Below are 230,686 nucleotides of genomic sequence, written 5' to 3'. Positions count from 1 at the left end.
CCTTAGCTCGGTTACCGGCAAAACAGATATGCGTATGGCAATCTACAAAGCCGGGCAGCAATATATGCGCGCCGGTAATTTCTTCTACCTGTGCCGATTGGTTTTCCCTGCGCAGTTTTTCAAAGTCATCAACAGCCAGTATCATCCCATTTTCGGTCAGCACACCACCGTGCGGGATGATCTGCAATTGCTCATCCGTTAAGGCTCCCTTTAATGGGAGATCTGTTAAGGGCAGGATTTGGGTAAACGGGCCGGTTAGTTTTTTCATTTTTGTTATTTATAACATGTCATGCTGAACTTGTTTCAGCACCCCATTTGCAAAGTATACTTTATATAGTCGCCTGTCCCGTGGGGTGCCGAAACAAGTTCGGCATGACGATTTATTTTTTAAAGCCCTCCCCCTCGGGGAGGGTTGGGAGGGGTGTCTACCACACCTTCAATCCAAATTTATCCGCCCATTCCTCTGCCTTATCATAACCCGCATCCGCATGGCGGAAGATGCCCATGGCCGGGTCGTTATGCAATACCCGTTTCAGGCAGGTGGCCGCCCGTTCGGTACCATCGGCTAAAACCACCATGCCCGCATGCTGCGAATAACCCATGCCTACGCCGCCGCCGTGGTGGAACGAGATCCAGGTAGCGCCGCCCGATGCGTTGGCCATCAGGTTCAATAGCGGCCAGTCGGATACCGCGTCCGATCCATCCTTCATCGATTCTGTTTCGCGGTTGGGCGATGCTACCGAACCGCAATCTAAATGATCTCGGCCAATCACTATCGGGCCTTTTACTTTGCCGGTTCTGACCAAATCGTTAAATAACAACCCAGCCTTTTCCCTGTCGCCCATACCCAGCCAGCAAATGCGGGCGGGCAAGCCCTGGAACGAGATCTTTTGCTGTGCCTTTTCCAGCCAGTTGATCAGCGGTTTATTTTCGGGGAAAGCTTCCATCAGGGCGCGGTCGGTCACAAAAATATCTTCGGGATCGCCGGATAGGGCCACCCACCTGAACGGCCCCTTGCCCTCGCAAAACAGCGGACGGATATACGCCGGCGTAAAGCCCGGGAAGTTAAAAGCATCGGCCTCGCCACCCTGCCGGGCAAACTCGCGCAGGTTATTGCCGTAATCGAAAGTAATAGCGCCTAATTGTTGCAATTGCAGCATCAACCCAACGTGGCGGGCCATGCTGGTAAGCGAGCGTACTTTATAAATATGCGGATCGCTGGTGCGCAATTGCGCGGCTTTCTCCAAAGTCATACCATCGGGGATATAGCCGTTCAGCGGGTCGTGCGCCGATGTTTGGTCGGTCAGTACATGGGGGACGATGCCGTCTTTTAATAATTTCACCAGCATATCGCCGGCATCACTTACTAAGCCTACCGATAATGTTTCCTTTTTAGCCATGGCTTCCTGCACCCACAAAATGGCCTCATCGTACGAGTCGGTCATCCGGTCGATATATTGCGTATCCACCCGTTTTTGGATACGGGCAGCATCCACATCGGCACCTAAAAATACCGCGCTTGCCATGGTAGCCGCTAACGGCTGAGCGCCACCCATACCGCCCAATCCGGCACTGACGATTAATTTACCAGCCAGGTCGCCGCCGAAATGCTGGTTACCGCACTCCACAAAGGTTTCATAAGTGCCCTGCAAAATACCCTGCGTGCCAATATAGATCCAACTGCCGGCAGTCATTTGGCCGTACATCATCAGTCCTTTGGCGCGCAACTCATTAAAATGCTCCCAGTTGGCCCAGGCAGGTACCAGGTTGCTATTGGCTATCAGCACACGCGGCGCTTCGGGGTGGCTGCGTACAATACCCACCGGTTTGCCCGATTGCACCAGCAGCGAATGATATTCGTCCAGTTCCAGCAACAACTCAATGATCTTGCGCAAAGCTTCGGGGTTGCGTGCAGCCTGGCCGATGCCACCGTATACCACCAGTTCGTCGGGGTTTTCGGCAACCTGCCCGTCCAGGTTGTTCAGCAGCATCCTTAAGGGCGCTTCGGTTTGCCAGCTTTTGGCATGCAGTTCCATCCCGCGCGGCGCTTTGTACACCGGGTGGTTGGCGTAGGTATTAATAAATTCCGAACTCGTCATGGTTTAAATTTATTTGATGGTTGGCGGCTACTTCATCGGCTAAAGCCAAAAAGCTGCCATCGGTAATTAATTGATGTAGTTGTTTAATATCGTCGGCAAAAACACGGTCGTTTTGTATGTGAGGTACATGTTGCCGCACTAATTGGTGGCAGGCTTCAATAACAGGTGTTGATTGTAAGGGTCGCCGGAAATCCATAGCCTGTGTGGCATATAACATTTCAATAGCCTGAATATATTCCAGATTATCCAGCACCATGTGCAGCTTGCGCCCGCTGATGGAGCCCATGGAAACATGGTCTTCCTGCCCTAACGAGGTTGGTACGCTGTCGGCACTGGCCGGGAAACACAGCGTTTTATTTTCGGTAACCAAAGCGGCGGTGGTGTATTGAGGGATCATCAAGCCGGAGTTGAGCCCTGCATCGTTCACCAGTAATTTAGGCAAACCATAACGGCCTTCGCTCATCAGGTAACAGCGGCGATCGGCTATATTGCCTAATTCGGCAGCGGCTACGGTGGCATAATCTAAAGGCAAAGCCAGGGGTTGCCCGTGGAAATTACCGCCGCTAATGGTGTCCTCGGCGTTAAATATGACGGGGTTATCGGTAACCGAATTGAGTTCAATTTCGGTCAACTCCTTTAAATGCAGCCAGGCATTACGCGATGCGCCGTGTACCTGCGGCATACAGCGCAGCGAGTAGGGGTCCTGCACGCGGTCGCAATTAACGTGCGAGGAATTGATCTCTGATGCTGCCAATAAGGTGGATAACCGCGCGGCTACATGTTTAGTCCCCTTAAACGGCCGGATAGCATGCAGGCGCTCATCAAAAGGCCGTGCCGAACCCATCAGCCCTTCTAAGGACATGGCGCCGATCAGATCGGCACGGTTAAGGGCGTCATTTAACCGCTGCACGGCTTTTACAGCAAACGATAGGATAAACTGCGTACCGTTTATCAAAGCCAAGCCTTCCTTAGGGCCCAACACTAATGGTTGCAGGTTGTACTTTTTCAGGATCTCGCCCGCAAGTAAACGCTGTTCATCTGCAAACACCTCGCCCAAACCGATCAGCGGCAGGAACAGGTGCGATAGGGGGGCCAGATCGCCGGAAGCACCGACCGAGCCTTTTTCGGGGACAAAGGGAATGATATCGTTATCAATATGCCAGATGATCCGCTCTAAAGTTTCAGGGGCAACGCCCGAAAAGCCTTGTGCCAGCGCATGCACTTTGGTGATCATCATCAATTTGGCAATTTCCTGCGGGATAGCATTGCCTACGCCCACACTATGGCTGCGCAGGATATTGCTTTGCAGCAGGCTGGTATCGGCTTCGGAGATGCGGGTATCGCAAAGCGGGCCAAAGCCGGTATTAATCCCGTAAACGGGATGCTGGGCATGGACAATCTTCTCTACCTCGCGCCAGCTATTGCGTATGGCTGCTGTAGCCTCATTGCCAATAATACCTTTGGTTTTGCCCGACGCGATATCCAGGCAAATACCTATTGTTAAATGTTGAGTGCCGTAATGGAAGGCGTTAGTCATGATCGGCAGGGTTTAATTGTTTTTGGAGATTTTGACTGATATGGTCGGACAGGTTATGCGATTGCAGCGCCTGTTCAAAAGCGGTAACGGCCGGCAACAAGGCATCGCAACCGGGTTGGCTTTCGCTGATCTCGGCCATGCTTAATAATATCGCATCCCAAACAGGTAAAACCTGCTCTAATAACGCGCGGCCTTTATCGGTAAAAGCGATCTGTTGTTTGCGCGCGTCGGTTTTGCTGGTGGTTGATTTTACCAGTCCCCGCTGTTTCAGGTTGGTGATCAGCTGACTGGCGGCAGGATGCGACACTTCGGTTTGTTCGCTCAGTTCTTTAATGGATAACGATTTGTTTTGCGATAACAGATAAAATACCGGGAACCAGCTGGCGTCAAACTCGATACCTGCCTGTTGGTAGGCACGGGTAATTTCGGCCAGGAACGATTCGCTGATCCGTCTTAACCTGCTGCCCAAAACCAGGTAACCCAAGTGTTGATATAAATTCATGATCTAAATTATATAAGTGCTTATATAATTCCAAATTTAATTATGCACATCAGTTAATATGTTGTTGGGAATTGTTGTGTTAAATAGGTGGTTTTGTTATGTTTGAAGCACAAAAAACCTATTGAAATTACTCTGATAATGATGAAAAACCTATTCCGCGGATTTGCTATTGCCCTGAATTTATTGCTGGTTGTTCAGTTAGCCTCGGCCGCTAAGGTGGATACGGTAGAAACCTACAGCGACGCTATGCATAAAAAGATAAAAGCAGTGATTGTAAGGCCCAATGATTATGACCGGCTGGCTGCTATGCCCGCGGTTTACCTATTGCATGGTTACGGCGGCAAATATTCGGACTGGATCAATAATGTACCGGCTATTAAAGACATTGCCGATCAGGACCATATGATGATTGTTTGTGCAGATGGCAATGTATCCAGCTGGTACCTGGACAGCCCGGTTAACCCCGACTGGAAATATGAAACCTACGTGGCTACCGAACTGATAACCTGGGTAGATAGCCATTATAAAACCATTAAAGACCGCAGCGGCCGGGCCATTACCGGTTTAAGTATGGGCGGGCATGGCGGCTTATACCTTAGCTTTAAACACCAGGATGTTTTTGGCGCAGGCGGTGCGACAAGTGGGGGAGTTGACATTCGCCCATTCCCGAATAACTGGAAGATAGCCGAAAAGCTGGGCACCCTGGCCGATAAACCCGACAACTGGGACAAAAACACCGTTGTTAATTTGGTCGACCTGCTCAGCCCCGGCAAACTGAATATTATTTTTGATTGCGGTGTGGACGACTTTTTTTACAAAGTAAACGTTAACCTGCACGAGTTATTAGCAGCGCGCAAGATCCCGCACGATTTTATTTCGCGCCCCGGCGCGCATACCTGGGCCTACTGGAGAAATTCTATCCCGTATCAATTACTATATTTTCACAATTATTTTGAGGCGCAGGCCGCAAAGGCTAAATAAACGTTAAACAACTTCCTGCTTAACACCAAACCTGTTTTGCTGCACCCGGTCGTAATCTTTTACATAATCCGGATGTTCGGTGCCCATCAGGCGGTCCCACACCCTGAAGTACAGGCCGTAATTGCCTTTAAATTTGCTGTGGTGCAGGTTGTGGTGTACGGATGTATTCACAATTTCGAACAGGAAGGTTTTTCTTAACCATTTAGGTGCTACCTCGTAACCTAAATGCCCGTAAACGTTAATGATAAAGCCTACTATCACAAATAAAAGGATGCTGATCATGTGCATGGGTAATATCATGGTGATCACTAACAGTATGGCACCTTCGGTCCAGGCTTCAATAAAGTGGAACGAATACGATGTCCAGGGCGATGGGTTGGTGGATTGATGGTGTGTCAAATGCGCGTGCTTAAATAGTTTTGGATGGTGCAGCAGGCGGTGCATCCAGTAAAAATAGGTATCGTGTATTACCAAACTTAAAACCAAACTGGCAAACAACCACCAGGTGGGATAATCGGATACGTTTAAATAAACCTGTGTAAACTGCCGGAAAGGTGTGTTTAAAACTAAAAACGCGATAACGGTAAAAACCGCGGTGGTTTGCATGGAGTGCAATATCTCGCGGATGAAATCGCGGCGGGCTGCATATTTACCCTGGATTTTTGCCTGGCTTAACCAATTTGTAAATAACTTGTAACAGGCCAGAAAAGGGATGCCCGCTATCACAAAATAACGGATAACCGAAATACTGAATATCGTTGCTATTTTTTCTATCACATCTTTCATGTGGTTTGCGCTATTTATAAGTATTAAGAGGCAAAATTAATGATTTTATAACGGATTTTGATATCCGAAAAGTATTCAAACGCCTGCAACAATGGCCATTAATGAAAAATTATTTGAATCGTTAAAACAAAGGCCGCAACAAATCTCATTAAACCCTATATTCGAAAAGTAAAACCAATTACGGCGAAACCGTTATCATCGGTTGCTGGTAGTAATATAGATATGATGTTTTTAAAAAACAGGATAGCGCTTTTGGTAGCCATACCCGGCATTTTATTGTTAAATGCGGGTTGCGGGCAGCATGCGCAAAAAAATACTGCAAATACTACCGACGCAAAAACCGATACTGTGCCGGCCAAAATGGTGTACATTAAAGGCGGCTCGTTTGATATGGGTTCAAATGATCCTGCTTTTGTGGATGCGCATCCTGTGCACCGGGTAAGTGTTAAGGGGTTTTGGATGGATGAGCACGAGGTAACCAATGCCGATTTTCAGCATTTTGTAAACGCTACGGGCTACCAAACTATAGCCGAGCGCCCTATTAATCCGGCTGATTTTCCCGGTGTGCCTGTTGAAAATTTAGTGCCCGGTTCGGGGGTATTTACACCAACATCGCAACCCGTTCCGCTGGATAACCCCATGCAGTGGTGGCGTTATGTGCCCGGCGCCAACTGGAAACACCCTTTTGGACCACAAAGCAACATCAGCGGTAAGCCGAACGATCCGGTAGTGCATATCAGTTATACCGATGCCCTGGCCTATGCCAAATGGGCCGGCAAACGCCTGCCTACCGAAGCCGAATGGGAATACGCCGCGCAAGGCGGTAGGGGATCGCATAAATACTACTGGGGAGACGAATTGAAGCCCGGCGGTAAGTGGCAGGCTAATATTTTTGAAGGCCATTTCCCCGATGCCAATACCAAAGAGGACGGTTTTGAAGGAGTAGCCCCCGTAAAAAGTTTCGGGCCAAATGGCTATGGTTTGTACGATATGGAAGGCAATGTATGGGAGTGGTGCAATGATTTTTACCGCCCCGATTATTATAAAACCAGTCCGAAAGATAACCCGCAGGGACCTAAGGACAGCTACGACCCCGAAGAACCGAATACCATTAAGCGGGTGCAAAAAGGCGGCTCGTTTTTATGCAGCGATCAGTATTGTATCCGTTACCGCGCCGGCAGCAGGGCCAAGGGCGAGATCAACAGCGCATCGAACAACCTGGGCTTCCGCTGTGTAAAGGATGAAGAGCCGGCAAAATGAAAATGATAGATTAACCATCACCAAATAAATTATGAAAGATAACTATACACGCCGGGAATGGGCCGGAATGGCACTGACAGGTTTAGGGGCATTAATGCTGCCCTCGGCGCTGTCATCGTGCAAAAGCATGGGTGTAGCTGTGCCGCCCATATTAAAAGGCACAGCGGCGGCTAAACAAGCGGCAAACATAGGGGTGGTATTAGGCGCCCAAACCTATAGCTTCCGCGATCATAACCTGGATGATGCCATTAAGATCATGAGCCAGTTAGGTATTAGGAGCTGTGAGCTTTGGAATGGCCACGTACAACCCAAAGGCGATTTAAAGCAATGGCGGGCTACCGCGCATGTAGCGGAAATGAAAGCCATCCGCGCTAAATTTGATGCCGCGGGTATTACTATTATGGCCTATACCGATGGCTTCAGGGATAATTTTAGCGACCAGGAGATAGAGCAGATCTTCCAGGTGGCCCAGGCTTTGGGTACCGATACCATTACCACATCGGCCACGGTAAGTGTGATGAAAAGGGTAGATGTATACGCCAGGAAATATAAAATAAAGGTAGGCATGCACGGCCACTCCAAAGTGACCGACCCTAACGAGTTTTCATCGCCCGATAGTTTTGCAAGGGGCATGGCGGGCTGTTCGGAATATATCGGCATTAACCTGGATATCGGCCACTTTACCGCTGCCAATTTTGACGCGGTGGATTATATCAAACAACATCACGACAAGATATTTTGTATTCACGTGAAAGACCGTAAAAAGAACCAGGGCGAAAATATGCCGCTTGGCCAGGGCGATACCCCGATAGGCCCGGTACTGCGCCTGATCCGCGACAATAAATACCCGATCCCAGCCGATATTGAATATGAATACAAGGGCGGCGACAGCGCTATAGAAGTTGGCAAATGCCTGGATTATTGCAAACAGGTATTAAAGGGCTGATCGTTAGTGTTAAGTCTTAAGTCTTAAGTCGAAAGTCCTAAGTCAGATTTCGCTCTTTTTTACTTAGAACTAAAGACTAAAGACTAAAGACTTTCGACTTAAAACTAACCTCTTATTATTGTTTCAATTTCCGCATTTCGCTTTCGTAGCTTGAGTAATTAGAATAAGGCTCGTTGATACGGCCATTGGGTTTTAGATAAATATAGCCGTTCAGGTTATCAATTATCCAATTGAAATGATTAAGGATCACATTGCCAAAATAAGTTCCTGTTCTTCTTGCTGCCGGTTTGGTTGGGTCGGCAGCGTTGGTTACAATATCTTTAAAGGTTACCCCTGCTACGGTTGCGTCAAGCCTGATAATTTTGCGCCCATTTATGATGGTTAATTCTTTAAGGTTATCCCATACTCCCGGTTGTTCCGTAAATTCCTGTCCTATCAGCATCGTTCCATCACGCCCGGTATCCATCCCAACCCAAAATATATATTTTTTACCGTTCTGTACAATCTGTGTTTTAAGGCTCAGCCGGTTAAGCATGGGCTGTTTAGTAAAGGTTTTGGCATGGGCAGGCAGCTTATCGTGCACGATGAACAGCATCTTATCATAGTCAATCTCAATGATCTTATGACGTAACAGATTGTAGCCGATAATCAGGTCTTCGCCGGGCTGCATATTGCCGGTTTCTACGAATGACATATTGTTGAAATTGAGATGGCCGACGGTCAGCGTATTATTCAGGCTCCTGCGGGCTTCATTAACACCCTGCGAATTGCTAAGCATAGTTTTAGCGCCGAAAACAAGATTTAACCTTTCGGACGAAGCTTTACTGACACAGGGTGCATTGGCACCCGTGTCAAACTGGATGCTTACCTGCTCTTTCCCGTTAAGCGTTCCCTGCAAGTAAATCCGCGAACCTTTTAAGGTAAATGGTATGGTGTCAGGAAATGATCCGCCGGGCGTTAATGACTTTGTTGCCGGGTCGTCTACGGCACTGATGCGGACAAAGCAACTGTCCTTATCGTTTACCAAAACCACCAGGTCGTAATTATTGCCGTAGGTGGTGTTAAAGCTGATCTTACCCTGATCGGTTACGAGTGTTACTTTGTTTTTTCTATGCGGTACGTTTACATAGTAAATATCAAGCTTTTGCTTAGGATCTAAAGCCCATGGCACTTTTATCATTTCGTCGTATATGGTGGAGTTCCTGCTGCTGGCCCTGATAACCGGAAGCTTTTTTTGTGCTGATGCCTGCAAACCCAGGCATAGCCCTAATAATAGCATTGTTTTAGTGACGATGGGTATCGGCCTTAAAGTAATTTTGATCGTGGTCATTTTTAGTTATTTAATCGACCCAAAGAAAGATAAAAATTAAAGAGACCCGATCATTCACCAGCCGCCAAAGGGGCGACGATGCCCCGCCAATACCACGACAAGGCTATATGAGGCTAAAACCCATTCCAATGCGCAATGTTTTGTTCTTCACTATTTCCGCTGCATTTCTAAGGATGATAAAGGTGTTGACGAGCACCCATACAAAAGGCACCAGCATCATATAATTACCCCTTACCGCAAACACGTCGTTTAACATGATGACGGTTAAAAACAATACGATGGCTATGAGTGTCCAAATAATTTGAATGGTGACGATCCTTTTGGTAACAGGGGTGAATTGCTTTTTTGCGAACATAATAAGCAGCGGAACGAAAATATTTAAAGGGGGAACCAGCATGAACGGCAATGCCGAGAGATTGATCAGTTTTAACCATTTAGCATCCTCCGGGGCAACTGCTTCTTCCTTTTCAACCAACTCTTCTTCACTGACGCCTAATCCCTTCGCCAGGGCTTTCAGTGTGTATCCTTTAGGGCTGGTGCCGGCCTCAATGCGCTGGATGGTGCGCACGGAAATGCCCGACCTTTCAAACAGCTCTTCCTGGGTTAGGTTTAGTTTTTGTCGTATGGCCAGTAATCGCGACATATCAATTTGCTATAGTTCATTCTTTGCTTCATGAACCGTTATAAAAGTATAATAATAATAGGATAATTTAAAGTTGCTACCCTGCGGAAATCGGATTTAAGGTGCCGGAGTAAAAGAGTGCCATACAGAGCGGTTGCCCAATACGTGTTTTAATTCCAACAAAAAGCCGCCTCATAATTTGACTGATGAGACGGCCTCTTTGCTTTTCTTCTATTGTTATTTCCAAACAACTACACCCGCGGGCGGCAGTGTTTTAGTGCCGATTAATACCTGCGCACCTGCCGGTACAGGTAATATCTGGTTGGCAGATGAGTAATTTAAGCCTACCCAAAAACCATCGCGCCATTCAACAGTTACGCCTTCGGGCAGATCCATTACCGGGATACCGGCATTTTGGTATACTTTCTTCATTACCTCTTTTTCCAGCTTACCGTCATCCGTATCAGGGCCAATATAGGTAACGGTTCCTTTACCCAGTTTGCGGCTCACTACTGCTGCTTCGCCTTTATAAAATTGATCGTTATACAAGGCCATTTTGGTACCGGGCGCCGCGCCCTGCAATATATCGCCCCAATTATTCCAGTTAAATAACTTCCCGTCCATGCTTACTTTGGCCATGCGGTTTTCGGGCAGATGATCATAGTATAATTCTTTTATACCCAACAGGCTGTATATCGGCGCGGCAAATTTGGCTTCCCATATCCGTGCTTCGCGGTCTTTTTCGCCTGTGCGGCTGCTCAATATCAGGTGGCCGCCCTGTTCTACATATTGTTTCCAGCGGGCAACCAGGTTAGCGTCAAGCAATTGATAGGCCGGGGCAACCATTACCGGGTATTTAGAAAAATCGGTCTGCTCATCAATATAATCAACCGGCGCGCCGAATGATTTTAACACGCCATAATACTTCATCATGTGCCTCATATAATCCCACTGGTTAGTTTGAGGCTGATTATCCATTTCCCAGCGGTTATCTGCATTGTACAGTATGGCTGTGCGGCGGGCTTTGTGCGCAGCAGGTTCAGGTGTGTTAGCTTTGTAGGCTTTTTTTAATTGGGCAATTTCGTTAATGGCGGTAATGTATTCGGCGCCGCTGCGGCTTACGTTAATACCGTCGGCTTTCATAATACCGTTGTGGTACTGCTCGCCGCCTACTAATGGCTGCCTGTAACGGTAGGTGCAAACAAACTTATTGCCGCCGGCAAATACATGATAGATCCACATCCGCACCGCGCCGGGCATAGGCTGCGAATTGTATTTACCCCAGTTTACCTGCCCCGGCTGTAGTTCCATTACCCCGGTAACGCCGGTAATAGGGCGTATAAAATCGTTAGAAAAGCCAATGCTCAGATACGATCCCAGTCTGAAACCCTGATCGCCGGTACCATCGCTTAAACCTGCTACCAGGTATTTGGTATAGGTTAAAAAATCCAATCCGGCCATCCCGTGCGGATCAACCGGGGGATAATCAGACATGATATTAGTGGTTACCCATTGGCTGTTATCAATATACTTGCGTAAAGTAGCTTGCTGATCTAATACAAAAGTAGCGGCTTCGTTAGATGTGAAACGTTTAAAATCAAGCACCGCGTGCGGGTTAGGTTGAGCTACCAACTCCTTGCCGTTAGGGCAGTCTATCTGATCGAAATTATTATAAGACAGGCTCCAGAAAGCGTTACCCCACGATGCATTCAGCGCGTCGATGGTTTTGTATTTGGCCTGCAGCCATTGCCTGAAACGTTTTTGGGCATTCGGACTAAAATCATACTCGTTACCGTAGTGCGATGGCTCATTATCAATTTGCCAGCCGCTGATGATCTTGTTTTTGCCATAACGTTTAGCCAGCTGGGTAACGATCTTATCCACATACTGCCGGTACAACTCGCTCGACCATGAGGCCTGTTGCCTTGCGCCATGCACCATGGTGCGGCCATCGGCATTCACCATTAATACTTCGGGGTGTTTTTTGGTCAGCCAAACGGGTGGGGCGGGCGAAGGGGTACACATAATTACCTTCAGGTGGTTCTCGCCGGCAAGCCTTACGGCTTCATCCAGCCAGGTAAAATCATATTTACCTTCTTCAGGTTCCATGGTCGACCACGCGAACTCGGCAAAGTGAGTAAAATCAAAGCCCAGTTCGCCTATGCGTTTAATATCGCGTGCCCAGTCTTGTTTAGGCCATTGTTCGGGGTAATAATAGGTACCCACCTGCATCAGATCGGCCTTGTTAAAAAACTTTTCGGCTTTTTGGGCAAAGACTGATAGGCTGCCTATAAGACAAACAAGGATAACGCCGAATTTCAGCGTTACCCTTACTAATGCTTTTTTCATTTATTTTTTGGTTGGTTTGATTGGTTTAAGAGGTGAAGATACATTATTTTCTGCACCACTTAAAACCGCGCTGATAGGCGACCCAATGGCACCGCCTGGCGCCTGGATATGCAACAGCGACGAAACCGTAGGGGCAATATCCGTAGTATAAACATTGCCATAGCTTACGCCTGGCTTAATGCCCCAGCCCATAAATATCAGGGGGATATGGGTATCATGCGCGTTCCACTCGCCGTGACCAGTGCCGGTAGCGCCACCCTGGAACCACCCTGATATCGGGATCACAAACACCGCCCCGCTGCGCCTGTAATAGTAACCGTTGATCATCTTAGTCTTTACTACCTCGGGTATAGCCGCATCGTTTATTTTGGCCATATCAGCCACAAAAAGGGTAGTTGGCTCGGCCCTGAAATAGTCGACAACGGTTTGTTTAATCGCTGAGTAATCCAATTTTGATTTTTCTATCAGCGGGATATTAAAGTTTACCTGGTATTCTATAATTGATAGCACCAGGTTATCCTCCTTAAATTTGGTTTTTAACAGCTGATTGAGCTTGGTTTTGTATCCATTGCCATTCCATGCGCCGGCGGGCATGTTATGGGCCTTATTAAATTCTATCGCATTCGACGCGCCATGATCGGCAGTCAGGAAAACGGTATAATTGCCTTTACCCAGCTTATTATCCAGGTTGGTAAAAAAAGCGGCCAGGTCGCGGTCAAGCCTTAAATAGGTATCTTCAATTTCAATCGCGTTTATGCCGAACATGTGGCCTACGTAATCGGTAGAAGCACAGTTAATGGTCAGGAAATCGGTCGTATTATTACTGCCTAACTGGTACGCGTCAATGGCTGCTTTGGCAAAATCAAGCGTTAGGGTATTGCCAAAAGGTGTGCTGCGGATAACCGTATGGCGGGTTTTATAGATCTCATTTACCTTATGCGGAAAGGTTGGTGCGGTCTCCCCTGCAAATTTGCCTTCCCACGGCGAATTATCCGGCGAACTTTGCATGTATGTGTTTATCGGATATAGTGTATTCCAGCCATTGGCCAATAGCTTTTCGGGCTGGTTTGAATTGTTGAAGGTATTTACCCAGGCAGGCAACTCCTGCATGTAATAAGTGCTGGTGATAAAATGACCGCTGGCATCATCAAACCAAAAAGCGCCGGTTGGCATATGGCCAGCGGGTAATATACTGGCCCTGTCTTTTAATGACACGCCAACAACTTTCGATTTGAAGTTGGTGGCCAGGCGCAGTTCATCCGTTACGGTTGATGATAGCAGGTTACGGGGCGATCGTTTACCTTCTTCGGCTGTGGTGCCAACGCCATTCACCGTGCTGTCGGTTACGCAATATTGGGCTGCACCGGTTAATTGATCAACCCAATCGTTGTCGGCCATGCCGTTAATGGCAGGTACAGAGCCGGTAAAAATAGCGGCGTGACCAACAGCCGTTGCCGATGGCAGGTAGTTGATATAGGTATTTTCGCAGCGGAAACCGTCTTTAAGCAAACGTTTAAAGCCGCCGTCGCTATAACGGTCATAATAGCGGTACAGGTAATCCCAGCGCATTTGGTCAACCACAATACCTACAACTAACTTGGGGCGTTTAACTATATCCGGGCTTTGGGGCTTTGCTTTTTGGGCGAAAGTGGCAGATGTTATTGACGAAAAAATGAACAGGGTAAAAATTCTGAACGCTGATGATTTGTAAAAAGTCATTGTTTTTAAATAAGTAAAGAGTACGCGTGTACGCTACATTAACCGGGGACGGGTAAAAATAGAAAAATAGTGTAAACAGGGTGTTACCTAATTAAAATATTACGATGATGCATGGCTAAGGTGATAAGTCCTATTAGCCCATTTTTATAGGAATCATAAAAACGGTGTCATTTCGAACGACAGAGAGAAATCTTCTACGAGAGGACTGCATTGCGCAGAAGATTTCTCCTCACCCTATTCCTCAACCCATCGCTGTTCGTTCGAAATGACACGGTGGTGGGTGTCTACACCACTATCGGCGTTATCATTTTCGTTACCCGGCTTTTCTCGGCCATAAAACCCATCAGGTGGCTTTCTATCGATTCATCAATGGTTGATGTTAGCATTTTAGCGTCCTGATGTGCCACGGCCTGTACAAAATCGCGGGCCAGCAACCAGTCGCCGCCACCGTGGCCGCTATTTTTGTAGCCTTCCACATCCTCGGCAATAGGTTTGTACTTCATTACTTTTTTTGTGCGGAAATCGGTTACCACCAGTTCTTCCATATCGCCAACCATATCGCCCATGGCGCCAAACACGCGGGTGCGCCTGCCGGCGTATGAGGTAAAGGCCTCCATGCTGAAATTGGCGGTAATACCACCTTCAAAGCGGATATTAGTAATGTAATGATCGGGCTGATCATTATCCATGCGGTACACGCAGCGGCCGTAGTCCATCGTTTTCAAGCGCTCTAATATGATCGGTTTTTTATCCTTGGCATCGTCCGGGATATCCAGCACTTTGTTTCGGCCCTGATCTTCCACATATTCCCGTATGGCCGAGTAGGGGCAGGTGCGTTCTACTTTACAGCCGTCGGTACAGCGGGCAGTACTGCCCTCGGGGGCGTTCTCTTTTTTAAACCATTTTAAATCGCCCATGGCGATGATCTCCTTGCTGGGTTTGTTGATCACCCACTTGATAATATCCAGATCGTGACAGGATTTTGCCAGCAAAATAGGTGTGGTTTGTTTAGAGTTGTGCCAGTTGCCCCGTACATACGAGTGCGCCATGTGTGTATGCTCAATCGGCTCTAAATGCTGTATGCTCATTACCGGGCCGATAGCCCCGGCGGCAATCAGTTCTTTCATTTTTACAAAGTAAGGCGCATAGCGCAATACGTGACAAACCGCCACAATGCGCCCCGTTTTTTTAGCCAGCGCCAGTATACTGCGGCATTCCTTTTCGGTAGGGGCTATGGGTTTTTCCAGCAGGATATCGTAGCCCATTTCCAGCGCCTTCATGCAGGGCGCATAGTGCAGGTTATCGGGTGTGGAAATGATAATGGCATCGGCAAACTTGGGTTGCTTAAATACATCTTCCCAGGTTTTAAAGCGGTTTTTCTCTTCTATTTTATGGAATTTGGTATACCGGTCGTTCCGGAAAGGGATAGGTTCGGCCACGCCCACTATCTTAAGCTGATCCGGGTAAGCCAGCGCGAAACCACCGTACACATTGCCGCGGTTACCTGCCCCTAAGGTAATTGCTGTTACGGGCTTTGCCAAAGGTTTGTGTAATGGGTTTGCGGGTATTTTGTAGCTGAGGATGTTCTTGCCGATATCGGCTATGCTCTCCTTGGCAATAATGGTAGCGCCCAGTGTAAGGCTTAAATTTTTAATGAGATTTCTACGGTTCATAACAAACGTTTTAAAGGTATTATTGGTAGATCTGATTGATTTCGGTATGATATTTTTGATATAGTTGTTTAGCCACAGCAACCGCGTCGCCTTTCGGCTGATCGGTGTAAGCTTCGTGACTGTTCACCCATTGCCATTCCCAATGGGCTATTTCTGTTTCAAAGGCTTTTTGATCGATAGGCTTATTTTGCTGCATTTGGGCGTTTATATATTTAAAATATTGCTGCCAGCGGGGCTTGTAATAGCCGCTCAGCATTCCGCTCCATTGCCGGCACGAGTATTCGGTCAGCGTCGCCTTTTCATCGCCCCAAAGGGTAATCAGGTTGCGGGCGTTGCGTTCAAACAGCTTTTTCTCATCGGGCGTAGCGCCCCATTTACGGGCATCGTTAATCCACTTGCCCAACAGGAAATCCTTACGGGTGGCTAAAAGCTGATCAACATCGTCAATCAGCATTAGGAATTTTGCGCTTAATGCATTTAGCCCCGATTGATCCTTTTTAGCGTAAGCCGCTGCGAACTGGCGTTGCAGCGTATCGGCATAGTTCACCAGCACCTGCCGGGTCACATCAACCAGGTCATACCTAAAACCATCGCTGTTTTTTAATTGTGCCGATGCTTGTATCAACTCGTCCCAGGCCGGCAGCAGATCCTTAGGTTTATAGTTTTTTTGCGTACGGGTGCCACGCGTGGTAGCTGCCATAGTAGGCCTGCCGGTGATGATAGATTCCGGTCCGCCATTTAAAATGCCGCCGGTATAAACAGTATGGTGCAGCACCTGCCAGGCTTTATCGGCATGTGGGTTTTTAGCGCCGTAGCGCCGCCAGGCATAGCCTTTCAGCCATTCATCTACATTAATGGGTTTATCCGTCCATATGTTATCCAGCATCAGCTCATACATCACCGGGTTTTGTTCAATAGCTTCAGGGGTGAGGCCAATTCCGGTCATTTTCCCTGCGGAGGGATCATTTAACGCCTTAACTGGTCCGCTCGCTATTTCATCCATACGGCCGTATAGACTGATGTTGCCGCCAAAATTATGCAGCATGCACCAAATCCAGGGTTTGCCGTAATAGGCATCGGTGCGGTTCCAAACCGGGTGGTTTTCGCTCCACAGGTCAAGGATCATCATTTTATCATTCGGTACCGCATTCAGCAGGGCCTTGATCTGCGTCGGCTTCCAAAATTTCTCGTTGAAATGGAACAGCCAACCCTGCATAATCCATTTAGCTTTGTCATCAGCCTGGGCCATAGATTGATAAACCTTTTTGCTGATATCGTTCAGGTAAAGCGAATCGTTGGTGGGCGGGGTATTCTCGTTAAAAGTGTCAGCGGTATAAAGGTGATCGGTACCAAAGGTTTTGATCTGCTCGTCCATAAACTTTTTACCGATCAGCGTAAACATCGGATCGTTGGGATCAAGGATAGCTACTTCGGGGAAGGTGCTCCAATGCGTTTTTTTGAGTTGGGCATCGGGATAGCGTTCTTTGAAATTAGCTGGCACATGCCCCGTAAAGGCTGGTAAAATAGGTGTCATCCCCAATGAGCGTTCCTGTGCCAAAATCTTTTTCTGCAAAGCCTCCTGACCGTTAATGATACTTTGCGGCAGCGGCCCGCCCCAGCCATCCATATTGCCCATGTAAAACCAGTTGAAATAAGCAGGTCCGCTAAAAAACTTGCCCAGGTCCTGGTCGGTAAATTTCAAGTCTTTATACACCCGCTGCCAAACAGCATTTTGCCCGGTGATAGCCAGTGGCATATTGATACCGTTAAGCGCCATCCAGTCAATTTCCCATTGCCAGCGTTGCCAGTCCCACCAGCTCATAGTATAATTAAAGGTGCAATAGTTTAAATAGTAGCGGTATTTATAAGGCGATACGTGCCTGATCTTTCCGGTTACCAGGGGCAACTTTGCAGGCAGATTTAGGTTGGTGCCGTTCCAACTGATATCGCAATGGGCGTAGTTTTTCAGATAATAGTTGAGGGCGCTGGCTATAGAGATACCATTATTGCCGCTAAGAATGATTTTGCCGTTTTTTGATTCGAGTTCAAAAATATCTTTATCACCGGCTTTGGGAATGAATTTGATGCTGAATTGGGCAGCGTGGGCGGGGATAATACGTTTGATGAGGGCGTAGATGTCAGCGGAAGACCTCTCTAAATGCACAGTTTTTAGAACCCTCTCCTTTGGAGAGGGCAGGGTGAGGCCTAAACCCCTCCCTGCCACTACACGGGCTTCCGCACCCCTCCCAAGGGAGGGAACTAATAGCGAAGCTGCTACCAACGTAAGTAATATGAGTACGTGTCTTCCCATCTATTTCAGTTGATAAATAACGGTCACCGGCCTATGGTCTGATGCGTAGGTTTCGGGGATCACTGTATGTTCTTTAGCTGCCCAATCCGCATTTTTGATGGCTATAAAATCAATGGTTTTATTTGGCCTGGTTTCGGGAATGGTAAAGGGGCAGCCGTCCACGCAACTGCGTTTAAAATTTTGATCCAGGATGCGGATGGTTTCCTTATCAGGCGTGCTGTTAAAGTCGCCCGTTATGATGATAGGCCCGGCCTTTTTACCCATTTCTTCCATAATGCGTTTTACCTGCACTACGCGGTTACTGTCTGGCCGCTGGGCATCCAGGTGGGTATTGGCAAATGTAATTAAACCCTTGCCGGGGATCTTCAGCGTAATATAGGAGAGTATACGGGCTTCGCCTTTCATCGCTTGCGGCAGGTCAACTTTTGCTGATGATTCAATAGGATATTTGCTCAGGATAGCCAGGCCGTACTCGCCGCCATCATGATCTATCGCTTTAAAAAACTGGTAATGCATCCCTGTTTTTTGTCCCAGCTGGGCCGCCTCATCGATATTGCCTGATCGTTTGGTGCCTTTATCAACCTCCTGCACACCTACCAGATCGGGGTGCTGATCGTTAATCACCCTGGCAATAGCGTCTACATCTATCAGCCCTTCCCGGGCTTTAGATGGCGGGTTAGCATGATGGATATTGTACGACATTACCTTCAATGTTCCCACACCGCCGGGCGGACTGCTTTTAAGCGGTGCCACCTTAGCCGAACATGCGCTTAATAGAAACGTGGCCAACAATAATTGCGCCTTTTTTACCCGCCTTAACTGCATATTTGTTTTGTTGATTGTTTAATGGGTTTGTTCTGGTTAATTAAGCATATTGTCCAGTAGTATATTGCTTAACTTATTGATAAAAGTAAATTATAAATCTTTTATATTTATAGCATATGGATGACATCGTAATAAAGTCCATCCTTTTCGTAATAAATTCTATCGGGCACTTATGGATTTTCCCCATCTTTGATTAGGGGGAAACTGTATTGCCCGGCAAAAACAATTATCTAACCACTTCATGAAACCATATCAATATCTATCCGGCCTGGTGTTACTTATCCTGCTGAATTGCTACAGTTGGGCGCAGCCGCCCAAGCCGCTTTACTTTGTTAGTGTAGCGGCTGACCATGCCGACTGGACCTATAAACGGGGCGAAAAAGCAAAATTCATGATCTCGGTAACGCAGCACAACAATGTTGTAAAAAACTGCAAGATCAATATCCAGATAGGCCCCGAGCAGATGCCGGCTGTTGTGAATGAGAATAGAGAGATCAGCAGCGAGATCACCATTGACGGCGGCACCATGAAAGAGCCAGGCTTTTTACGCTGTATAGTAACGGCCGATGTTGATGGCAAAAAATACCGCGGACTGGCAACTGCCGCCTATGATGTGCATGATATAAAACCAACTACCGAAACCCCGGCCGATTTCAGGGAGTTTTGGGATAAGGCTATGCAGGATAATGCTAAGATCCCGATGGATCCCAAATTAACCCTGCTGCCCGACCGTTGTACCGAAAAGACCAATGTTTATCAATTGAACCTGCAAAATTACCGCACCGGTTCGCGCTTTTACGGGATACTGTGTGTGCCTAAAAAACCCGGTAAATATCCGGCCATATTAGAGCCGCCGGGCGCGGGCATCCGTCCGTATAACGGTGATATTGAAATGGCTGAAAAGGGAGTAATTACCTTGCAAATCGGCATCCACGGCATCCCGGTGATTATGGATGCCGGAGTGTATAACAATTTGGCCGCGTCAGGTTTAAGCGATTACCCTTTTCTTAATTTAGATAATAAAGACAAGTACTATTACAAACGGGTTTACATGGGTTGTATCCGTGCCAACGATTATTTAAGCAGCATGCCCGAATTTAATGGCGACCTGGCCGTGTACGGCGGCAGCCAGGGCGGGATACTTTCCATCATGACAGCCGCGCTGGATAAGCGGGTGAAATATATGGTAGCCATGTATCCGGCCATGAGTGATTTGACCGGCTACCTGCATAACCGTGCCGGCGGCTGGCCGCACATGTTTAACAAAGGCAATGCTCCGGCTTATGCTACGCCTGATAAGATAGCCACTTCTAAATATTACGACGCGGTGAATTTTGCCAAACTGATCACCATCCCCGGCTTTTATACCTGGGGATATAATGATGAAACCTGTCCGCCAACCACGGCTTACTCGGTTTACAATGTAATTACGGCGCCAAAAGAACTATGGATCACGCAGGAATCAGGCCATTGGATGTTTCCCGAAACGCAGGTGAAAATTAACGAGTGGCTGGTGAATAAATTGATTGCAAAAAAATAACAGGATATGCAGGAAGCAGCAGAACAAGCCGAACATACCGTCAGGAAAAGTGAGGGGTTTAATGGCCAGCGCGCCATTGTGCTGCCTGATAAGGTGATCAAAAGCTATCGCAAATCGGCGCTGATCAGCAATATATTTATTACCGATATCGGCTTTTATCCTAAGGCCAAATTCCATTATTACGAGCGTGAGGCGGGCACGTCAACCCATATCCTCATCTACTGTGTGGATGGAAAAGGCTGGCTTAACATAGGCGGTAAGGATATCACCGTTGAACGGGAGCAGTACATCATTATTCCCGCTAACGTGCCACACAAGTATGGATCGGACGAAAAGCACCCCTGGAGTATTTACTGGATGCACTTTAAAGGAACTTTTGCCGGGCAGCTATCGGAGTTATTAAGTCTGAAAGGCACCAGCTTTTGCCGGACCATCACTTACTCCGAAGAGCGGATCAAACTGTTCGATAGTATGTATAATATTTTAGAGAAAGGGTACAGTGATGCCAATTTGCAGTACATCAATATGTGCCTGTGGCATTTCCTGTCCTCATTCAGTTACCCCGACCTGTTCCATACCACGGCCGAGAACCGCAAGGAGGATGCTATCGACCGTTCTATCGCCTATATGCGCGAGAACCTGCACCACCTGTTAACCTTAAAACAACTGGCCGAGCAGGCGCTTATTTCGCCATCACATTACTCGGCTTTGTTTAAAAAAAAGACAGGCTATCCGCCGCTGGAATATTTTAACCATATTAAAATTCAAAAGGCTTGCCAGTATCTGGAGTTTACGGGTAATAACATAAAAGAGGTAAGCTATAAACTGGGTATCAGCGATCCGTACTATTTTTCGCGCCTTTTCAGTAACGTAATGGGCTTATCGCCTTTAGAATTCAGGAACCGGAAGAAGTTTGCCGAGAGTACGCCGGCATCTAAAAAAACTAAATCAACAACTTAATTTATCTATCCTAATTATGGACCGCAGGAACTTTGTATACCTTTCGGGAGCCGCGCTTGGCAGTTTGCTTTTTGCTGACAGCATCGACGCTTTTGCGCAGAATAACCAATTAGTGCATTTACCCAACCAGGTTTTTGTAACGCTGGATGATGGCCGCCATGAGCTAAAGCAATCTGCATCGCAAACATGGACTTATAAAGATGTTTGGGTGAAACTGCAATATGCCGATGGCGGGATCCGGGTGAGGGTAAGTTCGCCTAAAGATGCCTTACATAATGTGGCTTTAATGTGGAATTATGATACCCCCAAGCAAGCCCAAATACTGGGCGACCATTGGGAACGCAGCTATGGCGATCTGCACTTTCAACCGGCTAATCCCGCGCATAAAATGCCCTGGTACTTTGTACAGCATAACTTAAAAAGCACGGTATGTTTCGGGGTGAAAACCGGCTGCAATACCATTTGCCACTGGCAAACAGGAGCAGGTAAAATGCTGCTGACCATGGATACCCGCAATGGCGGCAACGGTGTTATTTTAGGCAGTCGTGAGCTGATCGCTGCCGAAATCATCGCCACGCAAAGCAAAGCCGGCGAGAATACTTTTGCTACCGCCAGGCGCTTTTGCAAACTAATGTGTGCCAGGCCGCGCCTGCCTAAGCAACCGGTTTATGGTATTAATGATTGGTATGTTACCTATGGGATGAACTCGGCCGAGATTATCCTGAACCATACTGCGCGTATGGCAGAATTATCTACCGATACCAATAACCGGCCTTTTTCGGTAGTTGATTCGGGTTGGGCGGTTTACTCGCCATCGCGGCCTAATGATTGCTGCTGGCAGGATGATTTTTCGCGACCGAACGATCATTTTAAGGATATGCACCTGCTGGCCGACAATATAAAAAAGCTGGGCATGCGCGCCGGTTTGTGGACACGCCCTTTAAGCGCCTCCTATAAAGATGCTAAGTCGCTGTTGCTGCCACCTATTCCCGGCAGAACGGATGCCCAGCAGCCGGTACTCGATCCTACTATCCCCGAAAACCTGGCCCGCATAAAACATAACGTAAGTTTGTACCGGGAATGGGGTTACGATCTGGTGAAGCACGATTTTACCACCTACGATATACTGGGTAAATGGGGTTTCCGGATGGATGCCGATATCACCACACCCGGCTGGGGCTTTAACGATCCATCCAAAACTACGGCCGAAGTAATGCTGAACCTGTACCGTACCATCCGCGATGGGGCGCAGGATATTTATCTGCTGGGCTGTAATACGGCCAGTCACCTTTCGGCAGGTTTGTTTGAAATTAACCGGATAGGGGACGATACCAGCGGGAAAGACTGGGCGCGCACCCGTAAAATGGGCGTGAACACTTTAGGCTTCCGGATGACCCAGCATAACACCTTTTACGCCGCCGATGGCGATTGTGTGGGGCTAACCAATGCCGTGCCCTGGGCAAAAAACAAGCAATGGATGCAGTTATTAGCCGAAAGCAGTTCGCCGCTGTTTATATCGGCACAGGAGGAAGCTACCGGGGCAGAGCAGAAAGAGTATATCAAACGCTCGTTCGCCGCTGCTGCTAAAAAACAGCCTGTAGCCGAACCATTAGATTGGCTGGAGCAGCAATGGCCAAAAAAATGGAAGCTAAACGGTAAGGAAGTAATATTTAACTGGGACGAATAAAAAGTCCCGCCCGCTAAATAATCACCATGCTGCAAAACCGCGTCGATCCGCAAGGGAATATCATCAGTACCAGCGCCCGTGGCGCCTGGCTGGGTAATCGGGGACAATTACATGGGAAAGGTAAAACTATCCTGCGCCCATTCAAACATCAGGCCTGGATCATCTGCCTGCTGCAATTTAAGGGGCGGCACAGGGAGGTGATGTCGCCCGGGCTTTGGACAGAACTATTCTTTTTTGATGAAGCCACCGCCTTCGCGGCGGGCCACCGGCCATGCTTTGAATGTAGACGGGAAGATGCAGTTAAGTTTAAAGCGGCCTGGTTGAAAGGTAACCCTCAGTATGGTTTTGCCGATAAGGTAGCAATTGGTAAAATAGACGAGGTTATCCATGCGGAAAGGATAGCGAAGGACGGTAGTAAGGTAACCTATGAAGCAGCTATAGACGATTTGCCGGATGGCGCTTTTATATTGATAGGCAATGAGCCTTATTTGTTAGCCGGTTCATCCCTTCATCATTGGACACCTTTTGGGTATGATCGGAATTTACCGCTACCTGAAGGCAATGTAACTGTGTTGACACCGCGCTCGGTGGTTAATGCTTTTGTGAGCGGTTATCAGCCGCAAATGGGCATGCCGGAAATTTGAATTGGGCTAAAGCCCCGTTGTTGGTGATTGTTATCCGTTGGCTGAAGCCAACGGCAATGAATTAATGCGAGTGTGACTGTTGTGATGAAAAATGAATTGCGGATAGAATTGTTGTAATAAAGCGGCTGAAGTAACACTTGCAAATCAATTCATTGCCGTCCCATTTATGGGACGGATGGAATAAGCAACAGAAGAGGGCTTTAGCCAAACTCCTACAGTCAATAACTATTTATCCCAATAAAAGCTAAATCTTGTATAACTATCCCACTCTTCGCCGGCTTCGAGCAGGGTGCTGGGGAAATCACTGTGATTGGGGGTGTCCGGGAAAAACTGGGTTTCCAGGCATACGCCGTTATTTTTCAAAAAATTCCCGCCAAGGTAATCGCCGCTGTAAAACAGCAAGGCAGGCATGTCGGTTTCCAGGGTAACCCGGCGGCCGCTTTCCTCATCGCTTAAGGCGGCACAGGGGCCACCCGGTTTTTTGTTCAGTACATAGCATTCGTTATATCCCGTATCCGGAAACTTAGGCGAGCCATTGGCGATCGGGCGGGGGATATTAAAATTATAAGGCGTGTTTTTTACCGGTTCAATTTCCCCTGTGGGGATATGGTTTTTGTTGATCACCAGGTAATTATCGGCATCAATAAATAATTGGTTATTCAGGGCGCTTTGCTGTTTGCCGCTCAAATTAAAATAACTGTGATTGGTTAAGTTAACGTGTGTATCCTTATCGGTAACCGCTTTGTATTTAATGGTTAACTGATTACTGGCCGATAGCTGGTAAGTGATCCATACATCCAGGTTACCAGGATAGCCTTCTTCTAAATGCTTACTGCGGTAGTAAAACTCGACCGATGCCATGGTATCGTTAACTGTTTGGCTGGTAACGGTGAATACCTGCTTGCTGAAGCCTTTATTGCCGCCATGCAGGTGGATGTTGTTATCACCATCGTTTTGGGCCAGCTGGTACGATGACCCGTTGATAGAAAATTTGGCATCGGCTATACGCCCTGCAAAACGACCTATCGTGCAGCCGGTATAAAATTTGTCATGTACATAGCCGGTCAGGGTATCGTATCCTAAAACAATGTTGCTGGTGCTGCCCTGCCTGTCGGGCGTGACGATGCTGGTAATAGCCGCGCCAAAATTGGTGAGCATTACCTCCATGTTATCATTAGCCAGTTTAAATAGTTGTATATCGTGCCCCTCGTAACTACCCCAAAAATCCTCTTTTAGCTCCATTATATAAACAGGTACTTAGTCTCTTCGTCTTTAAAAATACGAAAACCCGTTTCCGGGCTTTCGTATAACCATTTATTAAATTTAACAACTAAAAATTCTTTAATCTTTTAAGGCTGATCACCGCTGTACTGGTGGTATTATTAACCGTATTGATATACACAAACGCGGTATACTTACCATCCGCGGTTTTCATAAATACGCTGCCATCATTGGCCAGGGTAATGGCATAATTAGCCGAGCCGGTAAACGTTTGTTGTTGCAGGTCAAGGTCGGCCACATAGATATTGCTGTTAACATCGCCTTTTAGCTGTCCGTCATACAGGGTCGAACCGATCTTTTTTTCCATTGGCGTGCTATTTTTTGTCCAGGCGGCCGGTATGGTAAACCCGGCGGGGAAATAGGTCGACGCGGCAGGTGATACCAACGAATGCCCGTATGTATAAGCCGTTGTAGTTGGGGTGATAGTTGCCGCGTAGGCATATACAAAGTCAATTTTAGCGGATAGGTTACCGGCGTCAACTTCGGCCTGGGTGTACGACCGCATATCGGCGATAGAAAAATACCTTGATCCTGTTGCGGTACCTACCATGGTAATGTTACGGGCCATATCCATATTAGATACCGTATAGGCCGGCGTAGTAGTGCTGGCCTGATCGCCGGCCTTATTGCTTACCGAGAAGGAGAACGTTACCTGCTGGCCGCGTGCGGCCTCGGGTATTACATAAATGTAGCGCAGGGTGGTAGCTCCCGTATCAATAATGGTTACGCTTGATGTACCGCCGCTGGTAACCGCATTGCTGCCTACAACGGTGGTCAGGTCAACCGCGTTAACGGTACGGTGGGTTACGGTTTCAAACCCGGTACCGGTAGCGCCGGGAATGCTGGCTACTACCTGCATGGCGCTTAGTTTGCCGTTGGTACTGCCCGCCCCATAAGCAAACTCAATGGTTTGTCCCACTATCATGGGAGACATGGTGCGTTTAATAAACTCGTTTTTCAGGTTGGTGGGCTTATCGTCCTTTTTACATGATGCCATAAATGCCGCACATAAAAACAAGCCGAATATTAGTTTTGATAATTTTTTCATGACGCTGTTTTTATTTTTGAACGGTTATGGTAATGGTGTAAGGCTTTTTTATTTTACGGTTGCCCGATGTTAAGGTATACGTTTGCGGATTGGTAAAATCCGTCCATACGCCCATAAAAGGGTCAACCAGCATATCATTTACGCCCAAGCTGCAATAAGGCTTAACCTTGGTGATATTAGTGCCAAATTTGGCCACAGCGGTTACCGTGCATTTAACAGTATCAATCAGGCCGTTGGCAAAGGTGGGCTGTGTTACCAGTACGGTTTGATTATCCGACCCAACCAGGTTAAAGCTGCTCATGTAGCAAATGGAGTTATCGGTTATCAGTAAACCATTATCATCAATAGGGTATTTTCTGCACGATGATATCACCACGGTGATCAAACTGGCAGCAAGCATAATTGGTAATATATATCTTTTCATTTTCCGTTCTTGTTTAGGATTATAACCAGGGGCCATTTTGGGTTAATTTGGGATTGTTCTGTATCTCGTTTGTAGGGATCTGGAAGATGTAGAACCTTTGGAAATCCCGGTCTATCGCGTTTTTAAATTCATCGCGCACCAGTTCGTTCCACGAACTGATCAGCGGCGAACCGTTTGGCTGCGTCCAGATCTGTTCGGCCTTGTGCCAGCGGCGGATATCAAAAAAGCGGCTGCCTTCGGCTACCAGTTCTATAATACGTTCCTGCTCAATCGCGTCAAAAAAGGTTGCTTTGGTAGCAAAGTTTGCGCGGTTTAACGGCGGCAGGTTACCACGATGCCGGATAGCATCGATTAAATTATAGGTCTCGTTGGTTGGGCCGCTCACTTCATTTACCGCTTCGGCATACATCAGCCAAACATCAGGCAAGCGCATCATCCATGAATCCTGCGGACCGGCTTCGCGGGCATAACCGCTTATCTGCCGCACAAATTTGCGGTAGATATAACCGGTAAACGCGCCATCGGCAAAAAGATAAGGCGGGGTAGGCGCGGTAGTTTTATATAAAAACTGCAGTACGTTTGATGTAACCGTACCATCGGCCAATACCTCGTTAATGGTAGTGCCATCCCACATAATAGAGGCTTGCATCCTGTAATCACGGCCAACGTACGATGCCGGGTTAACCGCGCTGTTTACACGGGTTTTGGCATCGGAAACGGTGGTTGGATTTAACGGTACCAGCGGCGGCGCAAAGCCACCGGTCGAGATCAGCTGGTAACGGTTCATCAGGCGAATTTCAGGCGCAACATTTGTGCCGCCCGCGCCGGTGCTGCGGGTACCAAAATCATATAAATAAGTATCGCCATAAAACTCGTCGCTTTGGTAATCAGACGCGCCGAAGGTTGGCCCGCCATTGGTAAAGGCAAATATTACTTCCGATGCATAAGCCGCATCTTCATGCGCGCCATCAAACAGCTCGCCGTAAGATGGACTGGCCGCAGTACCCGGATCGCCGCCTTTATAAAGCGTGCGGCCGTAGGCGGGTTTCATCACTTCGGCAAAATCGGCAGCAGCCAGGTTATAATAGGTTGTTGCATCGCCGGTATTGCCGGCAGTTTTTTGCCAGCAGGCCCAGTATAATTCTATTTTGCCTTTATAAGCATATACCGCCGCACGGGTAGCGCGTCCCTGGTCGGCTTTGGCCACACTGATAGGGATGTAACCGGCGGCTTTAGTTAAATCGGCTAAGATCTTATCTTTAATGATCGCTTTATCGGTACGTGTTAAAGAGTACGCTTCGTCATTGCCGTTTAAAATATTTTCGTAATACGGTACATCTCCCCAAAGGTCAATCAGTCTGAAATAGACCATGGCGCGCAAAAACAAGGTTTCGCCCTCAATGCGTCGTAATTCGGTTAAGTCGGCCGTGTTGGTTGTTTTTGCCTGCAGCTCTTTAAGGCGGGTTAGCACATAATTTGCCCGGTTAATGCACCTGTAACCATCGGCCCAGTGCCTTGCTACCGAACTGCCGAATGCATTGCTTGGCGCGTAGTTGGAGTATGGCCTGGCCGATACACGACTGTACATCATTTCGCTGCCGCCATCCCAGGCGTATGTTTTGTAAAACATTTCCCTTGCGGCCACATATACACCCATCAGCGCTTCTGTAGCATCACTTACTTTAACAAAAAAGCCCTGCTCATTTAGTTTGTTGGGGTCAGTTGAGTCTAAGATATTTTTTCTGCACGAATCCGTAATTAAAGCGATAAGCAGTAACGACAGGATCAATATTTTCTTTTTCATAAAACTGAAATTTTATTTATTAAAAGCTTACGTTTACACCAAAAGAGTACGACTTAAGGATAGGGAACGGATCATCGTTAAAGTTGCCGCCCTGGCTATTATTAAGTGTGGATTTTTCAGGATCGACGCCCGGCCAGCCACTGATGGTAAACAGGTTTTCGGCTGTGCCGTATACTCTTATGCGGTCTATCCCCAGTTTCTTTAAAAATTTAGCGGGTACGGTATAACCTACCTGTATGTTTTTAAAGCGCAGGTAATCCATGCTCTTCAACCAAAAATCAGATTCGGGACGGTTGTTGGCCGAGTTGGCCGCGGTTATACGCGGATACATGGCGTTACGGGTATCCAGGCTCCAGGTTTGATCAAGATATAAGGTTTGGAAATTGAAACGCTGCCCCGCCACATTGGTGCTGGTAATATCCTCCAGGAAATAATCTTTACGACCGGTAGATGCCTGTAATAAAACACTAACGTCAAACCCTTTAAAGTTGGCAAACAGGTTCATACCGTAGTTACAGGTAGGGCGTTGCTCGTTTGTGGTAGGTACGGCGTATTTATCGTAACTGTCTATCTGCCCGTTACCGTTCAGGTCTTTATATAAAAGGTCGCCGGGCGATACGTTGGCATTTCCCTGGAAAGGGGCGTCATAAATTTGCTGCCAGCTTTGCGCTATGCCCGACGATTTCATGTAATAAGCAAAAAACCAGGGCATTTGCAGGTAGTTTTTACTGAAGTTGAGGCGCTGGTTCCATGATTCCAACCTGTCGATATTGTAGGAGAAATTAAAAGTTGTACCGTAATTAAATTTGTTGATGCTGGAACGCCAGGTAAGGTTTAACTCGATACCATTGTTCCTGAACGAGCCGATATTAAAGTTTGGCGCCTGATAACCGGTAAGCAGCGTTGACAGGGTGAGCGGGCGGATGAGGTTGGTGGTCAGCTTATCATAGGCATCTATTTCTAACGTTAGCTTATTATTAAAAAAGCCCAGGTCTAAACCAATGTTAGCTACGCGGGTAGATTCCCAGGTAAAATCTTCGTTGATCTGTTTGTTGGCGCTGACGCCCGATACCAGGGTGTTATTATTTAACACATAAGGTGTGCTGATAAAGGTTTGCAGCTGGGAGTAGATAGAATTGCCCTGGTTATTACCCAGCGAACCCCATGAAAGCCTTAACTTACCGGATGATAATACATTGCTGAGCGGTTTAAAGAACTTCTCTTCGGTGAAACGCCAGCCTGCAGATATAGCCGGAAAATATCCCCATTGGTGCCCCGGTAAAAACCTGGACGAGCCATCGGCGCGGATACTGGCTTCCAGCAGGTATTTTTCGTCGATACTATAGTTAAACCGGCCAACAAACGATCGCAGGCCGTCATCGGTTGAGCCACCGTTAAAGCCTATGGCCAGCGGTGCCAGGGTTTGGTTGCCTAATTCAGTTATACTTTGGTCTAAGCGGCCGCCGGCGCTCACGCCGAAGTTGCGGGCAAGGAAATACTCTTCCGCGGCAACAGCCAGTAAACTTAATTTGTGGCCTTTAAAAGGTTCGGTGGTATAATCTATTTTGGCCTGTGCCAGGGTTTTATAGCCTTGGTTGCTGGAGTTTGAAAGGTTGGCAGTGGTTGGGAATAAGTTAAATACCACGCCGCCGGTTTGGAAATTATAAAGATCTAACCCTAAATCGGTATAGCTTTTTTGAAACTGGTTGTAATAGCGCAGCGAGTAATCAATCCGTGCGGTTAACCCTTTAACCGGTGTCCAGGCGCCGTAAATATTGCCGTTAAACTCCTGGCGCTGTACCAGGTTATGGCGGCCCATAATTTCGGCATAAAGGTTATCGGCATTTGATGCTTCGCCATAAGCCATAGCGCCGCCGTATTGTTGGGTATTGGGGTTATAAGGCAATAAGCCCGAAATGGCTACCGTAAGCGGTACGTTAGTATTTCCGTAATCTAAAAAGCCGTTTGCCATACCAAAGGTTTGGTTGGTCCATGATCCATCTAAGCGGGTACCGATGGTTACGTTTTTCCTGATCTTATAATCGATGTTGGAGCGCAGGTTGTAGCGTTTAGCATCGTTATTAACCATATAGCCCCGCTCATCATAAGCGCCTACGGATACAAAGTAGTTGCCATTATCGCTTGCGCCGGCAGCCGAAATGTTATTGGTGGTAATTTTACCCCGGCGGGTTAAATAATCAATCTGACTAATTTCGGGGAACTTAATAGGGTCAACCATGCCCTGGGCCAGCCATTCATCAATAGTGCCATCGTAAAAAGAAGGGGCGGTACGGCCGTTACGCATTGCGCGCTGTTCTAAGGTAAGCGCCATGGGGTAATCTTTCAGGAAATTATAAAAATTGGTTGGCCTGTTGCCGGCGTAGGTACCGGTATAGGATATTTTAGGCTTTTTTAAACCCTTGCCCGATTTGGTAGTGATCAGTATAACACCGGTTGAGGCCCTTGTGCCATAAACAGCCGCCGCCGCGGCATCCTTTAAAACCGATACGCTTTCCACATCATTAATATCAATGCGGTTAATATCTACATCGGGGATGCCATCTACCACAATTAATGGGTTGGTAGGGCTTGATGGCGATGTTAAGCCCCTGATGAGCAGGTTTGCCTGGCTTGAGCCCGCCAATGAAGTACTTTGCTGTACCGCTAAACCTGGTATTAAGCCCGACAGGGCTGTAGACATATTGGTTACCGTACGGTCGGTGATCTTTTCGTCAAATGTTACCGAGGCAACGGAGCCGGTAAGGTTAACCTTCTTTTGTGTGCCGTAACCTACAACCACTACCTCGTTCAGGGCGTTCTTTTCTTCGGCAAGGGTAATGTTGATGAGGGAGCGGTCGCCAACTTTAACCTCCTGTGGGGCGTAACCCACAAAACTGAATACCAGTATAGCGTTATCGTCAGGGACGCTGATCCTGTACTTGCCGTTAGGGTCGGTTGTGATACCTGTTGAGGTGCCTTTTAAGCGCACATTAACACCCGGTAGTGCTAATCCTGATGCATCGGAAACTGTCCCGGTTATTACTTTATCTGCCACTGCTACTTTAGCAACCAGGTTTGCTGCTAAGGTATGACCGGGCACGAGCCAGATCTGCGACATGAGTAACAAAAAGCATAATAGAAGTTTTCTCATATTGATTGGTTTGATTATAAATTGGTTAGCCGTATGGTAGGTAGATGATGTTATACCAAAGTTACCTGTAAGCAAGCGCGCTAAAATGGAAGATTTAATGAATTGGATGGACTATCTTATTGTTTTTAAACAAAATTGTATAAATAAGAAAATCCATAACAATGGCTTTGTTATGGATTTACAATAAGTTAATATGCCGGAAAAATATCTGTCAGATAAACAATAATGATGGGGTTAATTCACCTGCTCCCAGGCTGCAATGCGGTATAGCTTTTTCTTGAATGTGCCGGTGCGGGTGACTGTGCCTTTTTTGCCGTTCCATTGCAGGGTAAGCCAGTTGTATTGGTTCTGTTCGTAATTAAAAGTGTAGCTATTATCCTCAAACAGGTGTACAGCGCTATTAGCAGCATTACCGTATACGCGGCAGTTAATATCAAATACGGTTTCAGGCGTGATATATTCAACGGATTTGGCTAAAGGCAGGATGGTGCCTTCTTTTACAAACATGGGCACTTCGTCCAAACTCATGGTGATGCTGTATTTTTTGCCACCCTCGTACTTTTTGTTGCTGTTAAAATCGTACCAGGTGCCTTTAGGGAAGTATACATCACGGGTTGATACGCCATCAATAAACGGCGCGCACAGGATGCTTTCGCCCATCATATACTGGTCGTCGGTTTTCCAAACATCTTTATCTTCAGGATAATCCAAAACTAATGCGCGGAAGGGCGGCACGCCTTTGTAATGATAATCGGCAAAGGCCGCGTACAGGTAAGGGATCAGGCTCATGCGGGTTTCTATTAGCTTTTTAACCTTTTGTTCCAGCTCTTTAGCATTGGGCAGTAATTCGTCCTTGTTGTTTTTATCACGGTTAAACTGGTACCAGGGCAGGTTTTTCAGGAACCAGCAATCCACATTCATATGGGCCGACATCATGGAGGTTTGCAGGCGGCGCAGCAGGTCGTTCTCCGACCGGATATCCCGCACTTCAGGCGACCAGTTCACCCCCGAAAAGCCGGAGTTAACCACCATGCGCACAAAATCGGCATGGCTGTACATATCGGTATAAAGTACGGCGCTGTAGGGAGCGGCAAACAGATATGAAGCCCTGGCTTCCAGCACGGTACGGCTGTTTTCTTTTTTATACTGATCTAAAATAGTCTTCTGGTAAAGCAGGCCGAAGATCTGGCGATACTGCTCGCCATCCATTCCGGAAGGGAATTTGGCGATATCCGGGAAGCTCCACTCGCCGCTGGCTTCATCGTAATAGGCGCCGTCGCATTCATCCAGTTTAAAGGCGGAAATGCCTTTTTTTATGAAGTTGGTGTTATGATAATCGCCAAAGATAGCTCGTGTTTTTGGAATAGTAAAATCGGGCACTGCGCCTTTCCAAACCGCGTAATCGCCGGAGTAAGGTACTATCGCATCAAATATGGGCGATGTGGGGTGTACGTAGGCGTGCTCCCATAAATTCAGTTTGTAGTGCCTGTTGGTCATTACGGTGATCAGGCTATCGGGGGTTGGGTATTTTACCGGATTCCAGATATAAGAGCACGAGTAAGCTGCCGATTGCCAGCCCGGTTCCAGCCCGAACATATCGCAGGGGATGTGGTTGTCCCTGAAGTATTGCGAGAAGGGTAATACCTCTTTTTCGGTAAAGGTGTTTTTAGCGCGGTATTTAAAGCCGAGGCCCCAAAGCGGCGGAATAGCGCCGCCGCCCGAATACAGGTTGTAACGCTCCATTACGTTCTTCATGGTAGGGCCTTCAAATATCAGGATCTCCATCCCCTTAGCGCCCTTTACCTGGATCTCTACATCGTTTGATGATTTGTACTGCTTGTTATAAAGCGCCGAGAGCGTAGAACCCGGCTCGGCTGTTTTAGTGATATTGTCCTTAATGCCAACGCTTTCCGACAGCTTATGCTGCGAGCCCATATAGAAATTTACATAGCGCGAGGTGTTGACCAGTACCCCATATCCTTTTGATGAAATGTAAAAAGGCATAGGCGCATGGCTATAGCCGATATTGCCCACGATTTTGCTATTGGTGCGGATCTCGCGGCGCATGCCCCGCTGTTCAAACGTGTTTACCTGTAAGCCAAAGCCATAAATGCGCTCTGCTGCGTCCATAGTTAAATGGGCCGATACACCGCCATCTAACCGGCTGAATTTAATGGTGTTCATAATGTCCGGCGTTTCATTGCCCGATGCCATCTGCTTCAGGGCGTCGTCCATCGCCGCGTCTTTGAAATCGCCAGGCTTGATAGTTTCGCCTTCGCCATAAACAATTTTCCATATCCCCGGCGCTACTTTGGTAATTTGCTGGGCTCTGCCTGCTGTGCAAACGGCCAGCAAAACAATGAAAACTAAGGCGGGGTATATCGTTATTATTCTGGCTTTGGTCATACTAAAATTGGTTTAAACTGAGAAGAAATAAATATGCAAAACTATGGATGATATAAATTATTAAAAATGGAATATTAAACTAATACGATGGACTATATTATTGTTTATTAAATCAGGATTATTTCTGCAATTCAACCTGCTTTACCGACAGGCTACAATGCGTTTTTTCACCTTGATGTCCGGTATCCAATTGCAGTACACAGGCAAGCAAATCCCTTGCTTCGTTTAGTTTCCCCTCTCCCTCGGAGAGGGGTTGGGGTGAGGTACTAATGCCTCACCAAATTATCTTCCAACTCTTCCAGCGTTTGGCCTTTGGTTTCCTTTACCTTACGCATCACAAACAAAAAGCCCAGGAAACAGATAACCGCGTACAGGTAGAACGGGCCATAAGTACCTAATTTTTTTGCCAGGATAGGAAAGGTGAAAACCAGTATAAAATAAGCCCCCCAAAGCGATACGATAGCTACCGACGATGCCGCGCCCCGTATTTTATTAGGGAAGATCTCGGATATCAGCACCCAGGTAACCGGCGCTAAGGATATAGCATATATGCTGATAGCCAGCAGTACAAATATGGATACCAGGTAGGCCGGGTAGCTGTTTTGCAGCATAAAGGCCAGTATAATGTACAGCACAGATAAACCTAAGGACCCCACCAGCATCAGCGGCCGGCGGCCCAGTTTATCAACCAGCCACATAGCCAAAATGGTAAAGATCAGATTAACCGCGCCTATGGAAACGGTTTCGAAAAGCTGGCGGTTAAGGTTAGCGCCCACCGACTCGAATATGGTAGAGGTATAATTGAACACCACGTTAATGCCGCAAAACTGCTGGAATATGGCCAGGATGATCCCTACGGTTACGGCCGGCCGCACACTTTTCTCAAACACGGCTTTGTAGGATAATTTTGTATGGCCCACCAGCGATTTTTGGATAGCCGCGGTAGTGGTTTCGGCAAAGGCTTCCGATCCTATCTTGTTTAATACAGCTTTAGCTTTGGCTACCTGTCCATCTTTTAACAGCCACCTTGGGCTTTCGGGCAGCCAGATTACCCCCACCAGGAAGATGAGGGAAGGGACTACACCTAAGCCAAACATCCAGCGCCAGGCATCGGGGCCGTTATCGGCTAACAGGTAATTAACCAAATTGGTTACCAGTATACCTATCACTACCGTCAGCTGGTTAATGGCTACATTGCGGCCCCTTACTTTGGCGGGCGATACTTCGGCAATGTACATGGGGCAAAGCATAGATGCCATACCCACGCCAATGCCCGCCGCGAAACGCATCACGACAAAAAACGTTAAACCCTGCGACAGCGCGATACCGATGGACGATATTGCGAAAATTGCCGCCGCTATCATTAGTCCGGGCTTGCGGCCGTAACGGTCGGTAATGTTACCGGCTATCAGGCAGCCAACTATGCAGCCTAAAGCTAAAGACCCGGTTAAAAAGCCTTCCCACCAGGCATCCAGCATAAACTGTGTACGTAAAAAAGGCAACGCGCCGGATATTACGGCAAAGTCAAATCCAAATAAATACCCGCCTAAGGCCGATATAAAGGAAATGCCGATAATGTATTTATTATTAAAGGTTTCAGTTTGCACAATTTTGATTTATAGGTTGGTTAAAGATGGTAGTTTATTAAAAGTATAACAATGGATTTACTTTTACAAAGGATGGACTATTTTACGACAGATACCGCTCTCTATGTTAAGTCGCCGTTAACATAATTTAATCTTTTTAAAACATAATGAAAACCAATTTGGTTTTTGGTATAAAAAATACTATGTTAGCATAATAAAAATTAAAGCGATGAGCCAGGAACTAATAGACTTTTCTGCTCAGATTGATGAGCAGTTTGTAATAGACGATATTATTGAGGACGGTTTTTTGGATTACCTGCTGGTGATATTTAAGTAGGTTCTGAAACAGCGGCAGCGGCTGTCACCCTGAGCTTGTCGAAGGGTGGAGCGGTGGCCTGCCCGCCATGCTTCGACAAGTTCAGCATGACACCCGTGTGCTAACCATCCCCACAAGGCCCCAATCTTAAAACCAAAACAGGCATCACCTTTCGGTAATGCCTGTCAATATCGCGTGCCATTTTCCGGCGCTTTCTATCTAAAAATCCTTACGGGAATTTCACACCGTTATAAGCCGATACATCAGCCTGCGGAACGCTTGAACCGTATTTGCTGTTAATAGCTTTAATAAACTCGTTAGCAACAATCGCATAACCACGCGGGGTTAAATGCACACCATCTAACGAAAACACACCGCCGCTAACAAAGTTTGAGCTTAAGCTTACACCATTTACAACCAGGCCGTTCTTTTTTAAATCGCTCAAAAAGGTAAAGGCATCAAACACAGCTAAACCATTTGCAGATGCTACCGATTTAATAGTGGTGTTGTATGAGTTTACATAATCCTTAACCAAACCCTGCTCGGCTGCATCTAAAACATATTGTGTTTCGATAGGGTTAAGCGGGTGCAAACCATAAGGGATGCCGCTGCCATTTGGTACACCCATTTTAGATGTAGGAAAAGTCAGCACAATCAGGTCGGCGGCAGTAGCTACCCTTGGCGCGTATGTTGATGTAGTGCCCGGAACCAGCGCGTTGATATAAAGCGCCTGTACAGATGGGTTAGCTTTTTGTACGCTGCCTAAAATCAATGGCACAGTTACGGTAGTAAAATAAGGGATAGTAGTAACATCGGGGATAGTAGCTACCGCACCTTTAGCGCCGCTGCCGCCTGTACCACCTGCAACTAATTTGCTGATTGTGGTCTGGTATAATGCCGCGAAGGTGCTTTTATCAGTCAGCACATCGCCTGCACCGCCTGATGTTGCATAGCCTAAAGCATCGTTATTCCCTAACCAATTGGTAAAGAAGGTAAATGGCTTGGCGGTAACAAAATCTAAATAGGTGGTGGTGTTGGTTGGCGTTGGATTAGGTAACAGTCTTTCGTAATAACCATTCAGGTTACCGTATGATGCCAAAGTTACGTGCAGCAATTTAATGCCCGGTACACCGTAGTTATTTAAATCGCCGCTGTATTTGGTATAAGTAGTTACGTTACCAAAACCAGGGACGGCCACCACGCCTGTTACAGCCAGGTTGGTAGTTTGTGGTGTGGTGATAGGCGAACCGGTTGTAGCATCAAAGCCGGTCAGTTTTATATAACCCGATCCGTTAAACTGTGCTTCGGTAAATAAGGGCTGGGTAAAGGTACCGCCACCAACTTTTGCCATTTGGGCGGCAATAATGCTTGGGTACGAGTTTAACTGGCCTTCGCGGTATAAACCACCATCGGCGTAGCCTGCTGTTAATGAATTACCTACCGAAATGTACCTTGAAAAATTGACCGACCCGGCGGAAGGCTTAGGTGTATCGATATTGGTTTTGCAGGCCGAAAAGCCCAGCAAACCGGCCAATACAAGTATATATGAATATGATTTGAAATTTTTCATCTAATTAAGTTATTAAGTTCTACCAGTGATAAGCAATTGATAAACCGGGGATATAAACATTGGTTTTGAACGTGCCCGACAGGTTAGATTCGATATTGGTTTGTTTACGTGCCGCAACATTTTCGTATTCGAATGAGAGGTCGAGATCTAAATGCCTGGTCAGTTTATAACCCAGTCCGACTGTTACATAATAACGGTTGGCATCAGGTGCTTCGGGGGTTACATAACCATCGGCTACAGGTGTGATCCCGATACCGCCGCCAAAACGGATGGCAACTTTTTCGCTGGCCCTGCGTTCGGCGCCAAAGCGTAGCGCTACGGCGTCTTTATAATTACGCGGCGAGTAGGTATCGGCCAAAACTGCGGTATTGGTAGCATAATCAAATGCCAGGGCCTTGTAAACACTCCAGTGTACATAGTTCACATCAAATGCCAGTGTCCAATCCTTGCAGGGATAAAAACCCATACCTAATGATGTGGTAGCCGGCAGCGGAAGGCTGGCATTAAAGGTATTTGGCTGGGGGAAGTTGCCTTGTACCGAAGCCGGTACCTTAAATATAGCATCGCCGTTACTAACGGTTGTGTTTACTTTGCTGCGATGGGTGATACCTATGGTAACGCCCGATTCGGTTTTGAAATAAACACCGGCATTCCAGCCGTAGCCTTTGCCATCACCTTTAAGTTCGGCCTGGCCATCTGCGCCGGTCGAGCTCGACAGTGGGATAGCGCGGGTCAGGTCGACACTGGCATGGTTGTAAACAAAGCCACCCCCTATACTCACAAAATCAGCCAGTTTGATACTGATAGTTGGCTGTATATAAATCGCTTTCAGGTCAAGGCTTTCCAGCGCGTATTTACCAGTCCAGTTGGTACCCCAGTCGGTTAAACCGCCAAAAGGTGTATAAACACCCAGGCCTAACTTCCAGAAAGAGTTTTTAGGCCCCCATACCGCGTAGGCGGTAAACGGAGTAGCAATTTTATTGGCGTTGTTGTATTGGGTATTGCTGCCGGTGGGTACAAAGGCCGATTTAAACATAAGCGGACTAACACCGGCCTGGATATAGTTTTCGGGAAGCATGGCCACGGCGCCCGGGTTAAACAGAACGGAAGCGCCGTCCTGCAGCAAGCCGGTACCAGTGTGGCCCATGCCTATCTGCTTCTGTCCGTGTAAGTTAACCTGGAAGCCCTGGGCAAATGCCATAACAGGCACAGTTGCCAGGAGCAAGAGTAGTAGTTTTCTCATAATTTCTTATAAATGGTTTATAATTATGTAGTTTAACGTTGGGCGTTAACATACAGTTTTAAAAAAATAAAAATACGGTGGTTTAAAAGGAAAAAAAGGGCTATAATGCGGAGATATTAGTCAATATGTCGGAGAAAACTTTAATTTTAGTTTGATAATTATTTAACCACAAAGAACACAAAGAAAAGAAACCACAAAGAACACAAAATTAACTCGTTAAAAAGCAACCCAAGCTTTGTGCCCTTTGTGCAAAAACCTTTGTGTACTTTGTGGTTAAATTATCACAATATATAACCTATATGAGTAAAAAGATCGGTCAGTTAAGCTTGTCAAAATTTGCAGACCTGTATGCAGACAATTTTGTAAGCGCTGATTTTTTTGTGGCTGATGAAAAGCAGCTGTTAACTTTAAGCGAATATCCTTACCGGTCGGATGGTTATATTATCGGCATTTGTACCCGCGGTAATGCCCAGGTTGAGGTAAACCTGCAGGTGTACGAAGCCGGGCCCGATGCCATGTTGCTGGCCACGCCATTCCATGTATTAAGGATCTATAACAGCAGCCCCGATTTTTTGTGCCGTTTCCTGGTTTTTTCCAAAGCATTCCTGACCGAAAATAATGCCAACAGCCATTTTCTGGAAACGTTCAGCTATTTTAAAAGCGCCTCTATCCCGGTTATTTACCCCGATAATGCCGATGCGAAAATGATACTGGATATTTACCTGCTGATGCAACAAAAGCTGGAGCGCGAGCAGCACCCTTATCGGATGCAAATAGCACGCAGCATGCTTACTACCATGTTGTACGAGGTGCAATCGGTTTATGAGAAGCAGCATACCATTATTAAAGGCAAGCAAACCCGCAAGCAGGAATTAAATATGCTGTTTCAGGACCTGGTTTTTCAGCAGTACAAAGAGCACCGCAATGTGCAGTATTACGCCGATGCCCTTTTTGTATCGCCCAAACATTTAACTGAAACTATTAAGGAAGTAACCGGCCGCACCGCCGGCGAGTGGATAGATGATGCCGTGATACTGGAAGCCAAAGTATTGCTGCGCAATAACGATATCAGCATAGCCAATGTAGCCGATGATATCCATTTCCCCGATCAATCTACCTTTGGCAAGTATTTTAAAAAGCATACGGGTATGTCGCCGTCGGATTATCGGGTGGTGAGCGGGAATTAGAGCAGTGCAGGTCTAATCGTGCAGATCTAATATAGCTGGCTTCAGTCATAGACTGAAGCCAGTTGGAGAGCTTCGTGCCTCGCAATGACGCGGTGGTTATATCTTGCACTCGTTACAAACGAGCGCAAGATGTTTGTAACTTACGATACCGACATTTTGACCAACATCTCCGCATTGCAGACCTTTCATCTCGTTTAAATCGCATCTAATTTTACATTCGATTATTAAACTTGAAAAGCTGCACCCCGGCTTTATTAAATATTACTGAAAACACGTTATGAGCACTACCGAAACTGCAAGCGCTATTAAGGGAGGTGAATTCCTGATCAGGGATACCCCGGCCAACAGCATTTTTATACCCGAAGAATGGAACGAGGAGCAATTAATGATTGCCCAAACCTGTACCGATTTTCTGGCCCAGAATGTAGTCCCAAACCTTAACCGTATCGACGAACAGGAAGAAGGACTGATGCAGCATCTGATGGAAGAAGCCGGTCAGCTGGGCTTGCTGAGTATCTCCATCCCCGAAGAATATGGCGGCTTTGGTAAGGATTTTAAAACATCCATGCTGGTAACCGAAAAACTGGGCGCGGGCAACTCGTTCTCGGTGGCTTTTTCGGCGCATACCGGTATCGGCACCCTCCCTATATTATACTATGGTAATGATGAGCAAAAAGCTAAGTACATCCCTAAACTGGCCAGCGGCGAGTGGAAGGGTGCTTATTGCTTAACCGAACCGGGAGCAGGGTCGGACGCTAATTCGGGTAAATCGCGGGCACGCTTATCCGAAGATGGTAAATATTACCTGATCACCGGGCAAAAAATGTGGATCACCAACGCCGGCTTTGCAGATGTATTTACCGTGTTTGCTAAAATTGACGACGATGAAAACCTGAGCGCCTTTATTGTAGAAAAAGGTTTTGAAGGCTTATCGCTGAATACCGAAGAACATAAAATGGGCATCAAGGGCAGCTCTACCCGCCAGGTGTTTTTTAACGATTGCAAGGTGCCGGTAGAAAATCTGCTGTCCGAGCGCCAGAATGGTTTTAAAATAGCCGTGAACATCCTGAACCTGGGCCGTATCAAATTAGGCGGCGCTACTTTAGGAGGGGGCAAGGCCATCATTAACTATTCGGTAAGGTACGCTAACGAACGGGAGCAGTTTGGTCGCCCGATAGCAAAATATGGCGCTATCCGCTATAAAATTGCCGAGCAGGTGATCCGTACTTACGCTTCCGAATCGGCCATTTATCGTGCCAGTCAGAATATGGAAGAAGCAACCGAGCACATGATAGCCGAGGGTATGGATCCGATAAAAGCTAAACTGAAAGGCACCGAGCTATACGCTATCGAGGCCGCTATTATTAAGGTGGATGCATCTGAAACATTGGATTATGTAGTGGATGAGGGTGTGCAGATCTATGGTGGGATGGGCTATAGCGCCGAAGCGCCGATGGACAGGGCTTACCGCGATTCGCGCATTAACCGGATCTTTGAAGGCACCAACGAGATTAACCGAATGTTAACCGTTGATATGATGCTGAAACGCGCCATGAAGGGCGAACTTGACCTGATGGGCCCCGCCCAAAAAGTAGCAGGTGAATTAATGAGTATCCCCGATTTTGGCGCCGGCGAAGAGGAAACCTTGTTTAGCAAAGAGAAAAAATATGTGGCTAATTTTAAGAAAGCCGTACTAATGGTAGCCGGGGCAGCCGTGCAAAAGTTAATGACGCAGTTAGGCAAGGAGCAGGAAGTATTGATGAACCTGGCCGATATGCTGATTCAGCTGTATGTTGCCGAATCGCTGCAGTTACGGGTTGAAAAACTGGTAGGCATGCGTGGCGAGGAAGCCTGCGCCCTGCAACTGGATATGATGCGGGTATTTATTAATGATGCTGCCGAAAAGATTATGAAAGCCGGCAAGGAGGCGCTAAATGCCTTTGCCGAAGGCGACGAACGCCGCATGATGATGATGGGCCTGCGCCGCTATACCAAAACCGAAGATTTTAACACCACCGCCGCCCGCAGAAACATAGCTGCAAAAGTGATTGCGGAGAATAAGTATTGCTTTTAAGATAAGGGAAGGTGCGATTCCCTCCCATGGGGAGGGTGTAGGGAGGGGTTTATCCAGGCGATGAAACCCCTCCCTGCCACCTCACATCCTAACACACCCCTCCCAAGGGAGGGAACTATAGATTTACCATTATGAAAATATTAGTGTGTATTAGCCAGGTGCCGGATACCAGCACCAAAATTATATTGAAGGATAACGATACGGCCATTAACAGCCAGGGTACTACCTGGGTAATTAACCCTTACGATGAATGGTATGCCTTGATCCGTGCTTTAGAATTGAAAGAAGCCGGAACAGCTACCGATGTGCATTTGATTACCGTCGGCAAAGCCGATGTGGAGCCGGTAATCCGTAAAGCATTAGCACTTGGTGGCGATGAAGCCATCCGTATTGACGCGGATAGTAACGACGCTTACCAAACAGCCAATTATATAGCCGAATACGCCAGATCAGCAGGTTATGATCTGATACTGTGCGGTAAGGAGTCCATCGACTATAATAACGGTACCACCGGCGCTATGCTGGCCGCGTTGCTGGATGTGGATTACATTGGCTTCGCGACTAATATCCAGGTTGATGGTACTACCGCTACCGTGAAGCGCGAGATTGAAGGCGGCGAAGAAACCGATACCTGTAGTTTGCCCGTGGTCATCTCCTGTCAGAAAGGTGTGGCCGAGGCCCGGATACCAAACATGCGTGGTATTATGGCAGCGCGTACCCGTCCGCTAAAGGTGGTTACGCCTACAGCGGTTGAAGCGGTTACCGAGATCTTATTGTATGAATTGCCTCCGGCTAAAGCGGGTATCAAACTGGTTAGCCCGGATGATATGGATGCGCTGGTAGAGCTACTGCACAGCGAGGCTAAGGTTATTTGATCTCTTGATATAAGTATTGAGATGTGAGTATGGAGATTTGCTTACATCGCAATACCACGAAACTTATCTCAGATCTCATGTCTAACATCTCAAATCTAAAAATAGCATGTCTGTATTAGTATTGGTAGAACATACCGAAGGGAATATAAAAAAGAAGAGTTTTGAAGCCGTACAATATGCGGCCGGCATAGCCAAAGCACAGGGCACCCATGTAACTGCCTTAGTATTAGGTACTGTTGCCGATGCCGAAATGGCTGCACTTGGCCAGTATGGCGCGCAAAAAGTATTGCACGTAGCCGATGCCCGTTTAAATGAACTGCATGCCCGTGCTTATGCCAGCGCGGTAATTGCTGCCGCGCAAAAGGAGGGCAGTAAGGTAATTGTCACGCTACACGATATTAACGGGCGGGCGGTTGCTCCGCGCGTTGCGGTTAAGCTAAAAGCCGGATTGCTTGCCGGCGCGTTATCCTACCCGGATACGGCAAAAGGATTTGTGATCAAAAAAGCAGTATTCTCGGGCAAAGCATTTGCTTATGTAAATATCCTGAGCGATGTAAAAGTGATTACGCTGATGCCAAACACTTTTCAACCGCAAAAAGCTGATGGTAGCGCTACCGTTGAAAAGCTGGATGTTACTTTTGGCGATAAGGATTTTGGTATAACCGTTAAAGAGGTGAACAAGGTAAAAGGCGAAGTACCGTTGAGTGAAGCTGAACTGGTGGTATCGGGCGGCCGTGGCATGAAAGGCCCTGAAAACTGGGGATTGATTGAAGACCTGGCTAAGGAATTAGGCGCGGCCACAGCTTGCTCGCGCCCGGTAGCCGATGCGCATTGGCGCCCGCATCACGAACACGTGGGGCAAACCGGCGGGACTATCCGGCCAAATTTATACATCGCGGTGGGCATTTCGGGCGCTATCCAGCATTTGGCGGGGGTGAACGGATCAAAAACCATCGTTGTGATAAACAAAGATCCCGAAGCGCCGTTCTTTAAGGCAGGCAACTATGGGGTGATAGGCGATGCGATGGAAATATTACCACGCCTGACAGCCGCCGTTAAAAAATTTAAAGAAAGCCATAAATAATTTAATAATGGAAAACGTGTTTTTTGAAGGCCCGGTGCTTTGGGCACAAATTGATGCCAATATGCATATGCGACACTCTGCCTATGCTGATTTTGCGGCGCAGACACGCCTGGCCATGATGGAAAGCGTTGGATTGAAACCGGGTAAGCTTTTTCAATATAAAATTGGTCCGGTGCTGTTCCGCGAAGAACTGTTTTACCTGCGGGAAGTTGGTTTTAACGACCGTATCAAGGTAACTTGCGAGGTGATCAAATCGCGCGCGGATGGTTCCAGGTGGAGCATCAGGCACGAGATTTACCGCCAGGACGATGTAAAAGCGGCTACCATTATTGCCGATGGATCATGGATAGATACGGAAAAGCGTAAGCTGGCTGTATTGCCAAAGGAGATAAGCGACCTGTTTGCGCAGGCACCTAAAAGCGCCGATTATATGGAAGAAGCGCCGAAATCTTAAAATAAAAATCTACAAATACCGATATGAGCGATCTGAAACAAAGTTTTGAGCAAGCAGCTAAAGATAGTAAAGGGTTAAGCAAGCGCCCCAGTAATGAAATACTGCTGAAATTATATAGCCTGTACAAGCAGGCTACAGAGGGCGATATGCCCGCTGATACCGAAAAGCCACATATGTTTGATATGGTAGCCCAGGCCAAATACAATGCCTGGAAAGGGCAAAAAGGATTATCAGCTGATGATGCCATGCAGGCTTATGTTGATTTGGTAGGGGAGTTGAAGGGGTAATAGGCAAATAAGAACGAATTGTCATTGCGAGCGATAGCGTGGCAATCTCATAGGACAAGCAAATAGGACCTGCCTATGGGATTGCCGCGTCGTTTCACTCCTCGCAATGACAATTAATTTTAACCGAAATTTTGACAAATGTTGCCGTCATTTAGACCTTTGTAAATTGCTTTGGAATACGTTACTTGCATATAAACCAATACTAAATTATTATAAACCTGCCGGTAATTTGCTGATCTGTAAAAAGAGCGTAATTGCCTGCCTAAAATCCAAACATCATGTCTGTATTTAGAAAACATTTTATTCGCCTGGCATTTGCACTGCTGGCTGTATGTTGCTTCAATATCGCCGCTAAGGCACAAACCGACCCCATCGAGGGCCTGTGGTATAATGCCGAAAAAACCGGTAAGGTAGAAATTAAAAAAGATGCCAGCGGCCATTTTAATGGTAAAGTGGTATGGCTGAAGGAGCCGTTAAAAGACGGAAAGCCTAAGCTGGATGAAATGAATACCGACGAAAAATTGCGCACCCGTCCGCGTTTGGGTTTACCCGTGCTGAACGGCTTTGTAAAAGATGGTGATAAGAAGTATACTGACGGTACCATTTACGATCCGCTGAACGGTAAAACTTATTCATGTAAAATGACTTATAAAGGCAAAACGCTGGATATCCGCGGGTATATCGGGATCTCGTTGTTCGGGCGTACCACTACGTGGACGAGGGTGGAATGACCACAACGTCATAGCGAGGAGCGGAGCGACGTGGCTATCCCCTACCTGTAGAGCCGCTCTGTAAATCGGGGATTGCCACGCTACGCTCGCAATGACGTGATTTAAGATATAAAAATAAACAAGCATAAAAATGAGTGCTAAACGAGTGATAAAAAAAGTAGCTGTACTGGGCTCGGGTGTTATGGGGAGCAGGATTGCCTGTCATTTCGCTAACATCGGTGTACAGGTGTTGCTGCTGGATATTGTGCCAAAAGATGCCCCTGCCGATAAAAAAAGCAGGAATAAGATAGTTGACGACGCGCTTACATTCGCGCTGAAATCTAACCCGTCACCTATCTACCTGAAATCATTTGCCAAACGTATTACTACCGGCAACTTTGAGGATGATCTATCCAAAATTACGGAGTGCGATTGGGTGATAGAAGTAGTGGTTGAACGCCTGGATATTAAGCAACAGGTGTTTGCCAATGTAGAGAAATTCCGTAAACCCGGAACGCTCATCACATCCAACACTTCGGGCATCCCAATTCATTTAATGACTGAAGGACGCAGCGACGATTTTAAAAAGCATTTCTGCGGCAGCCACTTCTTCAATCCGCCGCGCTATTTGAAACTTTTGGAGATCATCCCCACAAAGGATACCCTGCCCGAAGTAACCGATTTTTTGATGCTCTTTGGCGAGAAATTCCTGGGTAAAACCACCGTGCTGGCTAAGGATACCCCTGCCTTTATTGGCAACCGTATCGGCGTGTTCAGTATCATGAGCATTTTGCACTATGTAGAAAAAACCGGCATGACGGTGGAGGAAGTGGATAAGCTGACCGGCCCGGTTATCGGCCACCCTAAATCGGCTACGTTCCGTACTACCGATGTGGTGGGTTTGGATACGATGGTGCATGTAGCTAACGGATTACGCGAGAATGCGCCCAATGATGAGGCTAACGCGTTGTTCAACATACCTGAATATGTGAGCGGAATGCAAAAGAACAACTGGCTGGGCAGCAAAACCGAACAGGGTTTTTATAAAAAAGTAAAGATTAATGGTAAAAGCGAGTTCCAGGCGCTGGATTTAAAAACACTGGAATACAAGCCATCACAAAAAGTGAAGTTCCCGGTATTGGAAACCACCAAAACGGTTGACAATATGAGCGACCGGCTGAAAATGCTGTTCGACGCTAAAGATAAAGCCGGCGATTTTTATCGGGCTGTTTTTTACCAGCTGTTTGCCTATTCCAGCAACCGTATCCCCGAAATATCGGATGAATTATACAAGATAGATGCCGCCATGAACGCCGGTTTCGGCTGGGAAATGGGGCCGTTTGAAAAATGGGATGCACTGGGTGTAGAAGCTACCTTAAAAGCCATGGAAGCTGCCGGCAACAAGCCCGCGCAATGGGTTTATGATATGCTGGCGAGTGGTGCGAAGTCCTTTTATCAAATAGAGGATGGGCACAAAAAGTATTACGATATCCCATCCAAATCCTACAAAATTATCCCGGGAACGGAACAATTTATCTTATTGGATAATATCCGCGCCAGCAAAACCGTATGGAAAAACAGCGGGACAACCATTACCGATATTGGCGATGGCATTATCAACCTGGAGTTCCATACCAAAATGAACACCATTGGCGGCGAGGTGATTGAAGGTATTAACAAAGCCATTACCCTGGCCGAAGCATCGTACAAAGGATTGGTGATTAGTAACGAGGGCGCCAATTTCAGCGCCGGCGCCAATGTGGGTATGATATTTATGATGGCGGTTGAGCAGGAGTATGATGAACTGAGCATGGTGATCCGCGCTTTCCAGAATACCATGATGCGCATCCGTTACTCATCTATCCCGGTAGTAATTGCCCCGCGCCAGATGGCCTTAGGCGGCGGCTGCGAAATGTGCCTGCATGCCGATAAGGTAGTAGCACATGCCGAAACCTATATGGGCCTGGTGGAATTTGGTGTAGGCCTCATCCCCGGCGGCGGCGGCACCAAGGAGTTTGCCCTGCGGCTATCCGACGAGTTACAGGATGGCGATATAGAAATGAACAACTTCCGCGATAGGTTCCTCACCATCGGACAGGCTAAGGTTTCTACCTCGGCTTACGAGGCTTTTGAACTGGGTTACCTGAAAAAAGGCCGCGATATGGTAGTCGTATCCGAAAAACGTTTATTAGCCGAAGCCAAGCAGCAATGCCTGGTAATGGCTGATGAAGGCTACGTGCAACCTATCCCGCGTACTGATATCCGGGTGTTGGGTAAACAGGCATTGGGTTTGGGTTATATTGGCGCCAACAGCATGTACAGCGGTAACTATATCAGCGAGCATGATGTAAAGATCTCGCAAAAACTGGCTTACGTACTTTGCGGCGGCGATTTATCGCAACCCAGCATCGTCAGCGAGAATTACCTGCTGGACCTGGAGCGCGAAGCCTTTTTGCAACTATGCACCGAGCGCAAAACGCTGGAGCGGATACAGAGTATAATTACGGGTGGTAAGGTTTTGAGAAACTAAAAGCCCCCGGCCCCCTAAAGGGGGAGAAAGAGATAAATAAAGGATTAGATATTTAAACAAAATTCCCCCTTTAGGGGGTTAGGGGGCATTATGAATGCATATATAGTAGCGGCCAGCCGCAGCGCCATCGGTAAAGCAACGCGGGGAGGCTTCAGGTTCACCCGGCCGGATACACTGGCGGCAGATGTGATCAGGGAACTGATGGCATCGGTACCCAATGTGGATAAGGAACAGATTGAAGATGTGATAGTAGGTAACGCTACGCCCGAGGCGGAGCAGGGCCTGAATGTAGGCCGGCTGATCTCGCTGATGGCGCTGGATACGGATAAGGTACCGGGCATGACGGTGAACCGTTATTGCGCTTCGGGTTTGGAAACTATCGCTATCGCATCTGCTAAAATACATGCCGGTATTGCCAATTGTATTATTGCCGGCGGTGTAGAGAGTATGAGCCTGCTGCCTATGGGCGGCTGGCGTATTGTGCCTAATACCGATATCGCGTTAAGCAACCCCGATTATTACTGGGGTATGGGCTTAACCGCCGAAGCGGTAGCCAAAGAGTATAACGTTGGCCGCGAAGAGCAGGACCAGTTTGCCTATAACTCGCACCAAAAGGCTATTAAGGCTATTGCTGATGGTAAATTCAAGGATGAAATAGTGCCGATGAACGTAACCGAAATATATGTTGACGAGAGCGGCAAAAAACAAAAGCGCGAATTTAAGGTAGATACCGATGAAGGTCCGCGTGCGGATACATCGTTGGATGCATTGGCTAAACTGAAGCCGGTGTTTGATGCGAAGGGTGTGGTTACAGCAGGTAATTCATCGCAAACCAGTGATGGCGCCGCCTTTGTGATGGTGGTGAGCGAAAAGTTTATGAAAGCCAATAATCTGACACCAATTGCGCGCATGGTAAACTACGCGGTTGCCGGTGTGCCGCCGCGGATAATGGGTATTGGTCCGCTGGTGGCTATTCCTAAAGTATTAAAAGCCGCCGGTATGAAGCAGCAGGATCTGGATCTGATTGAGCTGAACGAGGCTTTCGCGTCGCAATCATTAGCGGTGATAAAAGGCCTGGATTTAAACCCGGATGTGATTAACGTAAACGGAGGAGCGATTGCTTTGGGGCACCCGCTGGGTTGCACCGGGACAAAGTTATCCGTACAATTGTTTAACGAATTAAAAAGGCGCGATAAAAAGTACGGCATGGTGACCATGTGCGTAGGTACCGGTCAGGGCGCCGCCGGGATATTTGAATTATTATAGTGATTAGTTAATTGGTGATTAGAGATTAGGCTTATAAGATGATGACTAACACGCAACTAATCACTAATTAACTAATCTCTAATCACTAAAAGAATGACAGCGACAAGATTATTTGATTGTATGGCCATACAGGCCGCCGCGCCTGTGCCCAACCTGCTGAATGCCAAGGAAAATGGTGTATGGCGGGCTTATAGCACCCAGGAAGTGCACACCCTCATCAATCAGTTATCCGTGGCTTTGCTGAATTTAGGGGTAACCGCCGGTGACGGTACAACTGAAGGAAGGGATAAGATAGCCCTTGTTAGCAATGGCCGGCCCGAATGGCTGATCGTAGATCTTGCAGTACAGCAAATCGGCGCGATATTGGTGCCTTTGTATCCCAACAGCAATGCTAAAGAGTTAGAACAAATACTCACCGAAGCCGAAGTTAAATATGTATTTGTAAGCACCCCCGATCTTTGCGAAAAGATAACGGGGATACAAAGCCATATCCCGTCGTTAAAAAAGATCTATTCCTTTGATCAGATACCCGACTGCGCGCACTGGTCAGAATTGCTGAAGCCATTGCAGGATGGCGATCTGGCAAGGATAAAAGCCGTTAGCGATACCGTGAAGGAAGGTGATGTGACCACCATTATCTATACATCAGGTACTACCGGCCATCCCAAAGGCGTAATGCTGACCCATAAAAATATCCTGACCAACGTAATGGATTCGGGCGAGGTATTGAAACAGATTCCCACCGGTCATAAACATGCCCTTAGCTTTTTGCCGCTGAACCACATTTTTGAAAAAATGTGTACCTATATCTATTTCTTTTTTGGCTTTTCTATATCCTATGCCGAAAGTATGGAAACCATCGGCCCTAATTTAAGAGAGGTAAAACCCGGAATATTTACCGCAGTACCCCGCCTGCTGGAAAAAGTTTTTGAAAGGATAATGGCCGAAGGGCAAAAGCTGGAAGGATTTAAAAAGCAGGTGTTTTTATGGTCGATAGCTTTGGCCGAGGAATTTGAAATTGAAGGGACCAGTTTATGGTATAAAATAAAGCTGGCTATTGCAGATAAATTGGTTTACAGCAAATGGCGTGCTGCAGTGGGCGGTAATGTAAAAGCGATAGTAATTGGCAGTTCGGCCACGCCTATTAAGTTAGAGAAGATATTTACCGCGGCTAAAATTGTGATACTGGAAGGCTACGGCCTTACCGAAACATCGCCGGTGATAGCCGTTAACCAGTACTATAATAACATGCGCAAGTTTGGTACAGTAGGCCCCTTGCTGGGAGATGTGCAGGTAAAGATTGCCGAAGACGGCGAGATACTATGTAAGGGAGATAATGTAATGCTTGGCTATTACAAAAACCCCGAAATGACGGCAGAGGTAATGCAGGGTGGCTGGTTTCATACGGGCGATATTGGCGTGCTGGACGAAGGCAAGTTCCTTAAAATAACCGACCGTAAAAAAGAGATCTTTAAAACATCGGGTGGTAAATATGTGGCCCCGCTGCCTATTGAAAATAAGATGAAGGAAAATCATTTTATTGAGCAGATGATGGTGATTGGGTCGGAAAGGAAGTTTGTAGCAGCGCTGATCGTACCATCATACATCAATTTAATTCCATGGTGTACAGAGAATAACGTATTGTTTTACAGCCATGCCGAACTGATCAAAGACCGGCGGGTAATTGCGCTTTTTAATGGTATTATCGCGCAGTTTAATCCGGAGTTTAATCATGTGGAACAGGTGAAAAAAGTAGCCCTGCTGGCCAACGAATGGTCGGTAGAAAGCGGTGAACTAACTCCAACCGGCAAGATGAAGCGCAAAGTGATCATGGAAAAATATAAGGACGAGATAGATAAGCTATATGACGGCGAAACGGAGACCGATCCTATTGACCCAACTGCCAAATGAATACATTCCAAATAAGCATTAATGATCGTTTGGCTGTTGTTCAGTTAGACAGGGGGCGTTCCAATCCCATCAATCACGACATGGTAAAGGAACTGATCAGTTGCGTTCAGGACCTGGATACTGATGATGAGATAGGCGGGTTGATACTGACCGGTAAGGAAGGCTTCTTCTCGTCCGGCATCGATTTGATTGAAGCGTATGGCTATGACCAGGAACAAAGCCGCGCTTTCTGGACTGATTTTATGCACATGCAAACTGTGCTGGCATCATTCAAAAAACCATTGGTGGCAGCTATCAGCGGGCATAGCCCGGCAGGCGGTTGCGTAATGGCCATCTGTGCCGATTACAGGATAATGGCCGAAGGGAATTATATTATTGGTTTGAATGAAGTACCGGTAGGCATCATTGTGCCGGATAGTGTTTTTAATGTATATGCTTTTTGGTTGGGGCAACGCCTGGCCTATCAGTACCTGATGGAAGGTAAGCTGCTGAATGTCAATGACGCGAAGGATGTGGGCTTAGTGGATGAGGTGGCCAGCGCCGAGAATTTAGTGGCAGCAGCCGAAGCAAAGGTACGGGCCTACATGAAGTTTAACCGGGTAACCTGGAGCCAAAGCAAATTGAACCTGCGCAAAGCATTGATCAGTCAGCTCAATGCCGATCAAACCGAAACTTTAGATATGATGCTGAATCAATGGTGGGCACCCGCAACCCGCAAAGGTTTGGAGATGATGATCCAGCAACTAACGTCGAAAAAATAGCTAATTCAACAAGATATGATCGCTACCGGAATGTTAAGGGACGATGCCCTGAAAGGTAAAACCATTATTGTAACAGGGGGCGGTACCGGCCTGGGTAAAGCCATGGGGACATACTTCCTGCAGTTAGGCGCCAACCTGGTGATCACCAGCCGCAAACTGGATGTGCTGCAAAAAACCGCCACCGAAATGGAAGCTGCCACAGGTGGTAAGGTATTGGCAATTGCCTGCGATGTACGCAACTACGACCAGGTAGAGGCCATGCTGAAACAATCTATCGAAGCCTTTGGAAAAGTAGATGCGCTGCTGAATAACGCGGCGGGTAACTTTATATCGCCAACTGAAAGGCTATCGGCAAACGCGTTTGCTGCGGTGATTGATATCGTGCTGAAGGGTTCGGCCAACTGTTCGCTGGCGTTGGGCAAGTATTGGATAGATCAAAAAATTACCGGTAATATCCTGAATATAATAACCACTTATGCCTTTACAGGTTCGGCTTATGTAGTGCCATCGGCATGTGCTAAGGGTGGTGTGCTGGCCATGACGCGATCTTTGGCCGTAGAGTGGGGGCGCCATGGCATCCGCACCAACGCTATTGCGCCAGGTCCGTTCCCAACTAAGGGTGCCTGGGAGCGCCTGCTGCCTGGCGATATGGCACAAAAATTCGACTTTAAAAATCGTGTGCCCCTTAAACGTGTGGGCGAACACCAGGAACTGGCTAACCTGGCCGCCTTCCTCGTATCCGATTTTTCGGGGTACATCAACGGCGAGGTCATTACCATTGATGGCGGCGAATGGCTGCAAGGCGCGGGCCAGTTCAACGCGCTGGAGATGGTGCCGGATAAAATGTGGGATGCTATTGAGCAGGCTACCCGCTCGGCTTCGGGTTCGTGATATCCTCAAGTTTACAGCTTGTCATTTCGAACGAACAGCGGTGGGTTAAGTTAGGGGGTGAGGAGAAATCTTATACAATATGCTTGTCGCGCGTATAAGATTTTTTCGCTCGCTAAAGCCCAACACCACCCGCTCAAGAAAGTGTTCTCTTTCGCCCCATCACACAATCTCGCCCCCGCTCTGTCGAAATGACATGGGGGAGAGTTATTGCTGCGCAATAAACTCACTGAAGCTGGTTTCCAAATCCATATACCTATCCAACAATGTCAGCTGATTTTGCGCCCGCATTAGGTTTTGCTGGGGATAGGTGGTATGATAATAAACATCCCCATTAATAAAGTCAGTCAAAAAACGCAGGGCTTGCATGTAGATGATGAACTTGCCAGCGTAGATAAAATACTCCTTTTCTACCGAAGTCAATTCTATAGCCCCCGAGTAACCCTTATAAATGGCGTAAAAGCAATCGGCGTTGATCTGTATTTTGCTGAAATCCTTTTCTTCTTCGTTAGCAGGTGACAGATAGGTGCGCATCATATCACCCACATCGCTTATAAAATAGCCGGGCATTACCGTATCCAGATCAATTACGCATAAGCCCTTGTCATTTTCATCAAACAGGATATTGCTGATCTTGGTATCGTGATGGATCACCCGTAAGGGCAATAATTGCTGATCCGTTAGTTGCTGATAGGTTAGCAGGATATCTTTATGCTGTTCTATCTGCTCAATCGCATCTGCCGCTATGGCTAACCTATCGGCAGGGGCATTGGCAGCGGCACCGGTAAACTGGTTGTAACGGAGTTGCAGGTTGTGGAAATCCGGCAGCGTATAATTAAGCTGTTGTGGATCAAAATCTTTTAACAATGAGGTGAATTTACCAAACTGCCATGCTGCCTCAAATGCTTGTCGCGGATCATTAATTTCGGTAAGCGTTACCGAACCTTCTATAAAGGGAAATAAACGATAGTATTCGCCCCCCGGCGATTTGACCATGGCTTGACCAGATTGTGTTTTAACCGGGGCCACAAAAAGGTAACTGGGGGCTATTACTTTTAAATAGTCATTCAGCAGATCGATATTTTGGGCAATGGCTTCGGGCTGTTTAAAAACGTTGGTGTTAATTTGTTGCAGAATATAGTTTTTTGGTCTGCAAACCTTCCAAGTATGGTTGATCAGGCCCGAGCCAAAGGCAATGGTTTTGTATTCAGCAGGGTTAAGTCCGAATAGTTCAAGCAGGTTTTCAGGCGTCATTAACTGTTTTAATCTTACCCAAACCTAATCATATTAAATAAAATGGCTCATAAAGATTATCAAATACATCGCATTAAAATTTCTTTTTATATTGCATCAACTGAAAGATTAACCGATCAATTATGCAAAGAAGAGAATTTATACAAACCGGCGCTATTGCAGCCGCGGGACTGACCATTTTACCTGCCGGCAGCCTGTTTGCCGCGGCTAAGGATAAAGTAAGACTGGGATATATTGGCGTTGGCGCCCGCGGCCTGAATCATATTGCCGAAGGCCTTTTGCGCGATGATGTAGAGATTGTTGCCATTTGCGATACCCAGGAAAGCTCCCTGAAACTATGCCGCCAACAGATAGCTAAAAGCGGTAAGCCCGCGGCTAAAGAATATACCGGTGGTCTGGACGCCTATAAAGGCTTATTGGACCGTAAAGATATCGACGCGGTGATCATCGCTACCCCATGGCAGTTTCACTACCCGCAGGCAATGGATGCCATGAAAGCCGGTAAGTATGTAGGTTGCGAGGTAATTGCCGGCCTTACCGTACAACAACACTGGGATCTGGTGCGTACATCCGAGCAAACAGGCATGCCCTATATGACTTTAGAAAACGTTTGCTACCGCCGCGATGTAATGGCGGCTTTGAATATGACACGCCAGGGCCTGTTTGGCGAGATACTGCATGTGGAAGGCGGCTATCAGCATAATTTGCGCAACGTGCTGTTTAATAATGGCAAGCAGTATTACGGCGGCGGAGTGGAATACGGCCCCAATGCGTTAAGCGAGGCGCAATGGCGTACCCAGTTTAATATTGATCAGGACGGCGATCTGTATCCAACCCATGGCGCGGGGCCGGTAATGCATTATGTGGATATTAATTATGGCAACCGTTTTACCAGTATGGTTTCCTTCAGCTCTAAAGCGCGGGGACTGGCAGCTTATGTAGAAGAGCAGGCGCCGGGGCATCCTAATGCGAAGATCAATTACAAAAATGGAGACGTGGTGCAAACCATGATCAATTGCGCCAATGGCGAAACCGTCATGCTAACGCACGATACGCATTTACCGAGGCCCTATTCGTTAGGTTTCCGGGTGCAGGGCACCAAAGGTTTATGGATGGATGTAAACAAAAGTGTTTATATCGATCACAAATCTAAAAAAGATGATGTTTGGGACCCGGCGCAGGAATGGTTTGATAAATACGACCATCCGCTATGGAAAAAGTATGAGAAAGATGCATCGGGAGCAGGCCACGGCGGTATGGATTGGTTTGTGTTTAACGCCTTCATCCAATCGGTAAAACAAAAAAAGCAAACACCTATTGATGTTTACGATTCGGTTACCATGAGTGTGATTATGCCTTTATCGGCCCAGTCTATCAAGGAAGGCAACAAAACCTTAGCGTTTCCTGATTTTACAAAAGGCAAATGGAAAACCCGGAAAAATACTTTTGCTTTGGATGATAGCGGATTTTAGTCGCGGCTATTTGATAAAGTTATCGTACAAACTATTGATCGCCAATTTAAGGAAGGGGTTTACGCTATTGTATTCGCCAACGTTACAGCCGTTAGTAATGACTACGATACCAAATTTTTCATCGGGTTGGAAAAACATAGCGCTGTAAAGTCCGTAAGCCGAGCCGGTATGGCCTTTCATGGTTTTACCGGGGATCAGGTCGGTTTTGGTCATAATGGCCAGGCCGTACCCGGCTTTATCATTAACCACAGTTTGCATGGTTTTGGCGCTCTTTTTCGACATGATCTTTACGCCTTTATATTTTCCCATCAGCATATGCATAGACATATATTTAGCCAGGTCGGTTGCCGAAATCTTCATGCCGCCGGTGGGTGAAAAGATGGGCGTGCTGTATCCCATGGTGTAATTTTTTATTTCTTCGCTGCGCGCAACATAGGCTGATGGCGCCGGCGTAAATTTCTTCAATGTACCATTATACTCATATAGTGTAGTGAACAGTGATTTATCCAGAGAATCAACACAATACCCGGCGTAAAGGCCTAAAGGATCAAGAATATGGTGTTTAACGTACTGGTCAAACCGTTCGCCCGATAGCTTTTCTATCACCGAACCTACCATATTAAAATTGAGGTTGCAATATTGATAACCGGTACCTGGCTCGTAACTGTTATAGCATTTTTCCCAGTTAGGCCCCTTGTCGGGATTAATGGCATCCAGGTTAAAATAGCCCTGGCTATCGTTTACACTTGATGTGTGCGACATCACCATTTTTAGCGTAATAACGGTTTCGGGATATTTAGGATTGCGTACCGTAAAACCTACCAGTTTACTAAAATCATCATCCAGTGATAGTTTTTGGGCTTCGATGAGCTGCATAATGGACGTAGCTGAAAATGATTTTGATATAGATGCTATCCTGAAAATATTTTTATCGGTAAGCGGTGTATTGCTCTCCACATCCTTCATCCCAAAGGAGTGGGTATAAATGATCTCCCCTTTTTTTACTACAGCCACCGAAAGCCCTACGGCATCAAACTGTTTCATAATGGCCTGGATCTCAGCTTCAGCCTTGTCGGTTTGCCCAAAGCTGTTTGCCGAGATAAGCGCAATCAGTAATAAAGTAAATAAGTGCTTTAAATGTGTTAGTTTGATCATGCCCTGCAGATATAAAAATGAAGATAAATATATTTCATTAATAGCGATGCGGTTTTTCGCCAATTAGTTAATACTACTTATTCTTTTTCTTTTGGCCGCGGCCCGCGTTTGTAAATGATCAGCCCGTTTAAAAAATTGCGCAGTATCTGGTCGCCGCAGGGTTTAAAGTTAGGGTGGTCATCATTGCGGAAGATAGCACCGATCTCGGTTTTGGTTATCCGGAAATTAACCAGTTCTAACACTTTTATAATATCATCATCAGTAAATTTTAAAGCTACGCGCAGCTTTTTCATGATATCGTTATTACTCATAACATCTTGTTTTATGGTTTAGCGGGAGATATCTATTTTGATCTTCCGGCCTTTAATTTTTTCGTTTTTAACTAATTGTACAGTACGCTCTATCTTGTTGCGTTTTACCGCCGCGTAGGCCGAGTTATCCAGTACCTCAATCAAACCTACATCTTCCTTATCCAGTTCGCCTTTTTTAAGCAGTAAGCCTACAATATCTATTTTATTGATCTTATCCTTTTTACCGGCTGCAATATACAACGTAGCCCATGGCGATAGCGCGGGTAAGCTACCCTTTTCCGGCAGTTCTTCTATCTCTGGTAATTCAGTTAAGTACGATGGTTTTTCATCGGGCGCCAGCAGCAGGTACGATGTGCCTTTGGCATGCATGCGGGCGGTGCGGCCGTTGCGGTGTAAAAAGGCTTCCTCGTTATGCGGTAACTGGTAATGCACCACATGTTCAATTTCGGGGATATCCAATCCGCGCGATGCCAGGTCGGTAGTGATCAAGATCCTGTGGCTGCCATTACGGAATTTGAGCAGGGCGCGCTCACGGTCGTCCTGCTCCATGCCGCCATGGAAAATATCATGTGGCAGGCCACGGTCAAACAGCAGGTCGCTGATGCGTTCAACAGCATCGCGGTGGTTACAAAAGATGAGGGTGGCCTTATCGCTTATTTTGCAAACAAGTGCAAACAGCGCGTCCAGTTTATCGGCAGCTTCGACTATCACTACTTTTTGTTTCAGGTCGGGGGCAGCGGCGGCGCTGGTGAGGTAATTAAGTGTTTGCGGTTTAACTACGCCCGTGAACGACGGGATCTCGTCCATTTTTGTGGCCGATGTAAGCATGCGTTTGCGGATGTTGGGCATTTGCCTGATGATATAGGCCATATCTTCCTGGAAACCAAACTCCAGCGCCTTATCAAACTCATCTAATATTAACGTGTGGATGGTATCCGTACTAAAACTTTCGCGGCGTAAATGATGACCGATGCGACCCGGCGTGCCTATTAATACAGCCGGCGGCTGCGACAGGTTGTTCAGCTCTATTTTTACCGAATGCCCGCCGTAGCAGCAATTTACTTTAAAGCCGCTGCCAATTGCGCGAAAAACCTGTTCTATCTGCAAAGCCAGTTCACGAGACGGTACCAGGATCATGGCCTGTACGGTTGGCACGTTGGTATCCAGTAAAGCCAGCAAAGGCAATAAAAAGCCCAGGGTTTTGCCCGATCCTGTTGGCGAAAGCAATATGACATCGCCCTTTTTTGCAGCTTCAATAGCGGCTTGCTGCATGGGGTTAAGGGCGGTTATCTTTAAGTTTTGGAGGGCTTGCTTGATCATTTACAGGATTGAATTAATGACAAAGATAAGCTAAAAGGATGGGGGAGGTGGATAATATTATGAACTGCCGGACAGTGACACTAAAAAAGCTTATTCACTAATTTGTAGTTTATATCCCGTCCCGTGGATATTGACCAGTTGGAGGCTGCTATCGCTTTCCAGCTTTTTGCGAAGCTTGGAGATAAACATATCCAGGCTGCGGCCAACAATTACGCCCTCATCCTCCCATATTTCTTTCTGAAGCCGGTTTCTTTCAATAACCATATTTGGCGATTGCGCGAAAATTGCAAGCAGCTTGCATTCCTTAACGGTAAGCGGTGTGGTAGTTTGACCGGTAATCAGTTTCCGTTTCTGCGCATCAAACAATGTGTTGCCAATTTGTAGGGTAGACGGAGTAGCATTAAGGGCTGCCCCGTTACTTTTTCGCGGTTTAACAGAACGGAATAATAGTAAGCCCACAAAAGCCAGTAAAGGTATGCTACCGATTAAATAGCCTTTTTGTACAGGCGTAAAGCTTGCAGCATCCTGAAATTTAATATCGATAATGTAGCAGCTTTTGGGTTGCTTTCGTCTTGAGCAAGCGATGATGTTGTTTTTTTCGTTACCCGATATGGCATAGCCAAAAAGTACGCCTGTGTGTTTACAACTTAAAACGTTTACAATATAATCGCGCGGCAGGTTATTCTTGATGAGCGACCGCCTGATGATTTTTACCAATGAATCGGCTTGAAATGTAAACTCATTTTCAAAGGTGATCTGGTATTCGCCAGCGGCTATTTTTCTGACGGGTAAAACCCTTGATGTACTATCGCCCGAATTTAAAAGTACCTCGTGCCCGATTTTTCGCAGGATGATCTCCTGTTTAGCCAGATCATAACTATCATCACCTGATATGCTGAACGCGCAAAACAACGTGATCAGCAACAGGGAGATAAACCCTAACAAGTATGTGGCGCTATTCTTCACAATCAAATTTACGCTTTATCATCAAATTTATATTGAATTTACCGCATTTATGCAATTATATTTGAGTAATGAACCGAAAAAAATTCATCTCCCTGTTAGCCACTTCGGGGGCTGCCATATCAACTTTAGATAGTTGGGCAATTTCATCAGCAAACAGCAGCCTGAGCAGGCACAAAATTCCACCGTATTTAAAACCGGGTGATACGATTGGGATCACCAGTCCGGCCAGTTATATCAGCCTGGCAGATATCCAGCCCGCTGTTCAACTGATGGAAAGCTGGGGCTTTAAAATAGAAATTGGCGCAACTGCAGGTAAAAAAGACTTCACTTACGGAGGTTCCGACGAAGAACGGCTTGCCGACCTGCAGCAAATGCTGGATAACCCAAATATAAACGCCATTATGTGCGCCCGCGGCGGCTATGGCGTAGTACGGATCATCGACCAGCTTAACTTTAAGAAATTTAGAGCGCAGCCCAAATGGCTGATAGGCTTTAGTGATATTACCGTGCTGCATAGCCATATCAACAGCCATTTCGGTATAGCCACATTGCACTCCAAAATGTGCAACAGCTTCCCTGGCGACTGGACAAAGGCCGAACCCATACAGATTTCTACCATATTGTCTATCAAACAAGCGTTGGTGGGTGAAGCCATGACCTATACTGCGCCTGCTTCTGCATTTAACAGGGCCGGCAGGGCCGAAGCACCATTGGTTGGCGGTAACTTAAGCATGATAGCTACGCTTTCGGGCACGCAATCAGATTTGGAGACTAAAAACAAGATCCTGTTTGTAGAGGATACCGACGAATATTTATACAGCATTGACCGCATGTTCTGGAACCTGAAACGCAGCGGAAAATTAGCCAAACTTGCCGGCCTGATTATAGGTGGTTTCAAAGTAAAGCCCGATACACCCGGCGATGAATTTGGCAAATCGATATATGAAATAGTAATGGAGAAGGTGAAGGAATATGATTACCCCGTTTGCTTTGATTTCCCGGTAGGGCACCAACGAAATAATTTCGCCCTGAAATGCGGGGTTCGCCATGTTTTGGAGGTGGGGGCGGAGGGTAGCAAGCTGGATTCTCTTTAGTGCTTAAGTTAATCCCTAAAGTCAAACCGGTTACTTCATAGTTTGGAACAAGTTTCATAGTTCATTGCCGTCCCATTTATGGGACGGATAAGCAAGCATAACTACTGGGCTTTAGCCAAACTGAACACCGGGTAAGAAGTTTGGCTAAAGCCAGGACCTATCCGCGCGTTATCCGTTGGCTGAAGCCAACTGCAATGAATTGAAATAGGCAAGGAAATATATTCCTGTTATTTTATGGGTTAAATTAACATGAATAGCATACTATGCCATAGCGGGCATAGTAAAGCGGAAACAGGTGCCTTTTCCTAATTCACTATCAACCTGTATGGTGCCGCCATGCTGCGCAACAAAATCCTTTACCAGGAGCAAACCTAATCCGCTGCCTTTTTCCTGACTGGTACCCAGTAACGATGCCGATTTTGTATTGCCTAATAACATATCCTTAGTTTGCTGCGCCATGCCTACGCCAAAATCCTGGACACAGATCTCGACCATATTCCCTATCGGTTGCGCGGTAACGTTTATGGAGCCCCCGGCATAAGGGGTAAACTTAATCGCATTTGTCACCAGGTTCTGTAAGATCGACCGGAGCATCAGCGAATCAGCGTATATATAAATATCGTCTTCAATCTTATTTTCCAGCTGGATCTCTTTTTGGTTGGCGTTCGCCTTTAACAGTTCAAGCGATTCATTAATACCATGGGCCAGCTGGAGCTTTTGCCGTTTAAACTCGGTTTTTTCGCGCTGCTTTTTAGCCCATTCAACCAGCTCATTCAGCTGGGTTAAAATATTGTTAGATGTTTTGTGTATAATGCCCGAAAATAGCCTGATCTGTTCCGGGAGTAATTTTTCGGCATTTCGGTTCAGATTGTCCGACGAGGCCAGTAAAGAGGTCAGCGGGTTGCGCAAGTCGTGCGAGATAACAGAAAGGAATTTATCTTTTGATAAATTAAGCGCCTTCAGTTCCTGGTTCAGTCTTTCCAGTTCAATGGTACGTTCTAAAACCCGTTTTTCCAGGTCCTGGTTAAGCTGTAACAGGTCGCTGTTGATTGCCTGTAATTTCTCTTCCTGTTGCTGCAACAGCTGGTTCTTCCGGTAAAGCTCGGTAAAAACGGCTGTTTTTGATCGTAATATTTGCGGGTTAAAAGGCTTCCGGATAAAATCTACCGCGCCGGCCTGATAACCCTTAAATACCGCGGCTTCTTCATAATCATGGGCAGTAATAAAGATGATCGGTATTTGCCTGAGCTTTTCCCGCTGATAGATCAGTTCGGCCGTTTCATAGCCATCCATGGTCGGCATTTTCACATCAAGCAATATCAGCGAAAAATCCTCTTCTTTTAAAAGTATCCGTAACGCCTCGCGGCCCGAAGTAGCTTTAGAAAATATATAGCCTTCATTTTCTAAAACCACCTCCATCGACATCAGGTTGTTCTCGTTATCGTCTACAAGCAAAATCTTTATTGCAGGTGCCTTACTCATTATTTCAGGTTGTTGCTTATTGTACAAGTAAAATAAAAACAAACTATTTAATTAACCAAACACGCATCAGCGATAACAGCTGGTCTGTTTTTACCGGTTTGGTTATATAATCCGAAGCGCCGGAAGAGATACATTTTTGCCTGTCGCCTATCATCGCTTTCGCGGTTACGGCAATAATAGGCAGGTTTTTATGTTTCGGTTCCTTCCGGATGATCTGTATCGTTTCATAACCATCCATTTCCGGCATCATAATATCCATTAAAACAATATCAATGCTCTTGTCCTTATTCAGAATCTCCAGGGCTTCCCTGCCGCTTTCCGCCGTGATCACGTCAATATTCGAGCGCTCAAAAACCGCCGTCAGGGCAAACAGGTTACGTACGTCGTCATCAACAACCAGCACTTTTTTCGATTCCAGTATATCACTTTTAACGCCAATGCTATCGATCATTTTAAGCTTGCTTTCGCTGATATACTTTTTATCAATGTGCAGCAGCACCAGTATTTCCTCTAACAGGTATAGGTGTGATGTTGGTGTTTTGGTAATGATCTTATGGTTCATGCGCTTCAGCTGGATCAGTTCGTCCTGGGTAAAGTCGCGCGCCGAGTGAAGCAATATGGTGGTTTGCCGCTGCTTTAATAAATTTACCTTGTTTAACAGTTCAAGGCCGTTGGCATCGGGTAAAACATAATCTAAAATGATACAATCAAATACTTCCTTTTTTAAGAAGGAAAGCCCTTTTTTAGCCGTTAAGGCCCCGAAAACTTCTATACGGTCGTTAGATATCAGATCGGTTAACCGTAGCAGATCCTCTTCGTTATCCTCAATAACCAATACCTTTTTCTTAACATGCGCATTAAAGCTAACTATACCGGTAATCAGTTCATCTAAAGAGGTGTTTGATAATGGTTTTAAGCTAAAGGTTTTTGCGCCGAGCTTTAAAGCCATGGCCCTGTTATCTTCGCCAGAGATCACATGAACCGGGATATGCCTTAAATTAATGTCGGTTTTCATCAGTTTAAGAATCTTCCATCCGTTTGATTCGGGCATATTTACATCAAGCGTAATGGCAATAGGGTTGTACTTAATAATGCTGTCAAAAATCTCCAGGTAACTAATTGCTACCACCACCTTTAGGTTAAGATCGTGCGCTTTATCTATCAGTATCTTAGTAAACCTGATATCGTCTTCCACAACAAGCAGCACATTGTCTTCTACGCCAATATTGTGGCGGTCATCATCCATTACCAGTTCGGCTGTGTCTACCAAATTAGCGCGCAGGTGCGATGCCGGATAAATCTCTTTTACTTTAACAGGCATGGCGGCCTCTTCTTTATACTTTAAGGGCAGGTATAAAGTGAACACGCTACCCTTACCCAATTCGCTGCCCACGGTTATGGTGCCGCCTAAAAGTTCGGCAAAACCTTTGCTAATGGAAAGACCAAGGCCGGTACCGCCATACTTACGGCTGGTTGAGCCCTCGGCCTGTTGAAACGCCTCAAATATAATTCCCTGTGTATTTTGCGATATGCCAATACCCGAATCCTCTATCGAGAAGGCAATGACAGAGTCGGTTCCGCTTAGCGGATTTTCCTGGTTAGGGCCGGGTTTAAAAATATGCAGCTTTACGCGGCCCTTTTCGGTAAACTTAAAGGCATTGGACAGCAGGTTTTTTAAGATCTGGTTCAAACGCTGCATATCCGTTTCCATCAGTTCCGGCAAATCTTCCTGCAGCTCAATCTCGAATTTTAAATTCTTGGCTTCAGAGATGGGCTTAAAGGTAGATTCGGCAAAGGAGGCGATCTCTTTAAAGCTAACCGGCATTACATCGGCTGCAATAACCCCCGATTCGATCTTGGACAGATCGAGGATGTCATTGATCAGCTGGATCAGGTCATCCCCGCAGGAGTGGATAGTTTTGGCAAACATCCTTTGCTTTTCGGTAAGATTACCTTCGGGGTTCTCAAACAGCTGCTGTGCCAGTATCAATAAACTGTTTAACGGCGTGCGCAGCTCGTGCGACATGTTAGCCAAAAACTCCGATTTGTATTTAGATGTTAAAGTTAGCTGCTCTGCTTTTTCTTCTAATGAACGGCCTTTATCGTGCAACTCGTCATTTGCCCTCCTTAACTCTTCCTGCTGGGCAGAAAGCTCGCTCGCTAAGGATTGCGATTGCGATAACAGCTCTTCTGTACGGGTATTGGTTTCAATATTGTTTAACACGATACCGATACTTTCGGTCAGCTGATCCAGGAAGTCGATATGGGTATCGCTAAAGTTTTCAAACGAGGCCAGCTCAATAACCGCCTTTACGTTATTCTCAAACAATACCGGAAGTATTACCAGATCGATAGGGGCGGCATTACCGATGCCCGAACTGATCTGCAGGTATTCGTTAGGTACATTTGCCAGCCGGATGCGTTCTTTATCGGTAGCGCACTGGCCAACCAAACCTTCGCTTAACGAAAATTCCTGGTTAATGAGTTTCCGGCTTTTGTGGGCATAGCCGGCAAACAGCTTCAGCTTAACCTCGTCCGCGCCTTCGGGTTGTTCTAATATATAGAACGCGCCGTAGCGGGCGTTCACCAGTTCTGCCAGCTCCGATAATACTTTGTTTGCTACCGCGTTTCTATCGCGCTGGCCCTGCAGCATCTGTGCAAACTTGGCCAGGTTAGATTTTAGCCAATCCTGCTCGTGGTTCCTTAAGGTTGTTCCTTTCAGGTTGGCAATCATCTGGTTAATGGTATCCTTTAACGCTTCCAGCTCACCCTTTGCTTCCACGCGGATGGTCCGGGTTAAGTCGCCCTTGGTTACCGCCGATGCTACTTCGGATATGGAGCGTACCTGCGTGGTTAAGTTTTGCGCCAGCTGGTTTACGTTTTCGGTCAAATCTTTCCAGGTACCTGATGCGCCCGGCACACTGGCCTGTCCGCCCAGGCGGCCCTGCACACCCACCTCACGCGCTACGGTGGTTACCTCATCGGCAAATACCGCCAGGGTATCAATCATTTCGTTAATGGTATCGGTCAGCTGTGCCACCTCGCCTAAGGCGTTAATGGATAGTCGTTGTTTCAAATTACCCTTGGCAATACCGGTTGCCACCTTGGCAATCCCGCGGATCTGCCCGGTTAAGTTAGATGCCATTTGATTTACCGAGTCGGTCAAATCCTTCCAGGTACCACCCACACCTTTTACGTGTGCCTGTCCGCCCAGCTTACCTTCGGTACCCACTTCACGTGCCACACGCGTTACTTCGGATGCGAAGGAGTTCAGCTGATCCACCATCGTATTAATGGTGTTCTTCAGGTCCATGATCTCGCCTTTTACGTCGATGATTACCGTTTTAGATAAGTCGCCGCTGGCCACCGCCTTAGTTACTTCGGCAATGTTACGTACCTGCGATGTTAAGTTGCTGGACATTTGGTTCACCGAGTCGGTCAAATCCTTCCAGGTACCCGCAACGCCCGGCACAAAGGCCTGTCCGCCCAGGTTACCATCGGTACCCACCTCACGCGCTACACGGGTTACTTCGGATGCAAACCCACGCAGCTGATCCACCATGGTGTTAATGGTTTCTTTCAGTTGGAGGATTTCTCCCCGTACGTCTACCGTGATCTTTTTAGATAAGTCGCCATTTGCTATCGCGATGGATACATCGGCTATATTTCTTAGTTGTGCCGTTAAGTTACCGGCCATTTTATTTACCGAATCCGTTAAATCCTTCCAGGTACCATCCACACCGGGCACGTTGGCCTGTCCGCCCAGTTGCCCTTCCGAACCCACCTCACGAGCTACACGGGTTACTTCGGATGCGAAGCCGCGCAACTGATCCACCATGGTATTAATGGTATCTTTCAGCTCCAATAACTCGCCCTTGGCATTTACGGTAATCTTACGGGAAAGGTCGCCCTTTGCTACCGCCGTGGTTACCTCGGCAATGTTACGTACCTGCGAGGTCAGGTTATCCGCCATTTTATTTACCGAGTCGGTTAAGTCCTTCCATGTACCACCTACACCCGGCACATTGGCCTGGCCGCCCAATTGCCCTTCCGAACCTACCTCACGCGCCACACGCGTTACTTCCGAGCCGAAGGAGTTGAGCTGATCCACCATGGTATTGATGGTGATCTTTAGTTCCAGCATTTCGCCCTGTACGTCAACCGTAATTTTTTTAGATAAGTCGCCTTTTGCTACCGCGGTGGTTACTTCGGCTATATTACGTACCTGCCCGGTTAAGTTACCCGCCATCTGGTTTACCGAGTCGGTTAAATCCTTCCAGGTACCGCCTACGCCCGGCACGTTAGCTTGCCCGCCTAACTGCCCTTCCGAACCCACCTCACGCGCCACACGGGTTACTTCGGACGAGAAGGAGTTCAGCTGATCCACCATCGTATTAATGGTATTCTTTAATTCCAATAACTCGCCCTTCGCATCCACCGTGATCTTACGCGAAAGGTCGCCCTTCGCTACCGCCGTGGTTACCCCCGCAATATTACGTACCTGGTCGGTCAGGTTACTACCCATCTGGTTTACTGAGTCGGTCAGGTCCTTCCATACACCGCCTACACCTTTCACACGTGCCTGCCCGCCCAGCTTACCTTCGGTACCTACTTCCAATGCCACACGCGTTACTTCGGATGCGAAGGAGTTCAGCTGATCCACCATCGTATTGATGGTCTTTTTCAGCTCCAGCATCTCGCCCTTTACGTCTACCGTAATTTTTTTGGAAAGGTCACCATTGGCCACCGCCGTGGTTACACCCGCAATGTTACGCACCTGCGATGTTAAGTTACCCGCCATACGGTTTACCGAATCCGTTAAATCCTTCCAGGTTCCTGCAACGCCCGGTACTTTCGCTTGCCCTCCTAATTTACCTTCGGTACCTACTTCCAGCGCCACACGGGTTACTTCGGACGAGAAAGAGTTGAGCTGATCCACCATCGTGTTAATGGTGTTCTTTAATTCTAATATTTCGCCTTTGGCCTCTACCGTGATCTTTCGGGAAAGGTCGCCTTTTGCCACCGCAGTAGTTACTGCCGCTACGTTACGTACCTGGGCGGTAAGGTTACCTGCCATCTGGTTTACCGAATCGGTTAATTCGGCCCATACACCCGCAACACCTTTAATTTTTGCCTGCTCGCCCAGCTTACCTTCCGAACCTACCTGCCGCGCTACACGTGTTACCTCCATAGAGAATAAGCGCAGTTTGGACAGCATCTGATTGGATTCTTTAGCTATGCGCAAAAACTCGCCTTTTAAAGGGTGCCCGTTTATTTCCAGCGGGATATGTTTAGAAAGATCGCCATTGGCAACCGAGTTGATCATCCCGGCTATTTCCAGCGTAGGGGAGGTGAGGTCTTCTATCAGGTTGTTTAATGAACTTACGCCGCTTGCCCACTCGCCCTTCGCGTCGGTCAGTTCTATTCTTTTAGACAGATTTCCTTTTTTACCGATGGTTTTCTCGGCAGAAGAGATCTCGGTTACGAAACGCTCATTCATATCGATAATATCGTTGAGCACTTCGCAGATCCTGCCGTTTATACCTGCCTGGGTAACCGGCATACGGACATTTAACCTTCCGTTTTTTACCATGGAAAGAACCTTTAAAAGTTCTTTAAGATCGAGACTATCGGTATGATATTCGGTCATCACATCGGTTTCGTCCAAAATTTTGTCTAAAATATCGTCTTTCATAAAATGAAACAGGTTAATAAAAGGTGTATTAACAGGGGCTGTAACGGCAGTGTGGGCTAAGTAAATGCGAATAAAAATAGAAAAAATATAAAACAAATAAAAAGAAAGTATATCTGCTTATTATCATTTTTTATAGCGACACCCCGCAAAAAAACAGACAAATTAGCTATCGTAAATCATCAATCAATTTAAATATGAAGTGACTCAGAGTGGGTTAGCAACAACCGGCCCTCGCTACCCGGCATTGCCATTAACGCAGGCACAAACTGGTACAGTACGAAAAGGAAATTTATATTTGATGGTATAATCGCCTATGCAATTGTTTCGCCATAAAACATACTTGATTTTATTTATTTTGCTGATACACCTGCGGGTTTACGCGCAGGCTCCGATAACGCTTTCGAATGAAAAGGCCACCGGCGAGGCGAAGGCTTTATACCAATACCTGCAGGCTATGCGGGGTAAAAAGGTGCTGTCGGGGCAAATGGTTTCCAATTTCGGGCAGATGGATGAACTGAAATACATCTACGATGTAACCGGCAAGCAACCTGCCATCTGTGGACTGGACCTGATTGATAGCAGTAAAAACCAGGACGAGATAGCGTTTGCTAAAGAATGGTGGAAAAAGGGCGGTATACCCACCATTATGTGGCACTGGGGCGCGCCGGGCATAGGAAGCGGCTACGAGAACTCGAAGAAAGCGATTGATATTGACAAATGCTTTGAACAGGGCACCCCCGAGTATAAAGCCTTCTGGAAGGAACTGGATGAAAAAGCCAAATTGCTGAAGAAACTTAAGCGGGCGCGTATCCCGGTATTATGGCGGCCATTTCACGAGTTAAACGGCGATTGGTTTTGGTGGAGCAAACAGGGCCCCGAAAAGTTTAAGCGTTTGTGGATCACCATGTATAACTATTACGTACATAAAAAGAAACTGAATAACCTGATATGGGTACTTTGCTATACCGGCAAACCCGATAGCGCCTGGTACCCCGGCCACCAATACGTGGATATTGCCGGCGCCGATACCTATGATGATAACAGCCCACACCTGGCTATGTATAATCAGGTACATCATATAGTGGGCGATGCCATGCCGATAGCCTTGCATGAGTGTGCTACCCCGCCTGATCCCGACCAGACCCTGGCCCGGGGTGCAAACTGGGCCTGGTGGATGGTGTGGCATACCAGCTATATTGCCAAAGTAGATAAGGATTACCTGAAATATGTTTACCAGCACAACGAGGTGATCACCCTGGATGAAGTGCCGGATATGGTGAAGCTATACGGCCCGCGCCATTCGTTTTGGTATCGTTTAATACACTGGTGAAAAATATTTTAAAGAATTTCTTTATTTTATAAAAATAATGTGTATCATTGTGCCATGAAAACAACAGCAATACTTTGTCCTATACCCCAACTGATTTATCAGAGAGGATAGGCTATGTATTGAATTATATAAACAAAATACTTAAATCCTCTTAGATAAATGCTAAGGGGATTTTTTGTTTTAGAGACATTTTTCAGGGTAGTATATCAATTGGATGAGATTACTCCGTTTGGAACGGAGAGGTTCCCGGTTCGAGTCCGGGTTACCCTACTTTGGTGAAGGAAATATAGCTCAATGGTTAGAGTAACACCCTTATACGGTGACGGTTAAAGGTTCAAGTCCTTTTATTTCCACATAAAATGGTCGGTTGCCCGAGTGGTTTAAGGGAGTCCTCTGCAAAAGGAATGTCCGCAAGTTCGAATCTTGTACCGACCTCAATATTTTCCTGTGGTGCAACGGTAGCACGCCTGATTTTGGTTCAGCAGATCGTGGTTCGAATCCATGCAGGAAAACCATGATTAATGTAGCAGCCGATGGTTGCATTACTGTTGATTTTGATTTTAACCCGATAGTGAGCGGGTAGGGGAAGTTGTGTTTTTGATAAAGATATTTCTTTATTTTGGAAATGCGTCAGCAGGATATTCAGCTATTAAGAGATCATCCTTTGTCGCAAATAACCACCCAAAACAGATGCCGGCGCGAAGATGAACATCGCAAATAACTGCGTCCAATGGTGACCTGCAGCGGTAAACATCGAAATTGTCGCCAGCAGGAACATCACAAGGGCCAGCAGATAATTCAGCCCGAGCGTTGCTTGTTTTACAATCAGTTGCAAAACTAATCCTGCTATGATAGCAAAGAATACGCCGTAAATAATAGTGATCACTTTAAAACTGAGCGATGCATCCTGGTGCGGGTGCTGCCCGGTTAAAGTAAATAATAAAACCGAGCTGATGGCAAATATCATATACCCGGCTATAACTGCTAAAATTTTCCTGGCCATTTGTGATAACTAATTGATACAAATATCCGGTTTACCATAACAACGGGCTTCTTTAAAATTGCTGTTGTTTGGTTTGCTTTTAGCGCGGCCGTTTATTATTGCGTAAAGATCAGGCAAGGATATCTTAAGCAGTTTGCTTAAAAAAATAATGGGCCGTGACTGCTGCCAAATGGAAATTTATTAACCCTGCCATGCAGATGGTCGTGATGCGAATGGTCACGATACATTTTTTGATTGCGTGGCAGGTTCATCAGTAATTCAGGTTTAATAGCTTCAGTCTTGTCAGGCTGATCAACTATGGTAGTTTTTTTCTTCATGACGACTTCTCCTTTTAGGTTTTTGGGATGGTTATACTAAGTTACATACAATTGTTTTTATTTCAAATTGCTTTAAAAGAAAAATTTAAAGGTAATGGAAAGGCGCCTGACCGGGCAAAGGAACAACATCAAGCCAAAACAAAATTACACGGGTTGCTAAACTTCGCTCAGCAAATATTGTTAGCTTTATTATAAAAAGGAAGAATTATGGAAATCATACGCGGTGGTTCACAGCCTTCGGGAAAAGGCCCGGCCGAATATTTTACCGGGCAGGTACGGATCGATCCGCTTTTTACCCCGCCCGATCCGGCGCGTGTGGCCATGGCGCTGGTTACTTTTGAGCCAGGCGCCCGTACCGCCTGGCATACGCATCCGCTGGGGCAAACGCTTATTGTTACCGCAGGCTGCGGCCGGGCGCAACGCGAAGGCGGCTCTGTCGAGGAGATCAGGCAGGGAGATGTAGTGTGGTTTGCCCCTGGCGAAAAACATTGGCACGGCGCTGCCCCCGGTACGGCCATGAGCCATATCGCTATCCAGGAAAAATTAAATGGCTCGCCTGTGGATTGGATGGAACAGGTAAGCGACGAAGCATACAGCAGTTTCCATCAGTAAGAAGAATAGCCTACTTAATTCAACTGTGTATTAACGTATAAATGATATTTATGATAAATCATCCACTTATTAATTGTAAAAATTAAGATTATTATTAACTTGCCATACAATTATAAACCACTATTCTATAGCCAGGGATAGTTATCGCTCAAATTTTACTGATATACGTTGTAAATATTATTTTTCTAATATATTTATAAATGTATATCAGACATTTAAACCTAAGGCCATCTTAGGTAATACAATTTGACATAGCCATCAGAATATATAATATGAGGATAAACTTTACTTACTATAAGTTGAAACATCAATTCGTCACCTTACTATTGGTGGTGCCTTTATTATTTATGCTTTTGCAAGGTAAAGCGGCTGATAAAGTACCTATAGAGTATTTGAATATTGATAATGGCCTCTCCAATAATTCGGTAACCTCCATATTTCAGGACCATTATGGGTTTATGTGGTTTGGTACTTACGATGGGTTGAACCGTTATGATGGTTACAGCTTTAAGATCTTTAAAAACCACTGGGGCGATGAGGGTTCGCTGATCAATAACCATATCATCTGCATTGCCGAAGATCACGATAACCGGATATGGGTAGGCACCGAAAAGGGAGTTGTTTATTATAACTATTCCGATTCTAAAATTTACCCGGTATATTATCGCCCTGTTAATCAACCCCAATTAAGGAGGGTAGTTTCGCGCATTAACAGCCTGGTTACCGATGCAGATGGCAACCTGTACGTGGCTACCGAAGAAAATGGCCTGCTGATATGTAAAAAGGGCAGCAAAGTTTGCGAACAGGTAATAAGCCGCGACGATACAACAGCTTTCAATATTCAAAAGCTGCTGGTCGACAATAAGGGCAGGCTATGGGTTTTTGTTAACGGCTTAGGTTTATGCCGCTACAACGCTGCCCTGCATAAAACAACGCTGGTTAGTACCCAAATAAAAGGAGTAAATTGCCTTGCATCTGATACCCGCAGCGCTTTTATATGGATAGGGACCGAAAGTGGGCTGTTTAAATATGATGTTGCTCAAAACAAGTTTATTAATTTAAATACCGCTGGTTATAAACTAACCAGCAAAAATATTATGCACCTGCATTTGGATAAGCAGGAACAGCTTTGGATAGCGACAGATGGCGGCGGCGTAAATATCCTCGATCCGGCTACGGGCAAAGTGAACTATATACTCCCAGGCGAACAAAAAGGGGCGTTAAGCAGCGGATCTGTTTATGATATTTACGAGGATAGCGACGCCCGCAAATGGATAGCCACCCTGCGGGGGGGATTAAACATTATCGACTATAAAAATCATCAGTTTAAATCCATCACGCACGATCCGCAGAATAAAAACAGCCTGATCAATAACTTCACACGTTCGTTTTGTGAGGATGCCGACAGGAATATATGGATAGGCACTGCAGGTGGCGGACTTAGTTTTTGGAATACCAAACTAAACACTTACACTAATTACACCCATAACGAAGCCGACCCCAGGTCCTTAAGCAGCGATTTTGTGATGAGCATAGTCAGTGATCATCAAAACAATATCTGGATAGCTACTTTTAATGGCGGTATTAACCTGTTTGATAAAAGCACCCATACTTTTAAGCACTATAGCTGTTATAATACCTATACCAGGGGCGAAGACCGGAACTCCTGGCGCTTGTTCCTGGATAGTCATTTTAATTTATGGGCATCGGCTACACGCGGCGGGGCCTTATACCGCTACAACCAAACTCAGGATAAATTTGAACTGTTTGACCATCATCTCACCAATATCAACAGTTTTTGGGAAGATAAAACCGGTACACTATGGGCCGGTACCAATAGCGAATTGGTGCGGATAGATGTTAAAAACAAACGGCACCGGGTTACGCGCATCAACTCGGCTATTTATGCGCTTCATGAGGATAAACACGGCGATTTTTGGGTAGGCACCGATGGTGGGGGACTATTACTGTTTAACCGCAGGGACGAAACTTTTACCCGTTATACCGAAACCGAAGGATTAAGCGATAATGCCGTAATTAATATATTGGAAGATAATGCCGGTTTCTTGTGGTTAAGTACCTATAATGGCATCTCCAAATTTAATCCGCGGGCAAAAACCTTTAAGAACTATTATGCCAGCGATGGTTTGCAAAGCAACCAATTTAATTATAACGCGGCCTTAAAACTAAAATCGGGCGAGTTTTTATTTGGGGGGATAAAAGGCTTTAACCGCTTTAACCCCGATAGTGTGCAAACCAGCGTAAGCGCCCCTAAGGTTTTTTTAACCGGTTTCAGGGTTAATAATGTGGCTATTGAGCAAGACCCCCATTATAAGGGCAAAGGCGCTATTAACCTGGAAAGTATTACCATCCCTTACGATAAAGCGGTTATCTCTGTTGATTTTGTAGCGGTAGAATACTCCTTTCCCGATAAAATAACCTACGCTTATTACCTGGAAAACTGGGACCATGTGTGGAATAATTCGGGTAAGGTAAAAATTGCCAATTACTCGCGCCTTAACGAGGGGCATTATGTATTGCGCATTAAATCAACCAACTCGGATGGGGTTTGGAGTAATAACCAGCGGGTAGTATATATTACCGTTTTACCCCCCTGGTACCGCACCTGGTGGGCCTGGGGTATTTATATTGTACTGGCAATTGCCCTGGTTTATTACTATCTGTTATACAAGGCAAGGCAAACCAAGCTAAAGCACGAAATTGAGATAGCCTATATTAAAGCTGATAAGGAAAAGGAACTGAACGAAAAGAAACTGGCCTTTTTCACCAATATCTCGCACGAGTTCCGTACGCCGCTTACGCTGATCATTAACCCTATAAAAGATATGCTGAACAGCAGCAAAAATAATGCTGCCGATAGCGACCTGAACATTGTTTACCGCAATGCCCGCCGCTTATTGAGTTTGGTAGACCAGCTATTATTATTTAGGAAAACCGAAAGCGAGAACGACCGGCTGAAGATTGTTAAGCTTAACTTCGCGCACCTCTGTCACGAAGTTTATTTATGCTTTACCCACCAGGCTAAAATTAAGAATATTGATTACGTGTTTGAATGCGATACCGATTACATTGAACTGTATGCCGACAGGGAAAAAATTGAGATAGCCCTGTTTAACCTGGTATCAAACGCGTTGAAATTTACACCTGATGGGGGCAGCGTAAGTTTAAGTATTGATGAGCAGGATGAAGAAATTACAGTATCTGTTACAGATACCGGCTGCGGTATCCCCGAGAGTATAGGCGACCGCTTGTTCGAGAAATTTTACAAGGCACAAAACAGATCGGCCGTGAAAACCGGGTTTGGGATTGGCTTATATCTTGTAAAAAACTTTGTGGATAATCATAATGGGCAGATCACTTATGAGAGTACATCCGCAGGGACCGCCTTTATTATTAAGCTAAAAAAAGGAAAGGCCCATTTTGGGACCAACCTGATTTTTGAAGACATTACCGATGGATCCATCTACCTGGAAGAACTGATTGAGGAACTACCGGCAAAGGTGGATAACGACAATGAACTGATATTGCTGGATATGATGATATCCGACCAGCAAAGCATGCTGATTATTGATGATAACGCGGAAATACGCGAGTATATTAAGCGTATTTTTAAATCGCATTATAAGCTTTATGAAGCCAGCAACGGCGAGGATGGCTTTAAAATGATCAAGGATTTCCTGCCGGATATTGTAATCAGCGATGTAGTGATGCAGGGGATAACCGGTATTGAACTTTGTAAACTGATTAAGGATGATACTTCGCTTAACCATATCCCGGTTATTTTATTAACCGCCAATTTAACCCCCGACATTAAACTGCAGGGTATCGAGGTTGGGGCTTACGATTGTATCAGCAAGCCGTTTGAAAAAGAATTGCTGATGGCGCGCATCAGCACTATCTTAAAGAACAGGGTTAACCTGCAAAAGTATTTTTATAACGAGATTACCCTGCAATCCAACAACCTTAAAATATCCGAAGAGTATAAGGATTTCCTCAATAAGTGCATAGCCGTGGTAGAGGATTACCTGAACGATGACGACTTTAATATCAAAATACTGGCATCAGAACTGGGTATGAGCCACTCTAATCTTTATAAAAAGGTGAAATCAATATCCGGCCAGTCGGTTAACGGTTTTGTGCGGTTTATCCGCCTGCGTAAAGCGGCCGAATTGCTGATCAATACCAATTGTAATGTGAACGAGGCCGCCTACCGTGTAGGCCTCAACGATATCAAATATTTCAGAGAACAATTCCATAAACTTTTCGGCATAAACCCTTCCGAATTTATTAAAAAGCACCGGGTTGCATTCCATAAACATTACCTGCTTGATGATCAGATAGGTAACGGTAAAGACTAAGGTTTGCAAGAACGTCTGCATTATTAATGGGCAATCATGTGTAAACATGGTTATCTTTTTTCGCACATCATATTTTTAGAGCTAAGATCAGCGGCTTTGTCTGATAAAAATTTTACCAGGGAAAATTGTCCTAAAATCAAGTACACCCAAAACTGCTTGTTTTTTAGCTGATTTTACCTATTTACCCCCCTTGATATTATGATTTTGCCCCCTACGGACATGGGGTAATACCACGTACTTAGCTTTTACCAATTACGCTATTTTATTAACTAAATCATCAATAAACATGAATTACAAACCAGTGATCAAGAATTCCGCGTGGAGTATCCCCGCTAAACCTGATGGTTAAACATTACCTGATAATGCTAAACCAAACAAAAAAAACCAACCTATAAATTTTATTTAAACCTGAGAAAATGAAAAAAAGATTTACTGAAAAAATTAATTGCGTTTTGAGTGCGTTGTTATTGTGTTTGCTATTGGCAACCATTACCGGCAACGCTTCGGCACAAAACGATGTTACTGTAAAAGGGCATGTAACAGACAGCAAGGGGCTGCTACTGCCGGGTGTAAGTGTTAAACTTGTTGGCACTAACCAGGGCACCGTAACCGATGTAAGCGGGGCTTACAAAATAACGGCATCCAAAACCAGTCGCCTGCAATTCTCATTTATTGGCTACGTCACTAAAACCGAAGAGATAGGCAATCGTACGCAAATTGATATAGTACTTGCCGACGATGCCAGCAAAGCGTTAAACGAAGTAGTAGTAGTAGGTTACGGTACACAAAAACGTACCGACGTAACCGGTTCGGTAACATCGGTGCCTAAGGCGCGTTTGTCTGAACTGCCGGTTACCAACGTATTGCAGGCGCTGGAGGGCGCTGTTGCCGGTGTAACTATCACCACCACATCTTCTGTACCAGGTGCCCAACCTGGCGCTTTGGTAAGGGGACAAAACTCCATTACAGCAGGTACAGGTCCGTACGTGGTGGTTGACGGGATCCCGCTAAGCAAAACAGGCGGATCGTTAAACGATATCAACCCTAACGATATCGCATCAATGGAGATCTTAAAGGATGCATCAGCCGTGGCTATCTATGGTACCAACGGGTCAAACGGTGTAATACTAATCACCACTAAACGCGGTACTATGGGCAAACCCGTTATCCGCTACAATGGTTACGCAGGCTTAGAGAACCTGGGCCATATTTTAGCCCCGCGCGATCCTGCATCCTTCACCCAAAAATACCTGGACTATTTATCGCAAAATAAATTGACACAGCAGTTTCCCGAGCCGGTATTTAATACTGCGGAAAGGGCTAACTATGCTGCCGGCCGCACCATTGACTGGGTTAAAGAGGTTACCCAGCAAGGTATCATGCAGGATCATAACATCAGCATTAACGGCGGTACGCCCGATGTTAAGTATTTTGTTTCGGGCGATTACATGAAACAAAAAGGTGTAATAAAAGGGTATCAGTACAACAGGGTAAACATACGCTCGAACATTGACGTTAATGTAACCGATTTTTTAACTATTGGTGCTACTACATTCTTTGTTAACAACAATTACGATGGTGGCAGGGCGCATTTGCTTTTTGCTACCGCGATGAGCCCTTACGGTAACGAGTATAATGCCGATGGCACTTATACTATTTATCCCCAACTGGCCGAGCAATTATACACTAACCCCTTACTGGGTTTAAAAACCGACCAGTTAAGCCGTAGCGTTAACGCAAACGGTAACGGCTACGCCGAACTAAAATTTGGCGGCGTACTAAAGGGTTTAAAATACCGCTTAAACGCTGGTTATACCTATTTGCCAACACGCACCGGCAGCTATAGTGGCCGTTTGGCTAATACACCTTTGGGCGCAGCAAGTACCAGCAATTCTGAAACCACCGCGTTTACATTAGAGAACCTGTTGTTTTACACCAGGGAATTTGGTAAAAACCGTATCGACTTTACAGGTTTATACAGCGCGCAACGTCGCAGATACTTTACAGCAACCGCATCAGGTACAGGTTATTTTAATGATGAATTATCATACAATAACATTGGCGCGGGTTCAACACTAAGTGCTTCCTCTTTTTCGGATAGGTATGCTGCAAACTCGCAAATGGCGCGTTTAAATTATGGTTATGATAGCCGTTACCTGTTCACATTCACTACCCGTCGCGATGGTTCATCGGTGTTTGGCGCCAATACCAGTAAGTATGGTGTATTCCCTGTAGGTGCCTTAGCCTGGAATGTGAGTAACGAGAAATTCCTGAAAAACTCAAAATATATCGATAACCTTAAATTGAGGGTTTCTTATGGTAAAACCGGTAACGAAGCGGTATCAGTATATCGTACAATTACTACTGATGGTACACTGCGCTTTCCATTTAATGGCATCAGCTATATCGGTGTGCAAGCCAGTAACCTGGGTAACAGTAACCTGCACTGGGAAGAAACCCTGGGCACAAACTTAGGTGTTGATTTTTCACTGTTTAAAAGCCGCATCAGCGGTAGTATCGATCTGTACAGTACCAAAACTTCTGGCTTGTTGTTAAACAGGGCATTACCTACCGTAACCGGTTACAACCAGGTGTTGTTTAATATTGGTAAAGTAGCTAATAAGGGTATAGAGCTTACGCTGAACACACGCAACTTTGTTGAAAAAGACTTTAAGTGGGAAAGCATGATTGTGTTTGCTGCTAACAGGAACAAAATTGTTGACCTATATGGCGATGGACTTGACGATGTTGGTAACCGCTGGTTTATTGGCAAACCTATTAGTGTAATATACGATTACAAAATGACTGGTGTTTGGCAAACAGGCGAAGACGCATCTAAACAAGATCCCGGCGCAAAACCAGGCGATTTGAAATTTGCAGATACAAACGGCGATGGAAAAATAACTGCCGATGACCGTGTGATACAAGGCCAAACCACACCAAGGTGGACAGGTGGTTTAACCAACACTTTCCATTACAAAAACATTAACCTGAGTGTATTTATCCAAACAGCGCAAGGCCAGTTGAAAAATAATCCGGATTATAACTACGCTGACGAAGCCGGACGCCGTAATACCCCTGCCGAAATTGGTTACTGGACCCCAACTAACAACAGTAATGAGTTCCAGTCGTTATCCTATACCAATACCCGCGGTTATGGTTATGTGCACGATGCCAGCTATACCCGTATTAAGGACATTACTTTGAGCTACGTGTTCTCTCCAAAAACGTTAGAGAAAATACACCTGGCTGGTTTAACCGTGTATGCGAGCGGCCGTAACCTTAAAACATTTACCAATTGGATAGGCTGGGATCCCGAGAACAACTATTCAACCAGGGGATCAGGCGATTTTGCCAATAACTACCCGGTAACACGCACATTTGTATTAGGTGTAAATGTTTCATTAAAATAATTGATAAACACAAAGACATGAAAAAGTATTCAACAATATTAGTTTCCATATCGGTGTTAATGGTGGTATTTGCATCCTGTAAAAAAAGTTTCCTGGATGAAAAACCGTATTCATCATATACGCCAATTACCCTTACCGATTCGCTTGGTTTGGAAGCATCAGCCATCGGTTTATATAACCTTGAAACAAGCTTTTTAGCTTATTCGGGTCCGCAAGGATGGCCAAGTGTATGGCAGGTTGGTACCGATGTAGCCAATGCTACCGCGCAGCAACAAGGTATTGAAGTGCCATACTATAATTATGCCACTTTAACGCCAACAGATGGCGCTGCTTCCTTCACCTGGAGTAAATATTATGCTATTATAAACAACGCCAACATCATCATTGATGCTACCGAATCGGCATCAGCCAAAATAGGGCCGGTTGGTAAAACACAGGTAGCAGCCGAAGCCAAGTATTTTAGGGCCTATGCCTATCATCAATTAGCTACACTTTTTGGAGCCGTTCCGTTAATTACACATGCCCTTACTTCGCCTAAAATTGATTTTACGCGTACTCCGCTTGATGATGTTAACGCGCAAATAGTAAGCGATTTAACTTATGCCAGTGCCAACCTTGCCGATGTAGGCGCTGTTGGGGCAAAAGTAAATTCGCAGGGTAAACCTATTGGCAGGGCCAATAAATATATGGCCATGCAGTTATTAGCTGAAGTTTATTTACGCATGGGCAAAAATGACCTGGCCGAAACGCAGGCCCAGGCGGTAATCAACAGTAATAAATTTACCCTGGTAAAAACGCGCTTTGGTGTGCGTGCAGGTGGTGCCGGCGATTACTATTCGGATATATTTGTTTACGGTAACGAACGCCGCTCACAAGGTAACTCTGAGTCGATATGGGTATTAGAGCAGGAAAACCCAAGTTTAGTTGTGGGTGGTAGTATAGATGCGCCACAACAACGCCGCGTTTGGACTGCCGCTTATTATGCTGTTCCCGGTATGTTGCCTGTCGATTCGTTAGGTGGCCGTGGTATTGCCCGCTTACGTTTAAGCAACTGGGTAATTTATGGTTTATACCCAACCGGCGATATCCGTAACTCGCAATACAGTTTAAAGCGCCGTTATTATTATAACGATCCGGCCCAGCCAGCGCTATTAGGTAAGCCTGTTCCATACACCGGTGCCGATACATTATTCAGGATCTGCCCGTCAATTACCAAATGGGGTGCTTTTGATCCTAACGATACATTTGGTTTTGCTATGATCAAAGATTTTATGATGATGCGCTTAGGCGAAACTTACCTTTTATTAGCTGAAGCCCAATTTAAACAAGGCAAAACCGCCGCTGCTGCTACCAGCATCAACGCATTGCGTACGCGTGCCAATGCCCCGCAGGTAACAGCCGGGCAAATGACGCTCGACTTTATTTTGGATGAACGTGTCCGCGAACTGATAGGCGAAGAGAACCGCCGTTTGACACTGATGCGTACCGGTACCCTGGTTGACCGTGCAACCCGTTTAAATTCAAACGACGCGGTGCACCCAACTGTTGGTTTAACCAGTAAAAACCTTTTATTACCGATCCCGTTAAGCGAGATCCAGTTAAATAAGGATGCTGTTTTAACACAAAATCCGGGTTATTAATTAGCCGGTCAAAGGTCGGCGGCCAAATATTTGACCGCCGACCTTTTGATCATATCAACTTATATATGGCATTCCGGATGTTCCCCGACGGGTATTTCAAAATTATTGTAGTAATGGTTATGGCGCTAACCGGGCTGATGCCTGTGTATGCGCAAACCAGTGTGATCAGTGATAATGGCTGGGCCAATAATTCGGTCAATACGGTCATTTTTCGTAAAAACGCGCTGGTTACTTATCAAAATATGCAATATGCCGCTTATTATGATCATGATCAGTTTGTGGTGCTGGCTAAACGTACAACCGGCCAAAATAAATGGCAGGTAAAGCGTACAGCTTACCGGGGAGACGCTGCCGACGCGCATAAATCCATCAGTATAATGGTTGATGGAGCGGGGTATTTACACCTGGCCTGGGGGCAGCACAATAATGCTTTAAATTATGCAAAGGCGATTGGGCCGGGTTCGTTACAGTTAGGCGAAAAACTAAGCATGACCGGTGTTAAGGAAAATAAAGTAAGCTACCCCGAGTTTTACCGGCTGCCTGATGGCAACCTATTGTTTTTATACCGCGATGGCGGATCGGGCAATGGTAACCTGATGCTGAACAGATATAGTTTAAATACCCGGCAATGGACAAGCGTGCAGGATGGATTAATAGATGGAGAAGGGCAGCGCAACGCTTACTGGCAAATGGCTATTGACGCGCGCGGCGCTATTCACCTGTCGTGGGTATGGCGCGAAACGCCGGATGTAGCCAGCAACCATGATATGTGTTACGCCCGGTCTGTTGATGGTGGAAAAACCTGGCAAAAATCAACCGGGGAAAAATATCAGCTACCTATTAATGCAAGCAATGCCGAGTATGCCTGCAAAATACCACAGCATAGCGAGTTGATCAATCAAACATCCATGTTTGCCGACGCGGCAGGGCATCCGTTCATTGCTACTTACTGGCGCGAAGAAAACCAAACGGTGCCACAGTATCATTTGGTATACCATACCAATAACGGCTGGAAGGTAAACAACCTTTCATTTCGTAAAACGTCTTTTAGCTTAAGCGGCGCGGGGACTAAAAGTATCCCGGTATCGCGCCCGCAAATTATCGCCTGGAAAAATGGCAAAAAACAATCGGCCGCTTTTATTTTCAGGGATGCCGAGCGCGGTAACCAGGTATCGATAGCACAAAGCAGCGATATTACCGGCAATAACTGGAAGGTATCGGATATTTCAGCCAATCCCGTAGGTGCCTGGGAACCAACCTATGATACCGAATTATGGAAGCATAAACAAGTGCTGGATCTTTTTATCCAGGCTGTGATACAAATTGACGGTGAGGGTACCGGTAATATCAAACCGGAGCCTGTATCTGTGCTGGAATGGAAACCACAAACAATTAAAAATAATATCAAATAAACATGCGTAATAAAATTCTACTATCCTTTAGTTTAATTGTTTGTGTTTTAATGATGGATGCTGCAGCCATGGCGCAGCAAAAAAATACTTTCGTAACCGATAAAACGCTGTTGCGTACAATTGATCAAAACTTTATTGATGCAGGCCATCAATACCAATTGATAGCAAAAAGGCTGAAGCCTGCCGAGTTCCCTAAAACCTATCACCCGGAAAACGGGAAGTATGAGAATAGTAATTCAAGCTGGTGGTGCAGCGGCTTTTATCCGGGTACGCTGTTGTATCTTTATCAGCAAACGCATGATACCGCTTTATTATCCGAGGCCAACCGTATCCTTGGTGTGCTTAAAAAAGAGCAATACAATAAAACCACCCACGATTTGGGCTTTATGATGTATTGCAGTTTTGGCAACGCCTTAAAAATTGACCCGAAGCCCGAGGATAAACAAATCCTGATCAACAGTGCCAAATCACTGTCTACCCGTTTTAACCCTAAGGTTGGCTGTATCAAATCATGGGACTCTGCTAAACCCGAGTACATCGTTATTATTGATAATATGATGAACCTGGAGTTGTTGTTTTGGGCCACCCGTGTAACAGGCGATCCCAGCTATGCTAAAATCGCTGTCACGCATGCTAATACCACAATGAAAAACCACTTCAGGGCTAATTATAGCTCGTACCATGTAGTGGTATACAACCCGCAAACAGGGGCAGTGCAGGAGAAAAAAACCGCGCAGGGTTACGCTAACGAATCGGCCTGGGCGCGCGGGCAAGCCTGGGGTTTATATGGCTATACCCTGATGTATCGCGAAACAAAGAACAGGAAATATCTGGATCAGGCTAATCATATCGCCAATTTTATATTGAACAATCCCAATCTCCCGGCAGATAAAATACCATACTGGGATTTTAACGCGCCAAACATCCCCAACGCGCTGCGCGATGCATCGGCAGGTGCGGTTATCGCGTCGGCCTTGTTGGAATTGTGCCGTTACGCTGATAAAAAAGACGCGCAGGTTTACTTTAAAACCGCGCAAACTATACTCAAAAACCTGTCGGCGGCCCCTTATAAAGCAGCCCCCGGCACTAATGGTGGATTTATATTGCAACATAGTGTAGGCCATATCCCGCAAAAAACCGAAATTGACGTGCCGTTAACTTATGCCGACTACTATTTTGTTGAGGCCATGTTGCGCTATAAAAACATCAATAAACCGCGTGTATGAAAATAATGTCAGGGATGCTTTTAAAAAATATGGCCTTTATAGCAGGCTTAATTATACTGATAAGCATCGCTACCCATGCAAAGGCGCAACTGCAGGACATGAAACTGCTGAACGAGCCGATAGATATCAGTCCCGATTTTAAAGATTTTCATAACACGTATTACCTGGCCGATAGTTTGGCCGGTTTTGATCCGGCAACGGCCAGCGGCAAAATAGTGTATAAACGCTATCAGTACAAAACGCAGTTGGCATTTAACAACATCATGGGATTACTACAGGCGGTGCCTGCCAACGAATTTCCGTCTACCGAATACGCCGCGTCGCCGATGCTGCCTTTCTCCATCCAGTTTGTATCGGCACGCACGGTGCGTATCAGGGCCACTTCGGGCTTGCAGGTTAAACCTGATCAGGAATCATTGATGCTGGTAAACGGCACAGCTCCGGTTGATACCAAAAGCTGGAAATACAGCAAAGTGCCTGGCGGGCATCAATATACCAGCGCTTTCGGTTCGGTTACTATTTTAGTGAAACCATGGCATGTGGAATTTAGGGATGCTAAGGGCAAGTTGCTGACTAAAACTATTCACGATAAGGATAATGCCGGTGCTGATTTTACCCCGGTATTGCCATTCTCATACGTCCGCCGCGCGTCTGATTATTCGCGCAGTATGGCGGCCGCATTCTCCTTATCGCCCGGCGAAAAGATCTTTGGCTGCGGCGAGTCTTTTACCTCGTTTGATAAGCGCGGGCAAAAAGTAGTACTTTGGGCCGATGATGCCAACGGCGTGCAAAACGAAACCATGTACAAGCCTATCCCGTTTTTTATGAGCAATAGGGGCTATGGCATGTTTATGCATACGTCCACACCCATTACCTGCGATTTTGGCAAGTACTTCAGCGCCATAAACAGCCTGATGATAGGCGATGATGAGCTGGACCTGTTTGTGTTTTTGGGCGAACCGAAAGAGATCCTGAACGAATATACCAACCTAACTGGTAAAGCGGCCATGCCGCCGCTCTGGTCGTTCGGGTTTTGGATGAGCCGGATCACCTACCTGTCTGAAAAAGATGGGCGCGATGTAGCCGCCAAACTGCGCGAAAACCGGATCCCGGCCGATGTGATCCATTACGATACCGGCTGGTTCACTACCGACTGGCGTGTAGACTATAAATTTGCCCCCGACCGTTTTAACGATCCGGCAAAACTCATGGCCGATCTGAAAAAGGATGGCTTCCATGTATCACTTTGGCAATTACCCTATTTTACACCCAAAAATGTCTTTTTTAACGATCTGGTAAAAAACAACCTGGTCGTAAAGGATGCCAAAGGTAATTTGCCTTATGAGGATGCCGTGCTCGATTTTTCAAACCCGGCAACGGTAGCCTGGTACCAGGATAAAATTGCCAATTTGCTTAAATTAGGCGTAGGCGCCATTAAGGTTGATTTTGGCGAAGCCGCTCCAAATAATGGCCTGTACTACTCGGGCCGCACCGGTTTTTACGAGCATAATTTATACCCGTTGCGGTATAACAAAACGGTGGCCGATATTACTAAACAAATCACCGGCGATAACATCATTTGGGCGCGCAGCGCCTGGGCCGGCAGCCAGCGTTATCCCCTGCACTGGGGCGGCGATGCGGCTAATACCAATACAGCTATGGCTGCCGAATTACGCGGGGGACTGTCTTTTGGCCTGTCGGGCTTCGCGTTTTGGAGCCATGATATTGGCGGTTTTGTACGGAAATCGCCCGAGAATTTGTATGCCCGCTGGGCGGCGTTCGGGATGCTGTCATCACACAGCCGCAGCCATGGCGCCCCGCCTAAAGAGCCATGGGCTTACAGCGCCGACTTTTTAAATACATTCCGGGTAACCGACGAAATGCGTTATAAACTAATGCCTTACATTTACGCGCAGGCAAAAGACTGTACCGAACGCGGACTGCCCATGGTACGCGCGCTTTTTGTTGAATACCCGGACGATCCCGGCGCCTGGCTGGTTGACGATGAATACCTGTTTGGAGCAGACATGCTGGTAGCTCCGCTTTTTGAAGAAGTGAAAGAACGGGATGTTTACCTGCCAGGGGGCAAATGGATAGATTATCAAAGCGGCAAGGTTTACAGCCACGGCTGGAACAGGATTGGCGCGGGGGCTGTGCAGGCCGTTATATTGGTGAGGGAAGGCGCTGTTATACCGCATATTAAACTGGCGCAATCTACCATGCAAATGGATTGGTCGGCATTGGAGTTAACATCTTACGCCTTAAAAGGCGGAAAAGCCACCGGGTTAATTTGCTTGCCTGATGATAATATATTGCATCAAGTGGATATTGCTGGCGCAAAACTGGCTAAGGACCCATACGCGGGGAAGGTTAAATGGCAGGTTAAAAACTATGCACATGAGTAGTAGGATGAAGAAATTGTTATTGTTGATGGTGGTACTGACCACTTTGGGAATAGGCCGGGCAAACGGCCAGAATGATTACAAACTGGTATGGGCCGATGAATTTAATACCGACGGCCCGGTTGATACAACCAACTGGAAATTTGAAATCGGCTTTGTGCGTAACAACGAAAACCAATGGTTTCAGCGCGAAAATGTGTTTTGCGAAAAAGGGAATTTAATTATCGAGGCCCGGCGGACACACATACCTAACCCTAATTACGACGCTAATAGTACCGACTGGCGGAAAAACAGACCGTTTATTGATTATACATCGGGTTGTATAAAAACCGAAGGGAAAAAAAGCTGGAAATACGGACGCTTTGAAATGCGCGCCCGCATTAATACCAGTTTGGGTTTATGGCCGGCGTTTTGGACATTGGGTGATCAGGGCCAGTGGCCGGATAACGGAGAAATTGATATTATGGAATTTTATCGCGGAAAGCTGCTGGCTAATATTGCCATAGGTTCTGAAACTGCTTATAAACCGATATGGTTTAGTAAAGTTACCATGATTGATGAGTTTAAAGACCCCAACTGGTCGGCTAAATTTCATACCTGGCGTATGGATTGGGATGAACAAAAGATCAGTCTTTATGTAGACGACAAATTGCTGAACGAACAACCGATGCGTTTTTTACACAATCCCCGCACAGGGATTAACCCATTTGAGCAGCCACATTCCATATTGCTCAACTTATCCATAGGCGGCGATAACGGCGGCGACCCAGGCAATACCGTATTCCCCAACAGGTATGAGATAGATTATGTAAGGGTGTATCAAAAGGCAACTAATAAATAACTATTCATGAAGAACTATTGTTATATCGTAATAGGCTTACTTTCTCTGTCGCTTTGTTCCCGCATATCTGCGCAAACAAAGGCAACGGCGTTTAACCCGGGCGCCATATGGCCCGATAATAATGGCATACATATTAACGCGCATGGCGGCGGGCTGCTTTATCAAAAGGGTACCTATTACTGGTTTGGCGAGCATAAAATTGCAGGCGGCGCCGGTAATCGCGCTATGGTTGGTGTGCATTGTTACTCATCAAAAGATCTGTATAACTGGAAAGACGAGGGAGTTGCCTTGCCGGTATCGGCCGATTCTACCAACGATATTGCCAAGGGGTGTATCCTGGAGAGACCTAAAGTGATCTATAACGCCAAAACTAAAAAATATGTGATGTGGTTTCACCTGGAACTGAAAGGGCAGGGTTACAAAGCCGCCCGGACAGGGCTTGCTACTGCCAGTAAAGTGACGGGGCCGTACACCTTCATTAAAAGCTATCGCCCTAATGCAGGCTTCATGCCTTTCTATCCGGAAGGTACAGCCGAAAGCGAAAAGGTAAACTGCGCCAACCCAGCCACTAAAAGCGACGGCTTTTTTTGCCGCGACCTGCCCGGAGGCCAAATGGCCAGGGATATGAATTTGTTTGTTGACGATGATGGCAAAGCTTATCACATCTTCTCGGCCGAGGAGAATTTTACATTGGATATAGCCGAATTAAATGCCGATTATACCGGGCACACCGGCAAATATGCAAGGGTGTACGCCGGTCATCAAACCGAGGCCCCGGCTATATTTAAACGCAATGGCATTTATTATATGGTTGGTTCGGGTACTACGGGCTGGGCGCCAAACCCGGCAAGGTGGTTCACCGCTAAATCTATTTACGGGCCATGGACTTATCGTGGTAACCCCTGCCAGGGTGCGGGTGCCGAGATCACTTTTGGCGGGCAAAGTACCTATGTGCTGCCCATTGCCGGGAAAAAAGACGCCTTTATTTTTATGGCCGATAAATGGACACCGAAAGATGCTATTGATGGCCGATACCTGTGGCTGCCCATCAGGTTTAAGGGCGATGATATGGAGATCAGTTGGTTAGAGCAATGGGATTTAAATGTATTTGATAAATAATGATGAATAGAACTATCCGGATTTTTATTGTGCTGCTGCTTTGCAACCTCGCGGTTAAAGCACAGGATAACTTAATTAATAATGTTTTTAACAGGCAGGCCGTAAGCCTGAATGGTACCTGGCAATATATTGTAGACCCGTACGAAACCGGGTTTTACGATTATCGCTACAAAGAACTGAACGAGAAGAACGGCGATGCTTACTGGAATACGGATATCCCAGCCAATAAAACCGAAAAAAAGGAGCATGGTTACAATGCCAAATACAGCATTCAAGTACCCGGCGACTGGAACCATCAAAAACCTGAATTTTTATTTTACGAAGGCACGGTATGGTATAAACGATCGTTCGACTTTCATAAAACCGGTGCCAATAGTAAGTTTTACCTGTATTTCGGAGCGGTAAATTACCGTGCCGATGTTTACCTGAACGGAAAAAAACTGGGGATGCATAAGGGCGGTTTCACCCCCTTTAACTTTGAAGTACCGGCATCTTTGCTGAAAGAGACGGGCAACTTTTTAGTGGTGAAGGTAGATAATAAACGCTACGCCGATGAAGTGCCTACCCTTAATACCGATTGGTGGAACTATGGCGGCATTACCCGCGATGTAAAGCTGCTGGAGTTACCGGCTACCTTTATACAGGATTTTGTAGTCCAGCTTAAAAAGCCAACACCCGGGCAAGTTCCTGCTAAAGAGGCTGAGGTGGAAGGTTGGGTGAAACTGAGCGGTGTGCCAACTGCCGGGGAAATGATCACTATTGAGATCCCCGAACTAAAGTTTAAAAAACAGATCAGCGCATCAGCTCAAAATACGGCCCTTAGTTTTAAGCTAAAAGGCGCGCAATTATGGTCGCCGCAAAATCCTAAGCTTTACCAGGTAATTGTAAGTACTAAAACCGATAAAACAACCGATAAAATAGGTTTCCGTACTATTGAGGCTTTCGGCAAACAGGTATTACTGAACGGCAAGCCCATTTTTATGCGCGGCATCTGTATCCACGGCGAAATACCGCAGGAGGTTAGGCGCGCTTACACTAAAGCCGATGCCGAACAGCTATTGCATCAGGCAAAGGATCTGGGTTGTAATATGGTCCGCCTGGCCCATTACCCGCACGATGAAAGCATGACCCGCCTGGCCGATTCGCTGGGGATTTTGGTATGGTCGGAGATCCCGGTGTACTGGACCATCAATTTTGGCAGTAAAGAAGTATTGGATAAAGCCAAGGCACAGTTGCAGGAAATGATAGCGCGCGATCATAACCGCGCCAGCATTATTATCTGGTCGGTTGGGAACGAAACCCCCGTTAGCCAAACCCGTACCGATTTTATGCACAGCCTGATCACCCGCGCAAAGGAGCTGGATAATACACGTATGGTATCCGCCGCTTTAGAGGTGAACTATGGTTCTTTAAAAAACGAAAACGTGGTTGACGATCCCTTAGGCGAATTTGTAGATTTGGTTGCCTTTAACGAATACCTGGGCTGGTATGGCGGTTTGCCCGATAAATGCCGTACAACCAACTGGAGCACCCCATACAACAAACCCCTGTTTATCAGCGAAACCGGCGCCGAGGGCAAAAGCGGTTTCCATGCCGATTCACTAACCCGCTTTGGCGAGGAATTTCAGGAATGGTATTTTAAGGAGCAGGTAGATATGCTGAAGCGGATGCCCGATAATTATGTAGGCATCTCGCCCTGGGTACTGGCCGATTTCCGCTCGCCTAAACGCAATAATCCGTTGTACCAGGAAGGCTGGAACCGTAAAGGGTTTTATAGCGATAAAGGCGTAAAAAAGAAAGCCTTTTATATCTTGCAAGCATATTACAAACAAATGGAAGCTAATCCACCAATTAAAAAATAATGAAATATAAATTATCTCTTTTAGCAGGCCTGATGCTGGCCTTGTTTATCCAGGTTAAAGCCCAAAAAGCAACGCATACCTTTGGTTATAGCGATACCGCTTTTGTATTGGATGGTAAACCATTCCAGATGATCTCCGGCGAGATGCACTATCCCCGCATCCCGCGCGAAGCCTGGCGCGCCCGCATGAAAATGGCCAAAGCCATGGGCTTGAATACCGTAGGTACCTACGTATTCTGGAACCTGCACGAACCGCAAAAAGGCAAGTTTGATTTCAGCGGAAATAACGATGTGGCCGAATTTGTAAAAATAGCTAAAGAAGAGGGCCTGTGGGTGATCCTGCGCCCAAGTCCGTACGTATGTGCCGAATGGGAGTTTGGCGGCTATCCGTACTGGCTGCAAAACGAAAAAGGTTTGGTGGTGCGCAGCAAGGAAGCGCAGTACCTAAAGGAATACGAAACCTATATTAAAGAAATAGGTAAGCAACTGGCCCCCCTGCAAATTAACCACGGCGGCAACATCCTGATGGTGCAGATTGAGAACGAATACGGATCGTACGGAAGTGATAAAGAATACCTGGATATTAACCGTAAGCTGTTTATTGAGGCCGGTTTTGATGGATTGCTTTATACCTGCGACCCTGCCGGTGATGTAGCCAAGGGGCATTTACCCGGTTTATTACCTGCGGCTAATGGTATTGACGATCCCGCCAAGGTGAAAAAACTGATCCGCGATAATCACGATGGTAAAGGGCCTTTTTATATTGCCGAATGGTACCCGGCTTGGTTTGATTGGTGGGGAACGCCGCACCATACCGTACCTGCCGAAAAGTATACATCTAAGTTAGACGGCGTACTGGCTGCCGGTATCTCCATTAATATGTACATGTTTCATGGCGGTACTACCCGTGGGTTTATGAATGGCGCCAACTATAAAGATGGCACCCCGTACGAGCCGCAGATCAGCAGTTATGATTATGATGCGCCCTTAGATGAGGCTGGTAATGCTACCCCTAAATTTATGGCATTCAGAAGCGTGATAGAAAAACACCTGCCAAAGAGTGTGCACCTGCCTGCTGTGCCTGCCGCTAAGCCAACTATACAGATCCCCGAATTTACACTCCGCCAAAGCGGAAGCATCCTGGCAAATTTGCCCGCGCCTAAAGTAAATGCCAGTCCGCTTACTTTTGAAGACCTAAACCAGGATTACGGCTTTGTTTTATACCGTACTACTTTAAAAGATGCTAAAAGCGGTTTATTAAAGCTAAAGGAGCTAAGGGATTACGCCGTTGTAATGATCAATGGAAAAACTGTTGGCGCGCTGGACAGGCGCCTGAAGCAGGACAGCCTGGATATCACTCTACCTAAAGGGACCGTAACCCTGGATATACTGGTGGAAAACATGGGCCGCATTAACTTCGGTAAATACCTGCTGCAGAACAAAAAGGGCATCACCGAAAAGGTACTGTTAAATAATAAAGAACTAAGCGGCTGGAAAATGTACAGCTTGCCGTTTGCCAGCATCTCAGGTATCAAATATCAACCCGCTAAAACCGTTACTACCCCGGTTATTAAAAAAGGAACTTTTAACCTGACCACCGTTGCAGATACTTACCTGGATATGCGCAAATGGGGCAAAGGTTTAGTTTGGGTAAACGGCCATAATTTAGGTAAATACTGGAGCATCGGTCCGCAGCAAACCCTGTACCTGCCTGCCGAATGGCTGAAAAAAGGCGCTAACCAGGTAGTGGTTTTAGAATTGCTGAAACCTGAACAAAGCAAGCTATCAAGCCTTAATAAGGCTATCCTGAATTAGCAAAACGTAATATCTCCCGATTGTATAAATCAGGCGTATCAATAAAGGAAGCGGATAAAAATATTTATCCGCTTTTTTTGTTCCGGAAACGGCGTAGTAATGAGCAATAATTATATCATCATGCAAGTTCTGCGCATTGCCCCGGATCAACCGGCATACCTGCAAATATGCACATCCGCGCATCTTTACGTATCTTCGTATAAATACAATGAATATCTATGTCTAAAAAGAAACATAATTCTTCGTTTAAAACGGTCCTCACGCAAATGGTGCTGGATGTTTTTGAGAAGAATGGAAATGAACCAATGAACTACAAGCAGATCTCTGCTGCACTAAATATACGCGAGGACGACGGGCGCCAAACCATACTCGAAATATTAAAGGATGGCGCTTTTGACCATTCCATGAAGGAAATTGCCCCCGGCAAATATCAACTGGCCGAACTGAAGACCTTTATTGAAGGTAAAGTTGACCTGACCAATGATGGTTCGGCCTTTATTGTGACGGACGACCCCGCCGAAACCGACATTTTTGTTGCCCCCCGTAAGTTGCGTAACGCCCTAAACGGCGACCGTGTAAAGGTTTACGTTTATGCCAAAAGTAAGGGCAAGCGTAAGGAAGGCGAGTTAATAGAGATTATCAAGCGGGCCAAAACCGAGTTTACCGGCATTGTGAAGCTATCAGAACGCTTCGCGTTTTTTGTACCGGACGACCGTAAGATGATGCACGATATTTTTATCCCCATCAGCGATTTGAACGGGGCCAAAAACGGCATAAAGGCCGTAGCCGAAATTACCGACTGGCCGCCTGAAGCAAAAAATCCGATAGGCCGCATTAAACAAGTGCTGGGTGTGCAGGGCGAGAATGATACCGAAATGAACGCCATCCTGGCCGAATACGGTTTCCCGACTGCTTTCCCAAAAGAGGTGGAAGAGGAATCGGAAGCCATACCTGATGTGATCAGTGAAGCTGAAATTGCCAAACGCCGCGATTTCCGTAAGATCCTGACCATAACGATTGACCCTTTTGATGCCAAGGATTTTGACGATGCCATATCGTTCCGTGTGCTGGATAACGGCAACTACGAGGTGGGCGTGCATATAGCCGATGTGGCGCATTACATCATACCTGATTCTGCTTTGGATAAGGAAGCTTTTGATAGGGCTACTTCGGTTTATTTGGTAGACCGCGTGATTCCGATGCTACCGGAAAGATTATCCAACGGATTATGTTCACTGCGCCCTAAAGAAGATAAGCTTTGCTTTGCCGCCGTGTTTGAACTGGATGAGCAGGCCCATGTAATTAACGAATGGTACGGCAAAACCGTGATCCACTCCGACCGCCGCTTTGCTTACGAAGAGGTGCAGGAGATTATCGAGGCTAAGGAAGGCGAATACAGCGAAGAGATCTTAAAACTGAACGCGCTGGCTTATAAACTGCGCGATGCCAAATTTAAAAACGGCGCCATCAGCTTTGAAACCACCGAGGTGAAATTTAAGCTGGATGAAAAGGGCAAACCTGTTGGCGTTTATGTAAAGGAACGCAAGGACGCCCATAAACTGATTGAAGACTTTATGCTGCTGGCCAACCGCAAGGTGGCCGAATATGTGAGCAAACTGGGCAAAGGCAAGCACAAATACACCTTTGTTTACCGCGCGCACGATTCACCTAACCCCGAAACACTGGGCAACTTCGCACAGTTTGCTGCCCGGTTTGGGTATAAGATCAATATGAAATCGGACAGGGAAATTGCCAAATCGCTTAACTTTTTGATGAACGATGTAGAGGGCAAAAAAGAACAGAACGTACTGACGCACCTGGCTATCCGTAGTATGGCTAAGGCTATTTATACCACCAAAAGCAGCAGCCACTACGGCCTGGCGTTTGATCATTATACCCACTTTACATCGCCTATACGCCGTTACCCGGATGTGATGGTGCACCGATTATTATTCCACTATTTAAACGGCGGACAAAGCGCCAATGCCGAACATTACGAAAAATTGTGTTCGCACAGTTCGGCCATGGAAAAAAAGGCATCAGATGCGGAGCGCGCTTCTATCAAATACAAACAGGCTGAATACCTGAAAGATAATGTGGGCAGTATTTTCAGCGGCATTATTTCGGGCGTTACCGAATGGGGTATGTATGTAGAGATCATTGAAAATAAATGCGAGGGTATGATACGCCTGCGCGATATTAGTGACGATTTTTATACCTTAGACGAGAAAAATTACGCCATTATCGGTCAGCGTAAAAAGAAGGTTTACCAGTTGGGCGATGAGGTGCGCATTAAAGTAAAGAATGTGGATCTTACCAAAAAACAAATAGACTTTTCTTTAGTGCAGGATTGATGAACAAAAAACAAATGTCATTGCGAGCGATAGCGCGGCAATCTCGTAGTATGTTTATCAAACTACGAGATTGCCACGTCGCCTCATCGCTTTAACCGAAGGCCGCTCCTCGCAATGACATAATTTTATAATGAAAGAACTACACGAATTACAAACTATTATACTCGGCGCGGTTGATGAGTTACACTACCCAACGCAACCGCCCGACTTATACGAACCCATTAGCTACATCCTTTCTTTAGGCGGTAAGCGCCTGCGCCCGGCTTTATTGCTGATGGCCTGTGATGTTTTTGGCGGCGATGTAAACAAGGCCGTTAAGGCAGCGCTGGCTATAGAGGTGTTCCATAACTTCACGCTGATGCATGATGATATTATGGATAAAGCCCCACTGCGCCGCGGCCAAATTACCGTGCACGAACGCTGGAACCAAAACGTAGCCATCCTGTCGGGTGATGCGATGATGGTAGAGGCCAACAAACTGATGCTGCAGGTAGAGGATAACATACTGCGTAAGGTGATGGATATTTTTAACGATACCGCCACCGGTGTTTGCGAAGGCCAGCAGTTTGATATGAGCTTTGAAAGCCGCGACCGCGTATCGGCTGATGAATACATCAACATGATACGCCTGAAAACGGCTGTACTATTAGGCGGGGCTTTAAAAATAGGCGCGCTTATAGGCGGGGCTAATGAAAAAGATGCCAGCCTAATCTATACCTTCGGCGAGCAGTTAGGCATTGCCTTTCAGTTGCAGGATGATATTTTAGATGTATACGGCGACCCGGATAAATTTGGCAAACAGGTAGGCGGGGATATCATCTCTAACAAAAAAACTTACCTGCTGATCAAAGCGCTGGAATTGGCACAGGACGGTACAGCTGCCGAACTGCAGCATTGGATAAGTAATGAACAATCTGGTCACCCGGATAAGGTAGCAGCCGTTACCGGTATTTACAACCGGCTTTACATCCGCGAGGAAGCTGAACAAGCGATGCAAACGTATGCCACCAAAGCTTTTACAGCGCTGGATAGCATCAACCTGCCGGATACCCATAAGCAATACCTGCGCGGCTTTGCAGATAGTTTATTGGTGCGCGAATATTAAAATACTGCCCATTTCGGGATGGAGATAACTGCTTTAAGCAGCGCGTCGCAATAGCTTTTTTACATGGTTAAGGGGGCGTTATTGCTTCGCGTCTTATAGAAATGAACAAATTGCTGAATTTTACTATTTTTGAAGTTCACTATTACATGCAATACCCCCGCAAATGAAGATCAACTGCCTGTCCATCATTATTCCCGCTTATAACGAGGGGAATACCATTCACCTCATCCTTAACAAAATTAAAGGCGTTGAACTGGTTGACGGTATCCAAAAGGAGATCATCATTGTAAACGATTGCTCTACCGACCATACCGGGCAGGCTATTGAAAGTTACCGGCAGGCTAATCCCGATGTAAATATTAAGTATTTTACCCATGAGGTTAACCAGGGCAAAGGGGCCGCCTTGCATACCGGGATACAAAAGGCAACCGGCGAGTACCTGGTGATACAGGATGCCGACTTGGAATACGACCCGACCGAGTATAACGACCTGCTGAAACCCGTTTGCGCCGGCTTTGCCGATGTGGTTTACGGTTCGCGCTTTATGGGCGCCAACCCGCACCGGATCCTGTTTTTTTGGCATACTATAGGTAACCGCTGGTTAACGTTTGCAGCCAATATGTTTGCCAACTTAAACTTAACCGATATGGAAACCTGCTATAAGCTGTTCAATACAAAAATGATACAGGGTACCAGGCTTTGTGAAAAGCGTTTTGGTTTTGAACCCGAGGTGACCATTAAAATTGCCCGCATCCCTAAGATCAGGATCTATGAGGTAGGCATATCCTACTACGGCCGTACGTATGATGAAGGCAAGAAAATAGGCTGGAAAGATGGTGTAAGGGCGATTTACTGTATTTTGAAGTACGGGATGCTCGGCAGAGATTAGTTAATTAGAGATTAGTTCGGCTTTACTCTTTGCATTTGATAAGCCTAATCTTTAATTAACTAATCTCTAATCTTTAACCCTCACTTCCCAATCATCACCCCCGGCTTATTTAAAATAGGCAGCTTGATGAAGTTAGATTCCACAATGCTTTCGGGAAGGAAAATGAATTTTTTATCGAAGATCTCGCGGCCGATATAATAGCTAAGCCAGTACTCATTGCTCAGGCCGAAGGTTTGCTCGTCTATCGGTTCAATCAGTTTGTAAGTGCCGCCCTCTATCAGCGGAAACATGTGGCGCAGGGTGGATGTTTTTACCTGCTCGCCATCCTTTTCGCCATAGCCCTTGCTGGTGATCAGTACATTCTCAATCGGTTGGTTCTTTAGGTTAATGAGGTAAACGTACCAGGTTTTAAACTCTATGTTTTCCTTCTCCAGCGCAACCGCTACTGCTATATCTTCTACTATATTTTCGGGGAGGTCTTTTTTCATTCGTATTAGAGATTAGTTAATCAGTGATTGGAGATTAGTTGAATAGAGCGTTCTAAACCTAATCTCTAATTAACTAATCTCTAATCACTAACCTATTTCTTCTTCGGCGCGGCTTTCTTTTTAGCCGGCGCTTTCTTAGCCGCCGGTTTTTTGGCTGCTGCTGTTGCAGCCTTGGGCGCGGCTTTACCAAAGCGGCCTTTTTTGGCATCTTTAGGTGTAGCATCGGCCAGCGCCTTGCATTCGGCATAGGTTAGCGTCAGCGGGTCTTTATCCTTAGGGATCTTCACGTTCAGTTTTTCAAACTCAATGTATGGTCCCCAGCGGCCGTTCAGTATTTTAACGTCGGGGTTTTCATCAAACGCCTTAATCAACCGCTCAGCATCACGCTTACGTTTGGCCTCAATCAGTTCTATAGCCTGTTCTTCGGTAACGTCCAGCGGGTCAATCTCTTTTGGCAGCGAAACAAAGGCGCTGTTATGGCGGATGTAGGGGCCAAACTTACCAATGGCTACCGTCATGTCCTTATCTTCGTAAATACCCACCTTTTTAGGCAGTTTAAACAACTCTAAGGCTTCGGCCAGGGTAATGGTCTCTATCATCTGTCCGGCCCGCAAACTGGCGTATAATGGCTTCTCGTCGCCCTCTTCGGTGGCGTTATCGCCAACCTGCACAAAGGGGCCGTAGCGGCCAATCCGTACCGACACCTTTTTGCCGCTTTCGGGGTGTACACCCAAATCGCGTTCACCGGTAGCCTTATCGGCTGTTTTTAAAGTATTCTCTACCTCTAAATGGAATGGCTGGTAGAACTTGCGGATCATGTCCGTCCATTCTTCCAAGCCCTGAGCAATCTCGTCAAACTGTTTTTCAACCCCGGCGGTAAAATGGAAATCCACAATGCCCTTAAAATATTGCACCAGGAAATCGTTCACTACGGCGCCAATATCGGTTGGGAAAAGTTTATTACGTTCGGCGCCGGTATTTTCGGTGCGTTCTTCTTTCTTAATGTTACGGTCTTTCAGCGTCAGCACACGGAAGCTGCGGGTACGGCCTTCGCGCTCTTCCTTTACTACATAGCCACGGTTTTGTATGGTGGAAATGGTAGGGGCGTAGGTAGACGGGCGGCCGATGCCTAATTCTTCCAGTTTCTTTACCAAGCTGGCCTCGGTATAACGTGCCGGCGGGCGCGAATAACGCTCCATGGCAACCATTTCCTGCATAGCCAATACCTGGCCTATAGTTAGTGGCGGCAGCATCGCGTTATCCTCATCGGGTTGCGCGTCGTCCTCATCATCGCTCGATTCGAGGTATACTTTCAAAAAGCCGTCAAACTTCATTACCTCGCCGTTGGCTACCAGTTCCTCTTTACGGGTTGATATGCCGATTTTGGCGGTGGTTTTTTCAAACTGCGCCTCACTCATCTGCGATGCGATGGCGCGTTTCCAGATCAGTTCGTATAAACGTTTCTCGGAGTTATCACCGTCAACCGTATGCACATCAAAATAAGTAGGGCGGATAGCCTCGTGGGCTTCCTGCGCGCTGGCCGATTTGGTTTTGTATTTGCGCATCTGGTGATATTTTTCACCATAGGCCGATACAATTTGCGCCTGCGCGGCATTTATAGCGGTATCTGATAAGTTAACCGAATCGGTACGCATATAGGTGATCTTACCGCTCTCGTACAGTTTTTGTGCTACCTGCATCGTGCGCGATACCGAGAAACCCAGCTTGCGACTGGCCTCCTGCTGCAAAGTTGAGGTAGTGAACGGCGCGGCAGGCGAACGCTTCAGTGGCCTGGTCTCTAACGAATTAACTTTAAAGGTAGCATCCGTGCAATCGGTCAAAAACTTTTCGGCATCTTCCTGTTTGCTGTAGCGTTCGGCTAATTCGGCTTTAAAGGCTTCGCGGCCCTTGCCAAATGTGGCAGCTATGCGGAAGGCGGCCTCGGGTGTAAATTTATTAATCTCACGCTCGCGGTCTACTATCAGCCTAACGGCTACCGATTGTACCCGGCCTGCGGATAGCGATGGTTTAACTTTTTTCCAAAGTACGGGTGAAAGCTCAAAACCTACCAGCCTGTCCAGTACCCGGCGTGCCTGTTGGGCATACACCAGGTTATAATCTATTTTGCGTGGATTTTCTATCGCCCGCATAATGGCCGGCTTAGTAATCTCGTGAAATACAATGCGTTTGGTAGTGGCGTCTTTTAGTCCCAAAGTTTCAAATAAGTGCCAGGAGATGGCTTCACCCTCCCGGTCCTCGTCCGATGCCAGCCAAACCATGTCGGCTTCCTTGGCTAATTTCTTTAACTCGCTTACTACCTGCTTTTTATCAGCAGGTACTTCGTACTTCTGCTCAAAATTATGGGCAATATCAATGGCGTCATCACTCTTGATCAAATCGCGGATATGGCCGTAACTCGACTTTACAGTAAAGTCTTTTCCGAGATATCCCTCGATGGTTTTGGCCTTGGCCGGTGATTCGACAATGAGTAAATTTTTCGCCATTAATTAATTATTTTCTGCAAATAAAATAGAAAGATGTGGATTAGCAAATTTGTTTGCCCCTTTAATTTTATAAATCCCGCTATCGCGTGGCATAAAACGCCGTGTATTTGTAATGATTTTTTACTGGAGAAGCACTATACCTGGTGCCTTATTCGGGATGATTTGAAAAGCACGGTAGTGCTGTTATTAACGTTTGTTCCTGCTATCCGTTACAACTCCTCATTACGCTGCGCTGCATTCCGGGGTTTCCACTACTATCAGGTTTATGTTGAGCGGTTGTGCAAGATGGTGTTTGTGGGGACACAAAACACCGGGGGTAAGAACTAATCTCTAATCAACCAATCTCCAATCACTGTGCGCAGCACCCTACATCAAAAACCCGCCGCCCAGCAAATCATTGCCTTCGTAAAACACAGCCGATTGGCCCGGGGCAATACCCGATGCGGCGTGGTCAAATTCTACCTTCATGTATTCGCCCATTTGTACAATGGTGCTTTCGGCGCCGGCATCCTTATAGCGTATTTTGGTTACGGCCTGCATAGGCAGGTTAATGTTTTCGTATTTCACCAGGTTAAGGTTGCGTACCCAGGCTTCGCGTTTTTCCAGCTCTTCCTGCGTGCCTAAAACTACGGTATTGGTATCTGGGTTAATTTTGGTGACGAACATGGGTTTGCCCAAAGCAATGCCCAAACCTTTGCGCTGACCGATAGTATAGAACGGATATCCCTGGTGCTGGCCCACAACGGTGCCGTCTGTCAGTATAAACGAGCCGCTGCCTACCCGTGCGTCCAGATCCTGTACCTTATGCCTTAAAAAGGCGCGGTAATCGTTATCTGGCACAAAGCAAATCTCGTAGCTCTCGCTTTTATTAGCCAAATCAAACTGACCCATATCTAAAGCCATCTGGCGTATATCCGGTTTACTAAAACTCCCCAAAGGAAATTTAGTGCGCGCCAGGTTTTGCTGCGATACGCCCCAAAGCACGTATGATTGGTCTTTATTTTCGTCTTTACCTTTTGATATCACATAACGGCCGCTATCCTGTAAACGGATGTTGGCGTAATGGCCGGTGGCTATAAATTCGCAATCCAGTTTATCGGCGCGTTTAAGCAGGGCTTCCCATTTAATGTGCGTGTTGCATAGTACGCAGGGGTTAGGTGTGCGGCCGGCCAGGTATTCGTCAACAAAATTATCGATCACAAAATCGCCAAACTCATCGCGGATATCCAGGATATAATGCGGGAAGCCATAACCCACGGCCAAGGCGCGCGCGTCGTTAATACTATCCAAACTGCAGCAACCGGTTTCTTTAGAGCTACCACCGCTTGAGGCATAATCCCACGTTTTCATGGTAAGGCCAATAACTTCGTACCCTTGCTCATGCAACATTACCGCGGCAACCGAGCTGTCAACCCCGCCGCTCATGGCTACTAATATCCGTCCGTGTTTGCTCATCAGACTGCAAAGGTAATAATTAGTGATTAGTTAATTGGTTGATTAGTGATTAGTTGCTTTATAATGACGATTACGGTGGGGATAAGTTGACCTATCCGGATATCGGCTCAGCTGATTCTGTATTATAATTGACCAGGGCTTCCTGCGGCTTGGTTTTGCCATTTCTTGATTAGTACGAAGCAATGCCAGGGAGGCTGGCGGTAATAGAAAAGTTATTGTATATGCAGCTTGCGCCCGCGTAGGTCGGAAGAAGGCAATCAGAAAAATACATTAGGAGTATAGTTAAGGAACACGCCACAGGCGTACGCCAGCAACAGAGGGTTCGTGGTTGCGAAAATACAAGATGGAATGAACGCGGCATGCCAGTTGGTGATTATTAAAGTCAACTTTTTGTTAAAATAAAAATGTTTTTTAGATTAGAGGATTAAACCAAACAATAACCTTGTCTAATATTTATCAACCGCGCGTGGTTATGTCAATCCACGGCTACTTATCAAAAGGAAAATGGCAGAATCAACTTGCTGAAGTTTTGAGCTTAGAGGGCTTAAAATGTGCATCGTTTAAGTACGGTGTTAAAGTTTTCGGTATTTTCCCTTTTAATTACTCTACTGATATTGATAAATTTAGAGATTGGTACTTTAGTATCATCCATGATCGCAGATATGAGTTGGATATAAAAAAGCCTTTTTATCGACCTTGTATTATGGCACACAGTTTAGGTACCTACCTACTGGTGCTTGCCTTGGAAAAATATCCTGAAATAAAGTTTGATAAAATTTTTTTGTTTGGCTCTATCATTCCTGAGGATTTTGATTGGTATAAATTGATTTTAAATGATCAAGTCGATAGTGTTATTTATGAAAAGGCAATAAGTGACTCCATTGTTCCTTTTTCGTTCCTTTTGACCCGTTCCGGCCGGCCAAGCGGCACTAATGGTTTTTTGCAAAAATCCAGTTTTATCCGGGAAAAAGCCCAATCGAAATTCGGTCATTCAGATTTTCAATATAGTGACCATTATCATAATACCATTAGTGATCTGCTTTGGGAGACACCACATCAGATAAAAATTGTTCATGGAAGAAGCTTAGAAGAACGGCAGATATTGAAAATCTTTAAGCAAACTTTCAATATAGACATGTCGGTTTATGACGAAGCTTATAAACAAAGTTCTATCTCAATGGAATCTGGATTAAATTGGTTTAAAATCGAACCAGATATTTGGTCATTCGCCAAGCATATTTTTAATGATAGTGTTTTAGGCTATATAAATGCAGTGCCTGTTGATGATCAGACATTTGCAGATTTTATATGCGGAAAAATCACTGAGACAGATATTAAATCTAATCAAGTCATTAGCTATGATAATTGCAAAGATTATAATTTGTTAATACTATCTGTAGCTATAAAAAAGTTTGATGATGATGATGATTTGGCACCACCGGCTAAAAAGATACTTGAAATGTTACTAATGTCATTTATCCATAAAATTATTTTATTGTTTCAAAATGGAGTTCACCTTAAAAGATTTGCAGGACTTGGGTATACTATTGAAGGGGAAAAGCTGTGTAAAGGATTTGGTATGGAGTCTACCTTCACCGACGCTGATGGGCATAACTTGTATGTTATGGATTTGACAAAGTTGCGCCAAATGGATCGGTCAATCGGCAATTTTATGTGCCGATGGTGGTATAAAGACTTACTCAAGTATGTTTAGATTTAGCTTGATGCCCCAAACTGGCGCGATGCAGCGCAAGACTAAGTTGGGCGTATTCGTGGCTTATTTGCTATAATTAAATTAAAGATTTTCATACAGGCAAAGATACTTACGACGGCAAGCGAATTTTCATCAGTAATAATTAGGCGCCGCTCATTTGCATGTAATTACCACAAGAAACGGGTTGCGAAAAAAAACAATTTCACATTAATTTTCCGTATATTTATATTTCTGATAATCAATTATTTAAAAATCAACAAATTGAATTATGTTAACTTTGGTTAACTTTCTTTAAAAGCAATAGGATAAATTCCATTAGTCGTTTACAGTCCCTTCGACGCTATGTGTCGGCTATTGCATCTCGCGGAGATTTGCTCAGGCCACAAAAACCGTCTTGATATTCACAAACTCATGGATGCCAAACATACCCAGTTCGCGCCCGTAGCCCGATTGTTTGATGCCGCCGAATGGCAGCCGCGGGTCTGATTTTACCAGCGTGTTCACAAAGCACGATCCGGCTTCCAGCTGCGTTGCCGCGATGTGCTCCCCACGCTTTTTGTTTTTGGTAAACACCGCCGCGCCCAGTCCAAAGATGCTGTCGTTAGCCAGGGCAATGGCATGGGCCTCGTCCTTTGCAGATATGATGGCAGCCACTGGACCAAACATTTCCTGGTCAAAAGCAGGCATGCCCTTTTTAACATTGGTTAGGATGGTTGGCGGATAAAACGCGCCCTTACCCGCTGGTACCTGGCCGCCCAGGATACATTTGGCGCCTTTGGCAATAGATGCTGCTACCTGCTGATGCAATTCATCGCGCAGGTCAACCCGTGCCTGTGGACCAATATCAACGCCGTCCTGCAGTGGGTCGCCCATTTGCTTAGCTTGCATCTTTTGCAGGAACAGGCGGGTAAATTCCTTTTCAACAGCCTTAAGTACAATAAACCGTTTAGCCGCTATGCAACTTTGTCCGCCATTAATCAGGCGGCTGTTCACACAGGTTTCGGCGGCCTGTTCCAGGTCGGCGTCTTCCAGTATTAGGTAGGCATCGCTGCCGCCTAATTCCATCACGGTTTTTTTGATGAGTTCGCCGGCCTTTTGGGCTACTTTGCTGCCGGCAGCATTGCTCCCCGTAAGGGTAACGGCTTTAATATGTTCATGGGCAATCACAGCCTCTACTTCGGTATTGCTGATCAGCAGTGTTTGGAAAACATGATCGGGGAAACCGGCGGCTTTAACCATCTCTTCAATAGCCAGCGCGCAGCCAGGAACATTGGATGCATGCTTTAATACCCCGCAATTACCCGCGGCTAAAGCCGGCGCCAAAAACCGGAATACCTGCCAAAAGGGGAAGTTCCAGGGCATAACTGCCAGCACCACACCCAGCGGCTGAAAAGTGGCATAGCTTTTTGAGGCATCTGTTTCAATCAGCTGATCTTGCAAAAAGCCTTCGGCATTATCGGCATAATAGGTGCAAACTGCCGCGCACTTTTCTATTTCGGCTATGCCCTGTTTTAATGGTTTGCCCATTTCGGCCGCCATCAGCCGGGCCAATTGGCTTTTGCGTTGATTTAATACTCCAGCCAGTTTATTTAACAAGGCCGATCTTTCCTTAAACGTACTCAACCGCCATTTTGCCAGGCCTGATAGGTTTGCTCAATTTTTTGCCGCACCTGTTTACCACTGTGCGCTTTGTACTTTTTAATGATGGTATCATCGGCAGGATTAATCGACAGGATATCCATTTTTCGCTTTTAATAAGTAAGGCAGTTTACCCGAAATAGTTTGAATAAAATTTAGCTAATGAATGCCTGTACGTGAGATAAAGGATGGCCTGCGTAAAAAAGAAAATTACAGGAATTTTGTTTTTTACGCATTTTTTTGTGGGAAATTAACGTTTTAAGAGCAGGAAACGCCAAAATCTCATTTAATTAAGTGTACAAAATACAATAATTTATTAAGGAATTATTAGCACAACCGTCAGCTATAATAGAGCATCCAAATTAATTCACTTATTTGTTAAAAATTTATTAAAAGTGAGTTAAGGTATTGTGATGAACTTGTTACATGTGATATATTTAGAAAGTACACAGACGAAGATGAAAACTATTGGTAAACTCACAATCGAACAAAAATTACAAGGAATCATACTTGCGATCATTGGTTTCGTAGCGCTTATAGACTACGTAATTTTGTAATTTAAGTATTAGCAGATCCTCAAGGCGCCTATATGGCGCCTTTTTTTGTACTATAGGTAAATAAGGTGCTATAAAGATATGGATGAGTAATACTGCAGGCTGCTGCAAAGTTCATCCTCGGTACAGATGTTATCAATACTGCTTTCGCCGATACGGGTTATTAATGAGCAATTGATCTTAGCGCCGTGGTTCTTTTTATCCTTCTGCATCAGGCTGTAAAGTTCGCCGTGGCAGGAAGCTGCAATTTCATAACGCGGGTATAATCCCGAAAACACATGAACAATCTCATTCAGTTCTTCTAAACTTAAACCTGTGCGTTTATACGATAACCACGATTCGCAGATCATGCCGATGGCGATAGCTTCGCCATGGGTTAAGGGGGTTTTATCATTCTCCAGCGAATAGGTTTCAACGGCATGACCAATAGTATGCCCAAAGTTAAGCGCCTTGCGGATGCCCTTTTCCCTCGGATCTTCTACAACGATAGTGTTTTTTATGTTGACAGATTGGTAGATCAATTCGGCCGATGGGGCTTTCAAGTCGCTGGCTTTTAATTCGTTCCAGTATTCGGCATCGGCAATTAAGCCATGTTTCAGCATTTCGGCCAGGCCCGACAGGATCTGTCGCGGCGGCAGCGTGTTAATAAAGCTATGCTCCATAAACACAGCCTTAGGCTGGGCAAAAGTGCCTACAATATTTTTAATGCTGTCAATATCAATACCTGTTTTACCGCCTACCGATGCATCCACCTGCGAAAGCAGGGTGGTGGGTACATGCACAAAATCAATCCCGCGTTTATAGGTCGAGGCCACAAAGCCTCCCATATCGCTGATAACGCCACCGCCCAGGTTAATGAGCAGGCTGTTACGGTCGGCGCCAAAATCTATCAGCATTTTCCAGATACCTACACAAAAATCAATGGTCTTGCTTTCCTCGCCCGAGTTGATCTCGATCAGGTCGTACTTGCTGTCGTCGCCCAGGTATTTTTGTAAAATGGGCAGGCAAAATTCGCCGGTATGCTCGTCGGTCAGAATAAAATATTTAGAATAATTGCCCTTCTCTACAAAACTGGCCAGCTCAGCTAAGCTATTATTAAAATATATGGGGTAGCTGATGCTGTTAATCGTATCCATTGTTATCTCCAAAGTATCCATCTTATATCACTATTATTTTTTGCTCATCAAATTCAACCACGTCCGTTCTTTTTACTTTCAGGCGCTTGCGATAATCTACTGTACCATTGTACTTTACTAATCCCTCCGACACAACAATTTGGGCTTCGCCGCCTGTAGCAACCAGGTTGGTTGCTTTTAATAATTGTATCAGCGGGATATAATCGCCGGTTAATTCAAATTCTATCATACCCGGCAAAAATAAACTATTCAATCAAATAATGTTTATGTTAAAAAGCATTTTCTAATTTTGCCCCATGCTATTATACAAAACAGAGGATGAACCCGTTGGGGGTAAACTATCATTTGAAAATACAGAGATCGCCTTCAGGCATTCCTCAAATACCGATCTGAAACGGGCGTACTGGCTGTTTAAAGCAATAAATATTAATTTTTTGGTGAAGATAGGGCCGCCAATAACCAACTTTGCCATGAAGATTGGCCTGCCCATAAAAAGTTTGATAAAAGCTACCATATTTGAGCATTTTTGCGGCGGCGAAGCCATTGAAGAGTGTAACCCAACCATCAAAAACCTGGCATCGGGCAGGGTGGGCACCATTTTAGACTACTCGGTTGAGGGCGAGGATGACGAACAGGTGTTTGACGAAACCCGCGACGAGATTATCCGCACCATTATACGGGCCACCGGTGATGATGCCGTACCTATCACGGTATTTAAGATAACCGGAGTAGGCCGCTTTGCACTGCTGGAAAAGCTGGACGCTAAAGAAACGCTTACCACTGATGAGGAAGCAGAATGGAAAAAAGTACAGGCCCGGGTAAAAGCTATTTGCGAAAAGGCATTTAATGCCGGTGTGCCTGTTATGATAGACGCGGAGGAAAGCTGGATACAGGATACCATTGATCTGTTGGCGATGGATATGATGCGGACTTATAACCGCGAAAAGATCATTGTTTACAATACCTACCAGCTATATCGCCATGATAAATTAGCATCGCTGAAGGCGGATTTCGCTATTGCGGATAAGGATGGGTTTATATTAGGCGCCAAGCTGGTGCGGGGCGCTTATATGGAAAAAGAACGTAAGCGCGCGCTGGAAAAAGGCTATGCATCGCCAATACAACCTAATAAAGCCGCGGCTGATAAAGATTATGATGCCGCGCTGCATTTTTGCATCGAACATATAAATCAATTAGCCATAGTGGCCGGCACTCATAACGAAGACAGTTGTAAATTGCTGGCAACCCTGCTGGATGATAATAAAATACCACACAACCATCCCCATGTTTATTGCTCGCAGTTATTGGGTATGAGCGATAATCTGAGCTTTAACCTGGCCAATGCGGGCTATAACGTAGCCAAGTATGTGCCTTATGGCCCTGTGAAATCGGTGCTGCCTTACCTGTTCCGTCGCGCGCAGGAGAACACCGCCATAGCCGGGCAAATGAGCCGCGAACTGGGCCTGATCATTAAGGAAAAGAAACGCAGAGGTATTTAAGTGCGGATCACATCGGTATCAACAGGGATATAACCCAATTGCCGGCTCATGGTTAAGATCTGTCCCTTGTGATGGAACTCATGCGTAATAACGTGGGTGAATAATTCGAGTGGTGTTACGGTGATGGTTTTATCTCTTGCGGGAAGTTTTTTACTGAAAGATTGCTGATAATCACCCGCGTATTTGGTTAGGAAATCATTCACAGCCATATCCACCTGCTGGTAAATACTTTGGATATCGCTAATGCTTTTAATATCTTCTTCCTTAAAATAGTTAACCGGTATTTCACGATCGGCAAATACCAGCCAATGCAGATAGGTGTTAGCCGTGTGGATAAGCAGGCTGCTGATGCTGCTGTTATTGAATGCTGCTATTTGTTTAAACAAACCGGCATTTTCCATACTACCGCAATAGTTCAGCAAAACTTGCCTTGCGCTTTTTACGCTATTGTATTGTGCTTGCAGTAGTGATTTCATGGTGATTATAATAAGTTTTCCTGTGCGAATTTTTGAATTGTGTTCGGCGCTTTCATCAGGTAGGTTTGTATGCCCAGTTTTTTAGCGCCTTCCAAATGCTGCGGACTATCATCAATAAATAAAGTCTCGACAGGGTTAAGGTTATTCTCATCCAGTATTTGCTGAAAAAACACCGTATCCGGCTTGCGTTTACCTACCAGGTGCGAGTAATAAACTTTCTCGAACAAATGGTCGTTACCCTCAAAATCAAATTCCCGCCTCAGGTAATTCATAATGTGGGTGTAATGGATATCGTTAATATTGCTCATTAAAAAGGTGCGGTATTTCCCTTTTAAGGCTAATAACAGATCGTGGTTACCTTCGGCAATACCCAGCAGCATGCTATTCCAGGCCGCGTCAATCTGCTCGTCGGTGAGGTTCTCATTTCCCGAAACTTCCCTTAAACGATGGCGAAACTGTTTGGCGGTGATTTCGCCACAATCGAAAGCGTCAAAAATAGCATCCTGCTGCAGGTGACCAAAAAAATGATCGGCATTGGGTATACCCAGTTGATTGAAAGCGCTTTGCGCCTTAGCAAAATCGATACTGAAGATGACATTGCCGTAGTCGAAGATGATATTTTTGATATTTTGCATAATTGTCTTTCGTAATTCAGCGCAAATATGTAAAATTGCACCCGGAAATTAAACACCGAATAGCTGCGCCTATAGCTCAGTCGGTTAGAGTAGAAGACTCATAATCTTTTGGTCCCTGGTTCGAGCCCAGGTGGGCGCACAAAAGCGAGATAGTTCGTTGGTTTTAACCCTGTAAATCGTTGATTTACAGGGTTTTTTGTTTTTTAGCAGTCCTTCTCAGTCCTTATAAATACACCATTTCTGACACCAAAACGCCACCCCGATTTTAATTTTTAGGTTTGGGGGTTTTTTAAGAGCTAATAGGTTGTTATACAGTATTTTATCTCTATAAAATAAGTACTCAAAAGTACTGTAAAAGATCAGAAATTGCACCTCTTTTCATCTTAAAAAACCCCGAAACTGACGATTCCGGGAATTAATTAATCGTTTTACTCATTAAAAAACTGTTAAAAGATGAAAACATCACAGTCATTTGGTGTACACTTCACCGTTAAAAAAGACAAAGTGAAAGATGGGATTGCCTGCGTTTATGCCGTCATTACCATTAACAAGGAGAAAGTGATCTTCGCCCTAAAAAAGCGGGTGAACATTGAACACTGGGACAAAGGACACGGCGGCCTTAAAGTAAAAGTTCCCGAAGCCAAAGAAACCAACAGTTATTTGGAGCAGGTTAAATTCACCATTACTTCTTACTACCAGCAATTACAATTAGACGGCAAAGAGATCACTCCCCAATTACTCAAAGCTTGTTTCCTCGGAGAAGACACCGAAGAAACTTACAATTTAAGTACCCTGATGGATTACCACCAGGAGACCGCTTCGGCAGCCTTGACCTGGAGCACCCTTAAACATTATGCCGTGACCCGTCGCTACCTGGAGAAGTTTCTAAAAGCCAAGTACAACACGACAGATTACCGCATCAAGGACATCGACTACAAATTCATTGTCGACTTTGAAACGTATCTGCGTAACCACAAACCCGTCGACCATTTTCAACCATTAAACAACAACGGCGTAATGAAACACCTCATCCGTTTGCGTAAAATGACCACTTTGGCATTTAAATTACAATGGATCAGCAAAGACCCCTTTAAGAATTACAAGTTCCGCTACAAAAAAGTAGAAACTGCCTTTTTGTCGACAAATGAATTAAAGGCCCTGGAAAATTATGATATCGCTTCCGACACGCTTAATGCGATCCGCGACTACTTTCTCTTTGCCTGCTATACCGGCCTGTCCTTTGTCGACCTGATGAATTTGCATGAAGGCAATGTGGTGCGTGGCGAGGACGGCGAAAAATGGCTGAAACTGTTCCGGCAAAAAAGCCACGAGGCGACCAACCTACCGCTCCTTGCACCAGCGCTGGCCATCATGAATAAATACAAGGATAATCCGAGGTCAGTCAGTTTAAGCAAGATATTCCCTACCATCACCAACCAGAAGGTCAACGTTTATCTCAAAGAGATCGCCAAGATCGTCGGGATCAAAAAGAAGCTCACTTTCGGAGTGGCCCGGCATACCTTCGCTACCACCATCACGCTGGCCAATAACGTGCCTATCGAAACCGTAAGCAAAATGATGGGACATACCAAGATCGCAACCACACAGATCTACGCCCGCGTACTTATGAAAAAGATAAGCGAAGACATGCAGGTCTTACGGGAAAAACTCGAACCGGATGCTCCAAAACGCAAGGCGAACCGAAAAGCAAACACTAGTTCCCACCTTAAAAGAGTAAGCTAATGAGATCAATGAATAACGATAAACTTTTTCTATCAGTCAGGGAATTGATCGAAAATGCACGCAACTATGTTGTCAGGAACGTTAACACCGCCATGTTGTACACAAATTACACCATCGGCCAAATGATCGTTGAGGAAGAGCAAAAAGGAAAAGAGCGGGCGGGGTATGCCGAAACCATCCTCAAAGATCTCAGTAAGGCCTTATCTGCCGAATATGGTCGAGGGTTTTCACATCGTAATCTCGATAATTTTAAAAAGTTCTATCTCTTATACCAGGAACGAATTTCGCAGACACTGTCTGCGAAATTCGACGAAGCCCTCAAAAACGAGATCAATCAACCATTATTGGCGGCATTCGCTGAGCATTTCAAAGTAAGTTGGTCGCATTATGTTTTGTTAATGAAAATCCAGAATGTAGCAGAACGGGAATATTATGAGTCGGAAGCGGGTTCTTGCAATTGGTCGCTGCGCGAATTGCAGCGTCAATACGATTCTTCATTATTCGAACGCCTGGCACTGAGTGGTGACAAAACCGGTGTCAGAAAGTTAGCGGAGAATAACCGCATTGAAGAGGATGCGATCCATACCCTAAAAAATCCTTTTGTGCTGGAGTTCCTCGGACTTAAGGAAGATAGTGGTTACTCTGAAAACGACCTTGAAACCGCTATAATTAATAAGTTGGAGCACTTTATGCTCGAATTAGGCAAAGGCTTCTTGTTTGAGGGACGGCAACGTCGTATCACCTTAGAGGGCGACCATTTTTGGGTGGATTTAGTTTTTTATAACCGACTACTTGACTGTTTTGTCCTGTTCGATCTGAAGATAGGCAAACTCACCCATCAGGACATTGGCCAGATGCAAATGTATGTCAACTATTATGACCGGAAGATAAAGCGACCCCATGAGAAACCCACGATCGGTATCATTCTTTGTAAAGAGGATAATAAGGCTGTTGTAGAATTTACACTGCCGATTAATAACGAGCAAATTTTTAGCAGGGAATATAAACTCTATTTACCCAGCAAGGAAGAACTTCAAAAGCAATTATTATGATAGAGAAAAATCAAGAGCCCCTTAACCAGGTATACTGGTTAAGAGGACAAAAGGTAATGATCGACGAAGATGTAGCGGCGCTGTTTCAGGTTAGTCTCAAAGTACTGAGACAGCGTGTAGGTAGAAATAAACAGCGGTTCCCGCCCGATTTCTTGTTTTTACCAACCATAGAAGAATGGCAAACTTTACAACAACAGGCCGACCCTATACTCAAAATCGGTAAAAATGAAATACCGCTAGTCTTTACAGAGGCCGGACTGCTCATGGCTTCAGGAATCATCAAAAGCGATGTCGCCATTAAGGTCAGCATCGACATTATTAACCAGTTTTTCCAAATTGTAACCAGTTTTAATAAGTAATTATCATGAAAGACCAACAAAATATTGATCAGATCGGCCCAATGATACGGGAAACGCGTTCAGCGCAACATATGACCCAACAAGAATTGGCCGAGAAATGCGGTATTGCTAAATCACGGATATCCCGGGCGGAAAATAACGTCGGCGATGTTCCCGTTTCCATCCTGCGCACCATCGTCGAAAAAGGCCTGGGAGGCCAGTTGCAGATCGCATTTGAGTTATAGTATCATAGTTGGATACCATGAAAAAGTTCACATTTTGTGAACTTTTTCATTATTTTTGTTCCAATGGGTGTCGCACTAAAATATAAGGTCATCAAAGATAGAACGCAATATGATCGCTATTGCGAAGCGTTGGAATTGCTTTTGGCTTTGAAAAACACTTCCGATGTTCAAGACGAAATCGAGATGCTGACCCTATTGATCCATACTTACGACGAAGTAAACAACACTTTTGCCGAACTTGACCCGATCACATTACTACGGTCTTTTATGAAAGATTATCGACTGAAAGCATCGGATCTGATAGCCATACTCGGCGTAAGCAAAGGTTACATATCCGACATGCTGAACTACAAAAAAGGCTTGTCCAAAGAAGTGATCCGAAAATTAGCTGACCACTTTAAAGTCCGGCAGGAAGCATTTAACAGACCCTACCCATTATTCCAAAAATAACGCCTTTAAAACACCGGCCTCAAATGTCAAGCTAACATTATAGCTACCTATCATGATAGCATACTAGCGATTTAAACTACTTCCAAAATTCCGAGACAGTGTCTCAGAATTTGAAATGGATTAAAATCCGAATCAGCGATTCGGGTTTTTTGTTTTCGGTCTATTTTAGTCTATCCCGTTCTTTTTCCGCCCAAAAATAACGCCACCTTTCCCAAAGTTGTCATTTTCTGATTTACCGGCTTCCGAATTTTGAAGTCCTTAAAAATCAAGTTATGGACAAAGCAACTGAACAACGATCAAGAATGGGGATGGTTCCAACACGGAATCAGATATTGACCCTCGGAGATCTGGAGGATTTTAAGAACGACGTCCTTCAGGAAGTAAAGCGCATTATGAAAGAATGTGTTAGTGGCGCACCAGGCAAGAAATGGTTGAAATCTGCTGAGGTTAAAAAACTGCTGGGTATTTCACACGGTTTTTTGCAATCATTAAGAGATAGCGGCGTACTGCCTTTTACGAAGATCGGCGGGTCTATCTATTATGATTATGAAGACATCACCTTTATGATGTCTGCTAACAAAAGCGCCTGATTTTTCACCGGCCGGGCCTGCCTGACAGTGTCCGGCCACTATTTTACTCCTATGTTATTCCAAACACCCAAGCGTAAAGCCAAGCGGGTGCCTGCGGAGCGCAGGAAACCCGAACCTATCCTGCAAAAAGGGTTCGGCACGGAGATGCCGCCCCAAAAGATTCTGGTGGAAATTTATTTTGATCAGAAAGGGCTTGCCACTCAGGCAGGCGTATTTTATAACCATTACGAGAAAGTTAATTGGAGCAGCCCTAAAGGTACGCCATACCGCAACTGGAAGCTGCTGGCCGGCGAATGGATCTTCAATTATGAACAGGAACAAAAATTAAGAAAACGGCAGCGTGAAAACGCCCTGCTATCATCCTAGTAAACTATAAAACTATCAAAAATCATGGCAAAGATCATCACCATAGCCCACCAAAAAGGTGGCGTAGGCAAAAGCACCTTAGCGATCAACCTCGCTTTATGTTTCCAGGATCAATTATCAGTAGCCCTGGTCGATACCGACTTACAGGGTAGCTTATACCATATCCGGGAGGACTTCCCCGAACTGGCCGTCATTGGCGCCGATAAAGTGACGGACATCGAAAAACTGGATTATGATCTCATCATTGTAGACACACCACCTTATTTGTCCAGTAAACTGCCGGACTTATTTCTGCATTCGGATTTCATCCTCGTACCAACCAAAGCAGGCTTCTTCGATGTAATGGCTATTCGGTCAACACTGGCACTAATCAAGGAGGCACAGCAAAAAGCACCGCATCTTAAAGCCGGCATTGTACTCAATATGGTCAAGCCGCGATCGGGCATTACCCGGGATGTGGCCGACCTGCTGCAAAACATGGATATGCCGTTGCTAAAAGCAAGGATGCATGACCGCGTGAGTATCGCCAGGTCATCGATCACCGGCGGTATTTTAAAAGGTGCCGACAAAAGAGCGAAAGACGAGATCATGGCATTGACTGAAGAAGTCGTTGAGCAAATTAGTTCCGGGGTAGCATGATAGCTTTTTATTTCAATAGGAAGCTAGCAAAATCGCAAACTACGAACATAGCAAGCTATATAACTAGCAGCAAATGATAGCAAACTAGTAAGCTAACATCATAGCAGCAATGCTAACAAACTATCAAGATAGCAAATGGAAGAGTATAAAAAAAAGCTGGGTGGCCTGGCTGACAAACTCAAACAAGAGCGACCTGCCACCCCCATTCAGGAAGTGATACCGGTCAAGGCAGCACCCGTTCCAAACGAGCCCGAAGTACAGTTCAATAACCGCATACCCAAAGGCCTGTTAAAGCGGCTCAAGACTTTTGGAGTAGAGTATGATGAATCCCTTAAAGACATCAATATCCATGCCCTTGAACTCTATCTCAGCCAAAAGGCGAAGCCGGAAGAAACAACAAAAAATGCCGAATAAAACACTGATAGCAGGATAAGACCGCCCGCTTCGCAGCGATCAGCAAGATGTACAATTGTGTCACAATTGAATCTTGCCCTCCGCAAAAGTTTGCTGCGGGTCCAGGCAAAAAGCCTCCGAAGTCGGCTTTTTAAAGAAGAGAACAATGGCTACACAAGAAGACAAACGGATACAATGGAAGAATCTCCGCTTTAAACCGGAGGAATATCAATTGCTCGAAAAGCGGTTCAAAAAAACCAGTTTCCGCAAGCTAAGCGAATACATGCGCAGTGTCCTTTTAGAAAAGCCGGTGACGGTAAACTACCGGGATAAAGCCATGGATGATGTGCTGGAGGAAATGATCTTGCTGCGGCAGGAATTGAACGCGATCGGCAATAACCTGAACCAGGCCATGCGCAGTATCAACAGCGCACACGGCAATGCAGATACCCGGTTATGGATGAACCTGCTGAGTGTCATCAGCACCAAACTGGAGCCGTCCATCAGCCAGATCAAAGAACGGATGAACCAATACGCGGATATATGGTCGCAAAAATTAAGAGCGGTAAAAGCCTGATCGGCGCGCTCAACTACAATGAGAATAAAGTAAAGCAAGGGAAAGCAATGCTGATAGCCGCCGTGAAATACGTTAAAGACCCGAAAGACTTGTCTTTTAACGATAAACTTTTCCGGCTGACTGATCTGGCTTCCATGAATCAGCGCTCCAAAACCAACACGGTTCATATCTCTCTGAATTTTCCGAATGGAGAAAATTTAGCCGACGATACCTTGCAGGAGATCGTTAAAGATTATCTCCAGGGCGTTGGCTTTGCAACGCAACCCTATTTGGTTTACCGGCACGAAGATGCCGGGCACCCGCATTGCCATATCGTCACCACGAATATCAAACGTGACGGCGAACGCATCAGTCTGCATTACCTCGGACAGAATGAATCCGAGAAAACGCGCAAAGCCATCGAGATCAAATACAATTTAATCAAAGCAGATGAACAGCAAAAGCAAAAGCCAAATCTGAAAGCCGATGTTTCTGCCGCCGAGTATGGTAAAACTGAAACCAAAAGGACGATCACCAATATCCTGGGTTATGTATTACGGGCCTATAAATTTACCAGCATCCCCGAACTCAATGCCGTTCTCGGGCAATATCATATCCAGGCCGACCGGGGATCCAAAGATTCCCGGATGTATGCCCGTGCGGGTTTGGTTTACTGGATACTGGACAAAGACGGTAACAAAATCGGGGTGCCCATTAAAGCCAGCAGCATTTACAACAAGCCGACGCTCAAAACGCTGGAAGAAAAATTCAAACTCAATGAGCAATTACGCAAACCTTATAAAGCTGAGCTGATCAAAGCCATTGATGAAACAATGGCCAATCCCCAAACTAAAACCAGTTTTCAAAGCGAACTCAAAGCAAAAGGCGTCCAGTGCATCCTGCGACAAAACGAAGAAGGCCGCATCTACGGGGTGACCTTTATCGACCAAAAGAACAAAGCGGTTTTTAATGGCAGCGACCTCGGCAAAGCCTATAGCGCCAATTTGCTCAGCGCACAATTTCTGCCGGAACCGCCACCCAAATCGGTCACCCATCAGCAAGCAACAGAAACCTACACGCTAACGGCATCGGTCGGCGATGAACTATTCGATGTTCTTTTTGCACCTGAGCGCGAAGACCTGGCGGCCCTCAACAAATTCAAAAAGAAGAAACGTAAAGGTCTCAATCTATAAATTATGCAAACCGGAGAAAACGAACAAGCCCTGCGGAAGATCATCGACTTCACCAGGCTAATCAGCATTGCCATCTTGATCATTCATTTTTATTTGATCTGTTACGGGACGTTCCAGCAACTCCATCTGACCCATCAGATCGTCGATCATATCTTATTACCGCTCTCCAAAATGGGCATTTTCAAAACCGTCCTAATGGCCAAACTCAGCGCGCTTGCACTACTGCTGGTTTCGCTCGTTGGCTCTAAAGGCAAGCGGGACGACAAGATCCGGCCCAAAACCATCATTACCTACTGCCTGACCGGCTTGCTTATTTATTTTTTCAGCAACTATCTACTCCGCTGGCCCTGGCTTTATATCGGGGCGACCGCATTTGGGTACCTCTTATTTATGACGGGCGGCGGCTTATTATTTAGGATGCTGAAACTCCAATTGGGCGGGGATATTTTTAATAAGGAAAACGAAACGTTCCCGCAGGAAGAAAGGCTGCTGGAAAATGAATACAGCATCAACCTGCCCGCCAAATACCAATTGAAAAACAAAGAGCGGGACAGTTGGATCAATATCATTAACCCGTTCAGGGGTACATTGGTCGGCGGTAGCCCCGGTGCCGGTAAATCTTATTTCGTGATACGCCACATTATTACGCAGCATATCAAAAAGGGGTTTAGTATGCTGATCTATGACTTTAAATATGATGACCTTTCCCGCATCGCTTATAATGCGTTACGCCAACATGGCGGACGCTCGTTTTATGTGATCAACTTTGAAAAGATCATGCACCGCAGCAATCCCCTGGAACCGGATACCATGACCGACATCACCGATGCGATTGAGTCCAGCCGGACGGTCATGCTGGGGTTGAACCGGGAATGGATCAAAAAGCAGGGTGACTTTTTTGTCGAATCACCGATCAATTTCGTTACAGCGCTGATGTGGTTCCTCAAAAAGTACCAGGGCGGCAAATATTGCACTTTACCGCACGTCATTGAGTTATCCTTAGTAGAATACAAGTACCTGTTCGGGGTGCTACAGAGCGAACCCGAAATAGAAGTGTTGATCAATCCCTTTATCTCGGCCTGGAAAAATGAAGCCTATGAACAATTGGAAGGACAGATTGCCAGCGCGAAGATCAGTTTGGCGCGATTGTCTTCACCACAATTATATTATGTATTGAGCGGTAATGATTTTTCATTGGATATTAATAATCCGGATGACCCCAAGATCGTTTGCCTGGCGAACAACCCGCAGAAGTCACAGGTATATGGCGCGGTATTGTCGCTGTATATTAACCGCATCAATAAACTGGTGAATAGAAAAAACCAGCAGAAATGCAGCCTGATCTTCGATGAGTTCCCGACCATCTATTTCAACGGTATCGATAACCTCATCGCTACCGCACGTTCCAATAAAGTCGCGGTAACTTTGGCGGTGCAGGATTACAGTCAACTTAAAAAAGACTATGGCCGGGAACAAGCAGAAGTCATCATGAATATTGTCGGCAATATCGTTTGCGGGCAAGTCACCGGAGATACTGCCAAACAACTGTCAGAACGTTTTGGCAAGATCAATCAAGTCAAGGAAAGCGTGTCAATTAATGCTACAGACACTTCGGTGAGCCGCTCAACGCAATTAGATTATGCCATCCCAGCCTCCAAAATAGCGGGTTTATCTTCGGGTGAATTTGTCGGCATGGTGGCCGATGACCCCTCTAATAAGATCGAACTCAAAACCTTTCATTGCCAGATCCAAAATGACCACGAAGCTATTTCGCTGGAGGAACGGGCCTACCGGGCCATCCCTGATGCCAGAAAGATCTCCAATACCGAGATCCAAATGAACTATCAACGGATCAAAGCAGATATTAAAGGACTGGTCGAGCAACTCGCCCATAGGGATAACTAAGCCTGCTCTGTGACCAGGTCACCAATGCTGATGTGAAACAGACCGCAGATCTCGGTCAGGGTTTCCAGGGTCAGGTCGCGGGTACCGGATAACCAGGTCCGCAGTTCATTCATTTCCACCCGGATGCGGTCGCCGAACTGTAAACGGTTCAGGCCGGTCTCCGCGATCAAATGATCTATACGGGCACCTAAAGCCAGTCGATGCTCACTTTGCAGCAGATCAGCAGCGCATACTTTGTCTAAAAGACGACCTAAAAAGGTCAAACTGTTTCCTGTTTTCATAGCGTCGTATTAAGGTGAATGACAAGATAAGAAAATTACCCTTTAATTATTGCACCCTGTTGAAAACTTAACGGTCAGTTAATGGCCTGTTTACAGCCGGACGGTATCAGTCACTGAGTTTGGCCAGCTTTTCAGCTACCGCTTGTAACAGACCTGTATTGACCGTAGCTGCCGGTCCTTCGGCCAGCGCCCGGTAACCGCCTTCTTCATCCGGCTCAAAAGTAAAGGTCGTCTCACCGATCAATACGGCGATCCGGTGGGTATAGCCCCAGCGCTCAAAGCGCGCTTTAAACTCGTGCTCCGTACCCTGAAAAACAACCGGTATGACAAAAGGCTCGTTCATGCCGCTAAGATAACATTAGTCTAAGTAACCTTTCAATACCCAGCTGCGGGAATTGGAGCGAAGCCTGGCCAGCGCTTTGTCTTTGATCTGCCGTACCCTTTCGCGGGTGAGCTCGTATTTATCCCCGATCTCTTCCAGGCTATGTGGTTGCCCGTCACCCAATCCGAAAAACAGCGTTAATACATCCCTTTCTTTTTCGCCCAGTACCCGCAGGCTTTGTGCTACCTCCGCAGACAAAGACTCCTTCATCAGCCCTTGGTCTGTTCCCGGTTCCGGACTTTGCAGCACATCCAGTAAAGTATTGTCCTCTTCGCTCGAAAAGGGCGAATCATAGGAAATATGCCGGCCTGAATGGCCCAAAACATTACTTACTTTTTCAGCCGTAATTTCCAGGCTTTCTGCCAGCTCCTCAGGTGTTGGCTGCCGTTCATATTGTTGTTCCAAAGCTGATGCTGCTTTAGCGATCTTAGAGAGATCCCCGACTTTATTCAAGGGCAGGCGGATCATCCGGGACTGTTCATTGATCGCAGACAGGATGGACTGCCTGATCCACCATACGGCGTAGGATATAAATTTGAAACCTTTGGTTTCATCAAAGCGTTTCGCCGCTTTAACCAAACCGACATTCCCTTCGTTGATCAAATCGCCCAGCGTCATGCCAGAACTTTGGTATTGTTTGGCTACCGAAACCACGAACCTTAAGTTCGCGGTCGTTAAGCGCTCTAAAGCGGCCTGGTCGCCTTCCCTGATCTTTTGCGTTAAGATCACCTCTTCCTGCGGAGTAACCATCGGAATCTTGGCAATATCTGACAAATACTGATTCAACGATGCGCTTTCCCGATTGGTGATCGACTCACTAATTTTAAGTTGCCTCATGTATGAAAATATTAAAGTGTATGCTAAAGATTCGCAGAAATGATTCTCAGAGAGATGGCAAGTGATTTACTGATGCTTGCGGGAGAAAGGTGCTATAAATCTTTAACATACAAAGATACGCACAACCGCAAAAAATAGTGTCGACCGGATGTCAATAAGTTAGGACACTTCAATGATAAGGCGCTGGATTATAGTGGCCGCCTCGGGCGCTTGGGCCTTGGCGCTTCCGTGCGGTTTTCACGGCGCGGCCTTATAACAGGTTTTACGGGCTCTTTTTCTTCGGCGAAACGCACGTTGAGCGTCCGCCCGTCGATCTGCATCCCGTCGAGTGCCTGTATCGCCCTTTCCGCGCCGGCATCATCGGTCATGGTGATAAAGCCGTAGCCTTTGCTTTCGCCGGTGTTTTTGTCCGTAACGATGGTGACCGTATTCACGGTACCGTGCGCGCTGAACAGTTCGACCAGTTCGATCTCCTGCATGTCTTTTGGAAAACCAACGATAAATAATTTGGCCATGGCTGCTGCAAATATACGGAGAATGAGTCCTATTTATTAATGAAGGGCGGCTTCCTGGGAAATTGTAGAATAAACTACGTTAACAGCGCGCAGATCTCTTCCTTTTTAGGGTATCGGTCCGGTACCTCCAATCGGTGGATAGATCGCCTTTGTAAAATACATCCGCCCGGTATTGTTTATCGGACAGGCAAGATACGGACGTTTCCGTGGTGTATTTCTCATCGTAACCGGACCGTTTAAAAAAATCTTTTTCTACTTTCTCACCGTATCCTGCACCACCCTATACAGCACCTGGTTAGGGTATCCCTTGACTACACTCATGAGCTTGTGCGCATCTTTTACATTTTTCAGCGAGACCGGCATAAATCTGATCCCCCAATGGTTCAGCTTCGGTTCCATCGAGCCTTTAAATTTGCCGTAATCTATTTCGATGGGTTGCGCTTGTTTACTGAGATTTTCCAGTTGGGTACGCAAAATAATGGACGATGCTGTTTCCCATTGCATATGCACGTAACCCACAATAAGGCTATTGATCGCCATAATGGCCACCAGCAGCCAGGCGGCTATTTTTGCCGCAACAGGCCATCGCTGACTTTTAATGGCCCCCAGTTGTTCCGCACCGGCCATCCATAACAAAAAAAGTGGCAATAATGGCACCAGCCAAAACATCGGGAAAAAACGCGGCCACCAAAAATGTTGACTGAGCGACATGCAGCAGCACAAACCAATGACAAATATCAAAGCGGGCACCCGTACTTTTTTCAGCACAATCAAAATACCTGTAAGCGCGATCATAGCGAACACCAAAGCAATGCTAAAATAAGGCCCAAAGCCGCTTACACGGGTTTCGTGGTATTGATAAGCCGTCCAGGTAGCGGGGCTGGTAGCGAAAGGGTTCGCCAGGTCTGCACGCCGCTCCTTATTATACGGCGCGTTGCCAGGCCGGCTAAAAGTGGCATAAAACAACCTTACCGGAAGGCTTTTATGTTTCATGTTTCGAGGGGTTTCGCTCTCGTTGGCATCCTTGCCGGTGGTTACAAACACGCTGGGATATGCTTTCGAACCGAATATGGGATATAAGGGGTTGCCACGGTTGATCATGTTCGTTACGTACGGATTATAACCAAATAGGCCAACGGCGATTAAACCTATGGTGATATGCGACCATAAAAAAGATTTAACGCGTGGCCGCTCTCTCATCAATAGATAGATCAGAATGAAGAACGCCGAAACCAGGAAGAATACCAGGCCAGTGAACTTCAAATTAATCAGACAAATGGCGGCCATAGCGCCGATCAGCATCAATAACAGTTTCGGCTTGCGCAGCCACAGGATGACAGACGCCACGTAGATCACAACAGACAAATACAGATCTCCGTCGTTCAGGAAAGTGGTCACCTCGCTCCAGACCACCGGATTTAATATGACCAGCAAGGTGAATACGATAGATTGCCATCCCCGCATTTTAAAATCGCGGCAAAGCGCATAAACCACACCATAAGCGGCGGACAATAATAACAGGTTATAGGCTTTGCCTGGTTCTACCGTGCCAAACAATCGAAGCACCGCCGCGCCAAAAAGCCATGAATTTTTTGGGAAATATAAGACGGACGAAATATTAATTTGGTCGGGCGTGGTCATCGGCTGCAACAATGGATTCCAATTTCCGCCTAAATTGTACACCGCAGCCTGATGATACCATTCGCCATCCCAGGACAAATCGAAGTAAAACCAGCCAAATGCCAACGACAATACCGGCACGCCGATCGTGATGAGTGAGGAAAACATGAGCTGTTTACCCGTCACTTCAAATCTTTTCGCCAGCGAAAACAACAACCCGATCGCAGCAATAATCGCAAAAGGAAACAGGTAGGGCGATAATGGCCAGGTTAACAGATAAGTGATGGCACAGGATAAATTGACCAGGCAGATGATACCGAGCAAAAGCAGGGCAGTTAGCAAGCCGGTTAATCCCGGTTTGCCGGAGTTGTTGCGCATGGGCAGTCGTATTGGCTAAATAATTGTGATTCACTAAAATATGAACTTTTAACCAAATGTCCAATAGCGCCTGACCTGCCTGCCCGAAGATCAGCTCCGGCGCAGGCAAGCAGGACTTTGAGCCTTAGGCTAAGGGCGGGCTGCTTTCTTTTTCTTTTTGCCCCACTTGCGGTTATACCAGATCAGGGTACCCGTCACCGGTAAACTCGCGCCGATCATACAGGCCAAAAAGGCCAGGATCTTGGTCGGCAGGCCCAGGATCTGCCCGGTATGGATATCGAAGTTCATGCGGTAAACCTTTTCGCCGGTTGATATTTCGCTGTAAGGTTGGTCATCCTGGTCAATATACCGCAGTGGTTTTAAATTGCTTTGGTCGTAGAAATAAGTCGCCCGGTTGTAAATGATCGTACCGTCGCCGAAAAAGACCATGGCCTGGTAGGGTTCTTTGGCTTCATGGGGTACCGGTAAAATGATGCGGCCGTAATCGGGATGATGTTTGATGGTTTGCTCCCAGATATGATCCAGCGCGACACTTACCGCAGGCTTGTTGGTTAACGTGGTATCTGAAAAAGGATCATCTTCTTTGAGTTCGACGGGCGCTTTCCAGGTCAGCGTGCGGTACAGGCCATGTTTGAACCAATCAAAAGTGAAATAGATGCCGGTGATGGTCAGAAACAGCAGAATGATGGAGGCGTAAAAACCCACCACGTTGTGCAGGTCGATCGTCAATCTTTTCCAGTTGGCGTTCCACCTGATCTTAAAGCTCTTATCCCGGTTCTTTTTGTTCCAGTTGCGCGGGTACCACCAGATCAGCCCGGTGATGATGATGACCAGGAAGATCAAACAGGCCGAGCCGACGATCGGGCTGCCGATCTTTTGCGGCAGCCATAAAAAGCGGTGACCTGCGCGCACAAACAGGATAAATAGTTCGAAGCCTGAAGGCTTACGCTTATCCAGGATAATGTGCCCGTCATAGGGATCAACAAAGATATTGGCAAGGCCTTTCTTGCCAAAAGTATAACCGATGCTGACCGAACGGCCCGGGCCACTGTTGATGAGATTACTCAGCTTCGCCCCGGTATCTTTCTTCGCTTCGAGGTAAGCCGTTGTTTTGGCGATCAGCGCTGAGGGCGGCAAAACGGGCCGGTTACGAATTTCCACCCGTTGGTACTTTTCGGTAAAATAACCGATCTCGTAGCGCCAGACCCATAGGCCGCCCGTAAAGCAGACGATGAAAACGATCAGGCCGGAGATCAGCCCCAGCCATAAATGCAGCCATTCCGCCACGCGGCGGAAGGCTGATTTTTCTTTTCTGTTGGTCACCATATTAAAACTTGATGGTTAGGTTAGCGGCGATATTGGCCAATGGCTGGGCCGAACCGGCAAGGTCCCAGTATTTTTGCTTAGCCAGGTTATTCACTTTAAAATCAAAACGCCATTTCGGCTGGTCATAAAATAGCGCGGCATTCAGGACGGTATAATGCGGCAGGCTGTAAGTATTATCTGTTGATAAAAAGGCGCGGCTGACGTAGTTGCCGCCAAAACCAATACCCACGTCTTTTAAGATTCGCTGGAATTTATAGCTGGCCCACCAGTTGGCGATCCTTTCCGGCGCGGTGGCGGCCATATTGCCTTCCAGCGCGGGGTTGGTGGTCTTCACGATCTTATTGTTGTTATAGGCATAGCCCATCAGGATATTCAGGCCCGGCAAGGGGTTGGTGATCAGTTCAGCATCCGCGCCTTTGCTGACCTGCTGGCCGTCCTGGAAGGTAAAGCCCTTGGAATCGGTACGGGTCGCGTTGTCGATCTTCGTATAGTAGTAGCTTACCGTCAGGTTCACTTTTTTGTCAAAGGCTTCGGTCTTGATACCGCCTTCAGACTGATTGGCGAAGATCGGTTTCACCACGAACAAGGTTCCATCAGGTTGCTGCGCCGGCGCCACATTCTGGAAGCCGCTCATGTAATTGCCGAACAGGGATACCTGGTCTTTGACCACCTGGTAAACCAAACCCAGTTTGGGCGCTACCGAATTTTGCGTGTAAGGGTTTGAAACACTGGGGCTGGTATAACCTTGATAATCGTAGTGGTCAAAACGCAGGCTCAGCATGGCAAACAGGCGGTCATTAAAGCTGATCACATCCGTCGCGTAGGCGCTGGTGGTGAACTGGTCGGAAACGCCAAATGGGGTTAGTGCGCCATATTTAACAAAATAGTCATCTACTTTAGCTTTGCCTACGGCCAGCGGATTAGGGGTTTTGCTCACATCCACCGTGTCAATAAAGCGGTTAGCCGGCGTGGTGGTATAATAAAAATTACCATTATAATAACGGTAGCTCAGGCCCACCAATACTTTATGTTTGATAGCGCCGGTCTTAAATTCACCGTTGATATTCTCCTGTAAATTGGTGTAATTATTATACATCGGGCCATATAACAGCATGTTACGGGCCACTTTCGTCGGCGAAATCCAGGTTGGATAATACTGGTAGCTCTGTTTCACATTCTCGCTCACGAAAGAGAATAAAGTGGTCGCGGTCCAGTTAGCTGAAATCTTATACTTGCCTTCCAAAAATATTTTATTGGAACTGGTCAGCGCGTTGGCGTCATCCAGGTATAATGACTTATTATAAGTTAAAGGAATTTGATCAGGTGATGTAATGCCTGACGCAGGTGTAACGCGGGTATACATGATGCGGGTCTGGTCGGTATTGAAATACTCGACATCGGCGCTCAGTTTCAGCCGCTCGTTCACCTGGTAAGACAGGCTCGGGGCGATCAGTACCGTGTTGTTATGACCGTTGGTCAAAAAACTATTCTGGCGGTTCACGGCCGTATTGATCCGGACCAATGCAGTTTTTTCGGGATTTAGCGGGGCGTTCACATCCGCGCTGATCCGGTTCAGGCCGTAGCTGCCTAAAGTATAAGATGCCGAACCGCCGAAGGTATCATAGGGCTTTTTGGTGACCACATTGACCACCCCGCCAAACGACGAAATGTTGGCACCAAACAAAGTGCCCGAAGGCCCTTTCAGCACTTCAATACGCTCGATGTTACCGATATCCAGGCCGGAACGGCTGGCCACGGTTTCCATGCCGTTACGCGCATTCACGCTGGTAATGAAACCACGTGAAGTGATGGCGAAGCCGCCCGCCGGGTAGGTATTCGGCGCGGCGCCGGTAATATTGCTGGTGGCCTGGCTGATATTGGTGGCTACCTGTTCCTGCAGCAATTCTTTCGTGACCACGCTGTAGACCTGCGGGTTCTCCAGGTTGGCCAGCGGCATCCGCGCGACCAGGTCGCTTTTCTTATTGGCGAATTTATTCGTCTTAGCGCCTTTTACGACGACTTCCTGCAATTGTTCGTTGTTCTCGGACAAAACAAAATCGGCTTCGGTGGTTTGTCCGGCGGCGACGGTAATATCCTTGCTTTGCGGTACCAGACCGATAAAGCTGGCGGTCAAGGTAAAGTTACCGGGAGCGATATGATTTAATTGATAATGACCTTTTTGATTGACGGTGGTGCCTTTGCTGGTGCCTTTCAGACCGATGGTCACGAATTCGGCGGGCTGGCCGTCCGAGGTTTTGACGGTGCCTTTAATGGTCCCGCTCTGGGCGAATGTGATCGCTGAAGAAAATAAAAGAAGAATAGTGAAGTAGCAATGCTTAGGGCATAGTAATAAAGAATTCATAGTTTTGCTTTGAATAGTTAACGGATCGAAGATTTGTTGACGTTTGCCCGGTAGGAAGTTTGGCGACGGATCACCGGGCTTTTTATTGGAGGTTTTCAGGGTGGCGCGTTCATCAGCGGGATCATGATTTTCTGGTATGTTTTTCTGTCGCAACAAAGTTATTCTTATTTAGATTAATTACAAATAATAATCAATAGTCTGGCTGGCCCCGGGGGAAATGCCCGCAGATTTAATGAGGTACATCACTTATATTGGGTATTTAATGCGTAGCTTCGGGTTCTACCTCCATTCGTCCCTGCTGACCACTTGGATCGATGCCCGTAGCTTTTGGAAAGCATACTTAAATCAAAGACCATGGGGAAAAGATCAACGATGAACATTTGGCAGAACCGTATTTTTTCGGGCAGCCGTACCGGCACGCTGATGGCACATTTCGGCGTGACCCAGCGTTCCAACCGGCTGATCAACTATGTCCTCAGCGTTTATTTTATCCTCGGCTTGCTGCTGGCCCCGCTTTATCATACCTGGTTGATCGCGGTAGCGGCCGGCGGGCTATCGCTGGCCGCGTATTACCTGGTCAGGTGGATCCGGCCAAACGCCTGTCATTACCAATATGTCTTAAGCGTGGCGCTGGGGGTTTTTATGGCCCAGTTCATCTACCAGACCCACGGGATGTTCGAGATGCACTTTTTCGCTTTTATCGGCAGCGCGCTGCTGATCACCTATCAAAACTGGAAGCTGCAGTTGCCTTTGCTGGCCTTTATCCTCCTGCATCATCTGCTGTTCGCCTACTTGCAGGATACCGGATTGTCCGATGTCTATTTCAATGAGCTGAGTTTCCGTGACCTGCCAACTTTCGCGACCCATATCCTGCTGACCGTAGTGATCTGTTTCATCTGTGGCCTCTGCGCTTTCCAGCTGCATAAATATCACCAGATCCAGCTCGTCCAGGCCGAACAAATGGCCCGGCTCCAGGAGGCTGCGCAGCTATCCATTGTCAGCCAGAAAAATACCGAGGCCATGGCAGAGCGGAACACGATCCTGGAAAGTATCGGCGACGCCTTCTTCGCGGTCGATAAGGAATGGGTCGTGACCTACTGGAACCGGAAGGCGGAAGAGGTGCTGTTCAAGACAAAGCAGGAAATGCTGGGCCATAACCTGTGGGCTGTATTTAACACCTCCATAGCTTCAGAATCCTACCGGCAATACCACCAGGCAGCGCTTACCAGCCGCCATGTACACTTTGAGGATTATTTTGAGCCGCTGGACAAGTGGTACGAGATCAGCGCCTACCCCTCCGCAGCGGGCCTCTCCGTCTACTTTAAAGATATTACGGAACGAAAACAGCACCAGGCCGTCCTGCGGGAGTCCGAGCAAAGATACAGCGATGTGTTCCATTTCAGTCCGCTGCCGATGTGGGTGGTCAACCTCGAATCCCTGGTATTCCTGGATGTCAATGAAGCGATGATCAGCCTCTATGGCTACACGCGCGCGGAGCTTTTGACCATGACCCTCAGGGATGTGCGCCCCGAAAATGAACTCGCGGTCCTGCAGCGCGCACTGGACCAGGGGGACAGCGCGCCGGGCACGGTCGTCCGCCGGCAAATGATCCACCGGAAAAAGGACGGGGACCTGATGAATATGGACCTGCAGATCGCCCCCTTCTTATTCAAAGGCGTAAAGACCAGTATCGTGATCGCGACGGACGTCACCGAACGGCTGCAATATGTGAAGGCGATCGAGGAGCAAAATGAAAAACTGCGGGCGATCTCCTGGATGCAGTCGCATGTGATCCGCGCGCCGCTGGCCAGGCTCATGGGACTGATCCCGATGTATATTGACCCGAAGGCCACGCTGAAGGACAGGCGGGAGATCAGTACCTATTTGCTGCGATCCGCGGACGAGATGGACCAGGTGATCCGCAATATCACGGACACGATCTGTGCCGCGGCCGTTCACTAAAAGGTCCAAAACTTAATGGAATATCCTACGTAAAAAAATATTTTAACCCCAATGCTTATGCGTTATCTGTGTATTCTGTTTTGTTTCCTCTCGGAGGGGGTATTCGCCCAGCAACCGGAAAGCGAAAAGGTGAAATTATACATCACTTTGAGCCGTTCCTATGCGGAGGCCCAGCCTGATTCCGCCGTCCATTACGCCAATGAAGGCATGCGGCTGGCCGAAAAACGGAATGACCGCCAGGGACAGGCCGCGCTGCTGCTGGAACTGGGGCAGATCAATATGCTGCATCACCATCCCGAACTCGCCCGCAGTTTTTATAATGAAGCCCTGGGTTTATACCGCCGGCTGCAGGACGCCGCGGGGGTCGCGCATACCTATGACCTGCTCGGCGTATTGGATAACAACCGCTCCGACTTCAACCACGCGCTGAAATATTACCAGGATACCCGCGACAGCGGCGGCCTGATCGATACCTATACGGCCATGGGCCAGGCGGCGGCCGAAAAAGGGGAACATGAAAAAGCCTTAAGCTGGTACCTGCGGGCATTGACCCAATACGAACACCGGAAACAGCAGCCGGAAGCCTATTTCGTGCTGCTGGAAAACATCGGCCGGCTTTACCGGCTGAAAGGCGACAGCCTGGCCGCTTTGCATTACCTGCAGGAAGGTTTGCTTCAAAGCCGGCGGCAGGGCAGCCGCGCCGGTGAGGTGCACCTGCTCAATGATGAAGGGCGGCTCTTTGCCCAGGACCACCAGGAACTCAAAGCGCTGGCGCAGTATAAACAGGCATTGAACGAAGCAAAAAAGTTCCGCCAGCCGGATGAACAGGCCGAGGCGCTGATCGGGATCGCCGGGATATTAAAACAACAGGATGCCGGCGCCAGTATCCGGGACCTGCAGCAGGCGCTCGCCATTGCCAAAGGCTTACAGGAGCCGAAGCTGGCCGCCCGGATCTATGAAGCGCTGGCCGGCGTTTACCGCCAGCAAAAGAACTATGGCGAGGCCATGGCCGCGCTGGAAGAGAACCATCACCTGGTGGACAGCTTGCTGGGTGCCGATACCGTCAAAGAGATCGCCGCGCTGGACAGCAGTTATGTGCTGGAACGGTCAAGGGAACAGGTCGGTATCCTGCAGCGCCTGAACCGGATCGAAAAGATCAGCCTGAACCTGGGGCTGGCGGCGATGCTGGTCGTGCTGGCGCTCCTGGCGCTGCTTTGGCGTTACCTGCGAAAGATCAAAGGCCTGAATGCGGAACTCAAGAACGTCAACGAAGAGCTGAGCAATTCCAACCGGGTAAAAGATACGCTGTTCTCGGTGATCGGCCATGACCTGAAAGGCCCGGCGGGCAGCGCCGCCCAGCTTTTTGAGCTGATGGAAACCGAAAACTTTACCCCGGAGGAAATGAAAGGCATGATCGCCGAGCTCCGCAAACAGACCAGGGCCTCACTGGAACTGCTGCAATCCCTGTTTGAATGGGGAAAAGCCCAGCTGCAGGGCATCCGGGTCAGGCCGGTGGATTTTGATCCCGCGCCGGTGGTGGGACGCTGTATCAGCTTGCTGACCCAGCAGGCCGGCCAGAAAAACATCAGCCTGCATATGGAAATTCCTGCGGGGCTGCTGCTCCATGTCGACCCGGACCATTTTGAATTCGTGATCCGTAACCTCCTGTCCAATGCCATTAAGTTCAGCCATGCCGGTGGCCGCATCGACGTCAAAGCGGCTTTGCCGGCCAGTGCCGATGAGGCGGTTTTCGCCGTTCAGGATAGCGGTGTGGGCATCTCCAAAGCGCAGCAAACGGTTTTCCTGACCAGTAACCTCCATGTCAGCTTTGGCACGCGCCAGGAAAAAGGCAGCGGGCTTGGCCTGCTGCTGACCAAGGATTTTATCAAAGCCAATCAGGGGCGGATCTGGCTGGAAAGCGAGGAAGGCAAAGGCACAACCTTTTTTGTGGCCATGCCCGCCAGGCGGTTGACGATCGGTCAGCCCTAACTACTCAAAACGATTTTAGCACACCGCCGCTGAAAAGATGATAAGCTTTCATCACGAGGCCCCGGAAAAAGATCCCCCAACGCGAAGTGAGCTGCTTTTCAGGTTGATTCCTGGCTTCTGCACTTTCGCCGAACTTTCGGGCTTCTTCCGCGCGGGTTTGTTGGAATGCGGCCTTTTTTTCTTCGCTGATGTCCCCACTCAAAATGAGTGCACCCAAAGCTTCCGCATCTTTCAAAGCCATACTGATACCCTGTCCCCCCGGACCGTAAGGATGGGCGGCATCGCCGATCAGGATCATATTTTTACTAAACCAAATGGCCGGTACTTTGCCATTGTAAACCGGGCCGTGGGCTAGGATCAATTGCGGATCAGCCTGACACCTTTGGAATACCGCCCGTAACCCGGAGCTCCAGGCCTGCGACTCGGCTCCCAGCAGTTGCATGACCTTTGCATTGGTCATGGCCCTGGCCTCCGGCTCGGTCATATACAGGTGGGTCCATAGGAAAATATGGTTATTTTGATCACCGGAACCCACTTTGCCGATCGACCCCAGGCCGACATGATTTCCCGGGTGTTGGTAGAGGGACATTTCGACCTTCGCATCGCTTGGTGTGATCAGGCCGACGCCCAGGTAGCCGGCATAGGTCTTCGTTGAACTTTGACCGGGATTCAATAGTTTTCTGACCACAGAGCCTACGCCGTCTGCGCCCACGAGTAACCGACCGGTAATTTTTTGGCCTGTTTCAGCGGTGACCGCTACGCCCTCAGGGTGCCCGATCGCTTTGACCAGCCTGAAGCCTGTGACTACCTCGACCCCCAGCGACTTCACTTTCTCTATTAATTTTTCATAAACCGCCCGCCTGGTGACCATGATCGCCGGGCTGGTTCCCGCAGGATGCGGTAAAGCAAAATCTGCTACCAGATTTCCATAGTGCATGATCGTCCGCCGGGTAGGCTCACCAATATGGTCAATGCCCATTTTTTCTAATATCCTGACGCCCTGGGCTGAGATCCGGACGCCGCTGGTCACCCCGTCGGCCTGGTGTTTTTCTTCCAGCACGATACAGGCGATGTTGTTTTCAGCCAGCTGAATGGCCAGGCTCAATCCGGCGATACCGGCACCTGCGATGATGATCCGCTCTTCCATACCGCAAAACTATTTCCTTTCAAAGGAAGATAATAGTATAAATCGGTCGTTTTGGTTTTTGGCCAGTTCCTTCGGAACCACGCCGGAGAATTTTTTGACCGCTTTGATAAAATGCGTTTGATCGGTAAAGTTCAGTTCCGGGAACAGCCTGCCCTCGCTGATCTGCGGCAAGGATGCCCGGAACCGGAAAATATTGCAATACGCTTTTAGGGCGATGCCGAACTGCCCCTTAAAATAACGGTTGATCTGCCTGCTGCTCCAGCCCGCGCGGTCTGCCAGTTCCTGTACCGTTAGCGAACCCTTGGAGGTATAGATCAGCTCAAACAATTGCCGCTTCCTGCCGTCAATGCCGGGTTTGACCAGGCGAAGCATCGTCGCCGAAGTTTTGGCACAAAAAGCTTCAAAATCATGAAGGTCCCCCGCGGTGATGTTCCAAAATTCCGCAGGGAGGCGCTGTCCCTGGTTTAACACGGAAGCCATTTTAATATCCAGCAGGTATTCGACCGCCAGTAATTTAAAACTGATGGCGAACATGACCAGACCTGCCGGGACCGTGGCCGGTTCAGGCCGGGTGTCCAGCCCCCGCAACGTCGCCTGAAAACGGTCGTTTGCGGCAGCGGAAAAGATCAGGTCAAACCTGCCGTCCGGCAGCACGACGATCTCCCGGTCAGCCCCGGATTCATTCCGGATCATCCAAAAGCTTTCCACGAAGTCGGCAAGCCCGATTGGCGGCCGGATGAGTTGCACGATCATGACCGCTAATTTATGGGTTTAAAGTTAGCAAATGACTCAGGTTCATACGGCTCAGCCGATCGAGCGTGCAAAATATTTTAGTTGAATTAAAACCAGTGCGGCGGCCTGTGGGAAGATGCCTGGGTTATTGGTTGATTCGGCTAAATGAAAAGCAGATACGGCTAAATCTGTTTGGCGGGAACAGCTGATCTTTGTAGCATCAAGATCAAGACTATGAAAGTATTTGTCACAGGGGCCACGGGCTTCATCGGCACGGCGATCGTGCAGGAATTAATAGGTGCTGGCCACCAGGTAGTGGGATTAGCCCGTTCGGAGGTATCTGCCCAAAAGCTAATTAAGGCAGGCGCGGAAGTATTGCGCGGCGACCTGGAAGACCTGGAAAGCCTGCGGAGTGGCGCAGCCGCCGCTGACGGCGTGATCCACGCGGGTTTTATCCATGACTTTACCCGTTTCGCGGAAGTTTGCGGGGTGGATAAATTGGCTATCCAAACCATTGGCGCAGTACTGGCCGGTTCCGGCCGTCCCTTTATCGTTACATCGGGTACAGCGCTGGTCAGCCCGGGACAATTGGCGACCGAAGACATCAAACCACCGGTCAACCCGGCCTGGCCGCGCGCTTCAGAGCAAACCGGGGATGCGGTTGGTGCGGCATCGGTGCGTTTATCACCTTCGGTGCATGGGGATGAGGACAAGCATGGTTTTATCCCGATCATGGTGAATATCGCCAGAGAAAAAGGTTTTTCCGCCTATATCGGCGAAGGGCAGAACCGATGGAACGCGGTGCACCGATTGGATGCCGCGCGTTTATTCCGGTTAGCTTTGGAGCACGCGGTACCGGGCGCCCGGTACCATGCGTCCGCGGAAGAAGCGATCACGGTCAAAGCAATCGCTGAAGCGCTGGGCGAACAACTGAACCTGCCGGTCAGCTCAATAGCGCCGGAAGCCGCCGCCGAACACTTTGGCTGGTTCGCGCACATGGCAGCGATCGACTGTCCTTCCTCCAGTCAGTGGACGCGGGAAACTTTACACTGGCAGCCCACACATTCGACATTATTAACCGATATTGGGAACGGAATCTATACGTCATGAGCAACCCGCAGCTTTTCCGGTTTAAAACCATCACCGAATACCACCGGGCTGCGGGCCTGCCCAAGCCCGCGCACCCGCTGATCAGTGTCGTCCATATGGCCGACATGAAGCGGCCGCTCATCGAAGGCCCTTACAGCATCATCTATGATTTTTATTCGATCGCGATGAAAAGGATGCCGGGCGTCAAATTCAAATACGGCCAGCAGGCCAGCGATTTCGATGAGGGGGTTTTGTTTTTCATGGCGCCCGGGCAGGTTTTCGGTATAGAGCTGGAAAAAGGCGCGGTGCACCGGCCCGAGGGCTGGATGATCCTGATCCACCCCGATTTCTTATGGAACACGCCGTTGATCAGGACCATTAAAAACTACGAATTCTTTTCGTACGCCGTGCATGAGGCGCTTTTTCTATCCGACAAAGAAGAAACCATGCTGACGACCATCGCGCAGAATATCGAGCAGGAATACCATGCGAACATCGACCGCTTCAGCCAGAGCGTCATCATCGCGCAACTGGAACTCCTGCTCACCTATGCGGAACGCTTTTACCAGCGCCAGTTCATCACGCGCAAGATCGCCAGTCATGAGCTTTTAACGCGGCTGGAGGATCTCCTCTCGGGCTATTTCGCCAGCGGGGCTTTAGCCAGGCAAGGCCTGCCCAGCGTGACTTATATTGCCGAGTCGTTGCATATCTCGCCGGGGTATTTAAGCGGGCTCCTTAAATCGCTGACCGGGCAGAGCACCCAGCAACACCTCCACGATAAACTGATCGAACTAGCCAAGGAAAAGCTGTCCACCACCAATTTGTCCGTCAGCGAGATCGCTTACGAACTGGGGTTTGAGCACCTGCAATCTTTCAGTAAGCTGTTTAAGACCAAGACCAGTTTATCGCCGCTGGAGTTCCGGCACTCCTTCAACTGAGCGATCCCGCAAGCGTGTCAGGTTGTATACCCACCATTTAGATAAAATGAAACAAATGACCCCCGGACCGTCAGGTTCATCTCTACCCATCATCGGTTAGATTTCAGGCTTTCACTTTTAACAAACCGGCATTGATGGCTACGACCACGGTACTGACCGTCATCAGCACAGCGCCGGCCGCCGGACTTAAAACAATGCCCTGATGATATAAAACACCTGCCGCCAGTGGCAGGGCGATCACATTATACCCTGTGGCCCAGGCTAAATTCTGTATCATTTTACGGTACGTCGCTTTGCCAAACAGGATCAGGCTGACAATATCCCTGGGATTACTGTTCACCAATACGATCCCGGCCGTTTCCGCTGCGATATCACTGCCTGAACCTACAGCAATACCGATGTCTGCCTGTGCCAATGCTGGCGCATCGTTGACGCCGTCCCCGGTCATGGCCACAAATTCGCCCTGGCTTTGTAATGCCTTGACCTTCTCCAGTTTTTGATGGGGCAAAACCTCCGCTATAAAGCTATCCATCCCTAAGGTTTTACTCACACTGGCGGCTACTTTTTGGTTATCGCCGGTTAGCAATATCGATTTAATATTTTCCTGTTTTAAAGTTTTAATCGCTTCTGCCGATTCCGGACGTAGCTCGTCGGACAAGGCAATGTATCCGGCTAATTGCTGAGCGATCAATACAAAAACCACCGTTTCGGTATCATCGGCGGTAAAACCTTCCGGCACAGTCAACTTATTTTCCTTCAAATAACCAGGGCTGACCACCAATATCTTTTTACTTTCCACGGTCGCTTCCACGCCCTGGCCCGTGATCGCTTTAAAGTTTTCGGCTTGCGGGATGGTTAATTGGAGGTCTTTCGCTTTTTGCAGGATACCGGTAGCAATAGGATGTTCGGAGTTTTGCTCTAAAGCAGAGGCCAGGCGGATCAGCTCATTTTCGGTAAGCTCTTTTTGCAGGGACACTACTTTGGATACTTCAAACTTTCCAACGGTAAGCGTACCCGTTTTATCAAATACAATCGTGGTGATCTTCCGCGCGTTCTCGAACGCGGTCCGGTTCTTGATCAGCAAACCATGTTTGGCAGATAAAGCGGTTGATTTGGCCACGACCAGCGGCACCGCCAGACCCAAAGCATGGGGACAGCAGATCACAATGACCGTAACCATTCTTTCCATCGCGAAGGCTAAGGTCTGCCCGGTTAAATACCAATACAGAAACGTCCCGATACCCGTTACCAATGCGATTATGGTCAGCCATTTGGCTGCTGTGTCGGCCAGTAGTTGGGTTTGCGATTTCGATTTCTGCGCATCATCGACCAGTTTGACCACCTGCGACAGGTAGGAATCTTTAGCCGCATGGGAAACCGTCACCTGGAAAGACCCGTTGCCGTTCATGGAACCCGCGATCACTTTGTCTCCCTTAACTTTCAGGACCGGCTTGGATTCACCCGTCAACATGGATTCATTCAAATAACTTTCGCCTTCCAGTATGATGCCGTCAGCCGCGACCTTTTCGCCCGGCTTGACCAGGATAATATCATTTTCCTTCAGGGTATCCGTTTTTACATCATGAACCCTATCCGGCATGACCATATGCGCCTCAGCCGGCATGAGCTGCACCAGTAATTGCAGTTCATTAGAGGCACCCATGACCGACCTCATCTCTATCCAGTGGCCTAATAACATGATCAGGATCAAGGTAGCCAGTTCCCAGAAGAAGTCCATCCCTTTCAGGCCAAAAACAACAGCGACGCTGTAGCTGTAAGCAACGGTAATGGCAAACCCGATCAGGAACATCATACCCGGGTTCTTCGTCTTCACTTCATCTATCAATCCGGTCAAAAACGGCCAGCCCCCGTACATGAACACCACAGAGGCTAATGCAAAAAGCACGTAAGGGGATCCCGTGAAGCTGAGATCAACATGCAGCCATTGCTGGATTTGCATCGACAACAACATGATCGGGATGGTCAGCACTAACACCACATAAAATCGCTTCTTAAAATCAGCGATCATCATCGCATGGTGGTCATGCTCCGACATGCCGTGATGCGCATCATGACCGTGCTGCATTTTGCTGTGGTCCATATTTTCCATTTTCATTGCAGGCATTTTGTGGTGGTGTTCCATTTTTTGAGGGGCATTGCCCGTTAAGGGTTTTAATGATAAAAGTACGTATCACTTTAACAAGATGGACCACTTTTAGGTTGACATCAAATGATATATAAAAAGGCTGGGTATTTTTTAGAAAACCCAGCCGAACGCCTTGAAAGCCTACGAAAAAAGAACCGTTAACCTTTTGCCTTTTTTGTCTGGTCCTTTTTCTTTTGCTGTTCTAAGAAGTAGCAATGCGCGGCACAGGCGTGTAACTTATAGTTCATGTGGGTGGTTCCGAAATTATGCCCCTGCGGGTCTAAGATGGCGCATTTTTCTTTGTCCAGGTCTTTAGTGTTCAACACGTTCTCTCCATTGATATTGTAATAGGCACCATTCTTTTTGGCCATACCCAATTTCTTGCCGTTCGCATCGATGACGTTCCCGCTGCCGTCAATGAAATACAATTTCTGCCCTTTGCTGTTACGGACAATATTGTCCTTGTCTATAGATCCCAGTTTGGTGCCACCATGATCGTAGATACCACCTTTGGCATTGATGGTGATCTTAAACGTCGTATCTTTTTTTGTTTGGGCCTTAGCTGTAATTCCCATAGCCATGATGAACAGGAATAGGAGGAAATGAATTTTTTTCATGATGTTGATTTTTTATCTGGCTAAATTTCCCTCATTTCTGTTGTTATTCAAATGATAACAAACAAGCTCATAAGTGATAACGGTCACTTATGATGCAAGTCCCAGGCCCATATCGGACGGGCATATCCTGCGCATCGGACATCATACGAATTGTGATTAATTTGTTAGCTTCGTTCATGCCGGAAAAAAAGCCAAAACTTGCCGAGATCAAGACCAAGCCAACGGCGGTCAGCGTGATGGATTTTATCACCATGCTGCCGACCGAACAACAGCGCCAGGACAGTTTGGTGTTGCTGGACATGATGCAAAAGGCCAGTAGCGAAACGCCGGTGCTCTGGAGCAACGCCATCGTCGGTTTTGGTTTGAAACGCTACGAGAGCCCCACCAGTGGCCGGCAGGTAGATTGGTTCCTGATTGGTTTCGCGCCACGTAAGGCCAGCCTGACCATTTACCTGATCGATCTCCGGAAGCATGAAGCGGCACTGCAAAGGCTGGGCAAGTACAAGACGGGCGGGGGCTGCCTTTACCTCAATAAGTTGGCAGATGTCGATCTGGAAGTGTTACGTGGCATGATCAGGACAGTTGCCCAAACCTAACCTAATTTGCTTAAATTTGGGTATGCCGACCATGGAAGAGTACGATGCGCTCGCCGAAGCCGAAAAAGCTGCTTTTATTCTAAACGGAGATTTCCTGGCTGACCGGGAAGAGAACGGGCTGATGGTACAGCTGTATAGCATTGGCAATTTTTACGGGGAGCTGTATTATGATCCCTTGGCCAATAAGATCCTGCGCTGGCGGGCTTTTGAGGGTACGCAGCAATTAGGACCCTACCTGGCTCAAATTCGTTTCAATACGCGGCATTGACCCCCTAATCGCAGACATGCAGCCAATGACCGTCGCAGTCCTCGATGATGAACTCGCGCCCGTAGGCCCGCTGGATAATTTCCTGTTGGATCTTGGCGCCTTTAGCAGTGACTTCCTGGTAAAAAGCCTCAATCTCGGGAACCCAAAAAAGAAAATCAGGTGTGCCGGGGCGCAAATCGCGGTTATAGTGCATAGTGTCATTGTCGCTGCCGCCGAAATGAATAGGATAACCATTTCGTTGCAGGATGACATAGGCACAGCTTATTTTCGAAGGAAAATAACTGATCAGCTCAAATCCTAATACGTTTTGAAAATATTCCGCGGTTTTGACCGCATCTTTCACGACGATCTGGGCGGTGGTACCCACGACCTGCACTTTGTTCATGACGAATTGTTTACCTTTAAAATTACGAAATAATAGCGACAGCATGAAAGTAAATTATTGTATGCCGGTGATACCCGAGAGAAGCCTGCGGTTCTGGATAGAAGGGCTGGGTTTGACTGCCGACCGGGAAGTGCGACAAGATGGTCAACTCGTTGGTTGCATGGTGCAGCGGGAGGCGATGTTCTTTTGGTGGAACCAACGCGCGGGAGGGCCGATCCCCGCGGAATATGAAGGCGTTCGCTTTTACTGGACGCCGGATGACCTCGTGGGGATGCAACGGCATTTAAGGGCTCTGGGTTATGGCGTGTCGGCTATCGAAACGCGTGATTATGGGCAGACGGAATTCTTCCTGACGGATGACGACGGGTATTCCCACTGTTTTGGTATAGCAACGGACGAATTGAAACGACCCTAACATCGGGGCCGACATTTTTTGTGTATTAAATAAAAGTCCCCAACGCTGGCCGCCGGGGACTTTCCCTATCATTTAAAAACCGTACATCCCACCCGAAACGGAAATTTGCTCTCCCGTGATCCAGGCGGCATCATCGGAAGCCAGGAATACGGCGGCTTTCGCGATATCTGCGGGCTGGCCCCGGCGGCCCAGCGGTGTATTGGCGATAAACATTTTTTCATAGTCGCTGCCGGCAGTGACCCCTGCCGCGGTAGCGCCTTCTGTTTCCGTAGCGCCCGGCAAGATAGAATTGATCCGAACGTTTTGTGCACCCAGTTCTTTCGACAAGGCGATGGTGAAAGCGTCCAACGCCGCTTTCGTGGCGGAGTATAACGAAGCTCCAGGGAGCGGCATTTTGCTGGCGCCCGAACTGATATTGATGATATTCCCGCCTTTGTCGCCAAACAACTTCAAAGCCGCCTGAATTGTCAGTACCGGTCCCAGCACATTGACATTGAAGCTTTGATGAAAAGCGTCTGGGGATATTTGTTCAATCGTTCCGTAACCCTGAGCGACCGCGTTGTTGACCAAAATATCCAGGCCGCCGAATGCTTTATTGGTTTCGTCAAACAGCCGGGTGACATCGGCTTCGTTCGACACATCGGCCTGTACCGCGATGGCTGTGCCGCCATTGTCCGTGATCTCCTGAACGACTTGGTCTGCGGCATCTTTACTCGAAGCATAATTCACGACGACTTTGGCACCTGCTGCCGCGAAATGTTTGGCGATCGCCGCACCTATTCCTTTTGAAGCACCGGTAACGACCGCTACTTTGTTTGCTAATTTATTCATGATGATGATTTAAGATTTGAATTTAATTAAGTCCTGAAAGATCAATTGACCCCAGGTATTTCCCTGCGCCTGCACCAGCAGTCCGCCTTCCGAAAGCCCGCCCAGTTTGACCGGCGCGAAACCGAGGTCTTCCGCAAGCGCCGCGATCTCCGCAGTTGCGCTGTCCTCGTCACTGGCCAGGAACACGACCCTGCGGCCGCCATGTACAGCCGGATCCTGTTCGAGAATAGCAGCGCCTAAATGGTTGAAGCCTTTGACGAGTTTGGCACCGGTGAAAGCCTGCGCTACGAATTGGGCAGAAGGTAGTCCGCCCAGTTTTTCGGGAGGCACCCCGTAGGCATTGGTCACATCAACGATGATCTTACCCTGCCAATCGGGCAGCGCCTTGGCGACATCCGCGTGCGACTCGAAACGCACCGCCAAAAAGATGATGTCCGCCTTGACGGCTTCGGCCAGTGTCGTGGCAATAATTCCGGGTCCGACCGCGGCCGCCTCTGATTTAAAGCTTTCCGGGTCGCGCGTGGTGGCCACCGCTACCTTGATACCCTTGCGGGCAAAGGCTTTGGCCAGGGCCTGGCCGATCTTGCCAAAGCCGATAATGGCATAATTTGCTGATTTATTCATTGTGAAATTATTTAGCTAGATAAGTCATTCCGCCATCCACCAGGAGTTCGGCACCCAGCATAAACGATGAATCGTCCGAGGCCAGGAAAACGGCTGCTTTGCCAATGTCGGCAGGCTGCCCGATCCGGCCGATCGGCATTTGATCGGCAAAGTGTTTTTTGACCGCTTCCATTTGCGCTGCCGGTACAAACTTGTCAAATGCCGGGGTATCGGTGGTGCCCGGTGTGATCACATTGGCCCTGATCTTCCGGTCCAAAAGGTCGCTTGAAAACCCTTTGGCTAAATAGATCACGGCTGCTTTGGCAGCGCCATATAGCGTAAAATTCGCATAGGCCCGGTGTGCCGCATTCGACCCGATCAAAATGATCGAACCGCCGTCATTCATATAGGGCAAAGCTTTCTGCACCGTGAAGTAAACACTTTTCAGGTTCAGATCAATCGCCTGGTCAAACGCTGCTTCGTCAAAAGTGGCGACCGTTCCTACCGCGCCGGCACCCGCATTGGCGACGATCACGTCTATTTTCCCAAATTTTTCAGATGTGGCTGCAAAGACCCTTTCCAGGTCGGCCACATTGGTTACATCGGCGTTGATGGCGATAAAATCATCGCCAAGCTGCGCCACCGCACTGGCCAAGGTTTCCGGGTTTCTGCCGACAATCACGCCCTTGGCACCTTCCTGCTTGAATTCCAATGCAATGCCCAACCCGATACCGCTATTACCGCCTGTAATGACGGCTACTTTATTTGTTAATCTGCTCATTTTTAATTTATTCTTAAATTTGTTTAGCAAAGTTACTATCAATAGTTTACTTTTGTAACCAACCGGGTTTAATCTGGTTACCCCCGGGTAACTACAAATTTTAAAATATGAGAGACGAGCGTTTTTGTGCTTCGAATTGCCCCTTTACGCGGGCGATCGGCACCATTGGTAATAAATGGAAACCGATCATCATCAATGTGATCGGCACCCGTACCATTCGTTTTGGCCAACTTGATTCCATCGTACCGCACATTTCCAGGAAAGTACTGGCCGAACAACTCAAAGAACTGGAAGAAGACGGGCTATTGGAAAGAATGGCCTATAAGGAGCTGCCGCCCCGGGTGGAATATAAGCTATCTGAGAAAGGCCTGGCTTTTTTACCGATCTTAGAAAGCATCAAAGCATGGAATTGCAAGTATGAGGTCGCGCCGATGGATAAAGAAAGCAGGGTCACTTATGCCGGATAGGTTGAAATAAAAGTCCCCAAACACTCGCTGCCGGGGACTTTCAACCTAAACCTTATCACAAGGCGGGTGAACCGCCAAAAGATGGCGTAAAATACTATTTTCTTCCCAGTTTTACCCATTTTCTGAGATCGTCTTTATCGAAATAAAGCCGCCTGCCGGGCTTGTTGAAGGGTATTTCGCCGCGACTCACCTTGGTATACAAAGCGCCGGGGCTGGTCTTTAAAAACTCCGCAGCTTCCGTGATGGTCAGTAAGGTTGATTCTTCCGGCTGCTGCTGTAAATTCTGCAAGAGCAGTTCGATGCGCTCTACCTTTTCAAAGAGCTGGCGGACGACTTCCGGGAGTTTGTCAAAGCTGAACGGCTCCATTTCAGACGCTCATTTTCTTTCCCTTAGACTTTTTTTTTGAAGTTTCCTGGCTTTGGGTTTCCGCTTTTTTCTGGTCTTGCTTCAACTCGGGCTTTTTATAATGCTCCAGTTGCTGCGCTTCGCCCTTCCAGTTGGTCAGGTTGACACGGTGTTCGGCGGGATTGGCTTCTAAAAACAGTTTCACTTCTTTACCGTCTTTCATCGCGGTCACCTGGTGGCGGTTGCCTTTTTCTAAAGACTTCATCAGCTTATCGCGGGCACCTGCTTCGTTGATACCGACAATGTCCAGTTTGTCGATCGCGCGTTCAGGCCGGTAATTCCATCCATCGGTAAATGGCCGCAGTTTATAATTGCCATTTTCAGTTTTGTTTTCTTTATCAATGATGATCCAGGCATTGTATTTTTCGCCTTCCAGGTTCTCCAGTTGTTTGTGGACGGCACGCCCTTCCATCAAATTATAGGCTTCTTTGGCCGTGATACCGCTGCCTTTGTTCAGGTAAAAGGTCTGCGCCATGTCCTTTCCTTGCAGTGCGGCCTCATACTTGTTAAAAAAATACATCTCGTCCTTATCACCGGCTTTGTAATGCAGGGTATAATCGACGTTCTGTTTGTTGTACTCCTGGGTGGTTTGCAGGGTGAATTCTTTTGGCGCCGCCTGTAAATTCTTTTCCAGATCGGCATTCAGGTTTTCGCCGAAGCCAAGGTTCAACAGTTGTTTTTGCAGGTAACTTAAATTTTGCGTGTTCATAACATTTGATTTTAATTCGTGGATATATTGCTGTGTCGCTGTAAGGTTCAGGGGCATAAAAGGGTCGTGATCGTTGTCAACGAACAGGCTCAAACGGAGCAATTCAGTCGCGGTCGCCACCGGTACGTCGGGCTGGAAATATTGCATGACCTGGTTGTTTTCGGTATGGGGTTTGTCCATCGCGGCATCGATGCAGTACAACTGGTAGCCGGCGTTTTGATCTTTTTGAAAGGACAGGGCGAATTCGGCGCCGTCCTGTTTGGTATAGATATCGTGTAACTGTTTGTCCGCGGCAACCATTTTCCGTAATTCGCCGGTGACTGCAGGGTCAAGAAAACCCAGTTCCTGTAGCTGGGTCTTGAGTTCATAAAAGTTGACAGCTTGCTGCATCTCCTGTTTTTTTAATTGTTCATAAATCGTATCCAATGGTGCCAGCCGTTCATAAGACCGGCTGATGGTCTGTTCAGGAACCATGGCGTCAACCGGCAGGTAAAGCCCATACGCCAGCTCTTCCTCGAAGCCTGCCGGGAGCAAGTGCACCGTCAATTGCCGGAAGGTCAGCCGGTGATTGTTGCCGTCCAGCTGGAGTTCGGTGACCAGGCGGCGACCTTCGATCTCGTATTCGTCGGCCTGGTAGAAGGGGCCGTGCGGCATGGCCAGCGTCGCACAGGATTCCGGGTCATTCCAATGGGATAAGCCGGCCGCTTTAAATTGCGCGATCGCCTGGTCGGGGTCGCCCAGCAGGCGCAGGCAGGCGTCGACCTGCGCCCGGGACAAGGGCCGGAGTTCTTCTTCGTCGGGCAACAGCCCCCGTTGATCCTGATTTAATACCGCGATGGCCTCTTCACGGCTGATGTCTGTGGCAAACAGGCGGTGGAGATCGTCGGTACCGACCGACAACATGGCTTCGTAATGGGCCAGTGTGAAGGATGGCACGCCTTTTTGCTCGAACTCAAACCAGGCGCGAAACTCATTATTACCGATCATTTCCTTGTAATTGATCGTAAAAATGGCGCTTTCGGTGCTCGTAATTCTTTGGCGAAGCGCACGGATCAGCGCCGGGTCGTCAAAGCCCAAGCCGGCCAATTGTTTTTCCAGTTCAAAAAAGTTGCCCATCTTTTCCATATCGTACTCATCAAAATGATCCGTTTCCCGTGGGTCGATGTTCAGTTCGTCGTCCATTATTTATTGATCTTTAAGAGTACGGGGTATTCATTTTGTAATTTGACCTTGATCTTTTTTACTTTCTTGCTAAACAGGCCTTTGGCGGCGTTCACCCCACCGGCGGCGGCTTGGGCGCCGAGGCTTTGGTCCATGGTCAGGAATTGCATACTTTGGATGGCATTATCCGCTCCGTTACCGGCTGCGCCGCTTAATTCCGCTTCTGGTGCCGGTATGCCGGGCATACCGTCCAGGCTAAATACGGTGAGGTTCACCGGGATGATCTGTTTATCCAGGCGGATATTTTGAATGGTTAATAACAGCCGCTGATTGGTGACCGAGCAAACCCCAAAGATCTCCTGGCCTTTGGGAATCAACTGATCTTTGAGCTTTACACTGTCGGTTAATTGGAGTTTCACGGCGCCGCCGTCCATTACTTTTTGCTTGCCGTCTATGATGGCAGGTATCGCTTTAAAGGGCGTGTTATCTACCGGTTTTTGTTCCGTTTTAACCGAGCCGGGATTTTGAATGGCCTGTATTTGCGTTAGCATTTTACTGAGTTGCGCCATTTCCGGATCTTCCTGGCCGCGGTTGTTTCGGGCGGAATTCATCATTTGATGCAGTTGCCTGATCTTCTGTTCCGATGCTTCCCTTTCCGGGTCATAAGTGCTGGTTGGTGTAGTTGGCTGATTGATCTGTTTATTGATGACCGCCAGTTTGGCCTGTATCCGTTCGGCGCTTTGGTCGGCTTCGGGTTTCGTATTTAATGCTGCGATCTTCGCCGAATCGGGTTGGTGCATGCCCATGGCTTTGAGAAATGAGGGGCTGACGCCGTTTTGCGTGGAATCATGCGAAGCGGTTTGGTAAACCGCCATTTTGTTCGCGTCCTTTTCTTTTTTGAATTGCGCTTCCGGCAGGGAAGCATCAAGCCCCTTTCCGGTTGTTGGCTGGCTGGTGGTTTTTCCGCCGCCAAGCGCCCAAAAAGCCATGGTCAGAAATGGGATCACCAATAAGGGTAATACCAGGAGGAATTTGCGTTGCTTATTCATTTGCTTTGTTTTTTGGTTAATGTATCGGTGTTATGGCCAATGTGCTGCGGGACATAGCCGTTATTAAAGCTTATTTTATTGCGGCCAAGCGATAAGGTCAATAGCAAGGCAAAAACTGCTGCGAAAAGCAGCAGGGCCAGCTTTTGCCGCGCAGGAGAAAGGCCATTGAAATATTGATTGAATTTTTTCATTTGCTGATCGTGGTATCGCGGTTGGCCAGCGTTTCCCATTTTTCAATGAGGAAACCGTGCGGGTTGTTATCGGAGCGGCTGACATTGCGCAGGTAGCCCTGGGTGATTAACAGCTTATTGACGGTCGAGGTCGAACGGGTCAATCTCTGTATCGCGTAACATTTAAAATAATAGGGATATTGATTCATATCCAGTTGCACGCTGTCGACCTGGATAGACTGGCTGATATTACCGGAGATCAGGTTGTTGTAATAGTTCTTTTCTTTAAGTCCGTTATACTGATTGCGGGCGCTTTCATCGGCTAAGTACAAAGCTTTCCCAATATTGCTTTCGATCACCTTTTCATCGGGATCCAGCGTAAAAAAATCATGGTGAAACATGCGGATATGGTCGCGTGCTTCCACGGGGATATTGTCTTTCCGGTCTGCCGCGAAAGCTTCCAGCGCTTTGCCATTGGCCAGGATATAGATGTGCTGATTGGCTTCCGCACTAAATGCAAAGCATTTATAGAGCGCAAAGCAGGAAATGAGGGTACAAGCGATGACCAGCAGGTAGCTAAAGCGTTTGATGTGCTGAAAGGCGGTTTCGATATTTTTGAGATGGGTGAACATATTATTTGGTTTGAGGGTTACCATTCAATTTATTTTCCTGATAAGGTGTGCCACCGTTTTTATTACCGGCACCCGAAAAATAGCCATCCATCACCTGGCCGGGAGCCTGGGCGATGTTGACCGCACCATTGGCCATTCGGCCGCCGGTGGCGGTAGCGGCGATACTGGTCAGGTTGGTGATCTTGTTGAGTAAGCCATTACCGCCACCAGGATTGATGATATAACCGGCCACAGCCGGTACCGTGAAGTAGCCGACGATGCCGATCATTAAAAATATGAGGTAAGCGGTGTCGGTCGAGCTAAAGAAGGTATCACCGGCCGTCTGCACCTGGGAAATATCCAGTTTCAACATATTTTCCTGCACTTTGCCGATGATCGCGCCGAAAATATTGGCGACGGGCAGCCATAAAAAGACATTGATATACTTGGCCAGCCAGGTATTTAAAATATGCTGAAAGCCATCGAATACACTTAATCCGAGGACCAAAGGTCCGAGGATAGCGAGGACGATGAGATAGAAGGTCCGGATCGTATTGATACATAAGGCCGCAGCTTCGAAAACCACCTGCAACACTTCGCTCATCCATTGCTTGACCGTATTGCGGAAATTGTAACTGGCTTTGGCCATGGCGAATTTCATATCGTTACCTACACTGGAAAACATACCTTCTTTGCTGTCGGTCGGGTCCTCCGGATGGGTATATTTATACCATTTATCGCGGTCGCCGTCGCCATCCGCGCCAACAAACATCTGCCATTGATCTGTTTTTTGAACCGCAGCCTGTTTGGCCGCAAGTAGTTGCTGGATAGCCGCATCTGAATTTTTTACCATGCCGCCGGTCGCGGTGACAGTTGGATTCATCACGCCGTTGATCACTGCGATCACGGTCGGAAATAATAAGATAGCCACACCTAAGGCAAAGGGCCGCAATAATGGGTAAAAGTCTATAGGTTCGGCAGCAGCGATACTGCGCCATACCCTGGAACTGATATACAGTAAGGCGCCGAAACCGGCGATGCCACGGCCAACGCCGATGAGTTGGCTGCACATGGGGAGCATATCGTTATAGACCTGGTTCAGCGTGCCTTGCAGGCCGCCGATATCGGTCGATAGGGAAGTTATTTGAAGCAGTGTATTCATGGCAGTTGGTATAAGTACTTTAATGTTTGTGTGTCGTTGATGTCCTTTGCGCGTTGTAACGAAAGAATGATGCCTTGCCGGTTAAATGCACGTAGGCATTGCAACTCATCAGTACTGGAGGCATAAATGCGGTCAATGCCCTTGATGCGTTCCGCATCGGACATGCGCAGCTTACTAGCCGATAAAATAGTATTGAGTTCATCGAGATTATCCAGGCTTTGATTAATGAGCCGGGTGTAGACATCGCTCATATAACTTAACTCACTGGTGCTGAAACTGCCGCTTTGTTTAAAAGCGCTGTTCGCGCGTTTGTATTCGGACACTAAACTGGCCTGCTGTAAAATGATGTCTGCCACGCGACCATAGTTTCTCACCGTTGGGCTGACCGCTAAAAGGCCGGTCAAATACACATTGTGCAGATTGAAATTGCCTTTAGCCAGGCCGGATATTGTACCGTAGCCCTGGCTGTAAATTTGATAGCCGGTTTTCATATCAAATAGGATACCCTTTAATTGGGTCAGCTTTTCGATATCCAGGATCAGTTGCTGTGCGTCTGAAAGCTGGGCATGGGCTTTTACGGAAAAAAGCAGCAACCCGCTGAGGATGATCTTTTTAATGGTTGCCATATAAATGCTTTAATGTTTGCAGGTCAGTTGACTGGTTGGTTTGATCGCGGTTGAGTAAGGCTGCACTATTGCAGAAACTCATGGTAAACCGGAAATTGCTCAGCATTTCGGTATGAATGGCACCGATACGTTTTAGACGGTCGGCATCGCTCATTTCGACGCCGTTATCGTTGAGTACGGTTTGCAGTTCGGTCAATTGCTGGTTACAGTCTTTAAGTACAGCTCCCTTGACCTGGTTATAATACGCATCGGATTTTAGGCGACTAAACGCCGTATTGATATCCTGCTGCCAGGCCAGAATTTCCTTGACCTGGGAATTGTTTTTTACAGCCGGGCTAACGGCTTTGAGGTTGGCGTAATACGTGCTGTGCAATCGGAATTCCCCATTGTTGAAACTGCCGATCGAGCCCAGGCCGTTGTGGGCGACGTTGTAGCCGGTTTTCAATACGGAGCCATAGGCTTGAAGCGCGGCGATCTGCGCGACGATATATTTTTCCTTGGTTTTCTTTTGGTCGAACCATTCGGCAAACGTTTGGGCTTTTGCGCCCAAACTTATGAGCAGGAAAACCGCGGTGATTTTAATGGATGCCATAATATTGTTTGAGGGTTGCTATTTCGTTTTCATCCTTCGCCCTTTGCAGGCTGAGCATTTTATTTTGCGTGTTGAACTGGCGGAGGTCGCTATAATTGCCGTCTAATTGGTCACCGGCTTTATTGATGAGTTCCAGCCGTTGTTCATCGCTCATCTGCGTTTTGCCGGGATTGATGACCTGCATGATCTGGTCGAGATTTTTCGCGCTGGCGTTCAGGATACCGGTGTAGACCAGCTGCATCTGACTAAGTTCAGCTACGGTAAAGTGCGGGTCGTTATGCAGCAGGCTCCAGGCATTTTGGTATTCCGCAATCAAAGCAGCTTGTTTGAGCGTCAGGTTCTTGATGCGCTGGTAATAGCTGATATAGGACTTGATCTGTCCTAATTCTGAATAGTACTGGCTGTACAATTGTTGCTGTTGGCCGGACCAGCCGGCAATTTCTGATAAGCGCAGTTTGCTCAATTCGTTTTCCAGTACCTTTTGGGCATTTTGCAGCCAGATCGTTTCGTTCTGCATCCGCTGTACTTTAAGGTCGATGGCGCGGATCACCCGGCCAACGGTTTGGTTGAGCACCGTGCCGACTACGAATTGCGCACGGGCAAAACTGCTGGCGGCTATCAATGCGAAAGTGACAATGAACTTTTTCATTTGATCTTTTGATAAGTCGTGTTATTTAATATCAGGTGGTTTTGCTCAAAGACCGGGTGCAGTTCAAAAACCTGTTTGGTTTTAAACTCTTTGGGCAGCGTTTTGCCGTCCCTGATCTTTTGAAAGCCGGAATGGCTGATGATCACACTGTCTCTTACTTCCAGCGTGTCATCGGTTATGGCGTAGGTGCCTTCGGTATGATTCACATACAGGCCATTGTGGTTTTCATTTTTGCAGGCTGCAAATAGCAGCGCGATCATCATTAACTTTTTCATGCGGCTTGATTTTGTTTTTCTTCCAGTACGATCATGGCAATGGCCTTCCGGATATCGCCGTATTTATTTTTATAGGATTTGACTTTAGCTTTTTCGGCCGATTCAGTGGTATAGGTCCAGTATTCCTCGCGACTGACTTCCGTGCGGTAGACCCTCGATAACTGACCATTCAAGCTGATGAATACTTCTTTGTATTTGTATCGTTCGTCATTGGCCCGGTTCATACTCATAATGAGGGCGGTTTCCTTATCGGTGATGCCTAATAGCTGCTGTATTTTTGGGAAGTCATTTTGGTATTTTCGTTGATCTAATAATATTTTACAGTCGCTGTTATTGATGATCGCTTGTTTCACGACCGGCGAACTGATAATATCTTCGATATCCTGGGTCACCACCAGCGCTTCTCCGAAATATTTACGAACAGTTTTAAATAGATATTTAATGTATTCGGCCATACCTTCACGGGCGATGGCTTTCCAGGCTTCTTCGATCAGGATCATTTTGCGTGTTTCTTTGGGCAGTTTGCGCATTTTGCTCACAAAAGTCTCCATGATGATCAGCGTAACGACCGGGAACAGGATCGGGTGATCCTTGATGTTGTCGAGTTCGAAAACGATAAAGCGGCGGTGCAGCAGATCGAGGTTTTCGGTCGCGTTCAGCAGATAATCGTATTCCCCGCCTTTGTAGTATGGACGTAAAACGAACAGCAGGTTATCAATGTCAAAATGCTGGTCTTTGACTTTACTTGCTTTCATCGTATCATAAAAAGGCCCTTTTAAAAACTCGTAAAAGGAGTTGAAGCAGGCAAAATCCGGCTGGCTTTCGTAATAGTGGAACAGGGCATCGGATATAGCGATATACTCCGAGCGTTGTACGCCTTCATCTTCTTTTTTCCAAAGCGCCAGGATCATGGCTTTGATGCTTTCGCGTTTCTCGGTATCGAGCGTATCGTCCTTACTTACATAAAAGGGATTAAAGCTAATGGGGTTATCTTCGGAGTACGTAAAATAATAACCATCCACAAATTCACATAAGCCCTCGTAACTGTGCCCAACATCGACTAATACAATATGTGCGTCCTGCTCATAATAGCTGCGCAGCAGGTGATTGGTAAAAAAGGACTTACCGCTGCCGGAGGGGCCGAGGATGAATTTATTCCGGTTGGTGGTGATGCCGTTTTTCATCGGCTCGTCGCTCAAATCGACATGCAGCGGGTTACCGCTCAGGCGGTCACCGAGACGGATTCCGCAGGGTGATAACGATGAACGGTAATTGGTTTCTAAATTGAAGAAGCAGGCAGCCTGTTCGGCAAACGTGTCAAAGGTGTCGTTCATTGGGAAATTCCCGGCATTGCCGGGCAGGCCGGCCCACCAGATCTGCGGCGCACCATCAGTTTCCTGTTTAGGCTGGGCATCGAGTTGCGCCAGCGCTGAACTGGCTTTGTTGCGCACGTCTTTGAGTTCAGTTTTATCCGCGGTCCAGGCCAGGATATTGAAATGTGCCTTAACCGGAAGCCGTTGCTGGCTGATCGCTTCGTTCAAAAACTCCTGGGTGGCATCACGGCCAATTGCGTTTTCGCGAGAGTAGGCCGATAGCGATTGCAGGCGCAGCTTTTTGGCTTCCAGTTTTTTGAGGGTCTTGGCACTGTCTTCAATGAATAAATATTGGTTGTAAATATGGTTGCAGTCGAGTAGCGCCCCGATGGGGCTGGCAAAGCCGGTACTGAACTTGGTTTTATCGGTGCTGTACTGATCGTAGGTAATACGCGGGCCAACTAACGCCGGTAAATTTTCAGCCTCTGCCAAAGTGTATAGCTGGCAGTAGTTTTCACCGATGCGCAATTCATCGTGTAAATGAATATCTTTCAATACGGGCTTATCGGAAGGACTTAATAGAAAACAGTATTGTTCTAAAATGCCGGGCATCTTTAAAGTGCCGGCGAGTTCATCATCCGTTAAACGGCGCACGCGTACCAAACCGCAGTCTTCCATGATCCGTTTAAACTGGCCTGCGCTGTCCGCGAAATCGCGGAACAGTTCGGTTGATGTGGTTTCAGCGGGTGTAATATACTTGCGCATCAAACTACTGGTCGCGCTGGTGACGGGCTTAAAGTTTTCCGGCCGTTTGGTGAGCATCACGATACAGTGATGGGCGAGGTAGGGACGTTCGTTGAAAAAGCGTTCGCTGGCATGGCCTAAAAATGTTTTGTCGCCGAATTGGGCTTCGTATTCGGCCTGCACGAACCAATCCTGTTTGTGGAAGATGCTGTTTTTAGGCAACAGCTTGATCGCTTTTACCCAGGTCTCGTGGAAGGCCATATATTCATCGTTTGACAAGGTGAACAGTTCCGGCAGGGTCAGTTCAAACGCGATGGTCAGGTCACCCTGCATGGATAACATGGCATCATGTTCGACTTTATAGATCGGGAAAACTTGTTCAGCGTTTTTCATAAAAAAGGCGTCTTGTTTTGAACTTTAAATAAGTGGGCAAATATTTTTTGGCCTGTTTTTTCATGAGGCCATGCGCACCGTATTTGTGGCTCAGGCTGAATACCTGTTGAAAAAGCAGGCTGCCCAAACCGAGGATAACGAGGATACATAAATAAACGGCCATACCGATGAGGTACAGGACCGCAAACAGCACCAGCAGGATGACCAGCCCGCCACCCAAATAGCCGATATACTGGGCTTTCAGGCCCTTAAATTCTATCGGGCGGTTAATGCCTTTATTGATCTGGTAGCTCATACCCCAAAGAATGATTTGAGCACGGTGGCTACCACGACCAGGAAGATGCAGGAGCCGAACCAACTGGAGGCAACTTTGCCCGTATCATGCTCGCCATCATTCCATTTTTTATACACTTTGATCGCGCCGACCAGGCCGACAATAGCGCCTATGGCGTACATTAAATTGGTGCCGGTGGAGAAATAGCTTTTAACCTGGTTGGTCGCTTCGTTGATACCGGCGTTGCCATCTTGAGCCAGGCTGACGCTGGCTACAAACAACAGGGCAATAATTGCTTTGATCTTTTTCATGCTACAAAAGTTTGCGGCCATTCTTCGGCCTGGATTTGAAATGAAAGTTGGAGCGATTGGATGATAGCGGGCAGGCTGATCTCGTCCGCGTAGACTTCGTATTTATCCAGCAGGAGTCTAAACAGGGAAAGGAATTCGGTTTTGTCGCTGCAGGCATTGGCCAGCACTTTGGCTTCCGCTAGCAGGTCGTCTGAAGGCCCTTTGGGAAGGGTCTGGTCACTGACGTCGTCAGGTGAACTTGTGCCGAAAATGAGTTCTTCGGGTTCATACAAACCGGTATCGGCCTCGGGTTTCGCTTCGCCCATGACCACGGTCATTTGATTGGCGACGGGCGGGACGGTTGATGCCGGGTGGGTCTTAATTTTAAGGAATGCGGACAGTTCAGGCTGGTAATAGCGTAGGCTAACATAAGCATACCAGGCTGCGGTCAATAAGATTACGGCAGTAACATATTGCTGCCAGGAGATCGTGTTTAACATATGCTTTCGTTTTTGTTGAAAGCAAAGGTCAGGAGGACTTCAAAAGATACCACACCACGTGGCAGCGCGTGGTGTAGTATTTCCCAAAAGAAACATTCAAATAGCCAGCAATGAACTCAAATTCATTTTTCAGGATGTCAAGGAACACCGAAGCAGCGGAACTTGCCGCGCTGGTTCAGCGTCAAAATTGGGAAGACTTGAAAAAAATATCGGTAATTTACTCGTGTAGAAACGGCTCTAAACGTTTAACTTTACCGTAAGATGCTGGACAGGAATCAACATACTGAAGCGGGTTATACCGGCGAAGAGTTCTTTGCCAGACCGGAAAAGGAACGCCTGCATCAATTGATAGTTGTTGAACAGGCGGTATCGGAAGGTTATTTTTCTTTAGAGGAAGCCTTAAAGGTTTACGGGTTGGACGAGGATGAGTATAAAAAAAGCCTGCTGAAATACAACAAGGCTTAACTATCTTAAACGGTATTATTATTTAACCAGTTCCTGCTTACGGATCACGCGACGGGAAAAAGTGCTGTACATTTTCAGGAAACTCAGCAGGTCCTCATGCGCGATCGTATTGTCGAACATCGCCCGCAATAACCGCTCGGCCGCTTTCAATTTCATCGCCAGTTCTTTCACCTGAGAGTCTTCGGCTAACTGGAATGCATAAGAAGCGGCATGTTTAGCCGCCAGATAATCGATATAGGCATCCATCGGCACCTGGTATAACCGCAAGGCACGCTCCAGCGAAAAAGCTCCGCCGGTTACGGTCCGCTCGATGGTTTCGCACCGGCTTTCCATTTCGAGCGCCGCATCATCCAGCAGCTCACCGGCGATATACGCCGCTTCCCTCAAGTTATTTTTTGCGATCAACATACTTTTTAAAGTTACGAAATTCTTTTTCATCTGTCAAGTCGATCCGGCCATGCCAGTGGACCTGCTTGAGCACCTCGTCCATGAAACCCAGCAACGCCCAGTCCTTAACCGGGAATGCGGTGCCCGCGGGTTCCGCGTTATAGTACAAGTCATAAACGGCTTTTGCGTCGGCGTATTGCTCGGCGGTCAGTTCATTTTGCGCGATTTGCAGGATCGCATCCATTTCGGTTTTATCCAGCGCCTTGAAGCCGACCTTGGCCCAAACCGCACCACCGTCTTTTAGACCAGCCCAGACACGTATCTCCTGAACACCTATGCGTTCATATTGTTCCAGTGCCGCCGCGAGTACCTGGCGTCCGATCTGTTGGCCGCGCTTGGCTTCAGGCAGTACCAGGTATTCGTGTTCTGCGAGCAGTTTGCCGTTTTCATAACGAAGGATCCTGGACAAAGCCAGGCCATGTGTATCGTCCCAATAATTAGCCGAATAGAACTGGATGCGCAGCCAGGGTTCAGCGGTTTCCAGGAATTGGATCTTTTTTTCATCTGGTGGCGTTGAACAGCTGGCCAGTATGGTCTCAAGCCGCGTCAGCAATTCGGCCAGTTCGAGATCGGGGAAATGAAGTGCCAGGAAACGGAGCAATGCCGGCTCGTCATTCGGTTCGAACACGTAGTTTAAGGCCTTGATCTGTTGCAACTGAGCATCGGTCATTGCATCAAAGATAGCTAATTTATACTGCTGTGAGGACACGCGCAACTGTCTTCTTGCGCTCAAAAGGAACATGCTGTTCTTTTATCGCCTGGAATACGATCATTCCATATCCGGCGGCAGCCCTTTTTTAAATTTCTCTTTGATGAAATTCCAGAGGCTTTTTCGCAAGCGGTTGAGGAAGACGAACATTTCATTCTTTCGTTTGACGATGTCTAAGAGTTTATGATAGGGTTCGTTAATTTCCATTTGAAAGATAAATTCCCAAATGGCGACCAGTTCATTGATATCGATATTGCCGTTATTGACCGCGCAGCCGGTCTTTAGGGAATAGAGCAGTTCCGCCGCGTCCGTTTGGCTGGCGGTCCATTGCGGATGCGCAAAGGGAAATATTTTCTGTGCAATGAGGTCTTCATTGCCGATCTTAGCCAGTTCCAGGGTCAAATACTCCTGGAATTTCTCATTGGCGATGATCTTACTGAGCTTGTAGTCATGGGAAGTAGAATATTGTTCATCTTCTTCAAAGTCCTCCAGTTCGGCATGAACATCGAAACTACCGCGCGTATAATAGATCTCGTCCATTTGCGTCATGCCGGAGCGGTAGTAGGAATAGAAAGCCCGGTTATGATCAAAAAATGTCTTCAGTTCATTCAAATGCATTTGGATATAGTCCCGCTGAATGTTCTCTCCGCCTGTCGGCTTTTGTAACAGGAAATTGTGAATGTTGATGAAGTAAATGTATTTGCTGTAAAACGTAGGCTTGATCTCCTTAAAAAAGTTGACCTCTTCAGCTTTGTTTTCAAAGGCATAGCTGGAAATATAGTTCTTCAGTTTGTTCATCGCTTTTTTACTGACCTTGATGGAGGCGCGGTACTGTTCGATGAGCGGTTCGCCGCTTAGTGAAATTTCGGCCAATTGGTGTTCTAACGCGCTGTAAAAGCGCTCGGTAAATGTTCTCATATGGTAGCTTTATTATGTTTAGGTAGCCACTCATACGCGGGACTTGCAGTTACTATACAGGATCGCCTCTGGAAAGGGGCAGGCATAGCACTGACAAGCCCGCGCGCAGAGGGTTTTGTTAGTGCTCCCAGCCTAAAATTTTCCAGATTTTTTCCTGTTTGGGAGGGTATAATATCTATAGGTTAGTTCAGGTTATGCTTAATTTTTTATCTTTTTTTTTAATAAATACGCTTACCGCTCCCGGCAAGCGCATTTTGCTATTAACTGACCCTATAAAGAACAATGAGTATTTTCAGGCTTCGTCTTCTTCATTTATCTTGATACACATCCAGACCACAAAAGCCGCGATTAGGATAAAGGCAATGGTATAAGGATGTTCCAAAGTAATTTCATTTCAAATAAAGGCGCTCCCACACACCGGGAGCCGCCTTTACACTTTCTCAAACTAACTATTAACTGCTTACTAAAAGCTTCTTTTCGCGGAAATTCGCTATATCTTTGATCAAACATTCCCGCTGCCGGTCATCTTCGCTTAAAGGCACTCTTGACCGGATGCAATTACTTATCGCTTGATAGGCCCGGCAGATCTCCTGCAAACGCAGGAGCTGGTCTAAGTATTCGCCATAAGTGCTGATCAATACTTCCCTGATCTCCTGCCGTTCATTGTCCGGCAAAAAATCGATGCGGTAAAGCATTAAACAGTGGTCCGCTGATGCTATTTCATTGTTTCTCTGCATAAACCAATTTCTTTGTGAAATATTTGGGGTATTCATGATAACCTTGCCGCTCATAGAATTGATGAGCGGGTGCCCGCCAGTCGGAACAGTGCACCTGTATCCGGTCGCACTTTCTTTTTAGCGCTTGTTCGGTGACATATTGTTCCAGCGCGCGGCCGATCCCTTGTCTGTGCATCGATCCCTCAACGGACAGATAGCTGATCACTACCGTTTCACCATCAAAACCCAATAACGGCAGGTAATTTATGGCGATAAACCCAACCACTTCTTTGTCCAGTTCATAAACGAATACCTGTTGGTCATTCCGCTCTAGCTGGCTGATCAACCTGCTGATCGTCGTTTGATAGCCTAAAGCATCCAGTAACAGCCGGATGGCCGGCGCGTCCCGGTACGTTGCGTTCCTGATATTTTTGTTAGTCATGGTGAGCGCGATGAGTTAAACCATAATAAGCGATAAAGGCGAAACAGCCCAGGGGTACCAAAAAGGCCACGGACATCCCGGCATGGTCAGCGATCAGGCCCATCAGCGGCGGGCAGAATGCCCCGCCGGCCACGGCCATCACCAAAAAGGAAGATGCCCGTTTCGTGAGCGGCCCGAGGCCTTTGATCCCTAAAGCAAAAATGGTCGGGAACATGACGGACATAAAAAAATAACAGGAAAACAGCGCGATGACGCTGGGCCAGCCCAGTTCCAATACCACGACGAGCATCAGCACCGTATTGATCGCAGCATAGCACATCAACAGTTTATGTGGCTGGATGAATTTCAGGATATAGGCACCGAAAAGGCGGCCGATCCAAAACGAGCCCATGCCGCCCAGGGCCAGGATGACCGAAGCCGCCTGTTCGGGGTTCCTGGGGCTCAGCACCGCCCCGATATCGCCAAAATGAGTCAGCATATTGGCCACAGCCGCCTGTACGCCATGTACAGTTTCCGTGACATAATTAATAAAAAAGGAATTCACCCCCGTCTGTGCGGCAACATAAAGAAACTGCGCGATCACCGAGAGCACAAAACCTTTGTGCTTCCATAACTCGGATAGCGGTGCCTTGGCATCGATCTGCTCGCTGTTTTCTTCTTTAACATCGGGTAGTTTGCTGAAAGCAAAAATGACGGCTACGGCAATGACCAGACAGCCGATCCATAAATAAGGACGGGTCAGGCTGTCAAACTGTTCGGGGCCGCTCTTTTGCGCGGCGCCGAAGATGAACAGCCCGCCGATGAGCGGGCCTAAGATCCAGCCCAGGCCATTAAAGCTTTGCGCGAAATTGATCCGCCTGGCTGCGCCATCGGGCGGGCCGAGGACGGTGGTATAAGGATTGGCGGCCGTCTCTAAACAACTCAGGCCACAGGCCATAATAAACAAAGCACCTAAAAACGGTACGAATGCGCCGAGGTGAGCTGCGGGATAAAACAAGAAGGCACCCGCAGCGAAAAGGAATAAACCCAAGATGATCCCGCTTTTATAGCCAAAGCGTTTCATCAAGATACCTGCCGGGCTGGCCATGACCAGGTAGCCGATATATAAGGAGAACTGCACCAAGCCGCTTTCGGCTTTACTGATGTGCAGCGTGTTCTGAAAATGCTTATCCAGCACATCCAGTAGGCCATGGGCAAAGCCCCAAAGCAGGAATAAACTGGTGACCAGTACAAAAGGATAGGCATAGTTTTTACCGGCGATCCGGAACAATCCCGGGCGCTTGCCTTTGGCCGGTTGAGGTAAGGGGGTTTCGATATAAGAGTAAGCCATTATTTAAGCATATAAAGGTCCATAAGTTTGACAGGCGCGGTAGTCCGAACCCTCGTGATCCGAGCCAAAAGCCTTCCAGGCCGATGGCCGGAAGATCCTGCTTTCTTCCACATTGTGCATGGCGACCGGTATCCGCAGCATACTGGCTAAAGTGATCAGTTCATGACCATAGTGCCCATAAGAAAAGCTCCCGTGGTTAGCGCCCCAGGCAGCCATGACCGCATAGACATCTGTAAAATGCCCCTTTCCGGTGAGTTTGGGCACGAACCAGGTGGTTGGCCAGGTGGGGTCAGTGCGTTCGTCCAGGATCTGATGCACCGGACCGGGCAGGTCAAGCGTATGGCCCTCGGCGATCTGTAAGACCGGGCCGATACCCTTAATGAGGTTCAGCCGGCACAGGGTCACCGGCATCCCGCCGCGCGTTACGAATTGCGAGGAATAACCGCCGCCCCGGAAGTAGCCGTTATTCGCCGGGTACCATTTGGTCGCCCGGAGGCAGGCATCTGCCTGTCCTTTGCTGAGTTCCCAGAAAGGCTTCATGACAGGTTGCCCGTTCTTTTCCTGCATGGCCGAACCATCCAGCGCCGCTGAACCGGAATTGATCAGATGGATAAAGCCGCTTTCCGGCCGCCAGCCCGTTACGCGTTCTACGGCGTCGGGCGACCAGTAGGTGCGCACATCGGCAAACACCTGCGCGGTGTGCCGGAGTAAATAACCCATTAACATTGACAGCCCATTCAAACTATCATTTTCTGTAGCGACGATATACGGTGCCCGGATGCCGTTCCAGTCAAAACTGGAGTTGAGCAGGGCTTCGGCGAAATCTCCGTTGGGCAGAAAGTCCGTCCACTGCCGCTGTCCCTGGAAGCCGGAGACGATGGCATGATGGCCCTGCGCTTCTTCGCCAAAGCCCATCGCTGCTAATTTGGGGTTACCCACCATCAGGTCACGGATAATGAGCGTCATTTTCACCACGGTTTCCCAATCCCGGTCCTTCTGTTCCCGGCTGAACTGCTTCGCTTCGGGGTTGCTATCGTCGCCTTCCTGGCAATGCGCGCGTGTCCAGGCTAAGGCAAGGCGGTATTCTTCCGGGTCATAAATACCCTTTTCGATCCGGCGTAACACCTCTACGGAGTCGACATATGCGTTGCGCATCCCGAAGTAATCCTTAAAAAGTTCGGGGACAACGATACTTCCGGCGATCCCCATAGAAACCGAGCCGATCGCCAGATAACTTTTATTTTTCAGGAGGGCGACCGCCAGCCCGGCGCGGGCGAAACCCAGCAGCTGATCCTTCACCTCATCCGGGATATGGGTATCGTCCAGGTCCTGCACATCCCTGCCGTAGATCCCAAAAGCCGGCAAACCAAACTGGTTATGCCCGGCTAAGGTTGCCGCTAAATAAACCGCGCCGGGCCGCTCGGTGCCGTTAAAACCCCAGATCGCTTTTGGCCAGGTCGGGTGCATATCCATGGTTTCCGAGCCGTAGGCCCAGCAGGGGGATACGGACAAGGTTAGGCCCACGTTATAGTGTTCAAACTTTTGCTGGCAGGCCGTCGCTTCCGCTACCCCGCCGATGCAGGTATCCGCGATCACGCACCTGACCGGGCTGCCGTCGGGGTAGCGCAGGCTACTTTCATAAATGGCTTTCACCTGGACCGCCATTTGCATCGTAATTTCTTCGAGCGATTCCCGTACGCCACCTAATCTTCCGTCAATAATGGGACGGATACCTATGTGGGGATAATTGTTCATAAGGCCTTTTTGATTTCTTCCAGGCTAACGCCTAATAATTGTTTGCTTAAATAGTCCAGCCCGTCTGCCGCGCCGGTAAAATGGAAAACGGAATGCCAGTGCGTGGCGGAATGCCCCGGCGGCAGGAAATGCGCGGTCGAAACGCTTTCCAGTTCATAGAATGGCCCCATTTGCCGGCCGTCCGCTAAAGGCCCGTCATTATAGGCATTCATGGCATCACCAGAGAAAATGGGTTTATCTGTCCGCCATTCCTGGTTGAGGTATTTACCCATCGGGCTGATGTCGTATAAGATAATGGTCAGTACCTGGTGCTGCGCGTCATAGCTGCCCGCCAGGTTTTTGACGCGTACCGGGTGTATGCCTAACTTACTACGACTTTTGCCGTCCGCTTTAAAAAACAAGGTTTGACCATCCATGTTGATCCGGTCGGCGGGTATCTCGCCGAAATAATCGGTCGTGGCTGGCCTGCTATCCGGGATAGCCGACAGGTAAGGGATGACGATGGTCGTTTGATCCGAAGGCGGGAACATATCCAGCATCCAGGTACAGGGCACGCCTGTTTTTTCATTCCATTCCGCATTACCCGTATTGGTCACCGTATTTTCGGTGCGGTAGCCGACCGCCTTCACGGACGCAGGAATGCTGGTTTGCAGTAAACTGCCGATGCCGCTATGGGTTAATAATTTGATTTTCCGGTCCACCCGCAATTGGAACACGGAACCCGCGTAGTTCTGCAATTCCATCGCTTTCCGTAGTACCGCCAGCGTATCATCTTTGGCGACCAGTTCCCAGGCTTCCCTGTCAAAAGCGGCCGGTGTCCTCCAGTTCGCAAATTCCATTTTCGCACCAGGTAGGAAAAACAGGGAATAAGGCCCGCCTTCCGGCCCCAGCCAGAAGCGGTTCTCCCCGCCATAAGCATTCATGTGCGCATCCAAAGGGCCGTCAAATGCCTGATAGTTGATCCAGCCAAAGCTGCGCCCCGCATCACCATCGGCGCACGAAGTAAACACCTTGGCCTGGTATTTCGGCGATACCAGCAGCTGCACATCGTCCTTACCAAGGATAACCGCGCTGCTGTCATGTTTTAGTATAAATTGTTTATCATAGCCAAAACTGCCTTTGGCTGTCCCGATTTCTTGTTTATCTTTTTGTTGCTGCTGTTCACAGCCCAATAAGGAACTCATAAATATGGTGGCTAATAATTGGTTTATTCTTCTCATCGTAATCTTTAATTGATTTCTAACGGAGCTTTGGTAAGCACTTAGGTGTCTTTTAAAATTCCGTTACCTTTCCTCCAATGGCTTTGTCATTTATCTATATTTTTCATTGTTACTTTATTTTGTACTTGATCGCTATACTTCCATTCAGGCAATTTTTGGGATATTGGCCAGATGGTGTCCAATGTGTTACCATCGTAAAGGACGCCGTCTTTCATAACATATTTTATTTCCCGGCTGTTATGAATATCTTCTAAAGGGTTTCTATTCAATATTAAAAGATCTGCTATCTTGCCCACTTCGATAGACCCAATATCTTTTTGGATACCCAATGCTCGTGCACTCATAATTGTAGCAGCTTGTAGTGCTTCCATATTGGTAATTCCGCCCATTTGCAATGCCCAAAGTTCATTTTGCGTACCGATACCCTCGTCATCGCCATGGCTTCCAAGGGTAACATTACCTCCCAGCCTACGGATCTTTGCGTCTATTTTAGCAGGCGTCAAGAATCCAGGCGACAGGGTATCCTGTGGTTTGACTTTGGCTATTGTTTCTAACGATTCAGCGATATAACCTAAAGCTCCGTTTTGTAAAGTGCTACTTGGCGTAAAACGTTTCAGTTTTTCATCTGGATAATGCCAATACTTATAGTTGAAGTATTTTTTTGCTTCCTCGGTTCCGTAACAAACCTGCAAAACGGGCGTGAAGTGAATTTTTGATTTTGCTACAAATGAAATAATGTCCCTATAAACATCGCCCCAAGCCGGATTATGTTCTACGCCGGTACTGCCGTCTTTGATCATCGCTAATTGCAATATTGGATCTTCATTACCTTCATTGGTCATATTAACGCCGGCTTCTCTGCAGGCGATTGACAGCCATTGTCTTTGAATGCGAGTCGGTAACGTGTATTGCTTAACTTCGCTTCCTCCCAATAATTTTCTTTTATATACTAAAGCCCTGGCATCATCTAAATTGTCACATTTAATCAGGCCATCCGGAATCCGGCCAGCACGACCAACAGAAAAAAGACGTGGCCCGGTCATTTGCCCGGACTCCAGCAGTTCTGAATAGCCAAAAGAATCCAAGTTCAAAGACGGATCGCGCGCGGTCGTCACCCCATAGGCCAGATTAGCAAGGAACATCCATGACTGCTGCGGAAAAACATTCGGCGGTATTCGCATATGGTCATGCAAGTCGATTAAACCAGGCATTATTGTTTTCCCTGTGAGATTTATTGTTTTTGTCCCGTCGGGGATTTTAACGGTATTCGCTTGCCCCACGGCAACAAAACGGCCGTTATTGATCAAGATCGTGCCGTGCTCGATAACTTTTTTGCCTTGCATCGTAATGATCCGAACATCCTTTAGTGCTATAGTGCCATGTGCATAGAATTTTGGCACTTGGATATTCAAGTTTACTATTTGAAAGTTAGCGTTCACTTTAGTTTTTTTATTAACTAATTCAGGAAAGGAACTTTTTTGATTTCGGCTATCCGCTTGTGCGGCTATTTTATCCGGATTTATCCGATAAAACTTGTTGGCATAACACCAACTTAATATCCTGCCATCTTTTTCCCAGTAGGGATCAACACCTTGTGCAATTTTAATTCCGGAGAGCCGCTGATGCTCATCGGAAATAACAACGGGGCCTGTTCCTTTATTTAGCGGAATTAAGTATAAGTCTTCATCTGCCGAATAAGTGATGAAGCGACCGTCCGGGGAGATTGTTTTCTGATGGTAAAATGTAAGAACGGAACCTACCGCAAGGATCTGAAGATCTTTGCCATTTAAATTGGTTGAAACCAATTGCGATAACAAAGCGGCTCCTTTCACGCGCCGAAATTTCGGTGTATAAATAATCCTATTTCCATCTTGGGAAAAAGATAACCTATTCCACATTGGAATTGAATCGGCAAGCGTTCGAATCGGCGTTCCATTAACAGGAATAAGCTGCAACTGTCCCTGACCTTGGTCGTCCCGATCCCCAAGTCTTGGTCGGCCTTTAAGCACGGCAATCAATTTCCCGTCCGGAGACCAAACCGGGCGTTGGTATTGGCCCGGAATGGTGGTGAGTTGTTCAGGCTTGCTGCCAGCAGTCCGTACTCTCCAAAGGTAGCCGCCTATCGTGTCCGACCAGGTTACATAAGCGATCCACTTACCGTCTGGCGAATACGCCGGTTGGAACTGCGCCATGGACTGGCTTGCGAGAACCCGAGGCTCTCCATGAGGGAAATCCTTGGTGTATATCCTATTGAGCGCAGAAAAAACCAGGTGCCTTCCATCCGGACTTACGTTAACGGACCGTGTATATCTTACTCTTAAAGGCCCATTAGAAATATGAACCGTATTGTGATTTGATGGGCCGAGGTCAGCTTTAATTTCGGCAGTAAAAGGCACTATCCGATCTTCACAACTTTCTAAAACTATCTTATGTATTTTACCGCCATAGCCAATAAAAACGTTTTTCGAATCAGACGTAAAAGAATAATGTGGCTCGGGGGTACCAGGACTGTACCGGTCATCATTCCTGATGAATTGAGGAATTAATATACGGTTTGTATTGTTCTTAAGATCTCTTGCGATCAGGCATTTTTTAAAATTAGCGCTGTCCTTCCAGTAGGTCCACCAGCGACCATCCGGCGAAAGCCTCCCGTTCTGATCCTGTTTAGAAATTAAAGCGATTGATCTTTTAAACTTTAATGAATAATCAAAGTAGCAGAGCTTTCCCGAATCCAGGTAATATACTGCCTGCCCGTCCGATGAATAGCGGATAGGGCGTGTCACACCACTAGGCTGATCATTTTTCCTGCCGTCAAGTCCATAGATTAACCTACCAGTAGTAATCTTATTTCCGTCAGGAGTCCAAACTATGTCTTGTCCGTAATTTAATTCAGGTTCATCCTTTCCCAAGACGACATGAAATGTCCCTTTGATACCTCTGATATTAACATGGAATGCTCCGGAAAAATCGCTAATGTAAGCGATCTTTTTTCCGTCCGGAGACCAGACCGGCCGAAGATTTAGAGCTATTCCCCTGGTGAGTTGAACAGCTTTACCTCCGGCAACTGGTAATGAATAAAGATCACCAAGGAGATCAAAGAGAAGGCTTTTACCGTCCGGCGAAATGTCAATATTCATATAACTTCCTTCGTTGGTCGTAAAGGAAATCGTTCTTGTAGGCTTTATCGCAAGTTGCTGGGAAAAACCCGTGAAGATCATAAATACAAAAAGTACAAGACCTAATAATAGAAGGGATTTCAAACGAGATTTATTAAATTTCACTTTCAACAGCAAGTTTTATATTGTTAATTATTTATATTCCTCGGGTAAAGCGCGACGGATACTTCTAGCCATGCGGTTATACTCCCGAAGTACTTTTTCCTGTTCGGTATGCAATTCATGATGGCGGGCATACAATTCACGGAGGCTCATATCCAGTTCTGCGTGCCCTGGAATATTTGGAATGAGGGACAATTGATGCAAAAGCAAACCATGCGCAGCGTCATCGATCATTTTCCAGGCCATGCTATGATGCTTTAGTAATTTGAATATGCTGGATGTCGATGCTCCCATAAACAACGTCAATAGTTGCTTTGCCATTTTTATAGACAACATTACCAAAGCCCGTATTCGTTGAAAGGAAGGAAGTAAAATCGCCAATTTTACTATTCACAAACAGCGTTTTGGATATTGCGTCATAACGCACGCCAGTCAACGCTTCGATCAAAGCGTAGCTGGCTAAAGCCCTAGCATACCAGTGCCCGCATTCGTATTCGTCAAAAGGGTTACGGACTGAACCGTCATAGCGCCTGCGAATGGCCTTCACGATATTCAGGCCTTCTTTTACTTTGCCTTCCATGATCAGGTGTGAAGCCACTTCGTATTCGATACCCGACCAGACTTCCTCGCTGTGGGTAAAGGGTAAGGTGGGTTTATTGCCTTTGGGCCAGCTGCATAAGATCACGCCACCCTCATTACCGATGGCGTAGGTGACCCGTTGCGGGTTGCTGTGTTCCGACAAATCGGGTTTGAAATTATATTGATAAACTGCATTAAGGTGTGCATCCAGTTTGGTTTTGGAAATCGGTGAAGGCAAACCACTGGACTGCGCTAACCAAGGGCCGATCATCCCGTCGCTCATGCAGCCATTAGTATATTGATATTTCGGCCCTTCAGTCTTTAGGATGGGCAAATCATCCGGTTCGTAGGTCGTTAACAGGCTGGTTTTGGATGCCGCCACCGGGTCAGGTGCCAGCAAGCCGGTCCATTGGGTCTTTTGAAAAAAATATTGCCCGTTGAACAACTGGGTTTCCATAAATGCTTTACCGTTGGTTAACAAGTTTTGGTAAATACCAGCGTCAATCTTCAAGTATTTCGACATTTCAATGAATGCTTCCAATGCTCCTAGATACATTCCGGTACACATGGGCTCCGGCCCCCAAAACTCGATATCATAAGTATTATGGTGCGGTTCTTCAATGATGCCTTTACTTTTCGGATCCCAGGTACGAATACAATAGTCCAAACTCTGTTTGACTTTTGGGTAAAGTTTCTTCAACCATGTATCGTCCCCGCTGATCCGCCAATCGCGATACGTCTTGATAATGCCGCCCAATTGCCCGTCCGCAGCCGCGGCGACATTATGGACGGCCGGGCGTATCGGTAAAGCAGCCCTGAACATTTGATGACCGCTGCTGTCTTGATCTTCGTTAAACTCTGTTTCCCGCAGCGTTCTTTCCATCGCCGGAAACAGGTGCGGTAAAGCCTGGGCATAGTTCCATACATGGGTACAGGAACCTGGGCAGGAACCGGCCCGGTCCTGGCAACCTTCCCAGGTCCATAACCTGCCATCGTATTGCCGAAGTATCGTAGGCGATTTCAGGATGCTCAAATTGGCTGCGACAGCTTCAGTTACCTCCGGAGGTAATGTGCTTTTGTAGAAAGACTTGGTGAACAAGGTTGTTTTGGCCTTCAGGTCATTATAATTGCTTTTCCAGTAAGTAATCACTTCCTCAATATCCTTGAACTTAGAACTGTACCAGGGTCGATAATAATCTGTCGCGCTTTGTCCCTGTTGTTCTTCTTCACCCATAAAGCGAAGTTTACTGGTCGGTACATACCCGCATAATAGAATCCTGACCGTCCGGCTTTCATGGGGTTTCAAATGCAATGGCACGCTGATCGTTGCGCCACTTCCGCCATTCTGTGGCTCCGTTTCTTTAATAATGCCCTGCTGTATATTTTTCCAGGCAACGGTCATGGGATCTACCCAGGTTCCCCGATACCAGTAACGATCGGTTTGGGCTTCTTTGGTATCAGTAAATACAGCGAAGCTGGCGCCGGGTTTGTTAAAGACAAAGCCGTTTTCCACTTTGGTTATTTCTTTGAAGCCATTGAAAAGTTTAGCGCTGTAGCTGAATACGTAGTGTTTGGGTCTGTCGCTGGTATTGCTGATTGTGTACTCCAATGCACCGGCAGGCAAACCTGAGTTATCCTGGTCGGTAGGGATAAAAGGGCTCCAAGCGTTGAGTTTGACTTTGACCGGCCAGTCTTTGTCGGTTAGTTTGATCTCGGCGAAAGGGAAGCGGCTCTGAAAAGTGTTTTTTCCTCTAAATCGCGGTAATCCCCAAGTGGTATAATAGATGCCCATTGCCGAGCTCGGCATACCAAATTTCTTGCGGGCTGGTACCGGAGCTTCAATTACTTTTGCTTGTTTGCCGTCTGATAAAGCAGCGAACAGCGGAGGTTCGTTAAAAACATCCGGGTTGTTGTAAATGGAGAAATTGCTGATTGCGCCGCTGCCTTCAGTACAGAACATCCCCGCGCCCATGCCGCCTATGGGATAGGCGATGCGGCTGGTTTGATTTCCAAAATACGGAGTATCGAATGCATGGCTGGTCTGGGCATAGTCAGATCGGTAGATACAAAGCGCTAAAAATAATAGTACGATCCTTCTCATTTTCCTCCCTCCATTATTCCCTGCACCCATTTTCCATCGAGTGTTTTAAAATCGACCGCTAACAGTTTCGCGATAATCGGAGCGATATCGACCATACGTAACTCCTTGATATGACCGCCTTTGTTGATTCTAGCTCCCGCGGCAATAAAACCGGTATACATTTCCGGGATATTGGGATCGTAGCCATGGTGACCGCCACTGGTTGGTACAAAGATGCCTTCGAGCGGGTTTTGTTGAATGAAAGTTCCTGGACCATGGTTGACTGGCTTGGTGGCTGTTGTCGAACCACTGAAAACCATACCAGGTTGGGCGGTTAATGCTATGATGGCCGCGCTGTCCGCTCCCATCTTATCCAGTTCTTTACGGCTGATGATGCGGAATAGTTTACGTTTTTCTTTGGGGAGTTTATCCAGGCTGTCGGTAACGGCCTGGATAAGGCTGGGTATATCGATCAATTTGGTATTGGTTTTACGATACAGGAAGGCGCTTCCACCGGCGGCGATGAAACGCGCAGGTAGGTTTTTGATCAACAGATTCGGGCGCATGGCCTGGTTAATCGTAGCAAAACCGTGATCGCCAACGATAATGATAGCGGTGCTGTCCTGTAATTTAGCTTCCTTTATTGTCTCCCGAATATAACCGATAGCCCGGTCCACGGCCGCGGCGGCTAACCTTACACTATCGGCATCCCTGCCCAAATTATGTTCTACGCCGTCACATTCCGCGAAGTGAACGGCTAGTAAGGCTGGTTTCCTGGTCTTAAAGATATAAGCGGCCATTCTACCGGAGTTGTCGTCCATAGAAAAAGCTTCTTCGTCCATGTTGTAGCTGTTGAGTTTGCCGGTGGCATTTTGCTCAAGCTCCTCGATCACACCTGGTGTAGCATACTTCCGGCTTTCAGTAATGCGGTCGGGATGTTCGTCTGACCATATTTCGGGAACGTTCCAGTTAATATCTTTTGTCACACTAACGGGCCATTCTACCGCAGCCGTGGTCAGCCCTGCTTTTTTCAATACCTGCCAGAGCGTGGGAACTTTAATCTTGTCCGCGAACCAGTTCCAGTCACCTTTACTGTCAATTGGCTGATTAAAATAAATACCTGATCTTGCCGGATAAGCGCCTGTGAGCATGGCAGTATGCGACGGATAAGTATAGCTCGGGAATACACTGAGCATGTGATCGGCATAAGTGCCGACTTTCATTAGTTCTTGCAGGTTTGGTGTCGGCCAGCTTTTGTCCAGATACATATCTGGATGAAAACCGTCGATGCTGATCAACACGACATGTTTAACCTGGGCCTTAGCGCTAAGACCGATACAAAAGAGCATAGCTATCGCTATCACAAGTATAATTTGCGTTAATTTCATTAATCGATATTAAGATTGTTATCTTTTAATAATCGGCGTTCAGGATAATTCCAACAGCCGTGCCCGTACCTCGATAAACTAATGTCACATTATGAAAATAAGGTATCGTCAGGGAATAGCCGCTCCCATTAGTTGGAAATAATAACGTGCCCGTGACGGCATCGCGGATTTCGAATAATATGGTCTTATTGACGGCTTTGGCAGGATACAGCTTGAAATTTGAATATGCTTTGTAAGCGAGACTGGACACTTCTGATGCGTTGGCGCTGCCTTTAATATTGACACTAATAGGGTTGCTGCCTGGGGCCAAATTGATCACTCTTACACCGCAAACGCTATCCGTATAGGCTCTTGGATAAGTTTCTTTGATCAATACGGATTCCACCGACGACGGCGAAGCGCCCGTCAGGAACAGGGAATAATTGGTGCTGTTATCAATAGGCAAGGTTTGACTGTAATAAGAGACAGCGGGTATAGCCGCAGTGGTTAACGTAGCAGGGACAGCAGGCACGCCCAAATTGATCAATACATTACCCGTCGAAAGCGGCAAAAATGCTGCAGCATAATTTCCAATTGTATTATTGCTACTGATCACTTTGTCAGCTGTTGTGAGCGTTATTGTGGCTCCGCCAACTACTGCATTGGTCACATTGATCGCGCCACCGGCGACTTGATCAAAAGTGAGGTCGGATTTTTTACAGGCAAATAGGCAAACAGATAAACTAATGCCTAAAATAATCTTTTGTGTATTTTTCATTGTCTGATTTGTTAAGGTTTCTATTTTACTGAACGATTTCCCAAGTGGGTTTGCCGGATCGGATTTTTTTTAATGTTTCTTTTAATCCATCCAGCTCTTTTTTCTTGCTTTCATAATAATCGAGGCTCACACCATTTCTTTTTGCTTTGAAATCGGCTTCTATTGAAGCAAATAGTTCAGCCTTAAGTGCGATAACCTTTTCTTCTAAATTGGCGGCATTGGTTTTTTCTCCGATTTTATACAACAAATTTGCATAGGTGTCCATGTTCTCGGGATCATTGGTTTGTTCTACCACCTGTTTTTGCCACTCAAGTACCGTAAGCAATTGCTTTTTATTGTTACTATATGTAAATACATAGCTATAAATTATGTCATTTACGCTATTCAGCTTAGATTTCTCTACGCGTCCAGCGGAGTCAAGATAATGATACCTGATCTTTTCAATAGCCGCTTCCGCCAATAAGGCCCAATCTCTAGTCTGCTGATAAAAAAGTATCTTAGGATCCGGCAGCGCCAACTGGGCATAGTGCTTTCCATATTTTTTTTCGATAGTGTCGAAAATGATAGCCCAGTCAGGATGTTTACTGATCGGAACATTTCGGGCAGGATCTGACCATACGTTAGGAAAAACTTCCATTTTTTGCACCAAGCTAACTACGACAGCGTCTGCAAATCCTTTTTTTGTTATCTTGTCTACCTTTTCGCCTTGCTTAAAGAAAATCAAAAATGCCGGTTCATCAAGGTTTTTCAAATAACGTGCGATTAAATACAAGTTATCCTCCTTAAATAAAAGATCCGGTGGTAGCTTTAATAAATATTCATTAGTGTATTTCTGTGCAACCTCCAATGCTTTGTTTTTCTCGCCTGCTCCGTTGAGTGCCGCGATCAAATCAGGCACTTGATAATCAGGGAGTTTCCCAGCCTTAAATTTTCCTAATACACTATAGACTTGTTGATTTTCGTTCCTGGCGTTAAACATAATCTGCAAAAAATTAGATTTGTTTTGCAGCCCGATTCCTTTGTGGACAACCTTGCCGTCCGGTGACAAAAAAAGGAAGGTAGGAAACGCTGCTATTTTATTATCAATACCAATTTGGCGCGCATCAGTATACCAGGACCTTGTTTGTTGGTTATCATTCTTGCTGGAATCCATTTGTACCTTGATGCTGATGAATTGAGGGTTAATGAATTTTCCCAGAGCGGTGTCGGAATAGACTTTGGCATCCATCTCTTTGCAAGGCCCACACCAGGTAGCGTAGCAATCTATAAAAATGTATTTATTCTCTTTTTTCGCTTTTTCCTTGATCTGCTGCCAGTTTAGGTTTTGTTCAAAATGCACCTGCGCGAGTAATAAAGCAGGGCTCCAAAGAATCAAAAGCAGTATGTTTATCTTTTTCATTTCGATATTTCCTTATTTTCAAAAACCTGGGTCAACTGGTAAGTCTGTCCATTTGTTTCAATGCTGCCGGTTATTTTTAAGGTTCCGCCACCGTTTTCCAGAGAATAGCAGTTCTTATAAATCTGTTTTACAACTCCTTTATCATCTTTTGAAACCGCTTTTTCAAATAGCTGGTTCCCGTCCGCGGACCAGGTTGCGGTAGAACTCCGGTGCAACTTTGAAGGAGTAAGGTTTTCCGATGCTTTTCCGTCATATTTTAAAATTGTGGAGTAGGCGGTAATATCTCCCGTGACGTTTTTTGATGTTCTTTCAATAGTAATGGAATAATCCTCCTGAGTGATTTTCAAGTAGAACGGAATGGAATTAATGGACAGGCCACCTGCATTACTCTTCTCGTCATTTCGCTTCCAGTTACCGGAAAAATTGACTGCTTGAGCATATACGTTGTGAATATGACTCAACAGAAAAAATGCGAATAGCAATGCTGTGAACCTATTTTTAAACTTGTTTTTTTTCATATTTTTATGCTATTTGTAATTATCGGGCATAGCTATGGCCTCATACCCTTATTATGTCATTAATTTTTAAGTTTTTAGGGTATTGCACCGCTGGTGTCTAGGTCGAGGCCGCTCTCTATTCCTTTCATTTTCGCTGGAACACCCCGTGTCATCCAAAGCGGTGGTGGGGCGCCTTTCAAATAGTGGTTAAAAAACTGCTCCATTCTGATTTCAAAGTCAATCGCTGCTGCTTTGTTTTGTATTGCATGATCCGCCCCGTCATATTGCAGCATCCATACCTTTTTTTGTAAGCGTCGTAATGCAACAAAGAACTCTGATCCCAAATAAAAATGCACATCTTTATCATCTTTGTTATTCATCATCAAAAGCGGTGTTACAACTTTATCCGCCCGAAATATAGGTGAAGCTTCAATATATGAAGCTGCGTCGTCCCATAAGGTTCCGCCCATCCTTTCGCGATAAAATTCATAATAATATTGGCGACTGCCACCGCCGGTTCTTATACCATTGTAAGAACTAATGAAATCAGACCATCCGGCTCCGGCGCAGGCTGCCTTGAATATATTTGTATGACTCACCAAATAATTGGTTTCGTACCCGCCGAAACTATGTCCGTTTATACCCATATTCAGACTGTCCACCCAAGGTATTTTAGCCATATACAAAGCAGCACTGACTACCGAATTATAGGCAGATTTCCCCGGATTACCTAGTTCATAGGGAATATTAGGTATGAATACTAAATATCCATTGCTCACGAAAGTCGGAATATCAATGTCTGCTCCATTAGCTTCCGGAAATAAGAAATGATTCAGCGAATTGGAGAATTTTTCATAGTAGAAAAAAATGATAGGGTATTTCTTTGCCGCATCGAAATTCTCCGGTTTATATAGAATACCTTGTGAAGAAGCACCATTTAAAGTTTTCCAGGTAATAAGTTCGCTGGAAAGCCAATTGTAACTTTTTTGGGGAGCAATATCGGTCAATGGGCTAAAATTTTTGAAATCAGAAGTATAGAACAAATTTGGCGCTCTCACGGCACTTTGGCGAGTCACTACAAAGCATTCAGCATTTCGGGCCTTTATGAGCGGGTAAATTCCTACCCCATATTCCCTTTGGCCGATGAAAATCTCAGGGAGCATTGTCAAGGGTTCAGGATCTTCCTGTTGACCAATCTTGATCTTGAAAAATCCGTCGTTTTTGTTTTCATGATTAAAAGCACTTATAATTATTGTTTTTTGATCCTGACGTTGGTTGTAATATGAATTACCGTGAATTAATCTAAATTCGATATTATGTTTTCGCCCATAATAATTGGTCAGGCAGATCGGGTTTGTACGACCTGACAAATCAATCTCGTAGATATCCCTCCTATCATAAATAATCATTTTGCGATCGTCATCCGCAAATTCCCTTATACCCAAGGAATGATATTTGTCTAAACGCACATCTTCACCCTCAGTCCAGGTCGTCGGGATGTTTTTTGTAAGATTCTTTACGCTCCTGTCCTCGTTTGCATAAGAAAAATAATTCTTTTTTTCCGGATCGTACCAGATCACATATTTCCCACAGGGTGATAATTGCACCGTTGATATTGGAGGATAATTAATATCGCGGAGGTTATCGCTGATTAACTTCTTTGAGCCGTCCTTTAAGCTTACCAACCAGATCGTATATTTTAAACCTGGATTCCAATACCATTCATCTGTATTGTTAGCATCGGGATTGTCGGTACTTTTTACTAAGACGAATCTTGATTTTTCCGAATTTTTGTCGATATCAGAAATTACTTTTGTATTCCTGTTTTCCAGCAAAATCACTTTGCTTTCACGGGCATTAAAAAAGGCTTGATATCGGTTAACAACTTTAACTCTTCCTAGTTGCTCAGACTGTAACTTAACATCCCTATAACTATATACATCAAGTGAGACCAATTGCGATTTATTAATTCGCTTGTCCGGCTTATCTTTTAATGTGAAAAAAATCGAACCATCTTCACTTATGGCATTGATATCACCGATATCGTATTGCCAGGTGACATCAAAAGCAGTTTCATTATTCAGCTTTTTGGCTAAATTGTAGCCTTTCTGATAATAAAAAATAGCTTTCACCGAATCTGTCGTTTCTTTTCCAGTAAATGCGATTTTGCTATCGCTAACATCTATTACAGGAGAACTACTTTCCTTTCCAGTCCAGATCGGTTTTAATATCCAGGTATGAATATCAAGTATTGCCAATTGCTGAACACCGTTTCCTTTTCCCATCAATAATATCAGCAACCCGTTATCAGCTGTTGTAAAATAATTATCTACATTTGCATATTTCCTTTTAATTCCAGTTGACATGTTTTCAATAGTCAACTCACCAGTCTTACCTTTATTTAAATAGACCAAGAGATCTTCATTGCTAACTTTCTTTAAAAGATCAAATCTGTTTACGTCTGCCCTATAATTGATAACGGACTTTCCAAAGAGTCCAATGCCAAGGCTGTCATTTCTATTAAATACAAATTTGCGACTGTTGCTGGTAAATTCGCATTTAGAGAGATTGGTAAATTCCAATTCCCATTTGTCTTTGATTGCTCTTATAACAGTGGTACTGAACCCAATTGGTTGATTCTTAATTTGATAAATGACATATTTTCCGTCGTCGCTTATTTTTGTCTGATCGCCTTCAATTGTCGGCCATTTGCTGAACGTGTCAGGGCCAATGGGTCGTTTTTGTCCGAAAATATTTGTGCAATTAAATATAAAGAGCCACAATAGCAGTCCTTGTATTGTTATTTTGCTTGCCATAATACTTACTTTAATAACCGGGATTTTGGACGAGATTGGGATTATAGAGCAAATCACTTACAATTAAAGGATAAAGCTGTTGATAACTATTCCAGGTACCACCTTTTTGTGGAGTCACTGTCCCCATTATAAGATCTACTGTTTTTGTTCGTTTTAGATCAAACCAGCGATCCTCCTCAGTAAATAGTTCTACTTGCCGCTCATGTAAAATAGCAGTCAACAGCGACGCATTATCGGTTGGCCCATTATAATTTGCCAAACCCGCCCTTGCACGAATGATATTAAGATCACTCAAAGCGCCACTTGTGTTTCCCTGTAGTAATCGTGCCTCTGAGCGGATCAAATACTGCTCGGCTAAACGCAAGACCATGGAGTATTCCGAGGACGATGTCGCCGATGTACCGTCTTTATATTTTGAAGAAAAATTCCAGGTAGAAGCCCCTTGAGTAAATGTTCCGACCCAATTAGTTTTCCGCAGGTCATTTAGCTCAAAAGCATTTAATAACTGGGGACTTAGCACTATCTGCCCTAGTGATGTCGCAGGGGGAGTTATTAAAATAAATGTGGCCGCTTCAGTTGTAAAATTTACACCAGTCGCCAAGCCTATCTGCCAAATTGCTTCAGTACTGTTTTTTTTGAATACGCTGTTTGTCCCACTGAGCGGACTTAAACTAAATGTCGCGGCATTGTTAATTATCAAACTTGACTGCTGTTCTGCGAGATCATATTTACTAGTATATAGATATACCCTGGCTAACAAGGCATCAGCTGCCCAAGTTGTAGGCCGAATCCGATCTGATGTACCGGGATTGTCATTTTGATCCAAATAGCTGGGGCTTAGAAATCCTTCGGCCGTTTTGAGATCGTTAATAATTTGATCATAAACCAGGTTTTTAGACGCTCTTGGTAAGATGCTGTTACTACTGTAATTCGTCGTCGTTATAAGCGGCACGTCTCCAAACATATTTACCAGTTGAAAATAGCACCATGCACGCATAAAAAGCGCCTCGCCTTGCATTAATTGTTTTACCCTGTTGCTCATCCCGGTTGAAACCTTGATATTCTCTAAAATTGCGTTTTCTTGGTAAATATAACGGTAAGCGACAGCCCAATTGCCATTTCCACCTCCATCAAGTTGCGCATTCAAGTTATTGGTATACACATCAAGATAATTCTGATTGGTTGAAAAATTCGTTAATTCATCTGCCGAAAGTCCCGTATATTTTTTCATCAAGTGAAGCTGAGATTCCATATCGGCATAAATTGACAATTGCGCCGTAATAGCGGTGCCGTCATTGTTAAATACACTGGAAGTTACCAGCGAATTGGTCGGCGCACTAACTTCGACCAATTTCTTGCAGGACATTATTGCAGAAATCCCTATCATTAGGATAACTATCCTTAAATATTTTATTTTTTTCATCTTGCTGTTTCAATTAAAGCGTTACGTGAAATCCAACATTAATCATTCGAAGAGGCGGGAGAGCTATTCCTTGGCTTTCAGGATCCAACCCCAGGTATTTTGTAAAGGTGAAGAGGTTTTGCGCCTGTATATATATACGCGTACCCTTCAATCCGAGCAAGTGTTGCCAATGTATTGGCACGTCATAGGACAGTTCGACATTTTTAATCCTTATAAACGATGCGTCTACAACAATGAGGTCGCTTCCCGAACCGTTTATGATCCAGGCACTTCCAGAAGGGCCGGCAGCTGTGGTGAATTTTGCATATGTCGTATTGTCTCCTGGCTGCTGCCAGCGATCATACATGAACTCCGGAATATTTTGATTAAATGCGCCTCCGAACCGATAATTTCCAAATAAGGAAACACCGGTTTGTTTAACAAATTGGACGAACACATCCAATTTTATTCCTTTGTAAGAAAAACTATTTGAAAGCCCGCCGTAATATTCCTGGCTAATCTGCTTGGTGAATTGACTATCGAAATTATTCAATACGCCGTTTCCATCTACATCTAATAATGTATACAATCCTGTCTGTGGATCTACGCCTGTATAGTGATATCGTTTTTGTACAAAAATTGGTTGTCCTACAATATAGAGGCTTGAGTAAGAGGGATTATCTGCCAGTCCCGGAAAAGAAACCAGTTTGTTCCTTGGAAAACTTATGTTAAAAGAACTTGTCCAGCTGAAATTCGGGGTCTTAACATTGTTACTGTTCAAAACCATTTCTAGGCCGGTATTTTGTACAACAGCGGGTAGGTTTGCTTGTATTGTCGTAAAACCATTTTGGCTAGGCAGTTGCTGTCCGACTAATTGGTTTCCAGTTCTATTGCGATAATAATCGACTTCTAAGTTTATCCTATCCTTTAGAAATCCTAACTCTATTCCACCTTCTAATTTCTTTACCTCTTCCCATGCGAAATACGGGTTTGCGATACGGTTCGGCTTTAAGCCCCCAACACCTTGATAATTACCTGATGCACTGTAGGCGCTTAAATACTGATAATCGGCAATTTGGTCACTACCCGTTGTGCCATAACTAGCCCTAAGCTTTCCAAAACTTAAAAATGAATTTGATTTTTCAATAAAATTTTCCTTCGAAAAAATCCACGCCGCCCCCAGCGCTCCAAAATTTCCGAACTGATTGCCTGGACCAAAGCGACTACTGCCATCGCGGCGTACAGTCGCATTGAGAACATATTTATCCTGCCACGAAACATTTAACCGTCCGTATATGGCGTTATAGCGATATTCTGTATAATTACTTCCAATCACATTTACAGTAGAAGCATTTGCTACGCTCGCAATAAGAGCATCGTCAGAAAATCCGGAAGCGCTTAGTCCAATTGAACTTCGAATATCATCTTGGATAGTTCCACCAACTAATAGATTCAATTTTCCTTTTCCTACAACTCGATCATAATTCAATTGGGGTTCAACGATCCAAGTATTTTGTAACGTTGTCGCAAATTGATTTATCCTGTTAGTTGCTACGGCTGGGCCATAAAATGAATTTGCGGGAATTATGTTCGTTTGTCGCATTTCCATGTGATTATAGCCAAAATTACTTTGGACGGACAATCCTTTTAACAAATTATACTTAAGCTGTAAACTACCCAAAATATTATCGGTCGTCGACTTGGCAGGCCTTAAAGTACTGGCGAATGGATTTGAAAATGTTCCATTTTCCCAATTTAAATTTCCGAAGGCATCGTATAGAGCAGGAGCGTCAGGGGCAGTCCTAATGAACGTTGTAAAGTCAGTTTGTGGTAACAGATTTGTGTTGTTAATATAGTTCCCCGTAAACGAAGCGTGAAATTTCTGATTGGTTGAGGTATTACTGATATTGAAATGAGCAGATGCTTTTTGATCGTTATAATTACCCGGAAACACGGTCGTTTGATTGCTATAAGCCAATCCAGCTGTATATTGTGTGTTCGAATTTCCACCTGAAAGCGATACGTTGGCATTAGTAAAATGGGCCGTGTTGCCAATCGCTAATTTTTGCCAATCGGTGCTTCGAGTTGTGTCCCAAACGCCGTTTACATCATAATCTGTTGGTCCCGGTAAACGTCCGTCATTTCTTAACGCTTCACGCCTCATGATCAAATACTGTTGTTTATTTAAGTACTGTATAGTATTTGCCACTCTTCCAAAAGCTGAATTAACATCCATATTGATTTTTGTTTCGCCAACGATCCCTCTCTTAGTTTTGATTAACACAACTCCGTTTGCTCCTCGGGAGCCATAAATGGCGGTTGCATCAGCATCTTTTAATATTTCTATACTTTCAATATCCGACATACTAATATTATTGAAAGGACTAAGTCCTCTTCCTACTCCCTGCCCGCTAAAGTCAGTTGTACCTGCCCCCGTTGCGCCACCAACATAGGGACTTGTTAGACTCTGTGACGTATAAGGTATTCCATCAACGATATACAAAGGGTAATTGCCGTTCGAAAGGCTGTTTTTTCCGCGCAATGTTATCGTATAAGAGGCGCCAGGAATTCCTGAGGTCTGTGAGATATACATCCCCGGCACACGTCCTTCCAATGCCAAGATCGGATCTGATACAGGCTGTTGCCCGATGACCTTTGAAGATACAACCGTCACGTCGCCGGTCAAAAGTTCTCTTTTTTCATCATAATAGCCCTTACTTACCACTACTTCTTGTAGCTTGGTTTGACTGGCTTTCAGGATGATAACGCTACCTGTTATAATATCCTTTGCTGCCAATTCCAGCGTCTCAAATCCGATGTATGAAAAACTGATGATGGTTTTGTCATCGGGCACCGTGATCGTATAAATACCTTTGGCATCTGTAGCTGTTGCCTGAGTAGTATTTTTGATTTTAACGGTTACACCAACTAAGGGTTGGCCTGTTTCATCCTGAACTTTGCCGGAAACGGTAATCTGGGCAAGAAAAGCACGGGCTTTATCGATTAAATTTTCTTCTTTTTTCTTGATAACTACAGTTTTATCTTCGATGGTATAGGTCATTCCGGTATTCGATAAGCATTTGTCCAGCACTTCCAATAAAGGGGTGTCCTTGAAATCGGCGTTGACCGGTTGGTTGATATTGAGCTGATCGGCGGACCAGACGAAATTATAGTTGGTCTGTTTGTTAACGGCGTCAAAGACTTGTTTGAGGGTCGCATCCTTTTTAACCAGTGTCAGCCGCTGGGCCAGTCCTGCTGCGCTGACCTGCATTAAAGCTGCGAATAGGAAAATGGTGGTTATTTTCATGATCAGCAGGAATTTTTTGATGTAGCCGGGTGGCGTACACACATTTTTAGTATAAATTTTATACATTTGGTTGTCTGTTTAATGATAGAAATCGTTGTTTGCGCAATAATTTTGGACTGGACAGACAAATGGATCAGGGGCATTGCAAGTGTTCCTGATTTTTTGTTTCTGGCCGTCTTTGGTCAGCGACCGTTAGGGTGATGCTTCGGTTGTTTTCATGTTTAATTGGTTAAGGGGTTTATATCTATTTTGGGTTGCGTTTATTTACTATTGGTAACAATGATCTTTTTACCTGCGATCCGGAATTTAGCCACGCCGGTCAGTTCCAGTTTGTGTAATAATTGCGAAGCGTTGGCGAACCGGGTCGTTACCGCACCAAAGGACTTATCCTTCAGCGATTCATCTTCATAAGTAACTTCCACGTCATACCAGCGGGCGACCTCCCGCATGATCGTACCCAGTTTTTCTGAATCGAAGCGGAACATGGCGTTTTTCCAGGCAATGGTTTCGTCCAGGTCGGCAGTTGTGACCTTCGTATGGTTATTGCTGCCGGTCATGGCCTGCTGACCAGGTTTGAGGGTCACCCCGTTGACTTGAACGATACCTTCCAGTAACGTGGTCCTGACGGCCGGTTCATCCGTATAGGCATTCACGTTGAAATGTGTCCCGATGTCCTCGATCGTCTGGCTTTGGGTTTCTACCCTAAACGGCGCTTCCGCATGATGAACGACCTCAAAGTAAGCTTCGCCATTGATTTTTACGGTACGGTCGTTTTGATGAAATGCTAAGGGATAAGTGATCGAAGACGCTGCGTTCAGCCATACTTTCGATCCATCCGGTAAAACCACCTGGTATTGGCCGCCCCTTGGTGTTTCGATGGTATTATAACCCGCTTCCTTACCCGGAGCGGAACTCACGATATAAACCAAAGACCCATTCCCTGTTTTCTTGACCTGTATACCGGCCTGCTGCGCAACGGTGCCATTTTTCGCATCGGTTAAACTGATCTTTTTACCATTGGCTAGAGTGAGGATGGCTTTGTTACCGCCGGGTAAAAGGTCATGTGGCTGAACAGCCACCACCTGTTTCGGTTCCGGTTGATGCAACAAGAAATAACCGCCGACCGAAAGGCACAATAAAATCGAAGCCGCTGCCGCGATCCGCGGCCATAAGGTGCGCGTCTTCCGCTCGTAGATCACTTCGTTCAAATGCGCCAGCACCGTATCGAAGGTCTCCAGGCGCTCCTCATCGGATAAGGTTTCAGAACGGTCCGCTGCCACGTGCAGGTACCACTCGTCCAGTACCGCTTTCTCCGCGTCGGTGATCGTGCCTGCTTTATACTTTTCCAGTAAAACTTTGATGTCTTCCTCTTGCATATAACTGTAAGACGGGAAGGCTATGTGGTGGGGGGTATAAGAAAATAAAAAAAAGTGCAATAGTGTCATAATTCTCTTTTAATGGCACATGATTTCCACTTTTGATGGCACACAAAAATATGCTGTATGGGCTAAATAATCACCAATTGTAATAGCTGATGATGCCGTATATGACAAAAAAGAAAAAGCCGCAACTGTTATTTTAACCGTAATGACGCCCTGAGAGATTCGCGGTAACTGCTTCCGACAGGTATGCGTTCACCATTAACCGTCAGGTGGTCAGCGCCAATCCTCATAATATGTTTAAGCGCTACGATGTATGACTTGTGTACCCGGATAAAATCAGACGCGGGCAGCAGGTTGAATGCACCGGTCATATTCTCCCGGATAAGGATACGCTTGTCTTTCAGGTGAACGGCCATATAATTGCCGTCCTTTTCCAGGTAAAGAATATCACTGAGCTTCACCGGGTAGGTTTGCGTCCCGCTTTTTAAGTAAATGGTCGTATCCTGATCATTGCCTGCTTTTTTTTGGAGGGGAACGGCCTTTGCGGCTTTCGCTATGGCGCTGAGGAAACGCTCGAAAATGATCGGCTTCAGCAGGTAATCGACAGCGTTAAGGTTATAACTTTCCACCGCATAATGGCTGTAGGCTGTTGTAAAAATGATCATCGGCCCGGTTGCCAGGGATTGTGCCAACTGCAGGCCGCTGATCCCGGGCATATTGATGTCCAGAAAGATCAGATCGACTTTTTCACGGCCCAGATACGCCATAGCCTTCAAGGGGTCGCGGAAGGTGGCTTTCAGTTCCACGAGGTCACAGTCCGCACAATAAAGCGCGATCACTTCCAGGGCCATCGGCTCGTCATCGATCGCTATACAAGTCAGCATGGAAGTTCAATTTGAAGATTCACCCTGTAGTTGCCGTTTTGGGGCCCGGCTTGCAATTCATGCCTGCCGGGGTAGATCAGTTCGAGCCGGCGTTTAACATTTTCCAGGCCAATGCCCCCTTTTTCTTCCGCCAGCTTTTTAACGGAACTGTGATCGGTATTTTCGCAGGTAAAAACCAGTTTTTGCGGGCTGACGGCGATCTCCAGGGCGATAAACGAACTTTGGCCGATGGCCACGCCATGCTTGAACGCGTTCTCTAAGAAGGGAATGAACAGCATCGGCGCTACCTGCACCGATGCGATGGTAACCGGCTCCGGGTACCGGAAACGAACATCGACCTCGCTCGGGGCATAACGCATTTGGTGAAGGGCGAGATAGTCTTCCAAACACCCGACCTCTTTTGTAAGGGAAACGTTGTCTGTATCACTTTCATAAAGCATATAACGCATCATGTTCGATAATTTAGCGATCCGGTCGGCCAGGTTGTCTTTCCCTTCCTTAAGTGCCATAGAAAAAAGGTTGTTCAGCGTATTGAAAAAGAAATGGGGGTTGACCTGGGAACGCAGGAACCGCAGCTCGGTATTGACCTGTAGTGCCTCGGCCTGGCTGCGCGCCAGTTCGTTCCGTACCCATTCCTTAACAAAAAAATACGCTGCGGCCACACCGCCTATGGCCAAAAAAGCGAGGGCCATGGTCGGCTGCATTTGCGCCCAATGCGCTGAAAGCGGGACATCCGGGGAAATCAGCTGGCCCGGGTTGTCCGGTACCACCCTGCCCAAAGTGCGCTGGTTGGAGCGCACGGCGATCAGCAGGCAGACCAGCAGGTAATTTGCGCTATAAACCAATAACAGCCAGCCGGCGATGACCACTGCCCGCGCAGTATTGCTTTTGTACCGGACGGTCTTTTTGAATAACCAAAAAGCGCAGCTGTAAAACAACAACACGAGCGAGCCAAGGACCACACCAGAATAAGGGAATAACGTGTGCCCCATCCGCATCGTTAAGTCTTCCTGCACTACAGCCGCATGCGGCGATGGCGTGTGGCCGCCTGCAACGCGGTCGATCAACGCGTAGGAAGAAACGGTGAGCCCTTTTAATGCATAATACATCACGAGCCAAAACAGGCCGTGGGCAAAGAACTCGATGAAGTAACGGGCTTTGTTGCGTTGCATAGGAACAAAGGTAATCCTTATAACAAGTCACTGGTAAAGAATGTGATGAACGACTGGTTTTTGTGATGAACCGGCCCGGTCCGTTTGCCGGATAAACAATCCAGGGTGTTCATCACAAAAATTTGAGCGGACGGGGATGACCGCCTACTATTGCCTGAAAAAACAGTAAAATCATGAAACGATTGATCTTTTCAGGCGCGGCGTTCCTGCTGCTGGCTTTAACCGCCAAAGCCCAAAAACCGGATACGGCACGCGTGCTGATCCATTACCAATTTACGCATGTGACAGACCTCAATGACCGGGAGCACCCCTATACGGAGAACATGGCTTTATTGGTGGGTAAAACCGCGAGCGTTTATAAAAGCTACGACGGGATGGTAGCCGATGAGCAGTTCCGCAAAGCCTATATCAAGGCAACCGCGAACAGCCCCGATGGCCGTGTTTCGGTCGACCGGAGCGGCGCAAGTATGCGCACCCAGTATTTCCAGTACCCCAATGCGCAAAAATTGCTGACGAAGGACTTTATGATGTTCACGGAATACCTGATCGAGGGCCCGATGCCAGCTATCGGCTGGAAGATCAGTGGCGACACCGCCACTTTCGGCGGTCTGCATTGCCAGAAAGCCACGGGCCATTTTAAAGGCCGGGACTATATTGTCTGGTTCTGCCCGGATCTGCCGGTGCGTACCGGTCCCTGGAAATTAAATGGTCTGCCCGGCGTGATCGTGGATGCCCGTGACAGCAAAAATGAAGTGATCTTCCGGTTTGACGGGGTAGAAAAGCCGGTCTTCGCGGAACTCAAACCCATAGCCGGCGCTGGTGATGTTCCCCCGATCCTGCGGGGCCTGGACGACAATCCCAATATCATCGTGCCGCCGGCCCGGGCGATCAAAGCCACGCAGCAACAATATGATAAACTGAAAGGCGGTACGCAAAAGAACCCCAACGCGATCGGGCAGGGGTTGGCAGCAATAGGCGGCCCGGGAGGAGGCGATCACGTACCTAAAGCGCTGCCTGGCGGCCCGGCGAGAAATGTTAACCTGATAGAATTGCCGGAAAAACCATGAAACTACTAACAGCTTTGATGCTGTGTTGCATTTTGTTAACTGCCCCCAGCTATGCCCAAACAATAAAGGGAACAGTCAGGGACACCGCAGGCAAGGCGGTGTCTTATGCCACCGTTAGCCTGAAGAATGCCGATGCTATTATGAACTACACCATAACCGATAGTAAGGGTAGCTTCGCTTTGCAGGTTCCCGCGAATGCTACCGGTCTGATGATCGAGGTGCGTTGCATTGGCTACCAAACCGCGGTCAAAAACATCGGAAGTTTTGATGCCCCGTTTGATTTTACCTTGACCGAGGGCGCTAACCAGTTAAAGGAAGTAGTGATCAAAAGCAGCCGGCCGGTACTTGTCGCCCACGGAGATACCCTGGATTACAAGGTTTCGCAATTCGCCAGTCCGCATGACCGCACGATCGGTGAGGTCATCAAAAAGATGCCGGGCATCTCAGTCGCCGCCAACGGTACCATCAGCTATAATAACAAGCCGATCTCCGCTTTGTATCTCGGAGGCGATAACCTATTGGATGATAAATACGGCATCGCCACCAACTCCATCCCGCAGTTAGCCGTTAACCAGGTGCAGGTCATTCAGAATAACCAGCCGGTAAAGGTATTGCAAAATAAGCTGATGACTGACGATGTGGCGCTGAACCTGACCTTCAAAAAAGGCGCGAAACTGCATTTAATGGGCCAGGAAAGTATAGGTGCAGGTCTGCCGGGAAATTATGATGTCAATTTGAACGCCATGATGTTTAAGGATAACTACAAGGCCATCAATTACCTGGCGGGCAACAATACGGGTTATGACGTACAGCAGGACCTTTTATCGCATAATGAGGGAGCTGCAAATGCTTCGCCGGGGCCATTGCTGTCGCTCGGCGCAGCGGGTAACCCCGATCTGGCGCAAAACCGGTACCTGTTTGACCGCTCGGGTGTAGCGACCGCTAACAACCTCGTCAACCTGAAAGACAATGTCCAGTTCAAAGTCAATGCCTATTATGTGCATGACACGCAAAAGCAGGATTATAGCCGGCAAACCACTATCTTTTTGCCCGGCGACACCATCAGTTATCGCGAAACCCAACGGAACCGCAGCGTGCCCGATATTTTTCACGGGCAGTTCAACCTGAATATCAACCGGGCTAACTACTACCTGAATGATGCCTTGCTGATCGACCAGAAAAATACCGGCAGCTTTTCGGGCTTGACCACCGATAGTTCGGCGGTTAACCAAACCTATCGGGATAAGGCTTTGAATTTCTCGAATGAATTCAACCTGATCAAAGCCTTGAAGTCGAACCGTATCATCCAGTTTTATTCCCGGGTCAGCCATGCCACTGGCCCCGAAAACCTGCTGATCGGCCCGGGGTACAACGCAGCGATATTCAACCACGGCCTTCCCTATGCACAACTGGTACAAAATGTGAATATCCCCAGCTGGAACACTAATAATTATTTTTCGTTTAAAATACCTGCGGGCCGGATCACCCAAAGTTTCAAGACCGGCTTTAGCCTTGAGTCGCAAGCGCTGACCTCCAGCCTGAATGTCGTTCAATATAATAACAGCAGCGCGCTGTTGGCGGATAGCGCGCGGAACCAGTTGAACTGGACCAATAAAAAGCTATATGCCGAAGCGGCTTACGATCTGCCTGGCACGATCCTGAAAGCCAACCTTACCCTGCCGCTGATGCTCCAGCAGATCAATTATTCCGATAACCTGTTCGCACTGGATAAAAACCTGAAGCGGCTGTATTTCAACCCGCAATTCAGGTTGAAATACCAAGTGGGGGCGGAAAATTACCTGAACCTTTCGTACAGCTTCAATAATCAAATTGGTAATATCAACAATGTCTATCCCGGCTATATCCTCACCGATTACCGGACGCTCTATGCCAATAACGCGAATTTGAGCGAACAGCAGGTCCAGCAGGCGGGCGGCGGGTTTAGTTACCGCAAGGCGCTCACCCTGTTTTTCTGGAACATCGGCGCGCTTTATACCCATATGGTGGCCAATAACATCACTTCCAGCGTGATCACCAACAACTTGCAGCAAGGGGTAGTGCTGCCTTACCAGAATAGCACCGATTCCTGGGCGCTCAGCGGCAGCATCAGCAAATATTCGTTTGCGCTGCGTACCACCTTTAGCGGGGGGATAGCCTGGCAAAGCCTGCGCACGGTGCAGCTACAGAATAGCGTACTATTACCGTTCAATACCACCAGCGAAACCTATTCGTTGAACAGCGAAACCAAAATCAGCGGCACGGTGACTTTTAGCTATAAGGGGGCGCTAACAGCAACATCCAGCCATTCGCCGGTGGAGGCTTCCGTATTTGGGGTCGAACAATTGATACAGCGCGCAACGGTCAACTATGATCCGATCGAGGCCCTGCAGTTCAAACTATCAGGTGAACACTATTTCACCCGCCAGCAGGGTAACCCGGACTTAAAATACTTTTTCGCGGATGCCTCTGCAAAGTTCAGGGCCATCAAATGGAAAACCGACTTCGAGCTCAGCGCCATGAATTTGGGGAATGTCAAAACCTATAACGCGCTTTACTTGTCGGCCAATACGATGACCGCAAATTCATATGCGCTCCCCGGAAAGATCATCCTACTCAAGGTCCTGTTTAACCTTTGAACACATCCGTAGATGCCACGTTCTGTAAGCAGTTAAGGCATGACCTGATCGGTGCTCGGCAATGCAACGGTCAGGCAAGCGTTATTTGTGCCATTGTAAATGGAAAAAGTGTGCCACTTTAAATGAAAACTTACAAATAGTTTGATTTTATTAATTTTGCTGCATGGTGAATGAAATCCCCGGTGTGAATATGGACGAACTGCGGTTGCAGGGCTTTAAGGTCCATGAACTGCCCGCGTTCGTCGAGGTACCGGCGGTGCATGGCCGGCGGGATTTCTATAAGATGGGGCTGGTGACTGGCGAGATGACCATTGGGTATGGAGGAGAAGTGCTGGAACTGAGCGGCACCGTGCTGTTCTTCGTGAACCCGAGGGTAGCGCGTTCGGTGGTCCGCCGCTCGGTGAATACTACGGGCTATGCCTGTATCTTTACCGAAGCCTTCATGCCGGCGATCGTGAAGCAGTCCCCGCTTTGGAATGCAACGGAGAACCCCATGATCCCGCTTAATGATGAACAAGCCGCTTTTATCAAAGGAGTGTTCCAGAAAATGATGTCCATTCATCACAGCGATTATAGGTATAAGGGCGAGGTGATCAAAAGTTGTATCGAACTTATCATTCATGAGGCGCTGGCGATACAGCCGCCTGTCAAGACCTTACAGAACGGGGCCGCGCGCATTACGCACCTGTTTATCGATCTGCTGGAAAGACAATTTCCCATTGAGCATACCGGTGCGCCGCTGAAACTGCGAACCGCCCAGGACTTTGCGGCGAAATTGGCGGTGCACATCAATTATCTCAACCGGGCGGTAAAAACAGTGACCGGTAAACCCACCTCCGTTCATATCGCCGAACGCATCACGGCCGAGGCCAAAGCGCTTCTACAACATACCGACTGGAGCATAGCGGATATCGCTTACGCGCTGGGTTTTGAATACCCCACTTACTTCAATAACTACTTCAAACGAGTTACCGGCACGATACCCAAGTCGTTTAGACAGGTTTGATTATCATACTTATTGGTTTGATTATCGTTAGCGCAATCTTATTTTTTGCCGCAAATTTGTGCTATGAAAATATTAGTGACCGGCGCTACCGGCAAGGTCGGCAGCAGATTAGTTCCCCGTTTGATAGCCAAAGGCTATGATGTCCGTGTTTTAGTACGCGACGCCACGAAAGCCCCGAAAAACACCGAAGTGGTAGTTGGCGATTTGTTTGATCCTGCAAGCTTAGCCCCGGCAGTTGCCGGCGTAGATGCCATCATCCATTTAGCTGCCCTGTTTCGGACCGGCGATCAGGACAGTATTGCCAAAACCAATCACGACGCCACCATCGCCCTGGCCGATGCGGCGGTCGCTGGGGGTGTCAAACGCTTCGTCTTTACCAGTACCAGCAATATCTACAGTTCCGGATACGGGCACCCGGCCAAAGAAGAGGAGGTAGTCAACCCTAATGATCCCAGAGCTTATGCTGCCAGCAAGATCGCTGCGGAACAGGAGCTCTTAAAGAAAGACCTGGATGTCCGCATCCTGCGTTTACCTTTTGTCTATGGCGATCAGGACCCGCATATCGAAGAGATCTTACCGCTATTGAAAAAATGGGGACGCCATTCCGGCTGGCGGATGCAAATGGGTCACCATTTGGACATTGCCCAGGGTATCGAATTATTATTGCGCCTGGACGGACTTAACGGGGAAATATTTAACATTGCAGATGACGCACCGATCAGCCTCTATGAACTGGCCGACTCCTTCGGCAAGGCCGCGGAAACTTTCGATGCCGAACAAGGCGCCTTGGCTGATCCGTTTGAAGGCATCATGGATATCTCCAAGATCCGGAAGATCGGTTACCGCCCGCTAGTACCCAGTTATTATGTCGCCCGCGACCTGGATATCTTATAATCGGTATCTTTGGGTATGAAGTTCGATGTTCATTTGCCCTGCGACCGCCTGCTGCCTTATGTGAAACATTTGGTCATATCGGAAAATGAACAAGAGAACGCCTATAACGTCCTGCCTGATACGGCGCTGGTCATTGGTTTTCAGTACCGGGGCAAACTATCGTATTGGAACCAGGACCAGCAAAATTCTTTGGCTGCGGCGGGTATCACCGGCCTGAGGGACAGCTACCGCACTTTTCAAAATACGGCCGGTACCGGTTCGGTGCTGGTCGTCTTCCGGGAGAACGGCGCGGCGCGGTTCCTGAAAACACCGCTGCATGAATTGTTCGGCGAAAGCCTCTCGCTCGACCATTTCTTTGACCGTCCTTCCCTTGCTCATTTACAGGAACAATTGGTGATGGAGCAGACTGATCTTTCGCGTATTCGTCTGGTCGAAGGATTTTTGATTGCCCATTTACAGGATCGGCCTGCCGACCTGCTGGTCAACCGGGCATTGGACCATATTCACCGATCCCAGGGTACGATCCGCATCAGTGAATTAGCTTCGCTGCTAAACACCAGCGCCAGCCCGCTGGAAAAACGCTTCCGCGCCGAGGTCGGCGCATCGCCCAAGAAATTCGCCACCATCGTCCGCGCCCGCCACGTGCTTACCGTCCTACAAAACGGCAACCAGGGCTATGCCGAATATTTATCTTCCTTTTATGACCAGGCCCACTTTATCAAGGACTTCAAAAAGTTCGCCGCGGTCACACCCGAACAATACCTCAAAAGTTTGAAATAAACGGATTTTTACAATCCAGGCCACTGTGGGCAGGCTACTTTTGACCCATGTTCACACTAGCACAAATGAAGGCGGCTCACGCCAAAGTCAAAAGCGGCGCAGATTTCCCCGCTTATGTACAAGAGATCAAACAACTGGGTTTAGTCCATTATGATTTTATGGTCAAAGATGGCCAGACCGTTTACCATGGCGACGGCTTCGAAGTTATTGGCGATGCCATCTATCCGAACAAAGCCATTGCCACTGAACCGTCAACCGCAGCCCTGCGGCAGCTCATTACAGAAACCCAGCAGGGTAAAAGTGATTTCCCGACCTTCTGCAGCGGAGCGGCAACTGCGGGCGTCGAAAAATGGGTGGTCGACACCCAGGCCATGCTCTGCACCTATTATGATACCGAAGGTAAGGCAATGGTCGCAGAACCCATACCCGGCAGCGGCTATTAAACGACCGTCACATTTTTGGCGAGCGTCTTAAAGCGCTCGCCATTCGCCTGCACGACGGTAATCGTCACCGCGCCGGTCTTACTGGTATGGATATCCCGGACGGTACCGGATTTTCCTTTGTGTGTCCCGCCGGTCACCTGGCAAGCGTCGCCGTCTTTCATAAATTAAACAAGACATACAAGTAAACAAACAAACCTAACTTGACCCGCAATACCCGCAGCGCCTGTGAAACCTGCTTCTTCACCGTCTCCTCCGACGTACCCAACACCTCCGCGATCTCCTTATGCGTCATATGCTGCTTGCGGCTCATTTCGAACACCTCCCGCGTCCGCGGCGGCAGTTCCGCGATCTCCTTATCGATCAGCGCTCGCAACTGGTTTTCCCGCACCCGATAATCCGTCGGCACCTCAGCCAGATCAGGCTTCACATGATTGATATATTTCAGCTTCACCTCGTGGTGCGAAAAATGATCCAGCACCTTATTCCGCACCGCGCTATACAAATAACCCGATAAATTATTGATTTGAAGAGTTTCCCGCTTCAGCCACAAATTCACAAACACCTCCTGCAACACATCCTGCACCTCCTGCTTATTCCGCAGTTTATTAAACGCATGGTTATGCAACACGAACTTATACCGATCATAGATCACCGTATACGCAGCCTGGCTACCCGACCTCAACAGGTCCAGCAACTCAGCATCCGAAAGCGTATCCAGCACGTCCATACAAAGGGGATCAACAAACGAATTTACCGAAATAATTCCGGCAAATAAAATAACCGTTTGTGAACTAACCGTTAACGGCAAAAAAAATTAACCGACCAACTGATTTAAGGCGATGATCGCCGCCTTGAATTGTTCGCGCAATTCCCACCGATGTTAACTATCTTCGTACTACAAATCTGATCATGAACACGCTAAGCCTTTTTGCCGACCCGCTGGGGGATCTTTATGTCGAATGGCGGCTCTATACTGCCGAGCGGATCGAGATCGGTTTGCCGCATTATAAATATGAGATGTCCAACCTGCTCGGCATGCCAGTTCCGTTCTCGTCCATTGCAGAAAAGCTGGAGACCGAGGTATTTAAGGTTCAGGCCGGGGACCAGGAGGTCGGCTATGCGGTCGAAAAGGATTTTCACGGCGGGAACCGGCTGATCGTACAGGCTGAAACCGACAGCCGGGAGATTCTGATCCAGTATGTGATACGGAACCTGGTCACAAAAGACAAGATATTTTTCAACTTTGTCTTTACAATGGCAAGTCCCTTAAACGTTCCGGTAATAGCTGATATTGATATGACCGCCCGTTTTTCCTACGACATCAATAGCTATAAATTGCGTGCGGCCCTCATTAGCGCGCAGACCGGGCGCATCGACGGCAATGCGGACATTTTGAAACACGAAAGAACCGGCGACTACATCAAAGCCAGCGGAACCGGCGTTGAAGTCGGCGCAGACAGTATTGACCTTCACGTTCATGCCTCGCGCTTACCATTGATGATCGACCGCCGCATCTTTTGGCTCATTGTTTTTTTGATCGCCCTAGTCGGGATCGGAACCCTATTATCAATTTTTAAATTAAAATAAGGGCATGATCTCCTATCGTGGTTAATTCATTTTAAAATAGGACACCCCGGAATCTGAAGTATTCCCCTGCAAATCTTTCGTGATGACCTTCCAGTAATAAGTAGTGCCGGATGTTACGCTGATATTGTTCAAAAAACTATCTGTAATTCCACTTTTGTTCAGCGCCGGAACGCTGATGGTACCTAAATAAAAATCATAGGAGGCTATGGTATTGGGATTGACGGAGCTGCCTTTCCAGGTGAAGTTTACCGTTGCTGCGCTCAGTTGCTGGGCGTAAGTCGGCGTTAACAGTTCAGCCGGAAATGGCGCATAGGTGATTACACCCGGCCCGGAATTGTAGAATTTCCAGGTATCACTGACGGCTGTGGTACCGCTAGCCGAAGCATTGGAGGTGACTGACCAGGCATAGGGGGTACTCAATAATAAGACAGCCGTTAGTTGGGTTGCGGTCGTATGCTGGACGGTACTGATCCCGGTCAGCAGGTTTTTGATCGTCAGGTCATAGCTGTCGGCCGGTGCGCCTGCGGTCCAAACGAATAATACGGTACTTTGCGTCGTCGTTGGGTTGGTGCCGGTCGTACAAACGGAGTTCTGCGCGGGCAGTGTTAGTATGGCTTTTCCGACAGGTATAACGGGGGCCGGGTCAGTATGTTTCTTACAGGCCGCCAGCAAGATCAGGAAGGAAATGATCAATAATAGCTTCTTCATTGCTTGATGATTTTAAAGCGATGGGTGTCCTGGTCACGCGTGAGCCAAAGTTCATAGGTTCCGGTGTTGAGCCTACTTAAATCCAATATGAGTACCCCGGATCGATTCACATATTTCACGGAAAATACCTTCGCGCCGTTGGCTGCGCTATAGATGTCAATGCTCAGGTTCCGGATCAGCTCAACACCCAGATTGAGGTTGAGCGGCCCTTGGAACGGGACCGGGTAAGGCGCTAAATTGCCGGACAAATTGATGAGTTTTTCAACCGGTACCTGGCAAGGTTTGTCGCTGAAGACCACAATGCGGTTATTTCCCGCTTTCAAGTTCAAGGTCACCTGGCTTTGCGCGGTGGTCAGAATAGCTACGTCATTCAGCATAATATGATAGGTATCCCCTCCGGTCAAAAGCAGGCTGACGGTCTTCGCCGGATCATTGACGGTGGCATAAACCGCCAGGTCTTTAGGTTCCGTGACCACCGCGGTATAGCATTGCTGATAGCCAGGTTGCCCGGTTACCGCAATACAGACCGCATAGGTGCCAGCCGGCAGGTTAGAAATCGTTTGTGCCGAGGTGAACGAATACGAGGTATTCACATTGGTCCCCGTAATGGTGACCACATAAGGTAAGGACCGGACGGCAGCGATGCTGATGGAGCCGTTACTACTTCCACGGCAACTGGCACTGGTCATGGCTACCGTAAAGTTATTGACCGGCAGGCTGAAGACATAAGTAAACCCTTGGATACTGGTCAGGCCTAATGGGGTCTGCACAAAAATACTGCCTGTCGAACCTGTCCCAACGACCGCGGTGATCGTGGTAGAAGAAACTTGATTAAACGATTTGGCAGGTACGGCCCCAAAACTAACGGAAGAGGCATTGTCCAGGTTTGTGCCGCTGAGGGTAACGATTGTTCCCTCGGTAGCTGCCGTTGGGCTAAAAGAATTAATGACTGGCTTACCTAATACATTGACCGTTACATGCACACAGTTCGTGGAGTTGCAACCGCCCACCGCCTGTAAATAATAGGTCGTGGTCACGGTTGGCGACACCGTAAAAACGCCGCCTCTGCCGGAGCCCGCTGGGGTGCCGCCGCAGCTGCCGGTGGTCAAGTACCAGGAAGCACTGGGGTTCAACGAACCGCCGTTGACCGTAAGCGTGACCGGCGTTCCGGCGGCGATGTTATTGGCCGATGCGGTGATCGATGTGGGATCGATCGAATACGTGCAGCTGGGGGTGACCGAAACGGTGGTTTGGGCGCAGGTGGTAGGCCCGCAGTCGCCTTCGGCGCGTACGAAATAATCATCCGTCGTGCTGGGGTTAATGCTGATGCTTGTGCCCGTCCCCAAAGGGGTGCCGCCGCAACTGCTGCGGTACCAGTGCCAGCTGGCGTTGGTGCCGAGGGAACCGCCGGCCAGCGTCAGCTGGATGGTCGGGCCTGATGCGGCATTGCCGGTGACGGCCTGGCTGATCCCCGTGGGCGCCACGGAAGCGGTACAACCAGAGGAAGTATTGACAAGGAAACTGGCACAGGCTGTAGGCCCTCCACAGTCCCCTTCTGCGCGAACAAAGTAAGTGATGCCGGAATTTGGTGCGACCTGTATCGTAGGCCCGGTACCGGCTGCCGTGCCGCCGCAGCTGCCCGTGTACCATTTCCAGTTGGCATTGGTTCCCAAAGAACCTCCGGCAACCGCTAACTGGATCGTGGAGCCCACAGCGGTTGGCGTGATCGACGTTGGCGCGGTGGAACTGACGCAACCGCTGCTGCTGGTAATAACAATGGCATTGCTGGCTGCCGTCGAGGTGGTGCCGCTGCAATCGCTGCTGCCGGTATAATCGTTGATGAGCGTATAGGTTCCCGGCGCGGTCACATTAATGCTGGTCAGGGTACCGCCTTGCTGAAAAACTTGGCCGTCTTTGAGCCAGCGGTAACTGACAGCACCTCCGGTCCCAGGGTTTTGCGTGGTGGTGGACAGGGTAATGTTTCCGCCGGTTGCGAGTTGGGTTGACGGGGATGTAATTACAGGTGGCAGACTAAAATACTTGGTATTGGACACTGGACTTGAACAAGAGAGACAATCTGTCCCGCCATAAGCGAACATATTCCAGCGGTAGATCATCCCGCTGACCAGGCCAGTCGCCTGAAAAGGTGCAGCGGTAGTCTGACATAAAGAATTAAAAATGATATTAGAAGCACCATACGGATATTGGCTGACCTGGGCTTTAAAGCTGTTCCCGCCATTGCTGGCAAAGGCGAGTGCCGCTGTCTGGCTGCCATTTAATACGCTTGGGCTTGAGCAATTATCCGATCCGTATTGGGCGTTCGGCGATGCGGGAATTGCACAATTGTTACTAACCGGAGTGAAAGTAAAGGACTGAACGATCACCTCCACCTCCTGTTGATCGGACGGCCCCGGCACATTGGTAAAACTAACGGTATTATTTAACCAAAGATTGATGCAAACTTTTTCTTTATCGGCTGGGGGAACTACTGAACCACTCTCTGAAAAATCTGCGATATGGAACGACTGTCCGGGATCAGTGTCATAATGACCTCCCAGGCTAAGGAAGTTCACCTGGCCGGGTGTCCAGTTAAATATATGTGTCGTATAGTTCCCTGTTAACGATGCTTTAAATCGTTTCACCGGGCCCGTATTTGAATTATTAGGATTGCCTCCCTTTCTATATTGTATGGTATAGTCAGCATTATTGGGGTAATATAAAATATTATTGCCCCAGGTCGAAAACTCCATATCGATCTCATTTTCTTGGGGCGTGTTATTTGCTCCGATACCCTGATAATTGAACATCCCAAATACGACATTCTTATCTAAACGGTCAATAAGGCTGTTGACTTTAAAATTATAGGTGCCATAGCCCATCGGGTCATGCGAGTCAATTTCGGCGCAGTTCCATATATTCCCGGATTTGGTAATTTTCAGGTGCAGAAAGTTTTGAGCATCCACCCATACATTCGAAGTCGCGGATGACCAGTTATTTGTTTGAGGGCCAGCCGTTCCATTTTTGAGATCCCAGGTGATACCGCACCAGACAAATGTAGCCGGATTCGCTTGAAAGGCAGTTGTCCAGTTAAACTGATCAGTAATGAGGTAATTACCGTTCACCAAAGAATAAACAACTGCGTAATAATTAAAATTCCCGGTGCCCATCGTAGATAAGCTTAAAACAATCGGATAGGTTGCGTTCCCCCCTGCGCTTATGGATTGTGCGTTCGTACTGTTATTCATGTTAAAATCCCAGGGGGCAGTTTGATTACGATCGACCCATACTTGTACATAGGAATTCTCCGCGTAGGGCAAAGGATTATTAACAACAAAAGATCCGGACGTCTGCTCGGTCGTTTTTATAGTTGCCGGCGAAAAAGTTGGTCCGCTTTGAATAACGGGCTGGATCCTTCTGAACGTTTGTGAAACAGAATTGCCATTTATACTTAAGGAAGCACTCCCCCAATATTCTGTATTGGAACTAACAGGCGAATTGGCTATTGTTGGTGTATACCGCACTTCATAATTATATGATCCATTGGCTAAATTGGAAAAGACGGCTTGGCCGGAAGCATTGGTGTTTATCGTTTGAATGACTGCCGTATAGTTGGAATTGTAAAGCTTCACTTCCGCATTATCCCGAAAAGCATTATTGACATTGGTTACGTTCACGGTTAGATTAAATGAAGCAGTTGTTGCTGTAAAAGCACTTGTCCAGGCATACTGATCAGTAATAGTGTATTTATTGTTAATATAGGTGTAGACAACCGCATAGTAATTATAAGCCCCGGTATTTGCCGGGGTGATGTTGATAGTAAAAGCCGTGGAAGCACCTGAATTGATCTGTGTTGCCGATAAGGAATTATTAATAGTATTGTCGTACGGGCTGACTTTGTCTCGGTCAGCCCAGACTTCGACGTAAGAATTTTCGGCCACCGTATTCGGGTTTTTTACGGTAAATGTTCCCGATGTCAGCTGTCCTGTATTGACCGTTGCCGGCGAAAAAGCCGGAGGGCCGGTGATATAGGGCTGGACGCGGGTGAATGATTTGGTTTGGGAGCCGTTTAAAGTTATGGTCCCGTTACCCCAAAACTCTTCATTGGCTATTGGCGGGTTTGTCGTTGTTGGCGTATAATAGACTTCATAGATATAATTGGCATTGGGCAGGCTGGTAAAAACAACCTGTCCGGATGCATTGGTGGTGAGCGTCTGCAAGACCACAAAACTGGAATTATACAACACCACTTTAGCATTCGCCTGGACACCGCTGATATTATTGACCGTTAACGTAAGATTCGACGAAGGCGCAGTGACGGTAAAAGCAGGTGTCCATGCATATTGATCAGTAATAGTGTATTTATTATTGATAAAAGTATAGACGATGGCGTAATAGCTATAGGTTCCTGCATTTGAGGGCGTGATGCTAAACGGAAAGTTCGAAGATGCGTTGGCATTGATCTGTGTTGCTGAAGATGTATTATTAATCGTATTGTCATAGGGACTGGCCTGATCGCGGTCCACCCAGACTTCGACATAGGAATTCCCGGCCACCGTATTCGGGTTCTTGACAGTGAATGTTCCCGAGGTTTGTTGCCCGGCACTGACGGTGGCGGGGGAAAAAGTTGGCGGCCCGGTGATATAAGGCTGGAAACGGGTAAAAGATTTGGATACGGTAGCGGTTAGGGTGACCGCCCCGCTACCCCAAAACTCTTCATTGGTTATTGGCGGATTTGTGCCCGAAGGGGTGTAATAGACCTCATAATTATAAGCGCCATTGGAAAGATTACTGAAAGTAACCTGGCCCGAGGTATTGGTGGTAAGCGTTTGCAAGACAACGAAACTGGAATTATACAAGATCACTTTTGCGCCGCTGCGGATACCGCTGATATTGTTTACGGTTATGGTAAGGTTTGATGCGGAGGCAATATTTGCGATTATGGAAAGACCTACGGCAAAAAAGAGAATCAATAATTTTCTATAACGCTTTAGTATGCCTTTTGATAAAAAACAATTCTTTCTAACATCTCGAAAGATGCAACCAGGTACGATGCGAGGCAATTCCGCTATCAATGAAGCTTCCATGCTGTTTTTTCAAATTGAGTCTAATCGTTATCAAGTTTAAAAGGCTGGCGCAAAGCGTGTTGTTTTGATCCGGCTTAGTATAGGTTAAAAATATAAATAAATATTTGATAAATCTTACCGTTTTTTCACGGTATTTTCTGACTGGTAAAAATACCGTAGAAACACCTGATCAAATACCGTATTTATACCGAAGGTTACTTATTTATTATTTTTCAATTTTATTTCAACTTGTTGATTGCCAATAAATATGTTTACATTTAACTACTTAAATACCTTATCTTATGCCTACTTATATACTTGTATTAGTCAATGACCAGGGCAATGCGAAATGGTTAGCTAGGAAATGGGGGGCCGACCCTGCGGCACTTACCGCGTCCTGTACCTATAGTCCGGGAACCAGTCAGCTTTTTACTAAAAATCCGAATGACCAAATTGTGGCATGTCCATGCGCTAAACTGACTGACCCTTTAGGTGGGCAGGCGGCAGTGATCATGGTTAAACTCGCTTAAGATCATGAAAAGAAAAATAGGCTACTTGGGCATACTGTCCTTACTGATCGCTGTGGGGTGCAGCCCGAAGCTTACGCAACGCTATGAAAAACTGTTACCTCCGGTTACGGATGATAAAACGGATGTCACCAGCGGTATTGAAATTTATGCCGCAGCAAGAGATGTGCCCGGAGCGGTGGTCGTTAACCAATATAACCTGACCGATCACGGGCAGGCAGCCTATATCAATGCTTTGTCCGCGTTGAAACCGAAAGACGCAGATGCCCTTCAGGCAAACTTATTTCCTGATGTAAGCGGCCTGGACAAGGGGCCGTCAAGTATAGACAATACCACGTTTACTAAACGGTTGTTGTTTACTGTATTGAGCCATACGCCATTCGAGGCGGACCGGATCACTAAATTATCGATCAAGGTTCATTTGGATCCTAAGGTGACCAACGTAAAGGTGCTGACTTTTGACAAAATTACCACAGAATACCAGACCGTTGACTTGGGCAGCATCAGTCAAACCGGGACATTAAATTTAGGAGCAAGTGCTAATTACGGCGTGGCGGGCAAAATCACGACAGGAACCGCAGGCGGAACCACAACGACTACGGTAACAAATCCGGACGGCTCCTCTGTAGTGACCGGTTTACCCGCCACAACGACAGGTGCTGAACTCGACCCCTCTTTCGGTGTGGGCCTGACTGCTTCTTATAGCAATTCCACCACCCAAACCGTGAATTTAAAGAACCGGTACATCGCGCTGACCGGTTATATCAAAGACGATGTGCTTACTTTTGATGAAGAAAGCATTACCGGGGTTAACCTCACCGGCAATATCCTGTCGGATATTAAATTCAAGGTCACCGATAGATCCGATACCTATACCTACAGTGTGGCTAACCTGACAACAGAGGGCAAACCCACCGACCCTGACAAGATCAAAGTAAAAGTTGTCCCTGTTTATGAACCCGGGATCAAAGGCCCGCTGACCATGACCGTGGATTATGACATCACCGTCCGGCACGTTATGAATGAAGACGGCAGGAAAACGATCTCCGAAAGTGACGATGAGATCGCTTATTATACCATTAGTAAAAAAAGTACCGCTGTTGACCTCACCCTGGAAAACCGGGATGACCTGGTCGTGAAAAAATGGTATATCGGCATTGGCGCCAATGCGCTTAAAGTCACGGATATGGTGACGCTTGACTCGGGCATTATGTATTTTACCTCTTACGATAATTGCCTGGCTTTTTTCAGGTGGCTCAAAAAAGTCAAATTCGACCCGAAAATCGGATTGATCAGTGGCGATTACCAATTTGTACCGACAAGCGGAACTTTAACCGACCTGATCAGTAAGCAAACTATAGAGAAAAATTAAATCACCGTATCATGCCTTCGACTAAAGACCTTGGCCGCTCAATCATAGACTTTGATCCCGAACAGCCGCATTTGCATTTGGAGGCGTTCGCGCTTCATGATATTGCGTTAACGAGTCCTAATTTGTTACCGGGGAACGTGCCCTGGCCGGGAGGGCAGAGACCGACGCCGGAGCCGTTGACGTCTGCGCCGGGTGAAAGTGAGGATCTGTCGAAGTTCGCAGGCTATGATGCGATCGTGGTGACCTGGACGGCGGCTGAGGCGGCTGCTTTGGCGGCGATGTTTACGCCGGGTTACCCGGTTTCGTCCTGGTATAATTACAAGCATAAGGTGGCGGATTATTTGCCTTTGGTGACGGGTGCTAAGGCACCTTTTAATGATCCTGGTACGACGATGACGCGGTATTACCATTCGATGGGTTTGTATTTTCCTTGCCAGATCGGGTCAAAGAAAGTATTGTTGTTCAAATCCGGCCTACATTTTTGTTATGACGGCCCGGCATTCCCAGTAAAAAAATTGATGGCGGAACTCTATGAGGCGGTTAAACCCAAAGTGTTTATAACCACAGGTACCGGCGGTGGGATCGGTGCGGATGTGCTGCTGGGCGATGTTGTGATCGCGCCCAAAGTACGCTTCGATTGCACCAAGCAGTATGCGCATGAGCCTTTCAAAGACCAGGCTTATGCCACAACGGCCTTACCAATTAATTGCTTAGCCGCGATAACGCCGGCGCTGACCCAGCCCAATGCCGCCCGTGTCACCGGTGGCCGGCCAATACCCAAAATGTGGACGGATGCTGGTTCGCTGATCGTCACCACTGATATATTTGCCTTCGACGACAGCACCAATGCTTATCATTTACAAGGCCTCGGCCGCGCCTGTGATATGGGCGATGCCATGGTAGCCGCCGCGCTGGAAGCCTACCCTGAAGTCAAATTCTACGCCATCCGCAACGCCTCAGACCCCCAAATACCCAACCCCGATGGCAACCTCACCGATGCCGGAAACCGCGCCGGCGACATCTACAAAAAATTCGGCGGCCTCACTACCGCCGCCAGCATCATCGCCACCTGGGCCGTCATCACTACAACTTAAACCATCATGGACATCAAAATTAACATGCTCAATGTCGGCGACGGAGACGCCATCATCGTTCAGCTGACAAAGGATAAAAAGCCATTCACTGTCCTTATCGATGCGGGTCATCCGGGTGATGCACAGCAATGTATAGCTGCACTCGGTACAGCCGCACCGGACCTAATCGTCGTTTCCCATTACGATGCCGACCATATCGGCGGCATGAAAGCCGTGGTTGAGCATTTTGGCGCGGCCATTGGCCAGGCCTGGCTGCACAAACCGGGTATCCTGATCAAAGCCGCCGAGCAAGCCGCCGGTCTTTTATTGGAACACCTGGTCGATCCGCCAAAAGAAAACAGCCAGGACTTCCTGGCATTCCATGGCGATGTAAACCCTAACGAAGCTAGGCAATTCGTGCTGGAAAGTTATAACCAGATGAAAGATTTGGTCGGAACATTGGATAAATATAAGATCAAGACCGTTGAGCCGTTCACCGGCCAAAGCTTAACCGGCTGGCCGGAAATCACTGTCTTGGGCCCGACACCGGCGTTTTATCAGGCTTGTCTTAAAAAAATGAAAGATGTGCCGACCCTTATCGAAAAAGAAACCCAGATGATCCTAAACGAAAGTAAACAGGAACCTTTCATCGGCAGCCTTTCCAAACTGCTGGAAAAGGATAACGACCCCTGTGATTATCTGAAAAGTCAGCCCAAGGACCATGTAACCGAAGTCAACCAGATCAGTATCATCCTACAGATCATCGCCGATGGCAAAAAATACCTGTTTACCGGCGATGCCAGCCTGGAGTCTTTTCAGGCTATTCCCAAATATCCTGACAGCCTCCGCAACATCTACTGGCTTAAAGTACCTCATCACGGCAGCCATAACAACAGCTCACCCGAACTCTTCGACATCATGAAACCCGTCAACGCCGACATCTCCGGCGGCGACCGCTACCTCGACGAAGAAGTCCCCGGCTGCCTCACCGCCAAAGGCACCAAAGTCCGCACTACACTGGATGCGAAAGCGAACCTTACCTTCCCTTATTAACATGAAACGATTTATCGGCTATTTCGATCTGATGGGTTACAAACAATTCATTATGAACAATCCTACGGAGGAAACCCATCGGCGCTTAGGACATGTGTTAAGGGACATAGAGAACAGCCTGGGCAGAGGTCAGCTCAATGATACACCGAGAGGTTTTGTGGCTGACCTGAGCAAGTCTACGCTCAAATGCATCAGCATATCGGATACCATCATTTACTGGACACAGGATGATACGGACGCCAGCCTCAAAGAGTTTCTTGACGTTTGTTTTCGATTGAACTGGATGTTAAACACGTATAATTTCCCTGTACGTGGGGTCATGATCTATGACGAAATGGACATGATTCGTGGTGCGGATGAGAATGAAAGCGGCGGCCTTTATAGTGTGCAAACCATGTACGGCAAGGGCCTGATCAATGCCCACCTGAAATGCGATGCGCAGGATTGGGCCGGGACTTGTGTTGACGCTAGTTTAAGCGACGAAATTGAAGAACGAGAATTAATGGCTGAGCTTGATCGCATCGCAATTAAGACTTTGGTACCGTATAAAAAACCACCTGAAAATCAAACAGAGGAATTTGCATTACGGTTGGCTATAAATGTTACAAACGAAGAAGCGTTAAACAATTTAAAGCGAGATATTATCCGTGTTTTTGAAAGCGATAATAAAGGTATGAATGAGCGTTCCCAAATTATGTTGGATAACACTTTGGCGTTTGCTGAAAAACTATAACTTTTAAATTATGATCAAAGCCAAAGCTGTTTTAATGACGACAGAACCCGCTAAGGACGGGTCACAATTTGCGGTATCTGAACTTGAAAAAGCTCTAGCGCAAACTGCGGTTTCCGGCATAGGAAGTTGCTTGGGGCATGATTCTACTAAGCCGATTGCTTGGACTGTCCCGCGTTCATTATACCTCGAACCTGGCAGCACACGCCTGACAGGCACAACGTGGATGGCGGAAACGCCGGAAGAACAAATGCAAATCAGCGGCCTTCATTATCAAGCCATCGTCACGCGTACCGATAAAGATTTCGCCCCTTTCAAGGATGTTTTTGAAAAGGAACTTGAAGGGAAGTTGTCACCAGACTACAAAGTACTAAGTTCAACATTAGTGTCCTGCTTTGACCCGGGTATATTAGAGCGTTGTTATCCATCTTTGATGGCCAAAGTGGATAAAGACGGGCTGATCTATTTAAAAGATTTATTGGCGGATTTTACCCATATCGGGCAGGGTGTTTTCGCAGATAAAAAATCGCCCTTTGCCATTTGCGCACATTCGTATTTCCGGAAGTCCCTATTTCGGCAAAACAACCTCAATTTTTCGTTCTTGGATTGTTTATTGGGTTACGTTGATCTACCGGAGGTGACACTTCGGCTGAGATTAGACGGCGACCTGATAGGGGTTGCTGAAACTTTCATACCCGCGATGGAATTCGAACACTGGCGTGGCCCGTACTTTAATGACGAAGTTGCGGATATCAAATTGGGCGTGAGCGAATACAAAATGGATGAGTATAACAAACTTTTCAATGGTATAGGCAAGACTGAATTTTGGTGGAAAATGGAGAGCGGTGAACAGACCTTTGAAGCAGAAGAGGTCAAAGAAGTTCCGTCATTGGGTGTCAGTGGCGACGACTATGGTTGCCGGTATGCCCATTCAATTTACAATACCGAATCCAAGGTATTCCAACATTTTGACGGAGCGATCAGAATGTACGACTCTTATATGATTATGGACCGATGGGATCATGACATCAAATCCGCTGGCAAGCAATCAATCTACACCAAGCTGTTCCGCGTAGATGGCAAACTTCCATTAGCTGACTGGAAGTTATTATTGCACCATTATTTCCAAGGAAACTATCTCATCGAAGAATACTTAGGTGGTCCGTCCTATAAAGCGGAATTTGAAACTGCATTTGCGGAACAGCCTGCAAAATCATTGCTGGAAAGTTTGACTCCTCTCAAACTGTATGCTTCTGAAGGGTTGCGTATAGCGGTGAGTACCTTGCAGGATGAAAACTATCCGGTAAACTTACAGGGTGCTTTATACCTTAAGGGGCACGATTGTTATGACGAACAGCGTTTGAAAGAAGTTGTCGAAATTGACATTTTCGAAATCAAGAAAGCGCTTCTCCGTGAAGGCCAAGAACTGATTATCCCGACACACTATCAATATCTCGATTGTAATGGAGGGATGGAATGGAATATTCCCGAAATCGCGGTCACCGATTCAGCGAAAACGGCTACACAAGTTCCCGCGTTATTAAAAACTGTCCGGGATATTTTGATCGCTAAAAATAATCCTTCACAAACGGTTGCCTTTACTTTTTCCTGGCCGGAGCCTGAACAGCGAAAAAAGGTAATTTCCTTATTAGGTTCAAGTGAAATATTGGTACAGTGGTTACAGCAACACCCACAGATTCCAATAGAACCGCCAGCGTTCACCAACTGGCTAAATAGGCAACAAAATTGGCTACAGCAATTTGATAACCAACCCGATGTGCCGAGCGTAAATGAGGTTTTATACGACGATGGCACACTGTTTATTAAGCATCATTCTATTTTGAATTATATGCAGCCTGGTTCCTTCAACGTTAAAGGAAAGAATTTTAGCCTGGTGCTTCGGCCAGAGCACACAGAATTATACCAATTGGTCCAAGCGAAAAAAATCGCTTATTCAGAAATTTATCAGGTGAAGGAAATGCTTTGCAAGCAATGCAAACAAAATTATTTTACTTGCCCGCATTCAGATGCACTGGATAATACCGGAACAGATATCAAAGATTTTCAGCTTGTAGGACATTACTGGGTCGACCCCCAAAAGCAATAGCATGAAAGACGAAATCGGATTCGAGTGGGTTGCGCCAGCAAAAGCGGCACGCAGGTGGTTTATTGAAACTATCGGCGAAGCGGAATGGGTACGTCGCAGGAAAGCGGTTGTTGAATATTTTAAATCAATTGAGCGCGTCAATTTGACGGAAGCGGATGTGCAAACCCCGGAAGTCAATAAGCTCTATTACCCGATTGCTGTTTACGACGATTGGATGGCCTGGTATATGTATTTGATGGAATCGCTACTGGAGCGGCCGGGAGTGGATGAGCCTTTTCAGGCTGCCAGGATTTCGCCCTTTTTTGCAGCGATTGGCCGAAGATTAGAATTACTAAAAAAAGTAAAAGGCATTGAAGACCGGTTAAAAGTGTTGTTAAACCAACACCAGAATCAACCGGATTCTACTTTATTTGAGCTGGTGGTAGCAAGTCAATATTTGAGAAACGGGTGGACCGTCCGTTTTCTAAAAGAGGAATTATCCAGACAAACGCCGGATTTGGAAGTTACCCGTGACGGAAAGACGTTTTGGGTAGAATGCAAACGTTTGGCCAAGGTACCGGAGTTCGCCGAACAGGAACGCGCGGAATGGCAAAAGCGCTTTCGTCATTTAACTAACGCATTGCGTATTTTGGATATCCCTGCGCATGTCGAGGTTGTTTTTCAAGTTCCTATTGCGGACACCGAGGAGATTGTGCTGGGCCAAATGATTACCACCTATTTTAAATCCAAGGACTGGTCAGACGGTGATTGGGTAAGTAACGGAGATATTAATATTAAGGTAGCCAGGCTGGACATGGAAGCCATCAATAAAGTTTTGGATGAAGAAAATCCGCGCCAAAATTCTCCCAGCATGATTCAAGCGATCGTGGGCAGCTACGAAATGCATGGAAATTACACCCAACTCATAGACTATAAACAACTCACAGAAGTGGGACCTGACGATGGCTTGCATGTGCTCAATAAATTTTGCAACTCCATTTACGCGGCCTACTCTGCAAAATACAAGTGCCTCGCCCCAGAATCGATCGATAAGAAAGCAAAGGATGTGCGTAAAATGTTAAGTAAGGCGGTCAATCAAATCCCAACTGAAGGGGCTGGTATCATTCACATCGGGTACGAAACGGTAAACGGCCCCGAAGTAGAAGTTGTCCGTCAAAAAAAGACCAAGGAAACCGTCGAAAGCTTTAGATTTAACAATAAAAATATCGAAGCGATTTACTGCCATGCCATTCAACCGCTGATCGAAGTAGGTGGATTTGAATGCGCTGAAACAACATTATACTTTGAGAAAGGCCCGGATCGACTATTTTCAGACCGGTTATTGCTCGACCCGCCAGGCACTACCAAACGGGACAGCACCCATTGGAAAGAAGACTTAGATAATTTCAAATCATAGTCTTTTTTTTATAATTTCAGCGCTATGGCGAAACCGAACTGCGCAGCACCAAATTGCGAACGCGAATCCATATCCTATAGCAAATACTGCGGGCAGCACACGAGCAACCGAGAACTAAAGAAGGCGATCAGCACACTGAAAGAGGATGACCTGACCGATGTTTATTGGGACGAGGTTGAGCTGAAAAAGATCACTTTCGAAAAAAGGCATTTTGCTGCTGGCTCTTTTACAAATCTCGACTTTGAAGCCGTGCGTTTTGTTAATTGTGGTTTTTCGGACTGTGATTTTGAGCATGTGGTGTTGACGAATACAATTTTCGAGAACTGTGAACTGGAAAAATGTGTATTTACCGATGTGACTTTCCAGGAAAGCCGGTTTTCCGCCTGTCGTATTGTAGATGGCGGATTCAACGAGATCAATATGGCCGATGAATCCTTATTCGAGCAATGTGATCTGGATAGCTGCGACTTTAGCGGTGGCATATTTTCGGAGACGGGTATTATCCGGGAAACCCGTTTTTACAACAACACCTTCACGCAAATATCTCTTACCCGGACAGCGTTTGAGCAATGTCAATTTATTGAAGCTACATTTTCAAAGTCTACTTTTTACGATTCAGGTTTTATTAATTGCCAGTTCAATACCATCACCCACGATTTCAAGCTGAGCGGTCCGCCGATGTTGTGCGATTTCACCGGAACCAAGTTCCTGAACATGTCCATGCCCCGTACTTTCAAGATATGGAATAATTTCACTGTACACCCGAAGGAATTTTATCTCAGGACGGTTGCACGATTGCTGCACGATGATCATCCCAACCACTTAAAGGAATTGGGGCTGGCCTTACAACATCTGGAAAAGTATCCAGAGGTGGATGCCAGCGGGCTGAGGCCGGCGATCAAAGAACTATTTAAAAGACTCGCGGCCGATGCCGGGCATGCAGGCAGCTATGAGATCATTGGCGAAATATTGTCGGCCTATGGACGGATACCTGAACGCTTTCGTACTCAAACCGGGTTTTTCCTGCCTGCAGCCGATGAAAGTTCCACATTAGCGCCGGGATTAGCCAAAATAAGTATCCGGCTTGAGTTGCATACCTGGACCGTCAAACAGGTCAATCATTTAATGGCTCTCATGGCGGAGATCGAGGACTATTTGCCAGAGGGTCCAGAGCAGGTTATTGATCTGATTGAGAAGGGCAGTTTCATCATCGAGATCATTTCTGGCTTAAAACCTCTGCTGGCTTACTTCCAATCGCTCATCGATTTCGGCAAATCGAGCTATGAGCTGCGCTTAAAAGTACTGGAAATAGAAAGTAAGAAAATCGACCTCGAATACCAGCGGCGCTTAAAAGAACAAGAACTCGAAAAAAATGATCTGGCCATCGCCACTCAAAAAATCGAACTTTACACCAAGATCAAAGAACACACCGGCTATGACCACCTGGCCTACAGTAAAACCCCAAAAGGCAAAAAAGCCCAACAAATCGCCAACACCCTAAAACAAGAGTTCCCGATCCTCCATGTCCGCTTAGAAGACCAATAATTGATCATTAAGCGATATCATGATACAACTCGAACATTATTGGATAAACGGGGGTAACGTCTTGTTCGGGTGGATCGGCCTGTAGTTTCAGGATCTGTTTTTGGAAGCTTTTATTTTTATCATGTGCCTCGATAATGCCCCATAGTCCGTATCGTTTAAACGCTCGTTCGATATAAACGTAAAATTGTTTGTGCTTGAGAATGGCCTGGACGGCAAAGCTGATCCAGTCTTTATAGTTGAACCCGATCATTTGCTGACGGCGCGCCGTTTCGACCGCAAAAAGAAAATTGAGATGGTTATAAATGCCATCGACCAGCTCCCTGTTTTTGAGCTGGTGGCACCATCGCAGAATTTGCAATTCCTGTGCTTTGTCACGTTCGTCCATGTCAAGGCCGTGATGTTCGGTGATGTCAGCTGCTGTGAGTTGATAGCCGCGTTTAAATAAGCTTTTTATTAATGGCTGGCGGTAACCTAAATTTTCGTTCCTGAAGATTTGTTGTAAAGTTGTCCTACCATCCTGATTTTCAATATTGCTGTCAAATAAGATGCGTTGGTCCCTGAGCAAAAAATGAATAAAGGAATGCTGCTTTTCCGTCGCCTGAAAGATGTAGTGGTTGATCAACGTTCGCCCTTGCACGCGCTTATCGGAAAACCGAAACCGGGAGTTAAGCACCGTTAAAGCTCTCGGAGATAATTTGTCCAGTTCGGCATCGAATTTATAAAAGTTCCAGTCCCTTTCTTTAAAGTACTTTAGTTTGCCGATCACGGCTTCTGCACAGGCTTCCGCTTGGCCCCGAAGCATACTTTCCTGTTCCTCCCGCTCTCGTTTTTCGGTGGCTTCAACGATAGCGGCCAATTCTTTTTCCGCCGCCCTTAGTTTGTCTTCATAGTTCCAGTAATAGATCTGGTACCGCTCCGCGTCAAAGTGTATTTGGGCCAGGCTTACTGACTGTGTTCTCCAGGGCGATAGGATACGGTCCCGCTCGTTGATGAAGGGCGATTTGTAGGTGCAGGACAGCTTAAAATCTGCCGCTGCTTCGTCCAGCTTAAAAAAGTTCTGAGAGGGTGTCAGGTATTTAATATCCCTTTCCATTGTGGACTGCCCATGGACATCAAAATCATCCAAAATCCAAACCAAATAAATACCCGAACCGCTATAAAACTGATGCCTGCCCAGAAGATATTTTTGAGACAACACGGAAAGCTGGATCTCGAAAGCCATTGGTTTCCCCTGGTAAATGCAATAGACGTCTGGCCGGCGCTTCTCGATATCATTGAAAAAGAAACGTGTATCCGCAATGATCGAGTCAGGCTCAACGCCAGGAGTTTGGCGCAGTAGTTCAGCGATGCGGTTCTTTAAAAAAATATGCCGAGGCCGCTCGTGAGCTCTAATAATATTGGTAAAATCCTGCACTTCTTCGTCGCTCATTTTACCATCTTTTAGCGGACAATCGTCCGCGTTAGGAAAATGCTTAAAATGTACGTTGTCATTTTTGCTATCTGATATGATCAGCGACTGATCACAACGATAACATCCCAACTTCAATTCTCCAGAGTTATAACGCTTGCGAAGTTCATATGCTTCCTTAGCGATCCGAAATGATGTGGAGGCATCATAACATTCGCCAGTATCCCTGTCATAGGCCAGATCTATCGAACGTTGATACGCCATTAGAATGCGCTTGCCTTTAGTAATTCAAAACCATTGTTTTTAGCTATTGTCGCCATTGGTTGTATTTGTTCAAATACCCGCTGATGCTCAAACAAAGAAACATCCGGAACGATAGTCAGGTAATCCTCCAAAAATCGATGTTTTGGTGCCCGATGCTGGATAATTTCTAAAGCAGATCTTTGCAATTGAAAGTATGGCTCAAAATACGTTTCCAATGGTGGAAGCTTATCGCTCTTGGAACTGTTAAATAATTGGTCAGCTGGTATCAAATTCCACATCAGATCATGCGAAACAAATGCGTAAGGTAAAAAGTGTTCAACAGCATAATCGCCGACCACCAATTTCTTATTGGTATAAATGCACTCCACACTACCTAGTTCACCGATCACGATGTCCCAAAACTTGCGCTGCTCGGTCAGCGCCTTGCGCACGGGCGATTTGATTAGCTTGTTCGGGATATCCGGCACACTAGGATTCTTGGCTTGCAAATAAACCGCCAGGTTCCAATAACAAAAATGTTTTAAGATTCCTGCGTGCTGACGTAGGTAATCCACCCAAACAGGATTTATATGGATATGGTCAGGATATAAAGCATATAAACACTGGTTTTCGAACCGCTGCGAAGCGGCATAAGCCGTCTGAGTATCTGCCGCCCGAAACCAGGGACTCAAAAAACGGTGAGGCACTTCGCCATTGAAATAACGCAGTACCCGAAAGGTCTCCTTATGATTTGTTGCCGAAAGCTGTTTGAAAATCACCCGGCGGTCGGCATCTATCGTTAGGTTTTCTAAAGTTCTGAGTTGCATAATTGCCTCCTGCAACTTATCCTGCTTACCAAACGATACCCTAAAATAATTCACCGTATACCAGGCATGCGCCACCATCTCCGCGAACAGATCCCGCTTCGCGATCTTCGTCTCCCCCAATTCCACCCGGCCCAGCACCGCCAAAAACCAATAAAACTTATACGTAGCCGAAGTATTATTAAAACACCCGGCAAGTAGGTTGATCGGTAATTCGTCTTGTGGTGGGAGGTTCACTAAGCTAAGGTAGTTTTTAGCGCCCATTAGTTTAGTTATTACTGTTAACAATATGCTATTTTTCCACATCTACTTTAGCTTGTGATATTTAACGCTACCTTGTTAGTTATTGTCCCCAATTATATTTGCTTTTTTCTAAACCACACATATGTCAGATGCCGCCGTCGGACCGATTTCAGGATTTCTTTTTCAATTTGAAAAGGCCTTATTGATTTTAGCCCGGTTAACACAGGCCGATGAATTTATCACTGTAGAGGATGTGGATGACATCGCGATCCACGATCCGGATATTCCAGATAAGATACTATTTACTTTCCAGGCAAAACACAGTTTGTCTTTGAGTGGTTCCACCTTTGAAGATAGCAGCCGGGCCTTGTGGCGTACCCTTGAAATCTGGATACAAAAAATTGAGGCCGGCATATTTGATGCGGATACCAGATTTATTTGCTCCACGAATAAAACGATCCACGAAACCGCATTGATTCGCCGCCTGGCGACCGAGCCCTTCGCGGATGTCGAAAAATCGATTGTCGAATTGCAAGCGAAACTTAAGAAAGCACAGTCAGAAAAAAAGAAATCCGGTAAGACCTCGCCCCATATTACCTATATTCTTAAACTCATCAAGTTTGCGCTTGACAAAAAAGAAACATTAAAGACAATTGCAAAAAGCATTATAATAGAGGATGGTGAAGAGGTTAAGCCAAAGTTTCTGGAGTTGATGCGGTTAACGATACCCGGTATTAAGACCGTAAGGCAGGACGATGTTTATCAGAATTTTTATGGCTGGTTGCTGGATACCTGCCAGGCGAACTGGAGAAATGGAAAAACAGCGGCGATCTCCAAAAAACAATTTGATGCCAAATGGGTCGTAGTCAATTCTAACCCGCAAATTATCAATGCTATTTTCCGGAAGAAATCTGAATTAGGTTCGTTAACTGCCGAACGTATTGACGAAGTAAAGGATGAACTTTTTGTAAAACAACTTAATGACATTTCCAGAGGCCCCGGCGCCAAACATATTCTGGAAAAAGCTATGCTAGATTATATTCACCATGAGATTGAAATGGGCTTCGTGATACATAAGGGGGACTTTACCAGCACTGACTTCGAACAGTTCAAATCTAATTGCCTGGAGGCCTGGCGTGATCATTTTTATTCATTGGTGTTGCAGGATGAATATACCGAGGAAGAGAGTAATGCCATAGCCATAACGGTATTTGACCGAATCATGCAGGAGAACACTTTGCAATTTAACGAGGGATTTCAGTTTAGTCCGTCCGACAGGTATATCAAAAACGGAAGCTTTTTAAAGCTGTCCAACGTGCCGGAAATAGGCTGGCGGCCAGACTGGAACATCAAATACGGAAGGCCATGACAGATAATCTTTACGATGTTTTTCAAAACATCGCGCTAAGCACAGTTGCCTTGCAGAGCTTCACCCATGGCTACCACGAAATCGCCAAAAACAAGCCGCACCTTTCGGACTACCCCAAGTTGTCTCAAATGTTTTATGTCCTGCCTATCGTTTACAATCATAACGCAATGACCGTGTTTGGTAATTCGATCGACCTATACACCGCGATCGTGAAAGACACCTCAGTTACGCTGGGTTTACAGGATCGGGCAAATAAAATGTCCGGGCAAACCTTTGATAGCCTCAATCTTGCTTTTAGTAAAAACATATTGTTATGGAATAAGGATAGCGGTACCATAGAACTGGGACACGGCTTTAAAGCGAGGCGAATGACCTTGTTTATGGAGATGAATAATACCCACCATGCGGTTAAACGGATCCAGGATTCGGCGCATCGCTTAGGTAATATTTTCGCCAAGAAAAATGAAAAAAACATACAGATCGAACTAAATATCAGATTTTAAGATGGATTTGAAAATCAAGAATGTCATTCTTTACCCGCAGGATAGTTCGTTAAATCCGCGCTTTATCCCCTTTAAGGAAGATATGGTCAATATTATTTCAGGATACAGTCAACGTGGAAAATCGGCGATCATATCGATTATCGATTATTGCCTGGGCAGTAGTGAATGTAATATACCCATTGGTAAGATCCGTGAGAAGGTCGATAAGTTTGCGATATACATCACCATCAATGGCGAGAATATCTTTTTGGCGAGGGACTGTCCCGCCGAGATCAATAAGGTTTCCGACAATATGTATTATTATAATGTCAATGAAAAAGGCGAAAATCCTGACTTGAATACCAATAAATGGATCGATAACAAAAACCAATACAAAGTTAATCGGGACTATGTCAAAACATTCCTAAGCCGGTTTGCGGGTTTCGAAAATATCAAGTCGAGTACGACGGATGCAGATATATCACTTGGCTTCCGGGACACCAGCGCATTTCAATTCCAGCCTCAAAATATCATTGCCAACCCGACTACGATCTTTTACAAAACAGATACCTACGAACATTTGCGGCGCTTAAAAGTGCTGTTTCCGCTTGTTTTGGGTTATAAATCTTATGAGATCATTAACCTGGAGCAGGAGATCGGTGAGGACGAAACGATTTATAAGGACAAACAAAAGAAGCTGGATGACCTTAGGCGGCAGTATGAAACCTGGCAAGCGGATTTGTACGAGCATTATTCTAAAGCGATCAGTTTAAATCTGACCACGACCAACATCGATATTGATTCCTCCAAAGTTGATTTTATAAAAAAAGAACTAGGTTCGATCGTTAACCGGGTAAACGGTAATAATTTTCTGAGGGAAGGGTCAACCCTGCTTTACACCGATAAATTGGACGAACTGGAGCGCGAAAGAGATATTTTACAGCGCGACCTGGACGTACTGAAAACAGAACTTTCCAGGATCAATAACTTTGACCGCTCCAAAGATGCCTATGTCACAGAGGTTGCAATAGAAATAAACGACCGGTTAAGACCGATTGATTATTTTTTAAAACTAAACGGTACCGATACCTGCCCATTTTGTGACTCAACATCCAGTAAAGCGGTCAATCAATTATTGGGATTAAAACTTGAACAAGAAAAAAACCGTGCAGTGATTACGGAATCTAAAACGCTGGACTTTTCTTTTGAACGGGAGAAAAATGATTTTAAACGGAACATAAGAATAAAGGAGCAGGAAATTTTAAAAGTTGAAGCTAACCTGCAAATACTGGTCAATGCTAATCGGGAGGCCGCGCAGCGCATTAGGCAGATCTATGAGTTTTCCGGAAAAATAGGAAATGTATTAGAAGGCTTGAACAAAATCGCGCCTTCCGGCGAACTGGCCAGCGAATTAGCCGTCTTGGACCAACAGCTAACGACCAAACGTGTGAAACTAAAAAAGTTAAAGGATAAATTTGACCGGGGTGCGAGCTTAAAAAAGGTTTCCGATGCCATTGCAGTCTATGTCGATATATTGCCCATAGAAGACAAGGCGAACAAACGGGTATTGCTTGACCCTGAAAATAGTGCCGGCATCAAAATAGAAGATACACAAACCAAGAATATCACCTACCTGTCGAAGCTGGGTAGTGGTGCCAATCATATGTGCTATCACTTAGCGACGCTACTTGGCCTTCACGAATATTTTTTGAGCCTGCCCTTAACCAGCAAGGTCAATTATGTGCCTTCGTTTTTAGTATTAGATCAGCCCAGCCAAGTCTATTTTCCTGAGCACTTCAATGAAATGAACAAAACGGCTGATCAAAAACGCGCTTCAAAAATATCAAAAGACATCGTCGACACCGGCAAAATTTTTGAGGCCTGCTCCACCTTTGTAGAACGAACAGGCGGCAAAACGCAAATCATCATTCTTGAACACGCGCCGGAAAACACCTGGAAAGACCTCCAACACATTAATTTCGTCGATAGCTGGAGAGGAGATCTCGAAGAAAACGTTAGGACTTACAAGGCCTTGCTACTTAAAGAATGGTTGTAGTCTTATTCCCGACAGCACCAGACTTTAGAAAAATTTCTTCGTAAGCAATAATGATCTTAGCAAGTTCTTCATTTAATTTATCCTGCAATTTTATATAGCTACCCATAATGCCTGTTATCACTTTAATGTAGATAGCACACTGAATCTCCACTGTGTTTTCTTTAGTATTGGATTGTTTGAGCAATGAAATGAACTTATCTCTGACTTCTTCTGGAAGATCATCAAAAACCGACCAGTTGAAGTTTACATCATTGTCTGCGAATGATAGTCCCTGGTGAACGAATTGATTACGTATTTCATAAAACTGGTTAAAGACGTGGTAGTAGGCATCCACAAACACTTTTTTCGTTTGTTCTCTTAATACGCCCGCCTTATAGAATACTTTAAAGTAGATCTTCGATATCTCGCGCAATCGGACAAATTCCCCAAAGAAGGCTACCATCAGTAGTTCGGTACGAATTATTGGATCGCCTTTGAATGTGTTACGATCCGTCACCAAGTCGTTCATATCACTTAATATAATGTTTATGCCGTCTATGATCTTATTCAGATCCATTACCCATAAAAGAAAATGAAACCTCACTTTTTCGGAAAAGTCGTTATTGATCTTTGCTGTAAATTCATCTTCTGAAAACAACTCGTTCCTGTCCTGTGCCTCCTGATAAACGCTTTGCGCGTAAGCTAAAAACCCATCAGCCAACTGGTCTGGCGGTTGTATATAAGGTATTTTGTATGCATCCATTTCAACTAGGTAGTCTACCACCATCAAGATTAGATTTGATTAATTTTTTGTGTAATTCGTTGATTTCATATACGATAGGCATAATATTATATTCCAGTCCTAATACGCAGAACGTACTTTCGGGAATATAATAAGCCCTGAAAAAATCAGGGACCAGCCCGCCTTTTGCTCCCAGTTTGTCACCCACATACGAGGGGATGATCATACCGCTTAACATCTTGGCCAGGTAATCGTCCAGGTTCTCATCAAAATGTTCCATAAAGTTCCTGACTTTGCGGTCTTTAAGCGAATTCTCTTCCGTAATGCCAAAGGCTGCCTTCAATTTCTCCGAGCGACGGACATGAACCGCTTCCTTAGATGATGGCCAAAAGTACCGGGATAGCACGCCTGCATGGCCAATCAACTGCTGCACGAGGTCGAGCACCCGGTTGTCATCAAGCTTTTTACCTGCATCTAATTCATCTAAACAATATTGTAGCTGACCAAGCCCGGCCATAGCCATCCGGGTAACAGCCAACATACTTTCAATATAAAATGCCTCATGCGGAGGCCAAATAGTTAATCCTTCATCCATATTACAAAGAAAACTGGCACCTGCGCAACCTATTTGCGCAGTCTAATTTAAGATTAAAACAAAAAAAAATCGCACTTTAGCTTTTGATCATCCTGATCCAGCTTGAACCATGACCGATAGAATCGATAATACCCTGCAATTTGACGACCTGACGCTTGTCAAACACCTGAAAACAATAAATAGCCCTTTTATTGTGACGGTGCAAACTGTCTTTAATCAGGTTAGAGATAGCCTGGACAATCGCATCCCGGCAATATTCCCGAAATATACTTTGCATAATACGGGTCATTCGTTCAGGATCATTAACTATATGTCAGGACTTGTTGAGGATTATAAACAATTATCCGAACTAGAGATTACTTTGCTCATTTGCGCTGCTTTACTGCATGATGTCGGGATGGCCATCAGCGATGAAGATATTCAATCGATCAAAGACGAGACATTTACCTTCTCCGAAATTAAATATTCCGCAATGCTGCGCTTAATGGGCGGGGATGAAATAGAAGCCACCCAGGAGTATGTCAGGCGTATCCATGCAGAATTATCAGGACGGTATATCAGGCAATATTTAAAAGAAATACTAGTATTGCCCAATTTACCGAGCCTTGATTTCACGGAAGAATTAGCCTTGATTTGCGAAAGCCACACACGTGATTTCGATTGGATAAAATCTCATCTGGGCTTCCATGATATAAGGGGCGATTACACATTTAACGCCCAATACATCGCGTGTATTTTAAGGCTTGGCGATATACTCGACATCGACGGAAACAGAACGCCCTACAAGCTTTATCAACTGATCGCCCCTAAAGGCAGAAGCGATGAAGAATGGCGACAACATTTTGTCATTTTTAACAATGAAAAAATCGTTTTCAATGAGAAGACGCACCAACGGGATATTGTTTTTCATGGCAAATCAAAAAATGCAGATATCCATCGGAAAATACTGAATTATATAGACTGGGTTGAAACAGAACTGACCGGTGGATTAGCACTGGTCGCCGGCATGAAAAGCCAATACAACCTTCCTTTCGACGAAAAACCAAAAGTAAACATTCAAACAGAGGGGTATACGTTCTCCGGCTATAAAATGACTCTCAAATTTGAAGCGATCAGTTCATTGCTGATGGGAGAGAAAATTTATGGGAACAAATCACTTGGTTTAAGAGAATTGATTCAAAATTCACTGGACGCGTGCCGTATTCGTCAGGAAAATGAGAAAAAAGCATTTGGCGACGACCCTTATGAGCCTCGCTTAAGAGTGATCATTGATAAGGAAAAAAATCAAGTAATTATTAAAGATAACGGGGTGGGTATGTCCATAGAAATTATAAAGAATCATTTTTTAAACATCGGCGTATCCTATTACCAGTCATTCGAGTTTTTGCTCAAAGACCTTGCTTATAAGCCTATTGGCAATTACGGAATTGGTTTTTTGTCATGTTTTATGCTTTCAGACACGGTGACAGTTCGAACAAGGCACTACCAATCGAAATTTCAATATTTGATTCAATTAGAAAAAGGTAACGAATGGACATCATTGACAGAAAAAGAAGACATTGCATTCTTCGGTACGGAAGTTATTTTAAATTATCAGCAGTTCATTGCTGTTTTTGAAAATCAGACGGCAAAGGTGAAAGAGTTCCTCAATCGGTTTTTCTTAACTGATGGTATTGATTTTAAATTGCTGGAGCAACCAGATACCCAAACCGATATCAAAAATAACTTAAACGATGAGAAATCGCCTGAAAAGGGTTTCGTGAAAATTCTGTTATCGGACTATCTTGACGACATCGAAGGTTACGTATTGATTAGAAAGAATACCACGTTTGTCTGCACATTTGAAGAGATTCCTTTAGATGAGGAAATATACCGATATGATCCTCCATCAGAGGAAACTGGCGAGGAAGATTTAGAAGAAGATAGGAAATGGTTGACCGCGGTAACAGATCTTAAAGAAATCAATATCGACGATTATATTAATGGTAATGAAATAAAATATCTGAGAATACCACTTATTGAAAGCGACGTTGAGGATGATTTTTCAAGCGGGATGAAGTTTACGAACGATGACACTAAAGAAGTGATTGAGAAATTAGAAGATAAGTTAAAATGGATTACGGTTTTGCTTCCTAAAGCCCATCAAGGTTATTTATATGACGAAGAGATCAACACGCGCGATGAGGTTTTAGAATGCGTACCGTTCGACGATCTGGTAGAAATCGGACAATCAAGTGATCATCCTACTTATAAGTTTGTTAAAACCGTCGCCTTATTTGAGGGGCGTAAAAATGAATTGTATTTGCCTTTCGAGGTCAAACAAAGGCTGCCTTGGTATTCACTGTCCGCTCCAAGGCAGGAATTGTTTATTCGGAACGTTTTGATAAAGGATTTCCATTTTAGTTTACCTGTAAACGCATCTGTCTTCAACGTCACAACGATGGTTGTGAATATCAAATCGCGCAAATTCATCCCTGATATATCCAGGAATAATATCGACAAGACGAGTGACGAAATGATCAATTATGTAATCGGCAAGGCCATCCATTTAGGTGCAATTGACCTTTTAGAATATAGTGTTGATGAACGCAAAACGCTCCAGGATTTCGTAGCGAAATTCTATAGCAATAAAACCGACTTTGAAAAAGATCACGATTAATTATTAATATCTTTAAACTAACTTTTTCACCGATTATGCTTAATAGAATAATAATTATTAATTCAGAATTATACGCTAAGGCTAGTATTCATATCGGTGACAACGCCAGTATTCAAATTACCGCGGAAAACAATGTAGGGAAAAGTTCTTTCCTGAATACCCTGAATTTTCTTTATATCACCGATAAGGATCAAATGCGGTTTGAGGATAACCGCAAATTGTCTGATTCCATGAAGCACTATTTCGATGGGACCAGTATCCACAGTTTTATTGTATTTGAGATATTTAAAAATGGTTATTACTGCATTTTGGTTAAAGCGACACCCGAAAACACGATTGAATATTACAAGATAAATGGCGTTTACCAGGAACGGTTCTTTATTGAAACATCAACGGACGGCTTTAAAGCAAAAAAGTGGGAAAAGATCCTGCAAGAGCTAACAAACGATAACCCCACCGATCCGCCATATCTGCTCAAAAGTGAGGATTTATATAATTTGGTGTATAATTCTGATAAAAATAAAAACCCTGTTGTTTGGATAAAAAAGGAGGTCAAGCGGAAAGGCCGGGCCCTTTCCAACAGCTTTACCGATATCTATAAACACCTGATCAAGACCAGTGAGATCAATGAAAAATCTTTTAAGAATGCATTGCTGATCGCTGATAATAAGCAAGACGTTTTTTTAAACGTATTTACAAGCTCCAGTTTCGATAAGATCAATGAATTTGAAAAGAAAAAAAGCCATTTAGACAATCTATCTGCGGTCAGGCTGGATTTTGAAAAACTAAAGTTGCTGAATGATAAATTCATTAGCCAGGAAAGCATTTTGGGTAAATTAAAGCATACGTTTATCAGGTCATTCGGTACAATAGAAAAGGAGTTATCGGAGAAGACCGCCACGGATAGCCTGTTATCGATCTCCATACGTACACTCGAAACAAAGATCAATACGACCCTCAAAAATGAAAGAGATAACTTGATTTCTGACCGGGCGACATTGATTGCCCAGCGCACAAACGCAGAAAATGCGAATAAGGAAATTATACAACAATTACAGGAGTTGACCGATTACGAGCCAGCTGATGATCACTTGTTATATCAGGGGCTATTAACAAAAGCCGCTGATCAGGAAAAGCAAAAAACCGGTTTGCAAGCCCAAATAACGCAATTGGAACGGAGCCAGTTTTCCCTACAGGAGGTCGAGAAAAGCATCCGGGATTTGGAAAATGATATCGCTAAGAAAGAGCAAGCTATTGGACAATATGACAATTTGTTGTACCAAAATATATCTACCGACCCGGAGGTCGTTAAAAAAGTATTTAATTACCTGAGCAATGATGTCGCCCGGCTGGATAAATCGAAGATCACCCGGAAAATCACGCTTGCCGATCTGCCAATGACTCTATTTGATGGTCAGATCGATGCCTCATCGGTCACTTTGCTCTTGCCCCCGTCAATAAAGGAACTTCAGGAAGAAGTAACGACAAAGAACAAGGATTTGTCGGAGAAGAAAATTCAATTCGATACCCTTATTAACAGAGATACCCTGCAAGGTAAGATCGATCTGTTAAAGAAAGCTATCCTAACATTAGACGCCCTGCTGACCAAGATCAGGAACAAGCCGGCTTTATTACAAAAAAAAGCCGACAATGAATTGCTGATTAATGTGACTTTAAAGAAAGCCATATCTGAAGCGACCATTCATATCGATGAAAAAGATAGCCAGATCGAAAAGGAAAAAAAAGTACTGGAACTAAAGAAACAGGAAAAAGATCGTTACGAAGTGGATTTGAAAAAATACAAGAGCCAGTATCAGGAAATTACAGGTAGATTAGATGTTTATGAGATTGAAGAGATCATTGATGAGCGCTTTGAACAATTGCATGAAAAATTTCACGGGATCTATGAGAGCTTCAGGATAACCAAAGACAACAGAAAGGACTTAAAGGATACCATCAACATCCGGCTCAAAAAGGATATCCAGGACATTAAACATTTTATTCGGGAAGTTGAAGAAGAAATAGCCAATATCCCCCAAATGGACAAAGTGATCAGCAACTTGTTAGACACACTTTCTTTTGAGATTGGTAGCCCAACCTTTACGTTTTTAACTCAATTTAACGACTTTAAATCATTTGTTTATAAAAGCTATAACGGAAAACTTGCTGAATACCCAGTTTCTAATATCCAGCAGGTCAAAGTAAAAATCCACGAAAACGAGGACCTGATCAAAGATTTGGATAAAGTTTCCAAACTGAAATTTTCCAATGGACTTGATTTTGACAATTCCTATTTGGATAGTAAGAAGGCGCTGGAAAGACAGCTTGCTGAAAACAAGGGAAAGCCCATTGAAATTTATGACTTATTCACGATCAAGGTTGAAATAACGAAAATTACAGGAGAAACAGAGGAAATAGATCTTTCAAAACAAGTGCAGTCCAGAGGAACTAACATCGTACTGAAGCTTTATTTATTTCTTAATATCCTAAAGGATCTGGTTCATTCCGCGCCCGAAAACAAAATTGTGATCTACATCGACGAACTGGATGCGATCGGGCAAAAAAATGTCACCCATTTAAACCGGTTTTGTACAGAAAATCACTTTGTGCCGATATTCGCGGCCCCTAGAAAAGTGGAGGGCATTCAAAAGTACTATATGATCAAAGAATCGATAAGTCCTAACAAAAATCAAAAACCGAAGATCACTTTCGGGGAATTGCAATCTTTCCCGGTAATTTACAGAAATGCAGAACCAGGTCTTTAAGAATTTCGTCAGCAAAATACTAAGCGAGGGAAAGATCAGTTTTTCGTCTATAGCGGGATCTGTTAAGCGATCGGCTGATTTTACTACGTTAATTAATGGTGGGTTCATTGAACATCTGCCAGCATTGACTGGTGGCGGCAGTATTTGCCTGAAGAACAGAGCGGACCTGGAAAGATATTATGCTGTTAAATTTCCAACCGCTGGCCAGGGCCATACAGCTATTGGAAATATTCATGCCTTTCGTAATACAAAAGCGGCAAAAAGGGAAAGCCAAAATGTCGTTTTAATACGCGGGAAAGGGAAAGTAATGCTCAATGGTACAGCTACAGACTTGGGTTATTATACCGAAAAGTTCGGAACGTTTGCCGCACTTTTAGTAACGTTAGAAGCAGAGAAAATATGTTTCGTTGAAAACCTGGATTCCTATTTACTGGCAGAGCGGGTTATTGGGGCAGATTTTATATTTATTCATACGTACGGGGGCATCGGCGCTTCGGTAGTAAAAAAAGTGACAGCGAAGGAGATTTTGGTGTTTCCCGATTACGATTTTGTAGGCTTGCATCATTTTTTGATGGTCAAGAACATCTATCCTTACAGTCAGTTGTTTGTGCCCGAAAATTACAGCTTACTTTTTGATACCAAATCGAGGACGATCAGAACGAAACAGGGCCGGGAGCAACAACCCAGCCTGCAAGTTTTAAACAGTATAGAACCGGATGTTGTAAAGATCAGGACCGATATTTTCGAACAAAAGAAATTTTTAGAACAACAGGCCCTATTCCAATGAGCAATTTAAATCTTTCCGGTAAAGATATACTGAGGTTTTTGCTGACCCATTACGAATTTGTGCAATTAGCTTTCAATGCCAGTAAACCTGATTTTATCATCGATGCTGACCGGTTTAATCACCTGATCAATGAGTATAATACCGGAAGCGACAATAAAATATCTGCGACCAGACTAACAGCTGAATTGAAGTTTTGTCGGCAAATTCCAACTGGGGAGTATAAGCTCAATGGGAATTACACGTCATTTTTAGAATATATATTTGATGATTTTATCTTAGACCTGCCGGAAACCCTCAAGAATAGGTACCAAGCGGTCTTCAGTCATTTTACAAGTTTACAGACGGAGGCTAACGAGGCGAAGATCATCTTGCTGGTCCAGGAGATCATCAAAGTTGTCGAGAAGTTTTTGAACGATATTGAAGGGCAAACTTACCGGCTGTTAAGAGATACCGAATCGCTGAAGATCAATGCGGAAAATCATTCCGATTTCACCCTGCGCATTCAAAAAGCGAATTATTGGATAGATGAATACATCATACCGTTGAACGCTATCCTTAATAAAGACCATCCCCATTCTGTGGTCAATGCCATAGTCCAGATCCAACGTTACACCAGCGAGAAAAGAATACTGGCAGAAAGTTATGAGTTAAGGCGGGAGTTTGAAAAACTATACGGTTGCGCGGTAAGTGCGAAAGTGGAGTTAGATCAAACTTTGAGTAAGCTGACAAGAGAATTATTGCCACTATTAGAGCGGATAAAAAGTGACTCGATCATTTTAAGCGGATTTTATCATTTTGTGGAAAATATAGACCGACCAGAAGATTATATTATCCAGTTACCACCCATACTTCGGAAAACCAAAACCAATGTGATCTCCAATACATTTGGCAGCGAGGCAACTTTTTTTATTGACCAATTTAGCTATCAGACAGCAGAGGCGATGTACACGGAACAGGTTGAGGAACTGGAATGGCTGCCGGATGCGAGTTTTTTTAAGGAACAGCTACTGAGAGAGAAAGGGGTTAGTAATTTTTATCAATGGTGTTTCGACACGTTAAAGGAACATACCGATAATATTACCCTATCGAAATTTTTTACAGTATCCAATCTGATACTGGAGGAAGACTTGATCGCTGAATATGAAGAAGATTCACGGTTTGACATTCAGCTCTCAGATGCCGTATTGAAAATGCCAAAAGTTAAATTGTATGAGAAATTACCCAACTGACCACAAAGACATCGTAACTCAACTATTAGATGGTAGATTCATTATTTACCCGAGCCCTTTGTTTGCAACAATTCAACAGCAAGACGAAGAATATACCGAGTTCTTTAGAGAATCACACGGATTTGAGTTGCATATCGATTCTGAATTCGCTTATCTGTCTTCAAATGACATCAACGAAAGACGTACAAGGGACTTTACCCTGTTTCTTGCTATTCTTTGCCGCGAATTGGATTACAGTGGCAGAAACTTCAGAGATGCCATTGAATTGTCGATCTTTGATATTTCAGAAACCGAGCAATTACTGCGCCTATCTTCTAAATGGGAAATTTTAGAAAAAACCTCCGTAAACGAGTTTGAAACTTTTATCAATGTTTGGCACAAGAAAAACGTTTTAAAAAGGACGGGAAACCAGTTCAAATTTACCAAGGCTATCAAATTATTCTTTGAGTTTGCGGTAAATGTCGCCAATGCGAAACTCAAAGAACAGCAATCGGAATAATTCCTATTTTTCGCTGTTAATCTCTTTTTCAATAAGCCGATACTTATCTTTAATATCCTCGCCATTATAGTAATCTAATAAGTCAGCTTTAGTGAGCGTCCCGTCATTAAGGAATTTTTTCAAATAGTGTTGGTTAAACTCCATGAGCAACATGCTTTTTTCTAATTGTTTCAATATAGACTTATTATTTTCAATGTTATTTTCGACCAGGCTCCGGATGGTTAAAATCTCGTTGAGCCCTTTGATGATTCTGTTGACCATGATAGCCAGCAGGTCTTTGTCCAGTTCGACTGGCACTGCATTTAAAGCAATGTCGCGAGCCAACATATAGGCGATTATCAAATTGCTATAGTCGCCTTTTTGCGAGTTTACAATAGCAACCAGGCCTATACCGGAAATATAGCCAACATTTTCAAACTGTTTGAGAACGGTGATGTCCACCAAGGACACATCAAATACAATTAAACTAACCTTAGCATCCCTGTTGGCTTGTGATTCGATCAGTTGACTCCAAGCGGTGTCAGTATGCTTAATAAACACATCTTTAGATTCAATTTCGCCAACTTTAATACTCTTATCGAACTTGCATTCAACAACAATTTTCAGGTCCGATTTTCCCTCCAGTTCACAAACAATATCGCCTGTTTTATTTTTTGGCAGTATGCCGGGTATATTTCTTACCAGGAGTGCTTTGTCTTTTATTTTCTTTTCTACAAAATATGCATTCAAAAAGTCTGCAATTTCCTCTTCCGCAAGTGACCCTTTAACCGATGATTTATAAAACAATTCCTTTTTCATGTCGAAAATCATCTTTAGACTTTCGAGTTCGGTACCCAGTTCGTTAGATGTTTTTGATAGAAATGAAGAAATGCGATCTTCCATTAACGCTAAAACCCCAATATATAAGGCGCGAAGCAATTTAGCATCCCTTTCAGCTACCGGAAGATTATCAAAATAATTGAAAACGACAGCGTTTTCGATTTCGAAATCCTTTATTTCAACACGTTTTAGCTGTTGATTTAGACTGATCATTTCTTTAAACTTTGGAAAATCGATAATTGCCTTTGATGTTTTGGGCGAGGTATTGACCATGGGAGGCTGCACTCATAATTCCATCATATTCGCGTTGTGGCACATCAAAATACTGATAAACGCCCCCATTTAAAAATTCAATTTCTAAGGTTTGCGAATTTGGTTCATAACCGATTGACGCAAGATTTGAGGAAGTAACTGGTTCTCTTTTCATATGTTTCTATTTAATAATTCGTTTGATAAATGGACTTTGTGATCGCCATGCTTCTAAAAGCTCCTCATAATTTGGATTGCCCTCCATTTTGATACCCCAGCCCCCCGGTTGAGTTGAAAACTCTTCATCATGTTCATCATAAATTATGGGGTCTTGGCTATCTGGCCTTTTATCTTTAGGGGGCGCTTCTATCAATGTACGCATTGGTAGTTTTACAGCTTCACCAAGAATAATGGCTTCGCCCGTCCTAAGTATCGGCAGCATACTTGTTAAACCTTCCAGGTTGTCCGTGACAGCACTCGTAATATGTCCTCTATCTGTCGCGTTCGCAAGCCTTAATGCAAAGAATGTCCCACATTGGGAAAGTATCGTGGAGTTAACTTCAGATGGACGCTGGCTTACAATCATGGCACCAATCCCATATTTACGGCCTTCTTTAACTATTTTTTGTACAATGGTAAGAGCGCTACCCTCATTGTTAAGGTAATTATGCGCTTCTTCCATCAATAATAGTAATGGCCTATTCCGACCACCTTGTGATAGATTCCTTGCCCAGAATAGCCCGTCATAAATTATTCTCAATAGCACGCCAATAATGGTATTCAAAATGCTAATTGGAACGCCTGACAGATCCATAATCGTAATTGGTTTATCGCTTCCGATCCAGTCTTTTAACAAACTGTCCAAATCTTTTTCTGTTTTTCCGTCCGCATCCGGGGTCCATTCTCCTGGTTTAAACAAAAAATCAAAACGCGGAATCCTTAGTTTCGCACCGAGTGATAGCACTTGCTGTCCAACATTTAGACTTCCCGGTAGATAGTTGATCTTTTCCGGGTCACCAGCATCGTTTTTCGGTTTTTTAAATATCGGAGCAATGGCAGTTTCAGCATTTCCATTTAATTCAACACCCTCACCATCTAATTCATAGGCCAAATTATCCATTGGTAGGCCGTCTCTTTTATAATAGGTCGCAAAACATTCCAAGTACAGTTGATGCCAAAGCTTGTTCAAACTAAATGGTATAGGCGAATCGACATTCAGCGTGTCTGGGTCGACCCCTTTTTTAGGATATAATCTGATGCTTTCCAGTTTGGCAAGTGAGATCCGCTCCAACATAATGTTTTCATCTTTCTCATTATTAAACGCGCCCAAGCTAATGTTGCATAACTCCTCAAAGTTTAAAGCCCAAAATGGAATGAATAAGTCTTTTTCGATACTGCCCTCTGTTTTATCTGCATTAACCTTATAAATGTTCGCCCGGTCTTTTAATGCCTGAGCGTACTCTCCATGAATATCAAAAACAATCACCCTGGCCGATGGATAGCGGGATGGATCCGAAATAGCATTCAATATACTGGCCACCGTCGTTGATTTTCCCGAACCAGTTGTTCCCACTATTGCGGAATGCCGGGTAATTAGTTTGTTAATATCGATCAGCGCCGGAATTGATTCCGCACCGGAGATATGACCGACCTTGACAAAATAGGGCTTATCTGGTTGACCGTATATTCTCTTCAAATCCGATTCCGAGACCAAGTGCACTTCGTCGCTTATTGTGGGGTATTGTGATATACCTCTCTGAAAAGAGCCGTTTCGCTGGCCCTCGCCAATCAGTTGGATTTTTATCCATCTGTTCCCGTAAGGCTGTGCGGCGACTTGATTCTCAGGCACAGCGCTCGCGCCAACTTGCGTAACAATACCAAAAAGATCAATGTAGCCGATCGGAATTTTAACAAAACTGCCGATCTGGCCGATTCGATAACCTTCACCATCCACATAGGTTAAGCCGGACGGTGCCCCACTTCCCAAGGTGACACTAACAGAAGTTCCGTTGACATCCTGTATCGTGCCTAAATAGGTGGATTTAGTTGCCATGCTCTTCCACTTTAAACTGCTCCTTACCAATTAGTTCTTGCAGAAAATCACCCAAAAGGGAGAAATCACCCAAATGAAATTCATACCGGGTGGTGGTCGCTTCCGTTTCCTTTCCGTCGGCATCCTTTATCTTTTCGACAATACATTTAACCGCATTGGCGATGTTTTCGTCAGCTTCATACTCCGTTTTTGATGGCCGCCATTTAGCCCTCAGACCACCGATAACAGCCTCGTCATAAGCCCATATACTCAGATTAGACCTGTTTTCAGCGAGTTTAAGCGCTTGCTCATATCTGACGAACGTTTTCCCGGTTTTTTCATCTTTATCAGTTAATGTACCGAACAATAGCCCTATGACCATTGCGGTAGGGTTAGCCTTTAACGCGTTTAGGATGGTGTCATTCAAATGTTCGTCACTAAACGAATACCCTGATAGGATCAATACCGCCGAATTTTGGCGAAGGAATTTATTGAGGCGGTCTATCAATGCCAAATAAGGCATTTTTCTGCTTTGATCGTATTTTAAATGAGAGGGTTGTATAATACAAGGATCGCTTTCTTCCAAACTGGTGGAACGATAAACATCTTTCTTGTTTTTCTGATACCAATTAATTGAGCCATGTATTTTCCAAAGTCGAGACCAATGCTTCGGAATTAAGCCATCTTCAACGGCCCTTAGGTCAAAGAATGGTTGTTTGGAGCCAACGAAACCATCAAAATAAGGAACGCCAATGTATTCGAATGCTTCTTCAACAAGTAAATCATAATTAGTGGTGAAGATCTCAATCGGACAATCTCTTTCAATATTATGTATCCATTTAGCTAGTTTATGATACGGCGTTTTGTTGTCGGGCAATGACACCTTTAACTTTTCGGCTATCTTACTGCATACCCTTGTTTCGAGGTCTGATAATTCAACATCAGAAAAACCTCGGACATCAGCTGCCCCGGCAGAAATTTGTTTCATCCCCCGTATGAAACTGAGAATATCTTCAATATTCGCACTTGTCTTCCCCGTTTTTTTTATCTCCCCGATCAACAGCGTATAACAATCCGCAATACTTCTTACCTTTCCGTCTTTCACATCTTTTTCTTCAAGTAATGACTCGGAAACGTATTTCGTTAAACCGGCAACATCAGGTATGAGCGGCCACTCATCTTCAGGCATGTTAACAGCCAAAGGACAGCCCGCAGAGATAAAAAAACCAACAGGTTTCTTGTCTTGCGATAACGTTTGCCTTAAATATTTGGATTGTCGAATGGGATCATGAAAGCTCATCAGCTGGAAAGGTTTATTATTTAATAAACTTATAAAATATTTCCAATAATACAGCATTTCAAGAAAATGCCGTAATCAATTGATCAAAGTGTCAAGCACTGTTCCGGAACAATCTTTACCTATGTCTGTTATCTGAATATGCTTATTATGCAACTTTACCTCTTGCAACTCGCCGACGCCAAATACTATGTCGGCCAAAGCAGCCGCCCCCAGGTGCGCTTCAGCGATCATCAGCTCGGCCAGGGCGGCAAATGGACGCGGTTGTACCCACCTGTTGCACTCCTTAAAACCAAAACCATTGAAGTGGAGAACCTGCGCGAAGCCATCCTTTATGAAAACTGGATGACCCTGCATTACATGGAACAATATGGCTGGCAAAATGTCCGTGGCGGTGATTTTTTGGATGTGGAGGACGAAAGAATAGCAGAAAAGATCAATCATATTTACGATATTACGGCTAATAAGATCAATTACTATATTCCTGACTGCAAATATCTATTTGGCGCCAGTAATGACTGGCTGGTCTATGTACTGGAACTGGAGCATGGCTATTATTACATCGGCAGCGGTAAGCGTCTCGGCAAAGCGCTTGGAGACCATTTTAACGGCAGCACCATCAATTGGACAAGAGCGCACCCGCCGGTTAGGTTAATAGAATGGCATGTCGTCAAACCGGAGGACGGTCATTATTTAGCTTTCAAACAAAAGTTGGCAGAACGCTACCGGAAACGCTATGGTGCCGAAAAGGTAGTAGCTGGCAATAAAAATACATAATCACCGCCACGGACATTTTGCCAGCCATACTTTCGCAGGTAAGTTTCCGTTAACTCATTTTCAAAACTAAGCGGGACGCCATGAAATGCGGTTAATACCCGAAGAACTGGGAACTGACGGGTCCAGTCTGAACCTTTACCGCGAAAGTGGCAATCCAGCCGTTTCTGATAACGTTTGGTAAATCCTATGTAATACCGGCCTCCCTCCAGTACGAGCAGATAAACAGACCCAAATACCGGCAAATCGATAATCGGGCCTTTGCCATAGGTTGGATGTGGACACCTAAATTGACGCCATGCGATAATAAAATCCGCAGCGTTGCCCTTACGTACGCATTCAAAACACTCGAAATAATCCAACTCCGGGCTAACAATCATGCACGCTTGTGCCGACTCATGAAACGGGCAGCGGCAGCGATAGTCTTCACCCAAAGGTTGGAGGTCAGCATAGGTACCGATCAGGTGGCGAATATCCTTCATGTTAATACTTTAAACCGGTCTTTATTAATAGCCAGCAAATCATATACTACGACCCCCACCGCGCCACAGGCCAGTTCCAGGTTGCGCTGAAACTCATACTCCAGCCGGCTGAATTGCAGCCAGCCGTTGCGCACCAGTTGCACCCGTTTGGCGCCGGATTCGGTGGCTATGCGTAAAACGCGCGGGAGGTCGGGCAAGACGCTGCCGAGTTCGCAGATGGCCAGTAATTCCCGGTCGGCGGTCATTAATAATAAGAGGTAACTCAGGCCATCGTTTCGTTCTAAAATTGGCCGCACATGCACCGCCACGGCTTCATGATCAAGTAGCCGCAACAGCGGGATGCTCGTCAGCCGTTTGGCGATCTCGACCACGGCCAGCAGGGTCAGTGCTTTAGCCTCGCCGATGCCTTTGGTGACGCAGAGTTGCTTAACGTCCGCTTCCGGCAGGTCTTTCAAGGTCATCTGTTCCAATAAGTCGTCACAAATTTTGGATACGGGTAAATTGCGGTTACCCTTGCCAAACAAAATGGCCAGCAGTTCCGCGTCGCTCAGCGCATGCGGTCCTAACAGTTGCAGTTTTTCCCGCGGCCGTTCCATCGGCGGCAGGCTTTTGATATTTTCCATCAGGCCGGCCTCCCTTCCCCGTGCGTATACCGTATCAAGATCATCGACAGCGCCTCGATAAAAAACGCAAAATCGTCTTCGAAAAGAATAATGCTAGACCCGTTATAAGGGCTTTCCGGCCTACTCATCTTTCGCGTGATCTTTAAATAATGCCGCTCGTTCCGGGCGACCCGCAGGTTGACCAAATACCGATCGGTCGTATCGCCGAAACTCTCCCAGTCCAGCGAAAAATTTTTGGTTGTTTCCATAAGGCAAAGTTCTCTCAAACAATCTTTTATCTTGTTGTTTTATCTATTTATAGCCGTTTCTAAACGTTTAAAAACATGGAAGAAAAACTTTGCCTGAATTGCGGCGAGCCAGTCGGTTCCGGCCGCAGGGACAAAAAGTTTTTATGTAAACCTTTACATAAAAAGCGTTATGTAATGTTCCACATTATGTAAAGCCACACTGCCATTTACACTTTAACAAGCGATCAAAACTCGTCTGGCACTACAGTTTACATAACTGATTTTACATAATTTCTAATATTTAAAGATTATTAACCTTTTAAATATTAAGTAATTATGGAACTACAACAAGGTCTCTCCGAGCTTGTCGAAGGTGTTACAACCCTCTTGAGAGATAACGGATTCAGTGAAGTAACATTAGAGAATTACAAGGTATCCTGGCGCCAACTTGATAAGTACATGCATCAGCGACCGATTGTCGCTTATTCCGAAGACGTCGGCAACGCCTTTCTTCAAGAGCAATACGGATCAATTCCAGAAAGTGATCTTAAGGACCGTCAGAAAAACAAAGTCCTGCACATAAAAGTATTGTCCTACTATCAGCAAAAGGGAGCCATTCTTAGACCGAACAAACTGCAACCATGCCTAAATGAGCTTGCGACCGGTGTTGCCGCGCTCATGAGAGCAAAGCAATTCAGTGAAGTAACAATACAAGACTATCGATACGTCTGGTACCAACTTGACCGGTACATGCGCCATCGGGAAATAACCAATTATTCAGAAGATATTGGCAACGCTTTTCTTGCTGAAAAATTTGGCCCAATTCCATATAGTAGCATGACAGAGAACCAAAAAAAGAAGTTTCATTACGTAAGGGTATTAGGGCATTTTCAGAAAACCCAAACCTTGCTTAAGCAGCACGACCCTAAAAAGATCATCTTTTCCGGCGAATTAGGTGCTCCGTTTAATGACTATTTACAAGAAATAGCACTCATGAACCGTGCTGAGCAAACACTGATGCGATACAAATATTACATCAATTCATTGTATCGCGACCTTTTGAAATACAACATGACCGCGGCTGAAATAAGCATACCCTATCTTATGCAGTTCCTTGCAAGGCTCGATCATGCAAAGAAGCCAGTAGAAAGAAATCACATTATATCGGTAGTAAGGATGTTTATAAGGTTCCTGTGTGAAAAAAATCATTTGCGGAATAATCGGCAAGAGTACTGGATGCCGGTATTAAAATCCAGGCGTATTAACTCGGCCAAATTACCTTCGGTCTATTCAGCCGAGGAAGTGGAGCGGCTAATAAGTTCAATAGACAGGGCAAGCTCCTGCGGAAAAAGAGATTATGCGATGATATTGCTTGCGGCTAGGTATGGGTTACGTGGCACCGATATTATAGGGATGCGATATTGTAACCTTGATTGGGCGAATAACCAGATCAAGCTATTCCAACACAAAACCGGGAAAAAGATAGTATTGCCATTATCGGAGGAAGTTGGCAATGCCATCATTGACTACTTAAAGTTTGGGCGACCGACGATTGACGAACCCTATCTGTTTATTACCGCACAAGCGCCTTATGAAAAGATCACTAAGGTTAGCCTGTTAACATCGGTCGTCAGCAACCACATGAAAAGATCCGGCATCGGTTGCCAGGATAGAAAACATGGCGCACACAGCCTAAGACATAGCCTTGCAAGCAACCTGCTTGTTTTGAACCAACCGCTGCCAGTTATATCCGAAGTGCTTGGGCATTCAAAAACGGCCTCAACATTAGTCTATTTACGAGTAGACTTCCAACAATTGAAGCAATGTGCCTTAGAAGTTCCTTATGTACCATCAACCTTTTATGAAAACCTATATGAGTAAGAACCCGACACTTGGCATCTATAGTGAATTGATACAACATTATATTGCCTATAAACGCAGCCTTGGCTTTAAGTTGGATGATAGGGCTGACTTCCTTAACAGGATACATCGGCTCAAAAGTATACCGGAAACCTTGACAATGGGCCTAACCAAAGAAATGTTCGACGAATGGAGCATACTCGCCTTAGGAGAATCAGAAGCACACCGTTACGGTAGGATAATGTTGCTCAGAGCATTCTCGGTCTATTTGCAGATGATCGGCTACGACTCTTACCTGCCCAAAGCCCCCAAGTTCAAATCTACCTTTCAGCCTCACATCTACACGGATAATGAAGTAGATGCGATATTCAAAACCTGTGATAAAATGTTTATTAAGCATAGGGTACATAACAGTCAATTCGGCGCTATGCCAACATTCCTTCGCGTGTTGTATGGCACGGGAATGCGGTTAAGTGAGGCCTTAAGGCTTAAACACAAAGATATTGATCTGGATAAGGGCTATTGTATTCTACGTGAATGTAAGAATGGCCAGGACCGTTTAGTACCATTCTCCCTTTCGTTGGTACAAGTATGTAAAGATTATTGCCTGTTCAATCAAAAACAAGGCATTATCATCGGACCCGAATCACCCTTTTTTGTCGCATTGGACGGCAGTGCGTGTACCGAACATACGGTGTATCGGCTTTTCAGAACAGTGTTGCACAAAGCAGGGATACCGCATAAAGGTGGCGGCAATGGCCCACGTCTTCACGACTTTCGCCACACGTTTTGTGTCAAATCGCTGTGGAAGATGGCCGGATCAGGCGCTGATATCTATCACTCCATGCCAATTCTATCTACTTATATCGGCCACAAATCTATAGAATCAACAAACAGGTATGTGCGCCTCACCTCGGAGATGTATCCAACGTTGGTTGATAGAGTTAATACCGCTTACAAATACATCTTTCCGGAAATGGAAACCGAAGAAATAGAATCACTCACTAACTAAAACACGATATGAAAACCACGGACTTTTCTAAATATATTACTGACTACTTAACACAATATCTACCAATCGAATGTGGCGCTTCTCCCAACACGGTACAGGCCTACAGCGTAACGTTCGTTCTGCTACTTAAATATCTCAAATCTGAGGAAGGTATAACAGCAGATAAGATCTGCCTAAAAGATATTACGAAAGCACGAATGCTGGAGTTCTTAAAATGGCTCGAAGCAGAGCGTAAATGCAGCGTATCTACCAGAAACGCCCGGCTTGCAACGCTGCATTCCTTTTTCAAATATCTGCAATACCGGGATATTACTGGCATAGGGGTATGGCAGGAGATACTAACGATCCCTTTCAAAAAGGTTGGGCAACCCGAAATGGCTTATTTGAAAACAGATGCTATAACCTTGGTTCTGAAACAACCCAACACCGATACCAGGATGGGGCGGCGTGACCTTGCGTTACTTGGATTGATGTACGACAGCGCAGCACGAGTACAAGAGATCGCGGATCTCACACCGGCTGACTTTCGGTTCGACGGTACGGTTACCGTCAGGCTGAAAGGCAAAGGAAGTAAAGCACGCATTGTACCACTGTCGGAAAATCAGGTAAAAAACCTCAACCGTTATATGCACGAAAATCGGCTTTTCGAACCACATGCCTGCGTTTATCCTTTATTCAGTAACCCGCAAAACAATAAACTATCGAGAGCCGCAATCCTAATGATCGTTAAAAAACATACCAATCTGGCCCGATTGAAGAAACCGGATATGATACCTGCGGGTATCGGTTGCCATTCTATGAGACACTCTAAAGCCATGCATCTTTTAGAGGCGGGTGTTAACCTGGTTTATATCAGGGACTTTTTGGGGCATTCTTCAGTAACCACCACGGAGGTTTATGCCAGAGCTAGCGCTGAATTGAAACTGGAAGCATTAAAAAAGGTCAACCCATCGATCGTAACCGATAGAAAATCGACGTGGCAAAAGGATGGGCAATTGTTAAGCTGGCTTAAAGAATTACAGCTTAAACATTAGATTATTATGTAAAGTAAAACTCTTTCAGAATGCGCTGTTGATTGCTATAACGGCGCATTCTTTACATAACTACGAACGTTACATAAAAATATTGCAGCGATGCCTGCAAAACTGATTATAACAACAATAAAGCGCCGGAAATGAGTTTGGCGGCCTACATGAAGCGGGTACAGCAAATCCTGGTGAAGAACCGGCAGATACTCGACCAGTGTTTAGGCGACAGGAACACCATGTCCATGGACAAACAGGACCTGGACGGCCGAGGCTTTACCTTTAAGTATTTTACCAGCCGTACGCGCACCAAAAATAGCGGTGAAACTTATTGCTTCTGTTTTGAACTCGGCTACAAAGAAATGGAGGACGAACGCATCATCATCGTCCGCCGGGAACGGGAAATTATTTTTTGAAATATTGTTTCATGAGATGACCGCAGGTAACCAGGAAATCCTCGCTATAATTTTCGTGATCCAAAACGAACGTCCCTTCGTAGGTATGTCGTTGGACATCCCATTCAATAAATTGGTCAACTAACTGCGGGATCTCGGAGATCCGGTGATAATGATTTTTACCAATGACCTCCATACAATTATTGAAATGGTAAGCTTCATCGCGCGTGACCAGTTTGATCCATTTTAAAAAATTCTTATGCCCGAAAGACCGGTAAAAATCGTAATCGGCCGCATAGGATTTGGTCGTGGCGATCTCATCATACGCCAATAAAAGGCAGGTCTTAAATTCGTCCTCCAGCAAATTCCGAATTGGCTCAAAATTCGTTGAGCGCTGATGTAACCTATCCTGCACCTCCTGGACAGTAGTATCATACAAAGTGCAGTAAATGTGCTGGAAACCCAGGTAATGGTTATACTCATCCCTCCGCCACACATATTCGAAGGCTTTAAAATCCGGTGAAAGGCCGAATCCTTCCTGTTTTAAATAAAGGCAGAAGTGCTCCGCATCGTATTCCGAACATAAATTGTCCCAGAAAACCGGTTTATTCGCTGCGATCACGTCGTCAGAAAGCACGATCTTACTTTTGTCCAGATGGCCGATGAGCCGCCCGCTGTCCCAGGGGATGGATTTTGGCACAAAGTCCGTTAACGGATAACTGTCACTGCTCCCACAAAATAAGTTGTGCATGGTATTCTATTTTTTTACTACCTTTCTTGTCCTTAGACACAGTGTCAATAAAGGATAACTAAACATTATCACGTGG

At 46.3% G+C, this 230,686-nt stretch carries 191 protein-coding genes, 5 tRNA genes and 1 pseudogene (1 of these 197 cut by a window edge); 92 read left to right on the top strand and 105 right to left on the bottom strand.

Going from position 1 to position 230,686, the window contains the following annotated elements:
- The 4 genes from hutI to AC07M6_RS12120 form a co-directional block, all read right to left on the bottom strand.
- Nucleotides 1-268 carry the start of an imidazolonepropionase gene (gene hutI / locus AC07M6_RS12135; protein WP_494889717.1) on the bottom strand. It extends 959 nt beyond the left edge of the window, so 268 of the gene's 1,227 nt are visible here — the first part of the coding sequence; its start codon is at nucleotides 266-268; the stop codon falls past the left edge of the window.
- Nucleotides 269-425: 157 nt separating this feature from the next.
- Nucleotides 426-2,099: a urocanate hydratase gene (gene hutU, locus AC07M6_RS12130; protein WP_494889715.1), complete on the bottom strand. Its 1,674-nt coding sequence runs from the start codon at nucleotides 2,097-2,099 to the stop codon at nucleotides 426-428.
- The gene (gene hutH / locus AC07M6_RS12125; RefSeq protein ID WP_494889713.1) at nucleotides 2,077-3,636 is read right to left on the bottom strand and encodes a histidine ammonia-lyase; all 1,560 of its coding nucleotides are present in this window, start codon (nucleotides 3,634-3,636) and stop codon (nucleotides 2,077-2,079) included. The genes hutU and hutH overlap by 23 nt, the downstream gene beginning before the upstream one ends.
- Nucleotides 3,629-4,138, bottom strand: a complete 510-nt coding sequence (locus tag AC07M6_RS12120; RefSeq protein ID WP_494889711.1) for a MarR family winged helix-turn-helix transcriptional regulator — start codon at nucleotides 4,136-4,138, stop codon at nucleotides 3,629-3,631. The genes hutH and AC07M6_RS12120 overlap by 8 nt, the downstream gene beginning before the upstream one ends.
- 138 nt (nucleotides 4,139-4,276) lie before the next feature.
- Between AC07M6_RS12120 and AC07M6_RS12115 the strand changes: the two genes are divergently transcribed.
- A complete protein-coding gene (locus AC07M6_RS12115; protein ID WP_494889709.1) occupies nucleotides 4,277-5,119 on the top strand; it encodes an alpha/beta hydrolase in 843 nt (280 codons plus the stop codon).
- Nucleotides 5,120-5,122: 3 nt separating this feature from the next.
- Here AC07M6_RS12115 and AC07M6_RS12110 read toward each other — a convergent pair whose 3' ends face one another.
- Entirely contained in the window at nucleotides 5,123-5,905 is a 783-nt protein-coding gene (locus tag AC07M6_RS12110; RefSeq protein ID WP_494889707.1) for a sterol desaturase family protein, read from the bottom strand.
- A 222-nt stretch (nucleotides 5,906-6,127) separates the two neighbouring features.
- On the opposite strand from AC07M6_RS12110, the gene AC07M6_RS12105 reads away from it, so the two are divergent.
- Both AC07M6_RS12105 and AC07M6_RS12100 read left to right on the top strand, forming a co-directional pair.
- Entirely contained in the window at nucleotides 6,128-7,165 is a 1,038-nt protein-coding gene (locus AC07M6_RS12105) for a formylglycine-generating enzyme family protein (protein ID WP_494889705.1), read from the top strand.
- 31 nt (nucleotides 7,166-7,196) lie between these two features.
- Entirely contained in the window at nucleotides 7,197-8,111 is a 915-nt protein-coding gene (locus AC07M6_RS12100; RefSeq protein WP_494889703.1) for a sugar phosphate isomerase/epimerase family protein, read from the top strand.
- Between the two features lie 115 nt (nucleotides 8,112-8,226).
- Here the strand turns inward: AC07M6_RS12100 and AC07M6_RS12095 are convergent, their stop codons facing one another.
- From AC07M6_RS12095 to AC07M6_RS12065, 7 genes are all read right to left on the bottom strand, one after another.
- Nucleotides 8,227-9,441, bottom strand: coding sequence for a retroviral-like aspartic protease family protein (locus tag AC07M6_RS12095; RefSeq protein ID WP_494889701.1), 1,215 nt, complete (start codon nucleotides 9,439-9,441; stop codon nucleotides 8,227-8,229).
- Between the two features lie 103 nt (nucleotides 9,442-9,544).
- Nucleotides 9,545-10,084 carry a helix-turn-helix domain-containing protein gene (locus AC07M6_RS12090; protein ID WP_494889699.1) on the bottom strand — a complete coding sequence of 180 codons (540 nt, stop codon included), beginning with the start codon at nucleotides 10,082-10,084 and terminating at the stop codon, nucleotides 9,545-9,547.
- Between the two features lie 216 nt (nucleotides 10,085-10,300).
- Nucleotides 10,301-12,412, bottom strand: a complete 2,112-nt coding sequence (locus tag AC07M6_RS12085; RefSeq protein WP_494889697.1) for a beta-galactosidase — start codon at nucleotides 12,410-12,412, stop codon at nucleotides 10,301-10,303.
- Nucleotides 12,413-14,131, bottom strand: a complete 1,719-nt coding sequence (gene pafA, locus AC07M6_RS12080) for an alkaline phosphatase PafA (protein ID WP_494889695.1) — start codon at nucleotides 14,129-14,131, stop codon at nucleotides 12,413-12,415.
- 284 nt (nucleotides 14,132-14,415) lie between these two features.
- A complete protein-coding gene (locus AC07M6_RS12075; protein WP_494889693.1) occupies nucleotides 14,416-15,804 on the bottom strand; it encodes a Gfo/Idh/MocA family protein in 1,389 nt (462 codons plus the stop codon).
- A gap of 19 nt (nucleotides 15,805-15,823) precedes the next feature.
- Nucleotides 15,824-17,968: an alpha-N-acetylglucosaminidase gene (locus AC07M6_RS12070; protein ID WP_494889691.1), complete on the bottom strand. Its 2,145-nt coding sequence runs from the start codon at nucleotides 17,966-17,968 to the stop codon at nucleotides 15,824-15,826.
- A gap of 147 nt (nucleotides 17,969-18,115) precedes the next feature.
- Nucleotides 18,116-18,940 carry an endonuclease/exonuclease/phosphatase family protein gene (locus AC07M6_RS12065; protein ID WP_494889689.1) on the bottom strand — a complete coding sequence of 275 codons (825 nt, stop codon included), beginning with the start codon at nucleotides 18,938-18,940 and terminating at the stop codon, nucleotides 18,116-18,118.
- Nucleotides 18,941-19,181: 241 nt separating this feature from the next.
- On the opposite strand from AC07M6_RS12065, the gene AC07M6_RS12060 reads away from it, so the two are divergent.
- From AC07M6_RS12060 to AC07M6_RS12040, 5 genes and pseudogenes are all read left to right on the top strand, one after another.
- On the top strand, nucleotides 19,182-20,480 hold the full coding sequence (locus AC07M6_RS12060) for an acetylxylan esterase (protein WP_494889688.1): 1,299 nt from the start codon (nucleotides 19,182-19,184) through the stop codon (nucleotides 20,478-20,480).
- A gap of 6 nt (nucleotides 20,481-20,486) precedes the next feature.
- Nucleotides 20,487-20,954, top strand: a pseudogene (locus AC07M6_RS12055) (AraC family ligand binding domain-containing protein); the annotation flags it as partial.
- Between the two features lie 153 nt (nucleotides 20,955-21,107).
- Entirely contained in the window at nucleotides 21,108-21,440 is a 333-nt protein-coding gene (locus AC07M6_RS12050; RefSeq protein WP_494890434.1) for a helix-turn-helix domain-containing protein, read from the top strand.
- A gap of 16 nt (nucleotides 21,441-21,456) precedes the next feature.
- The gene (locus AC07M6_RS12045) at nucleotides 21,457-23,127 is read left to right on the top strand and encodes an alpha-amylase family protein (protein WP_494889686.1); all 1,671 of its coding nucleotides are present in this window, start codon (nucleotides 21,457-21,459) and stop codon (nucleotides 23,125-23,127) included.
- Nucleotides 23,128-23,153: 26 nt separating this feature from the next.
- Nucleotides 23,154-23,771 (top strand): hypothetical protein, encoded by a 618-nt coding sequence (locus tag AC07M6_RS12040; RefSeq protein WP_494889684.1) that lies wholly within the window; start codon nucleotides 23,154-23,156, stop codon nucleotides 23,769-23,771.
- A 225-nt stretch (nucleotides 23,772-23,996) separates the two neighbouring features.
- Here the strand turns inward: AC07M6_RS12040 and AC07M6_RS12035 are convergent, their stop codons facing one another.
- The 9 genes from AC07M6_RS12035 to AC07M6_RS11995 all read right to left on the bottom strand — a co-directional run bounded on the left by AC07M6_RS12035 (nucleotide 23,997) and on the right by AC07M6_RS11995 (nucleotide 38,600).
- Nucleotides 23,997-25,013: an aldose epimerase family protein gene (locus tag AC07M6_RS12035; protein ID WP_494889682.1), complete on the bottom strand. Its 1,017-nt coding sequence runs from the start codon at nucleotides 25,011-25,013 to the stop codon at nucleotides 23,997-23,999.
- An 88-nt stretch (nucleotides 25,014-25,101) separates the two neighbouring features.
- Nucleotides 25,102-26,100 carry a DUF4466 family protein gene (locus AC07M6_RS12030; protein ID WP_494889680.1) on the bottom strand — a complete coding sequence of 333 codons (999 nt, stop codon included), beginning with the start codon at nucleotides 26,098-26,100 and terminating at the stop codon, nucleotides 25,102-25,104.
- 10 nt (nucleotides 26,101-26,110) lie between these two features.
- Nucleotides 26,111-26,524, bottom strand: coding sequence for an SGBP N-terminal domain-containing protein (locus tag AC07M6_RS12025; protein WP_494889678.1), 414 nt, complete (start codon nucleotides 26,522-26,524; stop codon nucleotides 26,111-26,113).
- 19 nt (nucleotides 26,525-26,543) lie between these two features.
- A complete protein-coding gene (locus AC07M6_RS12020; RefSeq protein ID WP_494889676.1) occupies nucleotides 26,544-28,328 on the bottom strand; it encodes a RagB/SusD family nutrient uptake outer membrane protein in 1,785 nt (594 codons plus the stop codon).
- A gap of 19 nt (nucleotides 28,329-28,347) precedes the next feature.
- Nucleotides 28,348-31,479 (bottom strand): SusC/RagA family TonB-linked outer membrane protein, encoded by a 3,132-nt coding sequence (locus AC07M6_RS12015; protein ID WP_494889674.1) that lies wholly within the window; start codon nucleotides 31,477-31,479, stop codon nucleotides 28,348-28,350.
- Between the two features lie 234 nt (nucleotides 31,480-31,713).
- On the bottom strand, nucleotides 31,714-33,885 hold the full coding sequence (locus AC07M6_RS12010) for a glycoside hydrolase family 31 protein (protein WP_494889672.1): 2,172 nt from the start codon (nucleotides 33,883-33,885) through the stop codon (nucleotides 31,714-31,716).
- 266 nt (nucleotides 33,886-34,151) lie between these two features.
- The gene (locus AC07M6_RS12005; protein WP_494889670.1) at nucleotides 34,152-35,492 is read right to left on the bottom strand and encodes a sugar porter family MFS transporter; all 1,341 of its coding nucleotides are present in this window, start codon (nucleotides 35,490-35,492) and stop codon (nucleotides 34,152-34,154) included.
- Between the two features lie 524 nt (nucleotides 35,493-36,016).
- Complete coding sequence (locus AC07M6_RS12000) at nucleotides 36,017-37,357, bottom strand: SGNH/GDSL hydrolase family protein (protein WP_494889668.1); 1,341 nt, start codon at nucleotides 37,355-37,357, stop codon at nucleotides 36,017-36,019.
- Nucleotides 37,358-37,376: 19 nt separating this feature from the next.
- Nucleotides 37,377-38,600, bottom strand: coding sequence for an OmpP1/FadL family transporter (locus AC07M6_RS11995; protein WP_494889666.1), 1,224 nt, complete (start codon nucleotides 38,598-38,600; stop codon nucleotides 37,377-37,379).
- A gap of 299 nt (nucleotides 38,601-38,899) precedes the next feature.
- Between AC07M6_RS11995 and AC07M6_RS11990 the strand changes: the two genes are divergently transcribed.
- The 12 genes from AC07M6_RS11990 to AC07M6_RS11935 all read left to right on the top strand — a co-directional run bounded on the left by AC07M6_RS11990 (nucleotide 38,900) and on the right by AC07M6_RS11935 (nucleotide 52,630).
- A complete protein-coding gene (locus AC07M6_RS11990) occupies nucleotides 38,900-39,787 on the top strand; it encodes a helix-turn-helix domain-containing protein (protein WP_494889664.1) in 888 nt (295 codons plus the stop codon).
- A 277-nt stretch (nucleotides 39,788-40,064) separates the two neighbouring features.
- Entirely contained in the window at nucleotides 40,065-41,861 is a 1,797-nt protein-coding gene (locus AC07M6_RS11985) for an acyl-CoA dehydrogenase FadE (protein WP_494889662.1), read from the top strand.
- Nucleotides 41,862-41,992: 131 nt separating this feature from the next.
- On the top strand, nucleotides 41,993-42,736 hold the full coding sequence (locus tag AC07M6_RS11980; RefSeq protein ID WP_494889660.1) for an electron transfer flavoprotein subunit beta/FixA family protein: 744 nt from the start codon (nucleotides 41,993-41,995) through the stop codon (nucleotides 42,734-42,736).
- Between the two features lie 106 nt (nucleotides 42,737-42,842).
- A complete protein-coding gene (locus AC07M6_RS11975) occupies nucleotides 42,843-43,820 on the top strand; it encodes an electron transfer flavoprotein subunit alpha/FixB family protein (RefSeq protein ID WP_494889658.1) in 978 nt (325 codons plus the stop codon).
- A gap of 7 nt (nucleotides 43,821-43,827) precedes the next feature.
- Nucleotides 43,828-44,274, top strand: coding sequence for an acyl-CoA thioesterase (locus AC07M6_RS11970; RefSeq protein WP_494889656.1), 447 nt, complete (start codon nucleotides 43,828-43,830; stop codon nucleotides 44,272-44,274).
- A gap of 23 nt (nucleotides 44,275-44,297) precedes the next feature.
- Entirely contained in the window at nucleotides 44,298-44,561 is a 264-nt protein-coding gene (locus AC07M6_RS11965) for an acyl-CoA-binding protein (protein WP_494889655.1), read from the top strand.
- Between the two features lie 278 nt (nucleotides 44,562-44,839).
- Nucleotides 44,840-45,292 carry a DUF2147 domain-containing protein gene (locus AC07M6_RS11960; protein ID WP_494889654.1) on the top strand — a complete coding sequence of 151 codons (453 nt, stop codon included), beginning with the start codon at nucleotides 44,840-44,842 and terminating at the stop codon, nucleotides 45,290-45,292.
- Nucleotides 45,293-45,422: 130 nt separating this feature from the next.
- Complete coding sequence (locus tag AC07M6_RS11955; protein WP_494889653.1) at nucleotides 45,423-47,801, top strand: 3-hydroxyacyl-CoA dehydrogenase/enoyl-CoA hydratase family protein; 2,379 nt, start codon at nucleotides 45,423-45,425, stop codon at nucleotides 47,799-47,801.
- 90 nt (nucleotides 47,802-47,891) lie between these two features.
- Complete coding sequence (locus tag AC07M6_RS11950) at nucleotides 47,892-49,067, top strand: acetyl-CoA C-acyltransferase (protein ID WP_494889652.1); 1,176 nt, start codon at nucleotides 47,892-47,894, stop codon at nucleotides 49,065-49,067.
- Between the two features lie 93 nt (nucleotides 49,068-49,160).
- The gene (locus AC07M6_RS11945; protein WP_494889650.1) at nucleotides 49,161-50,978 is read left to right on the top strand and encodes an AMP-dependent synthetase/ligase; all 1,818 of its coding nucleotides are present in this window, start codon (nucleotides 49,161-49,163) and stop codon (nucleotides 50,976-50,978) included.
- Nucleotides 50,975-51,739 carry an enoyl-CoA hydratase/isomerase family protein gene (locus AC07M6_RS11940; RefSeq protein ID WP_494889649.1) on the top strand — a complete coding sequence of 255 codons (765 nt, stop codon included), beginning with the start codon at nucleotides 50,975-50,977 and terminating at the stop codon, nucleotides 51,737-51,739. The genes AC07M6_RS11945 and AC07M6_RS11940 overlap by 4 nt, the downstream gene beginning before the upstream one ends.
- Before the next feature lie 15 nt (nucleotides 51,740-51,754).
- Entirely contained in the window at nucleotides 51,755-52,630 is an 876-nt protein-coding gene (locus AC07M6_RS11935; RefSeq protein ID WP_494889647.1) for an SDR family oxidoreductase, read from the top strand.
- A gap of 204 nt (nucleotides 52,631-52,834) precedes the next feature.
- On the opposite strand, the gene AC07M6_RS11930 is transcribed toward AC07M6_RS11935, so the two are convergent.
- Nucleotides 52,835-53,881, bottom strand: coding sequence for a phosphotransferase enzyme family protein (locus tag AC07M6_RS11930; protein ID WP_494889645.1), 1,047 nt, complete (start codon nucleotides 53,879-53,881; stop codon nucleotides 52,835-52,837).
- A 122-nt stretch (nucleotides 53,882-54,003) separates the two neighbouring features.
- Between AC07M6_RS11930 and AC07M6_RS11925 the strand changes: the two genes are divergently transcribed.
- The gene (locus tag AC07M6_RS11925) at nucleotides 54,004-55,353 is read left to right on the top strand and encodes a Gfo/Idh/MocA family protein (protein ID WP_494889643.1); all 1,350 of its coding nucleotides are present in this window, start codon (nucleotides 54,004-54,006) and stop codon (nucleotides 55,351-55,353) included.
- A 6-nt stretch (nucleotides 55,354-55,359) separates the two neighbouring features.
- Here AC07M6_RS11925 and AC07M6_RS11920 read toward each other — a convergent pair whose 3' ends face one another.
- The 4 genes from AC07M6_RS11920 to AC07M6_RS11905 form a co-directional block, all read right to left on the bottom strand.
- Entirely contained in the window at nucleotides 55,360-56,508 is a 1,149-nt protein-coding gene (locus AC07M6_RS11920) for a serine hydrolase domain-containing protein (protein WP_494889641.1), read from the bottom strand.
- A 77-nt stretch (nucleotides 56,509-56,585) separates the two neighbouring features.
- A complete protein-coding gene (locus AC07M6_RS11915) occupies nucleotides 56,586-56,819 on the bottom strand; it encodes a DUF1456 family protein (RefSeq protein WP_494889639.1) in 234 nt (77 codons plus the stop codon).
- Nucleotides 56,820-56,837: 18 nt separating this feature from the next.
- Nucleotides 56,838-58,139: a DEAD/DEAH box helicase gene (locus AC07M6_RS11910; protein WP_494889637.1), complete on the bottom strand. Its 1,302-nt coding sequence runs from the start codon at nucleotides 58,137-58,139 to the stop codon at nucleotides 56,838-56,840.
- 90 nt (nucleotides 58,140-58,229) lie between these two features.
- A complete protein-coding gene (locus AC07M6_RS11905) occupies nucleotides 58,230-59,105 on the bottom strand; it encodes a winged helix-turn-helix domain-containing protein (protein ID WP_494889635.1) in 876 nt (291 codons plus the stop codon).
- A gap of 68 nt (nucleotides 59,106-59,173) precedes the next feature.
- On the opposite strand from AC07M6_RS11905, the gene AC07M6_RS11900 reads away from it, so the two are divergent.
- Nucleotides 59,174-60,199 carry a S66 peptidase family protein gene (locus AC07M6_RS11900; RefSeq protein WP_494889633.1) on the top strand — a complete coding sequence of 342 codons (1,026 nt, stop codon included), beginning with the start codon at nucleotides 59,174-59,176 and terminating at the stop codon, nucleotides 60,197-60,199.
- 261 nt (nucleotides 60,200-60,460) lie between these two features.
- Here AC07M6_RS11900 and AC07M6_RS11895 read toward each other — a convergent pair whose 3' ends face one another.
- On the bottom strand, nucleotides 60,461-61,681 hold the full coding sequence (locus AC07M6_RS11895) for a hybrid sensor histidine kinase/response regulator (RefSeq protein ID WP_494889631.1): 1,221 nt from the start codon (nucleotides 61,679-61,681) through the stop codon (nucleotides 60,461-60,463).
- A 43-nt stretch (nucleotides 61,682-61,724) separates the two neighbouring features.
- On the bottom strand, nucleotides 61,725-67,376 hold the full coding sequence (locus tag AC07M6_RS11890) for a hybrid sensor histidine kinase/response regulator (RefSeq protein ID WP_494889629.1): 5,652 nt from the start codon (nucleotides 67,374-67,376) through the stop codon (nucleotides 61,725-61,727).
- A 340-nt stretch (nucleotides 67,377-67,716) separates the two neighbouring features.
- On the opposite strand from AC07M6_RS11890, the gene AC07M6_RS11885 reads away from it, so the two are divergent.
- The 5 genes from AC07M6_RS11885 (at nucleotide 67,717) to AC07M6_RS11865 (ending at nucleotide 69,221) form a co-directional block, all read left to right on the top strand.
- Nucleotides 67,717-68,706: a glycosyl hydrolase gene (locus tag AC07M6_RS11885; RefSeq protein WP_494889627.1), complete on the top strand. Its 990-nt coding sequence runs from the start codon at nucleotides 67,717-67,719 to the stop codon at nucleotides 68,704-68,706.
- A 195-nt stretch (nucleotides 68,707-68,901) separates the two neighbouring features.
- Nucleotides 68,902-68,976 (top strand) — tRNA-Pro (locus AC07M6_RS11880).
- A gap of 10 nt (nucleotides 68,977-68,986) precedes the next feature.
- Nucleotides 68,987-69,059, top strand: a tRNA-Ile gene (locus AC07M6_RS11875).
- A gap of 8 nt (nucleotides 69,060-69,067) precedes the next feature.
- Nucleotides 69,068-69,141: transfer RNA gene (locus tag AC07M6_RS11870), tRNA-Cys, on the top strand.
- A 6-nt stretch (nucleotides 69,142-69,147) separates the two neighbouring features.
- Nucleotides 69,148-69,221 (top strand) — tRNA-Gln (locus AC07M6_RS11865).
- Between the two features lie 134 nt (nucleotides 69,222-69,355).
- Here the strand turns inward: AC07M6_RS11865 and AC07M6_RS11860 are convergent.
- Entirely contained in the window at nucleotides 69,356-69,709 is a 354-nt protein-coding gene (locus AC07M6_RS11860; protein ID WP_494889625.1) for a hypothetical protein, read from the bottom strand.
- A 137-nt stretch (nucleotides 69,710-69,846) separates the two neighbouring features.
- The gene (locus tag AC07M6_RS11855; protein ID WP_494889623.1) at nucleotides 69,847-70,026 is read right to left on the bottom strand and encodes a hypothetical protein; all 180 of its coding nucleotides are present in this window, start codon (nucleotides 70,024-70,026) and stop codon (nucleotides 69,847-69,849) included.
- A gap of 207 nt (nucleotides 70,027-70,233) precedes the next feature.
- On the opposite strand from AC07M6_RS11855, the gene AC07M6_RS11850 reads away from it, so the two are divergent.
- The 14 genes from AC07M6_RS11850 (at nucleotide 70,234) to AC07M6_RS11785 (ending at nucleotide 95,094) form a co-directional block, all read left to right on the top strand.
- Nucleotides 70,234-70,638 (top strand): (R)-mandelonitrile lyase, encoded by a 405-nt coding sequence (locus AC07M6_RS11850; RefSeq protein WP_494889621.1) that lies wholly within the window; start codon nucleotides 70,234-70,236, stop codon nucleotides 70,636-70,638.
- Nucleotides 70,639-70,910: 272 nt separating this feature from the next.
- Nucleotides 70,911-75,017 carry a hybrid sensor histidine kinase/response regulator transcription factor gene (locus AC07M6_RS11845; protein WP_494889619.1) on the top strand — a complete coding sequence of 1,369 codons (4,107 nt, stop codon included), beginning with the start codon at nucleotides 70,911-70,913 and terminating at the stop codon, nucleotides 75,015-75,017.
- A gap of 416 nt (nucleotides 75,018-75,433) precedes the next feature.
- Nucleotides 75,434-78,430 carry a SusC/RagA family TonB-linked outer membrane protein gene (locus AC07M6_RS11840; RefSeq protein WP_494889617.1) on the top strand — a complete coding sequence of 999 codons (2,997 nt, stop codon included), beginning with the start codon at nucleotides 75,434-75,436 and terminating at the stop codon, nucleotides 78,428-78,430.
- Nucleotides 78,431-78,447: 17 nt separating this feature from the next.
- A complete protein-coding gene (locus tag AC07M6_RS11835; RefSeq protein WP_494889615.1) occupies nucleotides 78,448-80,070 on the top strand; it encodes a RagB/SusD family nutrient uptake outer membrane protein in 1,623 nt (540 codons plus the stop codon).
- A 65-nt stretch (nucleotides 80,071-80,135) separates the two neighbouring features.
- The gene (locus tag AC07M6_RS11830; protein WP_494889613.1) at nucleotides 80,136-81,482 is read left to right on the top strand and encodes a BNR repeat-containing protein; all 1,347 of its coding nucleotides are present in this window, start codon (nucleotides 80,136-80,138) and stop codon (nucleotides 81,480-81,482) included.
- Between the two features lie 2 nt (nucleotides 81,483-81,484).
- Entirely contained in the window at nucleotides 81,485-82,708 is a 1,224-nt protein-coding gene (locus tag AC07M6_RS11825; protein ID WP_494889611.1) for a glycoside hydrolase family 88 protein, read from the top strand.
- Nucleotides 82,705-85,113, top strand: coding sequence for a glycoside hydrolase family 31 protein (locus AC07M6_RS11820; protein WP_494889609.1), 2,409 nt, complete (start codon nucleotides 82,705-82,707; stop codon nucleotides 85,111-85,113). Before AC07M6_RS11825 ends, AC07M6_RS11820 begins: the two co-directional genes overlap by 4 nt.
- 4 nt (nucleotides 85,114-85,117) lie before the next feature.
- On the top strand, nucleotides 85,118-85,951 hold the full coding sequence (locus tag AC07M6_RS11815) for a glycoside hydrolase family 16 protein (RefSeq protein ID WP_494889607.1): 834 nt from the start codon (nucleotides 85,118-85,120) through the stop codon (nucleotides 85,949-85,951).
- 6 nt (nucleotides 85,952-85,957) lie between these two features.
- Nucleotides 85,958-87,070: a glycoside hydrolase family 43 protein gene (locus tag AC07M6_RS11810; protein ID WP_494889605.1), complete on the top strand. Its 1,113-nt coding sequence runs from the start codon at nucleotides 85,958-85,960 to the stop codon at nucleotides 87,068-87,070.
- Nucleotides 87,070-88,932 (top strand): glycoside hydrolase family 2 protein, encoded by a 1,863-nt coding sequence (locus AC07M6_RS11805; protein WP_494889603.1) that lies wholly within the window; start codon nucleotides 87,070-87,072, stop codon nucleotides 88,930-88,932. Before AC07M6_RS11810 ends, AC07M6_RS11805 begins: the two co-directional genes overlap by 1 nt.
- Nucleotides 88,932-90,746, top strand: coding sequence for a glycoside hydrolase family 35 protein (locus AC07M6_RS11800; protein ID WP_494889601.1), 1,815 nt, complete (start codon nucleotides 88,932-88,934; stop codon nucleotides 90,744-90,746). Before AC07M6_RS11805 ends, AC07M6_RS11800 begins: the two co-directional genes overlap by 1 nt.
- Before the next feature lie 218 nt (nucleotides 90,747-90,964).
- On the top strand, nucleotides 90,965-93,100 hold the full coding sequence (gene rnr, locus AC07M6_RS11795; protein WP_494889599.1) for a ribonuclease R: 2,136 nt from the start codon (nucleotides 90,965-90,967) through the stop codon (nucleotides 93,098-93,100).
- Between the two features lie 130 nt (nucleotides 93,101-93,230).
- The gene (locus AC07M6_RS11790) at nucleotides 93,231-94,205 is read left to right on the top strand and encodes a polyprenyl synthetase family protein (RefSeq protein ID WP_494889597.1); all 975 of its coding nucleotides are present in this window, start codon (nucleotides 93,231-93,233) and stop codon (nucleotides 94,203-94,205) included.
- Nucleotides 94,206-94,368: 163 nt separating this feature from the next.
- The gene (locus tag AC07M6_RS11785) at nucleotides 94,369-95,094 is read left to right on the top strand and encodes a glycosyltransferase family 2 protein (protein WP_494889595.1); all 726 of its coding nucleotides are present in this window, start codon (nucleotides 94,369-94,371) and stop codon (nucleotides 95,092-95,094) included.
- Nucleotides 95,095-95,174: 80 nt separating this feature from the next.
- On the opposite strand, the gene AC07M6_RS11780 is transcribed toward AC07M6_RS11785, so the two are convergent.
- The 3 genes from AC07M6_RS11780 to mnmA all read right to left on the bottom strand — a co-directional run bounded on the left by AC07M6_RS11780 (nucleotide 95,175) and on the right by mnmA (nucleotide 99,541).
- A complete protein-coding gene (locus tag AC07M6_RS11780) occupies nucleotides 95,175-95,582 on the bottom strand; it encodes a hypothetical protein (protein ID WP_494889593.1) in 408 nt (135 codons plus the stop codon).
- A 92-nt stretch (nucleotides 95,583-95,674) separates the two neighbouring features.
- Nucleotides 95,675-98,086: a type I DNA topoisomerase gene (topA, locus tag AC07M6_RS11775; protein WP_494889591.1), complete on the bottom strand. Its 2,412-nt coding sequence runs from the start codon at nucleotides 98,084-98,086 to the stop codon at nucleotides 95,675-95,677.
- Between the two features lie 366 nt (nucleotides 98,087-98,452).
- A complete protein-coding gene (gene mnmA, locus AC07M6_RS11770; RefSeq protein WP_494889589.1) occupies nucleotides 98,453-99,541 on the bottom strand; it encodes a tRNA 2-thiouridine(34) synthase MnmA in 1,089 nt (362 codons plus the stop codon).
- A gap of 442 nt (nucleotides 99,542-99,983) precedes the next feature.
- Here mnmA and AC07M6_RS11765 point away from each other — a divergent pair, with 442 nt between their 5' ends.
- A complete protein-coding gene (locus AC07M6_RS11765) occupies nucleotides 99,984-101,255 on the top strand; it encodes a hypothetical protein (protein ID WP_494889587.1) in 1,272 nt (423 codons plus the stop codon).
- A 375-nt stretch (nucleotides 101,256-101,630) separates the two neighbouring features.
- Here AC07M6_RS11765 and AC07M6_RS11760 read toward each other — a convergent pair whose 3' ends face one another.
- From AC07M6_RS11760 to AC07M6_RS11745, 4 genes are all read right to left on the bottom strand, one after another.
- Nucleotides 101,631-102,878 (bottom strand): NAD-dependent succinate-semialdehyde dehydrogenase, encoded by a 1,248-nt coding sequence (locus tag AC07M6_RS11760; protein WP_494889585.1) that lies wholly within the window; start codon nucleotides 102,876-102,878, stop codon nucleotides 101,631-101,633.
- Nucleotides 102,875-102,997: a hypothetical protein gene (locus AC07M6_RS11755; RefSeq protein ID WP_494889583.1), complete on the bottom strand. Its 123-nt coding sequence runs from the start codon at nucleotides 102,995-102,997 to the stop codon at nucleotides 102,875-102,877. The genes AC07M6_RS11760 and AC07M6_RS11755 overlap by 4 nt, the downstream gene beginning before the upstream one ends.
- Nucleotides 102,998-103,518: 521 nt before the next feature.
- Nucleotides 103,519-104,583 carry a 3-dehydroquinate synthase gene (aroB, locus tag AC07M6_RS11750; protein ID WP_494889581.1) on the bottom strand — a complete coding sequence of 355 codons (1,065 nt, stop codon included), beginning with the start codon at nucleotides 104,581-104,583 and terminating at the stop codon, nucleotides 103,519-103,521.
- A 22-nt stretch (nucleotides 104,584-104,605) separates the two neighbouring features.
- Nucleotides 104,606-104,812: an RNA-binding S4 domain-containing protein gene (locus tag AC07M6_RS11745; protein WP_494889579.1), complete on the bottom strand. Its 207-nt coding sequence runs from the start codon at nucleotides 104,810-104,812 to the stop codon at nucleotides 104,606-104,608.
- Between the two features lie 67 nt (nucleotides 104,813-104,879).
- Between AC07M6_RS11745 and AC07M6_RS11740 the strand changes: the two genes are divergently transcribed.
- The gene (locus AC07M6_RS11740; RefSeq protein ID WP_494889577.1) at nucleotides 104,880-106,082 is read left to right on the top strand and encodes a proline dehydrogenase family protein; all 1,203 of its coding nucleotides are present in this window, start codon (nucleotides 104,880-104,882) and stop codon (nucleotides 106,080-106,082) included.
- Here the strand turns inward: AC07M6_RS11740 and AC07M6_RS11735 are convergent.
- Nucleotides 106,079-106,558 carry a DinB family protein gene (locus AC07M6_RS11735; RefSeq protein ID WP_494889575.1) on the bottom strand — a complete coding sequence of 160 codons (480 nt, stop codon included), beginning with the start codon at nucleotides 106,556-106,558 and terminating at the stop codon, nucleotides 106,079-106,081. The two genes, AC07M6_RS11740 and AC07M6_RS11735, sit on opposite strands and share 4 nt — an antisense overlap.
- 5 nt (nucleotides 106,559-106,563) lie before the next feature.
- Nucleotides 106,564-107,193: an HAD family hydrolase gene (locus tag AC07M6_RS11730; protein WP_494889573.1), complete on the bottom strand. Its 630-nt coding sequence runs from the start codon at nucleotides 107,191-107,193 to the stop codon at nucleotides 106,564-106,566.
- 65 nt (nucleotides 107,194-107,258) lie between these two features.
- Between AC07M6_RS11730 and AC07M6_RS11725 the strand changes: the two genes are divergently transcribed.
- The 13 genes from AC07M6_RS11725 to mobC all read left to right on the top strand — a co-directional run bounded on the left by AC07M6_RS11725 (nucleotide 107,259) and on the right by mobC (nucleotide 116,663).
- A tRNA-Ile gene (locus AC07M6_RS11725) sits at nucleotides 107,259-107,332 on the top strand.
- Nucleotides 107,333-107,646: 314 nt separating this feature from the next.
- Entirely contained in the window at nucleotides 107,647-108,936 is a 1,290-nt protein-coding gene (locus AC07M6_RS11720; protein ID WP_494889571.1) for a site-specific integrase, read from the top strand.
- Between the two features lie 8 nt (nucleotides 108,937-108,944).
- A complete protein-coding gene (locus AC07M6_RS11715; RefSeq protein WP_494889569.1) occupies nucleotides 108,945-109,988 on the top strand; it encodes a PDDEXK nuclease domain-containing protein in 1,044 nt (347 codons plus the stop codon).
- Entirely contained in the window at nucleotides 109,985-110,347 is a 363-nt protein-coding gene (locus tag AC07M6_RS11710; RefSeq protein WP_494889567.1) for an ORF6N domain-containing protein, read from the top strand. Before AC07M6_RS11715 ends, AC07M6_RS11710 begins: the two co-directional genes overlap by 4 nt.
- 5 nt (nucleotides 110,348-110,352) lie before the next feature.
- Nucleotides 110,353-110,571 carry a helix-turn-helix domain-containing protein gene (locus AC07M6_RS11705; protein ID WP_494889565.1) on the top strand — a complete coding sequence of 73 codons (219 nt, stop codon included), beginning with the start codon at nucleotides 110,353-110,355 and terminating at the stop codon, nucleotides 110,569-110,571.
- A gap of 36 nt (nucleotides 110,572-110,607) precedes the next feature.
- Entirely contained in the window at nucleotides 110,608-111,021 is a 414-nt protein-coding gene (locus tag AC07M6_RS11700) for a helix-turn-helix domain-containing protein (RefSeq protein ID WP_494889563.1), read from the top strand.
- Nucleotides 111,022-111,293: 272 nt separating this feature from the next.
- Nucleotides 111,294-111,611, top strand: a complete 318-nt coding sequence (locus AC07M6_RS11695; RefSeq protein WP_494889561.1) for a helix-turn-helix domain-containing protein — start codon at nucleotides 111,294-111,296, stop codon at nucleotides 111,609-111,611.
- Between the two features lie 51 nt (nucleotides 111,612-111,662).
- Entirely contained in the window at nucleotides 111,663-111,977 is a 315-nt protein-coding gene (locus AC07M6_RS11690; protein WP_494889559.1) for a hypothetical protein, read from the top strand.
- Between the two features lie 24 nt (nucleotides 111,978-112,001).
- Nucleotides 112,002-112,616, top strand: a complete 615-nt coding sequence (locus AC07M6_RS11685) for an AAA family ATPase (protein ID WP_494889558.1) — start codon at nucleotides 112,002-112,004, stop codon at nucleotides 112,614-112,616.
- A gap of 135 nt (nucleotides 112,617-112,751) precedes the next feature.
- Complete coding sequence (locus AC07M6_RS11680) at nucleotides 112,752-113,030, top strand: hypothetical protein (protein ID WP_494889557.1); 279 nt, start codon at nucleotides 112,752-112,754, stop codon at nucleotides 113,028-113,030.
- A gap of 145 nt (nucleotides 113,031-113,175) precedes the next feature.
- Entirely contained in the window at nucleotides 113,176-113,586 is a 411-nt protein-coding gene (locus AC07M6_RS11675) for a plasmid mobilization protein (protein ID WP_494889556.1), read from the top strand.
- Nucleotides 113,553-114,758: a relaxase/mobilization nuclease domain-containing protein gene (locus tag AC07M6_RS11670; RefSeq protein ID WP_494889554.1), complete on the top strand. Its 1,206-nt coding sequence runs from the start codon at nucleotides 113,553-113,555 to the stop codon at nucleotides 114,756-114,758. Before AC07M6_RS11675 ends, AC07M6_RS11670 begins: the two co-directional genes overlap by 34 nt.
- Before the next feature lie 3 nt (nucleotides 114,759-114,761).
- The gene (gene mobC / locus AC07M6_RS11665) at nucleotides 114,762-116,663 is read left to right on the top strand and encodes a conjugal transfer protein MobC (protein WP_494889553.1); all 1,902 of its coding nucleotides are present in this window, start codon (nucleotides 114,762-114,764) and stop codon (nucleotides 116,661-116,663) included.
- Here the strand turns inward: mobC and AC07M6_RS11660 are convergent.
- From AC07M6_RS11660 to AC07M6_RS11630, 7 genes are all read right to left on the bottom strand, one after another.
- Nucleotides 116,660-116,944 carry a helix-turn-helix domain-containing protein gene (locus tag AC07M6_RS11660; protein WP_494889552.1) on the bottom strand — a complete coding sequence of 95 codons (285 nt, stop codon included), beginning with the start codon at nucleotides 116,942-116,944 and terminating at the stop codon, nucleotides 116,660-116,662. The two genes, mobC and AC07M6_RS11660, sit on opposite strands and share 4 nt — an antisense overlap.
- Before the next feature lie 106 nt (nucleotides 116,945-117,050).
- Nucleotides 117,051-117,287: a hypothetical protein gene (locus tag AC07M6_RS11655; RefSeq protein WP_494889550.1), complete on the bottom strand. Its 237-nt coding sequence runs from the start codon at nucleotides 117,285-117,287 to the stop codon at nucleotides 117,051-117,053.
- Nucleotides 117,288-117,302: 15 nt separating this feature from the next.
- Entirely contained in the window at nucleotides 117,303-118,163 is an 861-nt protein-coding gene (locus AC07M6_RS11650) for a sigma-70 family RNA polymerase sigma factor (RefSeq protein WP_494889549.1), read from the bottom strand.
- 188 nt (nucleotides 118,164-118,351) lie between these two features.
- Complete coding sequence (locus tag AC07M6_RS11645) at nucleotides 118,352-118,678, bottom strand: RNA recognition motif domain-containing protein (RefSeq protein ID WP_494889548.1); 327 nt, start codon at nucleotides 118,676-118,678, stop codon at nucleotides 118,352-118,354.
- 252 nt (nucleotides 118,679-118,930) lie between these two features.
- On the bottom strand, nucleotides 118,931-120,676 hold the full coding sequence (locus tag AC07M6_RS11640; protein ID WP_494889546.1) for a hypothetical protein: 1,746 nt from the start codon (nucleotides 120,674-120,676) through the stop codon (nucleotides 118,931-118,933).
- A gap of 129 nt (nucleotides 120,677-120,805) precedes the next feature.
- Nucleotides 120,806-122,002, bottom strand: coding sequence for a PepSY-associated TM helix domain-containing protein (locus AC07M6_RS11635; protein ID WP_494889544.1), 1,197 nt, complete (start codon nucleotides 122,000-122,002; stop codon nucleotides 120,806-120,808).
- Between the two features lies 1 nt (nucleotide 122,003).
- Nucleotides 122,004-124,364, bottom strand: a complete 2,361-nt coding sequence (locus tag AC07M6_RS11630; protein WP_494889543.1) for a TonB-dependent siderophore receptor — start codon at nucleotides 124,362-124,364, stop codon at nucleotides 122,004-122,006.
- A gap of 354 nt (nucleotides 124,365-124,718) precedes the next feature.
- Here AC07M6_RS11630 and AC07M6_RS11625 point away from each other — a divergent pair, with 354 nt between their 5' ends.
- Entirely contained in the window at nucleotides 124,719-126,326 is a 1,608-nt protein-coding gene (locus AC07M6_RS11625; RefSeq protein ID WP_494889542.1) for a PAS domain-containing protein, read from the top strand.
- 51 nt (nucleotides 126,327-126,377) lie between these two features.
- The gene (locus tag AC07M6_RS11620) at nucleotides 126,378-128,315 is read left to right on the top strand and encodes a tetratricopeptide repeat-containing sensor histidine kinase (RefSeq protein ID WP_494889540.1); all 1,938 of its coding nucleotides are present in this window, start codon (nucleotides 126,378-126,380) and stop codon (nucleotides 128,313-128,315) included.
- Nucleotides 128,316-128,319: 4 nt separating this feature from the next.
- On the opposite strand, the gene AC07M6_RS11615 is transcribed toward AC07M6_RS11620, so the two are convergent.
- Nucleotides 128,320-129,462, bottom strand: a complete 1,143-nt coding sequence (locus AC07M6_RS11615) for an FAD-dependent oxidoreductase (protein ID WP_494889539.1) — start codon at nucleotides 129,460-129,462, stop codon at nucleotides 128,320-128,322.
- Nucleotides 129,463-129,471: 9 nt separating this feature from the next.
- A complete protein-coding gene (locus AC07M6_RS11610; RefSeq protein ID WP_494889538.1) occupies nucleotides 129,472-130,215 on the bottom strand; it encodes a helix-turn-helix domain-containing protein in 744 nt (247 codons plus the stop codon).
- 213 nt (nucleotides 130,216-130,428) lie between these two features.
- On the opposite strand from AC07M6_RS11610, the gene AC07M6_RS11605 reads away from it, so the two are divergent.
- Both AC07M6_RS11605 and AC07M6_RS11600 read left to right on the top strand, forming a co-directional pair.
- The gene (locus AC07M6_RS11605; RefSeq protein WP_494889536.1) at nucleotides 130,429-131,304 is read left to right on the top strand and encodes an SDR family oxidoreductase; all 876 of its coding nucleotides are present in this window, start codon (nucleotides 130,429-130,431) and stop codon (nucleotides 131,302-131,304) included.
- On the top strand, nucleotides 131,301-132,221 hold the full coding sequence (locus AC07M6_RS11600; RefSeq protein ID WP_494889534.1) for a helix-turn-helix domain-containing protein: 921 nt from the start codon (nucleotides 131,301-131,303) through the stop codon (nucleotides 132,219-132,221). Before AC07M6_RS11605 ends, AC07M6_RS11600 begins: the two co-directional genes overlap by 4 nt.
- Before the next feature lie 103 nt (nucleotides 132,222-132,324).
- On the opposite strand, the gene AC07M6_RS11595 is transcribed toward AC07M6_RS11600, so the two are convergent.
- Nucleotides 132,325-134,337, bottom strand: coding sequence for a copper-translocating P-type ATPase (locus tag AC07M6_RS11595; RefSeq protein WP_494889533.1), 2,013 nt, complete (start codon nucleotides 134,335-134,337; stop codon nucleotides 132,325-132,327).
- A gap of 188 nt (nucleotides 134,338-134,525) precedes the next feature.
- Complete coding sequence (locus AC07M6_RS11590; protein WP_494889532.1) at nucleotides 134,526-134,984, bottom strand: hypothetical protein; 459 nt, start codon at nucleotides 134,982-134,984, stop codon at nucleotides 134,526-134,528.
- A 176-nt stretch (nucleotides 134,985-135,160) separates the two neighbouring features.
- Here AC07M6_RS11590 and AC07M6_RS11585 point away from each other — a divergent pair, with 176 nt between their 5' ends.
- A complete protein-coding gene (locus AC07M6_RS11585) occupies nucleotides 135,161-135,580 on the top strand; it encodes a DUF1801 domain-containing protein (RefSeq protein ID WP_494889530.1) in 420 nt (139 codons plus the stop codon).
- 16 nt (nucleotides 135,581-135,596) lie between these two features.
- On the top strand, nucleotides 135,597-135,848 hold the full coding sequence (locus AC07M6_RS11580) for a hypothetical protein (RefSeq protein ID WP_494889528.1): 252 nt from the start codon (nucleotides 135,597-135,599) through the stop codon (nucleotides 135,846-135,848).
- 4 nt (nucleotides 135,849-135,852) lie between these two features.
- On the opposite strand, the gene AC07M6_RS11575 is transcribed toward AC07M6_RS11580, so the two are convergent.
- Nucleotides 135,853-136,233, bottom strand: coding sequence for a VOC family protein (locus tag AC07M6_RS11575; protein ID WP_494889526.1), 381 nt, complete (start codon nucleotides 136,231-136,233; stop codon nucleotides 135,853-135,855).
- Between the two features lie 43 nt (nucleotides 136,234-136,276).
- Here AC07M6_RS11575 and AC07M6_RS11570 point away from each other — a divergent pair, with 43 nt between their 5' ends.
- Nucleotides 136,277-136,648, top strand: coding sequence for a VOC family protein (locus tag AC07M6_RS11570; protein WP_494889525.1), 372 nt, complete (start codon nucleotides 136,277-136,279; stop codon nucleotides 136,646-136,648).
- Between the two features lie 72 nt (nucleotides 136,649-136,720).
- Here AC07M6_RS11570 and AC07M6_RS11565 read toward each other — a convergent pair whose 3' ends face one another.
- Genes AC07M6_RS11565 through AC07M6_RS11555 form a run of 3 tightly spaced genes read right to left on the bottom strand, consistent with a single transcriptional unit; the run spans nucleotide 136,721 to nucleotide 138,863 of the window.
- On the bottom strand, nucleotides 136,721-137,479 hold the full coding sequence (locus AC07M6_RS11565) for an SDR family NAD(P)-dependent oxidoreductase (RefSeq protein ID WP_494889524.1): 759 nt from the start codon (nucleotides 137,477-137,479) through the stop codon (nucleotides 136,721-136,723).
- A gap of 9 nt (nucleotides 137,480-137,488) precedes the next feature.
- Nucleotides 137,489-138,103 (bottom strand): NADPH-dependent F420 reductase, encoded by a 615-nt coding sequence (locus tag AC07M6_RS11560; RefSeq protein WP_494889522.1) that lies wholly within the window; start codon nucleotides 138,101-138,103, stop codon nucleotides 137,489-137,491.
- Between the two features lie 7 nt (nucleotides 138,104-138,110).
- A complete protein-coding gene (locus AC07M6_RS11555; RefSeq protein ID WP_494889521.1) occupies nucleotides 138,111-138,863 on the bottom strand; it encodes a glucose 1-dehydrogenase in 753 nt (250 codons plus the stop codon).
- A 107-nt stretch (nucleotides 138,864-138,970) separates the two neighbouring features.
- On the opposite strand from AC07M6_RS11555, the gene AC07M6_RS11550 reads away from it, so the two are divergent.
- On the top strand, nucleotides 138,971-139,330 hold the full coding sequence (locus tag AC07M6_RS11550; protein WP_494889520.1) for a winged helix-turn-helix transcriptional regulator: 360 nt from the start codon (nucleotides 138,971-138,973) through the stop codon (nucleotides 139,328-139,330).
- A 94-nt stretch (nucleotides 139,331-139,424) separates the two neighbouring features.
- Here the strand turns inward: AC07M6_RS11550 and AC07M6_RS11545 are convergent, their stop codons facing one another.
- The 14 genes from AC07M6_RS11545 to AC07M6_RS11480 are packed head-to-tail and all read right to left on the bottom strand — an operon-like array spanning nucleotide 139,425 to nucleotide 150,254.
- A complete protein-coding gene (locus AC07M6_RS11545) occupies nucleotides 139,425-139,697 on the bottom strand; it encodes a helix-turn-helix domain-containing protein (protein WP_494889519.1) in 273 nt (90 codons plus the stop codon).
- 1 nt (nucleotide 139,698) lies between these two features.
- Nucleotides 139,699-141,627, bottom strand: coding sequence for a hypothetical protein (locus tag AC07M6_RS11540; protein WP_494889518.1), 1,929 nt, complete (start codon nucleotides 141,625-141,627; stop codon nucleotides 139,699-139,701).
- A complete protein-coding gene (gene traM / locus AC07M6_RS11535; RefSeq protein WP_494889516.1) occupies nucleotides 141,627-142,655 on the bottom strand; it encodes a conjugative transposon protein TraM in 1,029 nt (342 codons plus the stop codon). Before traM ends, AC07M6_RS11540 begins: the two co-directional genes overlap by 1 nt.
- Nucleotides 142,652-142,846, bottom strand: a complete 195-nt coding sequence (locus AC07M6_RS11530) for a hypothetical protein (RefSeq protein ID WP_494889515.1) — start codon at nucleotides 142,844-142,846, stop codon at nucleotides 142,652-142,654. The genes traM and AC07M6_RS11530 overlap by 4 nt, the downstream gene beginning before the upstream one ends.
- The gene (traK, locus tag AC07M6_RS11525; RefSeq protein WP_494889514.1) at nucleotides 142,843-143,457 is read right to left on the bottom strand and encodes a conjugative transposon protein TraK; all 615 of its coding nucleotides are present in this window, start codon (nucleotides 143,455-143,457) and stop codon (nucleotides 142,843-142,845) included. Before traK ends, AC07M6_RS11530 begins: the two co-directional genes overlap by 4 nt.
- A 1-nt stretch (nucleotide 143,458) precedes the next feature.
- Entirely contained in the window at nucleotides 143,459-144,598 is a 1,140-nt protein-coding gene (gene traJ / locus AC07M6_RS11520) for a conjugative transposon protein TraJ (RefSeq protein WP_494889513.1), read from the bottom strand.
- On the bottom strand, nucleotides 144,595-145,224 hold the full coding sequence (locus AC07M6_RS11515) for a TerB family tellurite resistance protein (protein WP_494889512.1): 630 nt from the start codon (nucleotides 145,222-145,224) through the stop codon (nucleotides 144,595-144,597). The genes traJ and AC07M6_RS11515 overlap by 4 nt, the downstream gene beginning before the upstream one ends.
- A complete protein-coding gene (locus tag AC07M6_RS11510; protein ID WP_494889511.1) occupies nucleotides 145,211-145,816 on the bottom strand; it encodes a hypothetical protein in 606 nt (201 codons plus the stop codon). Before AC07M6_RS11510 ends, AC07M6_RS11515 begins: the two co-directional genes overlap by 14 nt.
- Complete coding sequence (locus AC07M6_RS11505) at nucleotides 145,803-146,465, bottom strand: conjugal transfer protein TraI (RefSeq protein ID WP_494889510.1); 663 nt, start codon at nucleotides 146,463-146,465, stop codon at nucleotides 145,803-145,805. Before AC07M6_RS11505 ends, AC07M6_RS11510 begins: the two co-directional genes overlap by 14 nt.
- The gene (locus AC07M6_RS11500) at nucleotides 146,462-146,740 is read right to left on the bottom strand and encodes a hypothetical protein (protein ID WP_494889509.1); all 279 of its coding nucleotides are present in this window, start codon (nucleotides 146,738-146,740) and stop codon (nucleotides 146,462-146,464) included. The genes AC07M6_RS11505 and AC07M6_RS11500 overlap by 4 nt, the downstream gene beginning before the upstream one ends.
- The gene (locus AC07M6_RS11495; protein ID WP_494889508.1) at nucleotides 146,737-149,190 is read right to left on the bottom strand and encodes a TraG family conjugative transposon ATPase; all 2,454 of its coding nucleotides are present in this window, start codon (nucleotides 149,188-149,190) and stop codon (nucleotides 146,737-146,739) included. Before AC07M6_RS11495 ends, AC07M6_RS11500 begins: the two co-directional genes overlap by 4 nt.
- Nucleotides 149,177-149,485, bottom strand: coding sequence for a DUF4133 domain-containing protein (locus AC07M6_RS11490; RefSeq protein ID WP_494889507.1), 309 nt, complete (start codon nucleotides 149,483-149,485; stop codon nucleotides 149,177-149,179). The genes AC07M6_RS11495 and AC07M6_RS11490 overlap by 14 nt, the downstream gene beginning before the upstream one ends.
- Complete coding sequence (locus AC07M6_RS11485; RefSeq protein WP_494889506.1) at nucleotides 149,482-149,775, bottom strand: DUF4134 domain-containing protein; 294 nt, start codon at nucleotides 149,773-149,775, stop codon at nucleotides 149,482-149,484. The genes AC07M6_RS11490 and AC07M6_RS11485 overlap by 4 nt, the downstream gene beginning before the upstream one ends.
- Nucleotides 149,772-150,254 carry a hypothetical protein gene (locus AC07M6_RS11480; protein WP_494889505.1) on the bottom strand — a complete coding sequence of 161 codons (483 nt, stop codon included), beginning with the start codon at nucleotides 150,252-150,254 and terminating at the stop codon, nucleotides 149,772-149,774. The genes AC07M6_RS11485 and AC07M6_RS11480 overlap by 4 nt, the downstream gene beginning before the upstream one ends.
- A gap of 261 nt (nucleotides 150,255-150,515) precedes the next feature.
- Here AC07M6_RS11480 and AC07M6_RS11475 point away from each other — a divergent pair, with 261 nt between their 5' ends.
- Complete coding sequence (locus AC07M6_RS11475) at nucleotides 150,516-150,719, top strand: hypothetical protein (protein WP_494889504.1); 204 nt, start codon at nucleotides 150,516-150,518, stop codon at nucleotides 150,717-150,719.
- Nucleotides 150,720-150,737: 18 nt separating this feature from the next.
- Here the strand turns inward: AC07M6_RS11475 and AC07M6_RS11470 are convergent, their stop codons facing one another.
- The 21 genes from AC07M6_RS11470 to AC07M6_RS11370 all read right to left on the bottom strand — a co-directional run bounded on the left by AC07M6_RS11470 (nucleotide 150,738) and on the right by AC07M6_RS11370 (nucleotide 179,197).
- Complete coding sequence (locus AC07M6_RS11470; protein WP_494889503.1) at nucleotides 150,738-151,157, bottom strand: hypothetical protein; 420 nt, start codon at nucleotides 151,155-151,157, stop codon at nucleotides 150,738-150,740.
- Nucleotides 151,108-151,908, bottom strand: coding sequence for a GNAT family N-acetyltransferase (locus tag AC07M6_RS11465; RefSeq protein WP_494889502.1), 801 nt, complete (start codon nucleotides 151,906-151,908; stop codon nucleotides 151,108-151,110). The genes AC07M6_RS11470 and AC07M6_RS11465 overlap by 50 nt, the downstream gene beginning before the upstream one ends.
- 27 nt (nucleotides 151,909-151,935) lie before the next feature.
- Complete coding sequence (locus AC07M6_RS11460) at nucleotides 151,936-152,793, bottom strand: RteC domain-containing protein (RefSeq protein ID WP_494889500.1); 858 nt, start codon at nucleotides 152,791-152,793, stop codon at nucleotides 151,936-151,938.
- A gap of 452 nt (nucleotides 152,794-153,245) precedes the next feature.
- Nucleotides 153,246-153,530, bottom strand: coding sequence for a hypothetical protein (locus AC07M6_RS11455; protein WP_494889498.1), 285 nt, complete (start codon nucleotides 153,528-153,530; stop codon nucleotides 153,246-153,248).
- Nucleotides 153,514-153,951 carry a GNAT family N-acetyltransferase gene (locus tag AC07M6_RS11450; protein WP_494889496.1) on the bottom strand — a complete coding sequence of 146 codons (438 nt, stop codon included), beginning with the start codon at nucleotides 153,949-153,951 and terminating at the stop codon, nucleotides 153,514-153,516. The genes AC07M6_RS11455 and AC07M6_RS11450 overlap by 17 nt, the downstream gene beginning before the upstream one ends.
- On the bottom strand, nucleotides 153,944-155,281 hold the full coding sequence (gene fucP, locus AC07M6_RS11445; RefSeq protein WP_494889494.1) for an L-fucose:H+ symporter permease: 1,338 nt from the start codon (nucleotides 155,279-155,281) through the stop codon (nucleotides 153,944-153,946). The genes AC07M6_RS11450 and fucP overlap by 8 nt, the downstream gene beginning before the upstream one ends.
- A gap of 3 nt (nucleotides 155,282-155,284) precedes the next feature.
- Nucleotides 155,285-157,036, bottom strand: coding sequence for an L-fucose isomerase (locus AC07M6_RS11440; RefSeq protein WP_494889492.1), 1,752 nt, complete (start codon nucleotides 157,034-157,036; stop codon nucleotides 155,285-155,287).
- Nucleotides 157,033-158,256: a DUF6786 family protein gene (locus AC07M6_RS11435; RefSeq protein ID WP_494889490.1), complete on the bottom strand. Its 1,224-nt coding sequence runs from the start codon at nucleotides 158,254-158,256 to the stop codon at nucleotides 157,033-157,035. The genes AC07M6_RS11440 and AC07M6_RS11435 overlap by 4 nt, the downstream gene beginning before the upstream one ends.
- 86 nt (nucleotides 158,257-158,342) lie before the next feature.
- On the bottom strand, nucleotides 158,343-161,537 hold the full coding sequence (locus AC07M6_RS11430; protein WP_494890428.1) for an amidohydrolase family protein: 3,195 nt from the start codon (nucleotides 161,535-161,537) through the stop codon (nucleotides 158,343-158,345).
- A 27-nt stretch (nucleotides 161,538-161,564) separates the two neighbouring features.
- Nucleotides 161,565-161,780 carry a hypothetical protein gene (locus tag AC07M6_RS11425; RefSeq protein ID WP_494889489.1) on the bottom strand — a complete coding sequence of 72 codons (216 nt, stop codon included), beginning with the start codon at nucleotides 161,778-161,780 and terminating at the stop codon, nucleotides 161,565-161,567.
- A 1-nt stretch (nucleotide 161,781) separates the two neighbouring features.
- A complete protein-coding gene (locus tag AC07M6_RS11420; protein ID WP_494889487.1) occupies nucleotides 161,782-164,214 on the bottom strand; it encodes a GH116 family glycosyl hydrolase in 2,433 nt (810 codons plus the stop codon).
- Nucleotides 164,211-165,581 carry an alkaline phosphatase family protein gene (locus AC07M6_RS11415; RefSeq protein WP_494889485.1) on the bottom strand — a complete coding sequence of 457 codons (1,371 nt, stop codon included), beginning with the start codon at nucleotides 165,579-165,581 and terminating at the stop codon, nucleotides 164,211-164,213. Before AC07M6_RS11415 ends, AC07M6_RS11420 begins: the two co-directional genes overlap by 4 nt.
- A gap of 25 nt (nucleotides 165,582-165,606) precedes the next feature.
- On the bottom strand, nucleotides 165,607-166,338 hold the full coding sequence (locus AC07M6_RS11410) for a hypothetical protein (protein ID WP_494889483.1): 732 nt from the start codon (nucleotides 166,336-166,338) through the stop codon (nucleotides 165,607-165,609).
- A 25-nt stretch (nucleotides 166,339-166,363) separates the two neighbouring features.
- On the bottom strand, nucleotides 166,364-167,737 hold the full coding sequence (locus tag AC07M6_RS11405) for a thioredoxin family protein (protein ID WP_494889481.1): 1,374 nt from the start codon (nucleotides 167,735-167,737) through the stop codon (nucleotides 166,364-166,366).
- The gene (locus tag AC07M6_RS11400) at nucleotides 167,734-168,255 is read right to left on the bottom strand and encodes a hypothetical protein (protein WP_494889479.1); all 522 of its coding nucleotides are present in this window, start codon (nucleotides 168,253-168,255) and stop codon (nucleotides 167,734-167,736) included. Before AC07M6_RS11400 ends, AC07M6_RS11405 begins: the two co-directional genes overlap by 4 nt.
- Before the next feature lie 74 nt (nucleotides 168,256-168,329).
- Nucleotides 168,330-171,050 (bottom strand): alpha/beta hydrolase family protein, encoded by a 2,721-nt coding sequence (locus AC07M6_RS11395; protein WP_494889477.1) that lies wholly within the window; start codon nucleotides 171,048-171,050, stop codon nucleotides 168,330-168,332.
- A 10-nt stretch (nucleotides 171,051-171,060) separates the two neighbouring features.
- Entirely contained in the window at nucleotides 171,061-172,473 is a 1,413-nt protein-coding gene (locus tag AC07M6_RS11390; protein ID WP_494889475.1) for a RagB/SusD family nutrient uptake outer membrane protein, read from the bottom strand.
- A 13-nt stretch (nucleotides 172,474-172,486) separates the two neighbouring features.
- A complete protein-coding gene (locus AC07M6_RS11385; RefSeq protein ID WP_494889473.1) occupies nucleotides 172,487-175,825 on the bottom strand; it encodes a SusC/RagA family TonB-linked outer membrane protein in 3,339 nt (1,112 codons plus the stop codon).
- Nucleotides 175,826-176,019: 194 nt separating this feature from the next.
- On the bottom strand, nucleotides 176,020-177,204 hold the full coding sequence (locus AC07M6_RS11380; RefSeq protein ID WP_494889471.1) for a FecR family protein: 1,185 nt from the start codon (nucleotides 177,202-177,204) through the stop codon (nucleotides 176,020-176,022).
- A 128-nt stretch (nucleotides 177,205-177,332) separates the two neighbouring features.
- Nucleotides 177,333-178,025: a LytR/AlgR family response regulator transcription factor gene (locus AC07M6_RS11375; RefSeq protein WP_494889469.1), complete on the bottom strand. Its 693-nt coding sequence runs from the start codon at nucleotides 178,023-178,025 to the stop codon at nucleotides 177,333-177,335.
- On the bottom strand, nucleotides 178,019-179,197 hold the full coding sequence (locus tag AC07M6_RS11370; protein WP_494889467.1) for a sensor histidine kinase: 1,179 nt from the start codon (nucleotides 179,195-179,197) through the stop codon (nucleotides 178,019-178,021). Before AC07M6_RS11370 ends, AC07M6_RS11375 begins: the two co-directional genes overlap by 7 nt.
- 173 nt (nucleotides 179,198-179,370) lie before the next feature.
- On the opposite strand from AC07M6_RS11370, the gene AC07M6_RS11365 reads away from it, so the two are divergent.
- The 6 genes from AC07M6_RS11365 (at nucleotide 179,371) to AC07M6_RS11340 (ending at nucleotide 186,023) form a co-directional block, all read left to right on the top strand.
- Complete coding sequence (locus AC07M6_RS11365) at nucleotides 179,371-180,264, top strand: GLPGLI family protein (protein ID WP_494889465.1); 894 nt, start codon at nucleotides 179,371-179,373, stop codon at nucleotides 180,262-180,264.
- A complete protein-coding gene (locus tag AC07M6_RS11360; RefSeq protein ID WP_494889463.1) occupies nucleotides 180,261-182,900 on the top strand; it encodes a TonB-dependent receptor in 2,640 nt (879 codons plus the stop codon). Before AC07M6_RS11365 ends, AC07M6_RS11360 begins: the two co-directional genes overlap by 4 nt.
- Before the next feature lie 163 nt (nucleotides 182,901-183,063).
- Complete coding sequence (locus AC07M6_RS11355; RefSeq protein WP_494889461.1) at nucleotides 183,064-183,906, top strand: helix-turn-helix domain-containing protein; 843 nt, start codon at nucleotides 183,064-183,066, stop codon at nucleotides 183,904-183,906.
- A gap of 63 nt (nucleotides 183,907-183,969) precedes the next feature.
- Entirely contained in the window at nucleotides 183,970-184,800 is an 831-nt protein-coding gene (locus AC07M6_RS11350) for an NAD-dependent epimerase/dehydratase family protein (RefSeq protein WP_494889459.1), read from the top strand.
- 15 nt (nucleotides 184,801-184,815) lie between these two features.
- Nucleotides 184,816-185,580 carry a helix-turn-helix domain-containing protein gene (locus tag AC07M6_RS11345; RefSeq protein ID WP_494889457.1) on the top strand — a complete coding sequence of 255 codons (765 nt, stop codon included), beginning with the start codon at nucleotides 184,816-184,818 and terminating at the stop codon, nucleotides 185,578-185,580.
- Between the two features lie 47 nt (nucleotides 185,581-185,627).
- Nucleotides 185,628-186,023 (top strand): DUF1398 domain-containing protein, encoded by a 396-nt coding sequence (locus AC07M6_RS11340; RefSeq protein ID WP_494889455.1) that lies wholly within the window; start codon nucleotides 185,628-185,630, stop codon nucleotides 186,021-186,023.
- Here the strand turns inward: AC07M6_RS11340 and AC07M6_RS11335 are convergent.
- Together AC07M6_RS11335 and AC07M6_RS11330 are read right to left on the bottom strand one after the other, a co-directional pair.
- The gene (locus tag AC07M6_RS11335) at nucleotides 186,020-186,184 is read right to left on the bottom strand and encodes a KOW motif-containing protein (RefSeq protein ID WP_494889453.1); all 165 of its coding nucleotides are present in this window, start codon (nucleotides 186,182-186,184) and stop codon (nucleotides 186,020-186,022) included. The genes AC07M6_RS11340 and AC07M6_RS11335 overlap by 4 nt on opposite strands.
- On the bottom strand, nucleotides 186,181-186,750 hold the full coding sequence (locus AC07M6_RS11330) for an RNA polymerase sigma factor (protein ID WP_494889451.1): 570 nt from the start codon (nucleotides 186,748-186,750) through the stop codon (nucleotides 186,181-186,183). Before AC07M6_RS11330 ends, AC07M6_RS11335 begins: the two co-directional genes overlap by 4 nt.
- 182 nt (nucleotides 186,751-186,932) lie before the next feature.
- Here AC07M6_RS11330 and AC07M6_RS11325 point away from each other — a divergent pair, with 182 nt between their 5' ends.
- A complete protein-coding gene (locus AC07M6_RS11325) occupies nucleotides 186,933-187,610 on the top strand; it encodes a hypothetical protein (RefSeq protein WP_494889449.1) in 678 nt (225 codons plus the stop codon).
- A 21-nt stretch (nucleotides 187,611-187,631) separates the two neighbouring features.
- On the opposite strand, the gene AC07M6_RS11320 is transcribed toward AC07M6_RS11325, so the two are convergent.
- Together AC07M6_RS11320 and AC07M6_RS11315 are read right to left on the bottom strand one after the other, a co-directional pair.
- Nucleotides 187,632-188,318 (bottom strand): hypothetical protein, encoded by a 687-nt coding sequence (locus tag AC07M6_RS11320; RefSeq protein ID WP_494889447.1) that lies wholly within the window; start codon nucleotides 188,316-188,318, stop codon nucleotides 187,632-187,634.
- Nucleotides 188,315-193,402, bottom strand: a complete 5,088-nt coding sequence (locus AC07M6_RS11315) for an Ig-like domain-containing protein (protein WP_494889445.1) — start codon at nucleotides 193,400-193,402, stop codon at nucleotides 188,315-188,317. The genes AC07M6_RS11320 and AC07M6_RS11315 overlap by 4 nt, the downstream gene beginning before the upstream one ends.
- 513 nt (nucleotides 193,403-193,915) lie before the next feature.
- Between AC07M6_RS11315 and AC07M6_RS11310 the strand changes: the two genes are divergently transcribed.
- The 7 genes from AC07M6_RS11310 to AC07M6_RS11280 are packed head-to-tail and all read left to right on the top strand — an operon-like array spanning nucleotide 193,916 to nucleotide 203,184.
- Nucleotides 193,916-195,280, top strand: coding sequence for a hypothetical protein (locus AC07M6_RS11310; RefSeq protein WP_494889443.1), 1,365 nt, complete (start codon nucleotides 193,916-193,918; stop codon nucleotides 195,278-195,280).
- 11 nt (nucleotides 195,281-195,291) lie between these two features.
- Nucleotides 195,292-196,374 (top strand): phosphorylase family protein, encoded by a 1,083-nt coding sequence (locus tag AC07M6_RS11305; protein WP_494889441.1) that lies wholly within the window; start codon nucleotides 195,292-195,294, stop codon nucleotides 196,372-196,374.
- 6 nt (nucleotides 196,375-196,380) lie between these two features.
- The gene (locus AC07M6_RS11300; protein ID WP_494889439.1) at nucleotides 196,381-197,406 is read left to right on the top strand and encodes a ComEC/Rec2 family competence protein; all 1,026 of its coding nucleotides are present in this window, start codon (nucleotides 196,381-196,383) and stop codon (nucleotides 197,404-197,406) included.
- A 1-nt stretch (nucleotide 197,407) separates the two neighbouring features.
- Complete coding sequence (locus AC07M6_RS11295) at nucleotides 197,408-198,139, top strand: hypothetical protein (protein ID WP_494889438.1); 732 nt, start codon at nucleotides 197,408-197,410, stop codon at nucleotides 198,137-198,139.
- Nucleotides 198,140-198,149: 10 nt separating this feature from the next.
- A complete protein-coding gene (locus tag AC07M6_RS11290) occupies nucleotides 198,150-200,243 on the top strand; it encodes a hypothetical protein (RefSeq protein WP_494889436.1) in 2,094 nt (697 codons plus the stop codon).
- Nucleotide 200,244: 1 nt separating this feature from the next.
- Entirely contained in the window at nucleotides 200,245-201,639 is a 1,395-nt protein-coding gene (locus AC07M6_RS11285; RefSeq protein ID WP_494889434.1) for a hypothetical protein, read from the top strand.
- A 24-nt stretch (nucleotides 201,640-201,663) separates the two neighbouring features.
- Nucleotides 201,664-203,184 carry a pentapeptide repeat-containing protein gene (locus tag AC07M6_RS11280; RefSeq protein WP_494889432.1) on the top strand — a complete coding sequence of 507 codons (1,521 nt, stop codon included), beginning with the start codon at nucleotides 201,664-201,666 and terminating at the stop codon, nucleotides 203,182-203,184.
- Between the two features lie 7 nt (nucleotides 203,185-203,191).
- On the opposite strand, the gene AC07M6_RS11275 is transcribed toward AC07M6_RS11280, so the two are convergent.
- Both AC07M6_RS11275 and AC07M6_RS11270 read right to left on the bottom strand, forming a co-directional pair.
- Entirely contained in the window at nucleotides 203,192-204,856 is a 1,665-nt protein-coding gene (locus AC07M6_RS11275) for a DUF6035 family protein (protein WP_494889430.1), read from the bottom strand.
- On the bottom strand, nucleotides 204,856-205,923 hold the full coding sequence (locus AC07M6_RS11270; protein WP_494889428.1) for an HNH endonuclease domain-containing protein: 1,068 nt from the start codon (nucleotides 205,921-205,923) through the stop codon (nucleotides 204,856-204,858). Before AC07M6_RS11270 ends, AC07M6_RS11275 begins: the two co-directional genes overlap by 1 nt.
- Before the next feature lie 121 nt (nucleotides 205,924-206,044).
- Here AC07M6_RS11270 and AC07M6_RS11265 point away from each other — a divergent pair, with 121 nt between their 5' ends.
- The 3 genes from AC07M6_RS11265 to AC07M6_RS11255 are packed head-to-tail and all read left to right on the top strand — an operon-like array spanning nucleotide 206,045 to nucleotide 209,809.
- Nucleotides 206,045-207,271 (top strand): ABC-three component system protein, encoded by a 1,227-nt coding sequence (locus tag AC07M6_RS11265; protein WP_494889426.1) that lies wholly within the window; start codon nucleotides 206,045-206,047, stop codon nucleotides 207,269-207,271.
- Nucleotides 207,268-207,774, top strand: a complete 507-nt coding sequence (locus tag AC07M6_RS11260; RefSeq protein WP_494889424.1) for a three component ABC system middle component — start codon at nucleotides 207,268-207,270, stop codon at nucleotides 207,772-207,774. The genes AC07M6_RS11265 and AC07M6_RS11260 overlap by 4 nt, the downstream gene beginning before the upstream one ends.
- Nucleotide 207,775: 1 nt before the next feature.
- Nucleotides 207,776-209,809 (top strand): DUF3732 domain-containing protein, encoded by a 2,034-nt coding sequence (locus AC07M6_RS11255; protein ID WP_494889422.1) that lies wholly within the window; start codon nucleotides 207,776-207,778, stop codon nucleotides 209,807-209,809.
- Here the strand turns inward: AC07M6_RS11255 and AC07M6_RS11250 are convergent.
- Both AC07M6_RS11250 and AC07M6_RS11245 read right to left on the bottom strand, forming a co-directional pair.
- The gene (locus tag AC07M6_RS11250) at nucleotides 209,793-210,575 is read right to left on the bottom strand and encodes a hypothetical protein (RefSeq protein ID WP_494889420.1); all 783 of its coding nucleotides are present in this window, start codon (nucleotides 210,573-210,575) and stop codon (nucleotides 209,793-209,795) included. The two genes, AC07M6_RS11255 and AC07M6_RS11250, sit on opposite strands and share 17 nt — an antisense overlap.
- Nucleotides 210,553-211,125, bottom strand: a complete 573-nt coding sequence (locus tag AC07M6_RS11245; protein WP_494889418.1) for a hypothetical protein — start codon at nucleotides 211,123-211,125, stop codon at nucleotides 210,553-210,555. The genes AC07M6_RS11250 and AC07M6_RS11245 overlap by 23 nt, the downstream gene beginning before the upstream one ends.
- A gap of 109 nt (nucleotides 211,126-211,234) precedes the next feature.
- Here AC07M6_RS11245 and AC07M6_RS11240 point away from each other — a divergent pair, with 109 nt between their 5' ends.
- The 5 genes from AC07M6_RS11240 (at nucleotide 211,235) to AC07M6_RS11220 (ending at nucleotide 219,064) form a co-directional block, all read left to right on the top strand.
- Nucleotides 211,235-213,784, top strand: coding sequence for an HD domain-containing protein (locus AC07M6_RS11240; protein ID WP_494889416.1), 2,550 nt, complete (start codon nucleotides 211,235-211,237; stop codon nucleotides 213,782-213,784).
- Between the two features lie 230 nt (nucleotides 213,785-214,014).
- Nucleotides 214,015-216,549 (top strand): coiled-coil domain-containing protein, encoded by a 2,535-nt coding sequence (locus tag AC07M6_RS11235; protein WP_494889414.1) that lies wholly within the window; start codon nucleotides 214,015-214,017, stop codon nucleotides 216,547-216,549.
- Nucleotides 216,530-217,336: a hypothetical protein gene (locus AC07M6_RS11230; RefSeq protein WP_494889412.1), complete on the top strand. Its 807-nt coding sequence runs from the start codon at nucleotides 216,530-216,532 to the stop codon at nucleotides 217,334-217,336. Before AC07M6_RS11235 ends, AC07M6_RS11230 begins: the two co-directional genes overlap by 20 nt.
- Nucleotides 217,333-218,565, top strand: coding sequence for a hypothetical protein (locus tag AC07M6_RS11225; RefSeq protein ID WP_494889411.1), 1,233 nt, complete (start codon nucleotides 217,333-217,335; stop codon nucleotides 218,563-218,565). Before AC07M6_RS11230 ends, AC07M6_RS11225 begins: the two co-directional genes overlap by 4 nt.
- Nucleotides 218,546-219,064 (top strand): condensin complex protein MksE, encoded by a 519-nt coding sequence (locus tag AC07M6_RS11220; protein WP_494889409.1) that lies wholly within the window; start codon nucleotides 218,546-218,548, stop codon nucleotides 219,062-219,064. Before AC07M6_RS11225 ends, AC07M6_RS11220 begins: the two co-directional genes overlap by 20 nt.
- 3 nt (nucleotides 219,065-219,067) lie before the next feature.
- Here AC07M6_RS11220 and AC07M6_RS11215 read toward each other — a convergent pair whose 3' ends face one another.
- The 4 genes from AC07M6_RS11215 to AC07M6_RS11200 are packed head-to-tail and all read right to left on the bottom strand — an operon-like array spanning nucleotide 219,068 to nucleotide 223,464.
- On the bottom strand, nucleotides 219,068-220,096 hold the full coding sequence (locus AC07M6_RS11215; protein ID WP_494889407.1) for a hypothetical protein: 1,029 nt from the start codon (nucleotides 220,094-220,096) through the stop codon (nucleotides 219,068-219,070).
- Between the two features lie 4 nt (nucleotides 220,097-220,100).
- Entirely contained in the window at nucleotides 220,101-220,310 is a 210-nt protein-coding gene (locus tag AC07M6_RS11210) for a KTSC domain-containing protein (protein WP_494889405.1), read from the bottom strand.
- Nucleotides 220,311-220,316: 6 nt separating this feature from the next.
- Complete coding sequence (locus AC07M6_RS11205; protein WP_494889403.1) at nucleotides 220,317-222,185, bottom strand: ATP-binding protein; 1,869 nt, start codon at nucleotides 222,183-222,185, stop codon at nucleotides 220,317-220,319.
- Nucleotides 222,175-223,464: an SIR2 family protein gene (locus AC07M6_RS11200; RefSeq protein WP_494889401.1), complete on the bottom strand. Its 1,290-nt coding sequence runs from the start codon at nucleotides 223,462-223,464 to the stop codon at nucleotides 222,175-222,177. The genes AC07M6_RS11205 and AC07M6_RS11200 overlap by 11 nt, the downstream gene beginning before the upstream one ends.
- A gap of 147 nt (nucleotides 223,465-223,611) precedes the next feature.
- Here AC07M6_RS11200 and AC07M6_RS11195 point away from each other — a divergent pair, with 147 nt between their 5' ends.
- On the top strand, nucleotides 223,612-224,238 hold the full coding sequence (locus AC07M6_RS11195) for a GIY-YIG nuclease family protein (RefSeq protein WP_494889400.1): 627 nt from the start codon (nucleotides 223,612-223,614) through the stop codon (nucleotides 224,236-224,238).
- Here the strand turns inward: AC07M6_RS11195 and AC07M6_RS11190 are convergent.
- Genes AC07M6_RS11190 through AC07M6_RS11180 form a run of 3 tightly spaced genes read right to left on the bottom strand, consistent with a single transcriptional unit; the run spans nucleotide 224,196 to nucleotide 225,588 of the window.
- A complete protein-coding gene (locus AC07M6_RS11190; RefSeq protein ID WP_494889399.1) occupies nucleotides 224,196-224,717 on the bottom strand; it encodes a CHC2 zinc finger domain-containing protein in 522 nt (173 codons plus the stop codon). The genes AC07M6_RS11195 and AC07M6_RS11190 overlap by 43 nt on opposite strands.
- Nucleotides 224,714-225,340 (bottom strand): UPF0758 domain-containing protein, encoded by a 627-nt coding sequence (locus tag AC07M6_RS11185; RefSeq protein WP_494889398.1) that lies wholly within the window; start codon nucleotides 225,338-225,340, stop codon nucleotides 224,714-224,716. The genes AC07M6_RS11190 and AC07M6_RS11185 overlap by 4 nt, the downstream gene beginning before the upstream one ends.
- Nucleotides 225,340-225,588, bottom strand: a complete 249-nt coding sequence (locus AC07M6_RS11180) for a hypothetical protein (RefSeq protein WP_494889396.1) — start codon at nucleotides 225,586-225,588, stop codon at nucleotides 225,340-225,342. The genes AC07M6_RS11185 and AC07M6_RS11180 overlap by 1 nt, the downstream gene beginning before the upstream one ends.
- A gap of 315 nt (nucleotides 225,589-225,903) precedes the next feature.
- Here AC07M6_RS11180 and AC07M6_RS11175 point away from each other — a divergent pair, with 315 nt between their 5' ends.
- From AC07M6_RS11175 to AC07M6_RS11160, 4 genes are all read left to right on the top strand, one after another.
- Nucleotides 225,904-227,448: a site-specific integrase gene (locus AC07M6_RS11175; RefSeq protein WP_494889395.1), complete on the top strand. Its 1,545-nt coding sequence runs from the start codon at nucleotides 225,904-225,906 to the stop codon at nucleotides 227,446-227,448.
- Nucleotides 227,441-228,439, top strand: coding sequence for a tyrosine-type recombinase/integrase (locus tag AC07M6_RS11170; RefSeq protein WP_494889394.1), 999 nt, complete (start codon nucleotides 227,441-227,443; stop codon nucleotides 228,437-228,439). The genes AC07M6_RS11175 and AC07M6_RS11170 overlap by 8 nt, the downstream gene beginning before the upstream one ends.
- Nucleotides 228,440-228,447: 8 nt before the next feature.
- Nucleotides 228,448-229,473 carry a tyrosine-type recombinase/integrase gene (locus AC07M6_RS11165; protein WP_494889392.1) on the top strand — a complete coding sequence of 342 codons (1,026 nt, stop codon included), beginning with the start codon at nucleotides 228,448-228,450 and terminating at the stop codon, nucleotides 229,471-229,473.
- A 140-nt stretch (nucleotides 229,474-229,613) separates the two neighbouring features.
- Entirely contained in the window at nucleotides 229,614-229,880 is a 267-nt protein-coding gene (locus AC07M6_RS11160; RefSeq protein ID WP_494889390.1) for a hypothetical protein, read from the top strand.
- On the opposite strand, the gene AC07M6_RS11155 is transcribed toward AC07M6_RS11160, so the two are convergent.
- Nucleotides 229,870-230,610, bottom strand: coding sequence for a hypothetical protein (locus tag AC07M6_RS11155; protein ID WP_494889388.1), 741 nt, complete (start codon nucleotides 230,608-230,610; stop codon nucleotides 229,870-229,872). The two genes, AC07M6_RS11160 and AC07M6_RS11155, sit on opposite strands and share 11 nt — an antisense overlap.
- Between the last annotated feature and the right edge of the window lie 76 nt (nucleotides 230,611-230,686).

Source organism: Mucilaginibacter sp. GW821-FHT07H05, assembly GCF_059418485.1.
The sequence above is the reverse complement of the archived record's forward strand: the minus strand, read 5'-3'. Positions and strand labels throughout refer to the sequence as shown.

Coding starts and splice junctions, on each gene's coding strand:
- AC07M6_RS11350 (WP_494889459.1), top strand. CDS start 183,970: ATGAAAATATTAGTGACCGGCGCTACCGGCAAGGTCGGCAGCAGATTA.
- AC07M6_RS11495 (WP_494889508.1), bottom strand. CDS start 149,190: ATGAAAAACGCTGAACAAGTTTTCCCGATCTATAAAGTCGAACATGAT.
- AC07M6_RS11590 (WP_494889532.1), bottom strand. CDS start 134,984: ATGAAAAAAATTCATTTCCTCCTATTCCTGTTCATCATGGCTATGGGA.
- AC07M6_RS11890 (WP_494889629.1), bottom strand. CDS start 67,376: ATGAAAGACGATATTTTAGACAAAATTTTGGACGAAACCGATGTGATG.
- AC07M6_RS11715 (WP_494889569.1), top strand. CDS start 108,945: ATGAATAACGATAAACTTTTTCTATCAGTCAGGGAATTGATCGAAAAT.
- mnmA (WP_494889589.1), bottom strand. CDS start 99,541: ATGAGCAAACACGGACGGATATTAGTAGCCATGAGCGGCGGGGTTGAC.
- AC07M6_RS12100 (WP_494889703.1), top strand. CDS start 7,197: ATGAAAGATAACTATACACGCCGGGAATGGGCCGGAATGGCACTGACA.
- AC07M6_RS11305 (WP_494889441.1), top strand. CDS start 195,292: ATGCCTTCGACTAAAGACCTTGGCCGCTCAATCATAGACTTTGATCCC.
- AC07M6_RS11900 (WP_494889633.1), top strand. CDS start 59,174: ATGAACCGAAAAAAATTCATCTCCCTGTTAGCCACTTCGGGGGCTGCC.
- AC07M6_RS11990 (WP_494889664.1), top strand. CDS start 38,900: ATGAGTAAAAAGATCGGTCAGTTAAGCTTGTCAAAATTTGCAGACCTG.
- AC07M6_RS11685 (WP_494889558.1), top strand. CDS start 112,002: ATGGCAAAGATCATCACCATAGCCCACCAAAAAGGTGGCGTAGGCAAA.
- AC07M6_RS11735 (WP_494889575.1), bottom strand. CDS start 106,558: ATGAAATCACTACTGCAAGCACAATACAATAGCGTAAAAAGCGCAAGG.
- AC07M6_RS11460 (WP_494889500.1), bottom strand. CDS start 152,793: ATGAGAACATTTACCGAGCGCTTTTACAGCGCGTTAGAACACCAATTG.
- AC07M6_RS11995 (WP_494889666.1), bottom strand. CDS start 38,600: ATGAGAAAACTACTACTCTTGCTCCTGGCAACTGTGCCTGTTATGGCA.
- AC07M6_RS11605 (WP_494889536.1), top strand. CDS start 130,429: ATGAAAGTATTTGTCACAGGGGCCACGGGCTTCATCGGCACGGCGATC.
- AC07M6_RS11450 (WP_494889496.1), bottom strand. CDS start 153,951: ATGACTAACAAAAATATCAGGAACGCAACGTACCGGGACGCGCCGGCC.
- AC07M6_RS11205 (WP_494889403.1), bottom strand. CDS start 222,185: ATGGCAACTAAATCCACCTATTTAGGCACGATACAGGATGTCAACGGA.
- AC07M6_RS11230 (WP_494889412.1), top strand. CDS start 216,530: ATGCAGAACCAGGTCTTTAAGAATTTCGTCAGCAAAATACTAAGCGAG.
- AC07M6_RS11180 (WP_494889396.1), bottom strand. CDS start 225,588: ATGGAAACAACCAAAAATTTTTCGCTGGACTGGGAGAGTTTCGGCGAT.
- AC07M6_RS11335 (WP_494889453.1), bottom strand. CDS start 186,184: ATGAAAGACGGCGACGCTTGCCAGGTGACCGGCGGGACACACAAAGGA.
- traJ (WP_494889513.1), bottom strand. CDS start 144,598: ATGAATACACTGCTTCAAATAACTTCCCTATCGACCGATATCGGCGGC.
- AC07M6_RS11395 (WP_494889477.1), bottom strand. CDS start 171,050: ATGGCAAGCAAAATAACAATACAAGGACTGCTATTGTGGCTCTTTATA.
- AC07M6_RS11720 (WP_494889571.1), top strand. CDS start 107,647: ATGAAAACATCACAGTCATTTGGTGTACACTTCACCGTTAAAAAAGAC.
- AC07M6_RS11930 (WP_494889645.1), bottom strand. CDS start 53,881: ATGACGCCTGAAAACCTGCTTGAACTATTCGGACTTAACCCTGCTGAA.
- AC07M6_RS11215 (WP_494889407.1), bottom strand. CDS start 220,096: ATGATCAGTCTAAATCAACAGCTAAAACGTGTTGAAATAAAGGATTTC.
- AC07M6_RS11515 (WP_494889512.1), bottom strand. CDS start 145,224: ATGGCAACCATTAAAAAGATCATCCTCAGCGGGTTGCTGCTTTTTTCC.
- AC07M6_RS11155 (WP_494889388.1), bottom strand. CDS start 230,610: ATGCACAACTTATTTTGTGGGAGCAGTGACAGTTATCCGTTAACGGAC.
- AC07M6_RS11810 (WP_494889605.1), top strand. CDS start 85,958: ATGAAGAACTATTGTTATATCGTAATAGGCTTACTTTCTCTGTCGCTT.
- AC07M6_RS12035 (WP_494889682.1), bottom strand. CDS start 25,013: ATGGAGCTAAAAGAGGATTTTTGGGGTAGTTACGAGGGGCACGATATA.
- AC07M6_RS11595 (WP_494889533.1), bottom strand. CDS start 134,337: ATGAAAATGGAAAATATGGACCACAGCAAAATGCAGCACGGTCATGAT.
- AC07M6_RS11345 (WP_494889457.1), top strand. CDS start 184,816: ATGAAGTTCGATGTTCATTTGCCCTGCGACCGCCTGCTGCCTTATGTG.
- AC07M6_RS11365 (WP_494889465.1), top strand. CDS start 179,371: ATGAAACGATTGATCTTTTCAGGCGCGGCGTTCCTGCTGCTGGCTTTA.
- AC07M6_RS11435 (WP_494889490.1), bottom strand. CDS start 158,256: ATGAGAAGAATAAACCAATTATTAGCCACCATATTTATGAGTTCCTTA.
- AC07M6_RS11950 (WP_494889652.1), top strand. CDS start 47,892: ATGAATGCATATATAGTAGCGGCCAGCCGCAGCGCCATCGGTAAAGCA.
- AC07M6_RS12020 (WP_494889676.1), bottom strand. CDS start 28,328: ATGAAAAAGAAAATATTGATCCTGTCGTTACTGCTTATCGCTTTAATT.
- AC07M6_RS11915 (WP_494889639.1), bottom strand. CDS start 56,819: ATGAGTAATAACGATATCATGAAAAAGCTGCGCGTAGCTTTAAAATTT.
- AC07M6_RS11415 (WP_494889485.1), bottom strand. CDS start 165,581: ATGAAATTAACGCAAATTATACTTGTGATAGCGATAGCTATGCTCTTT.
- AC07M6_RS11910 (WP_494889637.1), bottom strand. CDS start 58,139: ATGATCAAGCAAGCCCTCCAAAACTTAAAGATAACCGCCCTTAACCCC.
- AC07M6_RS11245 (WP_494889418.1), bottom strand. CDS start 211,125: ATGGATGAAGGATTAACTATTTGGCCTCCGCATGAGGCATTTTATATT.
- AC07M6_RS11830 (WP_494889613.1), top strand. CDS start 80,136: ATGGCATTCCGGATGTTCCCCGACGGGTATTTCAAAATTATTGTAGTA.
- AC07M6_RS11630 (WP_494889543.1), bottom strand. CDS start 124,364: ATGAATTCTTTATTACTATGCCCTAAGCATTGCTACTTCACTATTCTT.
- AC07M6_RS11320 (WP_494889447.1), bottom strand. CDS start 188,318: ATGAAGAAGCTATTATTGATCATTTCCTTCCTGATCTTGCTGGCGGCC.
- AC07M6_RS11690 (WP_494889559.1), top strand. CDS start 111,663: ATGTTATTCCAAACACCCAAGCGTAAAGCCAAGCGGGTGCCTGCGGAG.
- AC07M6_RS11960 (WP_494889654.1), top strand. CDS start 44,840: ATGTCTGTATTTAGAAAACATTTTATTCGCCTGGCATTTGCACTGCTG.
- AC07M6_RS11680 (WP_494889557.1), top strand. CDS start 112,752: ATGGAAGAGTATAAAAAAAAGCTGGGTGGCCTGGCTGACAAACTCAAA.
- AC07M6_RS11980 (WP_494889660.1), top strand. CDS start 41,993: ATGAAAATATTAGTGTGTATTAGCCAGGTGCCGGATACCAGCACCAAA.
- fucP (WP_494889494.1), bottom strand. CDS start 155,281: ATGGCTTACTCTTATATCGAAACCCCCTTACCTCAACCGGCCAAAGGC.
- AC07M6_RS11420 (WP_494889487.1), bottom strand. CDS start 164,214: ATGAGAAGGATCGTACTATTATTTTTAGCGCTTTGTATCTACCGATCT.
- AC07M6_RS11640 (WP_494889546.1), bottom strand. CDS start 120,676: ATGCGCAACAACTCCGGCAAACCGGGATTAACCGGCTTGCTAACTGCC.
- AC07M6_RS11710 (WP_494889567.1), top strand. CDS start 109,985: ATGATAGAGAAAAATCAAGAGCCCCTTAACCAGGTATACTGGTTAAGA.
- AC07M6_RS11815 (WP_494889607.1), top strand. CDS start 85,118: ATGAAGAAATTGTTATTGTTGATGGTGGTACTGACCACTTTGGGAATA.
- AC07M6_RS11325 (WP_494889449.1), top strand. CDS start 186,933: ATGAACACGCTAAGCCTTTTTGCCGACCCGCTGGGGGATCTTTATGTC.
- AC07M6_RS12050 (WP_494890434.1), top strand. CDS start 21,108: ATGCGCGAGAACCTGCACCACCTGTTAACCTTAAAACAACTGGCCGAG.
- aroB (WP_494889581.1), bottom strand. CDS start 104,583: ATGGATACGATTAACAGCATCAGCTACCCCATATATTTTAATAATAGC.
- AC07M6_RS11670 (WP_494889554.1), top strand. CDS start 113,553: ATGGTCGCAAAAATTAAGAGCGGTAAAAGCCTGATCGGCGCGCTCAAC.
- AC07M6_RS11300 (WP_494889439.1), top strand. CDS start 196,381: ATGGACATCAAAATTAACATGCTCAATGTCGGCGACGGAGACGCCATC.
- AC07M6_RS11475 (WP_494889504.1), top strand. CDS start 150,516: ATGCTGGACAGGAATCAACATACTGAAGCGGGTTATACCGGCGAAGAG.
- AC07M6_RS11290 (WP_494889436.1), top strand. CDS start 198,150: ATGATCAAAGCCAAAGCTGTTTTAATGACGACAGAACCCGCTAAGGAC.
- AC07M6_RS11455 (WP_494889498.1), bottom strand. CDS start 153,530: ATGCAGAGAAACAATGAAATAGCATCAGCGGACCACTGTTTAATGCTT.
- AC07M6_RS11570 (WP_494889525.1), top strand. CDS start 136,277: ATGAAAGTAAATTATTGTATGCCGGTGATACCCGAGAGAAGCCTGCGG.
- AC07M6_RS11510 (WP_494889511.1), bottom strand. CDS start 145,816: ATGGCATCCATTAAAATCACCGCGGTTTTCCTGCTCATAAGTTTGGGC.
- AC07M6_RS11260 (WP_494889424.1), top strand. CDS start 207,268: ATGACAGATAATCTTTACGATGTTTTTCAAAACATCGCGCTAAGCACA.
- AC07M6_RS11310 (WP_494889443.1), top strand. CDS start 193,916: ATGAAAAGAAAAATAGGCTACTTGGGCATACTGTCCTTACTGATCGCT.
- AC07M6_RS11470 (WP_494889503.1), bottom strand. CDS start 151,157: ATGAAAAAGAATTTCGTAACTTTAAAAAGTATGTTGATCGCAAAAAAT.
- topA (WP_494889591.1), bottom strand. CDS start 98,086: ATGGCGAAAAATTTACTCATTGTCGAATCACCGGCCAAGGCCAAAACC.
- AC07M6_RS11655 (WP_494889550.1), bottom strand. CDS start 117,287: ATGAACGAGCCTTTTGTCATACCGGTTGTTTTTCAGGGTACGGAGCAC.
- AC07M6_RS11210 (WP_494889405.1), bottom strand. CDS start 220,310: ATGAAAAGAGAACCAGTTACTTCCTCAAATCTTGCGTCAATCGGTTAT.
- traM (WP_494889516.1), bottom strand. CDS start 142,655: ATGAATAAGCAACGCAAATTCCTCCTGGTATTACCCTTATTGGTGATC.
- rnr (WP_494889599.1), top strand. CDS start 90,965: ATGTCTAAAAAGAAACATAATTCTTCGTTTAAAACGGTCCTCACGCAA.
- AC07M6_RS11370 (WP_494889467.1), bottom strand. CDS start 179,197: ATGCAACGCAACAAAGCCCGTTACTTCATCGAGTTCTTTGCCCACGGC.
- hutU (WP_494889715.1), bottom strand. CDS start 2,099: ATGACGAGTTCGGAATTTATTAATACCTACGCCAACCACCCGGTGTAC.
- AC07M6_RS11985 (WP_494889662.1), top strand. CDS start 40,065: ATGAGCACTACCGAAACTGCAAGCGCTATTAAGGGAGGTGAATTCCTG.
- AC07M6_RS11285 (WP_494889434.1), top strand. CDS start 200,245: ATGAAAGACGAAATCGGATTCGAGTGGGTTGCGCCAGCAAAAGCGGCA.
- AC07M6_RS12045 (WP_494889686.1), top strand. CDS start 21,457: ATGGACCGCAGGAACTTTGTATACCTTTCGGGAGCCGCGCTTGGCAGT.
- AC07M6_RS11635 (WP_494889544.1), bottom strand. CDS start 122,002: ATGGTGACCAACAGAAAAGAAAAATCAGCCTTCCGCCGCGTGGCGGAA.
- AC07M6_RS12040 (WP_494889684.1), top strand. CDS start 23,154: ATGCTGCAAAACCGCGTCGATCCGCAAGGGAATATCATCAGTACCAGC.
- AC07M6_RS11485 (WP_494889506.1), bottom strand. CDS start 149,775: ATGAAAAAGATCAAAGCAATTATTGCCCTGTTGTTTGTAGCCAGCGTC.
- AC07M6_RS12095 (WP_494889701.1), bottom strand. CDS start 9,441: ATGACCACGATCAAAATTACTTTAAGGCCGATACCCATCGTCACTAAA.
- AC07M6_RS11225 (WP_494889411.1), top strand. CDS start 217,333: ATGAGCAATTTAAATCTTTCCGGTAAAGATATACTGAGGTTTTTGCTG.
- AC07M6_RS12085 (WP_494889697.1), bottom strand. CDS start 12,412: ATGAAAAAAGCATTAGTAAGGGTAACGCTGAAATTCGGCGTTATCCTT.
- AC07M6_RS11615 (WP_494889539.1), bottom strand. CDS start 129,462: ATGGAAGAGCGGATCATCATCGCAGGTGCCGGTATCGCCGGATTGAGC.
- AC07M6_RS11935 (WP_494889647.1), top strand. CDS start 51,755: ATGATCGCTACCGGAATGTTAAGGGACGATGCCCTGAAAGGTAAAACC.
- AC07M6_RS11730 (WP_494889573.1), bottom strand. CDS start 107,193: ATGCAAAATATCAAAAATATCATCTTCGACTACGGCAATGTCATCTTC.
- AC07M6_RS11610 (WP_494889538.1), bottom strand. CDS start 130,215: ATGATCGTGCAACTCATCCGGCCGCCAATCGGGCTTGCCGACTTCGTG.
- AC07M6_RS11500 (WP_494889509.1), bottom strand. CDS start 146,740: ATGAAAAAGTTAATGATGATCGCGCTGCTATTTGCAGCCTGCAAAAAT.
- AC07M6_RS11220 (WP_494889409.1), top strand. CDS start 218,546: ATGAGAAATTACCCAACTGACCACAAAGACATCGTAACTCAACTATTA.
- AC07M6_RS11675 (WP_494889556.1), top strand. CDS start 113,176: ATGGCTACACAAGAAGACAAACGGATACAATGGAAGAATCTCCGCTTT.
- AC07M6_RS11970 (WP_494889656.1), top strand. CDS start 43,828: ATGGAAAACGTGTTTTTTGAAGGCCCGGTGCTTTGGGCACAAATTGAT.
- AC07M6_RS11925 (WP_494889643.1), top strand. CDS start 54,004: ATGCAAAGAAGAGAATTTATACAAACCGGCGCTATTGCAGCCGCGGGA.
- AC07M6_RS11195 (WP_494889400.1), top strand. CDS start 223,612: ATGCAACTTTACCTCTTGCAACTCGCCGACGCCAAATACTATGTCGGC.
- AC07M6_RS11200 (WP_494889401.1), bottom strand. CDS start 223,464: ATGAGCTTTCATGATCCCATTCGACAATCCAAATATTTAAGGCAAACG.
- AC07M6_RS11850 (WP_494889621.1), top strand. CDS start 70,234: ATGGAAATCATACGCGGTGGTTCACAGCCTTCGGGAAAAGGCCCGGCC.
- AC07M6_RS11410 (WP_494889483.1), bottom strand. CDS start 166,338: ATGAAAAATACACAAAAGATTATTTTAGGCATTAGTTTATCTGTTTGC.
- AC07M6_RS11545 (WP_494889519.1), bottom strand. CDS start 139,697: ATGGAGCCGTTCAGCTTTGACAAACTCCCGGAAGTCGTCCGCCAGCTC.
- AC07M6_RS11185 (WP_494889398.1), bottom strand. CDS start 225,340: ATGGAAAATATCAAAAGCCTGCCGCCGATGGAACGGCCGCGGGAAAAA.
- AC07M6_RS11425 (WP_494889489.1), bottom strand. CDS start 161,780: ATGGCCTGGAAAATGATCGATGACGCTGCGCATGGTTTGCTTTTGCAT.
- AC07M6_RS11190 (WP_494889399.1), bottom strand. CDS start 224,717: ATGAAGGATATTCGCCACCTGATCGGTACCTATGCTGACCTCCAACCT.
- AC07M6_RS11330 (WP_494889451.1), bottom strand. CDS start 186,750: ATGGACGTGCTGGATACGCTTTCGGATGCTGAGTTGCTGGACCTGTTG.
- AC07M6_RS11280 (WP_494889432.1), top strand. CDS start 201,664: ATGGCGAAACCGAACTGCGCAGCACCAAATTGCGAACGCGAATCCATA.
- AC07M6_RS12115 (WP_494889709.1), top strand. CDS start 4,277: ATGATGAAAAACCTATTCCGCGGATTTGCTATTGCCCTGAATTTATTG.
- AC07M6_RS11380 (WP_494889471.1), bottom strand. CDS start 177,204: ATGACACTATTGCACTTTTTTTTATTTTCTTATACCCCCCACCACATA.
- AC07M6_RS11480 (WP_494889505.1), bottom strand. CDS start 150,254: ATGTTAAACACGATCTCCTGGCAGCAATATGTTACTGCCGTAATCTTA.
- AC07M6_RS11560 (WP_494889522.1), bottom strand. CDS start 138,103: ATGAATAAATCAGCAAATTATGCCATTATCGGCTTTGGCAAGATCGGC.
- AC07M6_RS11360 (WP_494889463.1), top strand. CDS start 180,261: ATGAAACTACTAACAGCTTTGATGCTGTGTTGCATTTTGTTAACTGCC.
- AC07M6_RS12065 (WP_494889689.1), bottom strand. CDS start 18,940: ATGCAGTTAAGGCGGGTAAAAAAGGCGCAATTATTGTTGGCCACGTTT.
- AC07M6_RS11170 (WP_494889394.1), top strand. CDS start 227,441: ATGAGTAAGAACCCGACACTTGGCATCTATAGTGAATTGATACAACAT.
- AC07M6_RS12105 (WP_494889705.1), top strand. CDS start 6,128: ATGATGTTTTTAAAAAACAGGATAGCGCTTTTGGTAGCCATACCCGGC.
- AC07M6_RS11440 (WP_494889492.1), bottom strand. CDS start 157,036: ATGAACAATTATCCCCACATAGGTATCCGTCCCATTATTGACGGAAGA.
- AC07M6_RS11160 (WP_494889390.1), top strand. CDS start 229,614: ATGAGTTTGGCGGCCTACATGAAGCGGGTACAGCAAATCCTGGTGAAG.
- AC07M6_RS11375 (WP_494889469.1), bottom strand. CDS start 178,025: ATGCTGACTTGTATAGCGATCGATGACGAGCCGATGGCCCTGGAAGTG.
- AC07M6_RS12090 (WP_494889699.1), bottom strand. CDS start 10,084: ATGTCGCGATTACTGGCCATACGACAAAAACTAAACCTAACCCAGGAA.
- AC07M6_RS11835 (WP_494889615.1), top strand. CDS start 78,448: ATGAAAAAGTATTCAACAATATTAGTTTCCATATCGGTGTTAATGGTG.
- AC07M6_RS11660 (WP_494889552.1), bottom strand. CDS start 116,944: ATGAAAACAGGAAACAGTTTGACCTTTTTAGGTCGTCTTTTAGACAAA.
- AC07M6_RS11600 (WP_494889534.1), top strand. CDS start 131,301: ATGAGCAACCCGCAGCTTTTCCGGTTTAAAACCATCACCGAATACCAC.
- AC07M6_RS11825 (WP_494889611.1), top strand. CDS start 81,485: ATGCGTAATAAAATTCTACTATCCTTTAGTTTAATTGTTTGTGTTTTA.
- AC07M6_RS11275 (WP_494889430.1), bottom strand. CDS start 204,856: ATGGCGTATCAACGTTCGATAGATCTGGCCTATGACAGGGATACTGGC.
- AC07M6_RS11800 (WP_494889601.1), top strand. CDS start 88,932: ATGAAATATAAATTATCTCTTTTAGCAGGCCTGATGCTGGCCTTGTTT.
- AC07M6_RS11860 (WP_494889625.1), bottom strand. CDS start 69,709: ATGGCCAGGAAAATTTTAGCAGTTATAGCCGGGTATATGATATTTGCC.
- AC07M6_RS11565 (WP_494889524.1), bottom strand. CDS start 137,479: ATGAATAAATTAGCAAACAAAGTAGCGGTCGTTACCGGTGCTTCAAAA.
- AC07M6_RS12025 (WP_494889678.1), bottom strand. CDS start 26,524: ATGAAAAGATATATATTACCAATTATGCTTGCTGCCAGTTTGATCACC.
- AC07M6_RS12060 (WP_494889688.1), top strand. CDS start 19,182: ATGAAACCATATCAATATCTATCCGGCCTGGTGTTACTTATCCTGCTG.
- AC07M6_RS11975 (WP_494889658.1), top strand. CDS start 42,843: ATGTCTGTATTAGTATTGGTAGAACATACCGAAGGGAATATAAAAAAG.
- AC07M6_RS11490 (WP_494889507.1), bottom strand. CDS start 149,485: ATGAGCTACCAGATCAATAAAGGCATTAACCGCCCGATAGAATTTAAG.
- AC07M6_RS11650 (WP_494889549.1), bottom strand. CDS start 118,163: ATGAGGCAACTTAAAATTAGTGAGTCGATCACCAATCGGGAAAGCGCA.
- AC07M6_RS11390 (WP_494889475.1), bottom strand. CDS start 172,473: ATGAAAAAAATAAAATATTTAAGGATAGTTATCCTAATGATAGGGATT.
- AC07M6_RS11385 (WP_494889473.1), bottom strand. CDS start 175,825: ATGTATAAAATTTATACTAAAAATGTGTGTACGCCACCCGGCTACATC.
- AC07M6_RS11920 (WP_494889641.1), bottom strand. CDS start 56,508: ATGATCAAACTAACACATTTAAAGCACTTATTTACTTTATTACTGATT.
- AC07M6_RS11785 (WP_494889595.1), top strand. CDS start 94,369: ATGAAGATCAACTGCCTGTCCATCATTATTCCCGCTTATAACGAGGGG.
- AC07M6_RS11405 (WP_494889481.1), bottom strand. CDS start 167,737: ATGAAAAAGATAAACATACTGCTTTTGATTCTTTGGAGCCCTGCTTTA.
- AC07M6_RS11240 (WP_494889416.1), top strand. CDS start 211,235: ATGACCGATAGAATCGATAATACCCTGCAATTTGACGACCTGACGCTT.
- AC07M6_RS11965 (WP_494889655.1), top strand. CDS start 44,298: ATGAGCGATCTGAAACAAAGTTTTGAGCAAGCAGCTAAAGATAGTAAA.
- AC07M6_RS11575 (WP_494889526.1), bottom strand. CDS start 136,233: ATGAACAAAGTGCAGGTCGTGGGTACCACCGCCCAGATCGTCGTGAAA.
- AC07M6_RS11255 (WP_494889422.1), top strand. CDS start 207,776: ATGGATTTGAAAATCAAGAATGTCATTCTTTACCCGCAGGATAGTTCG.
- AC07M6_RS11945 (WP_494889650.1), top strand. CDS start 49,161: ATGACAGCGACAAGATTATTTGATTGTATGGCCATACAGGCCGCCGCG.
- AC07M6_RS12015 (WP_494889674.1), bottom strand. CDS start 31,479: ATGAGAAAACTTCTATTATGCTTTTTGTTACTCATGTCGCAGATCTGG.
- AC07M6_RS11295 (WP_494889438.1), top strand. CDS start 197,408: ATGAAACGATTTATCGGCTATTTCGATCTGATGGGTTACAAACAATTC.
- AC07M6_RS11790 (WP_494889597.1), top strand. CDS start 93,231: ATGAAAGAACTACACGAATTACAAACTATTATACTCGGCGCGGTTGAT.
- AC07M6_RS11805 (WP_494889603.1), top strand. CDS start 87,070: ATGATGAATAGAACTATCCGGATTTTTATTGTGCTGCTGCTTTGCAAC.
- AC07M6_RS11755 (WP_494889583.1), bottom strand. CDS start 102,997: ATGGATATCCTGTCGATTAATCCTGCCGATGATACCATCATTAAAAAG.
- AC07M6_RS12030 (WP_494889680.1), bottom strand. CDS start 26,100: ATGAAAAAATTATCAAAACTAATATTCGGCTTGTTTTTATGTGCGGCA.
- AC07M6_RS11840 (WP_494889617.1), top strand. CDS start 75,434: ATGAAAAAAAGATTTACTGAAAAAATTAATTGCGTTTTGAGTGCGTTG.
- AC07M6_RS12075 (WP_494889693.1), bottom strand. CDS start 15,804: ATGAACCGTAGAAATCTCATTAAAAATTTAAGCCTTACACTGGGCGCT.
- AC07M6_RS11315 (WP_494889445.1), bottom strand. CDS start 193,402: ATGGAAGCTTCATTGATAGCGGAATTGCCTCGCATCGTACCTGGTTGC.
- AC07M6_RS11165 (WP_494889392.1), top strand. CDS start 228,448: ATGAAAACCACGGACTTTTCTAAATATATTACTGACTACTTAACACAA.
- AC07M6_RS11355 (WP_494889461.1), top strand. CDS start 183,064: ATGGTGAATGAAATCCCCGGTGTGAATATGGACGAACTGCGGTTGCAG.
- mobC (WP_494889553.1), top strand. CDS start 114,762: ATGCAAACCGGAGAAAACGAACAAGCCCTGCGGAAGATCATCGACTTC.
- AC07M6_RS11555 (WP_494889521.1), bottom strand. CDS start 138,863: ATGAGCAGATTAACAAATAAAGTAGCCGTCATTACAGGCGGTAATAGC.
- AC07M6_RS11505 (WP_494889510.1), bottom strand. CDS start 146,465: ATGAAAAAGTTCATTGTCACTTTCGCATTGATAGCCGCCAGCAGTTTT.
- AC07M6_RS11855 (WP_494889623.1), bottom strand. CDS start 70,026: ATGAAGAAAAAAACTACCATAGTTGATCAGCCTGACAAGACTGAAGCT.
- AC07M6_RS11740 (WP_494889577.1), top strand. CDS start 104,880: ATGCTATTATACAAAACAGAGGATGAACCCGTTGGGGGTAAACTATCA.
- AC07M6_RS11620 (WP_494889540.1), top strand. CDS start 126,378: ATGCTTATGCGTTATCTGTGTATTCTGTTTTGTTTCCTCTCGGAGGGG.
- pafA (WP_494889695.1), bottom strand. CDS start 14,131: ATGACTTTTTACAAATCATCAGCGTTCAGAATTTTTACCCTGTTCATT.
- AC07M6_RS11530 (WP_494889515.1), bottom strand. CDS start 142,846: ATGAAAAAATTCAATCAATATTTCAATGGCCTTTCTCCTGCGCGGCAA.
- AC07M6_RS11340 (WP_494889455.1), top strand. CDS start 185,628: ATGTTCACACTAGCACAAATGAAGGCGGCTCACGCCAAAGTCAAAAGC.
- AC07M6_RS11695 (WP_494889561.1), top strand. CDS start 111,294: ATGGACAAAGCAACTGAACAACGATCAAGAATGGGGATGGTTCCAACA.
- AC07M6_RS11465 (WP_494889502.1), bottom strand. CDS start 151,908: ATGTTCCTTTTGAGCGCAAGAAGACAGTTGCGCGTGTCCTCACAGCAG.
- AC07M6_RS11780 (WP_494889593.1), bottom strand. CDS start 95,582: ATGAAAAAAGACCTCCCCGAAAATATAGTAGAAGATATAGCAGTAGCG.
- AC07M6_RS11845 (WP_494889619.1), top strand. CDS start 70,911: ATGAGGATAAACTTTACTTACTATAAGTTGAAACATCAATTCGTCACC.
- AC07M6_RS11940 (WP_494889649.1), top strand. CDS start 50,975: ATGAATACATTCCAAATAAGCATTAATGATCGTTTGGCTGTTGTTCAG.
- AC07M6_RS11645 (WP_494889548.1), bottom strand. CDS start 118,678: ATGGCCAAATTATTTATCGTTGGTTTTCCAAAAGACATGCAGGAGATC.
- AC07M6_RS11895 (WP_494889631.1), bottom strand. CDS start 61,681: ATGAGTAAGGCACCTGCAATAAAGATTTTGCTTGTAGACGATAACGAG.
- AC07M6_RS12110 (WP_494889707.1), bottom strand. CDS start 5,905: ATGAAAGATGTGATAGAAAAAATAGCAACGATATTCAGTATTTCGGTT.
- AC07M6_RS12000 (WP_494889668.1), bottom strand. CDS start 37,357: ATGAAAAATTTCAAATCATATTCATATATACTTGTATTGGCCGGTTTG.
- traK (WP_494889514.1), bottom strand. CDS start 143,457: ATGTTCACCCATCTCAAAAATATCGAAACCGCCTTTCAGCACATCAAA.
- AC07M6_RS11235 (WP_494889414.1), top strand. CDS start 214,015: ATGAAGCACTATTTCGATGGGACCAGTATCCACAGTTTTATTGTATTT.
- AC07M6_RS11175 (WP_494889395.1), top strand. CDS start 225,904: ATGGAACTACAACAAGGTCTCTCCGAGCTTGTCGAAGGTGTTACAACC.
- AC07M6_RS11250 (WP_494889420.1), bottom strand. CDS start 210,575: ATGGTGGTAGACTACCTAGTTGAAATGGATGCATACAAAATACCTTAT.
- AC07M6_RS11705 (WP_494889565.1), top strand. CDS start 110,353: ATGAAAGACCAACAAAATATTGATCAGATCGGCCCAATGATACGGGAA.
- AC07M6_RS11400 (WP_494889479.1), bottom strand. CDS start 168,255: ATGAAAAAAAACAAGTTTAAAAATAGGTTCACAGCATTGCTATTCGCA.
- AC07M6_RS11625 (WP_494889542.1), top strand. CDS start 124,719: ATGGGGAAAAGATCAACGATGAACATTTGGCAGAACCGTATTTTTTCG.
- AC07M6_RS11550 (WP_494889520.1), top strand. CDS start 138,971: ATGAGAGACGAGCGTTTTTGTGCTTCGAATTGCCCCTTTACGCGGGCG.
- AC07M6_RS11540 (WP_494889518.1), bottom strand. CDS start 141,627: ATGGACGACGAACTGAACATCGACCCACGGGAAACGGATCATTTTGAT.
- AC07M6_RS11270 (WP_494889428.1), bottom strand. CDS start 205,923: ATGGGCGCTAAAAACTACCTTAGCTTAGTGAACCTCCCACCACAAGAC.
- AC07M6_RS12120 (WP_494889711.1), bottom strand. CDS start 4,138: ATGAATTTATATCAACACTTGGGTTACCTGGTTTTGGGCAGCAGGTTA.
- AC07M6_RS11265 (WP_494889426.1), top strand. CDS start 206,045: ATGTCAGATGCCGCCGTCGGACCGATTTCAGGATTTCTTTTTCAATTT.
- AC07M6_RS11585 (WP_494889530.1), top strand. CDS start 135,161: ATGCCGGAAAAAAAGCCAAAACTTGCCGAGATCAAGACCAAGCCAACG.
- AC07M6_RS12010 (WP_494889672.1), bottom strand. CDS start 33,885: ATGACCAAAGCCAGAATAATAACGATATACCCCGCCTTAGTTTTCATT.
- hutH (WP_494889713.1), bottom strand. CDS start 3,636: ATGACTAACGCCTTCCATTACGGCACTCAACATTTAACAATAGGTATT.
- AC07M6_RS11745 (WP_494889579.1), bottom strand. CDS start 104,812: ATGATAGAATTTGAATTAACCGGCGATTATATCCCGCTGATACAATTA.
- AC07M6_RS11955 (WP_494889653.1), top strand. CDS start 45,423: ATGAGTGCTAAACGAGTGATAAAAAAAGTAGCTGTACTGGGCTCGGGT.
- AC07M6_RS11820 (WP_494889609.1), top strand. CDS start 82,705: ATGAAAATAATGTCAGGGATGCTTTTAAAAAATATGGCCTTTATAGCA.